Raw genomic sequence first — 189,586 nt, forward strand, 5'->3', positions numbered from 1 at the left:
GTGTCCGACAATCTGTATGAATCCGACCTCCCGGCACGCGCGATCGAGTTGAGCTGCCACTTCCGCACAGGCAGTGCTGTTGGTGGCGTTTGCAGCCGATGCCTCGCCTCGGAGGTACGGGCTGATATCGATCGTAGGGATTTCGAAGGCGGGATTTTCGTGGGTCATTTAAAGTCCTTGCGGCCGGACGTGTGCCACTTACCGACGAGCACACGTGAGAGGAATCCAAAGGCAGAGAAGACGAGGACGCCGAACACCGACGCGATCACGATCGCGGCGATCAGATCCTCGGACTGAAGGCGGCTTCGGTAGACGTCGAGCAGGGTCCCGATCCCGGGTTGTCCTTTGGCGAAGAACATGTCGCCGATGATGGCACCGACGACAACAAGGCCGGAGGCGGTGCGGATGCCGGTGAGAATGGCCGGCATTGCCGCTCGCAGTTCGAGTTTCACCAGTCGATCCCAACGCGAGGCGCGGCCGAGGGTGAAGAGTTCGTGCAGTCCGCGATCGACCGATTGCAACCCGAAGTGTGTGTTGGTGATGATCGGGAAGGCCGCGATGAGAACGCACACCAGGGTGCGCGCGGTCATGCCGTAGCCGAACCAGAGTCCGATGAGGGGGACGATGGCGAGGATGGGAATGACCTGCAGCACAACGGCATATGGATAGACGATCCGCTCGATCCACTTGGCCTGGCTCATCAGCACGCCGGTTCCGACGCCGACTGCCACCGCGACGACGAAGCCGACCAGTGCTACCTGTGCCGTCACTGCGAGGGCTTCGAGCATGGGAGAGAGGTGTTTCCAGTCGAGTAGCGACTTCGTCAGTACTTGACTCGGCGGCGGAAGGAGAAATCGACGTTCCGGGGAGAGAACGAGGTAGCTGACGATCGACCACGCTGTGACCGCGCCGGCAAGTGAGAGCAGCGGATAGAGCAGGAAGGTGCCGAGCGCTCTCATTCGAGAGGGCCGTCCGGACTGTGGCTGTGCTTGCGCCGTGGTCGCAGAATCAGTACGAACGGCGGTATTGCGTACGGTGGTGCCCTGTTGTACTGCAAGGACTTCGGTCATCGTGAGCTCCCATGGAGGCTGGCCGAGATCTCGGCGACGTGTTCGGTGTATCGGGCGTCGTAGCGCAGTTCCGGGCTACGCGGGTACGGGAAATCGATGTCCACGACCGAATGTATTCGTCCAGGCCTGGCGGTCATGACGACCACCTTGTTCGCGAGGTACACGGCCTCGGATACCGAGTGCGTGATGAACATCGAGGTGAACCCTTTGTCGGTGTAGAGCCTTTGGAGCTCTACCTGCATCTCCAGTCGTGTCATCTCGTCGAGCGCACCAAAAGGTTCGTCGAGCAGCATCACAGCGGGTGCGAGGGTGAGCGCACGCGCCAACGAGACACGCATCTTCATTCCGCCTGACAACGCATTGGGCAGTTGTTTCGCAAAGTCCGCAAGGCCGACTGCGCGGATTGCCTCGTCGGCGCGCAACTTTCGCGCTGCTTTGTCGCCGCCACCGAGTTCAGCCGATAATTCGACGTTGGCCTGCACGGTTCGCCAGGGGAGGAGAGTCGGCTCCTGGAAGATGAAGCCAACTGATTCGGTGTCGAGGGCAACCGCACCACTGGTCGGTCGCTCGAGGCCGGCCGCCATGCGCAACAAAGTCGACTTGCCACAGCCTGAGGGTCCGACCACGGCGACGAAGTCTCCTCGCTCCACGTCCAGATCGATGCCGTCCAGCGCGACAGTGCCGGTATCGAACTTCTTGACGACATCGGAAAAGACCATCTGCATCGGCGCGGTGAGCTTGCGAGCGTCGGCATCCTGCATCGTGTTCGCGAGTTCCATCTGAGCCTCCGGTTCAGTAATGCATGCAAAAGTTCTTCAAGATGTAGTAACTATCTTGAATTGCATGTATGTCGCTTAGATTGCTGAATGTAAATGTGAGGTGACATTGCAGGTGAAGCGAGAATCCTGGCGCGCGTTACCTGATGGAAACAACGAGGCGATTGCATGTAATCCACGTGCTGCAGAGTGTGCTCATCGGATCACCCTTCTTGGTTCGCCCACATCCCAATTGTTTTCACGAAGGAGACGCTGTGTATTCAAATCGCAAGGTGCATTCCAATCGCAGAAGTGTGGGAGCGGCGGGCGCGGCACTGGCCATGTGTGCAGCCATCGGATTGACTGCGTGCAGCTCCAGTGAGGCTGAGACGGCGAAAGCCGAATCTCTCGAACCAGCTGCCGAGGCGCAGAACCTTGCGGGTCTCTGTCCGGAAAACGTTGTGGTTCAACTCCAATGGCAGCCGCAGTCGGATATGGGAGCGCTCTTCGAGATGCTCGGTCCCGGCTATTCGGTCGACACCGACGACAAGTCCGTCAGTGGGACTCTTGTCGCCGGAGGGAAGGACACCGGAGTCGACCTGACCTTGCGGGCCGGGGGACCGGCAATCGGGTTCCAATCCGTCAGCTCCCAGATGTACGTCGACGATTCCATCACTCTCGGCTTGGTGCACGGGGATCAGGTGATCGCGGCAGCGGCAAGTCAGCCCGTTGTGGCCGTCACGCCATTGCTCAAATACAGCCCGGCAATCCTCTTGTGGGACAAAGAGTCTCATCCGGACTGGACGAGTGTTGCCGATATCGGCAAGTCCGACGCGAGTGTCGTCGTTTCCAAGGAGCAACTCTTTCCGCAGTGGCTCGTGGCGAAAGGACTACTGGAGCAGTCTCAGCTCGACACGAGCTACGACGGAGCTCCCTCGCGATTTGTCGGTGACCCGACCATCGCTCAGCAAGGATTCGCGAATTCGGAACCGTACACGTACGAGAAGGAGACGCCGGCGTGGGACAAGCCGGTTTCCTATGACCTGCTGAAAGATTCGGGTTTCGACATCTACGCGTCCAATGTTTCCGTTCGTGCCGACAAGGTCGAGACACTCTCGCCGTGTTTGAGCAAGCTGGTTCCGATCATTCAGCAGGCCACCGCGGACTACATCACTGCGCCGGATGCGGCGAATGCTGCCATTGTCGACGTCGTCTCGCAGGACGTGTCGTTCTCTCCCTACACCGAGGGTGAAGCAGCGTTCAGTGCCCAGCTCCTGAAAGAGAAAGGCCTGATCGCGAACGAGGCAGACGGATCCGTCGGCACGTTCGACATGACGCGAGTCGCTCACACCGTCGAAGAACTGAAGCCCATTCTCAACGCCGGGGGTGCGGCGATACCGCAGTCATTGACTGCTGAAGAGATCTACACCGACAAATTCACCGATCGGTCCATCGGAATCCGCTGAAGGAGCTCACAGCAAATGACGTACGACATGACAGAACTCAACCGCGAGACCCGCATGGGTGGCCTGGGCACGGAGACCACCGACCGCGAGGTCCGAAGAATCGATCTCTCGGATTTCGAGAACCGGCGCAGCGAGATCGCCGAGGAGTTGTGGTCGGCAGCGACCGACATCGGATTCTTCCAAATCGTCAATCACGGAATCGATCTGGACCAGGTCCGCGAGGCTTTCGCGGCGGCCGAGCGATTCTTTGCACTGCCCACTGAGGTGAAAGCGCAGTACCCGCTCAAGAAGGGTTTCAACTCCGGCTGGGAGAGCATGACGCAGGTGCGTCCGTCCATCGGAACACCTGATCAGAAAGAGTCCTACCAGGTGACCCGCCCGCATATGGGTGATCTGTGGCCCACTGCAGACGAATTGGGTGGATTCCGCGAAACGATCCTGGACTTCGAAGCCAAGTGCTGGGGCATTGCGATGGACCTGTTGTCGTGCTTCGCCGAGAAGCTGGGATTCGAACGAGACTTCTTCACCAGGGCACATGACCCGTCGGTGGCCACCTACCAGAGCACACTGCGACTACTCCACTACTTCCCCCTTGCCGCCGACGCAGATGTCGAAGGGATGTGGCGTGCCGGAGCGCACACCGATTTCGATTGCCTGACATTGCTTTTCCAGCGTGACGGTCAGGGCGGGTTGCAACTGTGCCCGGGCAAGGAGATGGACACCCAGGAATGGACGTCGGTGGTGCCGGCCGAGGAAGCGATCACCTGCAACATCGGCGACATGCTGATGAGATGGAGTGATGATGTCCTGCCGTCGAACTTCCACCGGGTCAAGAGTCCCGGAGTCACCGACTATCGGGGAGCCCGCTACAGCCTCGCGTTCTTCGCTCAGGCGAACCGCGACGTGACCATCGAGGGGCCGGCGGGCAAATACCCGCCGATCACTGCCGAGGACTACATCGACCAGCGAGTACGCGCGAACTTCGCGCGTTGATCCGTATCCGTTCCGTCACACACTTTCAGGAGAACTGGCGATGACTACCGCGCCCAAGAACATGACCGACGCGATCATCCGGGACGTGACGTTGTACAGCGGCGGGCAATGGCTGACCGGCCGCGACGTCGTCGTCTCGAATGGGGTGGTCGAATCGATCGAGAAGTCGACCGGCACCGCCACACCTGGAAGTGTGGACGGATCGGGGGCGTATCTGATCCCTGGGTTCGTCAACACCCATACGCACCTTCAGCAGTCACTGATGCGTGGGATCGCCGAAGGGACACCGCTTCTCGAATGGCTACTCGCGGTCGCAGAAGAGTCGGTTCAGATCACGCCGGAGCGCGCATACACGGCCACTGTCGCAGCCTCGCTGGAGGCATTGCGCAGCGGTACGACGACCCTGGTCGAACACATGTGGCCGCACCCGTCCAGCGAGGTTCACGACGCTGTGATCCGGGCGTTGCACGACACCGGGATTCGTGCGGTGCTGGGACGCGGAACCGCAGACCGGGCGGACAAGACGAGGAAGTGGGGCTTCGATCCGCGGCTCATGCAACCACTCGGAGATGTTCTCGCACATACGGATCAGATGATGCGCGACGTCGCCGGTTCCCGCATTGACGTGGCAGTCGCGGTACCCAACCCACGTTCGCTGACCCCAGACGGGATGTCGGAAGTGCGTGAGTTCGCGCAGGCTCGCGACCTCACGGTCTCGATTCACCTGCTCGAGACGCAGACCGACAACACGATGTGTACCGAACACGCGGGCATGAACGCGGTCGACTACCTCGATTCCCATGGGTTCTTGTGGGACCGGGTGCTGGCGGTCCACTGCGTCGAACTCGACGACCGTGGTCAGAAGGTGCTGGCGGAGCGCGGCGTCGGAGTGTCGTACAACCCCGTCAGCAACATGCGCCTCGGTAGCGGAATCGCGCCCGTCCCGAGTTTCCTCGACGCGGGGATCGCGGTGGGGTTGGGTGTGGACGGCGCAGCCAGCAACGACACTCAGGACATGCTCGAGACGCTGCGCACCGGCGCCTACGTGCAGCGAGCCGCGCGCGGCCGCGCCGACCTGTTCGGCTTCGAAGCCATGATCGACATCGCATCCGGCGGTGCAAACGCAGCACTCGGTCTGCCGGCCAGGTCTGGCGGGATCTCCGTGGGCGATCCCGCCGACCTCACCATGATTCGGTTCGAACGCGACTTCGGTTGCCTCCCGGTGCGAGATCCGGGCGCGTCCATTCTCACGACGGGCAGTCGTCAGATCGTGGACACGGTGTTGGTTGCGGGCGAGGTCGTGCTCCGCGACGGGCACTCCACTCGCGTCGACGAGGCGGAATTGATCCGGACGCTCAGCGCTTTGTGACTGTGCTCAGTCTTCGCTGATCTCCATCTCGATCAGGACGCGGCGCAACAGCTTTCCGGTGGCGTTGCGGGGAAGTTCGTCGATGAAGACGATCTCGCGGGGAACCTTGTAGCGCGCGAGATTCGACCGGACGTGATCCTTCAGCTCGTCGGAGTTCTGGTCGGCGCCGTGGGCGACGACGACAAACGCTCGCAGGCGGTGCCCGAAGTCGGCGTCCTCGACTCCGATGACTGCCGCTTCCAAGACGTCCTCTCGATCGGCGAGCAGGTTCTCGACTTCGAGCGGGTAGACGTTCTCGCCACCGGAGACGATCATGTCGTCGTCGCGGCCGTCGACGAAGAGGAGGCCGTTGGCGTCGAAGTGTCCGACGTCGCCGGTCGAGAGAAGTCCGTCGATACGTTCCTTGTCACGCCCGTCGGTGTATCCCTCGAAGCTCAGCCCGCTGGCGACGAAGATTCTGCCGATCGTGTGTGGGGTGGTGATCTTCTTGTTGTTCTCGTCGAACAGTTCGACGTGACAGGTCACCGGCGCGCGGCCCGCGGTTCCCGGCGCAATGGTCAGATCCTCGGGAGTCGCGACTGTCGCCACCGCGACCTCGGTGGATCCGTACAGGTTGTAGAGGACGTAGCCGAACGAGGCCGTGACTCGCTTGCACAGATCGGGTGAGAGTGACGAACCAGCCGAGAAGATGATCTTCAGGTTCGAGGTGTCGTACTTGGACAGCACATCGGGACCGAGGTCGATGATCCGAGTGAGCATCGTCGGGACCACGACCAGACTGTCGCACTTGTATTGTGCGACAAGTTTGATCGTGTTCTCCGGGTCGAACTTTCGATGCATGACGACGGTCTGGCCGAGCGCCAACGCGAGAGCGAACTGCGAGACGCCGGTTCCGTGGAAGGCGGGGGCCGCCATCATCATGGTCTGTCCGCGGCGCAACGGCACGCGGTCGAGGAACTGTGCCGACGCGAGAGGGGAGGTGTGGCCACGCGGCGCGCCTTTGGGAGTTCCCGTTGTGCCGCTGGTGAGGAGGACGAAGCCACCGTTCTTCTCGGGTGCCGGCACCGACGACGTGGTGCGTCCGGCGATGGCCTCGTCGAGAGTAGCTGCCGTGGAACCGTCCGCGGCCGTGCCCTCTGGCCAGGAACGATAGACGACGACGTCGTCCGGCAAGGCATCGGCGATGTCCGCGAACTCGTCGTCGTAGACAAAGGCGACCACCTTCTCACGCGCGGCGACGTCCACGAGTTGGGGCCGTGCGAAGCCCGTGTTCATGAGAACGAGCTTTGTTCCGTTCTTCGCTGCCGCCAGCATGGTCAGGACCAAGCCTCGATGGTTACGGCACATCGCACCCATGACCGAGTCGGACGTGATGCCGTCGGCCTGCCACGCCCGGACCAACGCGTTGCTCTGACGCTCTAGCTCGGCATAGGTGATGGGTCCGCGCTCGTCGATGATCGCCACCGCGTCGTAGCCGTTCTCGGCGTGTGCATGGACCGGACCGGCAAAGGGTCCGTACTTGTCCACGGCTGCAATGGATTTGAGCCCGCGATCGAGGCGAGGGAACGGGACGAGTCCGGCTCGGAACATGACCCCCGCCGCGCCGATGGTGTCAGTGACCTTGGTGACCAATCCGGGCATACGTGAACCTCTTCCGAGCGTCGTTGTAGGACTGATTACACACTAATGGGCAATCAGGTTTCGGTGGTGAAGTTTCACGATGGCGACCGAGCACTCCGCCCCGCCACCTCGAAAGGTGGCGGGGCGGAGTGTTTCGGGATCGGGTCTGTGCGACCGTCACTTCAGTTCGACCGTCACTTCAGTTCGGCGGACGACTTTCCGAGCAGGCGGCGTGCGACGATCAGCTGCTGGATCTGCTGGGTGCCCTCGAAGATGTCGAGAATCTTCGAGTCGCGGCCCCACTTCTCGAGCAACGGGCGCTGCGAGTAGCCGTAAGTTCCGGCCAACTCGACTGCCTTGAGCGTCACGTCGGTGCCGGTGCGGCCGGCCTTCGCCTTGGACATGGACGCTTCGAGCGAGTTCGGCTTCTTGTTGTCCGCCATCCACGCCGCGCGCAGAGACAGCAGGTACGCGGCCTCCCAGTCGGCTTCCAAACGGATGAACTCGGCTGCAGCTGCATGCTGGTTGTAGACCGGTGTGTCGTAGGAGATCTCGACACCGGCTTCGGTCAGGATGCCGCGCAGTTCTTCGAGAGCCGCGCGTCCGACACCGACGGCCATGGCTGCAACGAGGGGCCGGGTGTTGTCGAACGTCTGCATGACGCCGGCAAAGCCCTGCTCGACGTTGACCTCCGGGCTGCCGAGGATGTTGTCCGCGGGAATGCGGCAATCCTGGAGCAGGAGTACTGCGGTGTCGGAGGCCTTGATGCCCAGCTTGTGCTCGAGGCGAGCAACGCTCAGGCCCGGTGCGTCACGCGGAACGACGAACGACTTGATGGCCGCTCGGCCCTTCGACTTGTCGACCGACGCCCACACGACGATGTGCGTCGAACGCTCACCGGCGGTGACGAAGATCTTCTCGCCGTTGAGAACCCACTCGTCGCCGTCGAGAACGGCGGTGGTGGTCACTGCGGCGGAGTCGGAACCGAAGCTCGGTTCGGTGATGGCCATCGAGGCCCACACCTTGCCGAAACGTTCGAGCTGTTCGTCGGTGGACACTGCGGCGATCGCGGCGTTGCCGAGCCCCTGGTAGGGGATCGAGAGCATGAGTCCGACGTCGCCCCAAGATGTTTCGAGCGAGTTGAGGAGCGCAGACATGTTGCCGCCGTTGGCGTTGCCACCCTTGGCGCTCGCGTCGGACCGTCCGCCGCTGGCGCCGCCGATGTCTCCACCGGAATCGGAGAGGCCTTCGACCATGGCGGCCATGGTGTCGAGCTCGACGGGGTACTCGTGCTCAGCGAGATCGTACTTACGTGAAATGGGTCGGAAGATCTGCGCCGCGACCTGATGTGCCTGGTTCGCTGATGCTTTGAGCTTCTTGGGAAGTTCGAGGTTGATCATCGTGGTTCTCCTGGAAGTTCAGCGGCGTCAGATGAGGACGATGCCCTCGGCAACGCCGATGGCACGGAGGTCGCGGTACCAGCGCTCGACCGGGTGTTCCTTGGTGAACCCGTGTCCACCGAGGAGTTGTACACCGTCGAGGCCGATCTGCATGCCCTTCTCGGAAGCCAGCTTCCGGGCCAGAGCGGATTCGCGAGCGAAGGACAAGCCTTGCTCGGCGCGTGAAGCGCCGCGAAGCGTGACCAGACGCAGTCCGTCGAGTTCGATGCCGATGTTGGCGACCATGAAGGCAACCGCCTGGCGGTGGCTGATCGGCTCGCCGAACGCTTCGCGCTCGTTGACGTACGGAATCACGTAGTCGAGAACTGCCTGGCTGGTGCCGACGGCCATGGACGCCCAACCGAGGCGAGCCAGGCGAATCGCGTCGGCGTATTCGGCCTTGCGCTGCTCGGCGTCACCGTCGCCGAGCAGTGCGGACTCCGACACAGCGACGTCGGTGAGGATCAGGCGACCCAGGCCGGCGGCGCGCAGACCCATGCTGGGATCTGCTTCGACGACGAGTCCCTTGGTGTCGGATTCGACGATGAAGAAGGACGGCTTGCCGTCGAGTTCCGCGGCGATGACGAAGAGTTCGGACGTAGCCGCGGCGGGCACCAAGCTCTTGACGCCGTTGAGCTTGTAGCCGCTGGGGGAGCGCACTGCCTTGGTCTGCAGGGCAAACGGATCGAACAGTGCGCGTGGTTCGTTGACCACCACTGCTGCGCCGGGGACCTGCTCGCCGGTGAAGGCCGGAAGGTAGGTCTTCTGCTGCGCGTCGGTGCCCCACTGCGTCAGTGCAACTGCAACACCGCTCGGTGCGAGGATCGGAAGTGCAAGTCCCATGTCTCCGTGCGCAAGTGCCTCGGCAACAAGAGAATTGGTGACTGCGCCGCGATCGGCGGCTGCTCCGTCGAGTTCTTCGGGAACGTTGATCAGCGTGATACCGAGCTCGGCCGCGCGCTTGGAGAGATCGGCGGGGGCCTGAGCTGCGCCGTCGGCGTCGTAGGCCGCGGGACGCAGGATTTCGGCCGCGAACTCACGCACCGTCTCGACGATCATCTTCTGGTCGTCGTCCGGGGTGAGATCGAAGTAGTCGGCGTTCTTGCTCGGGTTGTCGGGCAGGCGCTTGGGTGCACCGTTGCCCGAGACCTTCTGGAACCCTCGAGTGGCGGCACCCAGGGTTTTGAAGCCCGTCTTGGTGCCCTCGTAGGTCACGCGATCGATGGTCTGACGCAGATTGAACTTCTCGGCCAGTTCCGAACCGGTGATCTTGGTAAGCACACGCATGGCTGCGCCCATGGCGTCGCGTTTGATCGGGTTCAGGCCGACGGCGGACGTGTCGCGGGGCGCACCCTTGGCGCCGCCGCGCTGCGCGCCCGATTCGCTGCGCTGAGCGCTCTTGTCGGGGGCAACACTGTCTTGCTTGGTCATGATCACCAGCTGTTTCTCGGTGTTGGGGCGTTGGACGATTTTTATCTTACTCATCAGTAAGGTCTGTTGTCGAGAAACCGCGAAATGATGCGCGTCATAGGCTCGGGGGGTGAGCCGGACAGAGGTGCCAGATCGGATACAGCGATATATGCGCTACGCGCCGTTGGTGGTGGTCCCGTGCCTGTTGATCGCCAGCACGTATCCGGGGGAGTATCGAGTTCCCGTCACCTACTGGATGCTGTCGATGCTGTCGGCGCTCGCCTTCGTCGCCGGCCGTCGATGGCCGGTCTTCGCTTCACTGGTCATCTCGGCGCTCGCCGTTCCGATGTTCGTCGCCGACGCCTGGGGGCTGTCCGAACTTGTTCCGTATCTCGGGGCTGTCGCCGTCGTCGACGTCACGATGCGGGCCGAGCGCAGAGAAATGGTTGCCGTATCGGCAGCAGGATGGTGCGGTTCGGTGCTCGCGGGGATCTGGTTCGAATCTCACGAAGCATTCTTCTCGGTCACCACGGCTGTGAAAGTGCTTGCGTACGTGGGGTTGCCACTGCTGCTCGGACTGTATCTGCGCTCGCAGCGTGAATTGGCCGCGAACAATCTTGCGCAGACCCGCGCTGCGGAGCGCAGTGCGCTCGCCCGCGAACTGCACGACCTGGTTGCACACCACATGGCATCGATCGTCCTGAGAATCGGCGTGGCTCAACATGTCTTGGCGCCCCAGGATGAGGCCGTGCGTGAGGTCCTCGCGGATGTGCGTGCGACGGCGTCGGATGCGTTGGCCGATATCCGTCGGCTTCTGGTCGCACTTCGTGATCCTTCGCTCGGTGAGGTCGCTCTGGTCGAGCCGGATGCCGTAGACGCGGAAATCGGGGCGGCGATAGATCGTGTGCGTGCGGCGGGTTTCGAGGTGCAGTCGGTCTTCGATACCCAGGAGAATGTCGAGTCAGGCGCAGCCGATCTCGATGCAATCGGGAGGCTGACGTTGTTGCGGGTGATTCAGGAATCACTGACCAACGTCATGAAGCATGGCGACAAAAAGGGGCTGGTATCGGTCTCGGTCGGTCGCGATGACAACCGGGTCCATGTCAGGGTTGTCAACGACGTCGAGGGATCGCCCCGGAATGCAGGTCATGGCCTGGTGGGAATGCAGGAGCGCGCGGAGTTGGTCGGCGGCGAGATGACCGCCGGCACGAACAGTGACGGGAAATGGGAAGTGCACGTGAGTATTCCACTGGTTGTCTCGGGCGGTGTCTCGTGATCAGCGTGCTGATCGTCGACGACCAGCGACTGGTGCGCGCCGGTTTGCGGATGCTGTGCGCGGCAGCCGAGGACATGGCCGTTGCCGGTGAGGCGTCGAACGGCGTCGAGGCGGTGGCACTCGCTGCCGAATTGGACCCCGACGTGATTCTGATGGACTTGAGAATGCCCGGGCTGGACGGGATCGGTGCCACGCAGCAGATCGTCAAGGCCGGTCGTCGAGCGCGCATTCTCGTGTTGACCACCTTCGACGACGACGATCATCTGTATCCCGCACTCGCCGCGGGGGCTTCGGGGTTCTTCGTCAAGGACACCGAACCCGCCGAGTTGCTCGGCGCCATTCGGCGGGTCGCCGAGGGCGAGATGGTGTTCACTCCGGAACTTCTCCGCCGCGTTGTGGATCGAGCGGTGATCGGTGGTATCGCAGACACGGCGGTGACAGAGAGCGTTCCGCTGACCGATCGCGAATCGCAGGTCCTCGCACTGGTGGCAGAAGGGAAGAGCAATCAGGAGATCGCGGACACGCTGCATCTGGGTGTGACCACGGTGAAGACACACGTGGCGAACCTGATGTCGAAGACCGGTTGCGACAATCGGGTTCGCCTCGCTGTGTACCACTTGCAGAACTTTCAGTGACCGGAGTGCGAACCAGGCATCGGCATGTCCATCGGCATGTCCATCTGCATCGGAGCCGCCTTCTGTCCCGGTTCGAGGACGAGGAATTGGCCCATCATCCCTTGGTCCTCGTGCATCAGCAGGTGGCAGTGGAACATGTACGGGAACGTGGGATCGGTGTACTCGGACCACTGCAGTGCGACGCGAACCCTGCTGCCCGGCGGTGTGTAGACGGTGTCCTTGAGTCCGCGCAAGTGCGGCGGGGGAGTGCGACCGTCGACGTCGAGGATCTGGAACTGTACGTCGTGGACATGGAAATTGTGTGGCCAGTTGTCCTTGTTGGTGATCGTCCACACCTCGGTCGCGCCGACCTCCGCCTCGAAGTCGATGCGGTTCATGTCCATTCGTTGCCCGTTGATCATGTACCACTGCAGATCGAAGGTTCGGGAAACGCTTGCCTTCGACGGATCGAGACGCGGCAGTGCGGCCAACTGCGCCGGGAGAGTCGACCGTGACGCACGGCTGGCAACCCCCCGCAGCTCGATGATGTCGAAGCGGTCGTTCATGCCGAAGTTCTCGGCGTCGGAGGAACTCACGCCACCGCCGTCCTCGATCGGGAACGACACCAGTGTGGTGGTCGCACCGGGGTCGACGCGAACCACGATCTCGGCTCGTTCGCCGGGGCTGAGCTGAATCCGCTTGATCGCAATCGGTGATTCGAGCAGTCCGCCGTCGGTGGCAATCAGATCGAACGTGCGGTCGTCGGGGAACCCCAGGTTGTAGAGACGGCCGGAAGAGCCGTTCAGGATGCGCAACCGGACGACCCCGGTGGTGACGTCGAGGTAGGCGTCGGAGATGCCGTTGGTGACGATCGTGTCGCCGAGCAGGCCGATGTCGGTCGGATCTGATTCGTCGAAGCTGCCGTCGGCGAGGAATCGACGATCCTGGATTATCAGCGGAACATCGTCGACACCATAGGTTTTGGGGATGTCCAACGCCCGGGTGTCGGCATCGTCGATCAGGAACAGTCCGGCAAGACCGCGCTGCACGTGCCGTTCGGTGGATCCGTGCGGGTGTGGGTGATACCACAGCGTCGACGCCGGCTGACCGATCGTCCACGCCGGTTCCCAGCGTCCGCCGGCTTCGATGGTCTGGTGCGGGCCACCGTCGTATCTGGCGGGCAGATGCATGCCGTGCCAATGGACGGTCGTGGGCTCTGCCAGTGTGTTGTCGATCGTGAATGCGACAGATTCTCCGCGCTCGGCGCGGACGGTGGGCCCCAGAATGGATCCGTTGAAACCCCAAGTGTCGGTGAGTTTTCCCGCGACGATCTCGGCGGTTCCGGCACCGGCACGGAGTGTGAAGTGGCGAACACCTGCGTCGTCGACGGTGGATTCGGCAAGCGGCGGAATCGGTAGCGGACGCGAAGTTCCGGCCACCGCCAACGTGGTGCTCTTCGCTGCCGGGTCGGCGCCGCAGCCCACCGCGAGCCCGAGGGGCGCTGCGGCCAGACCGAACAGAATCGTGCGCCTGGATATCCGGTTCATCGTTCTCCTGGAAGTAGTGCGTGATCAACTACTTCCAGTCAACGGGCCGAGATGTCGTGCCGAATCCTGCCGACGGGCCTGTCGGAACTCCTCCCTCGGACCCTTGCGGCGGGTGGGATGTTCTGGTATCCGGGTGGTTACCGCAGGCGGGCCAGAACGTCTTCGTGCAGCAGTCCGTTGGTGGCGACCGCGCTGCCGCCGTGCGGACCTGCGCCGCCGTCCAGATCGGTGAACGCGCCGCCGGCCTCACGGACCAATACGTCGAGCGCTGCCAGATCCCACAGGGAAACCTCGGGTTCGGCAGCAATGTCGACGGCGCCTTCGGCCACGAGGCAGTAGGAGAAGAAGTCCCCGTAACCGCGCACGCGCCATACGTGGTCGGTGAGTTCGACGAACTGATCGCGAATTCCGCGGTCCTTCCACCCCGAGAGGCTCGAGAAGCTCAGGCTCGCTGACTCGCTGCGATCGACGGCGGATACCTGGATCGCCCGCGCATCACTGTCCCCGAAGGACGTATGTGCGCCCAAACCTGTTGCAGCCCACCATCGCCGATTCAGGGCGGGTGCGCTCACGACGCCGATGACGGGGACGCCGTCCTCGAGCAAGCTGATCAGCGTGGCCCACACCGGTACGTTGCGGACGAAGTTCTTGGTCCCGTCGATGGGGTCGACCACCCACTGCCTGCCCTCGAAGACTGCGTCGCCGCCGAATTCTTCGCCCAGTACGGAATCCTCCGGTCGGTGCTCACCGAGTGTCGCGCGCACTGCACGCTCGACAGCGAGGTCAGCGTCGGAGACAGGGGTGAGGTCCGGCTTGTCGTCGACTCGAAGATCGAGCGCACCGAAGCGGGCGCGAGTGATCGCGTCAGCCTCGTCGGCGATACGGAGGGCGAGTGCGAGGTCGGATGCGCGATCGGTCACGGGTACACAACCTACCGGCTCAAACGGGGAGGACTTCGTTCAGCTTTCCGGTGGCGACGTCGAAGACGAATCCGCGTAGGGAGGTCGTCGCGGTGACGAACGGACTGTTCTCGATGCGCTTCAACGACTGACGGACGTCCTCGTCGATGTCGGGGAACGATTCGGCAGCCCAGTTGGGTTTGATGCCGATCTCGTCCTGGATGGATCGCTTGAAGTCGTCGTCGGTGAACGTCAGCATTCCGCAGTCGGTGTGGTGGATGAGGATGATCTCGGTAGTTCCCAGCAGACGCTGGCTGATGGCGAGGGATCGGATCTCGTCGTCGGTGACGACTCCACCCGCATTGCGGATGACGTGCGATTCACCTTCCTGGATCCCCAGCACCCGATAGACGTCGATGCGGGCGTCCATGCAGGCGAGAACGGCAACGTGCTTGCTGGGTGGGAGGGGGAGCGGACCGGTGAACTGCTCGGCGTAGGCGGCGTTGTTCTGCAGGTATTCGTCGGTGACAGTCATCACTCCAGTAGGTTCCCTCGGACCCTGGTTGGCAAGGCTTCCAGTCGCGGTGATCCCAATAGGTGACGCACGGGGGAGCGGACAGGGTGACGCACAGCAGAGCCCAGGTCGGCACCCGGTAGCCTTGAGAACCGTGCATCCCGACGTAATTGCAGACCTGAACGCCCTCGACACCACCCTTCGCACCTGCGAATCGGTTGTGGACGTCGAGGAGCTGCGCCGACGCATCGACGAGCTCGAGCACCAGGCGGCCGACCCCGGTCTGTGGAACGACCAGGAACACGCCCAGCAGGTCACCAGCCAGCTATCCCACGCCCAGGCGGAGCTTCGCCGCATCGTCGCACTGCGCGAGCGGCTCGACGAGATGCCGATCCTCTACGAACTGGCAGAAGACGAAGGCCCCGACGCGGTGGCAGATGCCGACGCCGAGCGGGCGAGCCTGCGTGACGACATCGCGGCGATGGAAGTCAAGACCATGCTGTCGGGCGAGTACGACGAGCGCGACGCACTCATCAACATCCGCTCCGGCGCCGGCGGTATCGACGCCGCAGACTGGGCCGAGATGCTCATGCGTATGTACATCCGCTGGGCGGAGAAGCACGACTACGGCGTCGAGGTCTACGACACGTCGTACGCCGAAGAAGCCGGACTCAAGAGCGCGACGTTCGCGATCAAGGGCCCGTACACCTACGGAACGCTGTCCGTCGAGATGGGCACCCACCGGCTCGTCCGAATCAGCCCGTTCGACAACCAGGGGCGTCGCCAGACGTCGTTCGCCGAGGTCGAGGTCCTGCCGGTCGTCGAGACGACCGACCACATCGAGATCAACGAGAACGACATCCGCGTCGACGTCTACCGCTCGTCCGGTCCGGGTGGCCAGTCCGTGAACACCACTGACTCCGCCGTTCGACTCACACACATCCCGACGGGAATCGTCGTCACCTGTCAGAACGAGAAGTCGCAGCTCCAGAACAAGGTGTCGGCGATGCGCGTCCTGCAGGCCAAGCTGCTCGCGGTCAAGCGTCAGGAAGAGCGCGCCGAGATGGATGCGCTCAAGGGCGACAGCGGCAGCTCGTGGGGCAACCAGATGCGTTCCTACGTTCTGCATCCGTACCAGATGGTCAAGGACCTGCGTACCGAGTACGAGGTCAACAACCCGTCGGCAGTGCTCGACGGCGACATCGACGGGTTCCTCGAGGCCGGCATCCGCTGGCGCATGAGCGAGAACCAGTCCGCATAGCGTTCGGATACCGAAAGGCACGATGACTTTACTTCGACCTGGGCAGAACCTGCTCGATTGGCTTCAAACCACCGGTTTGTCCGTCCTCATGACCGTGCTCGGCGCGATGATTCTCGCCCGGTTGGTCAGTTGGGGCGGCAACAAGGTCACCGACCAGATCGACTCCAACTATCAGTTGGGCGATGCGCTGGTTCGCTCCGAGGCGACCAAGCATCGCCACTCGGTCGCGCAGGTCATCACCTGGGTGGTCATCACGTTCATCTACGTGATCGCGACGCTGAAGGTTCTCGACCAACTGAACCTGCCGATCGGCAGTCTCGTGGCGCCGGCAACTGTTCTCGGTGCGGCGCTCGGTTTCGGTGCACAGCGCGTCGTGCAGGACATTCTTGCCGGTTTCTTCATCATCACCGAACGCCAGTACGGCTTCGGTGACACCGTCCGGCTTGCGATCACCGGCTCCTCCGACGACGCCGAAGGTGTCATCGAGGACGTGACCCTGCGCGTGACGCGGATGAGAAACTCCGACGGCGAGGTCATCACCGTTCCCAACGGCCAGATCGTGAAAGCGACCAACCTGTCCAAGGACTGGGCACGCGCCGTCATCGACGTTCCGGTTCCGGCGACTGCCGACCTCACCCGGGTCAACGAGGTACTTCGTCAGGTCGGAGTCGACGCGATGGCTGACCGTGGACTCAAGAAACTGCTGCTCGACGAGCCCACTGTCATGGGCGTCGAAAGCCTCGAGGTCGATCAGGTCAACGTGCGGATGGTTGCGCGCACGCTGCCTGGCAAACAATTCCAGGTCGGGCGAGCACTTCGTGTCCGCGTCGCCGCAGCACTGCGACGTCAGGGGATCACGGTGTCACCGGATCTGCACACCGCACGGACCGAGGAGGCGAGCGAATGACCGATCAGGAACCGCGCCGCGGACTCGACCGCCTGATTCACCTGGACTGGCTTCCGTCACGGATCTTCGGCGGCCGGATGCGCACCTCGACGTTCATTCTCGTGGTCGCCTGGATCCTCACGTATCTGCTGCACACCTACCTCAATCCGGAAGAAACGGCAGCAACTCCGCCGCCGAGCGTCGACACGTCCGTCACCGAGCCGTACATCGCTCCATCGGTCAAACCGTCGACGACGACCCCCGTGCCGTCCTCGACCGAGCAGACGACCACCTCCGAGGCTCCGTCCTCGGAATCGAGTACGGGCAGCTCCGGTTCTCCGACGCCGACTTCTGGTCCAGCGCCTGCTCCGGGAAACGCCGAACAGTCTGCGACCACAGTGCCGACGACTCCTGCGACGACGACCGTCCCGCAACCTGGCGCGGCAATGCAGGCACCGACGTCGGTGCCACAGTCACCTGCGACCACCGGTACCTGATAAGGACGAGGGTGCTCGCGCGTGGCGCCAAGGTCACCGTTAGATAACGGCTAGACTGGCTAGTTGTGATCAGCATGAAGAATGTGTCGAAGTCCTACAAGGCCTCCACCAGGCCGGCGCTCGACAAAGTCAGCGTGGAGGTGGAGAAGGGGGAGTTCGTCTTCCTCATCGGCCCCTCCGGCTCTGGCAAGTCGACGTTCATGCGGTTGCTGCTCAAGATGGAGTCGCCCACGTCCGGTGACATCGAGGTCGCGGATTTCCACGTCAACAAGTTGGCGGCCCGCCGCGTGCCGAAGCTTCGCCAAAGCATGGGTTGTGTTTTCCAGGACTTCCGCCTGCTTCAGCAGAAGACGGTGTCCGAGAACGTCGCCTTTGCGTTGGAAGTCATCGGCAAACCCCGCAACGTCATCGCGCGCACTGTGCCCGAGGTTCTCGACATGGTCGGTCTGGCCGGCAAAGCCGATCGACTGCCCACCGAACTCTCCGGCGGTGAGCAGCAGCGCGTCGCCATCGCCCGCGCATTCGTGAACCGCCCGCTCGTGCTGCTCGCCGACGAGCCCACCGGCAACCTGGACCCCGAAACGAGCCAGGACATCATGTTGCTGCTCGAGCGGATCAACCGCACAGGCACCACCGTCGTGATGGCGACCCACGATCACCACATCGTCGACTCCATGCGTCGACGCGTCATCGAACTCGATCTCGGCAAGGTGACCAGAGACGAAGCGCGGGGTGTGTACGGCGTCGGCAGGTAGCGCCGACTACGACCACACGTCCCGTACGCCCACCGGTTGTCGTGAAACAACCGGCCTCTCGAAAAGGAATCGGATTCCCCGATGCGCGCCAGCTTTATTTTCAGCGAAGTCCTGACCGGCCTACGCCGCAACATCACGATGACCATCGCCATGATCTTGACGACGGCAATCTCCCTCGGTCTCTTCGGCGGTGGTCTGCTGGTCGTGCAGATGGCAGGCAAGACCCAGCAGATCTTCCTCGAACGCGTCGAGGTGCAGATCTTCCTGACCGACGACATCTCTTCGGCTGATCCCGGTTGCGAGCAGGAGATCTGCAGTTCGTTGCGCAAGGAACTCGAGCAGACTCCGTCCGTCGTCGCGGTTCAGTACCTCAACCGCGAAGACGCCGTGAAGGACGCCACCGAGCGCGTGTTCAAGGACCAGCCCGAGCTGGCAGCGCTGGTGAGCCCGGACAGCTTCCCGGCGTCGTTCAAGGTCAAGCTCAGTGACCCGGAGCGGTTCGGCGTCATCAACGACACCTTCGGTTCGAGGCCCGGCGTCGAGAGTGTGCTCAATCAGCGCGAGTTGGTGGACCGACTGTTCAGCGTGCTCGGTGGAGTGCGCAACGCAGCGTTCGCGATCGCGATCGTCCAGGCGATCGCGGCCATCCTGCTGATCGCCAACATGGTCCAGATCGCCGCGTTCACGCGTCGTACCGAGGTCAACATCATGCGGTTGGTCGGCGCGACGCGGTGGTACACCCAGCTTCCGTTCCTCCTCGAAGCCGTCGTGGCGGCTTTGATCGGTGCGGTGCTCGCCATTGCCGGACTGTTCACGGCGAAGAACGTCTTCATCGACGGGGTCCTGTCCGATGTCTACGAAGCCAATATCGTGGCGCGGATCTCCAACAGTGACGTGCTGTTCGTCTCGCCGATCCTCGTGCTTGCCGGCGTCGGAATGGCCGCGGTGACGGCGTACGTGACACTGCGTCTGTACGTCCGCGAATAATCGGTTTGCACGAGCTTCTATGCTGGAACAGCAAGAACCATTCGACAGCAAGACAGCGGACTGAGAGGCCCGGACAGTGAAGGAAAAGGGCCGCAAGGTCATTGCGACCAATCGCAAAGCACGCCACAACTACACGATCATCGACACCTACGAGGCCGGTATCGCGCTCGTCGGGACCGAGGTCAAGAGTCTGCGTGAAGGCAAGGCGTCGCTCGTCGATGCGTTCGCCACCGTGGACAACGGCGAAGTGTGGTTGCGCTCGTTGCACATTCCGGAGTACACGCAAGGCACGTGGAACAACCACTCACCGCGCCGCACCCGAAAGCTCCTGCTGCACAAGCGTGAGATCGAGCACCTCGTCGGCAAGACCCGCGAGGGAAACCAGACACTGGTTCCGCTGTCGATGTACTTCAACGACGGCAAGGTCAAGGTCGAACTCGCGCTGGCAAAGGGTAAGCAGGACTACGACAAGCGCCAGGACATGGCCAAGCGGACCGCCGAGCGCGAGGTGACCCGCGAGCTCGGTCGTCGTATCAAGGGCATGCGCTGACCTCCATCCTGCTTGCCCTCGTGGCGGCAGTTGCCTACGGAGTCAGCGACTTCGTCGGGGGAGTTGCATCACGACGAGTTGCCGCACTGCGCGTGGTGATCGTCTCGTATCCGCTCTCGCTCGTCATCGTTCTGATCGCAGCACCTTTCGTATCCGGGACGCTGACGCTGAACGGTTTGATCTGGGGCGCGATCGCGGGCGTCACGAGTGGTCTGGCGGTGTGGTGGTTCTATCTCGCGCTGGCAACTGGCCCAATGTCGGTGGTCTCGCCGCTGACAGCTGTTCTGGTGGCGGGTATTCCGGTCCTCGTCGGATTCGCTTTCGGTGAGCGGCCGGGGTTGATCGCGTACCTGGGTATTGCCGTCGCGCTGGTCGCCGTCGTCCTGGTCAGCCGCGAGTCGCCTGACGACACCGCGGGTGAGGTTGCCGGCGGAATCACTCTCCGCTTCACCAGGCAAGTGGCGCTTCTGACCGTCGGAAGCGGCGGCGCATTTGCTCTCTCGTTCATCGCACTTCACCAGATCGGCGAGGGCAGCGGGCTTTGGGCGTTGGCCGTATCTCGCGGCGCCGCGACCGTCGTGGTGTGGTTGGTCGCGCTGGCGGCCGGTCACTTCGTTCTCCCACGAGGCGAGCCACTCAAACTCGCGGTGTACGTCAGCGTCCTCGACGTCGTCGCGAACGGGACGATGATCTACGCCTTCCAAGGCGGAATGCTCTCACTGGTCAGCGTGATCGGTTCGCTGTATCCGGCTGCGACGGTTCTGCTCGCCATGGTGATGCTGGGCGAGCGAGTAAGCCGCGTGCAACAAGCGGGAATGCTGTTGGCGCTGGCGGCAGTCGGCATGATTGCCGTCGCGGGCGCCTAGATTCTTTCGAGTTCCAGCGTTTTCAGTCCTAGTGTTTCAGCCGCGTCTGTCGGCCGGCGCTGCGCGTAGGTGAACACGCTCGCCCTGTTTCCCGAAGAGACTGATCGCCTCCGCAGGTCGGCCGTCGGCAGCGCTGATGCGGTGCGGAATGTGGGTGTCGAACTCGGCGGCCTCACCTGCCCCCATGATGAAATCTCGGTCGCCGAGTTGGAGTCGGATGCGCCCGGACAGAACGTAGACCCACTCGTAGCCCTCGTGGGATCCCGGTTCGCGATCGTCGTCGGTGGGGGAGATGATCATCTTGTAGGCCTGGAGGTTGCCGGGCTGACTGGTCAGCGGAATGACCGTCATACATCCGACCGTTCGCGGTTCTTCTCGAACGCGGGGGTCCTTGATCTTGCTGTTCACCAGGTCGTCCAACGGGACGCCGTGTGCCTTGGCGATCGGCAGCAGCAACTCCAAGTTGGCTCGGCGAGTACCGGATTCGAGTCTCGAGAGTGTGCTTACGCTGATGTCGGTGGTCTCCGACAGGTCGGCCAGGGTCATGTCGGACTGCTGGCGCAACGCACGTAGGCGAGGGCCGATGCCGGCTAGAACGGCTTCGAACGATGTTTCGGTCATGGATCTATTTTGCCAAAGCGGCAACAGTGTTTGTCAAGAACGCGGTCTCTTGTCATTCTGGATTCATGACGCAGAACTCATTCGACGTAGCAGTAATCGGAGCCGGCGCGGCAGGGCTGAACGCCGCACTCATCCTTGGTCAGGCACGCAGGTCCGTGATCGTCTTCGACAACGGATCACCACGGAACGCGGCCGCCGATCACATGAACGGATTCCTCTCCCGCGACGGCATGAACCCCGCCGAATTGTTGACCATCGGCCGAGGTGAGGTCCGCAAATTCGGCGGCGAGTTCCATGACGGCACCGTTGTCTCCGTGACACGGGACGGCGAGAAGTTCTCGGTAGAACTGGCTGACGGCAGCAAGATTCAGGTGCGCAAGGTCCTCGTTGCAACGGGTCTGACGGACCGCCTGCCGGACGAACTCGAAGTCTTCGGCGAGCGTTGGGGCCGCGACGTGTTGCACTGCCCGTACTGCCACGGGTACAGCGTGCGCGATCAGCCGCTTGGCGTGATCGCCAAGAGCGCGGAATTTGCGATGCACCAGGCCCTCATGGTTCGCCAGTGGTCCGACGACGTAGTTCTCTTCCTCCATCGAATCACCGAACTGAGTTCCGAAGATCGGGAAAAGCTTGCAGCTCGCGATATTTCGATCGTCGAGGGTGAGGTCGCTGGTCCCGTCGTCGAGGATGATCGGTTGGTGGGCGTGCGGTTGGCAGACGGCACTGTGGTCGCGCGTTCGGCGGTCTTTGTCGGTGGCGCTCTCACGATGGACCCCAACGATGCGATCTTGCGCGCATTCGGCGCGCAGCGCGCTGAGACGATGATGGGCGATTTCGTCACAGTCGACATGATGGGGGCGACGAGCGTGCCCGGCGTGTTCGCTGCGGGCAACGTCGTCGACCCGGGTGCCCAGGTCATCATGGCCGCAGCCGCCGGGGCGAAGGCTGGAGCGGGGATCAACATGATGTTGACCAACGACGACCTCGAGGTTGCACTGGCGCTTCGCAGTTGAATTGTGCGTAGCGTGGGGTGATGGACGCAGTGAGAGTGTTGATCACGGGTGCGACCGGATACATCGGCGGACGTCTTGCCCCTCGTCTGGTCGAAGAGGGCCATCTAGTTCGAGTTGTGGTGCGCAGCCCGGAGAAACTACGCGATGTTCCCTGGCATGATTCCGTGGAGATCAAGCGTGGGGATCTGACCGACAGTGCCTCCCTCTCAGGTGTTTTCGACGATATCGACGTGGTCTACTACCTCGTTCACGCCATGGGCGGTGGAGGGTCGTTCTCGGATATCGACAAGCGAAGCGCGGAGAACGTCGCCGCCGCTGCCCGCGATGCGGGGGTGCGCCGGATCGTGTACCTGGGCGGGCTTCATCCGTCCGACCGAGAGTTGTCGACTCACTTGCAGTCTCGGCTCGAAGTCGGTCGGATCCTCCTCGACTCCGAGGTTCCGACCGTTGTATTTCAAGCTGGGGTGGTGATCGGATCGGGTTCGGCGTCCTTCGAAATGGTGCGCCACTTGACCAATCGGCTTCCGGTGATGACCACACCCAAGTGGGTGCACAACAACATTCAGCCGATCGCGGTGCGTGACGTACTCCACTATTTGATCGCAGCCGCGGCGACAACGCCGGAGGTCAACCGCGCCTTCGACATCGGTGGGCCAGATGTCATGCAGTACGGCGAGATGATGAACACCTACGCCGACGTCGCAGGATTGGTACGCCGACGCATCCTCGTCTTGCCCGTCCTCACCCCGCGTCTGGCAGGTCACTGGGTGGGATTGGTCACGCCGATCCCGCGGGGCTTGGCGATGCCACTGATCGAATCACTGCAGAACGACGCGGTGATGCACAACCACGACATCGACGACTTCATCCCGCCTCCGGCCGGTGGCCTCACACCGTACCGGGAAGCTGTGCGTTTGGCGCTTCGCAAGATCGAGACCGGTGAGGTGGAGACGGCGTGGTCCGGTGCGACGATCGCGGGAGCGCCGTCCGATCCTCTTCCGTCCGACCCGGACTGGGCAGGGGAGGCAGTTTACGTAGACCACCGCGAACGTGACTGTGCTGCGGATCCGAAAACCCTCTGGTCGGTCGTCGAGTCGATCGGCGGCGAGAATGGTTGGTATTCATTCCCTTTGGCGTGGGCCATCCGGGGGTGGATGGACCGCGCGGTCGGCGGGGTCGGACTGCGCCGGGGTAGGCGGGATCCACGTCGGCTCAACACCGGTGAAGCCCTGGACTTCTGGCGTGTCGAAGAAATCGATCGAGGCAAGTTGCTCCGATTGCGCGCCGAGATGAAGGTCCCGGGCGGAGCATGGTTGGAGTTGCGAGTGTCGGAAGGTCCGGCGGGTGCGGATGGACGGCCGGTGGGTTCGCATCTCGATCAGCGTGCGGTCTTCTTCCCTCGCGGGCTCGCCGGCCGGGCGTACTGGTACTCGATCCTGCCTTTCCACGGAGTGGTCTTCCAGGGGATGATCACCAACATCACCGGTGCTGCAGAGCGTGAGACCGCAGCAATCAGGGAATCAGCTGCGGCGCAGGACACGGAAAGTGCCGCCGATTAATTGGTATGACTTCCGAACTTCGGCGCGTTATAGTGAATAGCCCCACGAAAGACGCGGGGCACACACGGGGCTGAACGGTTTCGACTGCGTGTGTTGAGTTAGGGGAAGCGTGTCGGTGCAGGCAAGAGACCACCGTAAGCGTCGCTGCAAACCTATAAGCGCCGATTCCAATCAGCGCGACTACGCTCTCGCTGCCTAAGTAGCGAAGCGTGTCTGTCAGCCCGGGGTTGCCCTCGACCCGGTTCCTGGCATCAGCTAGAGGGCTTTACTGTTCGGCTCGGTCACGGAGTCGAATGGGACATCAAACAGTGACTGGGATCGTCATCCTGGCTTGTTCGCGAGACTGGGAGATCCAAGTAGAGACTTAGCGAACTGCACACGGAGAAGCCCTAGCGATTCAACGTAGGACCCGGGTTCAATTCCCGGCAGCTCCACAACAGGTCGGGCCGGAGAGCACACGCTCTCCGGCCCGACCTTTTTGCGGTCTTGCTGCGGCACTCTGCTGAGCGCCCGCGACCTTTTACGATCAGGAGCCGAAGAATCCCAGGTCGACCGAGCCGACGAAGCCGGGAGCTTCCTTGGCCAGCGGCTTACCGTCCAGATCGGCAGGCAATGCAACGCCCAGGCTTTGGAGGATGGTCGGTGTGATGTCGGCGATCGTGTACGCGTCGGTGGTCTTGCCGGCCGCGTATCCCGCACCGCGTGCAATGACGAATGTCGTTGCTTCCGCCGGCGTCTGGCCACCGTGCCCTCCAGCAGGCTTGTGGCCGTGATCCGCAGTGACCAGAACCGTCCACTTCTCACCGGTCTTCGCGGCGCGTTGATCAACGGCATCGACAATCTTGCCCACCTGAGCGTCGACCGAGGCAATGGACTCTTCGTACGCAGCGCCGTTGGTGCCGCCGCTGTGCCCCGCGCCGTCCACCTGATCGAGTTGGGTGAAGATCAGGTCAGGTCCCTTGTCGGTGATGTCGCGGGCGACGGCGTCAGCGGTCGCAGCATCGGTGGCCGCTCCGGAACCTGCATCGGCAGTGGTGACGACAACGTCGGCTTTCGGCGTGCCGCTGGATGCGATGTTGTCGATGCCTCCCCAGGTGGAGATCGACTCGGTGAGCAGAGAGGGCTGTGCTGTTTCCAACCGTGTGAACACGCTCGGGTAGAGGTCGAAGCGGGCGCCTGCGTACGTGTTGTCCTTGACACCGTGCTTGGTGTCCCAGACTCCGGTCAGGATGGTCGACCACGACGGTCCGGAGATGGTGGTGTGGCCGAGGATGGAAGATTCTCCGCTGGTTCCTTCGGCGATCAGCTTCTGGAGACGGGGAGCGTCGGCGGTCTTGATGTGGCTGAGCATGGTGCCGTCGAGGCCGATGACAACTGTCTTCTCGGCGGCCGACGGATTGAGGTCGGACGATCCGGGAATTGCTGCAGCAGTTGCAGTTCCGGCAGCAACAGCGCCGGCGAGGAGGAGTGTGATAGCGGCTGAGGTGCGTGCGATTTTCTTGGTCACGCTAAAGATATTGCGATAGGACTAGACCAATTGCACTACCTGAATGCGAGGGTTGTCCGATTGTTCACGACGGATTCAGATTGGACTAGACCAATGTTTGCTCACGCGGCCCAGCCGTCAAGGATGACGCTGACCGCGTGATCGAGGTGGAGGGGCTCTCCGCTCCACGCCGGTACGATCGCGTCGTCGGGTACGTCTCCGCGCAATAGGTCATCGGCGAACCCCTCTGTTGGCGGTGCTGGGTCGATGACGTCTCCATTGGCGTACTGGAACTCGAACTTCTGCTCGCCGAGTGCAGAGATCGTGAACTTGCCGTCGTGCAGCGCGCGGTGGCAGGTACCGCAAAGCATGATCAAATTGTCCAAGTCCGTATTGCCGCCGCGTCCCCAGAATTTCACGTGATGTGCGTGCAGGAAGCGGGTCCGTCCGCATCCTGGTGTGCGGCAGCATCCGTCGCGGTAGTTCAATGCCAACATTTGTTTAGCGCTGACGACGCGAGTCCGCCGACCTAGATTCAGAACGCATCCTTCCTTGGTCGTTCCCAGTCGAAGCTTGGCGTTGCAGAGCACTTCCTCAGCGGCATTTTGAGGCAATGCGGGTCCGCTCGGCACTCGGACGGTGTTCGCTTCGTGGAAGAACACAACTTCGTTCGCGGCGGCCTTGGGCGTGCGGTCCGTGACTGCGGCGGTGGCGAGCTCTGCCATCGCGACGAGACCTGGCCCGATATTTCCGACCGGGTTCTTTGCGGCCTTCTCGTCGACGGGGCGGATGGCGGCGATTCGGGTGCGTTCACGTTCCGCCACAGCTAACGCTGCGAGGATTCGGGCGCCGTCCTGCGCAGGCAGGCGTCCTTTGATGACAAATTCGCCCGTATCCGGGTCCCAATGCCAGCGGACCTGAAGATGTTCGACCGCTTTGGTTTTGCCGGATTCGTTGTCGGTTGCTTTACGCAGACCTGCGGCGAGACGATCGATCTGGGCTGCGGGCGCCTCACATCCGAACCGAACCATCTGCTTTTCGTTGGAGGGCGTGGTGACCCGGGTGAGGGCGCGAACCTTCGAGTAGGACAGGCGGCCTTGCTCGAAGGCCTTCCGCATCTCGGGCAAAGGTCGGAGCGCTTTGGCGACGCGAACGTATTCACGGCCGGTGTGCAGGCTCATTCCGCACTTCCACGACAACCAGTGGGCGCACGAGTGAAGTCCCGGACCGGTCCATCCGCGGTCTTCGTCGAATTTCGACAGGAGGGTAAGGAATCGAGCCGTGGCCGCGGCGATCTGGCCGGCGAGGGCGCAGATTTCCGAGCCGAGCTGATCCACGTCGTCTCGGGCGGAACCCTGCGTTTCTTCATCGATCAGTGGTGCGTTCTCGATTAATGCTGCGTTCATGGTTGCCCCCCCGGCTCGCGTCCGACATCATTTCGAATGTACGTTCGATGATAGATGTGGGTGCCGACACCTTCACGGATACGGGGTGAAAGCGTCCCCGCGGGGACGTCTAACTGCTTCCGATCGAGTACTCGGCGTAGGTGCCGACATCCTTGAAGCCGAGGTTTCGATAGAGCTGTGCGCCGTCGCTGGACGCCTGAAGTACTGCTGTTCGGGCACCTCGCTCGCGGGCGATGTCGAGTGCGGCAAGGGTGACCGCCGAGCCGAATCCGCGTCGGCGAGCCGTTTCGAGTGTGACGACGCCATACAGTCCGGCGACGCCGGCGGCAAAGTGGACCTCGGCTCCGGCGACAGGCTGGGAGTTCGCGTACCCCACGACAAACGAACTCCGCGAACGCTCATCGAGGGCGGCATCAGCGGTGTCTTCGAAGAATCCAATTACTGCGGCTGAGGGCGGCGACCAGTTGGCGGCCATCACGGCGGCATAGTCGGCGAGCTGGGTACGAGTAGTCACCCGATGAACGGAGAGTTCTGGGACAGGCGTCGGATGAGGGACGACGTCAAGGTCCGCCGTCATCGCTCGTTCTTCCTCGGAGCGCACGCAGCCGAGGGCGGACAGGCGAGCCCCGAGGTCAGAGGGATTGTCGCGGGGTCCGGTCCACCAGGAGAACGGACGTCCGGTTGCTCGAATCGAGGCGAGGATGTCGATCAGTCGCCGATCTTCGGGCCCGTCGGCAGGTACGGCGAAGCGAGCACCAGCGATGATGTTGAAAGTGTCGTCGGCGAGGCCGCTGTCTGCGACGACAACATCCGCAGTGACCGTGACCGATGCAGTCGGCAAGTGTTCATGCAGGTGGCAGGCATGGGAAAACAAGTTGGCGTCCATGGCGTCGAGGACGTCACCGACGAGTGCTTCACGATTCACAAAAGAAATTCTACGAACCCCATCCAAATGGTTTTCGGCTCCGAATGCCATGCATGACGCCCAACCGACGGCAACCGCAGGACGGTGACCAGTACCTGGTGGTGCTCGTGCTGCCTGGAGGAAAGGTCTCGAGCCATCGCCCGGCTCGCGCCTGGCATCAGTCCAACCTTCGGATGCGCCCGTTCACCGCTCAGCTTCGCCGCTCCGGTGTGAGAGCGGTGCAGGCTCGCTATCGGGTTCGTGGTTGGAACGGTGCCGAGCGCAGTCCGGTCGCCGACGCTCGAGCCGCACTCGACGCGATAACGAAACGTAATGCACAAGCTCGGGTGATTTTGCTGGGCCACTCGATGGGCGGACGGGTCGCCGCCGAACTGTGTGGCGATCCGGCGGTGGTCGGTGTGGTTGCGCTGGCGCCGTGGTGGCCCGATGGAACGTCGGTGAATCTGCGTTCGGACACACCACTGGTTGTGCTCCACGGCACGGCCGACTCGTGGACCGACTCGGCAGCGTCTCGTCGGAAAGTTGACGAACTGCAGAAGTCGGGTAAGAGCGCTGAATGGATCGGCATCGGCGGCGCAGGCCACTTCATGCTCCGTCGGGCGGCGACCTGGCATCGCCTCGTCGCGGATGCAATCGCAGGAATGAGTCGCGGGGTAGCCGCAACAAAGATGGGAGAACGACGATGAGTTCCGACAAGCGCAAGGTGGCCGTCGTCGGTAGTGGTGTCGCAGGTCTGACAGCGGCGTGGGTGCTCAGTAAGGACAGTGACGTCACCCTCTACGAAGCGGATTCACGGCTCGGCGGGCACGCGGACACCCATTCGGTCACCGACCCGGAAGGGCGAAGCCTCGCCATCGACACGGGGTTCATCGTTCACAACGATCGCACCTATCCGACATTGTTGCGATTGTTCGCAGAACTCGATGTGCCTACGCAGGAATCCGACATGAGTATGTCGGTCAGGTGTGGGGGTTGCGGTCTCGAGTACTCGGGGGGCCAAGGGTTGCGCGGCGTTCTCCCGACGCCGGGGCTCCTTGTCAACGGCAGCTTTCTGTCCATGTTGATGGAGGTCAAGCGCTTCCATCGCCGTGCCCGCGCCCTGCTCGACAACACGGATCCGTCGGCACCCGACCAGACACTGGGAGTGTTTCTGCGCAGCGGCCGGTTCTCCGACTACTTCACCGCTCACTTCATGACTCCGCTCGTGTCGGCAGTCTGGTCGTGTGATCCCGGCTCGGCGCTGAAGTATCCCGCGCGGTACCTGTTCTCGTTCCTCGATCACCACGGAATGCTGAGCGTCACTGGATCGCCGACCTGGCGAACAGTCACCGGTGGATCGGGCGAATACGTTCGTCTCGTCGCCAAAAGTATCGGGGATATCCGCCTGAACACGCCAGTTCGCGCCGTCCACCGGTTTGACGATCGCGTCGACATTCGTGACGGCGACGACCAGATCCAGACCTTCGACGCAGTTGTGGTCGCAACGCATCCGCAGCAAGCACTGAAGATTTTGGCGGATCCGACGCCTGCCGAATCCCAGGTCCTCGGCGCAATGCCGTACTCCGTCAACCACACCCAACTTCACACGGACGAAAATGTGCTGCCCGGCAACACCAATGCGCGCGCGTCGTGGAACTACTACATCCCTGAATGCAACGCGAAGCCAGATCACGTTCTGGTCAGCTACGACATGACGAGGTTGCAGCGGCTGCCGGAGACCGGTCGGCGCTACCTGGTGACGTTGGGGGGAGACGAAATGGTGTCCCCGGACTCGGTGATCGATCAGATGACCTACGAGCATCCGCAGTACACACCCACCTCCGTCGCCGCTCAAGCGCGGCTTCCCGAGTTGGACTCGGACGTGCTCGCGTTTGCCGGTGCGTACCACGGATGGGGCTTCCACGAGGACGGTGCACTGTCTGGCCTGCGTGCCGCCGAACGCGTCGGAGGTCGGTGGCCGTGACTGCACCCATCACGCCGTCCATCGTTCATACGAGCATCCGGCACGTACGAACGGAGCCGTTGCACAACGAGTTCGAGTACCGAAGCTACAGCTGGCTCGTCGACGTCGACGATCTGCCCGAGCTCCCGAAGGCTTTGCGACCCTTGGCGAAGTTCGACGCCGGAGATCACCTCGGCGACCCCACCCGATCGATTCGTGCCAACGTCGAGTCTTTTCTGGCAACTAACGGATTGGAGTTCGCCGGCGGCCGCATCCTCATGCTTGCGAACGCACGTGTTCTCGGGCATGTGTTCAACCCACTGAGTGTGTTCTGGTGTCTGAACGACGACGGCAGTCAGCGGTGCCTCGTTGCCGAGGTTCACAACACCTACGGCGAGCGGCATTGCTACCTGCTCGAAACCGACGAACGCGGCGGGGCTCGCACGTCCAAAGAGTTCTACGTGTCTCCATTCAACGATCTGGACGGCGAGTACCGGATGCGACTTCCGCTACCCGACACCGCGCTCGCGCTCTCGATAGTTCTGGCCCGTGACGGCAAGGCGCCATTCGTAGCCACGGTGTCCGGTCGTTGTGTGCCGGCGACGACGCGCGAGATCGTCCGCAGTGCGCTCTCCATCCCGCTGGCTCCGCTGCGAGTCGCCGCGCAGATCAGATTTCAAGGAATCCGGCTGTGGGCCAGGCGCTTACCCATCGTTCCCCGACCGCAACATCACCCGCAGGAGGCAGTGCAATGACCACGACCACTCTCGGCACCGAACCTTCCGCTCACACGATCGAATCCGAGCGGTGGCCGGGCGTTGCCACGGTGCCCAGCGGTTTCAAAGTGAGGGTTGCGTCGCCGGTTGCCCGCGCTCTGTTCCACAAGGCGGTCGCGCGCTTGCCGCTGCGCGTTCAGATGCCCAACGGTGAGTTCTCCGGTGGAGGTAGTCCGGATTCGCCGTTGATGGTCATCCACCGTCCAGACGACTTCGCTGCTCGTGTGGGCGACAGTGGGTTGATCGGATTCGGCGAGTCGTACATGGCGGGCGATTGGGAAGCCTCCGACCTCACCGCGGTCCTGGAAGTCTTCGCCTCCCGGGTGGCGACGCTGATTCCCGACTTCCTGCAGCGGCTACGAGGCCTCTACATTCCGAAGCAGCCTCGCAGTGAGCGGAATTCGACGCAGAACACGCGCTCGAACATCTCCCGGCACTACGACCTCTCGAACGAGATGTTCGAACTGTTCCTCGACGACACCATGACGTATTCCAGTGCTCTCTTCGAGGATCTGTCGGTGGGAGCTGCCCCGTCGTGGGACGCGTTCGCAGCGGCTCAGCATCGGAAGATCGATCGCCTGCTGGACGGTGCGGGTGTCGGTCCCGGTTCGCGAGTGCTCGAAATCGGCACAGGCTGGGGAGAATTGGCGATCCGAGCAGCCGAGCGCGGAGCAACGGTGCGCTCAGTGACACTGTCGGTCGAACAGCAGGAATTGGCGGCGAAGCGGATAAGCGCTGCGGGACTGGCAGATCGCGTTCAGGTCGACCTTCTCGACTATCGGCAAGTACAGGGGGAGTACGACGCCGTCGTGTCGGTCGAGATGATCGAGGCTGTCGGCCACCAGTACTGGGGAAGCTACTTCCAGACGATCGACGCCCTGCTGGCGCCGGGTGGGCGCGCGGCGATCCAAGCCATCACGATGCCGCACGATCGGATGCTCGCGACCCGCAACACCTACACCTGGGTGCACAAGTACATCTTCCCCGGCGGATTTCTCCCGTCGGTGCGGGCGATAGAGGACGTCACCGAACGCATGACAACCCTTCGGGTGCGTGAGCGGATGTCGATGGGCGATCACTACGCGCAGACGTTGCGGCTGTGGGACGAGCGTTTCAGTGCTCGCGCCGACGAAGCGTCCGCGCTCGGGTTCGACGCAGTGTTCGCGCGCATGTGGCATTTCTATCTCTGCTACTCCGAGGCGGGGTTTCGCTCGGGGTATCTCGACGTCCAGCAAATTGTTCTCGATCGGAGGAACCAGCGATGACCGCCACGATGGATCGGACGGCACAAGGTGCCGGCGTTGCGGGCCGTCTCTCGGACATCCTCAGGCCACTTGTCGGCGGCGAACTTCCGGTGAGATTGACTGCTTGGGACGGCAGCACAGCAGGTCCGGAAGATGCTCCGAAAGTGACGCTCTACAGCCCGAATGTGCTGCGACGCTTGCTCTGGAATCCCGGCGAGTTGGGAGCGGCGCAGGCATATGTTCTCGGTGAACTCGACGTCGAAGGCGATCTCGGTGATGCGCTCACACACGTGTGGAAGGTCTCTGCCGAGCGGGGGCTCGGGTCGATCACCCCGACCCCGTCTCTCGTCCTGGCCGCGGTCAAGGCTGCGCGATCCTTCGGTGCTTTCGGGAGACCTTTGGCTCCACCGTCGTCGCAGGCTCAGGTGAAGGGCCGCTTGCACAGTCTCGCCCGCGACCGCGAGGCGATCGGGCACCACTACGATTTGTCGAACGATTTCTACCAACTGATCCTCGATGAGAACATGGCGTACTCCTCGGGCTATTGGACTTCCGACGCGCCGGAATACACGCTCGAAGACTCACAGACAGACAAGCTGGATCTGGTGTGCCGCAAGGTCGGTCTCGATCGGGCGCGAGGCCTGCGGTTTCTCGATGTCGGCTGTGGTTGGGGCTCGCTGAGCCTGCATGCAGCGCGTGAGTACGGCGCTCGGGTTGTCGGCATCACGATCTCGGCGGAGCAGAAAGCTTTTGTCGACGCGAAGATCCGCGAACTCGGTTTGGAAGACTGGGTCGAGATCCGGCTCCAAGATTATCGTGAGATTCCGGACGGGCCCTTCGATGCGGTCGCGTCGATCGAGATGGGTGAGCACGTCGGTGAGGACAACTATCCGACATACGTGAAAGCGCTCCACGACAACGTTATTGCCGGCGGCCGTGTGCTGATTCAGCAGATGTCACGCACCGGTGCGCACCCCGGGGGAGGTCCGTTCATCGAGTCGTTCATCGCGCCGGACATGTACATGCGGCCGGTCGGTCGCACTGTTGCGATGATCGAGGAAGGTGGACTCGAAGTCCGGGACGTGCACGCCCTGCGTGACCACTACGTGCGGACCGTCGACGCGTGGATCGAGACCTTCGAATCGAACTGGGATCGCGTCGTGGATCTCGTGGGTGTCGAAGTCGCTCGGGTGTGGCGTCTCTACCTCGTCGGCGGAGGAATGGCATTTCGGGACGGCAGGATGGGCGTCGATCAGATTCTGTCGGTCCGGCCGCACGGTGATGGTCGATCCGATATGGAATCGGTCCGGCCGCAGTGGGTGTCGCGGCGATGAACGGATTCGACTGGGGCGCATTCGGAGTGGTCACGCTCACGAGCCTGTTGGCGATCGCCGTCGGAATGGCAGTGACAGCCACCATCGGTGTACGGATCGGGCGGCACAATGTTGTCGACGTGTCATGGGGCGCCGGCTTCGTTCTGATCGCGCTCGTGTCCGCGGTAGTGGGAACCGGCGACCTCTGGCGCCGGTTGTTGATGCTTGCACTGGTGGCGATCTGGGGTCTGCGGTTGGCGACGCACATGGCGATCAGATCCCGCGGCAAGGGTGAAGACCCGCGGTACGAAGAAATGCTCGGACGAGCGACGGGTAATCGAACGCTGTATGCGATCCGCAAGATTTATCTCACGCAGGGGATTTCGTTGTGGTTCGTCTCCCTGCCTATCCAGGTCGCCGCAGTATCGAACGGCAGCTTCGGGCTTCTTGTTGTGCTCGGTATCGCGCTGTGGATTGTCGGCGTCACGTTCGAGACGGTCGGCGACCGGCAGATGGAGGAATTCAAATCCGATCCGGGTAGCCGTGGCCACATCATGGATCAAGGTTTGTGGGCGTGGACGCGGCATCCCAACTATTTCGGCGACGCATGCGTCTGGTGGGGGATCTTCCTCGTCTCGGCGTCCGTGTGGCCGGGAGTGTTGACTGTCCTCTCGCCGATCGCCATGACGTACTTCCTGGTCTTCGCCACCGGTGCGCGGTTGCTCGAGCGACATATGGAACAGCGTCCGGGTTATCGCGAGTACCAGCAGCGGACAAGTTACTTCATTCCGCGCCCGCCGAAAGCCCGATCCGGGACGTAGGCTCTTTCGGGTGAGGCGAGAGCATGGGTGATCTGAAGCTGCCGGGTGCAGTGGGAGCGGTTGCCGTCGGCGGAGCATTGGGGGCACTGAGTCGATACGGGCTGGGGGAGCTCTTTCCCCACATCTGGACGACGCTGGTCATCAACGTCGTCGGCTCGTTCGTTCTCGGTGTTCTCGCGGCCCTCCTCGTCCACAACAAGGTTGGGTACCTCTTTCTCGGCACCGGGTTCTGTGGCGGCTTCACCACTTTCTCGTCCTTCGCGGTTCACGCCGTGACGGAGAGTCCGTGGCGATCGATTCTCTATGTTCTCGGGACGCTGATTCCCGCGATCCTCGCCGCTGCACTGGGCAAAGGGCTCGGTGAACGCTGGATCCGCGCGCGGGACGGAGCGTCGGCATGACAGTTCTCCTGGTGGCACTCGGCGGCGGCGCTGGTGCGAGCGGCCGGTACCTGTTGGCGCGGTATGTACCCGCGTACAAGGGATTCCCGGCTGCGACGTTCGCCGCCAACGTGATCGGCTGCTTCCTCCTTGGATTGTTCACCGGGGCAGCTCTTTCCACCGACATGGCTGCACTTCTGGCGACCGGATTCTGCGGTGGCTTGTCCACCTACTCGACCTTTGCGAACGAGAATGTCGGGATGGTCGAGAGGCGCCAGACGGCCCTCTCGCTGATCTACATCATCGTCAGTTTGATCGTCGGACTGTCCGCTGCGTGGTTGGGAATCCAGATCACCGATTGACCGATCCGGCGTCGAGCGTGCACGCCACGCGGCCAGGGTAGACAATTGTCCACAGTCGCGTCGACACAGTGGTCGACCACCGGGCCGAGGGGGATTCGTGGCGCACGAACGAGCAGGACAAGTGGCTCTGCCAGAGGATCTGATCGACGTTCCTCATCTGGTCACCGCGTATTACACGCGCACCCCGGATCCCGAGAACCCGATGCAGCAGGTACTTTTCGGCACTTCAGGACATCGCGGTTCCAGTCTCGACGCGGCGTTCAACGAAGCTCACATCCTGGCGACAACCCAGGCGATTGTCGAGTACCGCGCTTCGCAGGGCATCGACGGACCACTGTTCATCGGCCGCGACACACATGCGCTCTCGGAGCCTGCCTGGCTGTCGGCCTTGGAGGTTCTGGTCGCCAACGACGTCGTCGTCCTCGTCGATTCACGCGATGCCTACACGCCCACCCCGGCGGTCAGCCACGCGATCTTGCGGTACAACTCGACGGGACCGGAGGCAAAGGCCGACGGCATCGTCGTGACGCCTTCACACAATCCGCCGCGTGACGGCGGCTTCAAATACAACCCGCCACACGGCGGACCCGCGGATACGGATGCGACGTCGGTTATCGCCGATCGAGCGAACGAGCTACTGCGCAAGGGGCTTTCCGGGGTACGGCGTGTCACGGCGGCGCAGGCACTGGACCGCGTCGAACGCTACGACTTCCTCCGGTACTACGTCGAAGACCTCCCCTCTGTCCTCAACCTCGATGCAATCCGCGATGCCGGAATCAGGATCGGTGCAGATCCCCTCGGCGGGGCAAGCGTCGACTACTGGGGCGCGATTGCCGAAACTCACCGACTCGACCTCGAAGTGGTGAATCCTCTCGTCGATCCGACCTGGCGATTCATGACGCTCGACACTGACGGCAAGATCCGCATGGACTGTTCGTCGCCCGACGCGATGGCGTCGCTGATCGGAATTCGGGATCGCTACGACATCGCGACCGGAAACGATGCAGACTCCGACCGCCATGGCATCGTCACGCCCGACGGCGGTTTGATGAACCCGAATCACTATCTCGCCGTTGCCATCGAGTATCTCTTCGCGAACCGGCCAGGGTGGCGCGCAGACACCAAGGTGGGCAAGACACTCGTGAGTTCCTCGATGATCGACCGCGTGGTCAGCAGTGTGGGCCGCGAATTGCTCGAGGTTCCAGTCGGTTTCAAGTGGTTCGTTCCCGGTCTGCTCGACGGGTCCGTGGGATTCGGCGGCGAGGAAAGCGCCGGTGCATCCTTCCTTCGCCACGACGGTTCCGTCTGGACGACGGACAAGGACGGCATCATCCTTGCGTTGCTGGCGTCGGAAATCACCGCGGTGACGGGAGAGTCTCCGTCAGCGCATTACGACGCGTTGGCCGAGAAGTTCGGGAGCCCGGCGTACGCACGGATCGATGCACCCGCGACACGCGCACAGAAGGCAGTCTTGGCAAAACTGTCTCCCGATCAGGTGAGTGCGACCGAACTGGCGGGTGAACCGATCACGGCGACACTGACCGCGGCGCCCGGAAACGGCGCGGCGATCGGTGGTCTCAAGGTGACGACAGAGAACGCGTGGTTTGCAGCGAGGCCGTCCGGCACGGAGGACGTGTACAAGATTTATGCCGAGTCGATGAAGGGCGCCGATCATCTGGCTCAGGTTCAGGCAGCGGCCAAGGACTTGGTGTCCGGCGTCTTGAAGGCGAACTAGCTCGCGGACCGCTCGTGTCGCCCGGCTAGAATTCCGGGCGACATGAAAACTCGTGCAGCCAAGCTGCCACAGGAAATTTGGGTACTGGTCGCCGCCAGCTTCGTCATCGCCCTCGGATTCGGGTTGGTCGCTCCGGCTCTACCGCAGTTCGCGCGCAGCTTCGACGTATCGGTCACCGCCGCCACGATCGTGATCTCGTCTTTCGCTTTTATGCGATTGGTGTTCGCGCCGATGAGCGGCTCTTTGGTACAGAAACTCGGTGAGCGTCCGGTCTACATCGTCGGCCTTTTGATCGTCGCGGTCTCGACCGGTGCGTGCGCTTTCGCCGGGGAGTACTGGCAACTTCTGCTGTTCCGGTCGTTGGGCGGTATCGGGTCGACGATGTTCACGGTGTCGGCTCTCGGGCTGATCATTCGCATGTCACCGCCGGACAGTCGCGGCCGCGTCTCGGGGCTGTACGCGACAAGCTTTCTCATGGGATCGATCGGCGGCCCGCTGGTCGGCGGTGCGCTGTTGCAGTTCGGTCTGCGGATGCCGTTCATCATCTACGCAGTTGCGCTGGTGATCGCCGCGCTCGTTGTCTTCGTGAGCCTGCGTGGATCTCACCTGGCGTCACCGGACAAGGCTGTCGATGTGAAGTCGATGACTCTCGCCGAAGGGCTCCAGTCGCCGGTGTACCGGGCAGCGCTCGGATCGAACCTCGCCTTCGGCGGGGTGATCTTCGGAGTTCGCGTTGCCATGGTCCCTCTGTTCGTCGTGGAGTTCCTCGACCGAGACCCGTCGATAGCGGCCTACGCTCTCACGATCTTTGCCGTCGGAAACGCGTTGGTGTTGATCGTTTCCGGACGGCTCTCGGACCGCTTCGGACGCAAGCCCTTTGTCGTGAGCGGTCTGCTCATCTGCGGTCTGGGAACCATCGCAATGGGATTCACCGACAACCTTGTGGTGTTCTTCGCCATCGCCGCAGTGACTGGTGTCGGCTCCGGGCTCATGAGTCCGGCCCAGCAGGCCGCGGTTGCCGATGTTGTCGGATCGACGGCCCGAGGCGGACCCGTTCTGGCGGTATTCCAGATGATGTCCGACATCGGTGGGGTAGTGGCGCCGATTTGTGCCGGGCTGATCGCCCAGCATGTGTCGTACTCGGCGGCCTTCGCGGTGATGGGAGCCGTAGTAGTCGTGTCGGCGACGGGTTGGTTGTTCGTTCCGTCGCGAACGAAGCCCGTCGAATCCGTCGTCGAAGATCTGACTGATGTGACGGTGCTAACGGATACTCCTGCGCGGATAAACCTGGACTGACCGGGCATTCTGTACTCTCGATCGGGTGGCAATTCGCATCGTGAGTCTTGTGGCCCGATTGGGTTTGGCGGCCGTTTGGCTGATTTCCGGGGGACTCAAGTTCTTTGATCCCGTGCAGACGAAGATCGCGGTGCGCGCCTATCAACTGTTGCCCGAGTCGCTGGTAGGTCCGGTGGCGACGGCTCTTCCCCTGGTCGAAATAGTGCTGGGCCTGCTGATCCTCGTCGGGCTGGCGGTGCGCGTATCCGCTGCGGTCTCGGTGGTCATCCTCACGGTTCTCATTGCGGTGATCATTTCGGTGTGGGCCAGGGGATTGTCCATCGACTGCGGATGTTTCGGCGGCGGAGGTGCAGCCGACGTCGGCGCTTGGGACTATCTGAAGGAGATTCTCCGGGACCTCGGCTTCTTGGCACTTGCCGTCTGGCTGCTCGTGTTCCCGCGTTCGCCGCTCGCATTGGGGCCCGGATCACGCGCGGCGTTCTCAGTGGATACTCAGTCTTCAGTGGCAAGGTAAGCAATCGGTAAATCGTTTCGACGCACGAAGGACTGCATCAGCGTGAGCACCAAGAGCAGCAAGAACAAATACTCGCCGGAACCGGTCTCGAGCCGCTCCACCTACATCATCGGTGGCCTCGCGGTGCTCGTGATCGCGGCCCTCGTCATCGGCGGTGTCTTGTGGACGAACAGCAAGAACAAGCCCCAGAACGACGGCTACGGCTCCGTGCAGAGTTCCGAAGTTGCCGTCACGGTGCAGGACAACGGAGTGGTGCTGCTCGGCAAGCCCTCCGCCGCGACGACCATTGATCTCTTCGAGGATCCGCTGTGCCCGGCCTGCGCTGCTCTCGAGCACCTCAGTGGCCAGGCTCTCGCGGCCGCCGTCGACAACGGTGACGTCGCCGTGCGGTACCACATGCTGAACTTCCTCAACCGGGCGTCGGGCAGCGGTGACTACTCCACACGGGCCGGCGCCGCTCTGCTCTGCGTCGCTCAGGGTGGTGACGCGATCGCGTACTCCGCATTCCACAACAAGCTTTTCGCGACCGACACGCAGCCTGCCGAGGGCGGCAGCAGCGATCACACCAACGACGACCTCGCCCAGATCGCTCGTGATGCGGGCGCATCCGAGGACGTGGCAACCTGCATCTCTTCCGGCACCAACGTCGAAGCCGCCGCGGCTAATGCCGCAGCCGCCAGCCAGGCGCTCAAGGATGTCGGGTCGAACGGGACGCCCACGGTAGTGGCGAACGGCAAGATCGTTGACACGGGCAGCAGCGACTGGGTTTCCAAGCTCTCCTCCTGAGCTGAAGCGGCCGCTCGGACGAGGAGCGGCCGCTTCGCTCTGACCAGGCGATTTGTTGCCCAGGAGTCAAGTGGTGTAACTTTCTTCCAGCAAGCGGAAAGCAGAAAAGCCGCTGCGAGTTCGACTGTTAGAGTTAATTGAATACGGGGCTATGGCGCAGCTGGTAGCGCACCACACTGGCAGTGTGGGGGTCAGGGGTTCGAGTCCCCTTAGCTCCACCCGAACAAATGCTCTGCACCAATCGGTGCAGAGCATTTGTTGTTTCGTGCGCAATACTGTCCGCGGTGAGGCTTGATCATCCCGTGCATTCTCGGCATGGGGACCGTCGGCGGAACGGAGAACCATGAGTGCACACGTGGCGATAATCGGGGCAGGATATGCGGGCGTCATGGCAGCGAAGCGACTGCTGCGAACTCGGTCGGACATCACGGTGAGCGTCGTGAATCCGCGCCCACACTTCGTGCAAAGAATCAGGCTCCATCAGATGATCGCAGCTGGCTACGACGCGACGGTCTCGTTCGACAGCGCATTACCGCGTACGGCACACCGAGTATTCGGAACGGTGACGGACATCGACGCCGCGGTCAGCAGGCTTACGCTCGACAACGGCATCGTGCTCGACTACGACTACTTGGTCTACGCAGTCGGAAGTAGGCAGTTACCCAGCACGATCGCCGGGGCGGACGAGCACGGGTTCGGCGTCGCCAAATTCGAGGACGCAGTCCGCCTCTCGTCCAGGCTGGCGACTCTCGACGAGAAGGCTGCGGTCTGCGTTGTCGGCGGCGGTCTCACCGGAATCGAGACTGCCGCAGAATTGGCTGAGCAGCGAAGCAGCCGAATCACTTTGGTGACCGGAGGAATCTTGGCCCCGGACCTGTCAGAGCATGCTCGATCGGCAATTCTCAGAACATTGACCGACCTTGGGGTTGATATTGTCACCGAATCCCGGGTGACTCGGATCGACGGTTCGTCCTGCGAGCTAGCGGGAGGTGTACGGGTTGAGGCCGATTGCACGATTCTCGCGACAGAATTCGGTGTCCCCGAGCTGGCGCGCCGAAGTGGCCTCCCGGGCGACGATCTCGGTCGTCTGAAGGTCGACGATCGACTGGAATGCTCGTCCCACCCCAACATCTTTGGTGCGGGTGATGCGGTCGCAGTCGGTGCTCTTTCACTGAGGATGAGTTGTCAGGCCGCGATCCCCTTGGGAGTCCATGCGGCCGAAACGATCCTGCATCGACTCGAAGGTTCCGCGCCGCGCCCGGTGACTCCGAAGTTCGCAGGCCGGTGCATCAGTCTCGGGAGGCGGCGAGGTGTGTTCCAGCGGACCACTCGTGTCGACGAGTCAACGGGAGTGGTCATTGCGGGCAGGGCGGGTGGATTCGTCAAGGAAAGGGTCTGTTCGTCGACGACCGAATGGGCTGTCACTCCGCGCCGCTCTCTCTTCTACAGCTGGACATGAGCCGCAGTTGGTCACGCTCGATCGCAGATTCGGTCGATGATCGCCGCAGTCTTGCGGACGTACGGTTGACGGACGACGTCTTCGTGACACGCGTCGACGTCGTCGAAATCGAGGGAGCCTGTGGCGATGAGTGACCAGATCTCACGTCCACGGTTGTTGGTGGCTCCACGGATCACCGTGACAGGCGCGGCGCACGTTCGCATCCGATGCTTCCGGAGCGCCTGGCCGCCGATGTAGAGGAACACCGTCCACTGGGTGGCCGGTGGGTACTGCAGAATGCCGGCGAAGAGCGTGCGGATCCACATCGCCGCGACGGTGCGCCTGGTCGGCTTCCACCGGGTATTGGTGGATGGTTGTGGTGCGAGGTCGACGATCGACGGATCCAAACTGATGCCCGCTCGACCGGCCAGTCGTGTGGCAGTCTCCGTGGAGATTCTGGTGTCGAGAACGGTGACGTGCTCGACAGTGTCACCGGACTCGGACAGCTGTGACGCCATCTCCAGCGCCACGTAGCCGCCGTACGAGTAACCGGCGAGGAGGTATGGCCCGGTGGGCTGAATCTTCTTGATTTCGAATATGAAACGGCGGGCGCTTGCTTTCACTGACCGGTCGGGTAGTCCGCGAGATTCGAAGCCATGTGGCTGAAGTGCGTAAACCGGCCGATCGGTGTGAAGCGCTTTCGACAAGGTGGACAGCGTCGTCGATGGGCACCCCGCTCCGTTCATGATGAACAGCGGTCGCCCGGACCCTTCGAGCTTCAGCGGAACCATCGTGTTGTGACAGACACGATCATCGGGATCGATTCTGCACCGATCCACCAGCGCTGCAAGGTCTTTGACGGTGCTGGCGGCCGCGAACTCCGCCGCCGTGATCCGGATCCGGAACATGTCGTGAATCTTTGCCACCACTTCGGTTGAAGCAAGCGAATCGCCACCGAGTTCGAAGAAGTCGTCATCACGGTCGATGGAGTCGATACCGAGAATCGACTCCCAGATCGAGGACAACCACAATTCGGCGGGCCCGGCGAGAGTCGGTGGAGTGGACCGCACCTCGACGGAGGGCAGCGCTGTTCGATCGACCTTTCCTCTTTCGTTGCGCGGCAACGCTGGCATCAGAACAAAATGTCGGGGGAGCATCCAGGCCGGCAGATATGTCGCCAATTCGCGCCGCATCTCGGCGCCCGACCGTGCCATCACGGCTTTGGTCAGGACCACGTAGGCGACAATCTCCGGTCGATCGTTCTCGAGGACGACAGCCACGAAAACATCGGAGACGCCGGGAATTCGACGAATATGCGCCTCGACTTCCATCGGCTCTACCAAATAGCCCCGAATCTTGACGGCGTCGTCGACGCGTCCCCGCAGTTGTAGTTCGCCGCGTTCGTCGATACGGCCCCGGTCACCGGTCCGGTAGATGCTCACTCCGTCGCCGAGGCGCGTGAATCGTGCCGCAGTGCGATCCGGGTCACCGTGGTATCCATCGGCAAGATCGCTCGAGACAACCTGTATCTCGCCGATCTCTCCGTCGGGGAGAGGCACGCCGTTCACATCGACGATCTGTACATCCTTGCCGTCGCGAGCACGTCCGGCCGGAACCACTCCGACGGGTAGTTCGGAATGTGGTGGGAACGCGTTGTACGCGACGACACCGGTCTCGGTGGTGGCCAGCCAGTTGACGTACGTGACGCGAGCGAAGCCGTGACTGCGATGGCGCGCGTAGTCCTCGCCGTGCACTGCTTCCCCGTACGTCACGACGACCCGCAGCGATCCGAGCGAATTATCCGGTGCTTCATCGGATTCGAGGCTTGACCATGCCCGCAGGAATGACGGCGCGCAGTGCGCGGTCGTGATCGAATTCTCGATCAGCCAGTCGTCGATTCCCGAAACTCCGTCTACGCGTGGATCCCAGCAGAAGACCGTGACGCCGTTCATCAGTCCCATGATCAGGGCCGTGATTCCGGCTCCGAAACTGACGGGCAACAGGTTTCCGATGTGATCATCGGGGCGCAGGTCGATTGCTGCGGCAAGTTCGTCGGCTTTGTTCAGGCACATGGAGTGGCTCAACACGACTCCCTTGGGCGCTCCACTGGTCCCTGATGTGAACGCGATCATGGCAGGGTCGGAACTCGATGGTTCCAGCGCGTTGTCGAAACGGAAGCCGGTTGCGGCCGATTCGTCGAGGATCGACTGCAGCGCGACGGCGCCCGAGGCGCTCATGATGTGCGCTCGCCGGGCCTCGGGGAGTTGTGGGTCGATCATGACCAAGGGCCGACCGGAAATCAGAGTAGCGAGGATGGCGGGCACCGACTCGGCGGTTGGTTCGAGATCGACCGCAACCGGGCGAGCCCCGTGTGACCCACGCAGGCGAAGTTCGCGGACCAATGCATCGGTCCGGAGTTCGAGTTCGGCGAAAGTGATCCGGTCGCGTGGAGTCACGACGGCAACGCTGTCGTGCTGCATCGAGGTGACTCGGCGCCACCTCGACTCGATCGTCTCGTCGATGACTGCATAGCGAGTGCGCTCGAGACCTAAGTCGACAACCTTCATCACAGTAGCTCCGTCCGACTTTCAGCTATCTTTGAGCAAAGACTACATAAGGTTTGTGAAGTAGGTCCATAACAAACCGAAAGTAGTTTTACATACGTCCCCATCCTCCAGTCCGTCAGCTCCGAATACCTTGAGGAACCAATGCCGATCGAGCGTTGTACAGACGAGGAGCAATGACATGAAGTGGTCGGGGCGAAGTGCGATTGCGATTGCGGGAGTGTGCGCCGCAGCGACGCTGTTTTCGGGAACCGCGCAGGCGAGCCCACTCTGGGAACCTCTGCAGCCGGTGGCGAACCTGGACGCCGCGCGCTACGTAGGGGAATGGAACCAGGTGGCGGCGATTCCTCAGCCCTTCAACCTCGCGTGCGCGAAGGACACCCGGGCGAGTTACGGGATCGTCGATTCGTCGAACGTGAGCGTGAAGAACACGTGTACGACGTGGACCGGCCAAGCCAACGAGATCGTCGGGAATGCCCGAGTTACCGATCCAGCAACGGGTGCCCAGTTGCATGTGAGCTTCCCCGGGGTGCCCTCGCAGGAGAGTTTGGACGGTCCGCCCAACTACATCGTCACGTATATCGCCGACGACTATTCGTGGGCACTGGTGGGCGATCCACTCAGGCTTTCCGGGTTCGTGCTCTCACGGTCCCCGATTGTCGACGCGGCCGGCTGGAGTGAGATCCGTCGGGTCGCCGAATCCCGTGGATACAACGCGTGCACGATCTTGACGTCACCGACCACCGAGGGCACGTCGGACATCCGTCCGCTCTGCACGGTGTGAGTCTGCTGTCAGCGTGAACCTTCCGGAGCCACACTCCACTACGATCACTGATCGGTACGTGTGGTTTCGGAAGGTTGCGTGGTGGCGAAGAAGCAGATTCCCGTAATAGTCGTCGCAGGCTTTCTCGGTTCGGGCAAGACGACGCTGCTCAACCATCTTCTGCGCAACAACGACGGTGTACGCATCGGCGTGATCGTCAACGACTTCGGCTCCGTCAACATCGACTCGATGATGGTCGCCGGTCAGGTCGATTCGATGGTCTCTCTCAGCAACGGCTGTTTGTGCTGCGCTGTCGACGTCTCGGACATGGACGAGATGCTCAACAAGTTGGCGCACCGGCAATCCGGGATCGACGTCATCGTCATCGAGGCGAGCGGGCTTGCTGAGCCGCGGAACATGATTCGACTCGTCCTCGGAAGTGAGAACCCGTCTGTCGTCTACGGCGGCCTGGTGGTCCTGGTCGACGGAGCCAATTTCTCCACCGTTCGCCGCGAACATCCCGAGCTCGATCAACATGTCCGCCTGGCAGACCTGGTGGTAGTCAACAAGATCGACAGCGTTCCGGTCTCCGAGCGCGAGAGATTCACGGCCGGAATTCGCGAGTTGAATCCGCGAGCGCCGATAGTGGAGACGGCGCATTCACGGATAGACCCTGCTCTGCTGTTCGATTCCGGTGAGGTGACCCCTCCCGCTCCGGGCGATCAACTGAGCCTCGACGAGCTCCTGCGCGAGGGGCACGACGACGATCACGAGGACGGCTCGTGTCACCACGATCACCTGCACCACCGCTACGAATCGGTTGATTTCACGTCGGAGATGCCACTCGATGCCAGGGCTCTGACGCATTTCCTCGAGAATCAACCGCCTGGGGTGTACCGCATCAAAGGATTCGTGAACTTCGAGATTCCGGGTTACACAGGAAAATTCGAGATCCAATCGGTGGGTGATCATGTTCGGATCACGCCGCTGCGGTGGAAGTCGGGCGAACCTCGAACCACGCAACTGGTTGTGATCGGTACCGGGATGGATTCGGGAGTGGTCGGCAGCGCACTCCGCGCCTGCGTGCGCGAGGAAACGGTCGAACCGCACCCCGACGCCATGCTGGGATTGCACCGCTATACCGTCGGGGCGTGAGTGAATCAGATGTATCCGTGTACGAAGCGATTCGGCGACGGCGAGACGTTCGCGCCGAGTTCTCGGGAGAGGTCATCCCCGACGAAACTCTGATGCGCATTCTCGACGCCGCCCATCGCGCGCCGAGCGTGGGAAACACGCAACCGTGGGATTTTGTCGTCGTTCGTAATCCGGAGACGCTCAATACCTTCGCGGCACATGTCGCCGATGCCCGGCTGAAGTTCGCGCAGTCTTTGCCCGAGGATCGCCGATCGACGTTCGACCCCATCAAAATCGAGGGAATCGCCGAGAGCGGTACCGGCATCGTCGTCACTTACGACCCGTCACGCGGTGGCCCGAACATCCTCGGCCGTCATACCGTCGACGACACCGGACTGTTCTCGGCGGTACTCGCAATTCAGAATTTGTGGCTCGCCGCAGTGGCCGAGGAGATCGGCATCGGCTGGGTTTCGTTCTACGACGAGAAGTACCTCACCGAACTCATGGGCATTCCGTCGCCCGTACGCCCCATTGCGTGGCTGTGCGTCGGGAAGGTGACTGAGTTTCAACAGGTTCCGGATCTCGAGCGCTTCGGATGGCGACAGCGCCGGCCATTGGCCGACGCTGTCCACTACGAAACCTATTGAGTTGTACCGGGTGGCCTAGCGCGCGGGACGGCCCCCGGTGGAGCCTGCGGTGCGAGCGCCGCCGCCGGTGCGGGGACGGCGAGCGCCGCCGCCTGCATGTTCCTGACGAGCAACTCCGCCGGTGCGAGCACCGCGTGACTGACCGCCTTGTCCGGAGCGCGCCTGACCCGAACGTGCTGCGCCGCCGCGTCCACCCTGGCCGGCGGGACGCTGTCCGCGTCCACCGTTCGGCTGGGCCGGAGCCTTCGGAGCCGGCGTGACGTGCGGTGCGATGTCGCCGACCAACTTGACGACGTGCTCGGAGTTGGCAGTCGAACGAACCGGGGTCACCTTGATGGCTGCCTTACGCATGAGGATCGCGAGATCCTTACGCTGCTCGGGCAGAACCACGGTGACCACGTCGCCGGCGCTGCCTGCTCGAGCGGTGCGACCACTGCGGTGCAGGTACGCCTTGTGCTCGGCCGGCGGATCGACGTGGACGACCAACTCGACGTCGTCGACGTGGACGCCGCGCGCTGCGACGTCGGTGGCGACGAGGACGCGCGCTTCACCGGCGGAGAATGCCGCCAGGTTACGGTCGCGAGCAGCCTGAGAGAGGTTGCCGTGCAGGTCCACTGACGGGATGCCCGACTCGGTGAGCTGGCGAGCCAACTTGCGTGCCTGGTGCTTGGTGCGCATGAACAGGATGCGACGACCGGTACCGGAAGCGAGCTTCTCGACCAGAGCCTTCTTGGCTTCGACGCCGTCGACGTCGAACACGTGGTGCGTCATCGCGGCGACGGGGGAGTTGGCCTCGTCGACCGAATGCATGACCTCGTTCTTGAGGAAACGCTTGACGAGCTTGTCGACGCCGTTGTCCAGCGTTGCCGAGAACAGAAGGCGCTGCCCGTCCTGCGGGGTGGACGAGAGGATGCGGGTGACGACGGGCAGGAAGCCGAGGTCGGCCATGTGGTCGGCCTCGTCGAGCACGGTGATCTCGACGGCGTCGAGGCTGACGAATTTCTGCTTCATGAGGTCTTCGAGGCGACCGGGGCAGGCGACGACGATGTCGACTCCGGCCTTGAGGGCCTGAACCTGGCGGTGCTGCGAGACGCCACCAAAGATGGTGGTCACGCGCAAGTCGTATGCGGCGGCCAACGGTTCGAGGGTTGCGGTGATCTGGGTGGCGAGCTCACGCGTCGGTGCGAGCACCAGGCCGAGCGGTCGACCCGGACGACGCTTGCCTCCGGACAGTTCGCCGGCGAGGCGGGAGACCATGGGGATGGAGAACGCGAGGGTCTTGCCGCTTCCGGTCTTTCCGCGGCCCAGTACGTCGCGCCCCGAAAGAGTGTCGGGGAGGGTGTCGATCTGGATCGGGAACGGAGAAGTGATTCCGCCGTCTTCGAGAGCTTTCACCAGCGGTGCGCGCACACCGAGGGCTGCGAAGGTGGTAGCGGGCGTAGAGATGTCAGACAAGTGTGTTCAGAGCCTTTCGGGCACGTGTTCGTGCCCGGATGCCGACACGGGAATTAACCGGTCGAACAATCAAGCACAGTGGTGGCGGCGCTGCCGGTCGGCAGGCTTCTTCGCCGTAAGAAGAGCGGGTGCATTGAGCACTCAGCAAGAAAATTTGCGTTCTACGACGCTGGATGCCCGATTTCAGGCACCTAGTGATCGCAACTCTACCTTCTCGGAGCGTTCGACCTACAACCCGACCCATTCGGAGACGCCGTTCGCGAAGTGTTGCCGCTTCCAGATCGGTACCTCGTGCTTGATGCGCTCCACCAGTTCGGCGCACGCGGCGAACGCCTCCGCTCGATGCGGGGCGGCGACGGCGGCGACCAGTGCGAGGTCACCGATCTCGAGGTGACCGACGCGATGGATCGCGGCAACCGGCAGGCCGGTCGAGGCTGCAACCTCTTGGCAGCACGTCTGGAGGAAGCGCTCGGCATCCGGATGCGCTTGGTACTCCAACGCTGAAACTGCTTGACCTCCATCGTGATTGCGCACCGTTCCCGTGAACACCACAACAGCGCCGTTCTTCGGACCGGCTACGGCGGCGTCGACGGTGTCTGCGTGAATCGGTTGCTCGGAGATCCGAGCCAGTAGCTCACTCATCGTGTGCTCCTCCGCCTGCGACCTGCGCGAGCAGGTGATCGATGATGGGTTCGAGGACGGCGAGACCGTCCTTCACTCCACCGGGAGAACCCGGAAGATTGACGATGACCGTCGTACCTGTGAGACCTGCCACACCGCGGCTCAGTGACGCGTGCGGGGTCTTCTCGAGGCCCTTGGTTCGGATCGCTTCTGCGACCCCGGGCAACTCACGGGTCAAGACTGCCCGGGTAGCTTCCGGGGTTGCATCCGTGGGGGAGGCACCGGTGCCGCCGGTGCTGATGACAAGCGACGGGGAGCCCTCCTTGGCGTCAGCGATGCCCGCCGCGATGTCTGCGTCGGCGTACACAAGCGGTCCACGCACCTCGAAGTCCCGCTCGCGTAGCCAGGCTGCGATCGTCGGTCCGGTGGTGTCGGGTCTGGTTCCGTTGGCACCGCCGGTGGAAGCGACGAGGACGGTTGCGGACCGTGGCGAGGTGAAGGCGTGCGCTGGAGATGTCTGTGCGCTCTGAGTGTCGCGGGTCCAATGTCCGTGTTTACCACCGTCTTTGGTGAGCAGGCGAACACCGTTCATGGTGGCTCCGGGATCGACGGCTTTGACCATGTCGTGCAAGGTCAGGCCAGCCACCGCGACGGCGGTGAGTGCTTCCATCTCGACGCCGGTCTGTCCGCGAGTCTTTGCCGTCGCTTCGACGGTGATCGAGGTTTCGGTGAACCCGAAGTTCACCTTGACCGACGAAAGCGCGAGCTGATGACACAACGGGATCAGCTCGGACGTCTTTTTTGCACCGGCGATTCCGGCAATGCGCGCGGTGGTGAGGACATCGGCCTTGGGCATGCCGTCGGCGCGGACGAGGCGAACTACCTCGGCGGTCGTGACGAGTTCACCGGCAGCGACGGCGATGCGCGTCGTCTCTGCCTTGGCGCTGACGTCGACCATGCGCGCTCGGCCTTCGCTGTCGACGTGTGTCAATTCGGTCATGAGTGTCCTTTGAATCAGATCGAGTGAATCAAATCGAGGAAGTCGAGAGCGGGACGACGTCGACGAGATCGCCCGCGCCGAGTTCGGTCACGGCAGCGGGGACGTCGATCAGGACGTCGGCCCACGCCATTGCTGCAACGAGGTGCGAGCCGGGTCCGGCCACGAGTTCGATACCGTCCGCAGTTTTACGCGCGCGCAGGAACTGGCGCTTGCCATCCACCGAACGCAGCGGTGCAGTAAGTGGCAGCCGTTCGCGCGGGATCTCGGGCAGACCCGCGGCCCGGCGCAGTTCGCCGCGGGCGAAGACCTCGAACGAGACCATCGTGCTGACCGGGTTGCCCGGGAAACTCAGGACCGGCACTTCGTTCACCACTGCAGTGCCTTGCGGGCCACCAGGTTGCATTGCGACGTGGCCGAAGTGTGCACCCAGAGGGGTGAGAGTTTCCTTCACCACCTCGAAATCGCCCATGGACACCCCACCGGAGGTGAAAACCAGATCGGCGACCGAGGTTGCGTACGAGAGTAATTCGCGGAATTCGGCCGGGTCGTCGCTGCTTCGGGCGACGGATACGACATCGGCGCCGTTGGCTTCGGCCAATGTTGCCAAAGCTGGTCCGTTGGAATCGTAGATCTCGCCGGGTTCGAGAGTTGTTCCGGCACTTTTCAGTTCGGCGCCCGTCGTAATTATCGCGACCCGTGGCTTCGTGTACGTGTCGAGCGAGGCCAGGCCCACAGCACTCAGCGCGGCGATATGGCGAGGTTCCAAGTGTGTTCCGGCCGTGACCAGTAGCATTCCGGCAGTGATGTCACTGCCACGTTCGCGAACGAATTCGCCTACAGACCTGCCCCGTTCGATGGTGACCACGTGCTCGGTGACGCCCGTGGTGTCCTCGACGGGAACGACGGCGTCGGCACCCTCGGGGAGCGGCGCACCGGTCATGATGCGAAATGCCGATCCTGGAAGGTGTTTCGGTGGTTTTCCGCTTCCAGCGGCGATCACGCCTCGAACCGTCAGTGTGGTCGGAACCGAGGCCACAGAAGCAGCATCGACCGCATATCCGTCCATCTGTGAGTTGCGGAAGAGGGGCAGGTCCACCGGCGATGCGATATCCGAGCAAGTTATGCGCCCCAACGCTTCTGCCGTCGGAACCGCCGACGGAGAGAGGGTGTGCAGGCCGGTGAGCAATCCGGAGATGTGCGCAGCGTGTTCCTCGACCGAACGCGCGCTCATGACAGTAACCTCGACAACCTCGACATGTTTTGATCCTAGGCGGTGTGGTCCGTCCGACACACGGAGTACGGCTTTCGGTCATACTGGAGCAATACGGAAGTTGGTGAAGTGATGACAGTGGTCTCGATGGGAATTCCCACCGTGCGGTTTGACGCTGCCTCCCTCGCCGGTCGTCCCGAGACGGATCTCCTGGTCGACAGGTTCGGGCGTGTTGCCAGAGATCTGCGAGTCTCGATCACCGAGAAGTGTTCACTTCGTTGCACGTATTGCATGCCGGAGGAAGGCTTGCCGGCCATCGCTGCGGAAGACCTTCTGAGTGCCGACGAGATCGTTCGAGTAGTCGGAATCGGTGTCGAACGAGTCGGTATTCGCGAGGTGAGGTTCACCGGCGGCGAACCGCTGATGCGTAGTGACCTCGAAAAGATCATCGCGGGGTGCGCCGCGCGCGTGCCAGGAATTCCACTTGCCATGACCACCAACGCCGTTGGGCTCGAACATCGTGCCGCAAAGCTGGCTGCAGCTGGTTTGACCCGCGTCAATGTTTCCCTGGATTCGGTTGATCGCGCGCACTTCGCGGAATTGACGCGTCGAGACAGGTTGCCTTCGGTTCTCGCGGGAATCCGAGCGGCCGCGGTGGCTGGACTGGCGCCGCTCAAGGTAAATGCCGTTCTCATGCGCGAAACGCTCCACGGCGCGGCGGACCTTTTACAGTGGTGCCTCGACGCCGGAGTCGAATTGCGGTTCATCGAACAAATGCCTCTCGATGCAGACCATGCTTGGGCGCGCGAGAACATGGTGACTGCGGCTGAATTGCTGTCGGTATTGAGTGACCGTTTCGAATTGGCCGCAATCGGTCGCGAAGACCCGTCGGCTCCTGCTGAAGAATGGCGTGTCGACGGAACTGAAATGACGGTGGGGATCATCGCTTCGGTGACGCGCTCGTTCTGCAGTGATTGCGATCGGACGCGAATGACAGCAGAGGGAACAATTCGGTCATGTTTGTTCAGTGACCGTGAAGTTGATCTGCGCGCGGCGCTCAGATCGGGAGCAAGTGACGACGAACTTGCGGATTTGTGGCGCGGTGCGATGTGGAACAAATGGGCAGGGCACGGCATCGACGCCGCGGACTTCGTTCCGCCCGAAAGAAGTATGGGAGCGATCGGTGGCTGATCCGCATTCGATCTCGGTTCGTTACTTTGCTGCTGCAGCGGATGTATCCGGTTGCCGTAGCGAGGTAGTCGCCATCTCGCCCGACAACACACTTGCCGAGTTGGTGGCGGTCTTGGTCGGGCGATACGGACCGGAGATGGAGCGAGTGCTGTCGGTCTCGGCGTTCCTCGTGGGTGACGAGTTGACTCGCGACGTCAGTCGTCTGACTGGTCCAGTCGTGGACGTTCTGCCGCCCTTTGCGGGGGGATAGTCAGTTGGCACGACCACTTTTGTGGTGATTACTCGCCCTCATGGAGGGCAGCGTCGAATTGAGGCCGAATAGTGCGTTCCAGTCTCATTCAGCGTGAGGAATGCGAGGTCGGAAAGCGATTTCGTCGTCTCTGCTGGAGATTCGCTGATCGAAGCCTGTATGCATCACTTGTCCCTATGACATGATGTGGGAATCGTTGTTTCGAGGAGAGGGTTCGATGGTGAGTTCGTGGAAAGTGACTTGGGAAAACTTCAGAGGATATCAGAATCCCACTGAATTTGAATTTCCGAAGATTACTCTACTTATTGGTCGAAACAATGTGGGAAAGACATCGGCCTACGCACCTCTATTGCTCTTGAAGCAGACTTTGGATGCGAAAGATCGTCGAACAAATCTACTGACACGCGGCAGCCTCCTCGATGCGGGGACTTTTAAGGAGATTGTCTACGGTCACGACAGTGATCGATCCCTGCGGTTCAAAATGGACCTGGGTCTAGGCGATTTGAGGGTACGAGGTCGCGATAGTCGCCCTATTACAGACGCTTCGTTAGATATCTCGTTTGACGCACGAGAGGATGGTTTGTCTTGTGCGTTGACTAAGACAATTATGTCAGATCGCTCGGGCAATAATATCGTAAAAAGAATCAAGAATACCAAGAAGGATTCATGGAGGGTCTCCGCCCCAGTGTTACCTCCTCGAAGCTCTGGAGGGCGTCCAATTCGGGAGATTTCAGATTTCTCGAGAGCTTTGAACGAGGAGATGCCTCACGGATTTCTCTTTTCAGGGCTTGGGGCGATCTATATGCCGAGTAAATGGAGGAAGGACGAGCAACGCTGGGAAGCGGCACGTCCTTGGATGGACGCAGTCTTCGATCTGTATGATATACAGAGTTCTTTTAATCACACATTTGAGAATCGATTGCGAAATATTTCCTATCTTGGGCCACTCCGATCCTTGCCGTCTCGTACGTATCGCATATCGCCGGAGGTTCCATCGGATGTTGGACGAGATGGCCAGTTTGCTCCGGAACTTTTGATGAGATCCGATAATGGAGATGTCAAACGTAGCGTAAATCGTTGGCTATCGACTCTGGGGTACGGCGACCTCGATTTCCGTCAGCTTGGTGATGATTTTTTCCAGGTGCTCGTCCGGTCCAGTCGTGATGGTATCGAGGTCAACCTGTCTCACACAGGCATTGGTTTATCGCAACTTCTCCCAATTTTGGTTCAAGGCAGTTTGACTCGTGACGGGGATACATTTATCGTACAACAGCCTGAGATTCATCTGAATCCTGCGCAGCAGTGCATTATTACGGATTTTTTAGTAGATCGTGCTGTCGGCGGAACGCGAACTATTGTCGAGACGCATAGCGAGCACCTGGTGTTGAGGCTACGTAGACGGATTGCGGAAGGCGTTATAAGCGCTCAAGATGTTGCAGTTTATTACTGTGACAATATAAACGATGTATCCACTGCAGAAAGAATATCGATCGGAGAGCGGGCGGAACTCAATATACAAGATTGGCCATCTGGATTCTTTGAGGAACAGCTTGAAGATTCTTTTGCTTTGGCACTCGCGCAGGCCGGCCGATGAAATCTCTGAAGGATTGGTGTTCGACGGGCTTAGTGGTTGATACTTGCGTTCTTGCCCATTCACTTAATGGGCCTAACAAGTTCAATTCCAGCGCTATCGAACTTATGCAGCACATTCTTGGAGATGCTACGATTTGCCTAATTCTGGACGACACGGGAAAAAGATCGCCGAATGCTGAAACTAGCCTCCTTTATTCGGAGTATAAGAGGACATTACCTCCTAATTCGTTTCCACTAGTTGTGCTGACTCGGCTTCTAGGAAGTCAGAGGGTTATATTTGCGGATCGGCCTAGTGTTTCTGACAGAAAAAAAATAGCGAAATTGATACCTAAGAATAAAAAAGATAGAGCTGTTCTTGGAGCAGCCGTTTCATCTATCGATCGCTTTTTGGTGTCGAACGATTTTGATGATTTTAATATAAGTGTTAGATCTAAGGTCGGTAAGGAACTGCATGTCGTAGTGTTGTCGTCAGATCAGGTTTATCAAGAATAGAGAATTCACTCTCGGCAAGGGTTTGGAGGGTTGGGGATTTGGGTTGGTTCGAATATGGTGTCGCTTCGGCAATTGGTCTTTCTGAATCGTTTCGGCTGAATTTCATGATTCGCGATATATATCTTTGCAATTTCTTTGCTGTGCAATCGTTAGCGTGAGATGCACTTGAGAACAGGCAGTCGAGCGAGTTAATTTTCTTGCGTAAATGGAAGGGCTTGGTAGCTATAGATGGTAAGGTGAGGCGGTCTTTGGGAGTTTGATCGCATTACTTCGTTAGATGTGAAAGGCGATTTGCGGCTCGGGTACGGGCGCGCGCGTCAATATCTTCACGGTTGAAGGACAGTCTTATCGCCACCAGGTATCCAGGGGGGTTACCGGCACCGTGCGCTTGTGACGAGTGTTGGCGAACATCTTCTCGAGCTTTTCGGCTACCTCGGAGGAAACGTCCTTTCCTTCGAGGTAGTCGTCTATCTGTGAGTACGTGACGCCGAGGGCAACTTCGTCGGGCAGCGCGGGTCGGTCGTCCTCGAGGTCGGCGGTCGGCACCTTGCGCCACGTGCTCTCGGGTGCGCCCAATTCCTGCAGTAGCGCAGCGCCCTGCCGTTTGCTCAGGCCGGTGAGCGGCGTGATGTCGACGCCGCCGTCACCGAATTTCGTGAAGAAGCCGGTAATCGCTTCTGCGGCGTGGTCGGTACCGATCACGAGGTAGCCGAGCTGACCGGCAATCGCATACTGAATGACCATTCGTTCGCGCGCCTTGATGTTGCCACGGACGAAGTCGCGTAGTTCGCCGTTCCCCAACGCCTCAGAGGCCTCACGGGCTGTGGCGTCGGCGCCAGGCTTGACGTTGACCGTGAGAGAGCGGTCCGGCTTGATGAAGCCGAGTGCGATCTGAGCATCGGATTCGTCGGCCTGCGCGCCATAGGGGAGTCGAACTGCGACGAACTCGGCCTCGTGGCCTTCTTCACGAAGTTCAGTGACCGCGCGTTGGGCGAGGGCTCCGGCGAGCGTGCTGTCCTGACCGCCGCTGATTCCCAGAACGAACCCTTTGGCGGGGGTCGAGCGCACGTAGTCCTTCAGGAACTGGACTCGCGCGCGAACCTCCGCTGCGGCGTCGATTGTCGGCTTTGTGCCGAGTTCTTCGATGATGCTTTCACGCAGTGTGGCCATGAATGGACTCTAGCGATGTGAGCAGGCGCGTGCAGTGCCACCGTATCCGGGGCGGTACGGTCGCGCACATGAGTGCGAACAACGTTCTGGTGGTCAGTGCGACGAAGTCGGAAGCGGCATACGTGCCGCAAGGATACGAACTGCTGATCACGGGGATTGGAAAGGTCAGTGCTGCAACAGCAGTCGCCTCTGCTCTCGCGCGGTACGAGCGGGAGAATCTGCCGCTGGTCGTCAACGTCGGGACCGCCGGTGCGCTGCACGCGCACCACGGTGGCCTCTATGTTCCCGGGGTTGTCATCAATCACGACATCAGCAGCACCGCGATCCGAGCGCTGGGGCACGACGTCGCGGACCGTTTGGTGCTCGCCGGCGGTGACGACTCGGTGTTGGCGACCGGCGACGCATTCATCGCCGACACTGCGACCCGGGACGCTCTCGCTCAGCGAGCCGATCTGGTCGACATGGAGGGGTTTGCCATCGCATTCGCCGCGCAGGCTGCGGGTGCTACCTGCCGACTCGTCAAACATGTCAGCGATCACGCGGACGACTCGGCCTTGGACTGGCCCGCGATGATCGATGCCAGCGCCCGCGAATTGGGGCGCTGGCTGCTCGACAACGTCTGATCGAGCCTGCAGCGTCTGGTCAAGCCTGCGCAGTCAGTATCAATCCGGTGTTGTCGGGCTTGCGCAGGGTCAGTGTGTCGGCGTCGACGGTGTAGCTCACTTCACCGTCGAGTACCGCCAGGATCTGACGCTCGATGTCCATGTTCTCCTCGGGGCAGGCCATTCGCGTGGTTGCCATCGGCGTGAACGTGACTGTGGTGTCGGATACCTGGGCGCTTCCGGTCATGCGATTGCATCCGGTGGTTCCGCTGACCGAACCGTCTGCGGCAATCGTGAGTTCGGGAGCTGACGTCTCCAGAGCCAGGCTCGTACTGATCGCATCGGGACCGATGAGTGACGTGACGGTCCACGTCGTGCCCTGCAGAGGTCGATCCGGCGTGACGATCTTCTTGTCCTGCAGAGTCACTGTGGCGTCGTCCGATGTCAGGGTGAGGGTGTCGCCGTCGAGGCTCCACGTCGGCGCGGAGGTCAGCAATGTTGTTGTCCAGGCGTCGGATTCGGCGATGCCGGGAGGGCAGCCCATCATGGTCGACGCCATGGTGCCGGTGGTCAGCTTGCCGTCGGTGAACTCGACCGAGCCGTTTGCCGTGTTGCATCCGGCACTCGCGGACACTCGATCCGCTTGGCTGAAATCGAGAGTCAGCGGGCCACCGCCGGGAATTTGTGTTCCGTCGACGGAGGTCGAGATGAAGACGCGGCCGGAGGGGTCCGTCTTGTCCTCGGGGGAGTCGGACGAAGCGGAGCAACCGCTTACCGCGGCGATGGTCAGGAGGCCGATGACGGCAGCTGCGATGCGCATGGGCTCACATTAAGTGGTGGGACGGATCTGGGGAGTCAACATCGAGTAACGCGCCGGGCAAGGTCTTCCCAGCCGGCGGCCAGGCGCTCGGTGGTCATCCCGAGATCGCGCACCTGATGAAGGACAAGCGACGCTTCGAGTGGTGCCAACAGCGCTGAAGCGAGCAGATCGAGGTCGCCCTCGACGCCGGCTCCTCGAAGAAGTCCGATGACGTGAGCGATGCCGAGTGCTCGTGCCGGACCGCCGAAGCGGTATTCAGGAGCGTTTTCCGCCGCTCGGAGGACTTCGCCCTGTACTTCCACCATGGCGATCCGGGCTCGTCCGAACGCGATGAGGCGCTCGATCGGCGGCGCGCCAGGACCCAACGGTGGGGGGCCGAACATGAATGCCTGCTGCAGTTCTCGCTCGGTGTGATCGAGCAGTGCCTGCATCAGTCCCGATCGATTGCCGAAGCGCCGAAAAACTGTGCCCTTGCCCACACCGGCCCGGCACGCGACGGCATCCATCGTGACCGCGTCGACACCTCGCTCGGCGACGAGGAGGGCTGCGGCGTCGAGCAGAAGTACGCGGTTACGTGCTGCGTCACCGCGCTCGACGGGTACGGCGCCGATCTGGGGGAGGGGGATTGCGCTCACGGGATCAGGTTACAGGGCCGGGGAATGTAAGTGGACCGCGGTCCGTTTAGTTGATATAACTTTCAACCGGAGCCACCAACCGCACCACTCTCGAAGGAATCTCGTTATGTCACAGACCAATGTTCTCGTTCTCGTCGGCAGCCTGCGCGCCGGATCCGTCAATCGCCAGCTTGCCGAGACGGCTGTGTCCGCCGCACCCGAGGGTGCAACGCTGACGGTCTTCGAAGGCCTCGCCGACGTCCCCTTCTACAACGAAGACATCGACGTCGAGGGTGCTTCCATTCCCGCTGTCGACGCACTGCGCGCCGCTGCGAGCGACGCTGACGCGTTCCTGCTCGTCACCCCCGAATACAACGGCACCATCCCCGCTGTTCTGAAGAACGCCATCGACTGGATCTCGCGTCCGTACGGTGTCGGTGCAGTCAAGGACAAGGCTGTCGCAGTCATCAGCGCTTCGCCCAGCGGTAACGGCGCCAAGTGGGCACACGAAGACACCACCAAGGCAGTCCGCATCGCCGGCGGCAAGGTCGTCGAGGACACCGCACTGAGCATCGGTGGAACCGGCGCACTGTTCGGTGAGCTGCACCCGCGTGAGAACGCAGAGGTGCTCGCTCAGGTCTCCAAGGTCGTCTCCGACCTCGTCGACGCCAGCAAGCAGCTCATCAACGCGTAATCCGTTTCACGAGTGAGGGCCATGCCGGAAGGTATGGCCCTCACTCGTATGCGAGTCACGCCCATCTGTGCGCTAAAGCCCTTCGCGTTCCATAGCGTCGTCGACGGCGTCGCGAACCGACTCGAAATCCTTGCCGGCCATCATCGCTTCGCCCATCGCGGCATCGATACGATCGGCGACGACGGCGTACCGACGCTCCCAGTTCTCCTTGTCCTCCCGCCAGTAACCCATCACGTGCATGCGGGGTGCCGGGATTTCCCATGTTCGACGCAGATGGGCGCGGATGCGTCTGGCGGTCGCGGCCTCGACTGCGCACCAGATGTAGCCCTCGCCGGGAGGCAGGGGAATGGCAGCCAATTCGGCGAGCAGTGAGTCTGCTTCGTCGATCCATCGGTAGTTAGCGGCGGCGCGCGTCGTGAACGTCTGCTGTTCGCTCGGCGCGGGCACCTGTGCAATGACGTGGATCGGTAGACCGTCGGGTGCTTCTTCCAAGATCCGCCCGATCGCAGGCAGTGCGGCGTGATCGGCGACGAGTAGCAGCCAGTCGCACTCTGCCGGCGGCTTGAACCACCCGCTCGCAGTCGAAAGATGGACGGTCTCGCCCGGTTGCGCATTCTCGGCCCAGAGCGCAGCTCCGCCGTGGCCGTGGAGAACGAAGTCGATCTCCAGTTCGTTCTTCGAGGGCTGCCAGCGCCGGACCGTGTAACTACGGGCGTGAGGGGGGTCGAGGGGGAATCTGACGAGCACCCGTTCGTCGGGGCTCCCGCTCGTCTCGAAGTCGCTCAGGCCCGCACCGCCGAAGGTGATTCTGCGCATCTTAGGTGTCACCTGCTGCGTTCTCGTCACGGTTGCCTGGTGGCGCGGAGCTTCGTCCTTCGGGGGTGTTTCCACGACGCTCATGGTAGGTCCGAGTAGTGGTTTTCAGATGCTGTCAGGCCTGCGACCGAAATGTGACGGGCGACACGCCGACGCGCCGGAAGATGTGTGCGCTGAACTGGGGCTACCTGGGAATTTCAACGATGTGACTCACAACATCTCGCGTTATGTGTTTCTGTCGGCCACTAGGTGTAGTGTCTTGAGCACTGAGAGACCACAACGCGGAACGCCTCGAGCGAGACTCCGGCAATCGGTCGAATCGGTGCTGAACATCACTACATCGGCCTTTGTTGGCTAAGCGAAAGAGGGACTCTCATGAGCATCACCGTCTACACCAAGCCCGCTTGCGTTCAGTGCAATGCCACCTACCGCGCCCTCGACAAGGCCGGTCTCGAATACAACATCATCGACATCACCGAGGATGCCGAAGCCCGCGACTACGTCATGGCTCTCGGGTACCTCCAGGCGCCCATCGTGGTTGCCGGTGAAGATCACTGGTCGGGTTTCCGTCCCGATCGCATCAAGACCCTGACCGTCGCTGCTTGAAGCGCCGCAGTGTCGGCGGTGGACACCTCCGCCGACACATCTGAGTAGTTCCGGGCACCGTACAAGAAAATGGTGACAACCGATGACTTCGCTGGTCTATTTTTCCAGCGTGTCGGAGAACACCCACCGATTCGTTCAACGTCTCGGCCTGCCTGCGACACGTATACCTATCCATGACCGTGACGGCTCATTTCGTGTAAACGAGCCCTATGTGCTGATTCTGCCCACCTATGGTGGCGGGGTCACCGTGACAGGGCGCGACACCAGTTATGTGCCGAAGCCGGTCATTCGTTTTTTGAACAATCCACACAACAGGTCGTTGATCAGAGCAGTGATCGCGGCGGGAAACACCAATTTCGGTGAGTCCTTTTGCTATGCAGGAAACATCATTTCCCAGAAATGCCACGTTCCTTTTCTGTACCGGTTCGAACTCATGGGCACTGCCGAGGATGTCGACCGAGTACGAGAAGGCTTGGGGGAGTTCTGGAATCATCTCGAAACAGAGAAGGAGCACGGGCAGTGGCGCCAACCATCACTGACACGATCGCGGCAGGAAGCGTAGAGCGTGATGCACGCGGCGGCGATTCCACCAACGGTCTCGACTACCACGCACTCAATGCCATGCTCAACCTGTACGGCGCCAACGGTGAGATCCAGTTCGAGATGGATGTCGCTGCAGCCCGTCAGTACTTCTTGCAGCACGTCAACCAGAACACCGTGTTCTTCCACAACCTCGACGAGAAGCTGGACTACCTCGTCGAGGAAAACTATTACGAGCCCGAGGTTCTCGATCAGTACTCACGTACTTTCGTGAAGTTCCTGATCGATCACGCGTACGCCAAGAAGTTCCGCTTCCCGACGTTCCTGGGTGCATTCAAGTACTACACCTCCTACACGCTCAAGACCTTCGACGGTAAGCGCTACCTCGAGCGTTTCGAAGATCGTGTCTGCATGGTTGCGCTCACCCTGGCCGCAGGCAACGAAGACCTGGCCGTCGAACTCGTCGACGAGATCATCGCCGGACGCTTCCAGCCCGCCACCCCGACGTTCCTGAACTCGGGCAAGAAGCAGCGCGGTGAGCCCGTGTCCTGCTTCCTGCTTCGTATCGAAGACAACATGGAGTCCATCGGCCGCTCCATCAACTCGGCACTGCAGCTGTCCAAGCGCGGTGGCGGAGTTGCCTTGCTGCTCACCAATGTTCGTGAGCACGGCGCCCCGATCAAGAAGATCGAGAACCAGAGTTCGGGTGTCATCCCGATCATGAAGCTTCTCGAGGACTCGTTCTCCTACGCCAACCAGTTGGGTGCGCGTCAGGGCGCCGGCGCCGTGTACCTCCATGCGCACCACCCCGACATCTACCGCTTCCTCGACACCAAGCGTGAGAACGCCGACGAGAAGATCCGCATCAAGACGCTCTCTCTCGGCGTCGTGATCCCGGACATCACTTTCGAACTGGCGAAGAAGAACGAGGACATGTACCTGTTCTCGCCGTACGACGTCGAGCGCATCTACGGAGTTCCGTTCTCCGACATCAACGTCTCCGAGAAGTACTACGAGATGGTCGACGACAAGCGAATTCGCAAGTCCAAGATCAAGGCTCGCGAGTTCTTCCAGACCGTCGCCGAATTGCAGTTCGAATCGGGCTACCCCTACATCATGTTCGAGGACACGGTGAACCGGGCAAACCCGATCGAAGGCAAGATCACTCACTCGAACCTGTGCTCGGAGATCCTGCAGGTTTCGACGCCTTCACTGTTCAACGACGACCTGTCCTACTCGAAGGTCGGCAAGGACATCTCCTGCAACCTGGGTTCGCTGAACATCGCGAAGACCATGGACTCGCCCGACTTCGCCAAGACCATCGAAGTGTCGATCCGCGGATTGACGGCAGTGTCCGACCAGACGCACATCTATTCGGTGCCGTCGATCGAGCAGGGCAACAACGACTCTCACGCCATCGGCCTCGGTCAGATGAACCTGCACGGATACCTCGCTCGTGAGCGGATCTTCTACGGCAGTGAAGAAGGCATCGACTTCACGAACATCTACTTCTACACCGTGCTGTTCCACGCACTGCGTGCGTCGAACAAGATCGCCATCGAGCGCGGCTCGTACTTCAAGGGTTTCCCGGAGTCGAAGTACGCCTCGGGTGAATTCTTCGACAAGTACACCGACCAGGTCTGGGAGCCTGCAACCGACAAGGTTCGCGGACTCTTCGCCGATGCGAAGCTGCACATCCCCACCCAGGACGACTGGCGTGAGCTGAAGGCTTCGGTTCAGAAGCACGGTATCTACAACCAGAACCTTCAGGCCGTCCCGCCGACCGGCTCGATCTCGTACATCAACTACTCCACCAGCTCTATCCACCCGGTGGCGTCGAAGATCGAGATCCGCAAGGAAGGCAAGATCGGTCGCGTCTACTACCCGGCGCCCTACCTGACCAACGACAACCTGGAGTACTACCAGGATGCCTACGAAATCGGGTACGAGAAGATCGTCGACACCTATGCTGCCGCAACGCAACACGTCGACCAGGGCCTGTCGCTGACGCTGTTCTTCAAGGACACCGCCACCACACGCGACATCAACAAGGCGCAGATCTACGCGTGGCGTAAGGGCATCAAGACGCTGTACTACATCCGTCTGCGTCAGATGGCACTCGAAGGCACCGAGGTCGAGGGCTGCGTTTCCTGCATGCTGTAAAGGGCTCCGCCCCCGTGCGCCTTTTCGGTAGTGGTTACTACCGAAAAGGCGCACAGGGGTATCAAGCCGGCGGACGGCCTGGACCGTGCATCTTGCCGGCATTCTTCGGCATTCGACCGTGCTCGGTGAGTGCGCGCCGAAGGAGAAACTCGATCTGGGCGTTGGTACTTCGGAGATCGTCGGCGGCCCAGCGGGCAAGCGCGTCGTGCACCGCTGGGTCCAACCGAAGCAGGATCTTCTTACGCTCCGATCTCGGAGCTGGATCCGTGGCCATGTGGCCTTTCCTTTACTGGTAGAGCGAACCGGTGTTCAGCACCGGTTGTGCGTCGCGGTCGCCGCACAGCACGACCAGAAGGTTACTGATCATCGTCGCCTTGCGTTCCTCGTCGAGTTCGACGACGTGCTTTTCCTCGAGCTGCTTGAGTGCCATGTCGACCATGGACACCGCGCCTTCGACGATTTGCTTGCGGGCGGCGATCACTGCACCCGCTTGCTGGCGCCGAAGCATTGCGCTGGCGATCTCGGGTGCATACGAGAGCCTGTTGATGCGTGTCTCGATAACTTCGACACCCGCCGCACGCACGCGGGCGTGAACCTCCTCCGACAAGGTGGTGGTGATGATATCGGCGTTCTCGCGCAACGAGACTCGGCCTTCGGCGTCGTACGGGTAGCTGCCGGCGATATGGCGGACTGCCGCCTCGGTCTGCACCGAGACGAACTCCTCGTAGTCGTCCACCTGGAATGAGGCGAGCGCTGTGTCGGCAACTTGCCAGACGACCACCGCCGAGATCTCGATGGGATTTCCGTCGGCGTCGTTCACTTTCGCCTGACCGGTCTCGTGGTTTCGGATACGCGTAGAGATCGATCGACGGACCGTCAGCGGATTTGTCCATCGCAGGCCCGGCGTGCGCAGGGTGCCGCTGTACGAGCTTCCCAGGAGTTGAAGGACTCGGGCTTGATTCGGTTGCACCAAGGTCAGGCCCATCAGCAGGGGGAGTGACGCGATGAACAGCACCACACCGACCGGAATCAGGGCGAAGAGTCCCAGAACTCCGCCAACGACGGACAGCGCGATTCCGGCCAGGAAGAGAAGTACGCCGCCGAGGAGCATCCAGCTGCCGGACAGGTCCCAGCCTGGGCGTTCGGCGATCGTTGTGGTGGCGACTCCGGTCGGTTTCTCGGCCACGGTGGGTGTGCTGGTCATGCGGGACTCGCTTTCCATCGGTAAGTGATATTTAATTGATATCACATTTTTTGTACTCGTGAAGGGGCGCGTGCGACACATGTTGTTGTGTTGGCATCGCGGACCCGACACAACGGGTAGTGTTCAGGCAAGCCAACATTCGGCAGTATCTCTCTCGCTAGGTAGGAATTATGGTCAAGCTGGTCAGTCGCGTTTCCGCCATCAACTGGAATCGCGTCCAGGACGAGAAGGACGCCGAGGTATGGGATCGCCTCGTCAGCAATTTCTGGCTGCCCGAAAAGGTGCCGGTCTCCAACGACATCCCGTCCTGGGGAACGCTGACCGCGCAGGAGCAGCAGCTCACCATGCGCGTCTTCACGGGCCTGACGCTGCTCGACACCATCCAGGGAACGGTCGGCGCCGTCAGCCTCATCCCGGACGCGATCACTCCCCACGAAGAAGCGGTGTACACCAACATCGCCTTCATGGAATCGGTGCACGCGAAGAGTTACAGCTCGATCTTCTCGACGCTGTGCTCCACCCCGGACATCGACGACGCGTTCCGCTGGTCGGAGGAGAACCCCAACCTGCAGCGCAAGGCGCAGATCGTTCTCGACTACTACAACGGCGAGTCGCCGCTCAAGCGCAAGGTCGCCTCGACGCTCCTCGAGAGCTTCCTCTTCTACTCCGGCTTCTACCTGCCGATGTACTGGTCCTCGCGAGCCAAGCTCACCAACACCGCAGACCTCATCCGCCTCATCATCCGCGACGAGGCCGTGCACGGGTACTACATCGGCTACAAGTACCAGAAGGGCCTCGAACAGCTCACCGAGGCCGAGCGTGAAGAGCTCAAGAACTACACGTTCGAGCTGCTCTTCGAGCTCTACGAGAACGAGGTCGACTACACGCAGGACCTCTACGACGGCGTCGGCCTGACCGAGGATGTCAAGAAGTTCCTGCGCTACAACGCCAACAAGGCGCTCAACAATCTCGGCTACGAAGGCCTCTTCCCGAAGGACGAGACGGACGTCAATCCGGCTATCCTGTCGGCACTTTCACCGAATGCGGACGAGAATCACGACTTCTTCTCCGGCTCGGGAAGCTCCTACGTCATCGGCAAAGCCGTCAACACCGAAGACGACGACTGGGATTTCTAGAGCGACCTATATACCGAAGCCCGACTCCTGCACACGCGGGAATCGGGCTTCGGTCGTCGATGGGGGGAGTGGGTCAGCGCAGAAACCACGCTTCCGGCTTGTCCAGCAATGCTTTTGCGAGGCGCAGACGCGAGGTTTCCGTCATGTCTGAAGGCAATTCGCTCGGCGCGAACCACGCGACCTCGAGGTTTTCGTCGTCCGCCACGTGTGCATCTCCGCCGGTCCACCTGGCCAGGAAGCAGACGTCGAGGTACTGAGTTACGTCACCATTGGGGTACGTAATGGGTTCTGTGACATCGACACTCGTGATCCGAATCAATTCGGCGTCGACGCCGGTTTCTTCCTTCGCCTCGCGCACCGCCGCCGACGACGGTTCCTCTCCGGGCTCGAGAACGCCGGACACGACGGCCCACTGACCGTTGTCGGCGCGGCGGGTGAGCAGGATCCGGCCGTCGTCGTCGCGGATCACGACGCTCACGCCGGACAGCCAGAGCGGCGCATGACCGACCTTCTCGCGCAAAGCGACAATGAATTCCGGGATCGGCATGATCAGAACCCGACCGTCACAGTTGTGGCGAGCCGCCTCGAATGTGGGAGTAGTGGTTCGTTCCAGTCAGCTCGCATATCCGTTCAAGGTTCCCTTCAAGTCCGCCAATACGGCACGGGCGGCAGTCATCCCGTTTCCGTTCCAGATTTCGTCTTCAGCGACGAACACACGCCGGTCGGTGGCGGCGGCGAGGTCCTGCCACTGGTCGCTCTTCATGATCTCGGTGCCGTAGGTACGGCCGTTCGGCCCGTCGAAGAGTACGTAGATCAAGTCACCTTCGGCGGCGCTGAGATCGTCGGCCGGAATCGGTGCTGTGGTCGCATCGGTCAATCGCTGCGCCGGTGGGCGCCGGACGCCGACGTCGCTGAGGATCTGTCCGGCGAAGGATGCGGGACCCTCGATCTGCAGGTCCTTCGAACCGAACCGAACCACTGATGCCTGCGTCTGTGATGCATTCAATGCGTCGCCGAGCTGCACGACGTCCTGCTGGTAGCGGTCCAGCTCCGTCGCAGCCGCGGACGAACGGCCAAGTGCCTGGCCGGCGAGGGCGAACTGCGCTTTCCAATACACGGGATCCGAGCCGGCGAACACGGTGGGGGCAATGGCGTCGAGTTGCCCGTACAAACCGTCGGACGCCGGACTGGACCCGAGGATCAAGTCCGGCGCGGCGGCCTTCACGGCGTTGACGTCGGGTGCGCTCACGGGGCCGACGCTCGGAATCTCCGAGATGCCGAAACCGAGGTACGACGGTTGAGGCGAGTCGACACCGGTCGCGGCGCCCACTACCCGCTCCCACAGACCGAGGGCGCACACGGCGTCCATCGAGACGCTGTCGAGGACCACGATCCGTTGGGGATCGGAAGGAACCTCGGTTTCACCCGCAGTGTGTACGACTCGACGCTTCACCCCGGGGCCCGCTCCCGGGTCGGCTTGCGTCGGCGTCGGGCACGCGGTGGCGGTGTCGCGTTCGATACCCATCACGCCGGCACCGGCGATCGACGTAGTGGTCCGGACGATGGTGCTCGCGGGATCGTCCGACGAGTCGGACGAGCAACCACCGAGGACGAGCATCGTGGCGGCGATCCCCAGGATCGAGACACGACGAATGGACGTGCGGGCGGTCGTGCGTGAGAGAACAGACGTGCGTGAGAGAACAGACAAGTCGACGGCTTCCTGTGTGAGCGGGCGCCGTTCAGGTTAGCTGTTCGACTCAGCTGTTCTGCTTGTCCACCTCGAACGTGTCCGAGAGGTCGTCGAGGATCATGTGGGCGCCCTGGATGCTGACCGGCGACATCCAACGTGAATCGTCCACGTCGACCTTGCGTCCTCGAAGGGTCTGCCACAGCGGGCTCTCGAGGAACGGCTTCGCAGCTTCGGCGCTCTTGCCCTCGGCGTCTTGCCAGGTGCTGATGAAGATGACGTCCGCGTCGGCTTCGTTGATCAGCTCGGGGCTGATCTTCATCATGATGTTTCCGGCATCGGCGGGGTCAGGTCCCTGGTTGTCCGGGCGCTTCAATCCGGCGTCCTGAAGGACGATGCCGCTGAACGAGGTGGTGCGGTAGAGGCGTGCCGTCGGTTCACCGGCGAATCGGACTACCGAGATGACCGGGTTGTTCGCCTTCTCGTTGATTTCCTTGCCGACGGTGGCTGCGCGGGTTTCGTACTCGGTGATCTTCGCCTCGGCCAGTGACTCCTTGCCCAGCGCTTGACCGACCAGGCGGATGTTGTCCTTCCACGTCGGGCCGGTCGTCTGAGTGAAGACGGTGGGTGCGATCGCGGACAGTTGTTCGTAGTTCTTCCCGTCGCGGACCTCGGCGGAGATGATGAGGTCCGGCTGCAGTGCGGCGATCTTCTCGAGGCTTGCACTGCTGACCGTGCCGACGGAGACGGCGTCCGCGGCGAATTCCTCCCGGGAGGATCCGAGGTAGTCGGGCAGACCGGGCTCGCGGTAGTCGACGTAGCCGACGAGCGGGGATTCGAGGAGAAGGACGGCGTCGGTGAAGCTGTTGTCGAGCGCGACGATCCGCTGGGGTGCTGCCGGGATTTCGGTGCTTCCACGGAAGTGTTCGATCGTGCGGGGGAATGCGCCCGACTCGGTCGAGGTGGTGGTTGCAGCGGGCTCGTCGTTACTCGAGCAGGCTGGAACGACCAAGGCGATCGAGGCTGCGACGGCTACCAGCGCGGCGCGGCGGGGAAAGAATTTCACTGAATACTCCTGAGGTGAGTTAGGCGAGGGTGACCTTATCAGTGGAGGAGATGGCCGAAAACGGACACCGGCCGAATTCTTCGACGGGTACGACACGCCGATTCGGATGTGGGTTCGGACTCCCGAGGGAACATAAACCGCAGGTCGTTCGTTTGGTGCCCCCAAAAACGGATGCTCGAGTACGACGCAGAGTAGGACCGGGTCGCGGTGCCTCGGAGTCACGGTCTACGATTCGATGAGCGCAAGCCAGAAGCCGTTGTCCGCAGCCCGGGCGACGGACCCTGCGGGCGCAACCAAGGGCTCTTTGACGGAGTCTGCGGAGCGACCAAAGGCACATTCAGGAGGATCAGTGACTGCCGTAGCGCCCCAGCCAGTCCCCACGATAGCGCCGGCCAGGCCTTACCCGCCGCGGCAGGGACCCAAGGGCTCATTCATTTTCAAGATGATCACGACCACCGATCCCAAGGTGCTCGGAATCATGTACTTGGCGACTTCCATCGCCTTCTTCCTCATCGGTGGCCTCATGGCACTGATGATGCGTGCCGAACTTGCTGTACCCGGCATGCAGTTCCTTTCCAACGAACAGTTCAACCAGCTGTTCACCATGCACGGCACGATCATGCTGCTGCTGTACGCGACCCCGATCGTCTTCGGCTTCGCGAACTACATTCTTCCGCTCCAGATCGGTGCACCCGACGTCGCGTTCCCGCGTCTGAACGCGTTCAGCTACTGGCTGTACCTGTTCGGCGCGATCATCACGACGGCCGGATTCGTCACGCCCGGTGGCGCAGCAGACTTCGGTTGGACGGCATACACGCCGCTGACCAGCGCGCTGCACAGCCCCGGCGTCGGCGCCGACCTGTGGGTCTTGGGTCTGGCTGTCGCCGGCCTCGGCACCATCCTCGGTGGCGTCAACATGGTTACCACCGTGATCTGCCTGCGCGCACCCGGTATGACCATGTTCCGCATGCCGATCTTCACCTGGAACATCTTCATCACCAGCATCCTGATCCTGCTGGCATTCCCGCTGTTGACCGCTGCATTCATGGGCCTGTTCGTCGACCGCCATCTCGGTGGACACATCTTCGACCCGGCAACGGGCGGTGTGCTGCTGTGGCAGCACCTGTTCTGGTTCTTCGGTCACCCCGAGGTGTACATCATCGCGCTGCCGTTCTTCGGCATCGTCTCGGAGATCTTCCCGGTCTTCAGCCGTAAGCCGATCTTCGGCTACAGCGGCCTGGTGTACGCAACGTTGGCCATCGCCGCTCTGTCGATCGCAGTGTGGGCTCACCACATGTACGCGACCGGCGCTGTTCTCCTGCCGTACTTCTCGTTCATGACGTTCCTGATCGCCGTGCCGACAGGTGTGAAGATCTTCAACTGGATCGGCACGATGTGGAAGGGGCAATTGACCTTCGAATCGCCGATGCTGTTCTCGATCGGCTTCCTGATCACCTTCCTCTTCGGTGGTCTGTCGGGCGTCATCCTCGCGAGCCCGCCGCTCGACTTCCACGTCACGGACAGCTACTTCGTCGTCGCCCACTTCCACTACGTGGTCTTCGGTACGGTCGTGTTCGCCACGTACGCCGGTATCTACTTCTGGTTCCCGAAGATGACCGGCCGCATGATGGACGAGCGCCTCGGCAAGTGGCACTTCTGGACCACGTTCGTCGGCTTCCACGGCACGTTCCTCGTCCAGCACTGGCTCGGTGCCGAAGGTATGCCGCGTCGTTACGCCGACTACCTGCCCTCGGACGGGTTCACGGTTCTGAACTCGGTGTCCACGATCTTCGCGTTCGTACTCGGTGCCTCGACGCTCCCGTTCATCTGGAACGTCTTCAAGAGTTACCGCTACGGCGAAGTGGTCACCGTCGACGATCCGTGGGGCTACGGAAACTCGCTCGAGTGGGCGACAACCTGCCCGCCGCCGCGTCACAACTTCACCGAGTTGCCGCGCATCCGCAGCGAGCGTCCGGCCTTCGAGCTGCACTACCCGCACATGGTGGAGCGAATGCGCGCAGAAGCGCACGTCGGCCCCGGTCACGGTGGGAAGAACGCCAGCACCGTGCTCGAAGATGCTCGTCACGAGCCGCTCACAGTCGGGGACGAAGGCGACCCCGGCACCGACAGCCGCTCCTGAGCGAAGTAACACACTGAAGTAATCAGCGAAGGCCCCGCCCGAGTAACGGGTGGGGCCTTTCGCTTGGCACAATGGTGACGATCAAGACGCGAACGAAGAAACGATCGGAGTTTTCGGTGGGTGCCTCTGACACCACTGTTCTGGTGACTGTGACCGGGCCGGACCGCCCTGGCGTCACCTCGGTACTGTTCGCGGCGCTGTCGCGGCACGATGTGCGTCTGCTCGACGTGGAGCAGGTGGTGATTCGAGGTCGACTGACACTCGGCGTCATGGTGGCCTGCCCGAACGATCCCGAAGCCCTTCAGGAAGAGCTCGAACAGGCGATGGCGACGGTCGGAATGAACGTCGACATCGAAATCGGTGCCGATCCAGGTCGACCTGCAGTGTCCACTCACGCGGTCGTTGTTCTCGGCAGCCCCGTCAATGCCCGCGCAATGCGCTCGGTAGCACGCGAACTCGCGAAGCAGGGCGCCAACATCGACTCCATCCGTGGTGTCGCCGACTATCCGGTCACCGGCCTCGAACTCAGCGTCAGCGCAGCCGATACTGTCGACGGCGACGCGAAGCTGCGTACCGGACTCGCCGAGGTCGCCGCTCTCGAAAACGTCGACATCGCAGTCGAGCGCGCAGGACTGGCTCGCCGGGCCAAGCGTCTGATCGTGTTCGACGTGGACTCGACGCTCGTACAGGGCGAGGTCATCGAGATGCTCGCCGCGAAGGCCGGCGTCGAGGACGAGGTCCGCGCCGTCACCGAAGCTGCGATGCGCGGCGAGATCGACTTCACCGAATCACTGCACCAGCGTGTGGCGACACTCGCCGGTCTCGACGCGTCCGTCATCGACGAGGTGGCAGAGAGCATCGAACTGACGCCGGGGGCGCGCACCACGATTCGCACCCTGCGCCGCCTCGGATTCCACTGCGGCGTGGTGTCCGGCGGTTTCCGCCAGGTCATCGAAGGCCTCGCACACGAACTCGAACTGGACTTCGTGCACGCCAACACCCTCGAGATCGTCGACGGCAAGTTGACCGGACGTGTGATCGGTGAAATCGTCGACCGCGCTGCGAAGGCCGTCGCGCTGCGCAAGTTCGCCGATCAGGTCGGTGTGCCGATGGAACAGACCGTCGCCGTCGGTGACGGTGCCAACGACATCGACATGCTCAACGCCGCGGGACTAGGTGTGGCGTTCAACGCCAAGCCCGCGTTGCGGGAGGTCGCGGACGCGGCTTTGTCGCATCCCTTCCTCGATGCTGTGCTGTTCATTCTCGGTGTGACCCGCGACGAGGTCGAGGCTGCGGACGCCGTCGACGGTGGCGTACGACGCGTACCGATTCCATGAGTTCCGATCCAGCAGTCAGTTCCGATCCAGCAGTCAGTTCCGATCCAGCAGTGAAGTCCGGCCCCGATTCTCGCTGGCGCGAGCGCCACTCGGTGTTGGCCGCTGGGTACGGTGGGCGAGACGATCCCGCGGATCCGGCACTGGTGTTGGCGATGCCGATCATTCTCCACATCCAGAAGGCAGACCCGCCGAAGCGCACTGCACTGCTCGAGGCTGCCGCAACGGCGGCAGTGGCGCTTTGCCTGGACGAACGCGTCGGGTTCACCGAAGACGGGGAGCCCGGCCCGTGGCACGAGGACTATTCGGCGTGGGTGGGTGCCCGGATCCGGAAAGTGTCTCGCCGAGCGCGTGGAGCCCAGTGGCTCGCCGCGCAAGAGGTACCGGGAATCACCGTCGACGTGGATGGTGCCCAGGCGCGGGCTCTGGTTCCCGGGCCGGTCGGAGAACTGGACCCGCGAATCAAGAAGTTGCAGATCGGTGGCACCGACCTGGAGCACGACGAGCCTGGCCAGCCAGAGCCCGGTCTTCCGGTGCTGTGGATCGACTCGGCGCTCGAGATGACGGTAGGCAAGGCGTCGGCACAGGTAGGGCATGCCTCGATGTTGTTGGCAGCGGCCATGTCCGAGAAACAGTGCTGGGTATGGGCGCAGAACGACTTTCGCTGCTCGGTACGCGACGCAAGTCCGAAACAGTGGGCCGAGGCAGTAGACCGATTGAAGCGGTCGGAGGCTGTCGCGGTTCGTGATGCGGGCTTCACGGAAGTGGCACCAGGCTCCATGACAGTCATTGCGGTTCCGTAGAGACCTAACCGACCAGTCCAGTATCGACAACTTGGCTATGGATGAACAGTCCAGTGGCCTTCAAGATAGTCGAGTGTTGATACGGAGATTCGCCTCGCTGTTCGTTGGTCTGTGGTTGTACGGCTTCTCGATGGCCATGATGATCACAGCCGGCCTCGGACTGGACCCCTGGGATGTGTTCCATCAGGGCGTGGCCGAGCATGTTTCGCTCAGTTTCGGCGTGATCACTGCGATTACCGGTGCGGTGGTCCTGCTGCTCTGGATTCCGATCCGTCAGCGGCCAGGGTTCGGCACGGTCGCCAATGTCGTGGTCATTGCAATCTCGGTGGATACTTCACTGGCCTTCTTGCCGGTCTTTGATTCCATGCCAGTTCGCGCCGCGATCATGGTCGCGGGAATCCTCCTCAACGGACTGGCCAGCGTTCTCTACATCGGGGCAGGCATGGGGCCGGGTCCCCGCGACGGGTTGATGACAGGACTGGTGGCGCGCACCGGCTTGTCGGTCAGGCTCGTGCGTACCAGCATCGAAATCGCGGTCCTCGCTACCGGATGGCTCCTCGGTGGAACGGTTGGCGTCGGAACAGTGTTGTACGCCTTCGGGATCGGGCCGACCATTCAATTACTGATCAAGTTGCTGCCGGATTCCATGACAGCAGCGGTTACCGGCGGACGTGTCACGGAACGTAAGGCCAAGACCGTGGGTCCGGTCAATGAGATCTCCGTGCCGACGGGAACTTCGGCCGTGGAGGCGGGTTCGCCGGTCGGTGACGCCGAATCGAACGATGCAGTCAAGGTGCCGTCGAACCATTCCGGAGTGCCGACGGTGACCTGAACCGGTCCACCGGAATGCAGGATCAGGAGCCAACTGTCGTCACCGAGTGGGCGCCCGGTCCGAGTGTGAGACCGAACGTCGGCTCCGTCGATCCAGGCCTGCAGCGTTCGGTGACTCTCGTCGTACCATGCGGTGTCGTCGAACTCGACGCCGGCAGCGTCGAACCAGACGAGGTCCGGGTGTTCCAGTCTTCTTCTGCCTTCGAAGAATTCGGGCTGACGCAACGCCGGTGCCGCTCGGCGTAATCCGAACGCTCGGGAGACGAACTGCACCAACGACTGATCGGCCGCCGTCCAGTCCAGGGCCCACGAATCGGCTGGGGAGGCAAGTGTGGGAACACAATACGCGTTGTTGTTTCCGCCGAGACTGTGGCCGAACTCGTCTCCGGCGGTGAGCATCGGTGTGCCTGTCGACAGCACGAGCGTGGCCAGTAGCGCCCGTACATGACGTGCCCTGGCGTCCTGAATCTCGGGATCGGTGCTGGGGCCTTCGATTCCGTGGTTGAACGAATCGTTGTGATCGGCGCCGTCACGATTGTCTTCACCGTTGGCTTCGTTGTGCTTGTGGTTGTACGCGACCAGATCGGCGGCGGTGAACCCGTCGTGCGCTGTGACGAAGTTGATCGACGCCCATGGGCGACGGCCGCTGCCGGCAAAGATGTCCTCGGAACCGGCGAGGCGCGACGCGACCTTCCGGACGCTGGAGCCGCCGTTCCAGAACTGGCGAATAGTGCTGCGGTACTTGTCGTTCCATTCCGACCATTGGAGTCCGAAGTTTCCGACCTGGTAACCGTCGGCAGTGGCATCCCACGGTTCGGCGATGAGCTTGCACCGGGTGAGTACCGGATCGGAGGAGATGGCCGACAAGATGGACGCCCGCTGGTCGAAGCCGCCGCCGCGCGGCCTACCCAACGCGCTCGCGAGATCGAATCGGAAGCCGTCGACACCCATTTCGGTGGCCCAGTAGCGGAGGCTGTCGGTGATCATGCGGACGGCGATGGGGGAGCAGGCGTCGACCGTGTTGCCGCACCCGGTCAGGTCGATGTCGCGGCCGTCGCCGTCGAGAAGGTAGTAGCCGGGGCCGTCCAAACCTCGCCAGCTGACGCTGATTCCGTCGACACTCTGCTCGCAGGTGTGGTTGTAGACGACGTCGAGGATGACCTCGATGCCTGCCGCGTGTAGTGCGTCGACCATGATCCGGAACTCGGTGACTTCGCCGCCCGGAGTTGCCGCGTATCCGGGATGCGGGGCGAAGTACGACGCCGTCGAGTATCCCCAGTGGTTGCGCATCCCTCGCTCGCGGACGCTCTGTTCGGTCAGAAACGCCTGTACGGGAAGCAGTTCCACGGCGGTGACGCCGAGTGAGACGAGGTGATCGATCACGGCCGGTGCCGTCAGGCCGAGGTACGTTCCGCGGTGGGCGGCGGGTACTCCTGGATGACTGGCGGTGTACGCGCCCACATGCAGTTCGTAGATCACGCTTTCCTCCCACGGCGTCTCGAGGCGGGCTCCGGCGGGCACGAGGCCGGGAGTCACCACGGACAGCGGCACGTGGCCGAGCGAGTCGAGGGTAGACGGGTCGCCGAAAGGATCGTCGGCGTACGACAGGAGGGCACGGTGGTCACCGAGTTCCCCCTCGATGCGGCACGCCCACGGATCGATGAGCAGCTTGTGTGGGTTCAGTCTCAGTCCGGCGCGCGGATTCCACGGGCCGCTTGCCCGAATTCCGTATCGCTGCCCCGCACCGATCCCGGCGATGATCCCGTGCCAGATTCCGTACGTGTGTTGCCGGAGTTCGACGCGATCTTCGTTTCCGTCCTGGTCGATCAGGCAGATCTGGACGCTCGACGCAGCTGGTGCGTGGACCGCGAACTGGGTTCCGGAGTCCACGATGTTGGCGCCGAGTGGGAACGGAGACCCGGGCGTCGGGGTGCGAGTTTCGATGAGAGGCGACACGCAAGATGATCCTGCCGTGAACGGCCGGAGAATGTGCGGGAAGATGTTCGGGTGCCGCTACCTGATCCAGATCTGCTCATCGATTTCGACAACGTACTCATCCGTCGGGGAGGGTCCACTCTGGTGGGGCCCGTCACCTGGAAAGTGGAGCTGGACGAGCGATGGGTGGTGCTCGGACCCAACGGTGCCGGCAAGACCTCGCTGCTGCGCATCGCGGCCGGTGAGACTTTCCCGACCAGTGGTTCTGCCCACCTCCTTGGCGAAGTTCTCGGCAAGGTCGACGTCAACGAGTTGCGCCCGCGAATCGGTTTGTCCTCGTCGTCGTTGGCGAACCGCGTGCCCGGCGACGAGAAGGTCAGCGACCTAGTCGTGTCGGCGGGCTACGCCGTTCTCGGTCGGTGGCGCGAGGAGTACGAATCCATGGACACCTCGCGCGCTGTGGAGATGCTCGAAAGCCTCGGCGCCGAGCACCTGGCGGATCGGACGTACGGGACGCTTTCCGAAGGCGAGCGCAAGCGCGTCCTCATTGCGCGAGCCTTGATGACCGATCCCGAACTTCTTCTCCTGGACGAGCCCGCCGCCGGGCTCGATCTCGGTGGACGTGAGGAACTTGTGGCCAGACTCGCCGAACTGGCTGCCGATCCGGACGCCCCGGCTACCGTTCTGATCACCCATCACGTCGAGGAGATCCCGCCGGGATTCACTCACGCACTCCTTCTCAAGGAAGGTGAGGTCGTCTCTCAGGGCCTTCTGGACGACGTCATCACCGCCGAAAATCTGAGCGCGGCATTCAGCCAGTCCATCAGCCTCGACAAGGCGGACGGCCGATACTTCGCGCGCCGCGCGAGGCCGTCCGGAGCTCATCGCGCGTGAGCTTCAGTGGGACCTGAAATGCGTTCCAGATCACAGATCGCGTAGGTTCGCGAAGCATGGCTAACGAGAATGCAAACGCTGTCCCCGAGCCCAAGGATGCGTCGACCGTCATCTTGGTGCGCGATGCCGAATCCGGGATCGAGATCTTCCTGCTTCAACGAGTACAGGGGATGGCGTTTGCCGGGGGCATGACAGTCTTCCCCGGCGGCGGCGTCGACAAGTCCGATGCGACGGCAGAGGTCGAGTGGGCCGGACCGTCTGTCGAGTGGTGGGCCGAGCGGTTCAGCACGGACGTGGCTCGGGCGAAGGCTCTCGTCTTGGCTGCGGTGCGGGAAACGTTCGAGGAGTGCGGCGTCCTACTCGCCGGACCGACCGCGGACACCGTCGTCGCGGACACGGCCGGCTACGCACAGGACCGAGTAGCTCTCGAAAAGCACGAGCTGTCGTTCAGCGATTTCCTGAAGAAGGAGAACCTGGTCCTGCGAACGGATCTGCTGCGGCCGTGGGCGAACTGGATCACGCCGGTGGGCGAGACCCGCCGCTACGACACGCGCTTCTTCGTCGCAGCGTCACCGACCGGACAGATCGCGGACGGGGTCACCTCCGAGGCCGCCGAGGTGCGTTGGCAGAGCCCGCAGGACGCGCTGGCGCATTGGCGGGAGGGTGGCAGCATCCTGTTGCCGCCGACGTGGAGTCAGCTGACCGAATTGGCCAAGTTCAGTTCGGTGGCGGAGATACTCGCAGCCGAGCCGGAGATTCCCGTCATCCTGCCTACGTTGATCACCGACGAGGAGACTCTGCGCGTCGAGTTCCCGAATCAGGACGGTTACTACGTCGCCGGGCCGCATCCGTGGTCGGTCAAGGCGGCAAAGTAACCTCTCGATCATGGCTGAATTTGTGACTCTCGAGGTTTCCGAAGGCATCGGCACCATCCGTCTGGCGCGCCCGCCCATGAACGCTCTGAACCGTCAGGTCCAGGACGAGTTGGCTGCTGCCGCACACGCTGCGACCGTCGACAAGGCAGTCAAGGCCGTCATCGTCTACGGCGGCGAGAAAGTCTTCGCAGCAGGTGCCGACGTCAAGGAAATGGCCGAGATGGATTACGGCCAGATCCGTGACGCCATCGGTGGCATGCAGGCCGGGCTCGGCGCCGTGGCGTCCATCCCGAAGCCGACCGTTGCCGCGATCACCGGATACGCACTCGGTGGCGGACTCGAAGTTGCACTCTCGGCCGATCGCCGGATCGTCGGAGACAACGCCAAGCTCGGAGTTCCGGAGATTCTGCTCGGAATCATTCCCGGTGGCGGCGGAACGCAGCGCCTGGCTCGTCTGATCGGACCGGCCAAGGCCAAGGATCTGGTCTTCACCGGCCGTTTCGTCGGGGCTGACGAGGCGTTGGCCATCGGTTTGGTCGACGAGGTCGTCGCTCCCGACGACGTGTACACCGCCGCTCGCACGTGGGCCTCGCAGTTCGTCGGGGGAGCGTCACGTGCGTTGGCTGCTGCCAAGGCAGCCATCGACGAGGGTCTGAACACCGACCTGGAATCCGGGCTCAAGATCGAGCAGCATCTGTTCGCCGGATTGTTCGCGACCAAGGATCAGGCGATCGGCATGGAGTCGTTCATCGCCAACGGTCCGGGCAAGGCCGAGTTCACGGGCGAGTAGGCTCCCCTAAACTAGAACTTGTTCATCTCTTACCAGCGAGTAGGATAGCCGCCATGACAGCCAGCCCGAATGACGACGCAACCGTCACGCCGCCCGCCGCTACCGACACCTCGGTAGTCGACCCCGCGCCGCGGCCGCACGCCACGGCCGAAGAGGTCGAGGCCGCTCGTAAGGACACCAAGCTCGCCCAGGTGCTCTACCACGACTGGGAAGCCGAAACCTACGACGACAAGTGGTCCATCTCGTACGACGAGCGCTGCATCGACTACGCACGTGGTCGTTTCGACGCCGTCGCGGGCGATCAGCCGCTCCCGTACGAGCGCGCCCTCGAACTGGGTTGCGGCACCGGATTCTTCCTCCTGAACCTGATGCAGGGTGGAGTCGCCAAGACCGGTTCGGTCACCGACCTCTCGCCCGGCATGGTCAAGGTCGCACTGCGCAATGCAGAAAGCCTCGGCCTTCCGGTCGACGGCCGTGTTGCCGATGCCGAGACCATTCCGTACGAGGACAACACCTTCGACCTGGTCGTCGGCCACGCCGTGCTGCACCACATTCCCGACGTCGAGAAGTCGCTGCGCGAGGTCCTTCGTGTCCTCAAGCCCGGCGGCCGTTTCGTCTTCGCCGGTGAGCCCACGACTGTCGGTAACTTCTACGCCCGCTGGCTCGGCCGCGCGACGTGGGAAGCAACCACACGCGTGACCAAGCTGCCGTTCCTGGCAGATTGGCGTCGCCCGCAGGAAGAGCTCGACGAGTCCTCTCGCGCAGCAGCGCTCGAAGCAGTCGTCGACATCCACACGTTCGACCCCACCGACCTCGAGAACATGGCGAAGTCCGCGGGAGCCGATCAGGTCCACGCTGCCACCGAGGAATTCGCCGCGGCGCTTCTCGGATGGCCGGTCCGTACCTTCGAAGCAGCTGTTCCGCCGGAGAAGCTCGGTTGGGGCTGGGGACGTTTCGCTTTCGGTGGTTGGAAGACGCTCAGCTGGGTCGACGAGAAGGTGCTCCGCCACGTCGTTCCTCGCGGATTCTTCTACAACGTCATGATCACCGGCGTGAAGCCCGGCAACTGAATTGGGTTATGACTTCACCCTCGGCGACGTCGACTATCTCGGAAGTGATTCCGGCGTAGCTGCCTTGGCCGAGGTGGATCAGCTCGAACTGTCCACGCGTACGCGTCTGGCCGACATCGGCCGGGCGCGTACGCGTTTCGGTGATCACATGCCTGCGCTCGTGGACACCGTCCTGCTTCGACGCAAGGCCGCTACGAAACTGCCCGGCAGTGATCAGTGGTTGTTCACGGACGACGCGATGCAGCAGGCCACTCCCGGCGTTGTGGCGGCGCACCGCGCGCAGCGTCTGATCGGGCGCGACGTCCACGACGTGACGTGCTCAATCGGCGCCGAACTGCATGCCTTGACCGGAGTTGCGCATCGCGTGATCGGCAGCGACATCGATTCCGTTCGCCTGGCGATGGCACAGCGCAATGTGCCGAGCGCAGCGTTGTTGCGGGCCGACGCGCTCCGCCCGACGACACGCGACACCGTCGTACTGGCGGACCCCGCCCGGCGATCGGGCGGTCGCCGCACTCACGATCCGGCAGCGTTGATGCCACCTCTACCGGACCTCATCGAGGCGTACTCCGGCCGTGATCTCGCGGTGAAGTGTGCTCCCGGACTCGATTTCGACAATCTGGGCTGGGACGGGGAAGTCGAGGTCGTCTCGCTCGACGGCGGCGTCAAGGAAGCCTGCCTGTGGTCGACGGGACTGGCCGAGTCCGGCGTCACGCGTCGAGCTTCGGTGCTTCGCTCCGACGGGAGCGGGTGGGCGATCACCGACGCCGAGGACGACGTGATTCCGGAGCAAGCTCCGGGGGAGTGGATCATCGACCCGGACGGAGCGGTAGTGCGAGCAGGCCTCGTGCGCCACTACGCGGCCAGACACGGCCTCTGGCAGCTCGATCCACGCATCGCTTATCTGACCGGTGACAGCGTCCCTGAGGGAGTTCGCGGATTCCGGATCCTCGAGCAGATCAAGTACTCGGAGAAACTGCTCAAACAGACACTGTCCAAGCGGGACTGCGGTGTGGCCGAAATTTTGGTGCGAGGAGTCGACGTGGACCCGGCAGTGCTGCGTCCACGGCTCAAGCTCAAGGGCTCGCTTGCACTGAGCGTCGTGATCGTGCGGATCGGACGATCGGCGTCGGCCTTCATCTGTGAGGCGTCCCGCTAGCTCACTTGAAGACGAACAGCTCACCGATTGCGCTGGGCGTCAACACTTCGCCCTTGGGGCCGATCGAGGTGCCGACGGTGAAGCCGACTGCTCCCGGCAACGTGTCCTGATCCACCGTCTCACCGGTTTCGGTGTCGAAGGTGATCAGGCTCAGTCCGTTCTCACCCTCACGGACGACGGTGTATCCGGTGTTGCCGGCGGTCTGCGCCGGAACACCCAGTTGCAGAAGGTCTTTACGTTCCCAGGCCAGTTCGGCGTGATCTCCCTCGTCGCGCACGGCAAGGAGGTGGCCCTTGTCGCCGCCGGCGGGAATGATCAAACCGTCGTCGGACGTCGAGGCACTACCGGCCGAGTTGAAGCCGATGTCGTAACTCCACCTGGTGTCACCGGTTTCGGCGTTCACTGCCCAGAGAGATCCGTTGTTGTCGGTGGCGTACACGGTCTTGCCGTCCTTCGACAGGTCCGGGCTCGACGCCGTTCCACCGGGAAGCGCGTCGGTGGACCACTCGCGGGTGATGGACGGATTGTCGCCGCCCGTGTACTTCATGGCGACCAGATCGGCTGCCCGAGAACTGGGTCCGTAGAAGGTGAAGTAGAACTTGCCGGTGCCCAGGTCCACTGCCGGCGTATTGGCCACCGGGCAGCCGGACGTGCCGAGGAAGCACTCGTTCAAACCCTTGTTGTCGGGAATGAGTTCTGCATTTGCGCCCTGGTCGATCGACGGCGGCGGGATCAGGTCGAACGACGGAACCACTTTGGCGCCGGTCTGCGGGTCGAGCACGTTGATCTGACCCAATTGGGTGATGAACAACAGGTTTCCGTCGCCGGTGAACTGTGACGAGAGAGGAGTGCCCACAACGAGCGTGCGCCAACGCAATTGACCCGTCTCGGTGAAGGACATCATCGCGCCGCTCTCACCGACGTAGACATTGGTGGCCGTGTCGACGATGGGCGTCGAGGCGACTACTCCGTCGTTGAGTCGAGCGCACCACTTCTTGCGACCCGTATCCATCTGGAACGAGAAGAGATTGCAGCCGTTCTCGGTGCGGGCGGTGACGAAGCTCTGGCCGTTCGCGGCCACCGAGGCGTACGCGGCAACCGGACCGCCGAGAGGGCGTGACCATGCGAACTCGACATCGCGTGATCCGGTGACCGGGCTCGTGTCGCTGTTGCGGGCGTCGGCATGCATGGCCGGCCAACCCGCCGACGCGTACCGGTCCACCCGTCCGTCGTCGCTGCCGCAACCGGCGATCAGGGCCGCAGCGATCGCCGTCGACACCATCACGGACGACCGTAGGACCCGCCGCATCACAATCTCCCTGCCTTCACTTGATCAAGAGCCCTCGGTAACTGCACAAGCCCGGACCAGAGACTATCCCGACCGGGGCAACGTGACGGGGCACACCCCGAGGGTCGGTGAGTCGGCCCCACGTAGGCTGAACACTCATGACGAGCATGTGGGGCGCACCGTTGCGCACTCGATGGCGGGGATCACGCCGAGGCGACAGCGATCAGGCCAAGTTCTTGACGGTCGATTCCCTCAAATGGGTTCTGGCGAACAAGGCGTACACACCCTGGTATCTGGTGCGGTACTACCGTCTCGCCAAGTTCAAGATGGCCAACCCGCACGTGATCCTGCGTGGCATGGTGTTCCTCGGCAAGAACGTCGAAATCCATTCGACCCCGGACCTGTCCCGCCTCGAGATCGGGCGCTGGGTACACATCGGCGACGGCAACGCGATCCGTTGCCACGAAGGCTCGCTGCGCATCGGCGACAAGGTCGTCTTCGGCAAGGACAACGTCGTCAACACCTATCTCGACATCGAAATCGGTGCGTCGACGCTCGTAGCCGACTGGTGCTACATCTGCGATTTCGACCACCGCATGGACGACATCAACACACCGATCAAGGACCAGGGCATCGTCAAGGGCCCCGTCCGTATCGGCCCGGACACCTGGGTGGCAGCGAAGGTCACCGTGCTGCGAAATACCCGCGTCGGACGCGGTTGTGTCCTCGGTGCGCACGCCGTCGTCAAGGGAGACATCCCGGACTACAGCATCGCGGTCGGCTCGCCCGCGAAGGCGGTCAAGAACCGCAAGTCCGATTGGGAAGCCGGCGCTGCCGATCGTGCAAAGTACATCGCGGCGCTCGAGGACATCGCACGCAAGAAGGCTGCTGCGGACGCTGCCGACGCGTCGTAGCTCACTTTTTGGCAGAACCAGCGATTACTTTCGGCGCCGCCACCGGTCTGTATCGGTATCGGCGCCGAAAGTCTGCGCCGGTGAAAGGAGTGCCGACATGAGCGAACAGACACCCGAATGGGTCGTGGCGCAGCGCCGCGAACTGGTGGGGTTTCTCGAAGGCCTGAGCGCGGAGCAGTGGAACGCGCCGACCCTGTGCGACGGGTGGCGGGTCCGCGAAGTGATCGCGCACATCACCATGCCCTACCGATACTCGGCGCCGCGATTCGTCGTGGAAATGGTCAAGTCACGCGGAAACTTCAACAAGATGTCGAATCGGCGAGCGCTCGCCGACGCGTCGGAAGTCGGTGAGCAACAACTGCTTGCCTCGCTTCGCGACAACGTCGCACACCCGTGGAAGCCGCCGGGCGGTGGCTTCGAGGGCGCACTCTCACACGACGTGATTCACGGTCAGGACATTCGCGTGGCACTCGGCGACGACTACGTGGTGCCCGAAGACCGGCTCACTCGTGTGCTCAGCGGACTCTCGCCCAAAACCGTGAAGTATTTCGGAACTGACCTCGACGGCGCTCGGTTGCGCGCCGACGACCGAGACTGGACGTACGGCGCCGGCGCCGAGGTTCACGGAGCGGCGCAGGACTTGTTGCTGGTGTTGTGTGGCCGGATGTTGCCACCAGGCCATCTGCTCGGGGATGCGAGTTCTCGCTTCACCGCGCCCCTCCCGACCCGCTGAGGTCAGCGCTTCAGCGACCAGGGAGCGGCCGCTCGGGAATCTGCGGCCGCGCCAACGGCTGCCGCACCCGACGCTTTGCGCCCGCGTAGACGTGAGCAGTCTCCTCGGCGACCTGATGCCAGTCGAAGTCCGACGTCAGGCGTGCCCGGGCGGCCACTGCCCGTTCCTGCGCCCCGGCGGGATCGTCGAGAACTTCGCGGACCGCCGAGGTGAGCCCGGCGATGTCACCCGGTTGGAACGACATCCCGGTCACCCCGTCGACTACCGCTTCGCCCAGTCCGCCTGCGGTGGACGTGATCAGCGGAGTGCCGGCTGCCGCCGCTTCGAGGGCGATGATCCCGAACGGCTCGTAGCGCGACGGCAGGACGATGGCGTCCGCTCCGTGCAGCCAGCTGAGCAGTTCCGTGTGATCGAGGTTGCCGAGAAAGTCCACTGCCCGCGCGACGCGATGTGTGCGCGCCTGTTGGTAGAGCCAGGTGAACTGGGTGCCTTCGCCCGCGATCGCGAGGGTCGTGCCGGGGTGGCTACGACGGATTCGGGGGAGTGCCGCGATAGCGTCCTGCACACCCTTCTCGTATTCCAGGCGGCCGACGAAGAGGAGCTTCGGCGGCCCTGACCGCGGGCCACGTTCGCGAAAGTTCCACGTGGTCACGTCGATTCCGTTGCGGATGACGGTGATCGGCGGCAGCGTCGGACCGTAGAGTTCGGTAACTTCTTCCTGCATGGACGCCGAACAGGTTATGAGAGAGTCGGATTCGTTTGCCAGCCACCACTCGACCGAGTGGACCTGGCGGTTGATGCGTCCGGAGATCCAACCGCTGTGGCGACCCGCCTCGGTGGCGTGAAGGGTGGAAACCAGTGGGACGTCATAGAATTCGGCCAAGGCGATCGCCGGATGTGCGACCAGCCAGTCGTGTGCGTGCACGACGTCCGGTTGCCAGCCCTCGCCCACTCCGGGCTTGTACAGCGCCATCCCGGCACGGATCATCGCGTGACCCATCGCGAGGGTCCACGCGAGCATGTCCTCGCCGAAGACGAAGTGTGCCGGGTCCTCGGCCACTGCGACGACCAGTACGCCTTCGGAGATGTGCGTGACCGTCGGGTGCGTCGACGCATCGGTGCCGGAGGGGCGGCGCGAGAGAACCACGACCTCGTGGCCTGCAGCCGCAAGCTCGGTGGCGAGATGGTGGACGTGTCGGCCGAGGCCGCCGACGACGACCGGTGGGTACTCCCACGAGACGATGAGAATCTTCACGACGCGCTCCCGTTCACCAGTTCTGTGTCAGGCAGACGGCGAGCATCCAGCCCCGGGAACAATCCGTCGGCGCGATTCCAGCCTTCGGCCAGCCGCTCGGCCACGGCATCGCGGCCGGAAACGAGCGCTTCGGAGATTTCCCTGGTCGCGTGGGCGTGCTTGTGTGCGCGTTCGCGGGCGTACTCCGCGGCCGAATCCTTGCTCACCATGAATGCCCAATCGCTCGAAACTGTCATCAGTGTCTCGCGAAGGACCTGATCGTTGACCCGGTTTCGCAGTTCCGGTCGGCCGGGTGCGTTGTCGCGGCCGCGAGACTTGTCCACGGTGGTGAGGGCGGTATCGACCACCTCGGAGTTCAGTTGCACGAGGTCGGACACCTGATCGCCGGCCCATACGCGCCAGTCCTTGCCCGATCCCCAGGACGAATCCTCGAGCTGAACGGGTTCGCCCACGTATCCCGATTCCTTGGCGTCGGCGAGGGTGCCGACGCGAATTCCGGCTTCCGGAAGCGCGCGCAGGAGCTTCTCGAGCCACTGCGGGCCTTCGTGCCACCAGTGCCCGAACAGTTCGGTGTCGAATGCTGCGACCACGAGGGCGTCGCGGCCGATGCGGGTGGATTCACTGCGCAGACGCGCCCGAACGGTTTCGACGAAGTCGGCGACGTGCTTGTCGACGGCGGCGGCGGCGAGTTCGGGGTCGTACGGCAACTTGTCGGCGGAGTCGACGGTCCGTCCGGTGACCCGCGACGGCTTGAGGCCCGTCTCGTGGTCGTAGGTGTGGAAATCGCGGTAAGCAGCGTGACCCGGATATCCGGATTTCGGGGACCAGACGCGGTAGCTGACCTGCAGGTCGCGGCCGAAGGCAACCACGTCGGATTCTCGAACCGGGCGACCGAGGGACGTGTCGCCGCGCAAGGCGGGACCGTCGACCATGAAGTGGGTGACGCCCGCTTCGGCGTACCCGCGCTCCATGCCCGGGGTGTACCCGCACTCGGGCCCCCAGATCCCGGTCGGAGTGTGGTTCCACCGGGCATGCGCGTCGGCGAGACCTTCGCGGAGGGAGAACGCACGCAAGCGAGGGTCGAGCAGTGGTTGGAACGGGTGGGCCAGCGGCCCGCCGAGAAGCTCGAAGGCCTCGCGGTCGATGAGGTCGCGGAACACGGGTGAGGCGCCGTGCTGCCAATGAGTCTCGAAATCTTCGAGAGCCGCTGCGGACGCTCGGTGTTCGCGCGCTCCGAGTTCGCGGTGCGCTGCGTCCGGCATGCCGGCGGCCTCGTGTGCACGGATCTGCCAGTTGCCGAGCCAGTGATGCATACCGGCGAGGCAGTGGGGATCGTCCAACTGGGCCGCGAGCACCGGCGTGATTCCCAGCGTCAGCAGGTGCGATCGGCCCTCGTCGGCTAGGCGTCGTAGCGCGGCGGCGAGCGGAATGTACGACGCAGCCCAGGACTGGTAGATCCATTCCTCGCCGACGGGCCATCTGCCGTGGTTGGCGAGCCACGGCAGATGGGAGTGCAGAACCAGGGCGAACATCCCCGGTTCGGTGACGGGTGTTGCGTTACTCACTCGCCGGATTCCTTCACGGCAGTTTCTTTCACGGCGATAGCGACGAGGTCGAGGCTGTCGTCGATGTCGGGTTCGCTGATGCTGAAGTCGTCGACGGTGATGCCTTCGACGTCGCGGGTGAGATCTTCGGGCCAGGGCTCACCGGCCAACGCGCGGTCGATCTGCGCGTTGATGAACGATCCGCCGTGCTTGGCGTCGAGTTCCTTCAGGCGTGAACCGTGGTGGACGCCGGTCATCAACTGAACGCGGAATCCGGCGTCTTCGAGCAACTCGGTCATTTCGGCGGCGTTGAGCTCACGAGTGTGGAAGGGGTTCAGCGGCGTGTCGCGGCCGGGGGAGAACGTGATCCGGTTGGGGGTACTGATCAGAAGTTCACCGCCGGGAGCGAGAACTCGGAAGCACTCGCGCAGGAACTGACCCTGATCCCACAGGTGCTCGATCACCTGGAAATTGACGACGACGTCAACCGAGTTGTCGGCCAGTGGAAGCTCGGCGAGGTTGCCGTGGAGCATCTCGACGCGGGGGTAGCGCGCGCGGACGTGTTCGACCGCGGAGATGTCGTAGTCGAGGCCGGTAACCTTCGTTGCGACATCCGCAATCATGTTGGCGCCGTAGCCTTCTCCGGATCCGGCCTCGAGGACTCGGCGGTCCGTGCAGCGCTCAAGAAGTGCGCGGTACACCACTTCGTGGCGTCGGAACCAGTAGTTCTCCTCGGGGATTCCTGGCACGGTTCGTTCGCCCGTCAAGGGCAGGGGTGCGTCCTCGTGGTTGCTGACACTCGTTTCACTCACCCGTGCGAGATTAGTGCCATCCGGGTAGAACGTGTTCGCCGTGGTCCAGATCACTGCTGTCAATTCCTGTTCGTGCCGTTATGGTGGACGAGGTTCCACGTTAAGTTACCCACCGGTAACTTAACGTGGGGTAATCTAACGCACAGCCGACGTGAACCGAGAAATTCGCCCGTGGGGAGACCTGTCGGACTCTCTTTTCGGACGCTCGGACTGCGCGAGCACCACAGACGATTTATCAGGTGAATTACACACAGGAGGTCGACGAAGACCCATGACGAATATCGTTGTTTTGATCAAGCAGGTCCCCGACACATGGTCCGAGCGCAAGCTGACCGACGGCGACTACACGCTTGACCGTGAAGCCGCCGACGCAGTCCTCGACGAGATCAACGAGCGCTCCGTCGAAGAAGCACTCCTCATCAAGGAAGCTCAGGGCGGTGAGGTAACGGTGCTGTCCGCAGGTCCCGACCGCGCCACCGACGCTATCCGCAAGGCTCTGTCGATGGGCGCCGACAAGGCCGTCCACATCAACGACCCGGCACTGCACGGCTCCGACGCGATCCAGACCGCATGGACGCTCGCTGCTGCTCTCGGACAGATCACCTTCGAGAACGACGAGCCTGCCGACCTGATCATCGCCGGCAACGAGGCCACCGACGGCCGCGTCGGCGCTGTTCCGGCCATCATCGCCGAGTACCTGGGCATCCCGCAGCTCACGCAGCTGCGCAAGGTCGTCGTCGCCGACGGCAAGATCACCGGTGAGCGCGAGACCGACGAGGGCGTCTTCGGCCTCGAGGCTTCGCTGCCCGCGATCGTCTCGGTCACCGAGAAGATCAACGAGCCGCGCTTCCCGTCCTTCAAGGGCATCATGGCCGCGAAGAAGAAGGAAGTTCTCGTTTACACGCTGGCCGACCTCGGAGTCGACCCGGAGACCGTCGGAGTTGCCAACGCCGGCACCACCGTGACGTCCTCCACCCCGAAGCCCCCCCGTACCGCTGGTGAGCGCATCGCCGACGAGGGAGACGGTGGCACCAAGATTGCCGCTTACCTCGTCAGCAACAAGGTCATCTGATCGCGCCCTTCTAGACATCCAGCAGAAGAACTCAGGGAGAGTTAAGTCATGGCAGAAGTACTTGTGCTCGTAGAGCACGCAGAGGGTGCGCTGAAGAAGGTCAGCACCGAACTCATCACCGCTGCACGCGCACTCGGTGAGCCGTCGGCAGTTGTCGCCGGCCCCGCGGGCACCGCAGCAAAGCTCGCCGACGCTCTGGCAGCAGCCGGAGCCGAGAAGATCTACGTCGCCGAGTCCGACGACATCGACGGCTACCTCGTCACCCCCAAGGTCGACGTTCTCGCCGCTCTGGTCGAGTCCACCAGCCCGGCAGCAGTCATCACCGCAGCCGGCACCGAGGGCAAAGAGGTTGCCGGTCGTCTGGCTGCACGTCTGGGCTCCGGACTGCTGACCGACGTCATCGAGATCAAGGCTGACGGCACCGGCGTCCACTCCATCTTCGGTGGCGCGTTCACCGTCGAAGCCAAGGCCAACGGCGACGTTCCCGTCTACTCGGTTCGTCCGGGTGCAGTCGAGGCTGCTCCGCAGGCCGGCGCAGGCGAGCAGATCACCGTCGAGGTTCCGGCTCAGGACGAGAGTGCCGTCAAGGTCACCTCGCGTGAGCCCATTGTCGGCGGCGACCGCCCCGAGCTCACCGAGGCGTCGGTTGTCGTCTCCGGTGGACGTGGCGTCGGCAGCGCGGACAAGTTCTCCGTCGTCGAAGAGCTGGCCGATTCCCTCGGTGCTGCAGTCGGTGCTTCGCGTGCCGCTGTGGACTCGGGTTACTACCCCGGACAGTTCCAGGTCGGTCAGACCGGTAAGACGGTCTCCCCGCAGCTGTACATCGCGCTCGGCATTTCCGGTGCCATCCAGCACCGCGCCGGCATGCAGACGTCCAAGACCATCGTCGCGGTCAACAAGGACGAAGAGGCACCCATCTTCGAGATCGCCGACTTCGGCATCGTGGGCGACCTGTTCAACGTCGCACCGCAGCTCACCGAAGCTGTGAAGTCCCACAAGGGCTAAAAAGCACAAACTGCTGTGCGCCTTTATCAACCCCCCGCGGTTGATAAAGGCGCACAGTGCTTTATTCACCCGGCCTGCATCGGCATGTCACTTCGTCGATACCGAGACGCCGTTCGCGCTCGATAAACCTTGCGCATGACAATTACGTCAGTCCTTCGCTCCGCGAGTGACAATCTCGGCCGTGAGGTCGCCCAGCCGAGATATTCCCTGATCGTCTCCTCCGACCGCGAGCATCGTGTCGCAGCGCAGCGCCTTCGATACCGAGTGTTCGCCTCCGAGCCAGGCTTCTCCCTCCCGGCCTCGGCCGGGGTCTTCGAACTCGACGCCGACGGCTTCGACGAATTCTGTGATCATCTACTCGTTCGTGACAACATCACCGAGGAGTACGTCGGCTGCTACCGAATGCTGCCGCCGGATTCCGCGGCGGCGGCGGGTGGGTATTACACCGCAACCGAATTCGACATCTCCGCGCTCGATCCGGTGGCGAACAGGATCGTCGAAATGGGTCGCGCTTGCGTCGATCCCGCGCACCGCACCGGATCCGTCCTGAGCCTGATGTGGTCGGGCATTCTGCACTACCTCGAACTGACCGGATACGAATGGGTGATGGGCTGCGTCTCCGTGCCCATCCTCCCGAACCCCGATTCAATTGCCGGCGCCGATGTCCGCGGCGTCCGTGACTTCGTGATGAACAAACACGCCAGTCCGGGGTCGCGGCGGGTGACGCCACGAAACCCGGTGGTCCTCGGCGGTCTGACGCTCGACGAGATTGCCGCACCGGAACGCGTGACGATGCCGCCGTTGCTCCGTGGCTACTTGCGGATGGGCGCGATGATCTGCGGGGAACCTGCTCACGATCCCGAGTTCGGTGTGGCCGATTTTGTTGCGCTGCAAGGCCTTCACTCCGCCAACAAGCGCTATCTGGAACGGCTGCGATCGGCGGCCGCCGCACACGAATCGGGGATCGGCTGATGACCGCGACGGTGCCGTACTGGGTGCCGACGAGCCCCTGCGGCGACGGGTGCCTACCTACGGACGCACCCGGTGTGTCGAGTATCACCGTGATGGCCCGCGGGATCATGGTCGGCGCCGCACTGGTGACTGCGCCGGTGCTCTCGGCCGGCTGGCTGCTCCCGCGCACCTGGCGTACGGAGATGCAACGCGGATACTCGCGCGCGTTGCTGCGTTGTCTGGGAATGAAGCTCACGGTCGACGATCAGCGGTTGGGGCGCGCCGAACCGGCGGGCGTGATGGTTGTCGCCGGTCACGTGTCGTGGACCGACGTCCTCGTCGCGAGTGCCGTTGCCCCGGCCAACTTCGTCGCCCGTGCCGACCTGCTCGACTGGGCAGTGCTCGGTGGTCTCGCGCGCCGGATGCGCGTAGTGCCCATCGATCGCGCCCGACTGCGTGAACTTCCCGGAACCGTCGACGTCGTTCGCGAACGACTTCAGCGTGGTGTCCGCGTAATGGTGTTTCCCGAGGGAACGACCTGGTGCGGGCGGGCGTACGGAGGTTTTCGCCCGGCAATGTTCCAAGCTGCCGTCGACGCCGAATGCCCGGTTCAGCCGATGGCGATCCGCTACGAGAACGCCGACGGTTCCCTGTGCACCGGACCGTGCTTTGTCGGCACCGAAACTATCGGTCAGTCCATCCGTCGGATCCTGCGTCAGAAGAACGTCGAGGTGAAGGTCAGGCTGGCTCCGCTCGAGGAGGCAGGGGAGTGTCGAGTCGACCTCGCGCAGCGATGCGAGAGAGCCGTACGTGGCGTCGAAACCATCGATTTGGCAGCTCACGACATCTTCGACCCCGCACCGGAACTCGTGACACAAGCCGTGGGACAGATCGATACCTCCCCGGCAATGACCGCTTAGCCTGCTGAGCGAGGCTGGGCGAACTCTCGTGCTGGGCTATCCTTGTCAAGCCATGACTCTGCCTGCACCCAGTGCCCACGCCGGATTTCCGGTGTACCTCGATCATGCCGCCACGACTCCGATGTCGGCAGCCGCTATCGAGGCGATGACCGATACCTTCAAAACCGTGGGCAACGCGTCCTCGCTTCACGGTTCCGGCCGTGCGGCCCGGCGCCGCGTCGAGGAGTCGCGGGAATCGATCGCTGCCAGCCTGGGTGCGCGGCCTTCGGAGGTCATCTTCACCTCCGGCGGAACCGAGAGCGACAATCTCGCGGTCAAGGGCATCTACTGGGCTCGCCGTGACGCCGATCCGCGACGCACTCGCATCCTGGCCAGCTCCGTCGAGCATCATGCGGTGCTCGACGCCGTCGAGTGGCTCGAGCAGCACGAGGGTGCGCGCGTGACGTGGTTGCCGGTCGACGAGAACGGTGTCGTCGACCCGCGGACCCTGCGCGACGAGCTTTCCGTTCACGCCGACGAGGTAGCACTCGTTACGGTGATGTGGGCCAACAACGAGGTCGGCTCCATCATGCCGATCGTGGAGTTGGCGGAGATTTCGGCTGAGTTCGAGATTCCGATGCACAGCGACGCGGTCCAGGCCGTTGCGCAATTGCCGGTCGATTTCGCGGCGAGCAAGTTGTCCGCGCTGAGCATCGCGGCGCACAAGTTCGGTGGTCCGCACGGCGTCGGCGCACTGCTGCTCGGACGCCAGGTTCCGTGTGTGCCGCTCCTTCACGGCGGCGGACACGAACGTGATCTGCGTTCGGGCACTCCGGATACTGCGGGCGTTGTCGGGATGGCTGCGGCGCTGCGCGCAAACGTCGAGAACTTCGATTCCAGCACAAGGGAATTGGCGCAGTTGCGTGACCGTTTGATCGACGGAGTCCTGGAGATTCTTCCCGAGTCGGTGCTCAACGGCCCGACCGGATCCGATCGGCTTCCCGGTAACGCGCACTTCACCTTCCCCGGCTGCGAGGGCGATTCGTTGCTGATGCTGCTCGACGCCGCCGGTATCGAATGTTCCACCGGTTCGGCGTGCACCGCCGGTGTGGCCAGAGCCAGCCATGTCTTGATCGCGATGGGCGTCGAATCGCCCGTCGCGCGTGGCTCACTGAGATTTTCGCTCGGACATACGTCGAGTGTCACCGATGTGGACGCGCTGATCGCTGCGCTTCCACAAGTAGTAGAGCGCGCTCGGGCCGCCGGTCTTGCCGGTGCCGGTTCGCGTGGAGGGGATCGCTGATGCGAGTACTCGCAGCCATGAGCGGAGGTGTCGACTCCGCTGTCGCCGCCGCCCGCGCAGTTGCCGCCGGACATGACGTCGTCGGCGTTCATCTTGCGCTGTCCACGGCGCCGGGTGCATTGCGGACGGGTTCGCGTGGATGCTGCTCGAAGGAAGATGCCGGCGACGCCAGGCGCGCTGCCGACGTCCTCGGAATACCCTTCTACGTCTGGGATTTCGCCGATCGCTTCAAGGAAGACGTGATCGACGACTTCGTGGCGTCGTACGCAGCGGGTGAGACCCCCAATCCGTGTCTGCGGTGCAACGAGAAGATCAAGTTCACCGCACTGGCCGACCGTGCGGTCGCTCTCGGCTTCGATGCCGTGGCGACCGGTCATTACGCGCGCCTCGAAGACGGCGTCCTACGCCGGGCGGTCGACGCGGACAAGGACCAGTCGTATGTCCTCGGTGTGCTGACGGCTGATCAGCTTTCGCGAGCGATGTTCCCGATCGGTGACACACCGAAAGAACAGATCCGTGAGGAAGCCGCCGAGCGCGGTCTGGCTGTGGCGAACAAGCCTGACAGCCATGACATCTGCTTCATCCCGACCGGCGATACCCGAGCATTCCTGGGTGCGCGCATCGGCGTTCGTCCGGGAAGCGTCGTCGATGCCGATTCGGGTGAGGTCCTCGCTGCACACGACGGCGTACACGGCTTCACGATCGGACAGCGCAAGGGGCTCGGCGTCGAAGGTCCCGCAGGTGACGGCCGTCCGCGGTACGTGACCGCGATCGAGCCCGAAACCGGAACGGTGCGAGTCGGTTCGGCCAAGAATCTCGACGTCTGGGCCATCTCGGCCCAGCGCGCGATCTGGACCTCGGGCCAGGCGCCGGAGGGCCCCGTCGAGTGCATGGTGCAGGTTCGTGCGCACGGCGGACTGGCGCAGGCCGTTGCGGAGGCCGTCGACGACGGTACTTCGGGCGGCGGCATCTCCATTTCGTTGCGCGAACCACTGACCGGCGTCGCGAAGGGCCAGGCCGTCGTGCTGTATCGCCCCGACAGCGAACTGGGCGACCAGGTTCTCGGCAGTGGCACCATCTCCGGCACCGAATCCGAGCCGAACACACTGTGACACAGCAGGTTTCCATCGGTGGCCTCGTCACCGGAATCGGATCCTGGCCGGGCACGGACGCCCGCGAAAGCGCCGCAACCATCCTTGGCGAACTGGGCGGTTTCCCACACCTGGTGGAGTTGCCGAGCCGCGGTCTCGGCGCTGACATGGTCGGCCGAGCAGGCGCCATTCTGGTCGACATCAACCTCGACGCCTCGACCCGCGCCTATCGCGTCGTGCCTCGGCGGGGCAACGTCGCGAAGCGAGCCGAGGACTTCCTGAATCAGGATCTCGACGCACTCGAGGAAGCCTGGGAATCGGCCCGTCTGGTCGGCGGAGACCACGTCGTCAAGCTCCAAGCTGCCGGCCCGCTGACACTCGGCGCCGAGATCGAGGTTGCAAACGGTTCGCGAGTTCTCGTCGACCGTGGGGCACTCCGGGACATCGCCGAATCACTTGGTGAGGGGCTCGCGCGCCACGCCGCCGAGGTCACTCGTCGTACCGGTGCCCGAGTGGTGATCCAATTGGACGAGCCGCAGATCGCGGCAGTGCTGGCCGGTTCACTACCCGGGCGCACCAAGATGGAGAGCGTTCCGGCTCTCCCGGAACCCGAGGCGCTCGCCGTTCTCGACTCGACGATCAGCGGTTGCGGACTGCCCACAATCGTCCACAGTTGCGGCGCCGACATGCCGTGGGATCTGCTGAGGCGAAGCCAGGCGTTCGGCGTGAGCTTCGACATGTCGCTCATCGGCTCGCGTGATCTGGACGGCATCGGCCAGTTGTTCGACGCCGGCAAGGAATTGGCGCTCGGTCTGGTTCCTTCCGCCCCGCCGGAAAAGCCGGTGACGTGGAAAGAGTGCGCGATGCCCGCCGTCACCCTGATCGATCGTCTCGGCTTCTCGCGTGAACTCCTGCAGAACCAGGTCGCGGTAACCCCAAGCTGTGGTCTTGCGGGTGCGAGCCTCGAGTGGAGTCGAGCCGCCCTTCGGCTGTGCACAGACGTCGGCAAGGCATTGGTGGACGATCCGTCGGCGTTCTGATGTGTTGCGTTCTGACGTGGAGTCGTGTGGTGTGTCGGTGTGAACCGATAATCTTCTAGCTGTGACTGAAACCGCGGATGCAATGCAGCCAGCGCCCAACGAGGCGCGCGAGCAGTGGACGGAGCTGGCCGAAGAGGTACGCCAGCATCAGTTCCGCTACTACGTTCGTGACGCGCCCGTCATTTCGGACGGTGCATTCGACACATTGCTCGGGCAGCTCAATGCTCTAGAAGAGCGGTACCCGGATCTGCGAACTCCCGACTCTCCGACGCAACTCGTCGGCGGCGGATTCGCGACGGACTTCACGTCCGTCGATCACCTCGAGCGGATGCTCAGCCTCGACAATGTCTTCGACGAGTCCGAACTCCGCGGATGGATCGCCAAGGTAGAGCAGGAAACCGGGCCGGAACTGCACTATCTCTGCGAAGTGAAAATCGACGGTGTCGCGCTCAATCTCGTCTACGAGAACGGCAAACTCGTGCGTGCGGCAACCCGCGGCGACGGTCGTACGGGCGAGTTGGTCACTCTCAATGCCCTGACGATCAACGACATCCCGGAGCGGCTCACCGCTACGGACGAATTCCCGATTCCAACCTTGCTCGAGGTGCGAGGAGAGGTGTTCTTCCGCCTCGAGGACTTCGCGGCACTCAATGCCTCCCTCGTGGAGGAGGGTAAGGCGCCGTTCGCCAATCCGCGCAACTCTGCGGCGGGCTCCCTGCGTCAGAAGAATCCCGCCGTCACCGCGCGTCGTCGCCTCGGCATGATCTGCCACGGGTTCGGGCGCATGGAAGGTTTCGAGCCGGCTTCGCAGTACGACGCCTACGTGGCCCTCTCCGCCTGGGGGCTGCCCGTGTCCACGCACACCTCGCGGGTGGTCGGCGCCGACGCCGTGGTCGAGAAGATGAAGTACTGGGGAGAACATCGCCACGACGTCGAGCACGAGATCGACGGGTTGGTGGTCAAGGTCGACGAGATGTCGTTGCATCGACGTCTGGGCACCACGTCTCGCGCACCGCGGTGGGCGATCGCGTACAAGTACCCGCCGGAAGAGGTCACGACCAAGCTCCTCGACATCCGGGTCAGTGTCGGCCGCACGGGTCGCGTGACGCCGTTCGCGTACATGGAACCCGTCACAGTGGCGGGTTCCACTGTGTCCTTGGCCACCCTCCACAACGGCTCGGAGGTCAAGCGCAAGGGTGTGCTGATCGGCGACACCGTGGTGTTGCGCAAGGCTGGAGATGTCATCCCCGAGGTTCTCGGTCCCGTGGCAGACGTTCGTGACGGTACCGAGCGCGAGTTCGTCATGCCGACGCATTGCCCCGAGTGCGGCACGTTGTTGGCGCCCGCGAAAGAGGGCGACGTCGACGTGCGATGCCCTAATCAGCAGTACTGCCCGGCGCAGTTGCGCGAGCGCGTGTTCCACGTCTCGGGGCGCGGAGCATTCGACATCGAGGTGCTCGGTTACGAGGCCGCGACCGGACTGCTGGAGGCAAAGGTCATCGGTGACGAGGGCGATCTCTTCTCACTCGACGCCGAGAAACTGATCGAGGTTCCCATCTTCCGCACCAACGCGGGAGCACTGTCTGCCAACGGAAAACGCTTGCTGGCCAACCTGGATTCGGCCAAGGACAAGCCGCTGTGGAGAGTGCTTGTGGCACTGTCGATTCGGCACGTCGGCCCCACTGCCGCGAGGGCGTTGGCCGGCGAATTCGGTTCGCTGCAACGTATTCGGGAAGCGTCGGTCGACGAGTTGGCTGCAGTCGACGGCGTCGGATCCACGATCGCCGCCGCTGTCGTGGAGTGGTTCTCCGTCGACTGGCATCAGCAGATCGTCGACAAGTGGGCTTCGGCCGGGGTGCGCATGGAGGACGAGCGAGACGACTCGATTCCGCGCAATCTCGAGGGTCTCTCGATCGTCGTCACCGGTTCGCTCGAGACGTACTCGCGAGATCAGGCGAAGGAAGCGATTCTGGTGCGCGGCGGTAAGGCGGCTGGGTCGGTCTCGAAGAAGACTGCGTTTGTCGTCGTCGGTGAAGCGCCCGGTTCCAAGCATGACAAGGCAGTCGAATTGGGTGTGCCGGTGCTCGACGAAGACGGCTTCCGGCGGTTGCTCGAAGATGGCCCGGATGCGGTCGCTCCCACCGATTTGGACGAATCAGAGTGACTTTGTCCGATTTCTGAGATTGGTGTGCTGGGTGCGATAGTGACGCCATGATCGAGATTCGTGAAGTTCTACCGGCTGAGTTCGAGACCGTCGGGGAACTGACTGTGCAGTCGTACGTGGGTGGCGGATTTGTCGCCGGCGGATCGCCGTACGCGGAGCGCCTGCGAGACACCGCAACTCGGGTGGAGCAGGGGCGGGTGCTGGTTGCCGTTCTCGGCGAAGAGGTCGTGGGTTCTTTGACGATCGCCGAACCCGGCACGCCCTTCGCGGATGTTGCGCAGAAGGGCGAACTCGAGTTCCGCATGCTCGCGGTCTCGCCGCAGGCTCGGGGATCGGGCGCCGGAACCGCATTGGTTCGCGCAGTGATCGCCGAAGCCTACGACCGAGGCGATCACTCGGTGGTCATCTCGACGCAGCCCGAGATGGTCGATGCTCGTCGTATCTACGACCGCAACGGGTTCGTCCCCGATCCGGAGCGCGCGTGGGAGCCGATTCGCGGTATGGAGCTGACGGTCATGGTTCGCGGTCTGGCCTGATTACCCAGCCTGGTCAGCCCAGCACTGTCGCGACGATTCCGGCGAGATAGCCGAGGCGGGCTATCTCCGAAGGGCGAAATTCGGGTCCTCCGGGACGACCGAGCATGAGGACGCGATTGCCGGAGCCGAGCGGTGCGGCAGCGAGGCTGGTGTTCATCTCTCGCCAGACGTCCGGAACCCAGTCGGCCTCGCCGTCGAGGGCGGTGGGCTTGTCCAGTGGCATCCACGGAATGTCGGTGGCATGGGTTTCCGGCGCGCCGGCGCTACCGACGACGCGGTACGCACCGTGCTTGCCGATGTCCGCGACGACGCACCAGCCGACTCGCAGTACACGCGGCGCGCCGTCGACGAGGACCTGTAGTCGATCGTTTCGGGCTGTCGCAACGGAATCGATGAGTTCGAGCTCACGATGGGTGTCGAGAATCCCGGCGTAGGGGCGGATCGAATCGACCAGCACGTCGGGCAGATGCTCGGCAGCGGTGATCAAGGTGTCGGGCAGTGCGCCCGGTTCGACGTCGACCACGAGGTCGTCGATGGCAAAACCGTCGCCTCGCTCCACGACGTCGAGGGAGAGGATGTCTGCGCCCACGGATCCGAGGGCTACGGCGAGCGCGCCGAGGCTGCCGGGTCGGTCGGGCAGTTGGACGCGAAGCAGGTACGACACGTGCGTGCCTTTCGCTGATCGGTTCTCGCCCGGATCACGTCGACCCGGGCCACACCCATCTTTGCACTTGCTCAGCACGCGTTGGTGGGCGCCGCGGCGGGGTCACACCGGGTGCACATGCTTGTCACACGAGCGAAACACGAGGTGGATTCGACGTGGCGGTGGACACAGTAGGCGTGCGTACCGGTCGACACAGCAGGCGTGCTTACAGGTCTGTCGCGGCGAGGAACTAGGCTGGACCGGCAATGTTCACGTCCTCTTCCGAAAGGGGCCCCGCGGTGCCTGCCATCTCCCGTGACGAGGTCGCGCACCTCGCGCGGCTGTCCAGACTCGCCCTGTCCGATGCCGAACTCGACGAGTTCGCCGGTCAGTTGGATTCGATTCTCAACCACGTCAAGGTGGTCACCGAGGTTGCGGCCGACGACGTCCCGCCCATGGCGAACCCCAATGCCGTCACCAACGTGACGCGCCCCGACGTGATCGTGCCCGGGTTGACCCCCGAGCAGGCATTGTCCGGAGCACCCGCAGTCGAACAGGATCGCTTTGCGGTTCCGCAGATCCTTGGAGAGGGCGAATGACCGATCTGACCACGCTGGACGCCGCTGAGCTGGCCGGCAAGATCCACTCGCGTGAGGTGTCCTCGGTAGAGGTCACGCAGGCGCATCTCGACCGCATCGCTGCCGTCGACACCGAGTACCACGCCTTCCTGCACGTTGCCGGTGAACAGGCTCTCGAAGCCGCCGCAGCAGTGGACAACTCGCTCGCAGGCGGAAACGAACCCGCTTCGGCACTCGCCGGAGTTCCGATTGCGTTGAAGGACATCTTCACCACGACGGACATGCCGACCACCTGTGCGTCGAAGATTCTCGAAGGCTGGGTTGCGCCGTACGACGCGACCCTGACGAGCAAGCTTCGCGCTGCGGGCATCCCGATCCTCGGCAAGACGAACCTCGACGAATTTGCGATGGGCTCCTCCACGGAGAACTCCGCATTCGGTCCGACGCGTAACCCGTGGGATGTCACCCGCATCCCCGGCGGATCCGGTGGTGGTAGCGCTGCAGCGCTCGCGTCCCGTCAGGCCCCGTTGGCCATCGGCACCGACACCGGCGGGTCGATCCGTCAGCCCGCTGCGGTCACCGCGACGGTCGGAACCAAGCCGACGTACGGAACTGTCTCACGCTTCGGGCTCGTCGCGTGCGCCTCCTCTCTCGATCAGGGTGGCCCCTGTGGTCGCACCGTGCTCGACACCGCTCTGCTGCACGAGGTCATCGCCGGGCACGATCCGCGTGACTCCACGTCCATCGACGCCCCCGTGCGTCCGGTGGTCGCTGCGGCACGGGAGGGTGCAGCCGGCGACCTGCGCGGCGTCAAGGTCGGTGTGGTCAAGGAACTTCACTCCGACAGCTACCAGCCCGGTGTCATCGCTTCCTTCGACGCTGCTGTCGAGCAACTCAAGGCTTTGGGCGCCGAAGTTGTCGAGGTTTCGTGCCCGAGCTTCGAGCACGCGCTCGCGTCGTACTACCTGGTGCTGCCCAGTGAGGTCTCGTCCAACCTGGCCCGCTTCGACGCCATGCGCTACGGACTGCGTGTCGACGAAGGCAACATGAGTGCCGACCAGGTCATGGCGGCAACCCGCGCCGCCGGTTTCGGCCCGGAGGTCAAGCGCCGCATCATGATCGGTACCTACGCACTGTCCTCGGGCTACTACGACGCCTACTACGGTTCGGCGCTCAAGGTTCGTACCCTCATCGCACGCGATTTCGACAAGGCCTACGAGAAGGTAGACGTACTGGTCTCGCCGACCAGCCCGTTCACGCCGTGGAAGTTGGGGGAGAAGGTCGGCGATCCGTTGGCCATGTACCTCTCCGACCTGTGCACGCTGCCGACCAACCTGGCCGGACACTGCGCGATGTCGGTGCCATCGGGTCTGTCCGCGGACGACAACCTGCCGGTGGGCTTGCAGATCATGGCGCCCGCCATGGCTGACGAGCGCCTCTACCGTGTCGGTGCCGCCTACGAAGCTGCTCGCGGCCCGATTGCAACTGCAGTCTGACCTGTTTGCTGTGCGCCTTTATTAACCCCCCGCGGTTAATAAAGGCGCACAGCAGTTTCAGGAGCAAGTCCCCAAAGCTGTTCCCTGATCGGTTCCGTAGCGGTGGCCGTGACCGGCGGGTACACCGAGCGAACCGAGCATGTCGACGGTGGTCTGCAAGAACGTGACGCCCGGGATCCACTGCGGGATCGGGCCGTCCTGCACGGCACGGCTCAGATCCGGCTTCTGCGTCGCGAGGGCGGGGGACCACCACACCACTGGGTCGGACGTGTTCGCTAGGACGGTTGCGCCGTCCGTCCGTGTCGCGCCGGCCGGGGGACCGGCCCACAACACGTCGCACGGGACGGTGGCACTGCTCTCGGTCAGTGCGGCGCTGCCGCCGACGGCGCCGAGGCTCTGTCCGTAGAGGAACAGGTCCGGTCGCTCTTCGGCAGGCATCGCGGCAATGTGGCTTCCGACAGCTGTGAACAGGGCGGTGGCTGATTCTTCGGCGTCGTCGCGGCTGAACAGGAATGTCGCCCAACTGGGTGCGTCGGAGTATTGCTGCCCGACTATCGCGACGTCTCCGCCGAACCGTTGCTCGATACCGTCGACTGCGTGGGTGTCGATCCACCCCGAGCCGGTCGGAACGGCCACCACGACGCTGTTGCGGGCGAAGCCGCCGACGCGATCGAGTTCACTCACGGCGAGAGCGGCACGCGATGCGGTATCGGGTGCGGAATCCACACCGGCGTAGACGCGCACCGAGTCTTCACCTGCAGCGATGAATTTGCGTCCCTCCGCGCCCATCGAGGTCCACGAGATGAGCGATTCGGAGCTGCCTGTCGCAGAGGCCGAAAGTGGCTGTGTCAGAGCGGTGTCGATGTACGCGTTGGACTTGTCGAACGAATCGGCGAGGCCGTTCCAGACGGCGGGACCGACGACCAACTGCACGCCGAGGACTCCCATGACCAGTGCGCCCACGCTCCGCGCGAAACCCATCCACCGCAGCGCCTTCGAAAGTCCGACCCCGAGGCCCCAGAGTGCAAGGGCGGTCAGCGAGGCAATGCACCCCGCCTCCGCCCAGTGGATCAGCCCGGCAGGCGGTGCGCCCATCGCTGCTCGCAGCGAGTTCTGCCAACCGGCGGCGGCGAACATCGCAACTGCGGTGCCGGCAGTCGACAACCCGAACGCGGTGATGCGCCAATGACGTTCGTCGAATCGGGCCTTGGCCCGGTCGGGGACGAGCCGACGGGCTACCGCGGAGAACGCCCACATCGCCAGTAGCCCGACCGCGACGAGCAGACCGCTGAATACCCCTTGGAGTACGGCTGATCTCGGCAGGAGTCCGGGAGCTAGCGAGATGGCGGACATCGCTGCCACGGCGACGCTCGTGGACACCCGGGGGAGTGCGAGCGCCCCGACTCGGGCGAGAACGGGGGTCCGTGACGCATTCAGAACGCTCATGCTGCAATCGCTTTCGGGGAGAAGGAGAACTCGTTCGACGGATCGAGGCGCCGCGATCGCATCAGGGTGAAGCCGAGGGCGGAAACTGCCAGAACTCCGGCCGTGCCGTAACCGAACCCCGATTCCGCGACCGGAGTCAGATAGCTTTGGCGCCAAGAGTTTCCGTTCACCGCTGTGACGGCGACATCGGCCATCGCGAAGCAATACCCACGTGAGAGAAAGGACGTGCGGTCTTCACAGGCCGCATGCATTCGCTCGTCGAGCTGACCGTCGAGGACCTGGCGGGCCCACGGCCCCAGTTCCGTTCCGTGCGAATGCGCGTAGCGGAGTAGGTCGTACCCGAGATCGTGTGCTTTGCAGGCCGAGTCGAATTCGTCGGGAAGCGGAATCGGTGACGAGCAGTCGCCGTGGGGGTTGGCGAGGTATCCGTCGAAGACGGTAGGCGTGTAGCCGGCAAATGCGGCGAAATCCGACGGGATGGTGGTCGCAGCATCAGAGGCATCCGCGGTAGTCACAGTGGCGATCGCCCTGGATGCGTTCGAATTCTCGGTGCGCGGCGGCTCGGCTCCGCTCGCTCCGGCAGTGACGGTGATCGCTGCCGTTGCCGCCAGCGCCAGGGCAGCCCAGGTGCCGGCGCTTCGAGAGAGGTCTTTCACTCGTGTGATCCGCATGCCGTTCACGCTATGAACGGACAATCCTGGCGGTCATCGCTCTGGAGAGGGGTTCTCCGACGTGCGATCGGGTGAGAATTCCCTCCCCTGTGATACCTCGGAGGTAGGGGGATCTCACTCTGCAGTATGAGGACTTTCCGGGTTCGCCTTCATAGGCTTGACGGGTGATCAAGGTCCGAAGGAAGAACAGAGGCGCACCGGGTGTGCCCGCGCCGACATACACCACTGCCGGGTCGGTGCTGTCCGGCCTCGACGGGGCGGTCGTACATTCGGAGAAGGTGCGCCGGGCAACCAGTTTCGTGGCCCGCGGTCAGTTCTGGAACATCGTCATCGTAGTGATCACTCTGATCCTCTATTCGATTGCCTGGCCGACACTGCAACTGACGCATCATGTTTCGCCGCCGATCATGCCCTTCGTCGCCGCGTTGGCCGCCTTTCCGTTTGTCCTGATCCGGATCAACGCTCCGTTGGGATGGGCGGTGTCGGCGGTGTCGGCACTGATCATCCCGTTGGTGTTCGACAACACGACTGGTTACGACTACCCGTGGCAGGTCGTCCACATCATCGTGCTGATGTCGTTGCTGGCCGCGGTGAGTCTGCGAGCACCCATTCAGGTTGTCGGTGTCGCCTGGATCGCCACGGTGCTGCTTTTCCTCGGCAACGCTCCGGGAAGCGACGGAGCCGGTTGGGCCGTCGGGCTGAGCGCCCTGGTGGTCTTCTGCCTGCTGATCCGCTGGTTGGTTCTCTCGCGCCGTCAGTTGGCCAAGCAGGAGGAAGTCAGCGAACTCGAACGCACACGGCGCACGATCCTCGAGGAGAAGGCGCGTATCGCCCGCGACTTGCACGACATCGTGGCCCACCACATGTCGATGGTGGTCGTGCAAGCGCAGAGTGCGCCGTACCGACTCGATGCGGTCACTCCCGAGATCCGGACCGAATTCGAATCGATAAGTGAGACAGGGCGAGCAGCGCTCAACGAGATTCGTGGTCTCCTCGGAGTGCTGCGCAGCGACGGTGACTCCGTGGTGACGGCCCCGCAACCGGGCGTCGATCAATTAGACGACCTGCTGCTCGGCAGTACCCGTGCGGGACTTCCGGTGTCGTGGCGAGTCGACGGAGATCGGGCGTCGGTCTCGGAATCCACGGGCCTTGCGCTCTACCGGATCATTCAGGAGTCGATTACCAATGCGGCCAGGCATTCACCAGGCGGACCCATCGAGGTCGCCGTGGCGTTCGGCCCGCAATCGGTGAGCGCGCTCGTGAACAACGGGCCTTCGCCATTGGGTGGCAATCAGCACTCGGCGTCGGAAACCACTGGTGGCAACGGAATACGCGGAATGCGTGAGCGGGCTTCGGCGGTGGGCGGCATGCTGTTGGCAAACCGGCGCGAGGACGGAGGGTTCGAGGTCCGGGCCGAGTTGCCGTCGATGCCCGCCTAGGCTGTCCGAGTGCCCATCACAGTATTCATCGCAGACGACCAGGCGATGGTTCGACAAGGGTTCGGAGCCCTACTCTCCGCCCAGCCCGACATCAGCGTGATCGGCGATGCGCCGGACGGGAAGATCGCCGTCGCCGAGGTCGCGCGATTGCGTCCGGACGTGGTGTTGATGGATGTTCGTATGCCCGAGATGAACGGACTCGACGCTGCCCGCCAGATTCTGTCCGCCGGATGGGAGCCGCCGGTGCGAGTCCTCATGCTTACCACTTTCGACATCGACGATTACGTCTACGAGGCCCTGAGCGTCGGAGCGAGCGGGTTCATGCTCAAGGACGCACCGGCTGAGGAACTGATTCGGGCGGTGCGCGTCGTCGCCGAAGGGCAGGCCTTGCTGGCGCCGACGGTGACGCGTCGCCTGATTGCCGATGTGACCAGCCGGCGGGCCGCACCGCGCGCACGGCCCGCAGCGCTCGATGCGCTGACCCCGCGTGAGCGCGAGGTCCTCGAACTGATTGCCCGCGGATTGTCCAACGTCGAGATTGCCGAGCGGCTGTTCGTCGCCGAGCAGACCGTCAAGACCCATGTCGGGAAGGTGCTGTCCAAGCTCGATCTGCGCGATCGCGCCCAGGCAGTCGTGTTGGCGTACGAAAGCGGGCTCGTCACGCCGGGTTAGGGGTCCCGTGCGGCGCGGCGTTGCGGCTCGGCAACGCCGCTATCCTGCGGCAATACGGTGACTGGGGGAAGATGGACACCAAGATCCACAATCCGGTCACGAGAGGTGCTGCACTATGCGAATCGGAATCCTCACGGGCGGCGGCGACTGCCCGGGCTTGAACGCGGTCATCCGCGCCGTCGTACGTACGTCGGCCGGTCGTTACGGCAGTACCGTGGTCGGATTCCGGGACGGCTGGCGAGGATTGCTCGAGGACCGCAAGGTCCCGCTCGACTCCGATGACCGCATCAACCGCATCCTCACCCGCGGCGGCACGATCCTCGGCACCGCTCGCGTGAACCCCGACAAACTCCGTGCGGGCCTCGATCAGATCAAGCAGACCCTCGACGACAACGGGATCGACGTCCTGATCCCGATCGGCGGCGAAGGCACACTCACCGCGGCCAGTTGGCTTTCCGAGAGCGGCGTACCCGTGATCGGTGTGCCCAAGACGATCGACAACGACATCGATTGCACCGACGTGACTTTCGGTTTCGACACCGCCTTGGCTGTCGCCACCGACGCCATCGACAGGCTCCACACCACGGCCGAATCGCACCAGCGCGTCATGCTCGTCGAGGTCATGGGCCGGCATGCGGGCTGGATCGCGCTGCAGGCCGGACTGGCGTCGGGGGCACACCTGACTCTGGTTCCGGAACAGCCGTTCGACGTCGACGAGGTGTGCGCGATGGTCAAGAAGCGCTTCCAGCGTGGCGACTCCCACTTCATCTGCGTCGTGGCTGAAGGTGCGATGCCCGATCCCGCGTCGATGACTCTGCGCGAAGGTGGCATCGACGAGTTCGGCCACAAGATCTTCACCGGTGTCGCGCAGCAGCTCGGAAACGAGATCGAGCGCCGGATCGGCAAGGAAGTTCGCACCACCGTCCTCGGACACATCCAGCGCGGTGGCACCCCGACGCCGCACGACCGCATCCTCGCCACTCGCTTCGGCGTTCATGCCACCGACGCAGCTCACCGCGGAGATTTCGGTCAGATGGTCGCGTTGCACGGAACGTCCATCGACCTCGTTCCGCTCGCCGAGGCGACCCGCAAACTCAAGACGGTGCCCAAGGAGCGCTACGAGGAGGCAGCCGCATTCTTCGGCTGAGCCGCAGACGCATAAACTGATCACCATGACTGCTGTCGATGCGCCCGACATCCTCGATTACGACGAAGTACTGACCAAGTACGAGCCTGTGATGGGTATGGAGGTGCACGTAGAACTCGGCACCGCGACCAAGATGTTCTGCCCGTGCCCCACCGAGTTCGGTGCCGAACCCAATACCCAGGTGTGCCCGGTCTGTCTGGGCATGCCCGGTTCGTTGCCGGTGGTGAACGCAGCCGCTGTCGAGTCCGCGATCCGGATCGGCCTTGCGCTCAACTGCTCCATCACGCCTTGGGGCCGATTCGCGCGCAAGAACTACTTCTACCCGGATCAGCCGAAGAACTACCAGATTTCCCAGTACGACGAGCCGATCGCAACCGAGGGATACCTCGACGTGATCCTCGACGACGGGACGACGTGGCGTGTCGACATCGAGCGCGCACACATGGAGGAGGACACCGGTAAGTCCCTCCACGTCGGTGGCGCTACGGGCCGTATCCACGGTGCGAGCCACTCACTGCTCGACTACAACCGTGCGGGTGTGCCGCTGGTGGAGATCGTCACCAAGACCATCCACGGTGCCGGTGAGCGCGCTCCCGAGGTTGCCCGCGCCTACGTGACGGCGCTTCGTGATCTGCTCAAGTCTCTCGACGTCTCGGACGTGCGGATGGATCAGGGATCGATGCGCTGCGACGCCAACATCTCGCTGATGCCGATCGGCGCCAAGGAACTCGGAACGCGTACCGAGACCAAGAACGTCAACTCCCTCAAGAGCGTCGAGGTCGCAGTTCGCTACGAAATGCGCCGTCAGGCAGCAGTTCTCGACGCCGGCGGCGAGGTCATCCAGGAGACCCGCCACTTCCAGGAAGCCGACGGCACCACGGCCGCCGGACGCCGCAAGGAAACGGCCGAGGACTACCGCTACTTCCCGGAACCGGATCTCGAGCCTGTTGCTCCGAGCGCCGAGTGGGTCGAAGAACTGCGCGGCACCTTGCCGGAGCTTCCCTGGATTCGCCGCGCGCGGATCCAGAAGGACTGGGGAATCTCCGACGAGGTCATGCGTGACCTCGTCAACGCCGGCGCCATCGATCTGGTGATTGCGACCACCGAGGCCGGTGCTTCGCCCGAGGCAGCGCGCTCCTGGTGGCTGTCCTACCTGTCGCAGCAGGCCAACACCCGCGGCGTCGAACTCGGCGCTCTGCCGATCACCCCGGCGCAGGTTGCGCAGGTCGTAGCTCTCATCGACAGCGGCAAGCTCAACAACAAGGTCGCTCGCCAGGTCGTCGATCACGTCCTCGACGGCGAGGGTGACCCGGAGCAGGTTGTCGCGGCCCACCCGGAGTTGGTCGTCGAACGTGACGAAACCAAGCTCAAGGCAGCCGTCGACGAGGCACTCGCAGCCAACCCCGACATCGCGGACAAGATCCGCAGCGGCAAGGTCCAGGCCGCCGGAAAGATCGTCGGCGACGTCATGAAGGCCACCAGAGGACAGGCAGACGCGGCTCGTGTGAAGGAACTTGTCATCGAGGCGTGCAGCTAGCGCACACTGAATCTCTGACACTGATGCCCGGCCGAATCTAATTCGGCCGGGCATCAGTATTTACCGCTGTCGTTTTACCGCTGTCGGTCTACAGACCAGGGACCACAACCGCACGGCCGCTTAGCGTTCCGGCAGCCAGTCGTCGATACGCTTCGGCACCGTTGTCGAGACTGAAGGTCTCCACCGCGATGTCGAAGATGCCGGCGTGGGCGAGGTCGATCAATTCGATCAACTCGTTGCGGGCACCCCAATACGGAACTGTCACCGAAGCCTCGTAAGGACTTTGGAAGAACCCGACTTTGGCGTGGGCCTGGCCGTCCCCGATCCCGACGATCGTGACGTCTGATCCGACGCCGGCGACAGCCATCGCGGTGTCGATGGTGGGCTGGTAGCCGACGAAGTCGAGAACCAGTGCGGCGCCTTGACTTCCAGTGATCTTGCGGACGTTCTCGGCCGCGTCCTTGTCGGACAGAACCACTTCGTGAGCGCCTACCTTGGTTGCCAGTTCGAGCTTGTCCGCGCTCACGTCCAAAGCGATGACCGTTGCCGCCGAGAGGTGACGGAGGAGCTGAATAGCGACGTGGCCGAGACCGCCGGTACCAATGACAACCGCGAACGAGCCTCCGCGAAGTTTCGGCAGAGAACGCTTGATCGCGTGATACGGCGTCAGACCGGCGTCGGTCAGCGGCACCGTCTTGACCGGGTCGAGGTCACCGATCGGGACAAGGTGGCGAGGAGAATCGACGATCATGAACTCGGCCAACGCGCCGGGTGCACCGAGACCGGGAGGATTGATTCCGAGTTCTTGGGCGCGAGAGCAATAGTTCTCGAGTCCTTGTGAGCAGTGCCAACAGTTGCCGCAACCCCAAGGCCCGTAGACGACGACATTGGTTCCGATGTCGAGACCTTCGACACCCTCGCCGACGGCGGCGACCTTGCCTGCGCCTTCGTGGCCGAGCGTGAGCGGAAGGCCGTAGGTGTACTGCTCTTCGGGCAGGCTCATGATGAAGTCGTCCGAGTGGCAGACGCCGGCAGCGGTGACTTCCAGGAGCACTTCACCTGGACCGGGCTCGGGCTTGGGAATCTCCGTGAGTTCGGGTTCCGCGCCGATTCTCGTGTACTGGATTGCCTTCATACCGACTCCTTTGTCGTGGTTGGCCAACCGCTCCTGGCACATGCGGAGTGATTAGCCCCGCTAATAAAAGAGTACGCATCTGTGCATGTTCGGTCACGGGATCCGTGACCGAACAGACATGGCGCTTCGGCGATCGCGGCTCAGTCGATCCCGCCGCTGCCACTCGGCATCGGGATCTTGACCACCTTGTCGTCGTTCGGCCCCGGCTCGCCCGCGGTCTTGTTGATCGTGCTCGCCCACATCAAACCGTCGGATCCGAGCGCCAAACCGCCCAGTTGGCCGTACGTGTCTTTCGCCACTGCCGACGGCGCGGTGGTGATCGCTCCCGTTCCGGGGTCAGCGGCCAATGCGGAGATCGCTTTGCCGGCCCCCAACGCGACAGCTACCACTCCCTGCGCCGCAATGCACCCCCCGACGCCGGGCCGGTCGGGCCAGGTCCAAGCGGGCGACGTCACTGTGCCGTCGGAGCCGACGCGTTGGAGGCGATCTTCGAGAGTGGTTCGGTCGGTGACCCAGGTCGCGATGCCGGGATCGACACACACGCCGCCGCCGTTACCGATTCCGGACAGAACAACTTCCGGGCGAGGCGGCGAAGCGTTTGGCGTCAACGATCGGACTCGCAACAGTTTCCCCGCCAACGAGCCGGGATCCTGAGCAACCGCAGGGTTGCCGGTATCGCCTGTCAGGACCATGAGCTGGTCCGGGGCCGCGAACTCAAGTGATCCGCCGTTGCCGCTTGCACCGCGCGGGATTCCGCCGAGGACCTCCTTGGCGGTGTCACCGGGAGCAATGCGGACCACCCGGTTGTCGGTTCCGGTGGTGACGTAGGCATAGATCAGGTTGTCTTCGACAAATGTGGGGGAGAGGGCGATGTCGAGCAGTCCGCCGTCGCCGCTGCCGTCGACATCGATCTTGGCAACCTCGACCGGTGTCGTGTTGGGGGCTACCTGCATGATTCGGCCGGTTCGCCGTTCGGCCACCAGCCCGGAGTTCCCGTCCGGGAGTGTGACGAGGCCGCCGGTGGTGTCGAGACAGGTTGCGATCACGGCGGTGTCGGCGTCCTGACACGGCCCGAGGGGGCCGGTCCGCGGCGCCGGCGGCGTGGTCGACGGCGGCGGGTTCTCCGGCTGCACTTCGGCGCTTGCCTGGTTGGTCGGTTCGGGTGTGAACGGCGAGGCAGTCGATTCGTCGAAGTCCGCGCAACCTGCGAGCAACGATGTCCCGAGCACCAGAGCCAGTGCGCCCAGCGCTGCATGCCTACCCGTAGTCATGCCCAAGACGTTACGTAACCCACGGCAGATGCCGCCACGCCGGACCAAGGTTCCCCGTCGAGTTCGTGAATCGGCCATAGGCTCACCTACGTGACTGACGAGCGAAAAGATCCCAGCGAGTTGTCGGATGCGGACAAGCCGACGGGCAACGTGTCCAGTCCGTATGACTCGCCCACCGAACAATTTCCGACGGTGAGCGCCAAGAATCCGTTGCCGCGGACCGACGACGATCTCGATTTCGGTTCCACGAACGCCAACTCGCTGACCGAACAGATACCGACATACCGAGCGCCGGGCGCGGATCAGCCGACAGTGGCTCTCGAGCGAGAGACGGCGTACGACGCTCCGATCGCCGCCGTCCCCACCGCCGAAGCCGTGGCAGGGACCACCGAGACTCCGCGGGGCCGAGGCACTCTCGACCTCGGTTTGCTTGCACTGCGTTTGGCCGTCGGCGGAACGGCACTGGTGCACGGTCTGCAGAAGTTGACCGGTATCTGGAACGGGCCGGGTCTGGGCGGTTTCGAGACGATGCTGGCGGACGCCGGGTTCCAGCAGGCGAAGTGGATGGCGATCCTCGGCGCCGTCGGTGAGGTCGCAGGTGGCGCCCTCCTGATCCTGGGGTTGCTGACTCCCGTTGCGGCAGCATCGGTTCTGGCCGTGATGATCAATGCGTGGGCGCTGCGTCAGGCGAGCGCACCTGGACTGGAGTACTTCGCCCCGGCCGGTACCGAGTACGAGATGCTGCTCGGAATCTGTGCGGGCGTCATCATTTTGACGGGTCCCGGCCGTATTTCGCTCGACGGTCGTCGTGGCTGGGCAACCCGCCCGTTCGTCGGATCGCTCGCGGTCTTGATCCTCGGCATCGCTGCGGGCGTCTGCACTTGGATCTTCCTGAACGGTGCCAATCCGCTCATCTGAAACTCGCGCCGTCGAACAAACGAACCGCCGCTCTCCGAATCGGAGAGCGGCGGTTCGTCTGTGAAGGATCAGTCCTTGACGAGTACCGGGTCGGCGTTCGCGGACGGGATGGCTGTTCCGTCCTTGAGCTTGCGACCGAGGACCGACTTGCGGTGACCGTAGGCGAAGTACACGAGCACACCGATGGCCATCCAGACGAGGAACCGGATCCAGGTCTCGACCGAGAGGTTGAGCATCAGCCAACCGCAGGCGAGCACGGCGACGATCGGCACGAAGGGCACCAGTGGGACGCGGAATCCGCGCGGCAGGTCGGGGCGGGTGCGGCGTAGGACGATGACACCGACACAAACCAGGACGAATGCGAACAGCGTTCCGATGTTGACCATCTCTTCGAGCGTGCCCATCGGGAAGAAGGCTGCCAGGACGGCGACGATGCCACCGACGATCAACGTGATGCGCATCGGGATGCCCTTGGCGTTGGTCTTGGCCAGGCTGCGCGGCATGAGGCCGTCACGGGACATTGCGAAGAGGACGCGGGTCTGGCCGAGCATCATGACCATGACAACTGTCGTGAGGCCGGCCAGGCCACCGAAGTTGATGGCGGTTTGTGCCCAACCGATTCCGTTGGCCTCGAATGCGGTTGCGAGGGTGGCGCTGGAATCGCCGACCAGAGGACTGCCGTCCTTGAGTTCGGTGTACTTGACCATGCCGGTCAGGACGAGTGTGACGGCAACGTAGAGAACGGTGACGATGGCGAGCGAGCCGAAGATTCCGCGTGGCAACGACTTCTGCGGGTTCTTGGTTTCCTCGGCCGTGGTGGCGACGACATCGAAGCCGATGAAGGCAAAGAACACGAGGCTGGCTGCGGCGAGCAATCCGTAGGCGCCGTAGCTACTTCCGCCTGCACCGGTCAGCCAGGAGAACAAGGTCTGATGGATTCCGCTTGCAGAGCTCTCGGATCCTTCGGACGGCGGGATGAAGGGAGAGTAGTTCTCCTTCTTGATGTAGAACGCGCCCACGACGATGACGAGCAGGACTACTGCGATCTTGATCGCGGTAATGATCGCGGAGACTCGCGAGGAAACCTTGGTGCCGATCGCGAGAATCAGGGTGATCGCGCCGATGATGAGCAGTGCGCCCCAGTCGAAGCTGATCGACCCGATGTGGGCGGTGGTGCTGCCGCTCGCCCCGATGACGTTGCCGAGGTACAGCGACCAACCCTTGCCGACGACGGCGGAGGCGAGAGCAAACTCGAGGATGAGGTCCCAGCCGATGATCCAGGCTGCGAACTCACCGAACGTCGCGTAGGAGAACGTGTATGCGCTGCCTGCGACTGGAACGGTGGAGGCGAACTCCGCGTAACACAGCGCGGCAAGGCCACAGGCGATCGCAGCGAGAACGAATGCCAGTGAAATCGAGGGTCCTGCGACATTGCCTGCGGTTCGAGCAGTCAGCGTGAAGATGCCTGCGCCGATGACGACGGCGACTCCGAATACCGTGAGGTCCTTCGCGGTCAGTTCCTTCTTGAGCTTTGTCTCAGGCTCGTCTGTGTCCGCGATCGATTGCTCGACGGATTTGGTGCGCCATATGCCGACTCCGGGCATGTATTGCTCCTTGGTTGTTTCCCGTCGACCTTGTGGGTGGCGGGCGGTGGCTGACTGTCGTCGTTGTGATGTGCGTCTCAGCGACCTGATGAGGGAACCACTGGTGAGCGCCGTGTGCAAGTCAGCTCGCTCGAACTGACAAAAATGATCACCTGACTGGAAGTCATCCCCCCTCATGTATCTGAATTGATCAGCTGGTGTCTGGAACCCTACGTCCAAGTGAATTCGCTCACGAGCCGGACGCGCGATTCAGTCTGAAATGTCTGATAGCTCATATCGTTCCGTTCGTGCTCCGCGTGTCGGCCGAATATTCGGTACCTGTCGGTCGGTCTTGTGGTCGATGAGTCTCACAGTTGCGGTACGTCCGTACCAGAATTACGTATATGTGTATCCGCGCAAGACGGCTGACAGGCCACTGCACCCACTACGACGCAGTGGCGTTCGGTGGTGGTACTCCGACGTCTCTCGACGCCTCCGGACTCGACCGACTGTGCGACATCGCGGAACTCCTTATGGGCGCTGACCTTTCATCCGTTCTCGTGTGAAAGAAGTCCCTGGACGCTGCGCCGGCTCAGGTCGCCATGCGCAAGTTCCTACGTGTCGGCGTGGTTGTCGAAGGTGCTGCCGACGATGCGTACCAAACCGACGCGATGATCGGATTGGGTTGTGGTGCATGCTCGTACAACACGGATGAAGATTTTCCGGAGGAACTGGCGTGGATCTGATCCCGATTCATCTCGCACGCTGACAGAAAAGATCCCCGGCCGAAAGCGGCCGAGGATCTTTTGTCCGTTCGTGGCAGAACTTACGGAACGTAGCGAACCGCGCCCTTGTCGGCGGACGTTGCCAGAGCGGCGTAGGCGCGCAGGGCTGTCGTCACGGTGCGCTGACGATCGACCGGCTGCCACGGGCGCTCGGAGGCCTCCATCTTCGCGCGTCGCTCGGCGAGGACGTCGTCGTCGACCAGGATCTCGAGCGTGCGCGAGGCGACGTCGATGCGGACCTGATCGCCGTTCTGGACGAGTCCGATGACTCCGCCTGCGGCAGCCTCGGGGGAGATGTGACCGATGGACAGTCCGGAGGTTCCGCCCGAGAAACGACCGTCGGTGATCAGTGCGCATTCCTTGCCGAGGCCTGCGCCCTTGAGGAAGGCGGTGGGGTGCAGCATTTCCTGCATGCCGGGGCCACCCTTGGGGCCTTCGTAACGCACGACGAGAACGTCGCCGGCCTTGATCTTCTTCTGCAAGATGACCGAGACGGCTTCTTCCTGAGATTCGACGACGAGCGCCGGGCCCTGGAAGGAGAACAGTTCCTCGTCGATGCCGGCCGTCTTGAGGATTGCGCCGTCGAGTGCGATGTTGCCGCGCAGGACAACCAAGCCGCCTTCGACGGTGTAGGCGTTCTCGACGTCGCGGATGCAGCCGCCGGCCGCATCGGTGTCGAGAGCAGACCAACGGTTGTCCGTGGAGAACGGTTCGATGGTGCGCACGCCGCCGGGAGCCGCGTGGAAAAGCTCGATTGCCTCGTCGGTTGCCTTGCCGGAGCGGATGTCCCAGTCGTCGAGCCACTGGTCGAAGCTCTTGGTGTGCACGGTGGACACGTCGGTTTCGAGGAGTCCGCCGCGGCGAAGCTCACCGAGCAGCGCGGGGATTCCGCCGGCGCGGTGGACGTCCTCCATGTGGTAGTCCGAGTTGGGGGAGACCTTGGACAGGCACGGCACCTTGCGGCTGATCGCGTCGATGGTGTCGAGGTCGAAGTCGACCTCGCCTTCCTGTGCCGCAGCCAGCGTGTGCAGGACGGTGTTGGTGGAGCCGCCCATGGCGACGTCGAGAGCCATCGCGTTGCGGAACGCTGCCGGGGTCGCGATGTTGCGCGGCAGCACCGACTCGTCGCCGTCGCGGTAGTACTTGAGGGCAGCCTCGACCACGGTGGTGCCCGCACGAGAGAAGAGTGCGTGACGAGCCTTGTGAGTTGCCAGCGTGGAGCCGTTGCCCGGCAATGCGAGGCCGAGGGCTTCGGTCAGGCAGTTCATGGAGTTGGCGGTGAACATGCCCGAGCACGACCCGCACGTCGGGCACGCGCTGCGCTCGACCTCGTCGAGGCCTTCGTCGGACACGGCATCGTTGGCAGAGGCCGAGATCGCGGTGATGAGATCGGTGGGGGCTTGGGCCACGCCGCCGACGACCACTGCCTTGCCTGCTTCCATCGGACCGCCGGAGACGAACACGGTCGGGATGTTCAGACGCATCGCGGCGTTGAGCATGCCGGGAGTGATCTTGTCGCAGTTGGAGATACACACCAGTGCGTCGGCCGTGTGGGCGTTTGCCATGTACTCGACCGAATCGGCGATGATCTCGCGGCTCGGGAGCGAGTAGAGCATGCCGCCGTGGCCCATTGCGATGCCGTCGTCGACTGCGATGGTGTGGAACTCACGAGCGACGCCGCCGGCCGCACTGATGGCCTCGGCAACGATCTCGCCCACGTTCTTGAGATGCACGTGGCCGGGTACGAACTGGGTGTACGAGTTCGCTACGGCGACGATCGGCTTTCCGAAGTCGGAATCCGTCATTCCTGTGGCGCGCCACAGGGATCGGGCTCCGGCAGCATTACGTCCGATGGTGGTGGTGCGTGACCTCAACGGGGGCATGGGCGTGTTCCTTATGTGATCGTTGCTGGTCCACTCAAATAGAAGCGAGGGCCTTTCAACGCTACTCGCGTGCTACGGGCGCTTCTCTTCGGGCTGGTCCTGTGAGTTCTCGGCGACCTCGGATTCTGCTTCTGCTTCTGCAGCTGCTTCTTCCTCTTCGGCTTCCTTGGCGGCGAAGGCTTCTGCCGCCGATGCATAGGGATCAGTGATGCGGCCGCCGCTGGCGATCGCGATCTCGGGAAGCCTGACGAAGCTGACCGCAGGCAGGGTCACCTCGGTTCCGTCGGTGAGTTCCGCGCGCGCCCAGCTGCGCTTCGGGAAGCGGAAACCCTTGACATCGTCCCAGGCGAGGGTGCGCTTGGAGAACGTCGAGCGGACCTCGAGGCCGTCAGGGCTGACGGTGGTGCGCAGTCGCGCGACGAGATACACGGCGATGATCGGAAGGATCAGCAACCAGCTGAAGGCGACGGGCCACCCGAAGATCGGGAAGCTGACCGCGAACAGGAGGAACGCGCACGCCATGTAAGCGAGCTGCGAAATGCGGATGACGTGCCGAAGTGGTTTCGGCGTGTGGGATGATTGAGCCGGTGGCACGGGCTGCTGCGAAGTTGACACCTCTACATCTTCGCATTGCAGCCGATGTATCTCAGATTCTGGGACGGTCGACTCACCAAGTTTGCCGTTCGCGACTAGCGCCTCTACTGTCGAGTGCGTGAAACAGAATGAGTTGCTCGTAATCGGCCGGCGCGTCGTCGCCTGAGTCGATTTTTCAACTCACCAGATAACGACGCGCCACCCTCGCTCAGCAGATGCTGACGGGGGTTTTTTGTTGCCCGGAGCCAGAATCAGAGGATTTCCCAGTGAGCGCACCAACAGCACGGCCTCAACCCACGCCGCGCAAGTCAGGGACACCGAGCCCGACAACCGCGGCTGCCGCAACCCAGACGGCCAACCGTCGCCAGCTCCCGCCTGAGCGGGTAACCGGCGCGCAGTCTGTGGTTCGAGCCCTCGAAGAGCTCGAGGTCGACACGGTATTCGGCATTCCCGGCGGTGCCGTGCTCCCGGTTTACGACCCACTCTTCGATTCGGTCAAGGTCCGCCACGTGCTCGTGCGCCACGAGCAGGGTGCAGGCCACGCTGCCACCGGTTACGCCCAGGCGACCGGCAAGGTCGGCGTCTGCATGGCTACCTCGGGTCCCGGTGCGACCAACCTGGTCACGCCACTGGCCGACGCGCAGATGGACTCCGTTCCGATCGTCGCGATCACCGGACAGGTGGCGCGCTCGCTGATCGGTACCGACGGCTTCCAGGAAGCCGACATCTCAGGCATCACGATGCCGGTCACCAAGCACAACTTCCTGATCACCGACGCGATCGACATCCCGCGCATCATGGCCGAAGCCTTCTACCTCGCGGCCAGCGGTCGCCCCGGCGCCGTCCTGGTCGATATCCCCAAGGACATCCTGCAGTCGCAGACCACGTTCTCGTGGCCGCCGGAGATGCGTCTGCCGGGCTACCGCCCGGTCACCAAGCCGCACGGCAAGCAGGTTCGTGAAGCTGCACGTCTGATCGCCGACGCCAAGTCGCCGGTTCTGTACGTCGGTGGCGGCGTCATCAAGTCGGACTCCTCGCCGGAGCTGCTCGAATTGGCAGAGCTGACCGGTATCCCCGTCGTCACCACGCTGATGGCCCGCGGCGCGTTCCCGGACAGCCACGACCTCAACTGCGGTATGCCGGGAATGCACGGCACCGTTGCCGCAGTTGCCGCTCTGCAGCGCAGCGATCTCCTGATCACCCTCGGCGCGCGTTTCGACGACCGCGTCACCGGCCAGCTGAATTCCTTCGCGCCCGACGCCAAGGTCATCCACGCCGACATCGATCCGGCAGAGATCGGCAAGAACCGCTACGCCGACGTCCCGATCGTGGGCGACTGCAAAGAGGTCATCACCGAACTCATCGAGGCTATCCGTGCCGACATGGCCACGGGCACCACGTTCGAACTCTCGGAATGGTGGGCGTACCTGAACGACATCCGTCGTACCTACCCGCTGAGCTACGACCGTCCCACCGACGGTCAGCTGAGCCCGGAGTACGTCATCCAGACCGTCGGCAAGCTCGCCGGACCGGATGCCATCTACTGCGCTGGCGTCGGCCAGCACCAGATGTGGGCCGCGCAGTTCGTCGGTTACGAGAAGCCGCGCACGTGGCTCAACTCGGGCGGGCTCGGCACCATGGGGTACGCGGTTCCCGCAGCCATGGGTGCCAAGATGGGCATGCCCGACACCGAGGTGTGGGCGATCGACGGCGACGGCTGCTTCCAGATGACCAATCAGGAACTCGCAACCTGCGCACTCGAAGGTATCCCGATCAAGGTTGCCCTCATCAACAACGGCAACCTCGGCATGGTGCGTCAGTGGCAGACACTCTTCTACGAAGAGCGCTACTCCAACACCAACCTCGGAACGCACGGCGCCATCCGCATCCCGGACTTCGTCAAGCTCGCAGAAGCATTGGGCTGCCACGGAATTCGTGTCGAGCGTGAAGAAGACGTCGAAGCTGCGATCCGTGAGGCGCAGTCCATCAACGACAAGCCTGTCGTGATCGACTTCATCGTCACCGCTGACGCACAGGTGTGGCCGATGGTCGCTGCCGGAACGAGCAACGACGAAATCATGGCGGCCCGGGGCATCCGGCCGCTGTTCGACGACGACGAGGCAGTTGCCGAGCCCGCCGTCATCCACGAAGCCATGTCACGCGAGCAAGCCGGACCCGCCGCGGGCACAGGGGAGGATCAGAAGTGAGCACCAGTCACACCCTCAGTGTTCTCGTCGAGGACAAGCCAGGCGTGCTGGCCCGCGTCTCCGCACTTTTCTCCCGCCGCGGATTCAACATCGAATCCCTTGCGGTGGGCGGAACCGAGATCCCCGAGATCTCACGTATGACCATCGTCGTCACGGTCGACGAGTTCCCTCTCGAGCAGGTGACGAAGCAGCTCAACAAGCTGATCAACGTCATCAAGATCGTCGAGCAGGACGGTGAAGCATCCGTCGCTCGCGAGCTCGTGCTCATCAAGGTGCGCGCAGATGCAAGCGTGCGCACGCAGGTCATCGAAACGGTGAACCTGTTCCGCGCCAAGGTGATCGACGTCTCCCCGGAGTCCGTCACCATCGAGGCGACCGGTACTCGGTCCAAGCTGGATGCACTGCTGCGGATGCTTGATCCGTACGGTATCCGGGAGATCGTTCAGTCCGGGGTCGTGGCAGTCGGTCGAGGGCCGAAGTCGATCACGGCCACCCGCTAGTACTTTTAGACACGTAAAAATCCAAGGAGAGGTTGAGAACTGTGGCAGTCGAGATGTTCTACGACGACGATGCCGATCTGTCGATCATTCAGGGCCGCAAGGTTGCTGTGATCGGCTACGGAAGCCAGGGCCACGCCCATTCGCTGAGCCTGCGTGACTCGGGCGTCGATGTGCGCATCGGCCTCAAGGAGGGCTCCAAGTCCCGCGAAAAGGCGCAGGAGCAGGGCCTGACAGTCGGTACGCCTGCCGAGGTTTCCGAGTGGGCCGACGTCATCATGGTGCTCGCACCTGACACCGCTCAGGCCAGCATTTTCAAGGGCGACATCGAGCCGAACCTCAAGGACGGCGACGCGCTGTTCTTCGGTCACGGCCTGAACATTCACTTCGACCTGATCAAGGCTCCGGAGTTCGTCACCGTCGGCATGGTTGCCCCCAAGGGGCCGGGCCACCTGGTGCGTCGTCAGTTCGTCGACGGCAAGGGCGTTCCCGCGCTCATCGCCATCGACCAGGATCCCAAGGGTGAAGGCCAGGCTCTCGCTCTGTCCTACGCCAAGGGCATCGGCGGAACCCGCGCAGGCGTCATCAAGACCACGTTCAAGGAAGAGACCGAGACGGACCTCTTCGGCGAGCAGGCTGTGCTCTGCGGCGGCACCGAGGAACTGGTCAAGACCGGTTTCGAGGTCATGGTCGAGGCCGGCTACGCACCCGAGATGGCGTACTTCGAGGTTCTGCACGAGCTCAAGCTCATCGTCGACCTCATGTACGAGGGTGGCATCGCCCGCATGAACTACTCGGTGTCCGACACCGCTGAGTTCGGTGGATACCTCTCCGGTCCGCGCGTCATCGACGCCGACACCAAGGAGCGCATGAAGGCGATCCTGGCCGACATCCAGTCCGGCGAGTTCACCCGTCGTCTGGTTGCCAACGTCGAGAACGGCAACACCGAGCTCGAAGGCCTGCGCAAGGCCAACGCCGAGCACCCCATCGAGGTCACCGGCAAGAAGCTGCGCGACCTGATGAGCTGGGTCGATCGTCCGATCACCGAAACCGCGTAATTCGTAGTTTCACGCTCCACGTCTCCACTGGCCTGATGTCGCGCCGGTTCAATTACGTTGAACCAGCGCGGCATTGGGCCGGAGTCGTTTTCCGGGCCGGCTGAGTCCGGATTCATATTCCATCGAGAATTCGCCCGCGAAAGTGTCCACTATGTGGTATCGCCTACCGCGTTGTGGATTCGAAGTGAGCGCGCACTAAACTGTCGGTGGTTAAACCACCTTCACACCCACCTAATCAGGGAGTTTGCACGTGAGCCAGCCTGGCCGTCCCGTTGTTCTGATCGCCGACAAGCTCGCGCCGTCCACAGTCGAGGCGCTCGGTGACGGTGTGGAGGTGCGTTGGGTCGACGGACCCGACCGCCCGGCGCTGCTCGCCGCGGTACCCGAGGCCGACGCGATTCTCGTCCGTTCCGCCACCACCGTCGACGCCGAGGTTCTGGCCGCAGGCACCAAGCTGAAGATCATCGGCCGCGCCGGTGTCGGCCTGGACAACGTCGAGATCCCCGCAGCCACCGAGCGCGGCGTGATGGTCGTCAATGCACCGACCTCCAACATCCACTCGGCAGCCGAGCACGCAGTTGCTCTGCTCATGTCGACCGCTCGCCAGATTCCCGCAGCAGACAAGACCCTGCGTGAGAACACCTGGAAGCGAAGCAAGTTCAACGGCGTCGAGATCCTCGGCAAGACCGTCGGCGTTGTCGGACTCGGCCGCATCGGCCAGCTGTTCGCGCAGCGTCTCGCCGCGTTCGAAACCACCATCATCGCGTACGACCCCTACTTGCCCGCAGCTCGCGCCGCGCAGCTCGGCATCGAACTGGTCACCATCGACGAGCTCGTCGAGCGCGCCGACTTCATCTCCGTGCACCTGCCCAAGACCAAGGAAACGGCCGGCCTGATCAACGCCGAGCGTCTCGCCAAGGCCAAGGACGGCGTCATCATCGTCAACGCCGCCCGCGGTGGTCTGATCGACGAAGACGCGCTCTACGACGCACTGGTCTCCGGCAAGGTCCGCGGCGCCGGTCTCGACGTGTTCAGCACCGAGCCGTGCACCGATTCCAAGCTCTTCGAGCTCGACAACGTCGTCGTCACCCCGCACCTCGGAGCATCGACGTCCGAGGCTCAGGACCGCGCAGGCATCGACGTGGCGAAGAGTGTTCTCCTCGCTCTGGCGGGCGAATTCGTTCCCGAGGCTGTCAACGTCTCCGGCGGCCCCGTCGGAGAAGAAGTTGCTCCGTGGCTCGAGCTGGTCCGCAAGCTCGGTCTCCTCGCTGCGACGTTGTCGCCCGAAGCTGTGCAGACCGTGCAGGTTGTCGCCACCGGCGAGCTGTCTGCCGAAACCGTCGACATCCTCGGCCTGGCCGCACTGCGCGGCGTGTTCTCCGCCAGCAGCGACGAGGCCGTCACGTTCGTCAACGCTCCGGCACTGGCCGAGCAGCGCGGCGTGACCGTATCGGTCGAGAAGCACTCCGAGGCTCTTGCTCACCGCAGCGCGGTCGAGGTTCGCGCAGTTGCCGCGGACGGCACGGTCACGTCGGTCACGGGCGCACTCACCGGTCTGCAGCAGGTCGAGAAGATCGTCAACATCAACGGACGCAGCTTCGACCTGCGCGCCGAGGGTCACAACATCGTCGTTCACTACAGCGATCGCCCGGGCGTTCTCGGTGTCCTCGGCACCGTTCTCGGCAACGCGGGCGTGGACATCCTCGCCGCAGCACTGAGCCAGGATGCCGAAGGCGAAGGCGCAACGGTCATCTTGCGCGTCGATCGCGTCGTCGGAGACGCCGAGGTCGAGGCTATCGTCTCGCAGCTCGACGCTCGCGTCGCCCAGGTCGACCTTTCCTGATTGTTTTTGCTGTGCGCCTTTATTAACCGCCCGCGGTTAATAAAGGCGCACAGTTCTACTGAGATGAGGACTCCATGAAGCTTGCGGTCATTCCGGGCGACGGAATCGGTGTCGAGGTCACAGCCGAAGCACTCAAGGTGCTCGGCAAGTTGGTTCCGGATCTGGAAACCACCGAATACGATCTCGGTGCCCGTCGCTACAACGCCACCGGCGAGTTGCTCCCGGCGGACGAGCTGGACCAGATCCGTCAGCACGACGCAATCCTGTTGGGCGCCATCGGTGACCCGCGGATCGTCGCCCCCGGCATCCTCGAGCGTGGTCTGCTGCTGAACATGCGTTTCCAGCTCGATCATCACGTGAATCTTCGCCCCGCACAGCTGTACCCGGGTGCGCTGTCGCCATTGGCGGCCCAGCCGGAGATCGACTTCGTCGTGGTTCGTGAAGGCACCGAAGGCCCGTACACCGGTAACGGTGGAGCAATCCGCGTCGGCACCGATCACGAGATCGCGACCGAGGTGTCGATCAACACCTGGTTCGGCGCCGAGCGTGTTGTTCGTTATGCATTTGCGTTGGCGCAGACACGTTCCAAGCACCTCACACTGATCCACAAGACCAATGTGCTCTCCAATGCGGGCGCAATCTGGACGCGTGCGATCGAGACAGTCGGGGCCGAGTACCCGGACGTCGAGACCGCGTACTGCCACATCGACGCTGCCACCATCTACATGGTGACCGACCCGTCGCGGTTCGACGTCATCGTCACGGACAACCTGTTCGGTGACATCATCACCGACCTGGCCGGTGCCGTGACCGGTGGAATCGGTTTGGCCGCAAGCGGAAACATCGACGCGTCCGGTACCAACCCGTCGATGTTCGAGCCCGTGCACGGCAGTGCTCCGGACATCGCCGGCAAGGGAATCGCAGATCCCACCGCCGCGATCCTCTCGGCCGCACTGCTTCTTCGCCATCTCGGACGCGAGGACGACGCCGCTCGCGTCGAGGCTGTGGTCGCTGCCGACCTGGCAACGCGCGGCGAAGGCCCCATCTCCACGACCGAGATCGGCGACCGGATCACCGCAGCGCTGTAAGGATTTCTTTCACGAGACTGACGCGCGTAAGCCTTACGGCTTGCGCGCGTCAGTCGTTTCCGACACCCCGATAGACTGGCCAGTATGCGTCTTGGTCGAATTGCCAGTCCCGATGGTGTTGCGTTCGTCAGTATCGAAGGTGAAGAGGATGCCCTCGTCGCCAAGGAAATTGCGGAGCACCCGTTCGGGAACCCCACCTTTACCGGCCGTAGTTGGCCGCTTGCCGATGTTCGTCTGCTGGCTCCGATTCTCGCCAGCAAGGTGATCTGTATCGGCAAGAATTATGCAGATCACATCGCGGAGATGGGCGGCGAGGCGCCGGCTGATCCGGTGATCTTCCTCAAGCCCAATACGTCCATCGTCGGCCCGGGCGCCCCGATCGTCTTGCCTCCGACGTCCAACGAGGTGCATTTCGAGGGTGAACTCGCGGTGGTCATCGGTCAGCCTTGCAAAGCCGTACCCGCGGCGAAGGCGTTGAGCGTGGTCCTTGGCTACACGATCGCCAACGACGTATCGGCGCGAGATCATCAGCGTCACGACGGGCAATGGACGCGCGCGAAGGGCCACGACACCTTCTGCCCGCTCGGTCCGTGGATCGAAACCAGCCTCGATGCGTCCGACGTCGACATCAAGACCGAGGTGAACGGTCAGGTCAAGCAGGACAGCAGCACCGCCTTCCTGCTTCACGACATTCCGAAGATCATCGAGTGGATCTCGGCGGTGATGACCCTCCTGCCCGGCGACGTCATCCTCACCGGCACCCCCGCCGGAGTCGGCCCGATCGTCGACGGCGATTCCGTGTCGGTCACGGTCTCGGGGATCGGCACGCTCACGAACCCGGTGACCGCCAAGAACTGATCTGACCCGGTTCGTCCGTCATGTGACTACGGAGGCCCCATCCCCACCGGATGGGGCCTCTGTCGTGGTGTGAGTCGAGAGGTGTCTGTCAAAGAAAAGTTGCAAGATGGTAACTAACGCTGGATGGCCGATTGGGATTGCCTTCCGGTTCGAGGTAATCAGGCCCTGGGACTGACCTGCGGGTTTCATGAGCCAGGCGAAGCTTCACCAATGACCCTCCTGGCGTTATGTCTGATTTGGTGAGGTTGGGAGGGTTCGCCTCGCGGTTTGCTGCCGCGGCTCGTAACAGACCAAATTCCCTGAAATGTAACGCTGAGCAGTAGGGTGGCCGATAACTGGATAGAAGCCGATGGGGCAATCGAGTGGATTGCGCAGAAACGTGGTGATACATGACGACCTTCGCGGAAGGCTCCCGGACAGCGGCAGCGCACGCGCGGAACGGGCAGCGGCCGGTGTGGCGAGACAAGAAGCGCTACCTGTGGCCACTGGGTTTGCTGGTTCCTCTCAGTCCGTTCGCTGCGTGGTTTCTGGTCGACAAGTTCAGTCTCGGGCTCTTCTGGGCCATCGGGGCCTGGCTCATCGTGATCGTCATTCCCCTGATCGATCTACTGGCGGGCGAGGACGGTAACAGCCCACCGGACGAAGCGATCCCTGAATTGCAAGAGGATCGTTTCTACCGCTGGTGCACGTATCTGTTCCTGCCCCTCCAATACGTCGGTCTCGTGTTCGTCGCCTGGTGCTGGGTGAATGCGCCGATGGCGGCGGGGGAGAAGTTCGCGCTCGCGATGACTGCCGGCGTGGTTGCCGGTGTTGGGATCAACGCGGCGCATGAATTGGGGCACAAGAGCGAAAAGCTCGAGAAGTGGCTCGCGAAAGTAGCGCTGGCACAGTCCTTCTACGGCCATTTCTACGTCGAGCACAACCATGGTCACCACGTCCGTGTCGCGACGCCGGAGGATCCGGCCAGTTCGCGATACAAGGAAAACTTCTGGTTCTTCTTGCCGCGCAGTGTCATCGGCGGCCTGCGCTCGGGATGGCGGATCGAAAGCGCTCGCCTGCAGCGTCAAGGCAGACGGACCTGGAGTTACCGCAACAACATCCTGAACGCGTGGGCGATGAGTGTGGTTCTGTTCGGGAGTCTGATCGCCGCATTCGGGTGGGAAATCGCACCGTGGCTGGCCGTTCAGGCGATCGCCGGATTCACGTTCCTCGAGACCGCCAACTATCTCGAGCACTACGGCTTGCTACGTGCGAAGCGGCCTGACGGCTCGTACGTTCGCTGCTCGCCCGAGGACAGCTGGAACAGCGACCACGTCGTCAGCAATCTGTTCCTCTATCAACTTCAGCGTCACAGTGACCATCACGCGAATCCGCGTCTGCGGTACCAGAGCCTGCGCAGTGCGGCCGAAGCGCCGCAACTTCCAGCGGGTTACGCGGTCATGATCGTGTGCGCGTGGGTGCCGCCGCTGTGGCGAAAGGTCATGGACAAGCGACTACTCGCCTACTACGACGGTGACATGACACGTATCAACGTCTTGCCGGGTAAGTGATCGGCGGGATGGAGGAAGCGCTGCGGGACTAACCTGTAGTACGACCATCCATCATCGCCGAGCCAAGTGAGCCATGACCAACAGCGAAGTACGCGTCCGTTTCTGTCCGTCACCCACCGGAACCCCGCACGTAGGTTTGGTGCGCACCGCCTTGTTCAACTGGGCATTCGCACGACACCACGGCGGCACGTTCGTGTTCCGTATCGAAGACACCGATGCGCAGCGCGACAGTGAAGAGTCCTACCAGGCCATCCTCGACGCCCTCCGCTGGTTGGGGCTCAATTGGGACGAGGGCCCGGAGGTCGGTGGGCCGCACGCACCGTATCGCCAGTCCGAGCGTCGCGACCTGCATCTCGACGTCGTTGCCAAGTTGCTGGCCGCGGGCGAGGCCTACGAGTCCTACTCGACCAACGAAGAAGTGGAAGCGCGACACAAGGCGGCCGGACGCGACCCGAAGCTCGGATACGACAACTTCGATCGCGACCTCAGCGACGAGCAGCGCGCTGCCTACGTCGCCGAGGGTCGCAAGCCGGTCGTCCGCCTCCGGATGCCCGATCACGACCTGACGTGGAACGACCTGGTTCGCGGCGAGACCACGTTCAAGGCAGGCACCGTTCCGGACTTCGCGTTGACTCGCGGGAACGGTATTCCGCTGTACACGCTGGTCAACCCCGTCGACGACGCGTTGATGAAGATCACCCACGTACTGCGCGGTGAGGACCTGCTGTCCTCGACCCCGCGTCAGCTCGCGTTGTACGAGGCTTTGATCCGCATCGGTGTCGCCGATTTCACACCGTCGTTCGGGCACCTGCCGTTCGTGATGGGTCAGGGCAACAAGAAGCTTTCCAAGCGCGATCCCGAGTCCAACCTCTTCATTCACCGCGATCGGGGCTTCATTCCCGAGGGACTGCTGAACTACTTGGCTCTGCTCGGGTGGAGCATTGCCGACGATCACGATGTCTTCTCACTCGACGAGATGGTTGCGGCCTTCGACGTTTCGAAGGTCAACTCCAACCCTGCCCGCTTCGACCAGAAAAAGGCCGACGCGATCAATGCCGAGCACATTCGCTTGCTCCAGCCGGCCGACTTCGCGGCCCGCCTGAAGTCGTTCCTGGTGGAGCACGGCCACATCAGCGCCGACGTCGATGAAGCCACGTTCACTGTTGCGGCGGACCTCGTGCAGACGCGCATCGTCGTCCTGTCCGACGCGTGGGATCTGCTGAAGTTCCTGTTCGTCGACGAGGCGTCGTTTGCTCTCGATCCGGCCGCGGCGGCAAAGAACCTGAAGGAAGACGCTGGTCCGGTTCTGGATGCGTCTCTTGCGGCACTCGAGGCAACCTCGGAGTGGACTGCGGCCAGTATCGAGGAAGCACTCAAGAAGGCCCTCATCGAGGATCTGGAGCTCAAACCGCGTAAGGCCTTCGCTCCGGTTCGGGTCGCGATCACCGGCTCTCACATCAGCCCTCCGCTGTACGAGTCGATGGAATTGCTCGGTCGTGAGGTCTCGATTGCTCGGTTGCGCGCCGGTAGGGCAGCGGTAACTGCCTAGATCGGACTGTCTTCCGGCCGAAAATGAAGCAAAAACCTTCCGTGACCATACGATTTGGTATTTGGGGCAGGGGTACTGGTAATCTTCTTTTCGGCCGGAGACGAGCCGCCGAGCACAACAGCGAAGCGGATCGGGCAAGGCTGGTGAGCAAGACCTTGGGGTATGGTGTAATTGGCAACACAGCGGTTTCTGGTACCGCCATTCTAGGTTCGAGTCCTGGTACCCCAGCGGAAATCCGGTCGATTTTGTGGCCGGACTCAGACAAGCTAAGCTTGCTGAGCATCCAAGAGCAAGACTGAATACCACGTTTAAAAGCGTGTCCTGGCCCCGTCGTCTAGCGGCCTAGGACGCCGCCCTCTCAAGGCGGTAGCGCGGGTTCGAATCCCGTCGGGGCTACAAAGGAAAGACCCTCCGATCATTGATCGGAGGGTCTTTTCGTATGTATGGGAAATGTTTCCGGCGATGCGAAAAACGATCACCCCCAGTCGAATTCGACTGGGGGTGATCGTCATCTCACTCTGTTGTCCGTGATCGGCTATCCGCTCTTACGGCGGAACTCTCGCTTGTGATCGGCCGGGCCATGCGTGTTGTGGACCTTGGACTGTCCGTCGCGATGGTCGGTCGATTTGGCGTTCTGATGATTCTTCCGTTCGAGGGCTTCACGGAACTTTCGTTTGGTTTCCTCCGATTGGGATTCGGGTTCCGACGGGGTGTTGCTGTCGAGATCGCTCATATGCTCACTCCTTGTTGTTGGGCCTGTTGGTGAAACTACGCCGGCCCGAATTCGAAAGCTCGTGAATTTCGCTTCACGAATCTCGGGGTCTACGGCGATGGTGCAGTAGAACCGGAAAGAGGCATCGCAGGCATCCCGAGCTTGCGGTGATCCCACGAACGAGTTCGATCGGGAACGAACCGTACCGCGACGCGCTTGTGGAGCATCGCTTCGACGGCCGGGCGGAGATCCTCCGTGTACGGGCCCGTGTATCGCTCCCAGACACTGATTCCCACGGCGAAGAGAGCTTCCGGATCCTCGACGATCACTCCGGTGCCCTCCATCGAGACTCCTCGCAGCGTGTCGTACGTCAGACCGTCTTCGATCAGGACGGACATTCGGGTGTCCCGGCGAAGATTGACCGCCTTCTGCGACTTGGCTTTGGTTTCGAACCAGATTTCGCCGTCGACTATCGCGAACCACATCGCGATCAGGTGAGGCATTCCGTCGGCGCTCAACGTCGCCATCGTTGCCGTACGGCTCTTTTCGACGAAGCTCGAAATCTCGGCCTCGGTCATCGTGATCTGACTACGCTGCTTTCCTGCCATGGTCGCGTCGTACTCCTACGTGCTCGAGGATCTGAAGGCCTTACTGTGTCACGAATTACAGACGCTTGTGGAGCGCTTCGGCAGCTGCGAGAAGGTCTGCCGCCCAGCGGGCTCCCGGTCGTCTGCCCATCCGATCGATGGGGCCGGAGACCGAAATCGCGGCAATGACAGCGCCTGCCGAGTCTCGGACGGGAGCCGCGACGCTGGCGACACCCGGCTCACGTTCGGCTGCACTCTGTGCCCAGCCGCGCCGGCGAACCTCGAGGAGCACTCGTTCGCCGAACGACGCATCGGCGAGAACGGTCCGTTGGGTTTGTGGATCTGCCCATGCGAGAAGGACCTTGGCGCCGGAACCGGCATTCATCGGCAGCCTGGCCCCGACGAGAACTGTGTCGCGAAGGCCCGTGGGCGGTTCCATCGACGCGACGCAGATGCGTTGGGTGCCTTCCCGGCGGTACAGCTGGACGCTTTCGCCGGTGATTTCGCGAAGGCGGGGGAGGATGAGTCCGGCCGCCGCAATGAGTGGATCATTAGCGGTGGCAGCGAGTTCGGCGAGTCCGGGTCCTGGGCACCACTGACCGTCCGAGTCGCGTGTGAGGAGTCGATGGACTTCGAGACCGACGGCGAGTCTATGGGCGGTCGCGCGCGGCAAACCGGTTCGTGCACAGAGTTCGGTGAGGCTGCACGGTTCCTCAGCTACTGCATGAAGAACGCCCATTGCTTTGTCCAGGACGCCGATGCCGCTATGCTGTCTCATAGGTCGATACCAGTTTCTCGCATAGTGGGATGATAGCGCATTTCCTGGTGGACTAGCGCATTTACTGAAGGGCTAGTGCATTTCCTAGGGGCAGCCTGCATCTGCTGCGAGGGCTGGGGACCTACTTCACGCGCGGCGGGCCAGCCCGTAGTCCGCCGACGCGAGGCTACGTACAGAGGTGGAAGACATGGCACAGAAAGCACGCACTCTCGCCGAGAAGGTGTGGGACGACCACGTTGTCGTGAAAGGGGAGGGGCAGGATCCCGACCTCATCTACATCGATCTCCACCTCGTTCACGAAGTGACGAGCCCGCAGGCCTTCGACGGACTTCGCTTGGCAGGACGCCCGTTGCGCCGTCCCGACCTGACGATCGCCACCGAGGACCACAACGTTCCGACGATCGACATCGACAAGCCGATCGCCGATCCCGTGTCCAAGACTCAGGTCGACACCTTGCGCCGAAATTGCGAGGAGTTCGGAGTTCGCTTGCACCGCATGGGCGATCTCGATCAGGGCATCGTGCATGTGGTCGGACCGCAGCTCGGCCTGACTCAGCCGGGAACCACCGTGGTGTGCGGCGACAGTCATACGTCGACGCACGGCGCATTCGGTGCGCTCGCAATGGGAATCGGCACCAGCGAGGTCGAGCACGTGATGGCGACGCAGACATTGTCGTTGCGCCCCTTCAAGACCATGGCGATCACGGTCGACGGCGAGCTGCCTCCTGGCGTCACGAGCAAGGACTTGATCCTGGCAGTCATCGCCAAGATCGGCACCGGCGGCGGCCAGGGCTACGTCCTGGAGTACCGCGGCGAGGCCATTCGCAAACTGTCGATGGAAGCTCGTATGACCATCTGCAACATGTCGATCGAGGCCGGAGCCCGTGCGGGCATGATCGCACCGGACGAGATCACTTACGAGTTCATCAAGGGCCGTCCGCATGCACCGTCGGGCGCAGAGTGGGACGAAGCCGTCGCCGCGTGGGAGTTGCTCAAGACCGACGAGGGCGCCGAATTCGACAACGAGGTCCACATCGACGCAAGCGCATTGACGCCTTTTGTCACGTGGGGAACCAATCCGGGACAGGGTGCACCGCTCGGTGACCGTGTTCCCGATCCGGAACTGATCGTCGACGAGAGCGAGCGTCAGGCTGCCGAGAAGGCGCTCACCTACATGGGTCTCGACGCCGGCATGGCGCTTCGGGATGTTGCTGTCGACACCGTCTTCGTCGGTTCGTGCACCAACGGACGCATCGAAGATCTGCGCGCGGTGGCCGAGGTGCTCGAGGGTCGCCATGTGGCAGAGGGCGTTCGGATGCTCATCGTTCCCGGCTCGATGCGGGTGCGTGCTCAAGCCGAAAGTGAAGGTCTCGGTGAAATCTTCACGGCGGCAGGGGCCGAATGGCGCCAGGCCGGTTGCTCGATGTGCTTGGGAATGAACCCTGACCAGCTTGCTCCCGGCGAGCGTTCGGCATCGACGTCCAACCGGAATTTCGAAGGCCGACAGGGTAAAGGCGGTCGGACCCATCTGGTTTCCCCGCTCGTCGCGGCTGCCACTGCGGTCCGCGGAACGCTCTCGGCACCGGCCGATCTGGTCTGACCCACTTACCATCTCGAGGAGAATTTCGATGGAATCCTTTACCACGCACAAGGGTATCGGCGTCCCGCTGCGACGCTCGAATGTCGATACCGATCAGATCATCCCTGCCGTGTACCTGAAACGGGTGACGCGCACGGGATTCGAGGACGGGCTGTTTGCAGGCTGGCGCACCGACCCCAACTTCATTCTCAATCTGGCTCCGTACGACAAGGGAAGTGTCCTCGTAGCCGGTCCCGATTTCGGCACGGGCTCTTCGCGTGAGCATGCCGTGTGGGCTCTCTCCGACTTCGGATTTCGGGTCGTCATCGCTTCCCGGTTCGCCGACATCTTCCGCGGGAACGCCGGAAAAGCCGGTCTCGTAGCGGCACAGGTCGAGCAGAGCGACGTCGAATTGCTCTGGAAGTTGCTCGAAGAGCAGCCCGGACTGGAATTGACAGTAGATCTCGAGAATCGGACCGTGAGCGCCGGAACTACGGTGGTGCCGTTCAATATTGACGACTACACACGGTGGCGTCTGCTGGAGGGTCTCGACGACATCGGACTGACATTGCGGCAGGTAGAAGCGATTTCCGAGTTCGAAAAGTCAAGGCCTTCATGGAAACCGACTACCCTTCCAGCCCGAATTTCGCAGGGCTGAACCGAAATCCGCAACTCCGCGCGGGAAGAGAAATAGGTCACCATTTCGCAGTCACGTTGAATGAGAATTGGCGTGGCACATAGACTCTTGCCGTTATCAGGTTTACCGTGGTTCTCAGTCGGTCCGACGGTGGACCACAATTAGCGGAGGAATTTCAATGAACAAGGCAGAGCTCATCGATGTTCTGACTGAAAAGCTGGGTTCGGACAGGCGCACAGCGACCGACGCAGTGGAGCACGTCGTGGACACCATCGTCCGCGCCGTCCACCGTGGCGAGAGCGTGACCATCACCGGCTTCGGAGTCTTCGAGCAGCGTCGTCGTGCAGCACGTGTTGCACGCAACCCGCGTACGGGCGAGACCGTCAAGGTCAAGCCGACGTCGGTTCCGGCTTTCCGTCCGGGTGCGCAGTTCAAGGCTGTTATCGCTGGTGGACAGAAGCTTCCGGCCACCGGCCCGGCAGTCAAGCGTGGCGTAGCAGCACCGGCCACCAAGGCTGCAGCCAAGAAGGCTGCTGCCAAGAAGACCGCAGCCAAGAAGGCTCCGGCAAAGAAGGCTCCGGCCAAGACCGCAGCCAAGAAGACGGTTGCCGCGAAGGCTCCCGCCAAGAAGGCTCCGGCCAAGACCGCAGCCAAGAAGACGGTTGCCACCAAGGCTCCCGCCAAGAAGGCTCCGGCCAAGACCGCAGCCAAGAAGACGGTTGCCACCAAGGCTCCCGCCAAGAAGGCTCCGGCCAAGACCGCAGCCAAGGCTCCGGCCAAGAAGGCTCCGGCCAAGAAGGCTCCGGCCAAGACCGCAGCCAAGAAGGCTCCGGCCAAGAAGGCTCCGGCCAAGCGCGGAAAGTAGTCGCGTTCGGGTGAAAAACCCGATGCCGTAAGACAAAGAGGTGCAGCCGCGGATCTGATCCGCGGCTGCACCTCTTTTTGCTGTCTGGGAGAAGTGTGAATTCTCCTGTGTTTCAGTGCTTTGCAAAACTACCGAATCGAGCTGGGGCCGGCTGGTCCAAATCCCTCAGGAGTTGGCGACTTTGGGGAGCGGGCTGTCGAGGTGATCGGCGGCGACGAGACGGCCGTCGAGGAACGAGAGCACCCAAGTGCTCGCCTTACGGTTGCGTGCAGAGGGCAGTGTTACACCGGCCGTATCAGCCCACCAGCGCATCAAATCGGGGATGACGCCTCCTTGGCTGCAGATCACTGGAGTGCCCTCCAGTGCGGCAATCTGCAGCGCACGTGCCCGAGCGGCGTCGGGATCGGCCTCGTAACCTTCTTCGGTCAGAAGAGGTTCCGTCGAAATCTCGACACCCAATGCCTCCGCCAACGGCATTACGGTGTCGATGCAGCGCGTACGGTCAGCCGCGAAAACCGAATCGGCTCCGAAGATTTTCAGCTGTTCGACCAAGGCGGCGGATTGTTCTTTGCCCTTGGCGTCGAGTGGACGCAAATTGTCGTCGCCCTTGTACCGCTTACGGCTTCCAGCCTTTGCGTGGCGGACGAGTAATACCGTTTTCGTGTCAGGCCGAATGGAAACGAAGCGGCGAAGAATCATTCGATCCATCGGGTAGGAAAGATGATCGGCGACCTCGGCGACCGGAAGCCAATAGAGAACATCTACTTCGTTATTCGGCCCGAAATCTCCGTCGACTGCTTCGGCCGACCAGTATTCGACTCGTTTGAGTTTGCGATGTCCCGGGATCGGGTACGTCACGCCACCGAGGTGCCTTCCGAAACGTCCGGTGATCGAGGTCTCTTCGCGGACCTCGCGAACTGCTGCGGTCAAGAAGGTCTCGCCTGGATCGAGCTTTCCTTTGGGGAATGACCAGTCGTCGTACTTCGGTCGATGTACGACGGCGATCTCGATGGCGGAAGGATCCTGGGGAGCCTTCCGCCACAGAACCGCGCCTGCGGCAAAGATGTTGGCTTTGACCGGCTTGTCGCTCATGGTGTGATCCGAGCCCGTCAAGACCCGCTGGCGGTGCGGCTGCGCATCAACGACTGTTGATGCTCACGTACGTCCTCACCGCGTTCGGGGGCAGCTACCCAACTGCCGTCCGGATGCAGTACCCAGCAGCGAGTTCGCGGATCGAGCGCGGAATCGAAGATGTCACCGAGTTGCTTCGACAGTTTCGGATCCTTGACCTGCACCATGACCTCGACGCGGCGATCGAGGTTGCGGTGCATCATGTCTGCGCTGCCGATCCAGAATTCGTCGGCCGAGCGGAAGTGGAACATTCGCGAGTGTTCGAGGAACCGCCCGAGAATGGAACGTACTTCGATGTTTTCGCTGAGGCCCGGAACACCAGGCTTGAGCGCGCAGATTCCGCGGACCACGATCTCGACGGGGATACCGGCCTTGGACGCGCGGTACAACGCGTCGATGACCTGCTCGTCGACCAATGCGTTGGCCTTCAAGCGGATACCGGCATCGCGGCCTGCGAGCTTGTGAGCGATCTCGTTGTCGATCCGCTCGATGATCCCGCGGCGAACCCCGTACGGCGCGACGAGAAGGTTGCGGTAGCTCGTCTTGCGGGAGTATCCGGTCAACGAGTTGAAGAGGTCGGTGAGGTCGGCACCGATCTCCGGTGCTGCGGTGAGCAATCCGACGTCCTCGTACATGCGCGCGGTCTTCGGGTTGTAGTTGCCGGTGCCGATGTGGCAGTAGCGACGAATGGTCGAACCTTCGCGCCTGACGACGAGGCACGTCTTGCAGTGAGTCTTGAGACCGACGAGACCGTAGACGACGTGAACGCCGGCCTGCTCGAGTTTGCGTGCCCACTTGATGTTGGCCTGCTCGTCGAAGCGGGCCTTGATCTCCACGAGGGCAACAACTTGCTTGCCGGCCTCGGCGGCGTCGATCAGTGCGTTGACGATGGGGGAGTCGCCCGAAGTTCGGTACAGGGTCTGCTTGATCGCGAGCACCTGCGGGTCGGCCGCGGCCTGTTCGATGAAGCGTTGAACGCTGGTGGAAAACGAGTCGTAAGGGTGGTGGACGAGCACGTCGCCCTCGCGCAGGGTCGAGAACACACTCTTCGGTGTCTCACGCTCGCCGAACGCCGGATGCGTCGCCGGGACGAACGGAGCGTCCTTGAGCGCCGGGCGATCGACGGCGTAAACCTGCCAGAGGCAGGACAAGTCGAGGAGCCCGGAAACCTCGATCACGTCAGCCGGATCGACGTCGAGTTCACGCAGAAGCAGTTCGAGCATGTGCTCGGTCATGTCGTCGGCAACTTCGAGGCGAACGGGCGAACCGAAACGACGACGCGCCAATTCACGTTCGAGTGCCTGCAGCAGATCCTCGTCCCGATCCTCTTCGACCTCGAAATCGGCGTTGCGTGTGATTCGGAAGGCGTGATGTTCGACGATTTCCATTCCGGGGAACAGCACGTCCAGATGAGCCGAAATCAGTTCTTCCATCGGGAGGAACGAATCGATGGTGGACGAAGACGTCGTGCTCTTGACTCGCACGAACCGGCCGACGTTGTCGGGGACCTTGACGCGAGCGAAGTGTTCGCCGCGGGTGACGGAGTCCTTCACTGTCACGGCGAGGTTGAGGCTCAGTCCGCTGATGTAGGGGAACGGGTGGGCGTGATCGACTGCCAAAGGCGTCAGTACCGGGAAGACCTGCTCGTGGAAATGCGCCGAGAGCCGGCCGTGATCGTCGGCACTGAGGTCGGCCCATCGAACAATTGAAATGCCTTCTGCCGCCAGGGCAGGGCGGACCGAGTCGAGAAACACGTGTGCGTGCTTGTCGGCGAGTTCCTGGGTGCGACGCGCAATGAGCGCCAATTGTTCGCGTGGGGAGAGGCCGTCGGCGGACCTGACCGACAGGCCCGTCTCGTCGCGGCGCTTGAGTCCGGCGACCCGGACCATGAAAAATTCGTCGAGATTGGAAGCGAAGATGGCGAGGAACTTTGCGCGTTCGAGCAACGGCAGTGACTCGTCGGCAGCCAATGCGAGAACACGGGCATTGAAATCGAGCCAGCTGAGTTCGCGGTTTAGGTAACGATCCTCGGGAAGTCCGACGAGCAATTCGGGTAGCTCTGCCTTGGTAGCTGCAGGGGGAGCGCCCGGGATGTTGGTGGCGACCGCGACGGCCTGAGATCGCGGCGAGGTGGCCGCGCCGTTCTCGTGCCGGCCGGAGCTGTGGTCTCCGTCCGACTGGTCTTCGGAAATACGGTTTTCGAGTGCTTCGCCATTGCTCACTCGTCGATCATCCCCCACAATCGCGCGGTCCGACAATCGATGAAAGAAAATTCATCGACTGTTCGACGGCGTGGCCTTGAGTCTGGTCAACGAAGCCAATGTCGCGGGGCCCACTCCCAGTGCGCGCACGGTGTCGAGGTCGGCGTGGGTGTCGACGTCGGTGCGCAGTCCCGGCCATTGGCCGTTGAGTGGACGAGCACCTGAATTAGCATGTCCCCGTGCGGATTCCGGACCGAATCGGGGGTCGAGCGCACTCTCGCCACACGCAAACAATGCGGAAGTGCCGGAGCCGTGGTGATCGACGACGACTGAACGTCCACCGCTTCGGGCGGCGGCCACGGCCTCCGTCAGTTCGCTCGGTCGCATCGCGGGCAAGTCGGCTTGCAGCACAACGAGGTCGACCACTCCGCGTTTGGCTCGGATATCGGCGGCCGCTGCACTCAACGCTGCGTTGAGGGTTTCCTCCGCGCGCGGTGAGGCGCCGTTGGTCAGCGAGATGTCGGGAGCTGGATCGGCGTAGACCGTCACGCCGACGGAATACGCAAGAGCGGCAACGGTCGGGTCTGGGGTGACCACCGTGACGGTGTCGATGGCAGAGACGGCGGCAACGGTCGCGAGGGTGTCGTGAAGCATGGCCAACACGAGGTCTGCACGCGCGTCCGCGTCGAGTTCGCCCGCGAGCCGGGACTTGGCCGATCTCAAGGACTTGACGGCCACTATCGCATGCATGGGGCGTTCGATCTCCGTGCGCGCATGCGGTGTCTCCACGACGTGTGGGTACGGGGGTTCCGCGCTGTCCATCCCTCGATCTTGCCAGTCATCACGCTCGGTGTCCGCGGCTGCCCACCGCAGTGCACCACAGGCGATACTCTGTGCAGACGATTTTTCTGGCGGCGACCCGCTTCGCCGGGTAGACGGGGTGAGCGTGTGAGTAAGGCAGCTGTATTGGGCGCAGGTTCGTGGGGAACAGCGTTGGCCAAGGTGATGGCCGAGGCCGGAACCGACGTGACGATGTGGGCCAGGCGTGAAGAGGTCGCGAAGCGCATCGACACCACACACGAGAACAGCGACTATCTGCCGGGCATTGCTTTGCCTTCGTCGATTCGCGCGACCCACCACCACGAGGAGGCAATGGCAGGCGCTGACTTCATCGTGCTGGCGGTTCCTTCGCAGTCGCTACGGGGAAACCTGGAGCAGTGGAAAGGCTCGATCGGACCCGATGCGACTCTGCTGAGTCTGGCCAAGGGAATCGAGACCGGGACGCTCATGCGCATGAGCCAGGTCATCGTGTCGGTGACCGGCGTGGAACCGGGGCGCGTCGCGGTGCTCTCGGGCCCGAATCTTGCACACGAGATCGCCAGCGGGCAGCCCGCGGCCACGGTGATCGCCTGCTCGGATTCCTCGCGTGCCCTCGCTCTCCAGGACGCTTGCGCTACCGGCTATTTCAGGCCGTACACCAACTCCGACGTCATCGGTTGCGAGATCGGTGGCGCGTGCAAGAACGTGATCGCGCTGGCCTGCGGCATGGCCGCCGGTAGTGGATTCGGCGACAACACGGTTGCCAGCATCATCACCCGTGGTCTCGCCGAGACGATTCGGCTCGGTGTCGCGCTCGGCGCCAAGGCGTCGACGCTTGCAGGCTTGGCGGGCGTCGGTGACCTGGTCGCGACCTGCACGTCCGAGTTGTCGCGAAACCGGACGTTCGGAGAGCGACTCGGACGGGGCGGGTCGATGGAATCGGCACAGAAGGCAACCAACGGTCAGGTCGCCGAGGGTGTGAAGTCGTGCACGTCGGTACGCGCACTCGCTGCCGGCTACGACGTGGAGATGCCGTTGACCGACGCGGTCCATCGGGTGTGCCACGAAGGCATGGCCGTCAGCGATGCGATCGGTCAGTTGCTCGGACGCCGGACGAAGCCGGAATGAGTGAAATTAATGTGAGTGATTTCGAGGGTTACGGGGATTCGACGCGCAGTGTGAGCGCCGTTGCGCGCGAACACGCTGCGGGTCAGCCCATGCAGCTGGGTCCGATATTTGCTGCGCCGTACCAACTTTCGGTGGACGAAGGCTCCGAGTCCGATACCTATGCTCGAGCGTCGAACCCGGGTTGGCGCGGACTCGAATCGGCGCTCGCGGCGCTCGAAGGAGCGGACCACGCACTCGTCATGGGGTCGGGGATGTCTGCGATCACCGCGACCTTGCGCAGCGTGCTCGTCGCCGGGGATACCGTCGTCGTGCCCTCGGACGGGTACTACCAGGTGCGGTTGTACGCGAACGAACGGTTGGCTCCGTTGGGAATCACCGTTCGCGAAGTCTCGACCCTGCAGATGGGCGACGCGAGTTTCGGGGAACTGCTCGACGCGTCACCGGGTCGCGTGGTCGTCGTCGCCGAGACGCCGTCCAACCCGGTGCTGGACGTGGTCGACCTTCGCGTGCTCGCCGACGTGTGCCACCGAGCGGGTGCGCTGCTGATCGTCGACAACACGACTGCAACACCGCTGGGGCAGCGCCCGCTCGAATTGGGTGCCGACGTCGTGGTGGCCAGCGGTACCAAGGCACTCAGCGGGCACAGTGACCTCCTGATGGGTTACGTCGCTACTTCCGATGCGGCGGTGAGTCAGCGGATCGAGCGTGAGCGACTTCTTTCGGGAACAGTGCTCGGCCCCTTCGAGACGTGGCTTGCGCACCGGAGTCTCGGCACGGCAGGCCTGCGATTCGGGCGTCAGTGCGACAACGCGCTGGCCCTGGCCGAGATGTTGGCTGGACACAAAGCGGTCCGGTCCGTTCGTTATCCCGGCCTTCGCGGTGACCCGTCCTACACAACGGCATCCGGTCAGATGAAACGATTCGGCGGATTGGTGAGCGTCGAGTTGGATTCGGCTCAAGCATTCCACTCGTTCGTCGAAGCGAGCAATCTCGTCACGGCCGCCACCAGCTTCGGTGGGATCCACACGACGGCGGATCGCCGTGCGCGCTGGGGCGATCCGGTCAGTGCGGGTTTTGTCCGAATCGCTTGTGGCATCGAGGACACCGCCGATCTCCTGGCCGACATCGAGCGCGCGCTCGACGCGTGAGCGGACCACGTCGATGATTTCCGGCCCGGCCCGATCGCGTGCCGAAGTCGATTCGGCGGTACGGTTTGACGCGTGAACAGCAGCCGTACCCGCGTGGCCGTGATCTTCGGTGGCCGGAGCAATGAGCATTCAGTGTCCTGTGTTTCCGCCGGAAGCGTCCTGAGCAACCTCGACCCGGATCGGTACGACGTCGTACCGATCGGCATCACCGTCGACGGTTCCTGGGTCCTCGGGTCGAGCGACCCCAGCTCCCTCGCGATCAGCGGGCGCGCGTTGCCGTCGGTCGACAAAGACGGAACGTCGGTGGTCCTCAGCGCGGACCCCACCCGCGAGGGCGAGGTCATCTCCTTCGACGGCTCCGACGCCGGTGCTGTGCTCGCGTCGGTCGACGTCGTTTTCCCCGTTCTGCATGGGGCTTACGGCGAAGACGGCACCATTCAGGGATTGCTCGAACTTGCCGGGGTTCCGTATGTCGGACCCGGAGTCCTGGCCAGCGCCGCCGGCATGGACAAAGAGTTCACGAAGAAGCTTCTTGCCGCTGAAGGACTTCCCGTCGGAGTGCAGGTCGTGCTTCGACCGGGAATCGCAACGCTGACCGAAGAACAGAAGGCGGAGTTGGGCCTTCCCGTGTTCGTGAAGCCCGCTCGTGGTGGTTCGTCCATCGGCATCACCCGGGTGAGCAATTGGGACGGTCTGGACGGGGCGATCGCTCATGCGCGCCTGCACGATCCCAAGGTGATCGTCGAAGGCGCGATCATCGGCCGTGAGGTGGAATGCGGCGTCCTCGAATTCCCGAACGGCGACGTCAAGGCGAGTGTGGTCGCTGAAATCCGGATGCCGGATTCCGACACCGATTCGGACGCGTTCTACGACTTCGACACCAAGTACCTCGACGACGTCTGCGAATTCGACATCCCCGCGAAACTCGACGAGTCGGTGAGCGACCAGATCAGGGAGCTTGCAGTCCGCGCGTTCAAGGCACTCGATTGCCAGGGACTCTCGCGGGTCGATTTCTTCGTCACGGCTGACGGCCCGGTGATCAACGAGATCAACACGATGCCCGGGTTCACTTCCATCTCGATGTATCCGAAGATGTGGAACGCCACCGGAATCGATTACCGCACTTTGATTTCGACACTGGTCGACACCGCCATCGCTCGCGGTACCGGACTTCGCTGATCAGGGAACCGCGACCGGCGCCGGGTCGAGGGGCTTCTGTTCGAGAGTCGCCGTGATGGTGTCGGAGATCTCCTGAATCGGCGTCGGGCCGGTCCCGTCGGGGATCGTGATACCGATGTACTCACCGCGGTCTACGGCAAACCAAGTGCTCGCAGCCAGACCGACGTCGGTTCCCGAGACCTGGAACCATTGGACACCGTTCACAACCTGTAGTGCTGCAGCCTGGTCGAACTCGGTCGGACGGTCGAGCCCGCAGCGCAACACGATCGGCTCACCTTCGCTGCGCTGCCAAGCTGCCGCTCCAGCCGGAGCAGGGTCAACCAACTCGGCTTTCGTGAAGTCGTCGATCTTGTCGGGGAGCGCACCGAGGAGGGAAACGCAGGCCTCCGACTCCGCTGCCGGTGCCGGTACGGGTCCCAGCGCTACCGGCGAGAGTTCAGGGTTGTTTCCTGCGACGACGGCCGCGATCACCACTCCGACGATCAGGGCTACCGGGAGCGCGATGGCGGTGGCGATCAGCGCCGGACTGCGGCGCTCGGTCGGATCGTCGTCGCTATCGGGGTCGATGTCGGCGTTGTCTGCGGTGGAGGTGTTTTCTGCCATGCTCAGTTCTTCGCTCGGGTCCTGGTCCAGTCGATCAGCGGTCTCGTCACTTCGCAGGGCACGTCGGTGAATCGGTAGGATTGCCGACACACGCGTGAGCTTGCAGAAGCATTCACGACCACAGCTAGAAGGTACCGCAGGCCGCTTACGAGCGAATTGCGTCGGCATTGGAGACACTCATCGCATCATCGGGGTTCGGGTCAGAGCACACTGTCGAGCAGGTGGGGGAGTTCGACGTGATCGCGCGATCTCTGGTCGGCCGAATCCAACCGGTCACCACCGAATTGGGGCCGGGTGACGATGCCGCGATCGTGACGTCCGGAGACGGCCGTGTGGTTGTCTCTTCCGACATGCTGGTCGAAGGTCGGCATTTCCGAATGGATTGGTCTTCGCCACGCGACATCGGCCGAAAGGCAGTGGCACAGAACGCTGCGGATGTCGTCTCGATGGGAGCGCGGCCGACGGCATTCACCGTGTCTCTGGGGTGCCCGCCTTCGACTCCGGTCGACGTGATCGACGCAATCTCCGCGGGAATCTGGGACGCGGCAACCGATCTGGGGGCCGGTGTGGTCGGCGGTGACCTGGTCCAGTCGCCGGTGGTCGTGGTGTCGGTGACCGTGCTCGGCGATCTCGGTGGCCGTCCGGCAGTTCTGCGTTCGGGAGCAAAGATCGGTGACAAGATCGCGGTCGCCGGGTTGTTCGGTTGCTCGGCAGCAGGGTTGGCTCTACTGCTCGACGAAGCCGTATTGCTCGACGAAGCCGAAAGCTTTCCAGACTTGCTTGCCGCTCATCGTGTTCCGAATCCGCCGTATCAATCGGCATGGGACGCCGCAGAATCAGCACATTCCATGACGGACGTATCCGACGGATTGATCGCGGACCTTCGACATCTCGCAGAGGCCTCGCACGTGCGGTTCGACATCGTCTCGGCCGCGGTTCCCACCTCACTCGATGTCGCATCGGCGGCCGAGGCGCTCGACGTCGATCCGCTGGACTGGATCCTCTCCGGTGGTGAAGATCACGGATTTGCAGCAACTTTCGGGCCTGAGGTCGAGATTCCGTCGGGTTGGACTGTGATCGGTTCGGTTGCGGCCGGTTCCGGCGTGAGCGTCGACGGTGCACTTCGCGAGAGCGGCGGGGGATGGCACAGCTTTTCGACCACCGGCACCACCGCGGTATAGGTTGCTTTCATGGCTGTATATGCACTTGGAGACAGAGTTCCGGACATTCATCCGGACGCATACGTTCACCCGGACGCGGTGGTGATCGGCGCCGTGACTCTCGCGGCGGGCACCTCGATCTGGCCGCAGGCGGTATTGCGTGGTGACTACGGAACCATTTCGGTGGGAATCGGATCCAACATCCAGGACGGAACTGTCATCCATTGCACCGCCATCGATGCGACTGTCATCGGTTCCGGTTGCGTCGTGGGCCACAACGCGCACATCGAGGGGTCGACCATCGAGGACCACTGCCTGATCGCATCGGGATCCGTGGTTCTCAACGGAACGGTGATCGGGACGGGGTCGATCGTCGCCGCGGGTGCGGTGGTGGCCAACAAGATGCAAGTTCCCCCGCGCAGCATGGCACTCGGTGTGCCCGCCAAGGTCCGTGCGGGATACGAAGTTCCGCTCGGCCACCTCGACGGAAACGTCAAGATGTACGCAGCCAATGCGGCGTACTACCGCGACGCGTTGCGCAGGCTCGACTGATGGCGCCGCTTGCAGAGATCGTCGATCCAGGGTGGGCGCGGGCACTCGAACCGGTCTCGGAGCAGATCTCCGCGATGGGTAAGTTCTTGCGCGAAGAGATCGCTGCGGGACGGGAGTATCTGCCTGCGGGAGAGAACGTCTTGCGTGCATTCACGAACCCGTTCGACGACGTTCGGGTGCTCATCGTCGGTCAAGATCCCTATCCGACGCCCGGTCATGCTGTCGGGTTGAGCTTTTCGGTTGCCCCGGACGTGCGGCCGGTTCCACGAAGTCTCGGTAATATCTACAAGGAGTATCACCAGGATCTCGGGCTGCCGATACCGCCGAACGGCGATCTGACGCCGTGGTCGAAACAAGGTGTGCTGCTTCTCAATCGCGTACTCACCGTGCAGCCGGGTCAAGCCGCTTCTCATCGTAAGAAGGGCTGGGAGCCGGTGACCGAGCAGGCTATCCGCGCTTTGGTGGCGCGGTCGTCACCGATGGTGGCGATCTTGTGGGGTCGTGACGCGGCCACTCTCGCGCCGATGCTGGGCGACACACCGATCATCGAATCAGCGCACCCGTCACCGCTTTCGGCTTCGCGCGGCTTCTTCGGTTCGCGCCCGTTCAGTCGTGCGAACGAACTCTTGACCGGACTCGGGGCCGACCCGGTCGACTGGAATCTGGGCTGATCGAACTGCGCCTGCACTCACCTGGCATGCCGAACGTCGTGACACGACATTCGGCATGCCAGCTGACTAGGCCTGCTTTGCGGAAGTGAAATCGGGGCGACGCTTGTCGACGAATGCGTCGACACCCTCGCGCCCGATCGGGCTGTTCGCCGCGAGGGCGATGGACGCAGCCTCGGCGTCGAGTTGCTCGGCGAGCGAGTTCGTCCGCGACGAACGCAGCAGTGCTTTGATTCCCGAGTACGACGTACTCGGTCCGTTGGCCAAAGCGCGGGCGAGGCGAGCTGCCTCTTCCTGGACCTCGTCGTCGCCGACGAGTCGGGTGAGGATCCCCAGCCGGACGGCTTCGTCGCCACCGATCACCGAATCGTTGAGAAGAATCTCGCGAGCGCGTGCCACGCCGACGATGCGGGGGAGTGTCCACGACATTCCGCCGTCCGGGGTGAAACCGATGGAGGGGTAGGCGGGGCGAAGCTTGGTGCCGGTGCCGCCGATTGCGACGTCGGCGAGGCAGACCAGGCTCATTCCGGCGCCGGCAGCCCATCCGTGGACCCCGGCCACCACTGGAGCGGTCGCGGCGTCGAGCGCGCGAACGAACACGTGGAAGACACGGGCAACCTCGGCGACGTACTCGCCGCGGTCAGGGGCTGCGGCGAACGCACGGACGTTGCCTCCGGCGCAGAAATTTGCGCCCTCTCCGACCAGAAGAATGCTTCCGATGTCGTTTCCGGCTGTCTCGAGCGCCTGCGCGCCCTGAACCAGTCCTTCGTCGTCGAGGGAGGTGCCGTTGGCGGCGGTGGAAATGGTGATGCGGAGTACGCCCTCGTCGAGGGTCACTTTGCTCAGGTCATCGATAGAAGTCACTCAACGCACATTACGGGTGCCGGACAACCATACGAAACACGGGGACACATAGATACAGACACATAGATACAGCTCTGCCCCCGTCACCGAAGTGACGGGGGCAGAGCCTGCAATAGTTTGTGCTCGGGCAATCAGCCCCGAGCGACCTTGCCTGCCTTCAGGCAGGAGGTGCACACGTTGACCTTACGGGTGTTACCCGGGGCAACCTCGGTACGAACAGACTGAATGTTCGGGTTCCAGCGACGATTGGTACGCCGGTGCGAGTGCGAGACCGACTTACCGAAGCCGGGCCCCTTGGCGCATACGTCGCAGACGGCAGCCATAGTCGCGAACTCCTTGTTAGAAATGAATATTGAAGTGGTTACCCTACACGGTAGGGCAGCCAGAATTACAATCCGAATATACTCGACTTCGAACCGATCCTTGACCGCTCACTGTGCAGTCGAACGTGAAAACAGTCAATCAGCAACAAACAAAGTGCAGCATTATTTCGTGTAGCCCGTTCGAGGCAACCGTGTAAGAGTAACCGCTTCCGGCCCGAATGGCCAAACCGCCCGGTAATGACGGTTGCGCAGAAGCGTCGGACTACCCTCGACTGCACCGATCACCGATCTCTTTTTCATCGTCAGTCTTTCCATCGTCTGTCTGTCCATCGTGGAGGGGAACCGTCAGTGGGGGAAGTGCAACGCGTCGCCGAAGAAGCGGAATCCGTCGCGGACGGACATCTGCTGCGGCGCTGGGCCCGCCGGGCGGTCGACAGCCTCCAGAAACGTCGCGGTGAGATCAACAGCCTCAACGTCTTTCCCATCCCTGATTCGGATACCGGCACCAACCTGTTGTTCACGATGCGGGCCGCGCTCGATTCCGCCGAGACGATCGAGGACGACGTCCGCAGTGCCGGCCGCGTCGCCAACGCGCTGGCTCGGGGCGCAGTGTCCGGTGCACGCGGTAATTCCGGAGTGATCCTCTCCCAGGTGATCCGGGGTATCGCGGAGAGCGTTCAAGGCGAGCACATCGACGGCCGGAGCTTTGCGAACTCACTGACCACGGCGACGGGACTGGCTTCTCGGGCTGTCTCCGATCTGGTGGAAGGCACCATCGTCACGGTTCTGCGCGCGTCGGGTGAGGCAGCGCAGGAGTGCGTCGACACCAAGACGCCGAGCGGCGAGGACCTTGCTTCCGTGGTTGCCGCCGCTGCCGATGCGGCTGCGATCGCGCTGAACAAGACCCCGGAGCAACTGGACGTTCTGGCGTCGGCCGGGGTGGTCGATGCCGGGGGATTCGGTCTGGTTCTGATCCTCGACGCTTTTGTCGAGGTGGTGACCGGGAAGTCGCAGGTTCGCGAGGATCTGGGGACGCCGGACCCGAGGTCGAGCGCAGTTGTCGACGTCAGCGCATTCGATCACGATTGGGCTCACAAGAGCCCGATCGAATGTGGTGATCACTCGGAACAGGATTTCGAGGTCATGTACCTCGTCGACGACTCGGACGACGATCGCATGACGGCGCTGCGCACGCGGCTGTCCGTCCTCGGAGATTCGACGGTCATCGTCAGCGACGGCTTCGGTGGCTGGTCGGTGCACGTGCATTGCTGCGATGCCGGTGCAGCCGTCGAAGCCGGCCTCGAAGCCGGGAAGGTCCACGGTATTCGCATCAGCAGTTTTCTCGTCGACGAACGCGACCAGTTGGTGGCACGGGCGGAGAGGCGATTCCCGGGTGCCGGTGCCCGCGGCGTTCTGGCCGTCGTTGCCGGTGAGAGTGCGGCGGCGTTGTTCGAGAGTGAGGGCGCGACGGTTCTTCGGTGCGACGACGCGCCGGTGACACGTGCGCAACTGCTCGGCCGCATTCGTCAGATGGAGCGAAGCGAAGTTCTGGTGCTGCCGAACGGCGCCTTGACGGCTCAGGAACTGGTCGCAGTCAGTGCCGCTGCGCGCGATCCGCTTCACCAGGTTCTGCTGCTGTCGACATCGTCGATGGTTCAGGGCTTGGCCGCACTTGCCGTCCACGACGCCCAACGCAACGTCGCCGACGACGGCTTCACGATGTCCGAGGCGGCGGCTGCGACGCGCTGGGGATCATTGCGAATTGCGGTCGAGCGTTCGCTGACGTACGTCGGGACGTGTGATCCGGGTGACGCGATCGGTCTGATGGGGCACGAGGTGGTGCTCATCGGTCCCGACGTCGCGGAGTCGAGTGCGCGACTGGTCGACCTCGCGCTCGGATCCGGTGGCGAACTCGTGACCCTACTCATGGGCGCCGACGCGCCGGACGACCTGGCCGGGCAGCTCGAGGCGCACGTCATCGCGCACCATCCGGGCGTCGACGTGCTCGTCTATCAGGGTGATCAGCCGGGTGACCTGTTCCAGTTGGGTGTGGAGTGATCGAACCGGGTCTGTCGGTGACTACTGATATACGAACACATGTGCTTACCGCGACACTGTGCTGGAGGAACTGATGGCGACGCTCGCCGACCCACTCGATCGGCTGCTGGGAAAGAAGACCGCGGACGCGCTCGACGAGGCATTCGAGATTCGGACGGTCGAGGACCTGCTGCGTCACTACCCACACCGGTACGCGTCGGCAGGCAAGGAACTTGCCGAGAAGGAGCCGCCCGAGGGTGAGCACATCACCATCATCGCGCGGGTGGCGTCGGCGGCGGTCGTGAAGATGAAGAACCGTCCGGGGCAGATGTTGCGAGTATCGCTCGCGACTGATTCGCAGACCGTCGACGTCACGTTCTTCAATCCGCAGAAGGTGCGGCACGTCATCAAGCCCGGCGTGCGCGCGATGTTCTCCGGGACGGTGAAGTACTTCCGCGGCAAGTGGTCTCTCACCCACCCGAGCTACCTGATCCTCCCGGAACCTCGTGTCGGCGAGGAGGATTCGGTAGTTCCGCTTGCATCCATCAAAGGGGCCGGTGACCTTGCCGGTCTGGCTCGCGCAAACCAGGACCCCGGCGCCGAACTCGATCTGTCCGTCTTCGACCGCGCATTGATCCCGCTGTACCCGGCGACCCGCGAGGTCGAGAGTTGGACCATCATGCGGTGCGTGCGGCAAGTGCTCGATCAACTCGATCCGATCGAGGAGCCGTTGCCCGCCGAGACTCGGGCCGAGCACGGATTCATCGGTTTGGACGAGGCACTGCGCACCGTTCACCTCCCGGATACCAAGGAGGACATCGAACGATCTCAGGATCGTCTGCGTTTCGACGAGGCGCTGTCTCTGCAGTTGGTCCTCGCGATGCGTCGTCACGACAATTCCGAGCGTGTGGCGCCGGCCTGCGCTCCGGTTGCCGGCGGGATCGCGGACCAGTTCGAGGAGATGCTCCCGTTCACTCTGACGGAGGGACAGCAAGCAGTCGCGGAGGAGATCTCCAGCGACCTCGCCCGCCCACACCCGATGAGCAGGCTTCTTCAGGGCGAGGTCGGGTCAGGCAAGACCATCGTGGCTCTGCGCGCGATGTTGCAGGTCGTCGACGCCGGTTATCAGTGCGCGTTGCTCGCACCGACCGAGGTCCTGGCAAATCAGCACGCGCGATCACTGCGCAAGATGATGGGCCCGCTGGCCGCAGGCGGTGAACTCGGTTCGGCCGAACATTCCACCCGTATCGCCCTTCTGACCGGCTCGCTGCCGGTCGCTGCGAAGCGCGCAGCGCTGCTCGAAGCCGTGACCGGCGACGCCGGGATCGTCATCGGTACCCATGCGCTCATCCAGGACAACGTGGAGTTCTTCAACCTCGGCATGGTTGTCGTCGACGAGCAGCACCGCTTCGGCGTCGAGCAACGTGATCAGTTGCGATCACGAGCGCGTGAAGGTCTGAGTCCGCATCTGCTGGTGATGACGGCAACGCCGATTCCGCGAACCATCGCCATGACGGTGCTCGGCGACCTCGAGGTCTCGACCCTGCGGGAACTACCGCGTGGGCGAACCCCGATCAAGAGCAGCGTCGTGCCCGCGAAGCAGAAGCCGCAGTGGGTGGATCGCGCATGGGAACGAATCCGTGAGGACGTTGCCGCTGGTCGTCAGGCGTATGTCGTGTGCTCACGCATCGGCGACGGTGAGCAGGGTGCCGGTGAGGACCAGTTCACCGAGGAGAAGCAGCCCGAGACCAAGTCGGCGGTCGACGTCTTCGAAGAGCTGTCGAGTGGCCCGCTGGCCGATCTGCGAGTCGGGTTGCTGCACGGTCGACTGCCTTCCGACGAAAAAGACGTCGTGATGAGCGCATTCAACGTCGGTGACATCGACGTCCTCGTCTGTACGACTGTCGTCGAAGTCGGTGTGGACGTTCCGAATGCGACGGTGATGGTGATCGTCGACGCCGAGCGGTTCGGCGTCAGTCAGCTCCACCAACTACGTGGACGAGTCGGTCGAGGCAAGCACCAGGGACTGTGCATCCTCGTCACCGGAAGCAATCCCGGCGGACCGGCGTACGAGCGGCTCTCTGCGGTGGCAGCGACCAACGACGGGTTCGAACTGGCACAACTCGACCTCGCGACCAGACGTGAAGGAGACATCCTCGGTGCGGCGCAGTCTGGCACAACCTCGAATCTGAGACTGCTTTCCCTCATGGCCCACGGAGACATCCTCGAGTCCGCCAGGGAGTTCGCTCAGGGAATCGTCGACTCCGATCCGTCGCTCGAGGATCATCCCGCCCTCGCTTCCATGGTGACCGCTGCCCTGGACTCCGACCGGATCGAGTACCTCGAAAAGTCGTGACGGGTATGACGACAAGCTGAAATCGAATAGCACGAGGACCGCCGGGTTGGTTTCTCGATTCAGTCCGAAATATGAGACTCCGCATGTAGACGCAAGATGAAATCGGGGTAGTTTTCTCGAATGTTCTCCAAAGTGCTCGTCGCGAACCGCGGCGAAATTGCGATCCGTGCCTTCCGCGCCGCCTACGAACTAGGTGCCGGAACCGTCGCGGTGTTCCCGTACGAGGATCGGAACTCGATCCACCGTCTCAAGGCAGACGAGAGCTACCAGATCGGGGAGAAGGGTCACCCCGTTCGGGCGTATCTCTCAGTCGAGGAAATCGTCGCCGCCGCCAAGAGTGCCGGAGCCGACGCCATCTACCCCGGTTACGGCTTCCTTTCCGAGAACCCGGATCTGTCGGCGGCGTGCGCCGAGGCAGGCATCAAGTTCGTCGGCCCGTCCGCCGAGATCCTCGAGTTGACCGGAAACAAGGCTCGGGCCATCGCAGCGGCAAAGGCCGCCGGTCTCCCCGTGCTCGCGTCCTCGGAGCCGTCAGCGGACATCGACGAGTTGCTCGCGGCCGCCGAGGACATGACCTTCCCGATCTTCGTCAAGGCCGTTGCAGGCGGCGGTGGACGCGGAATGCGCCGCGTTGCGGAGCGCTCACAGCTCAAGGAATCGATCGAAGCCGCAGCGCGCGAAGCGGAATCGGCCTTCGGCGATTCGACGGTCTTTCTCGAGCAGGCCGTCATCGACCCCCGGCACATCGAAGTGCAGATCCTCGCCGACGAGCAGGGCAACGTCATCCACCTCTTCGAGCGTGACTGCTCGCTGCAGCGTCGCCACCAGAAGGTGATCGAGCTTGCTCCGGCGCCCAATCTCTCGGAAGAGTTGCGCGCCAAGATCTGTGCCGACGCCGTCGCGTTCGCGAAGGAGATCGGGTACACGTGCGCAGGCACCGTCGAGTTCCTCCTCGACAAGCGCGGCAATCACGTCTTCATCGAGATGAACCCGCGAATTCAGGTGGAGCACACCGTCACCGAAGAAGTGACGGACGTGGACCTGGTCCAGTCGCAGCTCAAGATCGCGTCCGGTTCGACGCTTGAAGAACTTGGTCTGTCACAGGACACGATCAAGCTTCGCGGCGCGGCGCTGCAGTGCCGCATCACGACCGAGGATCCGGCCAACGGATTCCGCCCGGACACCGGCCGCATCACCGCGTACCGCACCCCGGGCGGAGCCGGCATCCGCCTGGACGGCGGCGCGACGCTCGGAGCCGAGGTCGGCGCGTACTTCGACTCGATGCTGGTCAAGCTCACCTGCCGTGGTCGTGACCTCGAAGCCGCTGTCGCGAGGGCTCGCCGCGCGGTCACCGAGTTCCGCATTCGTGGCGTCTCGACCAACATTCCGTTCCTGCAGGCGGTTCTCGACGACCCGGACTTCCGGGCCGGACGCGTGACGACCTCCTTCATCGAGGAACGTCCTCAGCTGCTGACTCTGCGTTCTTCGGCAGACCGCGGCACGAAGATCCTGACCTACCTCGCGGATGTGACGGTCAACAAGCCTCACGGTGAGCGGCCCTCGGCGGTGTACCCGCAGGACAAGCTGCCCAAGATCGATCTCTCGACGCCTCCTCCTGCCGGTAGCCGTCAGCGACTGCTCGAACTCGGACCCGAAGGTTTCGCGAAGGCGTTGCGTGAGCAGAAGGCCGTCGGCGTCACCGACACCACCTTCCGTGACGCGCACCAGTCGTTGTTGGCCACGCGAGTTCGGACCAGCGGACTGCTCGGAGTAGCCGGGCACGTTGCGCGGTTGACGCCGGAACTGCTCTCGATCGAAGCCTGGGGCGGCGCGACCTATGATGTGGGACTTCGCTTCCTGCACGAGGATCCGTGGTACCGGCTCGCCGCACTCCGCGAGGCGATCCCGAACATCTGCCTTCAGATGCTTCTTCGCGGCCGAAACACCGTGGGCTACACGCCGTATCCCGAAAAGGTCACGCGCGCATTCGTTCAGGAAGCCACCGACACCGGTATCGACATCTTCCGAATCTTCGACGCGCTCAACAACGTCGACCAGATGCGGCCCGCCATCGACGCGGTGCGTGAAACCGGAACGGCCCTCGCGGAGGTTGCGCTGAGCTACACCGGTGATCTGTCGGATCCGAACGAAACTCTGTACACGCTCGACTACTACCTGAAGTTGGCCGAAGAGATCGTCGATGCCGGCGCTCACGTGCTCGCGATCAAGGACATGGCAGGCCTGCTGCGCGCTCCGGCAGCTACCAAGCTGGTGACGGCGCTACGCAGCAACTTCGATCTGCCGGTTCACGTTCACACGCACGACACTCCCGGTGGACAGCTGGCCACGTACTTCGCAGCGTGGCAGGCGGGCGCCGACGCAGTCGACGGTGCTTCCGCGGCACTGGCCGGAACCACCAGCCAGCCTGCGCTCTCGGCCATCGTCGCCGCTGCCGCGCACTCCGAGTTCGACACCGGACTGAACCTGCAGAACGTGTGCGACCTCGAGCCGTACTGGGAGGCGCTGCGAAAGGTGTACGCGCCGTTCGAATCCGGACTGCCGGCGCCGACGGGTCGCGTGTACACGCACGAGATTCCGGGCGGCCAGCTCTCCAACCTCCGGACGCAGGCCGTTGCTCTCGGTCTCGGCGACCGGTTCGAAGAGGTCGAAGCCAAGTACGCCGACGCAGACCGCATGCTCGGGCATCTCGTGAAGGTGACGCCGTCGTCGAAGGTCGTCGGCGACCTCGCGCTCCATCTTGTCGGTGCCGGCGTGCCTTCGGAGGAGTTCGCCGCAGATCCGGCGAAGTTCGACATTCCCGACTCCGTGGTGGGCTTCCTGCGCGGTGAACTCGGTACGCCTCCCGGTGGTTGGCCGGAACCGTTCCGCAGCAAGGCACTCGAAGGACGTGGCCAGGCCAAGCCGGAAGCGACGTTGTCCGCTGAGGACGAGGTGCTGCTAGAGGGCTCGTCGAAGGACCGTCAGGCGACGCTGAACCGTCTGCTGTTCCCCGGCCCGACAAAGGAATTCCTCGAACACCGCGAGAAGTACGGTGACACGTCGCGGCTTTCGGCAAACCAGTTCTTCTACGGTTTGCGGCGCGGCGACGAGCACCGGGTCGAGTTGGCTCCCGGCGTGGAGCTGATCATCGGTCTCGAGGCGATCTCCGAGCCCGACGAGCGCGGCTACCGCACTGTCATGTGCATCCTGAACGGCCAGCTTCGCCCGGTCTCGATCCGCGATCGCTCCATTGCCAGTGACGTACCGGTGGCGGAGAAGGCCGACAAGAACAACCCGGGCCACGTGGCTGCACCGTTCGCGGGCGTCGTGACGCTCGCGGTCAAGGAAGGCCAGAAGATCGAGGCCGGCGACACCGTGGCCACGATCGAAGCGATGAAGATGGAAGCGGCGATCACCTCGCCGCGCGCTGGCGTCGTCTCGCGGATCGCGATCAGCGCCGTCCAACAGGTCGAGGGCGGAGACCTGCTGGTAGTCGTCTCGACGGGGGAGAGCGCCGCAGAGTGACACGCATCATCTCGGGACTCGCGGGCGGTCGACGCCTGCGAGTCCCGCCGAGCGGCACCCGTCCGACGTCGGATCGGGTTCGTGAGGCGCTGTTCAGTGCTCTCGAAGCGCGCATCGATCTCGAAGGGTGCGCGGTTCTCGACCTGTTTGCGGGTTCGGGTGCTCTCGGCCTCGAGGCGCTCTCGCGGGGAGCCGAGCACGTTGTTCTCGTGGAATCCGATGCCAAGGCTGCTGCCGTCATCAAGGCGAACATCGGCACTGTCGCGTTGCCGGGGGCGACGGTTCGCGCCGCTCCGGTTGCGGCCGTGGTCTCGGGTCCGAGCGCGCGTGAATACGACATCGTGATCGCGGACCCGCCGTATGCGGTAACCGACGAGGCCGTCGTGTCCATGCTCGCTGATCTGCAGGCCAACAAATGGGTGGGGGAGGGCACGATCGTCGTACTCGAACGTTCGTCGCGCTCGCCGGAGACTGTGTGGCCTCAGGGCTACGAGCCGATCAAGGCCAAGAACTACGGTGAAGCCCGCATCGAGCTGGCCACCTGCTACGGTCTGGACTCATGACTGGCGCCGTCTGCCCCGGATCCTTCGACCCTGTGACCAACGGTCACCTCGACGTAATCGGAAGAGTTGCTGCGCAATTCGACGAGGTCGTGGTCACCGTGCTGATCAACAAGAGCAAGCGTGGCATGTTCACGATCGACGAGCGGATCGAGATGCTCGAAGACGCGACGAGCCACCTGCCCAACATTCGCGTCACGTCGTGGCACGGATTGTTGGTCGACTACGCGAAACAAGAAGGCCTCAGCGCGATCGTCAAGGGTCTGCGCGGCGCGAACGACTTCGATTACGAGCTGCAGATGGCTCAGATGAATCAGAAGCTCACGGGCGTCGACACGCTCTTCGTTGCCACGAACCCGACCTACAGCTACCTGTCGAGTTCTCTGGTGAAGGAAGTTGCGACCTTCGGCGGCGACGTCTCCGACATGCTCCCGGCCAAGGTGCATTCTCGGCTACTCGCGCGTATCGCCGAACGAGCAGCCGAAAACAGCTGATCCCCGACACACCGACCACGACGACACCCCGTTGGCCGTTCTTCCGGCAAACTTGGACAGGAACGGGCACAGGTCCGAGTGGACCGGTGACGATGTGGGCCGATTTCGGCCGGTAGAGATTGGGGTTGCTTGTGTACCGCGTATTCGAGGCACTGGACGAACTGGTCGCAATTGTCGAAGAGGCGCGCGGTGTTCCCATGACCGCAGGGTGTGTTGTGCCTCGCGGTGACGTACTCGAGCTACTCGACGACGTCCGGGACGCAATTCCGAGCGAGTTGGACGACGCGCAGGACGTCCTCGATCATCGCGACAAATTGGTCGGTGACGCGCGAGCAAACGCCGAGAAGACGGTCAGCAGCGCCAATGCCGAGGCAACCTCGACTGTCGAGAACGCACGCGACGACGCCGACCGGATTCTGTCCGATGCCAAGGCTCAGGCCGATCGCATGGTTGCCGAAGCACGCGCACACGCCGATCAGTTGGTCGAGGACGCAGAAGCAGAAGCGGAACGGACCGTCACCGACGGCCGTCGTGAGTACGAGGCCGTCACCGGACGGGCGCGTGCCGAGGCCGATCGGATGATCGAGTCCGGCCAGGCCTCGTACGAACATTCGGTGGCGGAGGGAACGGCGGAGCAGGCTCGTCTGGTGTCGCAGACCGAGGTTGTCCAGTCAGCTCACGCGGAATCCGCGCGAGTGATCGACGCCGCTCATGCCGAGTCCGACAGGATGCGTTCGGAGTGTGACCTGTACGTGGACACCAAGTTGGCCGAGTTCGAAGAGTTCCTCACCGGAACGGTTCGATCGGTCGGGCGTGGTCGTCAACAGCTTCGAACAGGTTCGGGAGTCCCCGACTACCAGGACGACGATCGTCGTTCGGAGCGTCGTCGCTAGAGCGAACGAGACAGTCGAGGGTGGGTCGTCCGATATGGGGCGGCCCACTTTTTCGTGGACGGAATTGGGATTTGCGTTGTAGCTGCCGTATTGTGGAGTGGTTGCCCATACCAGTTTCAACAGTTAGGTGAGTTCTCTTTGTCAACGCATCGTCGTAGTTCGTCGCATCAGTCAAGTGATGCGGGATTTTTGCTGGACACGGTCAAGCTCGGTCGTCGTCCAGGGTCGATGCGTACCGTCGAGAGAACAATTCAGTCCCCGAACCGTATCGGTCTCGATCTGATCGCGATCGAAGCGGGCGCGGACATAGATCTCGATCTTCGTCTCGAAGCAGTGTCCGAAGGCGTTCTCGTCACCGGAAACGTGCACGCACCCACCAAGGGTGAATGCTCGCGGTGCCTTGAACCTTTCACTGACACCGTGGACATCTATCTCACGGAGTTGTTCGCTTACCCGGACAGCACCACCGAGGAGACGACGGAAGAGGGAGAGGTCTACGCGGTCGAAGACGACGAAATCGACCTCGAACCGGTCATCGTCGATGCAGTCGGTCTGGCGCTTCCGCTCCAGCCTCTGTGCAGTGACGATTGCCTGGGATTGTGCTCAGAATGTGGCATTCGCCTGGCGATTGCGGAATCTGGGCATGGGCATGACATACTTGATCCTCGCTGGGCTGGTCTCGCGGCCAAATTTGGCGTGGAATCAAACACCAGCGAAAATCTTGTGATCACCGAAGCCGAGGAGAAGTAGAAGTGGCTGTCCCCAAGCGCAAAATGTCGCGATCCAACACGCGGTCGCGTCGTAGCCAGTGGAAGACCACTGTGCCCACCCTCGTTACCTGCCCCAACCGTGGCTGTGGCGAGCAGACCCTTCCCCACATCGCATGCCCGTCATGCGGTACTTACAAGGGCCGCCAGGTAACCGCTGCTGTCTAGTTCTCCCCGGAGAAAGACTATGACGAGCGAAAATACAGTTTCAGCCGCCGGCGGCGAGGGCAATCACGACAAGCTCCTCGCCGCTGTCGGCGTAGATATAGAGCCCGGTCTTCTGACCCTGGCTCTCACGCACCGCTCGTACGCGTACGAGAACGGCGGTCTGCCCACGAACGAGCGCCTCGAATTTCTCGGGGATTCCGTTCTCGGCGTCACGGTGACCGAAAATCTTTATCTGTCCCACCCGGACAAATCCGAAGGTGATCTGGCGAAGATTCGTGCCAGCGTGGTCAACATGCATGCACTCGCCGAGGTTGCCAGGACTCTGGGTGAAGGTGGACTCGGAGCGCACCTGCTGCTGGGTAAGGGTGAGGAAATGACGGGCGGCCGTGACAAGCCGTCCATCCTCGCCGACGGTATGGAGTCGATTCTCGGCGCCATACACCTGCAGCACGGCATCGATACTGCGCGACGTGTTGTTCTCGATCTGTTCGACGATCTACTCACTCGCGCACCGCTTCTCGGCGCGGGTCTGGATTGGAAGACGAGTCTGCAAGAACTGACCGCAGAACACGGTGCCGGAGTTCCCGTCTACGAGATCACCGCTACCGGACCCGATCACGACAAGGAATTCACGGCCACAGTTCTCATCAGTGGCAAGCCCTTGGGCGTCGGTGTCGGTCGTTCCAAGAAGGAAGCCGAGCAGAAGGCAGCAAGTTCGGCATGGAAGACGATGTCGGAGAATGCCGCTGCTAGCGCAGTCGCTGCTGACAACCCGTCTGATCTCGCCGGCTGAGTTCACTCTTGCCTGAGCTTCCCGAAGTCGAAGTCGTTCGCCGCGGCCTACAGTCTCATGCTGTAGGTGCGGCGATCGAGGCCGTCGAGGTCCTCCATCCCCGCGCGATCAGGCGCCACATTCTCGGTTCCGAGGACTTGATCGGCCAACTCACCGGGCAGACCATCGCTTCGGCAGAGCGTCGCGGCAAGTATCTGTGGCTGGTTCTCGAGCCTGCCGGTGTCGGACTGGTGGTTCATCTCGGGATGAGCGGACAGATGTTGGTCCAACCCCCGACAGTCGACTGGGAAAAGCACCTACGCATTCGGTTGGCCCTCGATTCCGGGGCTGATCTTCGATTCGTCGACCAGCGGACCTTCGGTGGCTGGTCGATTTCACCCCTCGTCGAGGTCGACGGAACGATGCTGCCCGAGTCGGTGGCGCACATCGCTCGCGATCCCATGGATGCTGCGTTCGATCTCGAATCCGTCGTGAAAGTCCTGCGGGGCAAGCACACCGAGATCAAGCGGGCGATTCTCGACCAGACAGTGGTCTCCGGAATCGGAAACATCTACGCCGACGAATCATTGTGGCGTGCAAAGATTCACGGCAACCGAATCGCCGAATCGCTCACCAGGCCCAAACTTCGAGAACTGTTGACCGCGGCGCACTCGGTGATGGGCGAGGCGCTCGATCAGGGCGGTACGTCCTTCGACGCGCTGTACGTGAACGTCAACGGGGAATCGGGCTACTTCGACCGGTCGCTGTCGGCGTACGGGCAGGAGAATCTTCCGTGCCCGCGATGCGGCGCGCCGATCAAGCGTGAGAAGTTCATGAATCGATCGTCGTTCAGTTGCCCGCGGTGTCAGCCGACCCCGAGGGCACGGCGAATCGCCTAGGTCTCCGCCCCTTCGGTTCGGCGGAGTGGCAAGATTGCGTCATGGCTGAACAGACTCCAGACAACACTGCAACCGCCCCAGCTCACACGGAGCTTTGGGTCGAACGCACAGGAACCCGCCTCTACACCGGCAAGAGTTCGCGCGGCGCAGAGGTTCTCATCGGCTCCGAATCGGTGCCAGGAGTCTTCACGCCCGGCGAACTCCTCAAAATTGCACTGGCTGCATGCACCGGGATGAGCTCAGACTTCCCGATCTCTCGCCGCCTCGGTGACAACTACGACGCGACGGTCCGAGTGTCCGGTGCCGCCGATCGTGAAAACGAGGTCTACCCGCAGCTCGACGAGGTTCTCGAACTCGACCTCAGTGAGTTGGATGCCGAAGCGCAGCAGCGCCTCATCACTCTCGTCGAGCGTTCCGTCGACAAGGTGTGCACGGTCGGGCGCACTCTCAAGGCCGGAACCAAGGTCACGCTGTCGTTCGACACGGAAGCCTGATGTCCCGCGCCGGCAGTGTTGTCGCTGCGATCGCACTGGGTTCCGTTGTGGCGGTGAGTGCTCCGGCACAGGCCTCGGTCCCGGCCGACGGCCCGGACGGTGGTTGCGGCAAATGGACGTCGAGCGTCGTGACGACTGGTGCCGGAATGCTCGAGAATCTCGAATTCGACGGCAGCGGATCGATGGTGTTGTCGCAGTCGGCTCTGATCGGGCCGGGTGCACTGCTGAAAGTGGCGCCGGACGGAACACGGACAACTTTGGTCGGTGACGTCACCGGTCCTGGCGGGCTGGTCGCGCGTGACGGTTCCGTGTACTTCACCACGGGCAACTCGACTGTCTCGGGTCTGTTCGGAATCGCCGACGGCAGCCTTCGTAAGGTCGACGTCGCAGACGGATCGGTGACAACGATTGCCGACGGTCTGGTGATGCCGAACGGGCTTGTGCCACTGGACGGTAACCGTTTCCTCACAGCTCGCACCCTGACCCGGCCGGGGCTCACGGTCATCGACAGTGACGGAACCAGTTCGATCGTTCGTGAGGATCTCGGCACCGTCGACGGCCTCGCACGCTCCGGTTCGACGATCTACGTGACGACGACCTTCGACATGGTGACCGCCGTCCACGTCCTCGACGCACACGATCTGGGCGGGCCGGTGCGAACGATCACGCTCCCCGGGTTCGGTCCGGCAAACATGGCGGACGATCTGACCGTCGGACCGGACGGCGCGTTGTACGTCGCATTCAATGCCGGCGGCAAAGTTGTTCGCGTCGATCCGGATTCAGGATCTTCGTGTGAGATCGCCTCGGGTCTGCCGTTCACATCCGCGGTGAAGTTCGGTGCCGGCCCGGGCTGGGACCCCAACTCGCTCTACACCACCGGTTTCCTCGGCGACGTCCACCGTCTCGAACGTGTGGCGGGCTGAACGTCATGACTGAGACACCGCCTGTGCGGTTGACGGCGTGGGTTCACGGATATGTTCAGGGCGTCGGGTTCCGGTGGTGGACCAGGGCCCGCGCCCTCGAACTCGGGTTGATCGGATATGCGTCGAATCAGCGTGACGGTCGAGTGCTCGTCGTGGCGGAAGGCGAACGCACGCAGCTCGAGAAATTGTTGGAGTTGCTTCGCTCGGGAACAACACCGGGCACGGTGGATCTCGTGGTCGACAGCTGGGACCCCGCCAGGGGCGACCTGACAGGGTTCGTCGAACGCTGACCGGTTTGGCGGTAAAGTTTCCCCCCATGCACCTCAAGAGTCTGACACTCAAGGGATTCAAATCCTTTGCGTCGGCAACGACTCTTCGGTTCGAGCCGGGGATCACCTGTGTCGTCGGGCCGAACGGCTCGGGTAAATCCAACGTCGTCGATGCGTTGACCTGGGTGATGGGCGAGCAGGGCGCCAAGGCTCTGCGCGGCGGCAAGATGGAAGACGTCATCTTTGCCGGCACCTCCGGCCGCGCGCCGCTGGGCCGCGCCGAGGTGACCTTGACCATCGACAACGCCGACGGCGCGCTCCCGATCGAGTACTCCGAGGTGTCGATCACGCGCCGGATGTTCCGCGACGGCGCGGGGGAGTACGAGATCAACGGCTCGTCCTGCCGTCTGATGGACGTCCAGGAACTGCTCAGCGACTCCGGTATCGGCCGCGAAATGCATGTCATCGTCGGGCAGGGACGGCTCGCCGCGATCCTCGAATCCCGCCCCGAGGATCGACGCGCCTTCATCGAAGAAGCCGCGGGAGTCCTCAAACATCGCCGCCGCAAGGAAAAAGCGGTACGCAAGCTCGATTCCATGCAGGCCAATCTCGCTCGACTCAGTGACCTCACCGCGGAACTGCGTCGGCAACTCAAACCGCTGGGACGCCAGGCCGAGGTTGCTCGGCGAGCACAGACGGTCCAGGCTGACCTGCGTGATGCCAAGATGCGGTTGGCCGCTGACGACCTGGTGACCCGTCGAACCCAACTCAACGACCAGGCGCAGGACGAGAAAGCGGCCCGCGAACAGCACAACGAGGTGGCGGCCGCGCTCGACGAGGCCAACCTCGAACTCGGGCGCCAGGAGCAAGCTCTCGCTCGTCTGACTCCGGGATCGGAAGCGGCAGCGCAGAGTTGGTTCCAGCTCTCCGCGCTTGCCGAACGAGTCAACGCCACCGTGCGCATCGCCCGCGAGCGTGCACGACATCTCGACTCCGAACCCGTCGGCAACCGCGGCCAGGACCCGGACGAGATGGAAGCGCGCGCCGAACGTCTTGCGGCCGAGGAGGCCGAACTCCTCGAAGGCGTCGAAATCGCGCGAGCGGCGTCGGAAGCTGCTCGGGACCAGCTGGCAGCCACCGAAGATGCTGCAGCAGAAGCGGAACGGGCGCACATGGCGGAAGTTCGTGCCGTCGCCGACCGCCGTGAAGGTCTTGCTCGACTCTCCGGTCAGGTCGACACTCTGCGTACCCGCGTCGAATCCGTCGACGCGGAAGTTTCGCGACTGACCGAGGCCATCGACGAGGCTCGTCTGCGTGGGGATGCCGCACAAGCCGAGTTCGACACGGTGCAGGAAAGCATCGGGGACCTCGACGCCGGTGAAGTAGGCCTCGACACCAATCATGAACGCGCCGTCGAAGCTCTCGAGATGATCGACGCACGTGTCGAAGAACTTCGTGAGGAAGAAAAGACGAGCGGGCAACGCATAGCTTCGCTCCGTGCGCGCGTCGAGGCACTGTCGATGGGCTTGCAGCGCAAGGACGGTGGCGGCTGGCTGCTCGAACATCGGCGCGACGACGGCATCACCTCGCTGGTCGGATTGATTCACGTCGAACCCGGCTACGAAGCTGCCATCGCTGCCGCGATGGGGCCGGCGGCGGACGCCGTCGTGGCGCAGTCGCTGGACTCTGCTCGCTCCGCTGTTGCAGCGCTGGCAGATCAGGACGGTGGGCGTGCGTCGCTGATCGTGAGCGGTGAACCGGTGATCAAACGCGAGGCCGAGATCGCACCGGGCAGTCGTCCTGCCGTCGACGTCATCGACTGCCCTGACGAGTTGCGTGCGGGGTTGACCGCAATACTCGATGGCGTTGTCCTGGTCGAGACCCTCGAGGACGCGATTCGAGTTGTTGCTGACCACAAGGGAATTCGTGCAGTGACGCGTTCCGGCGATCTGCACGGCTCGGGGTGGATGATCGGTGGCTCGGATCGGCAACCCAGCACGCTGGAGGTACAGGCGGCGATCGACGCGTCAGCAGCGGAACTGGCGGCAACGGAGAGCCGATCCGAGGAACTCGACGCGGCGCTGTCCGGCGCTCTGGCCGAACAGGCCGCTCGACGCGAGACCGCGGAGCAGACTTTGGCCGCGCTCAACGAGTCGGACGCTGCCATGTCCGCCATTTACGAGCAGTTGGGCAGATTGGGGCAAGCAGCACGAGTCGCCCACGCGGAATCCGAGCGGTTGACCGCCCAGCGAGTGCGTGCCGAGGAGGGCCGCGGTGAGTCGCTGACAAAGCTGGCGGACCTGGAAGAACGTCTGCGTGTGGCCGAAACCGACGGCAGTGCACCGGGACACGGTGCGGAATCGACCGCTGCCGATCGCGAAATGGCCGCAGCAGCGCTGGCCGAAGTGCGCATAGTCGAAATGGATGCTCGCCTTGCCGTGCGCACCGCCGAAGAACGTGCGGAATCCGTACGCGGAAAGGCTGATTCGCTTCGCCGCGCCGCTGCTGCCGAACGAGAGGCACGAATTCGCGCCGAGCGGGCTCTGCGCGCCAGAGCGCACGCTGCGGAGGTTGCAGCTGCCGTCGCCGAGTCGGGGCAGCGCGTGGCGGCCGAACTCGAGGCCGTCGTCGCTGCAGCTCTTGCTCATCGCGACGAGTTGGCTCGGGCCCGCTCCGAGTGCACGGCCAAGCTGGATCAGGTCCGCGAGATCGTCCGGGCACTGACCGGACAGCTCGCTTCACTCACCGACGCCGTCCATCGCGACGAGGTTGCGAAGGCTCAGGCAGCGCTGCGCATCGAACAACTCGAGGAGTCGATCCTCGATCAGTACGGTATCGGCCTCGATGATCTGATCGCCGAGTACGGACCCGACGTCGAACTGCCGCCGACCGCTCTCGAAATCGAGGAGTACGAGCAGGCCAAGGAGCGCGGCGAGCAGGTAACCGCCCCCGCTCCGCTTCCGTACGATCGTGCGACTCAGGAACGGCGCGCGAAGCGGGCGGAGAAAGACCTCGCCACCCTCGGCAAGGTCAATCCGCTGGCGCTCGAGGAATTTGCAGCTCTCGAGGAGCGGTACACCTTCCTCTCCACTCAATTGGAGGACGTCAAGACCGCCCGTAAGGACCTTCTTGCTGTGGTCGCAGACGTGGACGCACGAATCCTGCAGGTGTTCACCGAGGCCTATGCCGACGTCGAGCGGGAGTTCGTGGGCGTGTTCGAGAAATTGTTCCCCGGGGGAGAAGGACGACTGGTTCTCACCGATCCGTCGGACATGCTGACCACAGGCATCGAAGTCGAGGCGCGTCCGCCCGGTAAGAAGGTCAAGCGGTTGTCGTTGCTGTCGGGCGGCGAGAAGTCGTTGACCGCGGTGGCCATGCTGGTCGCGATCTTCCGGGCACGCCCGTCCCCGTTCTACGTGATGGACGAGGTCGAGGCGGCGTTGGACGACACCAACCTGCGGCGGCTGATCGGACTCTTCGAACAATTGCGGGAGAAGTCGCAGTTGATTGTGATCACTCACCAGAAACCGACGATGGAAATCGCCGACGCGTTGTACGGAGTCAGCATGCGCGGCGACGGCATCACCACCGTGATTTCGCAGCGACTTCGCGGTCAAGACATGGCCTCGACGTAAGCCCTGCTCACTTTCCGGGTCGGAGCCTGAAACAATGGGCCGGTGACTACCCAGGCTTGGATCATCATCGCGGCTGTAGCGGCCGTACTACTCGTCGTTCTCGTTGCCGGATTCCTGCGCTACCGCAAGGGGCAGGTCTCGCTGAAGGCGCCCGAGACGAAGCCGGAGCTCGGCACCCCCGAGAAGGACAAGTCAGGCGGCTACAAGGCCGGTGGCGGGTTCAACTTCAGTCAAGGCTCGACGGCAACGGCGCCACCTCCGGTGGTTCCGACGCCGCCGGTCGCGGAGAAGCCGCCTGTCGTCGAAAAACCTGTCGTCGAAGAACCGGTCGTCGAAGAACCTGTTGCTGAGAAGCCGGCTGTCGTCGAGGAGCCGGTTGTCGAAGAACCCGCTGTTGTCGAGGAACCGGTTGTCGAAGAGCCGGTAATCGAAAAGCCGGTCGTAGAAGAACCACCAGTAGCAGAACCTGTTGTCGAAGAACCTGTCGTTCCCGAACCTGCAGTCGTACCCGAGCCCGTCGTAGTTCCCGAGCCCGTTGTAGTTCCTGAACCCGTCGAGCCTGCACCGCTCGTGTTGGACGAGATCGACCCGACCGAAGGCCGGCTGGACCGACTGCGCGGGCGCCTCTCCCGCTCGCAGTCAGCGGTCGGCAAGAGCTTGCTCGGTCTGCTCGGTGGCGGCGATCTGGACGAGGACTCGTGGGAAGAAGTCGAGGACACCCTTCTCATCGCAGACCTCGGCTCCGCGACCACGGAAAAGGTTGTCACGAAGCTTCGTGAGCAGATGGCGGCCCGCAGCGTCCGGACCGAGGCTGCCGCCCGCGCCCTTCTGCGCGAGGTGTTGATCGCCGAACTGCGTCCCGAACTGGACCGCTCCATCCGCGCATTGCCGCATGATGATCACCCGGCTGTTCTGCTCGTCGTCGGCGTCAACGGGACCGGCAAGACAACGACCACCGGCAAGCTGGCTCGCGTGCTCGTCGCCGACGGTCGTCGCGTCGTGCTCGGTGCCGCGGACACGTTCCGCGCGGCCGCCGCCGATCAGCTCCAGACGTGGGCCGAGCGTGTCGGCGCTGAAGTTGTTCGTGGCAAGGAGGGTGGCGATCCCGCTGCGATTGCCTTCGACGCGGTCTCACGGGGCATCGCGGACGGCGTGGACGTGGTCCTCATCGACACCGCCGGCCGCCTGCACACCAAGACCGGCCTGATGGACGAGCTCGGCAAGGTCAAGCGGGTCATCGAGAAGAAGGCGTCGGTCGACGACGTTCTGCTGGTTCTCGATGCGACGGTCGGCCAGAACGGACTGGCACAGGCTCGAGTGTTCGCGGAGGTCGTGGACATCACCGGCGTCGTACTGACCAAGCTGGACGGAACCGCCAAGGGCGGAATCGTCTTCCAGGTTCAGCATGAACTGGGTGTGCCGGTGAAGTTGGTCGGTCTCGGTGAAGGTGCCGACGACCTGGCGCCCTTCGAGCCGGGTGCGTTCGTCGACGCCCTGCTGGGCTGACGCCCCCGTGCGCCTTTTTGGTAGCGCGAACTACCGAAAAGGCGCACAGGGTCGGTAGAACCCGCTGGCGAAACCTGTTTGCAACAAAGTTGGGCAATTGGTTCACGTCTGCGAAACGCGACAGCGCCATGGACGAAACACCAGCCCAGCACTCTTCTCCTTAACGACGTGCTGCCCGGCACGTGCGACTAGGAGGTAGTAAGTGAGTACCGACGATTTGTTGGCGAACTCCGGTAACGCCGCATGGATGCTGATGGCTGCATCTCTGGTCTTGCTGATGACACCCGGCCTCGCTTTCTTCTACGGCGGGATGTCTCGGTCCAAGTCCGTCCTGAACATGATGATGATGTCCTTCGGGGCCATGGCCGTCATCGGCGTCATCTACGTTCTGTGGGGATGGTCGATGTCCTACGGCACCGAGAACATCGGGGGCATTTTTGCCAACCCGTTCGAGTTCTTCGGCCTCAAGAACAGCATCACCGATGCTGACGGCAACTTCATCGCCGGCGCGTGGGGCTACCCCAACGTCATCGACATCGCGTTCCAGGTGACATTCGCGATCATCACCACCGCCCTTATCAGTGGTGCCCTGGCCGAGCGGGTCAAGTTCGGCACCTGGCTGCTGTTCTCGGGTATCTGGGTCACCGTCGTCTACTTCCCCCTCGCACACATGGTGTGGGGCGGCGGACTCCTCTCGGGCTCCGAGGACGGCATCGCGGCAAAGCTCTTCGGCACCACGGTCAACGACGACGGAGTCACCGTCGCCAACGTCGCTCCGATCGACTTCGCCGGTGGCACAGTCGTTCACATCAACGCGGGTATGGCCGGTCTGGTCCTCGCCCTCATCGTCGGCAAGCGTCTCGGCTTCGGCAAGACCGCCTTCCGTCCGCACAACCTGCCCTTCGTGATGCTCGGCGCAGCACTTCTCTGGTTCGGTTGGTTCGGCTTCAACGCCGGCTCGGCATTCGCCGCCGACGGTAACGCCGGTCTCGCCTGGGTCAACACGACCACCGCGACGTGTGCCGCAGTCCTGGCCTGGCTCGCCACCGAGCGTATTCGTGACGGTCACGCCACCAGCCTCGGCGCAGCTTCCGGTGCGGTCGCCGGTCTGGTCGCCATCACCCCTGCTGCCGGTGCGCTCAACCCGGTCGGTTCCATCTTCCTCGGCGCCGTAGCCGGCATCCTGTCCGCTCTCGCAGTCGGCCTGAAGTTCCGCTTCGGCTTCGACGACTCGCTCGACGTCGTCGGTGTGCACCTTGTCTCCGGCCTGTGGGGCACGATCGGTATCGGATTCTTCGGCACCGCAACCGGCCTCTTCTACGGCGGCGACTACAAGCAACTGGTGGTTCAGATCGTGATCGCACTCGCAGCACTCGTCTTCACCGGCGTTCTGACGACGATCATCGGCTTCGCACTCAAGCCCCTGGGCTGGCGAATCTCGGCCGAGGACGAGGCACGCGGCATCGATGAGACCGAACACGCAGAGACCGCATACGACCTCGCGTGATCAGCACGTGATTAAAGTGAATTCAGGCACTTCAGAGTTTGGAAAGGGATGAGCACATGAAGCTGATCACAGCAATCGTCAAGCCGTTCACGCTCGAGGACGTCAAGACCGGACTCGAGCAGGCCGGAGTGCTGGGTATGACAGTCAGCGAAGTTCAGGGCTACGGCCGACAGAAGGGCCACACCGAGGTGTACCGAGGCGCGGAGTACTCCGTGGACTTCGTACCCAAGGTCCGGGTCGAGGTCGTCGTCGACGACGCGGCCGTGGACAAGGTGGTCGAGGTGATCGTCGAGGCCGCTCGAACCGGCAAGATCGGTGACGGCAAGGTGTGGGTCTCGCCAGTCGAGTCGGTCATCCGGGTTCGCACCGGGGAACGCGGTGGCGATGCACTCTGACCCGAAAGGGTCCGAGAACCTCGGCCCTGGTTCCGTCGCGAAAGCGACGGGGCCAGGGCCGGTCTCGTCAGGGGGATCCGACGAAGCTGCGGACCTGGCCCGCGCACGCAAGGCCCTACTCACCGGAGGCGTCAAGAACAGGAGGCTCGACGCCCCCTCACTGCGACATGCACTGGTCGATCTGCACGAATTCTGGTTGACCACCAAGGGAACCGAACTGGGCATCAAACCGGATTGTGGGTTTGCCATCGTCGCCGTGGGTGGTCTGGGCCGACGCGAACTGCTGCCGTATTCCGATCTCGATCTGATTCTGCTGCACGACGACATGGACCCAGCAGTCGTGGCCCAGGTTGCGGACAGCCTGTGGTACCCGCTGTGGGACGCGCACATCAAACTCGACCACAGCGTGCGGACGCTTCCGCAGGCGCTTCAGGTTGCGGCCACCGACATGACGGCGGCACTCGGAATGCTCGAAGCACGCCACATTGCCGGCGATGTGGAGCTGAGCAACCTGTTGATCAGTGGTGTCCGTCGACAGTGGCGCATGGACATCCGCAGCCGATTCGACGAATTGATCACCCAGACCCGTACGAGGTGGGAGCGCAGCGGCGAGATCGCCCATCGCGCCGAACCGGATCTCAAGAGCGGCCGTGGCGGGCTGCGCGACGTGCAACTGCTCAACGCCCTGTCCATCGCGCAATTGACCGACGGGATGCCAGGGCTGGGACCCAACTCGCCCGGCGGCGGTCTGGCACTCGCGCACAGGCGGTTGCTCGACGTGCGCACTGAACTTCACCGCGTTGCCGGTCGCGCCCGCGATCAACTGCGAGCGCAGGACGCCGACGAAATCGGTGCGGCGCTGCGGATCGGTGATCGATTCGATCTGGCCCGCCTTCTCAGCGAATCGGCGCGCACCATCAGCTATTCGGTGGACGTCGGTATCCGTACCGCCGGAAACTCCTTGCCCCGGCGTGGTTTGTCGCGGCTGCGTCGCGCGCCGGTGCGGCGACCACTGGACGAGGGCGTCGTCGAGCATGCCGGCGAAGTTGTCCTGGCGCGCGATGCGAGGCCGAAGAAGGATCCCGGTCTGGTGATGCGGGTCGCGGCAGCGGCGGCCACCAACGGCATGCCGATCTCCGCGTCGACGCTCAATCGCCTGGCCGACAATGCCCCCGAATTGCGTGAGCCGTGGCCGAAAAATGCGGTCAACGATCTCTTGGTCGTGCTCGGTTCGGGATCGCGTGCCGTTCCGGTGATCGAGGCGATGGACCGGACCGGGCTCTGGGGTCGCCTCCTGCCGGAGTGGGGGACCATTCGCGATCTTCCGCCGCGCGACGCCGTCCATACGTGGACGGTGGATCGCCACCTGGTCGAAACCGCCGCGTATGCAAGCGGATTCACCACTCGCGTCGCTCGGCCGGACTTGCTCATGCTCGGTGCGTTGATCCACGACATCGGGAAGGGGCGAGGGGGAGACCACAGCGTCGTCGGTGCCGAATTGGCCACTGCGATCGGAAATCGCTTGGGGCTCTGGCCTTCCGACGTCGCGACGTTGACGGCGATGGTGCGCTATCACTTGCTGCTGCCGGAAACGGCGACCCGTCGCGACCTCGACGATCCGGCAACGGTTCAGCGAGTGGTCGACGCACTCGAAGGGGACGGGACGCTTCTCGATCTCCTGCATTCGTTGGCGGAGGCGGATTCGCTGGCCACCGGGCCTGGCGTCTGGGGCGACTGGAAGTCGTCTCTGATCGGTGAGCTCGTGCGTCGTTGCCGTTTGTTGATGGCGGGGGAGGAACTCCCACAACCCGATCCACTCGCTCCCGAGCAGTTGGCCATTGCCGAGGATGGCGGGGTTCACGTCTCGCTCGTACCGGCCGAGAATCCGCACACCTACGTCGTGACCGTCATCGCGCCCGACGCGCCCGGGTTGCTGTCTCGGGCTGCCGGCGTTCTGGCGCTGCAGTCGTTGCGGGTGCATTCCGCTTCGCTGGGATCGCACGCGGGTTCGGCGGTCAATTCGTTTGTCGTCACACCGAGGTTCGGCACACCGCCGCAGGCGGTGCTGCTCAGGCAGGAATTGATCCGCGCTTCGGCCGGTGAACTGAATCTGCTCGAACTTCTCGACGCCAAGGACGAGGAGGCACGGGCAGAGCAGTGGGACGACCCGATCCAGACAAACAAGGATTCGGCGGTTCCGGTGCTCTATTCGCAGGCACCGCCGCGGGTCATCTGGTTCGATGCGCCCGGTGACGGTCACGCGATCCTCGAATTGCGTACCGAGGACCGCGTCGGCCTGCTTTGCCGACTGGCCGCAGCACTCGAACACAGTGGTGCCGACATCCGGTGGGCGAAGGTCGCCACGTTGGGTTCCTCGGTGGTCGACGCGTTCTGCCTCGACTTCGGTGAGGCCGATACCCGTGCGGCGCGAGAGCGCGTCGAGGAGGCGGTGCTGGCGGTGGTCCCGGTGCCACAACCCAAGAAGAAAGAGGATTGACGGACCGGTTTCGGCAGTTACGCCCGCATCGGCTGGGATCGGTGCGGGCGTAGCGGCTAGGCTGGTGCCCGAGAATATCCACGGCTAACTCGCACGACCTTCAGGAGCGCACTCGGTGTTCGAATCCCTTTCCGACAGATTGACCGGATCTCTCAAGGATCTGCGTGGCAAGGGTCGTCTGTCCGGCGCCGACATCGACGCTACGGCCCGCGAGATCCGCCTTGCCCTGCTCGAGGCCGACGTCGCGCTTCCCGTAGTGCGCAGCTTCATCGCCAAGATCAAGGAACGCGCCAAGGGCGCCGAGGTCTCGGGTGCACTGAACCCGGCTCAGCAGGTCGTCAAGATCGTCAACGAAGAGCTGGTCGAGGTTCTCGGCGGCGAAACTCGTCGACTCCAGTTCGCCAAGACTCCGCCGACGGTCATCATGTTGGCCGGTCTGCAGGGTTCCGGTAAGACCACGCTGGCCGGAAAGTTGGCCAAGTGGCTCAAGGACCAGGGGCACACGCCCCTCCTCGTCGCCTGTGACCTTCAACGTCCCGGCGCCGTCACTCAGCTTCAGATCGTCGGTGAGCGTGCGGGCGCTGCAGTCTTCGCGCCGCATCCCGGTACCTCCATCGGCGGCGGCGAAAACGCACTGGGCGTGTCCGCAGCCGACCCCGTCGAGGTCGCCCGCGCCGGCGTCGAAGAAGCACGCAACAAGCATTACGACGTCGTGATCGTCGACACCGCCGGTCGCCTCGGTATCGACTCGGAGCTGATGGCGCAGGCCGCCGGTATCCGTGACGCCGTCAACCCGGACGAGACCATCTTCGTCCTCGACGCCATGATCGGTCAGGACGCGGTCAGTACCGCCGACGCGTTCCGTGAGGGAGTCGGCATCACCGGTGTCGTCCTCACCAAGCTCGACGGCGACGCCCGCGGTGGTGCCGCACTGAGCGTCCGCGAGGTCACCGGCCAGCCGATCCTCTTCGCGTCCACCGGCGAGAAGCTCGAAGACTTCGACGTCTTCCACCCCGATCGCATGGCCAGCCGGATCCTCGGTATGGGCGATGTCCTGAGCCTCATCGAGCAGGCCGAGCAGGTTTTCGACGCCGATCAGGCCGAAGCGACCGCAGCGAAGATCGGTTCCGGTCAGCTCACCCTCGAAGACTTCCTCGATCAGATGATGGCCGTCCGCAAGATGGGCCCGATCGGCAACCTCCTCGGCATGCTGCCGGGTGCCGGCGGCATGAAGGACGCGCTGGCCAACGTCGACGAGAAGCAACTCGATCGCATTCAGGCCATCATCCGCGGTATGACGCCGGCCGAGCGCGACGATCCGAAGATCATCAACGCCTCACGCCGACTGCGCATCGCGAACGGTTCGGGCGTCAAGGTTTCCGACGTCAACCAGTTGGTGGATCGCTTCTTCGAAGCCCGCAAGATGATGGCTGCCATGGCCGGCCGTATGGGCATGCCCGGCGCGCGTAAGCAGGTTCGCAGCAAGAAGGGCAAGAAGGGCAAGAAGGGCGGCAAGGGCCCGACGCAGCCCAAGATGCGCGGAGGATTCCCCGGCATGGGCGGATTCCCGGGTATGCCCGGCGGAATGCCGGCCGGTATGCCCGACCTGTCGAACATGCCCAAGGGTCTCGATCAGTTGCCGCCCGGACTGGAAGGCATCGATCTTTCCCAGCTCAAGCTGCCCAAGAAGTAGTCGGTGGCTGCGCTTCATCTGCGGGGTATCGGTCTGCCCGATGCCGAGCCGATCGAATTGTGGATCGTCGACGGGCTGATTTCCTTCGAGCCGGTGTCCGGTGCGGAGACGATCGTCGAGTCGGGTTGGATCACACCGGGTCTCGTGGATGCGCATTGTCACGTCGGTATCCGCTACGGCGGTGGCGGCGGCGAAACCGTCGACGGCTTGCTGGAGCAGGCGAAGACCGAACGTGACGCGGGCGTGCTGTTGCTCCGCGACGCCGGATCACCGGTCGACACCAGGTTCATCGACGAGCGCCTCGATTTGCCGCGAATCATTCGCGCAGGTCAGCACATCGCGGCACCCAAGCGGTACATCCCGGGCTTGCCGGTCGACCTGGACGACGAATCTCAGTTGCCGGCCGAGGTAGTGCGTCAGGCACGCGCTGGTGACGGCTGGGTCAAGCTCGTCGGCGACTGGATCGATCGTTCCGTCGGCGATTTGGCTCCCTTGTGGAGCGACGAGATCCTGGTCGAGGCCATCGCTGCCGCCCACGCCGAAGGCGCAAAGGTCACCGCTCACGTTTTTGCCGAAGACGCTTTGCCCGGCCTGATCAACGCCGGTATCGACTGCATCGAGCACGGCACCGGATTGACGGACGCGACCATCGAGTCGATGGTCGCGCACGGCACGGCCCTGGTTCCGACGCTGATCAACATCGCTACTTTCCCCGAGATCGCGGACTCCGCCACGCGATATCCGATCTACGCGGCGCATATGCGCGATTTGCACGCTCGTCGGCACCAGACAATCGGTGCCGCTCACGAGGCCGGGATTCCGATCTATGCCGGAACGGATGCCGGCGGTTCGATCAGGCACGGGCGGATCGCCGACGAGATCGCCGAACTCGAAGTTGCCGGATTGACAGCTCACCAGGCGTTGGGCGCAGCCAGCTGGGATGCGCGGAGTTGGTTGGGTGCCCAGGGCATCGAAGAGGGAGCGCCCGCCGACCTGGTGGTTTATTCCGAAGATCCGCGCGGAAACCCCGATGTGCTCGCGAAGCCGATGCGTGTGATCCTCCGCGGCACCCCCGTGAGTGGTTAGGGAGTCCCTGCACTCTCGAAGCGCGCACAGGGTGGTTTCCGAACGAGCCCACCCATCTGGCACAATGGACCATTGTTCGTCGCAACCGGTTACGTACCGCTGCGACGGTCACAGGATAGAGGCAAAACCGGGCTCACAAATCGTGTGGGTCGCTGAATTGCACGTGACATGCGCAGCACTGTTGTGCGCGCTGAAGGAGAACTGCAGCTGTGGCTGTCAAAATCAAGCTCACCCGCCTCGGCAAGATCCGCAACGCTCAGTACCGCGTTGTCATCGCCGACTCGCGCACCCGTCGTGACGGCCGTGCGATCGAGACCATCGGCAAGTACCACCCGAAGGAAGAGCCCTCGCTGATCGACATCGATTCCGAGCGCGCTCAGTACTGGCTGTCCGTGGGCGCACAGCCCACCGAGCCCGTCGAGGCACTCCTCAAGATCACCGGTGACTGGCAGAAGTTCAAGGGCCTGCCGGGCACCGAAGGCACCCTGCGCGTCAAGGAAGCCAAGCCCACCAAGCTCGAACTCTTCCAGGCTGCACTCGCGCAGGCCGAGAACGAGCCGGTTGCAGAAGCAATCACCCCCAAGAAGAAGAAGGCTGCAAAGGCTGACGAGGCCAAGGCAGAAGACACCGCGGCTGACGCCGAGGCTCCCGCTGCAGACGCCGAGGCTGCTGACAAGTGAGTGCCGTCGTCGCTGATGCGGTAGAGCATCTCGTGCGTGGCATCGTCGCCAATCCCGACGATGTGCGTGTCGAGCTGATCACCGGACGTCGGGGACGGACCGTCGAGGTGCACGTGCACCCCGACGATCTCGGCAAGGTCATCGGTCGGGGTGGTCGCACGGCGACCGCTCTGCGGACCTTGGTCTCCGGCATCGGTGGCCGCGGTATCCGTGTTGATGTCGTCGACACCGATCAGTAGACGGCAGTAAACAGGTGGAACTCGTAGTCGGTCGTGTCGCGAAGTCGCATGGCATCAAAGGTGAATTGGTAGTCGAGGTTCGTACAGACGAGCCCGACGATCGTTTTGCCGTAGGTTCTGTGCTGCGTGGGCGCAAGCCGCGCGAGTCCACACTGAAGTCGTACACAGTGGAAGCCGCCCGGGATCATTCCGGGCGGCTTCTGCTGCGCCTCGAAGGCGTCAGTGACCGTGGCGACGCAGATGCGTTGCGCGGCACACTGTTTGTCATCGACAGTTCCGAACTCGAGCCTTCGGATGATCCGGACGAGTTCTACGATCACGAACTCGAAGGACTGAAGGTCGTCCTCACGGACGGTACCGAGGTCGGTTCGGTCATCGAGGTATTACATTCCGCCGCAGGCGAATTGCTTTCGATTCGTCGTACCGGCGAGACGTCCGGTGAATTGCTGATCCCGTTTGTCGCCGCCATCGTCACCTCGGTGTCGATTGCCGACGGCGTCGTGATGATCGAGCCTCCCGAGGGACTGCTCGACCCGGACTTCGGTGACAAGTCGAACAGCGATAATTCGAACCCAGACAACGACTGATCGTTTGTCATGCGTCTCGACGTCGTCACCATCTTTCCCGAGTATCTCGAACCGCTTCGTGCTGCCTTGCTGGGCAAGGCAATCGAACGTGGCTTGATCTCGGTCGACGTCCACGATCTTCGGTCGTGGACCCATGACGTACACAAAGCCGTCGACGATTCCCCGTACGGCGGCGGACCCGGCATGGTCATGAAACCCACCGTCTGGGGTCCGGCACTGGACGACGTGATCGGTCGCTCCGATTCTTCCGGCCCGGATGATGCCGAGACGATCCTGGTGGTGCCGACTCCCGCCGGCGTCCCGTTCACTCAGGCGACCGCACATCGCTGGGCCACCGCCAAGCACCTTGTCTTCGCCTGCGGCCGATACGAAGGTATCGACCAACGCGTCTTCGACGACGCCGCCAAGCGGGTTCGCGTCGAAGAAGTCAGTATCGGCGATTACGTTCTGATCGGCGGCGAAGCAGCCGTGCTGGTGATGGTCGAGGCTGTTGTGCGACTGATGCCCGGCGTTCTCGGCAATCAGCTGTCACACCAAGAGGATTCGTTCTCCGACGGGCTCCTCGAAGGGCCCAGTTACACTCGCCCCGCCGTGTGGCGTGATCTCGAGGTTCCGCCTGTTCTGCTTTCCGGAGATCACGCGAAGATCAAGGCCTGGCGCCATGAGCAGTCGCTGCAGCGCACGGCCGAGCGTCGACCGGATCTACTTCCTTAGGTATTTCTCTTCAACCAGGTGATGCTTGCGCCGTCGTCGAGCGATTCGGTTGCAGTCGGTGTGAACAGTGTCGGCTCGAAGTTACCTCTGATCATCGGTATGCCCGCGCCGGCGACAACCGGATACCTTTTGACGATCAACTCGTCGATCTCCGGTAGTAGTTCGCCGGCGAGAGTTCCGCCGCCGCACAGCCAGATATCTTGTCCTTCTTCCTCTTTGAGGGATCTGACGACCGCACGTGGATCGGTGCGAACGATGGTGACCGCGGGATCCTCGGCGCCAGGGAGGGTGCTGGAGACGACGAACTGGCGCAGGTGCGCAAAAGGGCTGGTCACGCCGAGGCTCAGCCCGGGCTCGTAAGAGCCGCGGCCCATGACGACCGTGTCGAAGGTTCTGTTGGGTGCGTCCTCGATTCCGAGAGCGGGCCGCACATGCGTTGGCACGGTCTCGGGATATCGATCACATATCCAGGCCGTGATCTGTTCGGAAACCGGGAAGAAATCGAATTCGCCGTCTGGGCCCGCGATGTAGCCGTCGAGGGAAGCTCCCACGTAGTACACAAGCTTTCGCATCAAACGCTCCGTTCGTAGTACTATGTTTGTAGTGGTTTAACTTAGGGTCGTGTCAGGAGTGATGTCAAGTGCGAAAGAACCCGGAACGACGGCTTGCCCTGATCGACGCGGCAATCGAGGTGTTGGCCCGAGAGGGTGCTCGAGGCTTGACTTTTCGAGCCGTCGACACCCAGGCAGCCGTGCCGAACGGGACAGCGTCGAACTACTTCTCCAATCGCGACGACCTACTCACGCAGGCCGGTGGCCGGATCTACGAGCGACTGATTCCGGACGACCTCGAGGGATTGATCGATCCCGTCAACGGCACCGATCGTGAGCGACTGGTGACGCTCATGCTCGACGTGGTCGAGCGGGTCACCTCGTTTGGAACGGGTTTCCTCGCGCTCATGGAGTTGCGGCTGGAGGCGATACGTCGTCCGGACCTGCGAGCGGTCCTGACCGTCCGCATCCGAGAAGACTTCGATCTGAACGTAGCCAATCATCTGGCGTCGGGCGTGCCGGGTGATGCGATGACCGTTCGCCTGCTCTATTTGTCGCTGAACTGGCTCGTACTGGATCGACTGACATTGCCGAACCTGTTCGGGGAGGAAGATATTCGTACGATCGTCGAGGCCGCGGTGGATCGAGCGCTACCCCGCGAATCGTAGAAGGTCAGTGCCGCTCGGCAGGTTTGCGGCGGAACGAGAAGTATCGATGACCGAAGAAACTCACCCCGGCAACGATCAACATGACAACCGCCTGGGCGGGAAGCGGCGGGGCATGCAGAATCGACACCGCGATCGTTCCGAGTATCAGATTCAGCACGAGGCCACCGGAATTGACGACGATGAACGCGCCCAGGTCGCGTGCCACATGTCCGCGGACGCGGAAAACCAACGTCCGATGCAGAACGAAAGCGATGAGCACGCTGATGGAGTACGCACCGATCACAGCCACTTGATACAGATCCTTGTTGTCGAGGATCAGTGACCAGATCACGAAGAGCCCGTATCCGATCGCCGTATTGGCCACTCCGACAATGGCAAACGCGATGGGTTGATGCTTGACCACCCGCAGCAGTGGGCCGGGGTTCTCGGGTGATGCGATGTCTTCGGTCATGAAGACTCGGTTTTCACGATGTTGATCCGGTCCTTGCGTCGTGTCCGCAGATACATCCACTCGAGCACACCGAGGCCGAGGATTCCGGCGACCATCGAAGCGCCGCCGACCTTCCATCCCGGGGGCCGCCACGTGAGGACAAGTTCAGCGTCCTTCGTCCCGGCTGGGATGTCCACGGTGACAAAGGACTTCGCGACGACGTCGATCGGGACAGGCTGACGGTCGAGGCTAGCTCGATACCCGGGCCAGCCGAGCCGTGCGAACACAACCTTGCCGCCGGTCTCCGAACTGACACGAAGGGTGCTCGACAGGTTCGACTCGGCGGTCGAAACAGCTTCGACGCCATGGGTATCGGCGATGCGGCCGTTTCGTGTCGAGACGGGCCCGTCGACGCGTTCGAGTACGGAGATGTAGTTCTCGTGACCGGGGTAGTCCACCCATGTCCACCCGTCGGGGGCCGGGCTCTTACGTGCGTCGGGGTAGAGGGCGTTCTGCAGTACGACGCGGTCCACGTTCATCAGGTCGACGATGGTGCGGCCGGTGGTGGGTTCGACGGTGAATGCCCGTCGGAAGGCGTCGGGGCAGACGCTCATGTCCCAGCGCATGCAGAGCAGATCACCGAAGTAGAAGTGCCCGTTGGGGGTGTAGCCGCTGGTGTAGGTCAGTTCGAGGTCTTTGGGGTAGTTGCCGAAAGCCAGGGAACCGTACGCTCCGTCGAGGGTTTTGTCCCCGGGTGCGATGAGTGCACGGTCGCCCAGTTGCAGTGTCGTGCCTTCGAAGTCGGGGAAGGCCTCTTTCATCTCCGAGCGGGATTCGGGCAGATCCCAGCTCATCGGGGTTGGTTGCGCGGCCCGAACCTGGGTGTAGGCGATGGGGGAGACCGCGGCGATTGCCAACAGGCATGCGAGCGCGGTGCCCTTGGTGCGGCCCAGCCACACCATCGCAGCGCCGAGTGCGGCAACGACCAGGGCTGAGATCACATGCCATTTTGCGAGCCCGGGAGCTGCCGAGGCGGACCTGATCAAAAGCAGGCCCACGAGGATTCCCGCTGCAACGCAGCGTCCGCGCAACTTGTCGGTCGTGGCGTAACGCCCGAGCAGGATGCACACCAGAAGCAGGAGTCCGATGGCCACCATCGGAAGCACGCGCGCGGGCCACCGCAGTGGGCCGATCGTGCTCGGCCCGGCAGTCCACATGAGGACGGCGACCGTGAAGATCCCGACGGCGGTCAATTCGCGTGCCGCGGCGCGTGCCTTGCCCCAGTCGATGAACGCCAGAGCCGGAATGAGGAACCACGCGACGTAGACCATGGGCATGGTCTGGATGTATCCCCACCACGAGGAGAATGCGGGCATCGTGCTCGGCAGGCTCGCGTTCAGCGATTCCGACCAGGGAACGGCAAGGAATGCGTCGTTCTTGACTTCGGATGCACCGCGCCAGGTGACGTCGGCGGTGAGCAGGCTCGGCAGATACGTCGCGAGACCGGCGAGGGCGGCACAGGCAGACACCGCCAGAAGCCGCAGCGACGGCAGCCAACGCCGCTGATAGACAACTTCGCCGATCGCGACTGCGACGATCATCAAGCCGGATTCGACTGCGGGGAAAACATATTGGACCGACATCGCGAGATACAAGAACACGAAGGTCGGGATCGGACCGCTCTTGCCTCTGGCGTAGCGGATTGCCGAGGCCCACGCCTGCACCATCCAGGCAGTGCCGGTGAAGGCTGTCATCCAACTGGCCGAGTCGAAGAAGAGGAGGAAACCGGTGAACGGAATCGAGACTCCGGCGACCGCAGCCCACGTGGGCTTCGAGCCGTACTCCAGGCAGATCCGATAGACGCCCAGCGCAAGGATGATCGCGAAGATCAATTTCACGATCGTCGCGTAAAGCGCCAGGTTGTCGAAGGACGGTGCGATCAGGTCGATCAGAAGTTGTGGCGGATTGAGAAGGCCCGCTTCCTCGATCGCGTAGTTGCCCGCCATCCAGTTCTCGGGGACGAGTACCGGCAGGTGTCCTTCTCGCAGGCTACGGCCGAGCATGACCCACAGCGGCGCGTACTGGGACTCGGTGTCGTCGGTGTAGAAGTGACGAGCGTTCGCGAGCACCACGGCCAGGTAGCCGGCGATGACACCGACCGCCGTGACGGCGCCCCACTTGTACACGTCTGCCCGGGCGAGAGTGCGAGTTTCCACCACGAGTTCCAGACCTTAACAGGGCAGGTGGGGCGCGCGGAGACGCGAGCGCATCACGCGCCGTCGGCATCCGAAGTCCGGACATCTCTGCGTGTTAAAGTTCGCGACGGTGTGGGCCCGATCGTGCCTGTCTCTCGGCGCCAGTCGAGCCCCCTGAAGGGAGTGGAAGCGAGTGCACTCGATTTCCGTCGTAGTGCCCGTTTATCAGGGCGAAAAGACGATCACGGCGCTCGTCGAGGAGTTGGACGGCCTGTGCGCACCGAGTTCGACGCCCGGTGGAGCGCAGTTCACCGTCGACGAGATCGTGCTGGTTCACGACAACGGTCCGGACCGTTCCGACGTCGTGTTACTCGAATTGGAGCGCCGTTTCGATCAGGTGCGTGTCGTGTGGCTCAGTCGCAACTACGGCCAGGACGCGGCGACTATCGCCGGTATGGCCGTTGCACGTGGCCAGTGGATCGTGACGATGGACGAAGACGGCCAGCACGACCCGGTGCACATCGGGGCTTTCCTCGACACCGCGCTGACGGAGCGATCCGATCTCGTGTATTCCAAACCCACGAACACCCGCCCGCATGGATTCTTGCGGAACCTGACCTCGCGCGGTGCAAAGATCGTCTTGGCGACGGTATTCGCGTTCCCTGATTCGACGAGATTCGAAAGTTACCGCCTGATCCGAGGTGACATCGGCCGACAGTTGGCCGGCGTCGCCGCCAACGGCGTGTATCTGGACGTCGCGCTGACGTGGGTCGTCGGCAATACCGCCACTGCGCCGGTGACACTTCGAGCGGAAGGCCGCGAGGAATCGGGGTACAACTATCGCCGTTTGTTCTCGTTGTTCTGGAAGATGGTGTTGTGTAGCGGAACCCGCGGTCTGCGGCTGGTGAGTCTGCTCGGGGTCACCCTGGCGTCGGCCGGTGTGATCATGGCTGCGGTGATCTTCGTCCAAGCCATGACCGGTGACAACAACGACCCGGAAGGATGGGCGTCGATCATCATGGCGCTGCTGGTCTGTTCGGGTGCGATCCTGTTCTCGCTCGGTCTCATCGCCGAATACCTTGGCGTGGCACTGCACGTCCTTGTCGGAAAGCCGCTGTATCTGACAGTCGATTCCCCGCGGCCCGGAACCTCGATCGATCGGCGTAGTCGTGAGCACTGATCGCATCATCTTCTCCCGCCCCTATCGGGCATCGAATGAATTGTCGAATCTGGCAACGGTTCTGGAGTCCGATCACATTCACGGTGACGGACGTTTCACCAAGTCCGCGACTGCAGCGCTCAAGGCGATCACCGGATCCACGCATGCTCTGCTGACCACCTCGTGCACGCACGCACTCGAATTGGGTGCGCTGCTGCTCGAATTGGGCCCGGGCGACGAGGTAATAGTTCCGAGCTTCGCGTTCAGTTCGGCGGCGACCGCCGTCGCGTTGCGCGGTGCCACTGTTGTTTTCGTCGACATCGATCCGAGTACCGGCAATATCGATCCCGACTGCGTCGCAGCGGCGATCACGGAACGCACGAAAGCTGTACTGGTCATGCATTACGGCGGAGTCGCCGCCGACATGGAACCTCTCGTCGACCTCGCGGAACTCCACGGCGTCGCGTTGATCGAAGACAACGCTCACGGGCTCGGCGGAAAGTGGCGCGGGCGGGCGCTCGGCACCATCGGAACTATCGGTACGCAGAGTTTTCACGACACCAAGAACGTTCACTGCGGCGAGGGTGGCGCGCTGTTGCTCTCGGACGATCAGTTGATGACCCGCGCCGAAATCATCCGTGAGAAGGGGACCGACCGTGCGCGTTTCCTGCGCGGCCAGGTCGACAAGTATTCGTGGCAGGACATCGGGTCGAGTTATCTGCCCAGTGAACTCAATGCCGCTGTCCTCGACGCACAACTCTCGGAGTTCGACGCGATTCAGGCGGCCAGGCATCGCGTCTGGGATGCCTACAGCGTGAGTCTGGGCGAGTGGGCGTCCGAGAACGGTGTCGTTCCCATGGCGGTTCCCGATGATCGCGAGCACACCGCGCACCTGTTCTATCTCAAGATGCCTACCGAAGAGAGCCGCGACGGCTTGATTCGGCATCTTGCCGCCGACGGAATCGTGGCGCCGTTCCACTACATTCCGCTCGATACGAGTGCGGCCGGTGTGCGCTACGGACGAACGCCGGAGCCGTGTGTGCGTAGCGCCGAGTTCTCCGCGTCGATCCTTCGACTGCCGCTGTGGCCCATGCTCACGTCCGAACAACAGGAACGGGTCATCGGTTCCGTCCTCGAGTACAAGCAGGCTTGAGGACTAACACGACCGCGTGGATCGAATCAGGGCCCGGAAGCTTCGGGCATCACCGAATCCGCGGTCGTGGATGCCGCCGCCCAGTCGTCGATGCTTCCGCTCGGGAAGAGAATCTGTGTGACGCCGGTGACCGTGTCACGTGCGTGCAGTGCGCTTTCGTCGTCGACGGCGTCGGTGAACGAGGTGTCGGGATAGAAGCTGTCCTCGTCCGTGTACTGGACGTCTTCTCGCGAACCGATTGCGATGATGTATCGGTTGTCGTCACCGACGATGCCGGTGGACAGATGGATCCACTTGTCCTCGACACAGCACATCCAGCCTTGCTTGACTCCGATGACCGGCTCGCCGAACAAGGCCTCGGGCAATCCGAACCTCTGGTCGTAGCCGTCGGTTCCTTCGGGAGTGGATTGCCGCAGGTACTCGACGAATTGCTCGACCCGCTCAGGTCCGAGCTGGTCGGAGTCGTCGAGGACGCCGTTGTAGAAAGTGACCAGGTCGTGCGTCGTAGTCTCGGTGTTCCACCACATTCCGTCCCACGGCGGCGTCGTCGCGGTCAGTGCGTAACGCTCGGCAACCCGGGTGATCACCTCCTGACCGCCGACCTCGTCCCACAGAAGGTTGGCTGCGGTGTCGTCGGAGGATTCGAGCATCGCCGCCATGAGGGTGCGATCGTCGTCCGTGATGGGCCGCTCGCCGCGAGCGTCCTGATGGAGTAGATCCTCGGCGATGAAAAGTTTTGCCACCGAGGCAGTTTCGATTTGCTGGTCGCCTGCAACATCGAGGTACTTGTCCGAGGATCGATCGAGGACGGCGATGGAGACGTCCGCACCACGCCCGAGCGCCGCCACCTGAGCTTGCGCCAGTCGGCCGTCGAGAGTCTCCGCGACCGGAACATTGGTGTCGGGGAAGGCGGGGGTCTGCATCGAATCATCCGGGTTCTGTCCACCGCTGCACGAAGCCGCAAAAGTAACTGCGGCCGCCATTGCGGCAATCCGGACGTACCGCGTACTCATCTGTTTCCCCCGGTAGCCCTGACACGGCACTGTTGCCGATCTTCTTGTCTCAGGATAGCGGTAGGGTCGGATCTCGTGATTCTCAAGACCGTGAACCAGCGCATTGCCGAGGAACTCGACGTCCGCGAAGGCCAGGTTGCAGCAGCAGTCGACCTTCTCGACGGCGGAGCCACGGTGCCCTTCATCGCCCGGTACCGCAAGGAAGTCACCGGCACGCTCGACGACGCCCAGTTGCGACTCCTGGACGAGCGGCTGCGGTATCTCCGCGAGCTCGACGACCGTCGTGACGCCGTGCTCACGGAGATCGACTCTCAGGGCAAACTCGACGATCAACTGCGCGGTCAGATCATGCTGGCCGAGACAAAAGCGCGGCTGGAGGACATCTACCTCCCCTTCAAACCGAAGCGGCGCACCAAGGCGCAGATCGCCCGCGAGGCCGGCCACGAGCCCGTCGCGGACGCTCTCATCGGAGATCCCACCACCGATCCCGCGCAGTATTCGGACGAGCAACTCGACGGTGCCCGGTCGATCCTCGTGGAGCGCTTCGCCGAGGACGCCGATCTGGTCGGTGAATTGCGCGAGCTTATGTGGAGTCGCGGCCAGGTCGTCTCCTGGGTCCGCAAGGGCAAGGAAACCGATGGCTCGAAGTTTGCTGACTACTTCGAGTTCTCGGAACCGTTCTCCAAACTGCCCTCGCACCGCATCCTCGCCGTCCTGCGCGGAGAGAAGGAAGAAGTGCTGTCGCTCAACATGGCGGCCGACACCGAAGAACTCGCGCCGGGGGAGCGCACAGTCTACGAAGGCCGCATCGCGTCGCGGTTCGAGATCGCCGACCGCGGTCGGGCCGCCGACGGGTGGCTTCTCGACACCGTCAAGTGGGCGTGGAAGACGAAGTTCGCCGTCACGCTCGGTATCGACACGCGAATGCGTCTGCGGCAGTCGGCCGAAAAGGACGCCGTCGACGTCTTCGCCACCAACCTCAAGGATCTACTCCTCGCGGCTCCCGCCGGCGCCCGACCCACCATGGGACTCGACCCCGGATTCCGTACCGGAACTAAGGTTGCCATCGTCGACGGAACCGGCAAAGTTGTTGCATACGAGACGATTTACCCGCACCAGCCGCAGAACAAGTGGGACGCGGCGCTTGCGACGCTTGCCGGGCTGGTCGCCAAGCACGGCGTCGAACTGATCGCCATCGGCAACGGCACGGCCTCACGCGAGACCGACACGCTCGCTACCGAACTGATCAAGAAGACCGGCGCGCCCAACCTGACCAAGATCGTCGTCTCCGAGGCAGGCGCATCGGTGTACTCGGCTTCGGCCTACGCGTCGCAGGAACTTCCCGACCTCGACGTCTCGATTCGCGGTGCGGTGTCCATTGCGCGTCGCCTGCAGGATCCGTTGGCGGAGTTGGTCAAGATCGATCCCAAGTCCATCGGTGTCGGTCAGTACCAGCACGACATCACCGAATCGCTGCTCTCACGTTCGCTCGACGCCGTCGTCGAGGATGCCGTCAACTCGGTCGGCGTCGACGTCAACACCGCGTCCGTGCCGCTGCTCGCTCGGGTGTCCGGAATCGCAGGTTCCCTAGCGGAGAGCATCGTCGCCCATCGGGACCAGAACGGTCCGTTCAAGTCCCGCAAGGGACTCAAGGACGTCTCCCGACTGGGACCCAAGGCTTTCGAGCAGTGCGCAGGCTTCTTGCGGATCACCGACGGCGACGACCCGCTCGACGCGTCGAGCGTCCACCCGGAGGCATATCCGGTGGTTCGCAAGATCGTTGCCAGTGCCGGCGGGGACGTGCGCACCGTGATCGGAAACTCGCAGGCACTTCGATCGGTCACGGCGTCCGACTACGTCGACGAGCGATTCGGTCTACCGACCGTCACCGACATCATCTCCGAGTTGGAGAAGCCGGGACGAGATCCACGACCCGAATTCAAGACCGCGACCTTTGCCGCAGGCATCGAGAAAGTCGCGCATCTCAAGCCCGGTATGACTCTCGAAGGTGTGGTCACCAACGTCGCAGCCTTCGGTGCCTTCGTCGACATCGGAGTTCATCAGGACGGTCTGGTTCACGTCTCGGCGATGTCACACAACTTCGTCAAGGACCCACGCGAGGTCGTCAAGTCAGGTGACGTCGTCAAGGTGAAGGTCCTCGAAGTGGACGAGGCACGCCAACGCATCGGGCTGACGCTTCGTCTCGACGACGAGGTGGGCGCACCCCGCAAGTCCGAAGGCCCGCGAGGTGGGCAACCTCAGCGTCAGGGCCAGCCACAGGGTCAGCGTCAGGGGCAGGGGCAGGGGCAGGGTCAGCAACGAGGTAGTGGCGGACGTCAGGGTGGACGCGAGTCGCGTCCGGACAACCGCGCGCCCGCTGCCGGGTCGATGGCTGAGGCTCTGCGCAAGGCGGGCTTCGGCAAGTAATTCCGTCCGCCGGGTTTTCGGAGTCCGTATCGTCTCATTCGAGTCGGTTGGCGGTATCAATCGGAAGAATGATCGGATCTGAAATTCGGTGAAGGGAGGACAGTGATGCGGGAGTGGCTCGAGCGCGAGATCATCGCCCATGGCCGATTGCCATTGCTGTTCTTCCTGCTCGGATTCCTCTCTGCCTTCCTCTTCATCCGTCTCAGCGTCCGGATGATCCGTGCGCAGGTGAAATGGTGGCCGGGCAACATCGCGCCCGGAGGTCAGCACGTGCATCACGTCGTGTTCGGTGTGATCGCCATGATGATCTCCGGTGGTGCGCTGATCGCGGTCTACGTCGATGGTTCGCAGACCACCGGTGCCGTCCTGGCGGCGATCTTCGGTATGGGTGCGGCGTTGGTGCTCGACGAGTTCGCACTGATCTTCTATCTGAAGGATGTGTACTGGTCCGAGCAAGGTCGGACCTCGGTGGATGCGGTTTTCGTCGCAATCGCCGTGACCGGTCTGGTGCTGTTGGGTTTCCGCCCGCTCGAACTTCTCGACGTCGCCGGGTTCCGTGAAGAACGGGATCCGTGGATCAAGTTGGTCTTCGTTTTTGTCGCGTTGATCAACTTCGCCTTGGCAGCCATCGTGATTCTCAAAGGGAAGATCTGGACGGGGCTCGTCGGCCTGTTCGTTTTCCCGTTGCTGGTAATCGGTGCGGTTCGCCTGAGCCGCCCGGGTGCGCCGTGGGCACGTTGGCGGTACACGCGCAAGCCGAAACGGATGAACCGCGCGCTCGAGCGTGAGCGGAAGTGGCGGCGACCGGTCATCAGGGCCAAGATCTACGTCCAGGATCTGATTGCCGGATCGCCGAGCGTCGAGCATGCGATGACGGCGGCCGAGCAGGAATTGGACCACACCATTCACGCGGCTCCGCCGCCACCGATTTCCCCGCTGGTGTCCGCGTCTGGCACAATGGACGGGTTGCCTGGACCAGGCAGCAGCACTTGATCTGGGCACGAACCAGACGAGCGCCGTTTCGGGAGACCGAAACGCGTGCCGCTCGGTTCCTCTGCTCCTGCGAAATACAAGGATGACATATGAACACCCTGGACTTCCTGGACAAAAAGTCGCTCCGCGACGACATCCCCGAGTTCCGTCCCGGCGACACGCTCAACGTGAACGTCAAGGTTATCGAAGGCTCCAAGGAGCGCGTGCAGGTCTTCAAGGGCGTCGTTATTCGTCGCCAGGGCGGCGGCGTTCGCGAGACCTTCACCGTCCGTAAGGTCTCCTTCGGCGTCGGCGTCGAGCGCACCTTCCCGGTTCACAGCCCCACGCTGGCCTCCATCGAGGTTCTGACCCGCGGTGACGTCCGTCGCGCCAAGCTGTACTACCTCCGTGAGCTTCGTGGCAAGAAGGCGAAGATCAAGGAAAAGCGCTGATCTTTCCGATGAGCCCGGCACCGCGTACGCGCGGTGTCGGGCTAATCTGGTTTCTGTGGCAGATTCTTCGAAGGAGCAGGCATTGTCGTCCGGACCCGAGAATCACGAGGGATCAAGCGGTTCCGCGGAACCGACCTCACATCGGCCGCAGAAGAAACAGCGATCGTTCCTGCGAGAACTCCCTGTTCTGATCGGCGTAGCGCTGGTACTCAGCATCGTCCTTCAGGCATTTGTCTTCAGAGTTTTTCTCATCCCATCCGAGTCGATGGAACCGACACTGCACGGCTGTGCAGGATGTACCGGTGACCGCATCGTGGTGGAGAAGATCGGATACCGCTTCGGCGATCCGGAACCCGGCGACGTCGTCGTCTTCAAGGGACCCGATTCGTGGAACACGAAATATGTGTCCAATCGGTCCGACAACGTTGTCGTTCGCGGCATTCAAGAGGTCGGTTCGTGGGTCGGCCTCGTTCCGCCGGACGAGAACGACTTGGTCAAGCGAGTGATCGCTACCGGCGGCCAGACCGTCGAATGCTGTGACGATCAGGGCCGAGTCCTGGTCGACGGCAAGCCGCTCGACGAGCCGTACATCAAGATGGATTTCCCGTTCACTCCGGGAACACAAACGTGTGACACCGAATTGAAGTCGGGCCGCTGCTTCGGACCGATCACCGTTCCCGAGGGCCACGTGTGGGTCATGGGTGACAACCGCAGCAATTCCGCCGACTCGCGCTACCACGTGGACGACGAGTTCCAGGGAACAGTCCCGATCGACAACATCATCGGTCAAGCTCGATTCATCGTCCTTCCCCCGTCGCGAATGGGCGGCATCGATGCGCCTGACATTCAGGGCAACTGAGTTGTCGGACCGCACACATGGATTCGCGTAGTTCCGAGTAGGCAGAGACAGTGAGTAGTTGGCCCCCTCGCGTTGTCATTCGCAGATCGGCAGGTCTGCGGACGATGGAGTCTGCGTTGGCGCGAACCGGACTCGGTCCGGTCGCCGGCGTCGACGAAGCCGGGCGCGGAGCGTGCGCTGGTCCACTCGTCATTGCAGCGTGTGTCCTGGCGCCGAAACCGCAAGCGGCACTGGCGCGGCTCGACGATTCGAAGAAGCTGACCGAACGTGCGCGCGAGGAGCTTTTCCCGGCGATCAAGCGCTTGGCGTTGGCGTGGAGTGTCGTTTCGGTACCCGCTGCGGAAGTCGATCAGATCGGTATCCACGTCGCCAACATCGAGGGGATGCGTCGAGCAGTCGCGGGCCTCGATCTCGAACCGGGCTACGTCCTCACCGACGGGTTCCGGGTTCCGGGACTGACGGCTCCGTCGCTACCGGTCATCGGCGGTGACGGCGCCGCTGCATGTATCGCCGCGGCCAGCGTTCTCGCGAAGGTGACCCGAGATCGTGTGATGACCGAGATGGACGAGACTCATCCCGGATACGGCTTCGCGATTCACAAGGGATACAGCACGCCGCTGCACATGGACGCTCTCGACGAGCTGGGGCCGTGCCCCGAGCATCGCATGACCTACGCAAACGTGGTGGCTGCGGGAGTCCGGTTGGAACAACGCGCGGGCCGTACGGGATGATGGACGTTCAGACGAACTGGGAGGACTGGCTAAACCGATGAGTGCCGAGGATCTCGAGAAGTACGAAACCGAGATGGAGCTGTCGCTCTACCGTGAATACCGGGACATCGTCGGACAGTTCTCCTACGTCGTGGAGACCGAACGACGTTTCTACCTGGCCAACACGGTCGAGTTGCTGCCCCACAATTCAGACGGGGAGATCTACTTCGAGCTGCGGATGTCCGACGCCTGGGTGTGGGACATGTACCGCCCGGCGCGATTCGTGAAGTACGTGCGCGTCGTGACGTTCAAGGACGTCAACATCGAAGAGTTGGACAAGCCGGATCTGCGCCTTCCTGACTGACCTGTGCGTGCTGCACAGATATCGACGACGAAGTGCCCCGCCGATATCGGCGGGGCACTTCGTATTTCGCTGCTTCGTGCCGGATCAGTCGCCCTTGACATTCACGATCTGACGCAGCGTGTGTCGAATCTCGACCAAGTCCTTCGCGTCGTCCATCACGACGTCGATGTCCTTGTACGCACCCGGGATCTCGTCGAGGAACGCCGCGGAACGCTTGTATTCGATGCCGACCATCGCCTTGTCGAGATCTTCGATGGTAAAGGTCTTGCGTGCCTGGTTACGTCCGTACACCCGACCCGCGCCGTGGGGGCTGGACTTGAACGACGGCACGTTTCCCTTCCCGACGACGACGTAACTCGCCGTCCCCATCGAACCGGGGATGAGCCCGGGCGTGCCCTCGTCTGCCTTGATCGCACCCTTACGGCTCAGCCACACACCCCGGCCCATATGGAACTCCTTCTGGGTGAAGTTGTGGTGGCAGTTGATCCGCTCGACTTCGTCGATGATCGCGGGCTTGCCGTCACCCATGAAGTGCGCGAAGTCCTTCACCACGCGGTCCATCATCTCTTCGCGGTTGAGCAGAGCGAAGTGCTGAGCCCAGTTGAGATCGGTGATGTACGAGTCGAATTCGGGCGTCTTCTCGACCAGGTAGGCCAGATCCGGATCGGGAAGGTTGATGTACCACCGCTCGCACAAGTCCTTGGCGATCTTGATGTGATGCTGTGCGAGCTTGTTTCCGATACCGCGACTGCCCGAGTGCAGGAACAGCCAGACGCCGTCGCTCTCGTCGAGCGTCACCTCGATGAAGTGGTTGCCAGAACCCAGCGTTCCGAGCTGAAACCTCCAGTTGTTCTTGAACTTGTCGTAGAAGGCCAGGCGATCGCCCGCCATTGCCTCGAGTTCTGCGATGCGGATTTGCGCCGTGTCGCTCAGCGTCTTGTTGTAGACACCCGCCGAGAGCGGAACGGAGCGTTCGATGCTGTGGCGAAGAACGCTCAGGTCGCGGCCTTGAAGGTCGCGTGCACTGAACTGGGTTTTGACCGCGATCATTCCGCAGCCGATATCGACTCCGACGGCGGCGGGCATGATTGCGCCTTCCGTCGGAATGACCGAACCCACCGTCGCTCCCGCACCGAGGTGCGCATCCGGCATAAGTGCCAGATGTGGACGGACAAAAGGCATCTGGGACGTACGCAGCGCTTGCTCGCGAGTGTTCTCGTCGAGTATCGATGCCCAGTTCCACAGCCTCTTGGTGATCTTCTCCATCAGATTTCTCCCACATAGTTCACAGCCGAACCGATCGGTCCGGTGTGTCGTGCAGGAATGACCATGCGCTCCGTCAGTGGTTGTGTGCAACCTCTTTTCAGGTGCGCAGACCGTCTGCGAGTTCGTAGATTCGTCCGACGTACTTCTCCTGGAAGGCTTTTCGAGCAGCATCTGCTTGTTGCCGTGCGCCCATCCTGGCGTAGAGGTACTCGAGTTGAACCAAGCTTTCGCCGATGTCGACGCGTCGCTGGTCGAGAACCGTCAACTCGTCGACCAGCCGAGCCAGATCGAGTCGTGCAAGATCTAGCGCTGTCTCCGGTACCTCGTCCATGGTGATCCTCGATGTCCGTGAGTGCTTCCTGGGTTTGAGGCTAGCATCATTCGAACATATTTTCGATACCTGGAATTGTTGGTTACTTCGACAATGTGGCGGTCAGTTGGTCGATGGCGTACGGAATGCTCAGGACGGTATTGCCGGACATCGCCGCGCCGACGGGTGGATCTGCGGTGTATCGCACGACTATCGCATTTCCGTTTTTCACGGCAGGTAGCCGCTGGTAGAGAGTGTTTCCGGCGAGGGCCTTGTCTCCCTCCGGATCGGCCATCACGATCAAACGATCAACGGGTTCGAGGATGTCGTATCGCTCGTTCGGCAGCCAGTTGCCGAACTGGTCGCCGACGAATGCGTCGACCGTCAGGGGGAGGGTGAACCCGAGTGACGAGAGGAAGATGCCGCGTGGGTCGTGCGAAGAGAACACGTATCCCTCGGGAGTGTCGAGGTTGACGATCGTTGCGGTTTGCCCGGAAAACTCCGGGTGTGCAGCGCGAGCGGTGGCAAACGCGTTTTCGGTATCCGTAATCAGTTGCTGAGCTTGTGGTTCTTTGCCGAGGGCGCGCCCGGCGGTGAGTGTCATGTCGGTCCACGGCGTTGTGTATGCGTCGTAGTCCTTGCTCTGCGCGACAGTCGGCGCAATCGAGGTCAGCTTCTTGTAGGTCTCCGTGTCGATGTCGGCGTACAGCGCTAGGATCAGATCTGGTGCGAGGGAGGCGATTTGCTCGAAGTTGAAGTCTCCGCCGCTGTTGATGTAGGTCGGAGTTTTCCCCTTCCAGTAATTCTTCGTCCACGGCCAGCTTTCATCCATGCCGGACCCCCACCATTCGGCCATGCCTACGGGTTCGACTCCCAAGGCGAGCAGTGGTTCGTGATCGGTGTATCCGAGTGTCACTACCCGCCGCGGTTCGGCATCGATTGTCGTCGAACCCTGTGCGTGCTCGATCGTCACGGGGAATGCGTCGTTGCTCTGGGTCGTTGATGCGGTGTCGACGCCTTGCGAGGTTCCACAGGCGGTCGAGAACCCGATGATCGCGGCCGTCGTGAATAAGGCGGCGAGGATTCGGGTGCTACGTGAGGGCACGTGCATGCTCCTTCGAAGTGGTGGGCGAAGTGATCTGAGTTCCGCGTGAAGTGCTGAACTGGTCGCGTCAGCAATAAAGTGAGGCTAACCTTTGCAGGATCGGCGGTCCATCCTTCAGAATGGACTCGGATACGCCCAGAAAGACGCAAAATGTCCACTATTGGTTACTCGACTCGTCCAAAGTCCTTGCTAGCGCTACCCGATAGTCGCGGACGGACATTCAAAGATTTTCAGGTCTACACCAACGTCGTCGACGGAGTGACTGCGTACGGAGCTCATCGACACCCCGAGCATCAGATCGCCTGGATGAGTGAAGGGACGATGCAGATCGCTGCCGGAGGCAATGTGTGGCACCTGCACAGCGAGCACTTGGTCTGGTTGCCGGGCACCGTTCTCCACGACATGACACTTCTGACGGAGGGGTGCATGATTGCGGCCTATGCGCGTCCGGATCTACGCCCTGCCGGGCCGCGGTGGACTCAGCCACTTGTTCTCGAAGTCGATGCTCTGTCCGCTCAATTGCTGCGCCATCTCGCAGATCGGACCATCGACGATGCTCGGCGGTTGATGAGTCAGGAGTTGCTCTACGACATTCTTGCTGCCGCGCCCGAACGGCACGACGTCCTCGCGGTTCCTCGCAATGCTGCGGCGAGTTCGGTTTCTGCCCGCATCCTTGCCGATCCGGCAGACTCACGGACGCTGGGGGAGTGGGCGGGCGAACTCGGGGTCAGTTCCAAGACCTTGATGCGAGCCTTTGTCGCCGATACCGGGATTACCTTCGGGCAGTGGAGAACTCGAGCACGCATGTACGCATCACTCGAGATGCTCGCGCGGGGTGAGGGTGTCAATGACGTTGCCCCGCAGGTTGGTTACCGCACCAGCAGTGGGTTCATCGCCGCATTTCGGGAAACCTTCGGTACGACGCCGGCCAGGTACGGCGGAAGTTGATGCGGTGATTTGCCGAATTTACAACCGACGCCGCCCGCTCGGAGGCGACAGTAGATAGATTTTGCTCTCGACGAAAGGCGGAGGGTGACACCTCCCATTACTCAGACTGGCTTTGTGGTGGCTGCGAGTCGCCGTGTGCATTGGATTTTATTCAAAGGCTGCTCGTAGACGCTCGATCAATCGCCTATGAGCAGCCTTTCGATGGCGATTAGACGATATTCAGACATGTACTCATCGCGAGCGCTTCCCGACGATCTGCGCAACAGTAGAAGAGGTAACACACAATGCTGCGCCGGACAGGAGGAGAACCCAAAGACCCCACCCGATCGATGGAGAAACGGTGGTGCGAAGAATGGTTGCTTCTGCGTCTGACACGTTCATGGCGTCGATTATTCCGATCACGACCGTGACTGCACCTGCCGCTGGCGCGACCCACCGGTCGCCAAACTTGGCCTTTCCTCCTCTAGACAGAATGGTGAACAGCGCGATTGCTGCCGCCGCGCCGAGAACGAGTGTTAGGACGCCGTCGCCGTCGACACCGGACTTTGAGAAATTGAGAAATGTCACCCATGGACCGAGGCTTCCGACAATTATCCCGAAACATGCAAGTAGAGCTGCCACGATATTTGGCATGTAGTTGGAAGGGAGGGGAGAGTCGGCCTGTACGAATCCAACTGGCGGTACACCTGCGAATCGCCACTCTGTCTCGGGTCCGGGATGGGGTTCGTAAGGTTGATCCGATTCTGGCGCCGGTGCTTGGTGCTGAGCGAGCCAGTATTCGGGTGGCGGGGGCTCTTGGTTAGGTTGACCAAATGGCGAGTTGGGTGGCTGCGTCATTCGAGCACCAACTTTCTCCTGTGGAAGCTGCTCCGGTTATGGGTGAGTTGAATTGCAACTGTAATCTGTCGGACAAACTATACAAGTGAATGTTTCGTGGAGTTCTTAAGTTGTCGGTACGGGAAAATTCGCGCCAGTTGACTGTCGTTTCAAGGTCGCACATGCTCGCCAATAGGCTGTCTGTCTACCTCGAACGAATTGTGAATAGATCTGGCGAGCGGAGCAGTGGATCTACGACGGTGACCGCCTGGACGGTTCGCCTAGAATAGGACTAGTGTTCGTTCGTCGGGGATTTAACCAGTGGGTAGTTCGATTTTTATGGAGATTAGTACCAATCTGTGGAGTCGCGGCCTTGTCTCGTCGGGCGATCCAGACCGCAGTTCGATGTCGTAAGCCTCTACATTCAGTGTCGGAACGCCGGAAGTGATTGTTGATTTCAAGGGCGGAAGATACTTCCAGAACATCGAAATGGGCCGAGCTACCAGCATCTGCTGGTAGCTCGGCCGATTTACTAATCTGAACTGAGTCAGCTCATGTTGCCGAGCACATTGCCCAAGACACCGCTGATGACATTGGTCATCGACCCCTGCGGGTCGGTCAGGGAGCCGAATACCTGGCCTGATCCGGAGTTGAGTGAGCCGAAGCCCATGTCCTCGAGGCTTCCGGCGCCCGCCTCGACGGGGTTCGGCTGCCGGATGGTGACGCAGACGCCCATCGGATTGATGTTCCAGTCGCCCGCCGCCAGCACAATGTTGGTGCCGGCGCCGCTGTCGAGCTGCGTGCCGACAACTGCGTTATCGGGAACCTTGTAGGTGGTTTCCAAAGCAATGATGCCACCGCCCGCAGTAGTCCATCCGCCGCCCTTTGCAACCACGGAGTTGTTCCCGACAACGACGGTCTTGGTGACGTCGTCCCACTTCTGGTCGCCGATAAGCCATTTGACGTTCAGGCGAGCCTTGACCAGCTGGAATCCTGCCGGGTGGAAATCGCGGATCTGATTGACGAGGGCTCCGGAACCGGAAACCTTGGTGATGTAGGTGACCGTCTGACCCGCGGCGACCTTGCCATCGCCGACAACCTCCTTGCTGACGGTGTACGGCGTCCCGAGGGAACCGGCCCAACTGTCGGTGACCGACTGGTTGAGCGCGCATGCCGGTGCTGCTTGCGCCACCGAGGCTCCAAGTCCAACAGTGACGCCGGCGGCGAGGAGAACGAGGGATGTAGTGGTTGCTACTGCGTGGCGAAGTGAGCGGCGGGCCATGTAGAACTCCATTCAGCGGGGTGCGTGACGGTTTGAGCAAAACTGTAACTAGTTCTACTGGACTTTCGTCCAAATTGTGGGGATTTCAGAAAATTGTCAGGGTTCGGGTCGCCGTTGGTGTGTCGCGCTGCCGAATTCCACAGGTTCTGAGTTGTCAACAGGTTGTTTTCGGATGGCTTGGTTTTGTGGTGGTGGGTCGAGGGTGGTGGTTGGGACGCGGTTCGTATGGGGCGGGCGCGGGGTGTGAGTGGTGGGGGCTGTGATGGCGAGGAATATGGCGTTGGGGGCTCGGGGCGAGGATGTGGCTGTCGAGTTCCTGATCGATTCTGGTTTGGAGATTGTCGAGCGGAATTGGCGTTGTCGGTACGGCGAGTTGGATGTTGTTGCGACGTCCGGTGATCGGATTGTGTTCGTGGAGGTGAAGACTAGGTCGGGTGTCGGGTACGGGAGTCCTGCGGAGTCGGTGACGTTCGCGAAGCAGCGTCGGATTCGGGTGTTGGCGATGCAGTGGCTCACTGACTCGGGTCGGTCGTGGTCGAGGGTGCGTTTCGATGTGGTGGCCGTGTTGATCGGCCGCGACGGCGTGCCTTCGGTCGAGCACTTTGTGGATGCGTTCTGATGGCGTTGGGGCGGGCGCATTCTGTTGCGGTCAGTGGCGTGGACGGGCAGATCGTGGAGATCGAGGCGGATATCGGGCGCGGGTTGCCTGCGGTGCATTTGGTGGGGCTGCCTGATACGGCGTTGCACGAGTCGCGTGATCGGATTCGCGCGGCGGTGACCAATTCTGGTGAGGAGTGGCCGGACAGCAAGGTGATTTTGGCGTTGTCGCCGGCGACGTTGCCGAAGGTGGGCAGCGTTTACGATTTGGCTCTGTCGTTGTCGGTTCTCGACGCGGCGAAGAAATTACCGCGGAAGTTGTTGCGGGAGACTGTCTTTTTGGGGGAGTTGGCACTCGACGGTCGTTTGCGGACGGTGCGTGGTGTGTTGCCTGCGGTGCTTGCGGCGAAGCGGGCGGGGTGGGGGACTGTGGTGGTTCCAGCTCGGGCGTTGGCTGAGGCGGGCCTGGTGAAGGGGATCGAAGTGCTGGGAGCTGACGATCTGTCTGCGGTGATCGGGTGGTTGCGTGGTGAGTTGGCGCTGGCTGTTCCTGATGTTTTCGAGCGTGCGGATGTGGTGACGGTGCGTGATTTGAGTGAGGTTGTCGGGCAGACGGATGCTCGGTGGGCGATCGAGGTTGCTGCGGCGGGTGCGCATCATTTGATGTTGACGGGTCCGCCGGGGATCGGGAAAACGATGTTGGCGCAGAGGCTTCCGGGGATTCTTCCGCCGTTGACGGAGGGGGAGTCGTTGGAGGTGACGGCGATTCATTCGGTGGCGGGGGTGTTGCCGGAGGATCGGCCGTTGATCGATATGCCGCCTTTCATTGCGCCGCATCACAGTTCGTCGGTCAGTTCGCTGGTGGGTGGTGGTAGTGGGATGGCTCGTCCTGGTGCGGTCAGCCGCGCCCATCGCGGCGTGCTGTTTCTCGACGAATGTGCCGAGATCGGGGTGAAGGTGCTCGAAGCGCTACGCACGCCACTCGAAGACGGGGAAGTACGAATCGCCCGGCGGGACGGAGTTGCGCGGTACCCGGCGCGGTTCCAGCTGATCCTGGCCGCCAATCCCTGCCCATGCGCGCCGCCGCGAGACGCGGATTGTGTATGTGCACCCGCGGCGCGTCGCCGTTACCTGGGGAAATTGTCCGGCCCGCTCTTGGACCGAGTCGACATCAGGGTCCGGATGCAGGCCGTTGCAACCGGAGCGCTGATCGACGAAGTAGGGGAAAGTACCGGCGATGTTCGTGCGCGCGTGGCGGCGGCTCGAGACACTGCAGCCCAGCGGTGGAGTGAGTACGGGTGGCGGACCAACGCGGAAGTACCAGGGCCGGCGTTGAGACAGAAGTTCAGACTCTCGCGTGCGGG

At 62.8% G+C, this 189,586-nt stretch carries 178 protein-coding genes, 3 tRNA genes, 1 other RNA gene and 1 pseudogene; 125 read left to right on the forward strand and 58 right to left on the reverse strand.

What is annotated here, in order from left to right:
* The 3 genes from RE4_RS30675 to RE4_RS12000 all read right to left on the reverse strand — a co-directional run.
* On the reverse strand, positions 1 to 168 hold a 168-nt coding region (locus tag RE4_RS30675; RefSeq protein WP_169801342.1), incomplete at its 3' end, for a 2-oxoglutarate and iron-dependent oxygenase domain-containing protein.
* On the reverse strand, positions 165 to 1,070 hold the full coding sequence (locus tag RE4_RS11995) for an ABC transporter permease (protein ID WP_060938633.1): 906 nt from the start codon (positions 1,068 to 1,070) through the stop codon (positions 165 to 167). The genes RE4_RS30675 and RE4_RS11995, both read right to left, overlap by 4 nt.
* The gene (locus RE4_RS12000; RefSeq protein WP_019747838.1) at positions 1,067 to 1,849 is read right to left on the reverse strand and encodes an ABC transporter ATP-binding protein; all 783 of its coding nucleotides are present in this window, start codon (positions 1,847 to 1,849) and stop codon (positions 1,067 to 1,069) included. The genes RE4_RS11995 and RE4_RS12000 overlap by 4 nt, the downstream gene beginning before the upstream one ends.
* A 251-nt stretch (positions 1,850 to 2,100) precedes the next feature.
* On the opposite strand from RE4_RS12000, the gene RE4_RS12005 reads away from it, so the two are divergent.
* Genes RE4_RS12005 through RE4_RS12015 form a run of 3 tightly spaced genes read left to right on the forward strand, consistent with a single transcriptional unit; the run spans position 2,101 to position 5,653 of the window.
* The gene (locus RE4_RS12005) at positions 2,101 to 3,291 is read left to right on the forward strand and encodes a nitrate ABC transporter substrate-binding protein (protein WP_081098352.1); all 1,191 of its coding nucleotides are present in this window, start codon (positions 2,101 to 2,103) and stop codon (positions 3,289 to 3,291) included.
* A gap of 15 nt (positions 3,292 to 3,306) precedes the next feature.
* Positions 3,307 to 4,284, forward strand: a complete 978-nt coding sequence (locus tag RE4_RS12010) for an isopenicillin N synthase family dioxygenase (RefSeq protein WP_020907141.1) — start codon at positions 3,307 to 3,309, stop codon at positions 4,282 to 4,284.
* A gap of 40 nt (positions 4,285 to 4,324) precedes the next feature.
* Complete coding sequence (locus tag RE4_RS12015; RefSeq protein ID WP_020907142.1) at positions 4,325 to 5,653, forward strand: amidohydrolase family protein; 1,329 nt, start codon at positions 4,325 to 4,327, stop codon at positions 5,651 to 5,653.
* Between the two features lie 6 nt (positions 5,654 to 5,659).
* Here RE4_RS12015 and RE4_RS12020 read toward each other — a convergent pair whose 3' ends face one another.
* The 3 genes from RE4_RS12020 to RE4_RS12030 form a co-directional block, all read right to left on the reverse strand.
* Positions 5,660 to 7,294, reverse strand: coding sequence for an acyl-CoA synthetase (locus tag RE4_RS12020; RefSeq protein WP_003942348.1), 1,635 nt, complete (start codon positions 7,292 to 7,294; stop codon positions 5,660 to 5,662).
* 173 nt (positions 7,295 to 7,467) lie between these two features.
* Positions 7,468 to 8,673: an acyl-CoA dehydrogenase family protein gene (locus tag RE4_RS12025; protein ID WP_003942363.1), complete on the reverse strand. Its 1,206-nt coding sequence runs from the start codon at positions 8,671 to 8,673 to the stop codon at positions 7,468 to 7,470.
* Between the two features lie 27 nt (positions 8,674 to 8,700).
* On the reverse strand, positions 8,701 to 10,149 hold the full coding sequence (locus tag RE4_RS12030; RefSeq protein WP_029255064.1) for an acyl-CoA dehydrogenase family protein: 1,449 nt from the start codon (positions 10,147 to 10,149) through the stop codon (positions 8,701 to 8,703).
* Between the two features lie 142 nt (positions 10,150 to 10,291).
* On the opposite strand from RE4_RS12030, the gene RE4_RS12035 reads away from it, so the two are divergent.
* Positions 10,292 to 11,398: a sensor histidine kinase gene (locus tag RE4_RS12035; protein WP_041814880.1), complete on the forward strand. Its 1,107-nt coding sequence runs from the start codon at positions 10,292 to 10,294 to the stop codon at positions 11,396 to 11,398.
* Positions 11,395 to 12,033, forward strand: coding sequence for a response regulator (locus RE4_RS12040; protein WP_020907203.1), 639 nt, complete (start codon positions 11,395 to 11,397; stop codon positions 12,031 to 12,033). The genes RE4_RS12035 and RE4_RS12040 overlap by 4 nt, the downstream gene beginning before the upstream one ends.
* Here the strand turns inward: RE4_RS12040 and RE4_RS12045 are convergent.
* The 3 genes from RE4_RS12045 to RE4_RS12055 all read right to left on the reverse strand — a co-directional run bounded on the left by RE4_RS12045 (position 12,027) and on the right by RE4_RS12055 (position 14,993).
* Complete coding sequence (locus RE4_RS12045) at positions 12,027 to 13,559, reverse strand: multicopper oxidase family protein (RefSeq protein ID WP_060938634.1); 1,533 nt, start codon at positions 13,557 to 13,559, stop codon at positions 12,027 to 12,029. The two genes, RE4_RS12040 and RE4_RS12045, sit on opposite strands and share 7 nt — an antisense overlap.
* Before the next feature lie 137 nt (positions 13,560 to 13,696).
* Positions 13,697 to 14,479 carry a histidinol-phosphatase gene (hisN, locus tag RE4_RS12050; protein WP_019747847.1) on the reverse strand — a complete coding sequence of 261 codons (783 nt, stop codon included), beginning with the start codon at positions 14,477 to 14,479 and terminating at the stop codon, positions 13,697 to 13,699.
* A gap of 19 nt (positions 14,480 to 14,498) precedes the next feature.
* Positions 14,499 to 14,993, reverse strand: coding sequence for a beta-class carbonic anhydrase (locus RE4_RS12055; RefSeq protein ID WP_019747848.1), 495 nt, complete (start codon positions 14,991 to 14,993; stop codon positions 14,499 to 14,501).
* A gap of 133 nt (positions 14,994 to 15,126) precedes the next feature.
* On the opposite strand from RE4_RS12055, the gene prfB reads away from it, so the two are divergent.
* The 7 genes from prfB to RE4_RS12090 all read left to right on the forward strand — a co-directional run bounded on the left by prfB (position 15,127) and on the right by RE4_RS12090 (position 20,774).
* Positions 15,127 to 16,233 carry a peptide chain release factor 2 gene (gene prfB / locus RE4_RS12060; RefSeq protein ID WP_003942364.1) on the forward strand — a complete coding sequence of 369 codons (1,107 nt, stop codon included), beginning with the start codon at positions 15,127 to 15,129 and terminating at the stop codon, positions 16,231 to 16,233.
* A gap of 22 nt (positions 16,234 to 16,255) precedes the next feature.
* Positions 16,256 to 17,140, forward strand: coding sequence for a mechanosensitive ion channel family protein (locus RE4_RS12065; RefSeq protein WP_019747849.1), 885 nt, complete (start codon positions 16,256 to 16,258; stop codon positions 17,138 to 17,140).
* Positions 17,137 to 17,616, forward strand: coding sequence for an Rv3103c transmembrane domain-containing protein (locus RE4_RS12070; protein WP_060938635.1), 480 nt, complete (start codon positions 17,137 to 17,139; stop codon positions 17,614 to 17,616). Before RE4_RS12065 ends, RE4_RS12070 begins: the two co-directional genes overlap by 4 nt.
* A 74-nt stretch (positions 17,617 to 17,690) precedes the next feature.
* Complete coding sequence (gene ftsE, locus RE4_RS12075) at positions 17,691 to 18,371, forward strand: cell division ATP-binding protein FtsE (RefSeq protein WP_020969258.1); 681 nt, start codon at positions 17,691 to 17,693, stop codon at positions 18,369 to 18,371.
* Between the two features lie 81 nt (positions 18,372 to 18,452).
* A complete protein-coding gene (ftsX, locus tag RE4_RS12080) occupies positions 18,453 to 19,358 on the forward strand; it encodes a permease-like cell division protein FtsX (RefSeq protein ID WP_003942367.1) in 906 nt (301 codons plus the stop codon).
* Between the two features lie 76 nt (positions 19,359 to 19,434).
* Positions 19,435 to 19,908 carry an SsrA-binding protein SmpB gene (gene smpB, locus RE4_RS12085; protein ID WP_003942330.1) on the forward strand — a complete coding sequence of 158 codons (474 nt, stop codon included), beginning with the start codon at positions 19,435 to 19,437 and terminating at the stop codon, positions 19,906 to 19,908.
* A complete protein-coding gene (locus tag RE4_RS12090; RefSeq protein ID WP_483407283.1) occupies positions 19,905 to 20,774 on the forward strand; it encodes an EamA family transporter in 870 nt (289 codons plus the stop codon). Before smpB ends, RE4_RS12090 begins: the two co-directional genes overlap by 4 nt.
* A 36-nt stretch (positions 20,775 to 20,810) precedes the next feature.
* On the opposite strand, the gene RE4_RS12095 is transcribed toward RE4_RS12090, so the two are convergent.
* Entirely contained in the window at positions 20,811 to 21,395 is a 585-nt protein-coding gene (locus RE4_RS12095) for a helix-turn-helix domain-containing protein (protein WP_007731290.1), read from the reverse strand.
* 65 nt (positions 21,396 to 21,460) lie between these two features.
* Between RE4_RS12095 and RE4_RS12100 the strand changes: the two genes are divergently transcribed.
* The 3 genes from RE4_RS12100 to ssrA all read left to right on the forward strand — a co-directional run bounded on the left by RE4_RS12100 (position 21,461) and on the right by ssrA (position 24,404).
* Positions 21,461 to 22,408, forward strand: coding sequence for an NAD(P)/FAD-dependent oxidoreductase (locus RE4_RS12100; protein WP_060938676.1), 948 nt, complete (start codon positions 21,461 to 21,463; stop codon positions 22,406 to 22,408).
* A gap of 20 nt (positions 22,409 to 22,428) precedes the next feature.
* Positions 22,429 to 23,967, forward strand: a complete 1,539-nt coding sequence (locus RE4_RS12105; RefSeq protein WP_060938636.1) for an SDR family oxidoreductase — start codon at positions 22,429 to 22,431, stop codon at positions 23,965 to 23,967.
* A 66-nt stretch (positions 23,968 to 24,033) separates the two neighbouring features.
* Positions 24,034 to 24,404: a transfer-messenger RNA gene (gene ssrA, locus RE4_RS12110) on the forward strand.
* A gap of 89 nt (positions 24,405 to 24,493) precedes the next feature.
* Here ssrA and RE4_RS12115 read toward each other — a convergent pair.
* The 3 genes from RE4_RS12115 to RE4_RS12125 form a co-directional block, all read right to left on the reverse strand.
* Positions 24,494 to 25,474 (reverse strand): alkaline phosphatase family protein, encoded by a 981-nt coding sequence (locus tag RE4_RS12115; RefSeq protein WP_046378361.1) that lies wholly within the window; start codon positions 25,472 to 25,474, stop codon positions 24,494 to 24,496.
* Positions 25,475 to 25,575: 101 nt separating this feature from the next.
* Positions 25,576 to 26,859 carry an HNH endonuclease signature motif containing protein gene (locus tag RE4_RS12120; protein ID WP_060938637.1) on the reverse strand — a complete coding sequence of 428 codons (1,284 nt, stop codon included), beginning with the start codon at positions 26,857 to 26,859 and terminating at the stop codon, positions 25,576 to 25,578.
* A gap of 109 nt (positions 26,860 to 26,968) precedes the next feature.
* Entirely contained in the window at positions 26,969 to 27,784 is an 816-nt protein-coding gene (locus RE4_RS12125) for a GNAT family N-acetyltransferase (RefSeq protein ID WP_198586308.1), read from the reverse strand.
* A 53-nt stretch (positions 27,785 to 27,837) separates the two neighbouring features.
* Here RE4_RS12125 and RE4_RS12130 point away from each other — a divergent pair, with 53 nt between their 5' ends.
* The 14 genes from RE4_RS12130 (at position 27,838) to RE4_RS12195 (ending at position 40,412) form a co-directional block, all read left to right on the forward strand.
* Positions 27,838 to 28,470, forward strand: coding sequence for a dienelactone hydrolase family protein (locus RE4_RS12130; protein ID WP_060938638.1), 633 nt, complete (start codon positions 27,838 to 27,840; stop codon positions 28,468 to 28,470).
* Positions 28,467 to 29,747: an NAD(P)/FAD-dependent oxidoreductase gene (locus RE4_RS12135; RefSeq protein WP_019747859.1), complete on the forward strand. Its 1,281-nt coding sequence runs from the start codon at positions 28,467 to 28,469 to the stop codon at positions 29,745 to 29,747. Before RE4_RS12130 ends, RE4_RS12135 begins: the two co-directional genes overlap by 4 nt.
* On the forward strand, positions 29,738 to 30,481 hold the full coding sequence (locus RE4_RS12140) for a DUF1365 domain-containing protein (RefSeq protein ID WP_041814887.1): 744 nt from the start codon (positions 29,738 to 29,740) through the stop codon (positions 30,479 to 30,481). The genes RE4_RS12135 and RE4_RS12140 overlap by 10 nt, the downstream gene beginning before the upstream one ends.
* Positions 30,478 to 31,767, forward strand: a complete 1,290-nt coding sequence (locus RE4_RS12145; RefSeq protein WP_060938639.1) for an SAM-dependent methyltransferase — start codon at positions 30,478 to 30,480, stop codon at positions 31,765 to 31,767. Before RE4_RS12140 ends, RE4_RS12145 begins: the two co-directional genes overlap by 4 nt.
* On the forward strand, positions 31,764 to 33,080 hold the full coding sequence (locus tag RE4_RS12150; RefSeq protein WP_060938640.1) for an SAM-dependent methyltransferase: 1,317 nt from the start codon (positions 31,764 to 31,766) through the stop codon (positions 33,078 to 33,080). The genes RE4_RS12145 and RE4_RS12150 overlap by 4 nt, the downstream gene beginning before the upstream one ends.
* The gene (locus tag RE4_RS12155; protein WP_020969269.1) at positions 33,077 to 33,880 is read left to right on the forward strand and encodes a DUF1295 domain-containing protein; all 804 of its coding nucleotides are present in this window, start codon (positions 33,077 to 33,079) and stop codon (positions 33,878 to 33,880) included. The genes RE4_RS12150 and RE4_RS12155 overlap by 4 nt, the downstream gene beginning before the upstream one ends.
* Positions 33,881 to 33,903: 23 nt before the next feature.
* Positions 33,904 to 34,281, forward strand: coding sequence for a fluoride efflux transporter FluC (locus RE4_RS12160; RefSeq protein WP_019747864.1), 378 nt, complete (start codon positions 33,904 to 33,906; stop codon positions 34,279 to 34,281).
* Complete coding sequence (gene crcB, locus RE4_RS12165) at positions 34,278 to 34,622, forward strand: fluoride efflux transporter CrcB (RefSeq protein WP_060938641.1); 345 nt, start codon at positions 34,278 to 34,280, stop codon at positions 34,620 to 34,622. Before RE4_RS12160 ends, crcB begins: the two co-directional genes overlap by 4 nt.
* 97 nt (positions 34,623 to 34,719) lie before the next feature.
* Positions 34,720 to 36,357 carry a phosphoglucomutase (alpha-D-glucose-1,6-bisphosphate-dependent) gene (gene pgm / locus RE4_RS12170; RefSeq protein ID WP_060938642.1) on the forward strand — a complete coding sequence of 546 codons (1,638 nt, stop codon included), beginning with the start codon at positions 34,720 to 34,722 and terminating at the stop codon, positions 36,355 to 36,357.
* Between the two features lie 42 nt (positions 36,358 to 36,399).
* Positions 36,400 to 37,653, forward strand: coding sequence for an MFS transporter (locus RE4_RS12175; RefSeq protein ID WP_060938643.1), 1,254 nt, complete (start codon positions 36,400 to 36,402; stop codon positions 37,651 to 37,653).
* A gap of 25 nt (positions 37,654 to 37,678) precedes the next feature.
* The gene (locus RE4_RS12180) at positions 37,679 to 38,167 is read left to right on the forward strand and encodes a MauE/DoxX family redox-associated membrane protein (RefSeq protein WP_019747868.1); all 489 of its coding nucleotides are present in this window, start codon (positions 37,679 to 37,681) and stop codon (positions 38,165 to 38,167) included.
* A gap of 42 nt (positions 38,168 to 38,209) precedes the next feature.
* Positions 38,210 to 38,953 carry a DsbA family protein gene (locus RE4_RS12185; RefSeq protein ID WP_007731305.1) on the forward strand — a complete coding sequence of 248 codons (744 nt, stop codon included), beginning with the start codon at positions 38,210 to 38,212 and terminating at the stop codon, positions 38,951 to 38,953.
* Between the two features lie 145 nt (positions 38,954 to 39,098).
* A tRNA-Ala gene (locus tag RE4_RS12190) sits at positions 39,099 to 39,171 on the forward strand.
* A gap of 125 nt (positions 39,172 to 39,296) precedes the next feature.
* The gene (locus tag RE4_RS12195; protein WP_081098348.1) at positions 39,297 to 40,412 is read left to right on the forward strand and encodes an NAD(P)/FAD-dependent oxidoreductase; all 1,116 of its coding nucleotides are present in this window, start codon (positions 39,297 to 39,299) and stop codon (positions 40,410 to 40,412) included.
* Positions 40,413 to 40,423: 11 nt separating this feature from the next.
* Here RE4_RS12195 and RE4_RS12200 read toward each other — a convergent pair whose 3' ends face one another.
* Complete coding sequence (locus tag RE4_RS12200) at positions 40,424 to 42,958, reverse strand: AMP-binding protein (RefSeq protein ID WP_060938645.1); 2,535 nt, start codon at positions 42,956 to 42,958, stop codon at positions 40,424 to 40,426.
* 178 nt (positions 42,959 to 43,136) lie between these two features.
* Between RE4_RS12200 and RE4_RS12205 the strand changes: the two genes are divergently transcribed.
* The 3 genes from RE4_RS12205 to bluB all read left to right on the forward strand — a co-directional run bounded on the left by RE4_RS12205 (position 43,137) and on the right by bluB (position 45,499).
* The gene (locus RE4_RS12205) at positions 43,137 to 43,739 is read left to right on the forward strand and encodes a lipocalin family protein (RefSeq protein WP_021334361.1); all 603 of its coding nucleotides are present in this window, start codon (positions 43,137 to 43,139) and stop codon (positions 43,737 to 43,739) included.
* An 81-nt stretch (positions 43,740 to 43,820) separates the two neighbouring features.
* Positions 43,821 to 44,873, forward strand: coding sequence for a CobW family GTP-binding protein (locus tag RE4_RS12210; RefSeq protein ID WP_029255081.1), 1,053 nt, complete (start codon positions 43,821 to 43,823; stop codon positions 44,871 to 44,873).
* The gene (gene bluB / locus RE4_RS12215; RefSeq protein WP_019747874.1) at positions 44,870 to 45,499 is read left to right on the forward strand and encodes a 5,6-dimethylbenzimidazole synthase; all 630 of its coding nucleotides are present in this window, start codon (positions 44,870 to 44,872) and stop codon (positions 45,497 to 45,499) included. The genes RE4_RS12210 and bluB overlap by 4 nt, the downstream gene beginning before the upstream one ends.
* A 15-nt stretch (positions 45,500 to 45,514) precedes the next feature.
* Here the strand turns inward: bluB and RE4_RS12220 are convergent, their stop codons facing one another.
* The 4 genes from RE4_RS12220 to RE4_RS12235 all read right to left on the reverse strand — a co-directional run bounded on the left by RE4_RS12220 (position 45,515) and on the right by RE4_RS12235 (position 49,806).
* Positions 45,515 to 46,954, reverse strand: a complete 1,440-nt coding sequence (locus tag RE4_RS12220) for a DEAD/DEAH box helicase (protein ID WP_019747875.1) — start codon at positions 46,952 to 46,954, stop codon at positions 45,515 to 45,517.
* Between the two features lie 228 nt (positions 46,955 to 47,182).
* Positions 47,183 to 47,596 carry a molybdenum cofactor biosynthesis protein MoaE gene (locus RE4_RS12225; RefSeq protein WP_007731311.1) on the reverse strand — a complete coding sequence of 138 codons (414 nt, stop codon included), beginning with the start codon at positions 47,594 to 47,596 and terminating at the stop codon, positions 47,183 to 47,185.
* A complete protein-coding gene (moaCB, locus tag RE4_RS12230) occupies positions 47,589 to 48,575 on the reverse strand; it encodes a bifunctional molybdenum cofactor biosynthesis protein MoaC/MoaB (RefSeq protein ID WP_060938646.1) in 987 nt (328 codons plus the stop codon). The genes RE4_RS12225 and moaCB overlap by 8 nt, the downstream gene beginning before the upstream one ends.
* 28 nt (positions 48,576 to 48,603) lie before the next feature.
* Entirely contained in the window at positions 48,604 to 49,806 is a 1,203-nt protein-coding gene (locus tag RE4_RS12235) for a molybdopterin molybdotransferase MoeA (RefSeq protein WP_060938647.1), read from the reverse strand.
* 111 nt (positions 49,807 to 49,917) lie between these two features.
* Between RE4_RS12235 and moaA the strand changes: the two genes are divergently transcribed.
* The 3 genes from moaA (at position 49,918) to RE4_RS30680 (ending at position 52,820) form a co-directional block, all read left to right on the forward strand.
* Positions 49,918 to 50,976, forward strand: coding sequence for a GTP 3',8-cyclase MoaA (gene moaA / locus RE4_RS12240; protein WP_060938648.1), 1,059 nt, complete (start codon positions 49,918 to 49,920; stop codon positions 50,974 to 50,976).
* The gene (locus RE4_RS12245) at positions 50,969 to 51,226 is read left to right on the forward strand and encodes a MoaD/ThiS family protein (RefSeq protein ID WP_060938649.1); all 258 of its coding nucleotides are present in this window, start codon (positions 50,969 to 50,971) and stop codon (positions 51,224 to 51,226) included. Before moaA ends, RE4_RS12245 begins: the two co-directional genes overlap by 8 nt.
* A 217-nt stretch (positions 51,227 to 51,443) precedes the next feature.
* Positions 51,444 to 52,820, forward strand: coding sequence for a DUF3696 domain-containing protein (locus tag RE4_RS30680; RefSeq protein WP_158630213.1), 1,377 nt, complete (start codon positions 51,444 to 51,446; stop codon positions 52,818 to 52,820).
* An 836-nt stretch (positions 52,821 to 53,656) separates the two neighbouring features.
* Here the strand turns inward: RE4_RS30680 and nadE are convergent.
* On the reverse strand, positions 53,657 to 54,481 hold the full coding sequence (gene nadE, locus RE4_RS12250; RefSeq protein WP_060938650.1) for an NAD(+) synthase: 825 nt from the start codon (positions 54,479 to 54,481) through the stop codon (positions 53,657 to 53,659).
* Positions 54,482 to 54,549: 68 nt separating this feature from the next.
* On the opposite strand from nadE, the gene RE4_RS12255 reads away from it, so the two are divergent.
* Positions 54,550 to 55,104 (forward strand): nucleosidase, encoded by a 555-nt coding sequence (locus tag RE4_RS12255; protein WP_060938678.1) that lies wholly within the window; start codon positions 54,550 to 54,552, stop codon positions 55,102 to 55,104.
* A 19-nt stretch (positions 55,105 to 55,123) separates the two neighbouring features.
* On the opposite strand, the gene RE4_RS12260 is transcribed toward RE4_RS12255, so the two are convergent.
* Both RE4_RS12260 and RE4_RS12265 read right to left on the reverse strand, forming a co-directional pair.
* A complete protein-coding gene (locus RE4_RS12260; RefSeq protein WP_060938651.1) occupies positions 55,124 to 55,903 on the reverse strand; it encodes an META domain-containing protein in 780 nt (259 codons plus the stop codon).
* A 35-nt stretch (positions 55,904 to 55,938) separates the two neighbouring features.
* Positions 55,939 to 56,538, reverse strand: a complete 600-nt coding sequence (locus RE4_RS12265) for a TetR/AcrR family transcriptional regulator (RefSeq protein WP_019747883.1) — start codon at positions 56,536 to 56,538, stop codon at positions 55,939 to 55,941.
* Between the two features lie 106 nt (positions 56,539 to 56,644).
* Here RE4_RS12265 and RE4_RS12270 point away from each other — a divergent pair, with 106 nt between their 5' ends.
* A complete protein-coding gene (locus RE4_RS12270; RefSeq protein WP_060938652.1) occupies positions 56,645 to 57,211 on the forward strand; it encodes an NAD(P)H-dependent oxidoreductase in 567 nt (188 codons plus the stop codon).
* A 72-nt stretch (positions 57,212 to 57,283) separates the two neighbouring features.
* Here the strand turns inward: RE4_RS12270 and RE4_RS12275 are convergent, their stop codons facing one another.
* On the reverse strand, positions 57,284 to 58,111 hold the full coding sequence (locus tag RE4_RS12275) for a siderophore-interacting protein (RefSeq protein ID WP_046378370.1): 828 nt from the start codon (positions 58,109 to 58,111) through the stop codon (positions 57,284 to 57,286).
* Between the two features lie 291 nt (positions 58,112 to 58,402).
* On the opposite strand from RE4_RS12275, the gene nrdH reads away from it, so the two are divergent.
* The 3 genes from nrdH to nrdE all read left to right on the forward strand — a co-directional run bounded on the left by nrdH (position 58,403) and on the right by nrdE (position 61,336).
* Positions 58,403 to 58,633 (forward strand): glutaredoxin-like protein NrdH, encoded by a 231-nt coding sequence (gene nrdH, locus RE4_RS12280; protein ID WP_019747886.1) that lies wholly within the window; start codon positions 58,403 to 58,405, stop codon positions 58,631 to 58,633.
* Positions 58,634 to 58,715: 82 nt separating this feature from the next.
* Complete coding sequence (gene nrdI, locus RE4_RS30685) at positions 58,716 to 59,195, forward strand: class Ib ribonucleoside-diphosphate reductase assembly flavoprotein NrdI (RefSeq protein ID WP_019747887.1); 480 nt, start codon at positions 58,716 to 58,718, stop codon at positions 59,193 to 59,195.
* Complete coding sequence (gene nrdE / locus RE4_RS12285) at positions 59,153 to 61,336, forward strand: class 1b ribonucleoside-diphosphate reductase subunit alpha (protein ID WP_029255087.1); 2,184 nt, start codon at positions 59,153 to 59,155, stop codon at positions 61,334 to 61,336. The genes nrdI and nrdE overlap by 43 nt, the downstream gene beginning before the upstream one ends.
* Positions 61,337 to 61,397: 61 nt before the next feature.
* Here nrdE and RE4_RS12290 read toward each other — a convergent pair whose 3' ends face one another.
* Positions 61,398 to 61,610 (reverse strand): type II toxin-antitoxin system antitoxin, encoded by a 213-nt coding sequence (locus tag RE4_RS12290; RefSeq protein WP_003944723.1) that lies wholly within the window; start codon positions 61,608 to 61,610, stop codon positions 61,398 to 61,400.
* A gap of 12 nt (positions 61,611 to 61,622) precedes the next feature.
* Complete coding sequence (locus RE4_RS12295) at positions 61,623 to 62,540, reverse strand: SPFH domain-containing protein (RefSeq protein WP_003944699.1); 918 nt, start codon at positions 62,538 to 62,540, stop codon at positions 61,623 to 61,625.
* Positions 62,541 to 62,710: 170 nt separating this feature from the next.
* On the opposite strand from RE4_RS12295, the gene nrdF reads away from it, so the two are divergent.
* A complete protein-coding gene (nrdF, locus tag RE4_RS12300) occupies positions 62,711 to 63,676 on the forward strand; it encodes a class 1b ribonucleoside-diphosphate reductase subunit beta (RefSeq protein ID WP_003944744.1) in 966 nt (321 codons plus the stop codon).
* A 73-nt stretch (positions 63,677 to 63,749) separates the two neighbouring features.
* Here nrdF and RE4_RS12305 read toward each other — a convergent pair whose 3' ends face one another.
* From RE4_RS12305 to RE4_RS12315, 3 genes are all read right to left on the reverse strand, one after another.
* Positions 63,750 to 64,223, reverse strand: coding sequence for an NUDIX hydrolase (locus tag RE4_RS12305; RefSeq protein WP_020969286.1), 474 nt, complete (start codon positions 64,221 to 64,223; stop codon positions 63,750 to 63,752).
* A gap of 66 nt (positions 64,224 to 64,289) precedes the next feature.
* Positions 64,290 to 65,384: an iron-siderophore ABC transporter substrate-binding protein gene (locus RE4_RS12310; protein WP_020969287.1), complete on the reverse strand. Its 1,095-nt coding sequence runs from the start codon at positions 65,382 to 65,384 to the stop codon at positions 64,290 to 64,292.
* Positions 65,385 to 65,433: 49 nt separating this feature from the next.
* Entirely contained in the window at positions 65,434 to 66,429 is a 996-nt protein-coding gene (locus RE4_RS12315; protein WP_019747891.1) for an ABC transporter substrate-binding protein, read from the reverse strand.
* A gap of 349 nt (positions 66,430 to 66,778) precedes the next feature.
* Here RE4_RS12315 and ctaD point away from each other — a divergent pair, with 349 nt between their 5' ends.
* The 4 genes from ctaD to yczE all read left to right on the forward strand — a co-directional run bounded on the left by ctaD (position 66,779) and on the right by yczE (position 71,538).
* Positions 66,779 to 68,569 (forward strand): aa3-type cytochrome oxidase subunit I, encoded by a 1,791-nt coding sequence (ctaD, locus tag RE4_RS12320; RefSeq protein ID WP_020907234.1) that lies wholly within the window; start codon positions 66,779 to 66,781, stop codon positions 68,567 to 68,569.
* A gap of 116 nt (positions 68,570 to 68,685) precedes the next feature.
* Positions 68,686 to 69,906 (forward strand): phosphoserine phosphatase SerB, encoded by a 1,221-nt coding sequence (gene serB / locus RE4_RS12325; RefSeq protein WP_020969288.1) that lies wholly within the window; start codon positions 68,686 to 68,688, stop codon positions 69,904 to 69,906.
* Positions 69,903 to 70,706, forward strand: a complete 804-nt coding sequence (locus RE4_RS12330) for a peptidyl-tRNA hydrolase (RefSeq protein WP_060938653.1) — start codon at positions 69,903 to 69,905, stop codon at positions 70,704 to 70,706. The genes serB and RE4_RS12330 overlap by 4 nt, the downstream gene beginning before the upstream one ends.
* A 37-nt stretch (positions 70,707 to 70,743) precedes the next feature.
* On the forward strand, positions 70,744 to 71,538 hold the full coding sequence (gene yczE / locus RE4_RS31185; RefSeq protein ID WP_269138450.1) for a membrane protein YczE: 795 nt from the start codon (positions 70,744 to 70,746) through the stop codon (positions 71,536 to 71,538).
* Here yczE and glgX read toward each other — a convergent pair.
* A pseudogene (gene glgX / locus RE4_RS12340) lies at positions 71,451 to 73,493 on the reverse strand (glycogen debranching protein GlgX); the annotation flags it as partial. The gene yczE and the pseudogene glgX sit on opposite strands and share 88 nt — an antisense overlap.
* 51 nt (positions 73,494 to 73,544) lie before the next feature.
* Between glgX and RE4_RS12345 the strand changes: the two are divergent.
* From RE4_RS12345 to RE4_RS12365, 5 genes are read left to right on the forward strand one after another with little or no spacing between them, the layout of a single operon-like run.
* Complete coding sequence (locus RE4_RS12345; protein ID WP_003944728.1) at positions 73,545 to 74,366, forward strand: ABC transporter ATP-binding protein; 822 nt, start codon at positions 73,545 to 73,547, stop codon at positions 74,364 to 74,366.
* A 56-nt stretch (positions 74,367 to 74,422) separates the two neighbouring features.
* Entirely contained in the window at positions 74,423 to 75,241 is an 819-nt protein-coding gene (locus RE4_RS12350) for an NUDIX hydrolase (RefSeq protein ID WP_003944751.1), read from the forward strand.
* 10 nt (positions 75,242 to 75,251) lie between these two features.
* Positions 75,252 to 76,031 carry an enoyl-CoA hydratase/isomerase family protein gene (locus RE4_RS12355; RefSeq protein WP_003944701.1) on the forward strand — a complete coding sequence of 260 codons (780 nt, stop codon included), beginning with the start codon at positions 75,252 to 75,254 and terminating at the stop codon, positions 76,029 to 76,031.
* A gap of 53 nt (positions 76,032 to 76,084) precedes the next feature.
* Complete coding sequence (locus RE4_RS12360; RefSeq protein ID WP_003944733.1) at positions 76,085 to 77,101, forward strand: class I SAM-dependent methyltransferase; 1,017 nt, start codon at positions 76,085 to 76,087, stop codon at positions 77,099 to 77,101.
* Position 77,102: 1 nt separating this feature from the next.
* The gene (locus RE4_RS12365; RefSeq protein ID WP_060938654.1) at positions 77,103 to 78,260 is read left to right on the forward strand and encodes a THUMP-like domain-containing protein; all 1,158 of its coding nucleotides are present in this window, start codon (positions 77,103 to 77,105) and stop codon (positions 78,258 to 78,260) included.
* A gap of 1 nt (position 78,261) precedes the next feature.
* Here RE4_RS12365 and RE4_RS12370 read toward each other — a convergent pair whose 3' ends face one another.
* Positions 78,262 to 79,569 carry an outer membrane protein assembly factor BamB family protein gene (locus RE4_RS12370; RefSeq protein ID WP_029255097.1) on the reverse strand — a complete coding sequence of 436 codons (1,308 nt, stop codon included), beginning with the start codon at positions 79,567 to 79,569 and terminating at the stop codon, positions 78,262 to 78,264.
* A gap of 137 nt (positions 79,570 to 79,706) precedes the next feature.
* Between RE4_RS12370 and RE4_RS12375 the strand changes: the two genes are divergently transcribed.
* The gene (locus RE4_RS12375) at positions 79,707 to 80,462 is read left to right on the forward strand and encodes an acyltransferase (RefSeq protein ID WP_060938655.1); all 756 of its coding nucleotides are present in this window, start codon (positions 79,707 to 79,709) and stop codon (positions 80,460 to 80,462) included.
* A gap of 97 nt (positions 80,463 to 80,559) precedes the next feature.
* On the forward strand, positions 80,560 to 81,195 hold the full coding sequence (locus tag RE4_RS12380) for a maleylpyruvate isomerase family mycothiol-dependent enzyme (protein WP_019747902.1): 636 nt from the start codon (positions 80,560 to 80,562) through the stop codon (positions 81,193 to 81,195).
* 10 nt (positions 81,196 to 81,205) lie between these two features.
* Here RE4_RS12380 and RE4_RS12385 read toward each other — a convergent pair whose 3' ends face one another.
* From RE4_RS12385 to RE4_RS12395, 3 genes are read right to left on the reverse strand one after another with little or no spacing between them, the layout of a single operon-like run.
* A complete protein-coding gene (locus tag RE4_RS12385; protein ID WP_060938656.1) occupies positions 81,206 to 82,450 on the reverse strand; it encodes a glycosyltransferase family 4 protein in 1,245 nt (414 codons plus the stop codon).
* Complete coding sequence (locus RE4_RS12390) at positions 82,447 to 83,982, reverse strand: 1,4-alpha-glucan branching protein domain-containing protein (protein WP_060938679.1); 1,536 nt, start codon at positions 83,980 to 83,982, stop codon at positions 82,447 to 82,449. Before RE4_RS12390 ends, RE4_RS12385 begins: the two co-directional genes overlap by 4 nt.
* Before the next feature lie 29 nt (positions 83,983 to 84,011).
* Entirely contained in the window at positions 84,012 to 84,806 is a 795-nt protein-coding gene (locus RE4_RS12395) for a class I SAM-dependent methyltransferase (protein ID WP_051119132.1), read from the reverse strand.
* A 271-nt stretch (positions 84,807 to 85,077) separates the two neighbouring features.
* Here RE4_RS12395 and RE4_RS12400 point away from each other — a divergent pair, with 271 nt between their 5' ends.
* The 9 genes from RE4_RS12400 to RE4_RS12440 all read left to right on the forward strand — a co-directional run bounded on the left by RE4_RS12400 (position 85,078) and on the right by RE4_RS12440 (position 94,867).
* Entirely contained in the window at positions 85,078 to 85,878 is an 801-nt protein-coding gene (locus tag RE4_RS12400) for an electron transfer flavoprotein subunit beta/FixA family protein (RefSeq protein ID WP_019747906.1), read from the forward strand.
* Positions 85,879 to 85,926: 48 nt separating this feature from the next.
* Positions 85,927 to 86,883 carry an electron transfer flavoprotein subunit alpha/FixB family protein gene (locus RE4_RS12405; protein ID WP_003944698.1) on the forward strand — a complete coding sequence of 319 codons (957 nt, stop codon included), beginning with the start codon at positions 85,927 to 85,929 and terminating at the stop codon, positions 86,881 to 86,883.
* Between the two features lie 135 nt (positions 86,884 to 87,018).
* Positions 87,019 to 87,855 carry a GNAT family N-acetyltransferase gene (locus RE4_RS12410; protein ID WP_020907245.1) on the forward strand — a complete coding sequence of 279 codons (837 nt, stop codon included), beginning with the start codon at positions 87,019 to 87,021 and terminating at the stop codon, positions 87,853 to 87,855.
* Entirely contained in the window at positions 87,855 to 88,754 is a 900-nt protein-coding gene (locus RE4_RS12415) for a lysophospholipid acyltransferase family protein (protein ID WP_047890161.1), read from the forward strand. The genes RE4_RS12410 and RE4_RS12415 overlap by 1 nt, the downstream gene beginning before the upstream one ends.
* 52 nt (positions 88,755 to 88,806) lie before the next feature.
* On the forward strand, positions 88,807 to 90,036 hold the full coding sequence (locus RE4_RS12420) for a cysteine desulfurase family protein (protein ID WP_020969296.1): 1,230 nt from the start codon (positions 88,807 to 88,809) through the stop codon (positions 90,034 to 90,036).
* The gene (gene mnmA / locus RE4_RS12425) at positions 90,036 to 91,148 is read left to right on the forward strand and encodes a tRNA 2-thiouridine(34) synthase MnmA (protein WP_003944736.1); all 1,113 of its coding nucleotides are present in this window, start codon (positions 90,036 to 90,038) and stop codon (positions 91,146 to 91,148) included. Before RE4_RS12420 ends, mnmA begins: the two co-directional genes overlap by 1 nt.
* Positions 91,145 to 92,167 (forward strand): uroporphyrinogen decarboxylase/cobalamine-independent methonine synthase family protein, encoded by a 1,023-nt coding sequence (locus RE4_RS12430; protein WP_019747910.1) that lies wholly within the window; start codon positions 91,145 to 91,147, stop codon positions 92,165 to 92,167. Before mnmA ends, RE4_RS12430 begins: the two co-directional genes overlap by 4 nt.
* Positions 92,168 to 92,249: 82 nt before the next feature.
* Positions 92,250 to 94,331 carry an NAD-dependent DNA ligase LigA gene (gene ligA, locus RE4_RS12435; RefSeq protein WP_269138454.1) on the forward strand — a complete coding sequence of 694 codons (2,082 nt, stop codon included), beginning with the start codon at positions 92,250 to 92,252 and terminating at the stop codon, positions 94,329 to 94,331.
* Between the two features lie 47 nt (positions 94,332 to 94,378).
* Positions 94,379 to 94,867, forward strand: coding sequence for a GNAT family N-acetyltransferase (locus RE4_RS12440; protein ID WP_019747912.1), 489 nt, complete (start codon positions 94,379 to 94,381; stop codon positions 94,865 to 94,867).
* Between the two features lie 13 nt (positions 94,868 to 94,880).
* Here the strand turns inward: RE4_RS12440 and RE4_RS12445 are convergent, their stop codons facing one another.
* Positions 94,881 to 95,531, reverse strand: coding sequence for an ACT domain-containing protein (locus RE4_RS12445; RefSeq protein WP_020969299.1), 651 nt, complete (start codon positions 95,529 to 95,531; stop codon positions 94,881 to 94,883).
* 278 nt (positions 95,532 to 95,809) lie between these two features.
* Here RE4_RS12445 and gatC point away from each other — a divergent pair, with 278 nt between their 5' ends.
* Both gatC and gatA read left to right on the forward strand, forming a co-directional pair.
* Entirely contained in the window at positions 95,810 to 96,109 is a 300-nt protein-coding gene (gene gatC, locus RE4_RS12450; RefSeq protein ID WP_003944747.1) for an Asp-tRNA(Asn)/Glu-tRNA(Gln) amidotransferase subunit GatC, read from the forward strand.
* The gene (gene gatA / locus RE4_RS12455) at positions 96,106 to 97,584 is read left to right on the forward strand and encodes an Asp-tRNA(Asn)/Glu-tRNA(Gln) amidotransferase subunit GatA (RefSeq protein WP_020907250.1); all 1,479 of its coding nucleotides are present in this window, start codon (positions 96,106 to 96,108) and stop codon (positions 97,582 to 97,584) included. The genes gatC and gatA overlap by 4 nt, the downstream gene beginning before the upstream one ends.
* A 57-nt stretch (positions 97,585 to 97,641) precedes the next feature.
* Here gatA and RE4_RS12460 read toward each other — a convergent pair whose 3' ends face one another.
* Together RE4_RS12460 and RE4_RS12465 are read right to left on the reverse strand one after the other, a co-directional pair.
* Entirely contained in the window at positions 97,642 to 99,030 is a 1,389-nt protein-coding gene (locus RE4_RS12460) for an alpha/beta-hydrolase family protein (protein ID WP_060938658.1), read from the reverse strand.
* Positions 99,027 to 99,701, reverse strand: a complete 675-nt coding sequence (locus RE4_RS12465; RefSeq protein ID WP_060938680.1) for a hypothetical protein — start codon at positions 99,699 to 99,701, stop codon at positions 99,027 to 99,029. The genes RE4_RS12460 and RE4_RS12465 overlap by 4 nt, the downstream gene beginning before the upstream one ends.
* 164 nt (positions 99,702 to 99,865) lie before the next feature.
* Between RE4_RS12465 and RE4_RS12470 the strand changes: the two genes are divergently transcribed.
* From RE4_RS12470 to gatB, 4 genes are all read left to right on the forward strand, one after another.
* Positions 99,866 to 101,140 carry a sensor histidine kinase gene (locus RE4_RS12470; protein ID WP_060938659.1) on the forward strand — a complete coding sequence of 425 codons (1,275 nt, stop codon included), beginning with the start codon at positions 99,866 to 99,868 and terminating at the stop codon, positions 101,138 to 101,140.
* A 9-nt stretch (positions 101,141 to 101,149) separates the two neighbouring features.
* Positions 101,150 to 101,812, forward strand: coding sequence for a response regulator (locus RE4_RS12475; protein WP_007729374.1), 663 nt, complete (start codon positions 101,150 to 101,152; stop codon positions 101,810 to 101,812).
* Between the two features lie 115 nt (positions 101,813 to 101,927).
* The gene (locus RE4_RS12480) at positions 101,928 to 102,959 is read left to right on the forward strand and encodes an ATP-dependent 6-phosphofructokinase (protein WP_019747919.1); all 1,032 of its coding nucleotides are present in this window, start codon (positions 101,928 to 101,930) and stop codon (positions 102,957 to 102,959) included.
* Between the two features lie 25 nt (positions 102,960 to 102,984).
* Complete coding sequence (gene gatB, locus RE4_RS12485; RefSeq protein WP_019747920.1) at positions 102,985 to 104,496, forward strand: Asp-tRNA(Asn)/Glu-tRNA(Gln) amidotransferase subunit GatB; 1,512 nt, start codon at positions 102,985 to 102,987, stop codon at positions 104,494 to 104,496.
* 88 nt (positions 104,497 to 104,584) lie between these two features.
* On the opposite strand, the gene RE4_RS12490 is transcribed toward gatB, so the two are convergent.
* Positions 104,585 to 105,631 (reverse strand): NAD(P)-dependent alcohol dehydrogenase, encoded by a 1,047-nt coding sequence (locus tag RE4_RS12490; protein ID WP_019747921.1) that lies wholly within the window; start codon positions 105,629 to 105,631, stop codon positions 104,585 to 104,587.
* Positions 105,632 to 105,771: 140 nt separating this feature from the next.
* The gene (locus RE4_RS12495) at positions 105,772 to 106,902 is read right to left on the reverse strand and encodes a PQQ-dependent sugar dehydrogenase (RefSeq protein WP_020907254.1); all 1,131 of its coding nucleotides are present in this window, start codon (positions 106,900 to 106,902) and stop codon (positions 105,772 to 105,774) included.
* 90 nt (positions 106,903 to 106,992) lie between these two features.
* On the opposite strand from RE4_RS12495, the gene RE4_RS12500 reads away from it, so the two are divergent.
* Positions 106,993 to 107,820, forward strand: a complete 828-nt coding sequence (locus RE4_RS12500) for a DoxX family protein (RefSeq protein ID WP_081098350.1) — start codon at positions 106,993 to 106,995, stop codon at positions 107,818 to 107,820.
* Positions 107,821 to 107,888: 68 nt separating this feature from the next.
* On the opposite strand, the gene RE4_RS12505 is transcribed toward RE4_RS12500, so the two are convergent.
* Positions 107,889 to 109,424 carry an amino acid permease gene (locus tag RE4_RS12505; protein ID WP_019747924.1) on the reverse strand — a complete coding sequence of 512 codons (1,536 nt, stop codon included), beginning with the start codon at positions 109,422 to 109,424 and terminating at the stop codon, positions 107,889 to 107,891.
* Positions 109,425 to 109,807: 383 nt separating this feature from the next.
* On the opposite strand from RE4_RS12505, the gene RE4_RS31015 reads away from it, so the two are divergent.
* Together RE4_RS31015 and RE4_RS31020 are read left to right on the forward strand one after the other, a co-directional pair.
* On the forward strand, positions 109,808 to 109,969 hold the full coding sequence (locus RE4_RS31015) for a hypothetical protein (RefSeq protein WP_155716980.1): 162 nt from the start codon (positions 109,808 to 109,810) through the stop codon (positions 109,967 to 109,969).
* 36 nt (positions 109,970 to 110,005) lie between these two features.
* Complete coding sequence (locus RE4_RS31020; RefSeq protein WP_155716981.1) at positions 110,006 to 110,149, forward strand: hypothetical protein; 144 nt, start codon at positions 110,006 to 110,008, stop codon at positions 110,147 to 110,149.
* Between the two features lie 80 nt (positions 110,150 to 110,229).
* Here the strand turns inward: RE4_RS31020 and ilvD are convergent, their stop codons facing one another.
* On the reverse strand, positions 110,230 to 112,071 hold the full coding sequence (gene ilvD, locus RE4_RS12510; RefSeq protein WP_019747927.1) for a dihydroxy-acid dehydratase: 1,842 nt from the start codon (positions 112,069 to 112,071) through the stop codon (positions 110,230 to 110,232).
* 72 nt (positions 112,072 to 112,143) lie between these two features.
* Entirely contained in the window at positions 112,144 to 112,665 is a 522-nt protein-coding gene (locus RE4_RS12515; RefSeq protein ID WP_021333074.1) for a PH domain-containing protein, read from the reverse strand.
* A 266-nt stretch (positions 112,666 to 112,931) separates the two neighbouring features.
* On the opposite strand from RE4_RS12515, the gene RE4_RS12520 reads away from it, so the two are divergent.
* The 10 genes from RE4_RS12520 (at position 112,932) to RE4_RS12565 (ending at position 123,711) form a co-directional block, all read left to right on the forward strand.
* A complete protein-coding gene (locus RE4_RS12520; RefSeq protein ID WP_019747929.1) occupies positions 112,932 to 114,872 on the forward strand; it encodes an acetolactate synthase large subunit in 1,941 nt (646 codons plus the stop codon).
* Positions 114,869 to 115,372 carry an acetolactate synthase small subunit gene (ilvN, locus tag RE4_RS12525; RefSeq protein WP_003944718.1) on the forward strand — a complete coding sequence of 168 codons (504 nt, stop codon included), beginning with the start codon at positions 114,869 to 114,871 and terminating at the stop codon, positions 115,370 to 115,372. Before RE4_RS12520 ends, ilvN begins: the two co-directional genes overlap by 4 nt.
* 53 nt (positions 115,373 to 115,425) lie before the next feature.
* Entirely contained in the window at positions 115,426 to 116,427 is a 1,002-nt protein-coding gene (gene ilvC / locus RE4_RS12530; protein ID WP_029255107.1) for a ketol-acid reductoisomerase, read from the forward strand.
* Positions 116,428 to 116,677: 250 nt separating this feature from the next.
* Positions 116,678 to 118,270, forward strand: a complete 1,593-nt coding sequence (serA, locus tag RE4_RS12535; RefSeq protein ID WP_003944758.1) for a phosphoglycerate dehydrogenase — start codon at positions 116,678 to 116,680, stop codon at positions 118,268 to 118,270.
* A gap of 74 nt (positions 118,271 to 118,344) precedes the next feature.
* Complete coding sequence (locus tag RE4_RS12540; RefSeq protein ID WP_020907259.1) at positions 118,345 to 119,358, forward strand: 3-isopropylmalate dehydrogenase; 1,014 nt, start codon at positions 118,345 to 118,347, stop codon at positions 119,356 to 119,358.
* An 84-nt stretch (positions 119,359 to 119,442) separates the two neighbouring features.
* Positions 119,443 to 120,216, forward strand: a complete 774-nt coding sequence (locus RE4_RS12545; protein WP_019747932.1) for a fumarylacetoacetate hydrolase family protein — start codon at positions 119,443 to 119,445, stop codon at positions 120,214 to 120,216.
* A 389-nt stretch (positions 120,217 to 120,605) separates the two neighbouring features.
* Positions 120,606 to 121,766, forward strand: a complete 1,161-nt coding sequence (locus RE4_RS12550; protein WP_060938660.1) for an alkane 1-monooxygenase — start codon at positions 120,606 to 120,608, stop codon at positions 121,764 to 121,766.
* A gap of 73 nt (positions 121,767 to 121,839) precedes the next feature.
* Positions 121,840 to 123,315, forward strand: coding sequence for a glutamate--tRNA ligase (gltX, locus tag RE4_RS12555; RefSeq protein ID WP_019747934.1), 1,476 nt, complete (start codon positions 121,840 to 121,842; stop codon positions 123,313 to 123,315).
* Positions 123,316 to 123,471: 156 nt separating this feature from the next.
* A tRNA-Gln gene (locus RE4_RS12560) sits at positions 123,472 to 123,543 on the forward strand.
* 95 nt (positions 123,544 to 123,638) lie between these two features.
* Positions 123,639 to 123,711 (forward strand) — tRNA-Glu (locus RE4_RS12565).
* 139 nt (positions 123,712 to 123,850) lie between these two features.
* On the opposite strand, the gene RE4_RS12570 is transcribed toward RE4_RS12565, so the two are convergent.
* The 3 genes from RE4_RS12570 to RE4_RS12580 all read right to left on the reverse strand — a co-directional run bounded on the left by RE4_RS12570 (position 123,851) and on the right by RE4_RS12580 (position 125,392).
* Entirely contained in the window at positions 123,851 to 124,048 is a 198-nt protein-coding gene (locus RE4_RS12570; protein WP_007729345.1) for a DUF5302 domain-containing protein, read from the reverse strand.
* Between the two features lie 89 nt (positions 124,049 to 124,137).
* The gene (locus RE4_RS12575) at positions 124,138 to 124,635 is read right to left on the reverse strand and encodes a pyridoxamine 5'-phosphate oxidase family protein (RefSeq protein ID WP_020907263.1); all 498 of its coding nucleotides are present in this window, start codon (positions 124,633 to 124,635) and stop codon (positions 124,138 to 124,140) included.
* Positions 124,636 to 124,690: 55 nt separating this feature from the next.
* The gene (locus tag RE4_RS12580) at positions 124,691 to 125,392 is read right to left on the reverse strand and encodes an IclR family transcriptional regulator (protein WP_007729342.1); all 702 of its coding nucleotides are present in this window, start codon (positions 125,390 to 125,392) and stop codon (positions 124,691 to 124,693) included.
* Between the two features lie 178 nt (positions 125,393 to 125,570).
* Here RE4_RS12580 and leuC point away from each other — a divergent pair, with 178 nt between their 5' ends.
* The 3 genes from leuC (at position 125,571) to RE4_RS31950 (ending at position 128,473) form a co-directional block, all read left to right on the forward strand.
* Entirely contained in the window at positions 125,571 to 126,992 is a 1,422-nt protein-coding gene (gene leuC, locus RE4_RS12585; protein ID WP_046378385.1) for a 3-isopropylmalate dehydratase large subunit, read from the forward strand.
* 28 nt (positions 126,993 to 127,020) lie between these two features.
* Positions 127,021 to 127,629: a 3-isopropylmalate dehydratase small subunit gene (gene leuD / locus RE4_RS12590; RefSeq protein WP_019747937.1), complete on the forward strand. Its 609-nt coding sequence runs from the start codon at positions 127,021 to 127,023 to the stop codon at positions 127,627 to 127,629.
* Positions 127,630 to 127,786: 157 nt separating this feature from the next.
* Positions 127,787 to 128,473, forward strand: coding sequence for an HU family DNA-binding protein (locus RE4_RS31950; protein WP_020907264.1), 687 nt, complete (start codon positions 127,787 to 127,789; stop codon positions 128,471 to 128,473).
* Positions 128,474 to 128,638: 165 nt separating this feature from the next.
* On the opposite strand, the gene RE4_RS12595 is transcribed toward RE4_RS31950, so the two are convergent.
* From RE4_RS12595 to cofC, 3 genes are read right to left on the reverse strand one after another with little or no spacing between them, the layout of a single operon-like run.
* Positions 128,639 to 129,565, reverse strand: coding sequence for a bifunctional NUDIX hydrolase/histidine phosphatase family protein (locus tag RE4_RS12595; protein WP_019747939.1), 927 nt, complete (start codon positions 129,563 to 129,565; stop codon positions 128,639 to 128,641).
* Between the two features lie 17 nt (positions 129,566 to 129,582).
* A complete protein-coding gene (locus RE4_RS12600) occupies positions 129,583 to 131,826 on the reverse strand; it encodes an RNA degradosome polyphosphate kinase (protein WP_003942685.1) in 2,244 nt (747 codons plus the stop codon).
* A gap of 51 nt (positions 131,827 to 131,877) precedes the next feature.
* Positions 131,878 to 132,627, reverse strand: a complete 750-nt coding sequence (gene cofC, locus RE4_RS12605; protein ID WP_081098351.1) for a 2-phospho-L-lactate guanylyltransferase — start codon at positions 132,625 to 132,627, stop codon at positions 131,878 to 131,880.
* A gap of 126 nt (positions 132,628 to 132,753) precedes the next feature.
* On the opposite strand from cofC, the gene RE4_RS12610 reads away from it, so the two are divergent.
* The 3 genes from RE4_RS12610 to RE4_RS12620 all read left to right on the forward strand — a co-directional run bounded on the left by RE4_RS12610 (position 132,754) and on the right by RE4_RS12620 (position 136,079).
* The gene (locus RE4_RS12610) at positions 132,754 to 133,752 is read left to right on the forward strand and encodes an NAD(P)H-dependent glycerol-3-phosphate dehydrogenase (RefSeq protein ID WP_019747941.1); all 999 of its coding nucleotides are present in this window, start codon (positions 132,754 to 132,756) and stop codon (positions 133,750 to 133,752) included.
* On the forward strand, positions 133,749 to 134,900 hold the full coding sequence (locus RE4_RS12615; RefSeq protein ID WP_060938661.1) for a cystathionine gamma-lyase: 1,152 nt from the start codon (positions 133,749 to 133,751) through the stop codon (positions 134,898 to 134,900). The genes RE4_RS12610 and RE4_RS12615 overlap by 4 nt, the downstream gene beginning before the upstream one ends.
* A 72-nt stretch (positions 134,901 to 134,972) precedes the next feature.
* Positions 134,973 to 136,079: a D-alanine--D-alanine ligase family protein gene (locus tag RE4_RS12620; RefSeq protein ID WP_024487352.1), complete on the forward strand. Its 1,107-nt coding sequence runs from the start codon at positions 134,973 to 134,975 to the stop codon at positions 136,077 to 136,079.
* Here RE4_RS12620 and RE4_RS12625 read toward each other — a convergent pair whose 3' ends face one another.
* On the reverse strand, positions 136,080 to 136,772 hold the full coding sequence (locus RE4_RS12625) for a DUF3515 domain-containing protein (RefSeq protein WP_020907269.1): 693 nt from the start codon (positions 136,770 to 136,772) through the stop codon (positions 136,080 to 136,082).
* An 89-nt stretch (positions 136,773 to 136,861) separates the two neighbouring features.
* On the opposite strand from RE4_RS12625, the gene RE4_RS12630 reads away from it, so the two are divergent.
* Genes RE4_RS12630 through RE4_RS12640 form a run of 3 tightly spaced genes read left to right on the forward strand, consistent with a single transcriptional unit; the run spans position 136,862 to position 139,065 of the window.
* Positions 136,862 to 137,863, forward strand: a complete 1,002-nt coding sequence (locus RE4_RS12630) for a thiamine-phosphate kinase (RefSeq protein WP_081098353.1) — start codon at positions 136,862 to 136,864, stop codon at positions 137,861 to 137,863.
* 9 nt (positions 137,864 to 137,872) lie between these two features.
* Positions 137,873 to 138,394 carry a gamma carbonic anhydrase family protein gene (locus tag RE4_RS12635; RefSeq protein ID WP_007729328.1) on the forward strand — a complete coding sequence of 174 codons (522 nt, stop codon included), beginning with the start codon at positions 137,873 to 137,875 and terminating at the stop codon, positions 138,392 to 138,394.
* A complete protein-coding gene (locus tag RE4_RS12640; protein WP_020907272.1) occupies positions 138,394 to 139,065 on the forward strand; it encodes a uracil-DNA glycosylase in 672 nt (223 codons plus the stop codon). The genes RE4_RS12635 and RE4_RS12640 overlap by 1 nt, the downstream gene beginning before the upstream one ends.
* A gap of 66 nt (positions 139,066 to 139,131) precedes the next feature.
* On the opposite strand, the gene RE4_RS12645 is transcribed toward RE4_RS12640, so the two are convergent.
* Together RE4_RS12645 and rpmB are read right to left on the reverse strand one after the other, a co-directional pair.
* Positions 139,132 to 139,926, reverse strand: coding sequence for an enoyl-CoA hydratase-related protein (locus RE4_RS12645; RefSeq protein ID WP_060938662.1), 795 nt, complete (start codon positions 139,924 to 139,926; stop codon positions 139,132 to 139,134).
* 131 nt (positions 139,927 to 140,057) lie between these two features.
* Positions 140,058 to 140,249: a 50S ribosomal protein L28 gene (gene rpmB, locus RE4_RS30700; RefSeq protein ID WP_003942669.1), complete on the reverse strand. Its 192-nt coding sequence runs from the start codon at positions 140,247 to 140,249 to the stop codon at positions 140,058 to 140,060.
* Positions 140,250 to 140,597: 348 nt separating this feature from the next.
* On the opposite strand from rpmB, the gene RE4_RS12650 reads away from it, so the two are divergent.
* From RE4_RS12650 to trmD, 24 genes are all read left to right on the forward strand, one after another.
* The gene (locus RE4_RS12650) at positions 140,598 to 142,307 is read left to right on the forward strand and encodes a DAK2 domain-containing protein (RefSeq protein WP_020907273.1); all 1,710 of its coding nucleotides are present in this window, start codon (positions 140,598 to 140,600) and stop codon (positions 142,305 to 142,307) included.
* Positions 142,308 to 142,380: 73 nt separating this feature from the next.
* On the forward strand, positions 142,381 to 144,642 hold the full coding sequence (recG, locus tag RE4_RS12655) for an ATP-dependent DNA helicase RecG (RefSeq protein ID WP_029255116.1): 2,262 nt from the start codon (positions 142,381 to 142,383) through the stop codon (positions 144,640 to 144,642).
* Between the two features lie 120 nt (positions 144,643 to 144,762).
* Positions 144,763 to 148,167: a pyruvate carboxylase gene (locus RE4_RS12660; protein ID WP_020969323.1), complete on the forward strand. Its 3,405-nt coding sequence runs from the start codon at positions 144,763 to 144,765 to the stop codon at positions 148,165 to 148,167.
* Positions 148,164 to 148,730, forward strand: a complete 567-nt coding sequence (gene rsmD, locus RE4_RS12665) for a 16S rRNA (guanine(966)-N(2))-methyltransferase RsmD (RefSeq protein WP_003942746.1) — start codon at positions 148,164 to 148,166, stop codon at positions 148,728 to 148,730. Before RE4_RS12660 ends, rsmD begins: the two co-directional genes overlap by 4 nt.
* Positions 148,727 to 149,221 carry a pantetheine-phosphate adenylyltransferase gene (gene coaD / locus RE4_RS12670; protein ID WP_060938663.1) on the forward strand — a complete coding sequence of 165 codons (495 nt, stop codon included), beginning with the start codon at positions 148,727 to 148,729 and terminating at the stop codon, positions 149,219 to 149,221. The genes rsmD and coaD overlap by 4 nt, the downstream gene beginning before the upstream one ends.
* 131 nt (positions 149,222 to 149,352) lie before the next feature.
* Complete coding sequence (locus tag RE4_RS12675; RefSeq protein WP_003942696.1) at positions 149,353 to 150,114, forward strand: DivIVA domain-containing protein; 762 nt, start codon at positions 149,353 to 149,355, stop codon at positions 150,112 to 150,114.
* 189 nt (positions 150,115 to 150,303) lie between these two features.
* Positions 150,304 to 150,864, forward strand: a complete 561-nt coding sequence (locus RE4_RS12680; RefSeq protein ID WP_007729319.1) for a YceD family protein — start codon at positions 150,304 to 150,306, stop codon at positions 150,862 to 150,864.
* Positions 150,865 to 150,866: 2 nt separating this feature from the next.
* Positions 150,867 to 151,049: a 50S ribosomal protein L32 gene (gene rpmF / locus RE4_RS30705; protein WP_007729318.1), complete on the forward strand. Its 183-nt coding sequence runs from the start codon at positions 150,867 to 150,869 to the stop codon at positions 151,047 to 151,049.
* 19 nt (positions 151,050 to 151,068) lie between these two features.
* Positions 151,069 to 151,842 carry a ribonuclease III gene (rnc, locus tag RE4_RS12685; protein ID WP_019747952.1) on the forward strand — a complete coding sequence of 258 codons (774 nt, stop codon included), beginning with the start codon at positions 151,069 to 151,071 and terminating at the stop codon, positions 151,840 to 151,842.
* Positions 151,843 to 151,850: 8 nt separating this feature from the next.
* Positions 151,851 to 152,720 carry a bifunctional DNA-formamidopyrimidine glycosylase/DNA-(apurinic or apyrimidinic site) lyase gene (gene mutM, locus RE4_RS12690; protein ID WP_019747953.1) on the forward strand — a complete coding sequence of 290 codons (870 nt, stop codon included), beginning with the start codon at positions 151,851 to 151,853 and terminating at the stop codon, positions 152,718 to 152,720.
* Positions 152,721 to 152,761: 41 nt separating this feature from the next.
* Complete coding sequence (locus RE4_RS12695) at positions 152,762 to 153,214, forward strand: OsmC family protein (protein WP_020907278.1); 453 nt, start codon at positions 152,762 to 152,764, stop codon at positions 153,212 to 153,214.
* The gene (locus RE4_RS12700; protein WP_060938664.1) at positions 153,214 to 154,137 is read left to right on the forward strand and encodes an SMP-30/gluconolactonase/LRE family protein; all 924 of its coding nucleotides are present in this window, start codon (positions 153,214 to 153,216) and stop codon (positions 154,135 to 154,137) included. Before RE4_RS12695 ends, RE4_RS12700 begins: the two co-directional genes overlap by 1 nt.
* Positions 154,138 to 154,142: 5 nt before the next feature.
* Positions 154,143 to 154,427: an acylphosphatase gene (locus RE4_RS12705; RefSeq protein ID WP_020907281.1), complete on the forward strand. Its 285-nt coding sequence runs from the start codon at positions 154,143 to 154,145 to the stop codon at positions 154,425 to 154,427.
* 26 nt (positions 154,428 to 154,453) lie between these two features.
* On the forward strand, positions 154,454 to 158,041 hold the full coding sequence (smc, locus tag RE4_RS12710) for a chromosome segregation protein SMC (protein ID WP_060938665.1): 3,588 nt from the start codon (positions 154,454 to 154,456) through the stop codon (positions 158,039 to 158,041).
* Positions 158,042 to 158,083: 42 nt separating this feature from the next.
* On the forward strand, positions 158,084 to 159,547 hold the full coding sequence (ftsY, locus tag RE4_RS12715) for a signal recognition particle-docking protein FtsY (protein WP_060938666.1): 1,464 nt from the start codon (positions 158,084 to 158,086) through the stop codon (positions 159,545 to 159,547).
* A gap of 247 nt (positions 159,548 to 159,794) precedes the next feature.
* Positions 159,795 to 161,054 (forward strand): ammonium transporter, encoded by a 1,260-nt coding sequence (locus RE4_RS12720; RefSeq protein ID WP_042450902.1) that lies wholly within the window; start codon positions 159,795 to 159,797, stop codon positions 161,052 to 161,054.
* 56 nt (positions 161,055 to 161,110) lie between these two features.
* Positions 161,111 to 161,449 carry a P-II family nitrogen regulator gene (locus RE4_RS12725; RefSeq protein ID WP_003942772.1) on the forward strand — a complete coding sequence of 113 codons (339 nt, stop codon included), beginning with the start codon at positions 161,111 to 161,113 and terminating at the stop codon, positions 161,447 to 161,449.
* A complete protein-coding gene (locus RE4_RS12730; protein ID WP_020907284.1) occupies positions 161,439 to 163,946 on the forward strand; it encodes a [protein-PII] uridylyltransferase in 2,508 nt (835 codons plus the stop codon). Before RE4_RS12725 ends, RE4_RS12730 begins: the two co-directional genes overlap by 11 nt.
* A 115-nt stretch (positions 163,947 to 164,061) precedes the next feature.
* Positions 164,062 to 165,639 (forward strand): signal recognition particle protein, encoded by a 1,578-nt coding sequence (gene ffh / locus RE4_RS12735; protein ID WP_003942713.1) that lies wholly within the window; start codon positions 164,062 to 164,064, stop codon positions 165,637 to 165,639.
* 3 nt (positions 165,640 to 165,642) lie between these two features.
* On the forward strand, positions 165,643 to 166,725 hold the full coding sequence (locus RE4_RS12740) for an amidohydrolase family protein (RefSeq protein WP_060938667.1): 1,083 nt from the start codon (positions 165,643 to 165,645) through the stop codon (positions 166,723 to 166,725).
* 209 nt (positions 166,726 to 166,934) lie between these two features.
* Positions 166,935 to 167,405 (forward strand): 30S ribosomal protein S16, encoded by a 471-nt coding sequence (gene rpsP / locus RE4_RS12745; protein ID WP_003942818.1) that lies wholly within the window; start codon positions 166,935 to 166,937, stop codon positions 167,403 to 167,405.
* Positions 167,402 to 167,644, forward strand: coding sequence for an RNA-binding protein (locus tag RE4_RS12750; RefSeq protein WP_003939023.1), 243 nt, complete (start codon positions 167,402 to 167,404; stop codon positions 167,642 to 167,644). The genes rpsP and RE4_RS12750 overlap by 4 nt, the downstream gene beginning before the upstream one ends.
* Before the next feature lie 14 nt (positions 167,645 to 167,658).
* Positions 167,659 to 168,231, forward strand: coding sequence for a ribosome maturation factor RimM (gene rimM, locus RE4_RS12755; protein WP_021333056.1), 573 nt, complete (start codon positions 167,659 to 167,661; stop codon positions 168,229 to 168,231).
* 9 nt (positions 168,232 to 168,240) lie between these two features.
* Positions 168,241 to 168,945: a tRNA (guanosine(37)-N1)-methyltransferase TrmD gene (gene trmD / locus RE4_RS12760; RefSeq protein ID WP_019747962.1), complete on the forward strand. Its 705-nt coding sequence runs from the start codon at positions 168,241 to 168,243 to the stop codon at positions 168,943 to 168,945.
* Here trmD and RE4_RS12765 read toward each other — a convergent pair.
* A complete protein-coding gene (locus RE4_RS12765; protein WP_060938668.1) occupies positions 168,942 to 169,517 on the reverse strand; it encodes a dihydrofolate reductase family protein in 576 nt (191 codons plus the stop codon). The two genes, trmD and RE4_RS12765, sit on opposite strands and share 4 nt — an antisense overlap.
* 68 nt (positions 169,518 to 169,585) lie before the next feature.
* Here RE4_RS12765 and RE4_RS12770 point away from each other — a divergent pair, with 68 nt between their 5' ends.
* Complete coding sequence (locus RE4_RS12770) at positions 169,586 to 170,164, forward strand: TetR/AcrR family transcriptional regulator (protein WP_020969331.1); 579 nt, start codon at positions 169,586 to 169,588, stop codon at positions 170,162 to 170,164.
* Between the two features lie 4 nt (positions 170,165 to 170,168).
* Here RE4_RS12770 and RE4_RS12775 read toward each other — a convergent pair whose 3' ends face one another.
* A complete protein-coding gene (locus RE4_RS12775) occupies positions 170,169 to 170,615 on the reverse strand; it encodes a GtrA family protein (protein ID WP_020969332.1) in 447 nt (148 codons plus the stop codon).
* Complete coding sequence (locus RE4_RS12780; RefSeq protein ID WP_060938669.1) at positions 170,612 to 172,810, reverse strand: hypothetical protein; 2,199 nt, start codon at positions 172,808 to 172,810, stop codon at positions 170,612 to 170,614. Before RE4_RS12780 ends, RE4_RS12775 begins: the two co-directional genes overlap by 4 nt.
* 172 nt (positions 172,811 to 172,982) lie before the next feature.
* On the opposite strand from RE4_RS12780, the gene RE4_RS12785 reads away from it, so the two are divergent.
* Entirely contained in the window at positions 172,983 to 173,969 is a 987-nt protein-coding gene (locus RE4_RS12785) for a glycosyltransferase (RefSeq protein ID WP_019747967.1), read from the forward strand.
* Positions 173,959 to 175,101: a dTDP-4-amino-4,6-dideoxygalactose transaminase gene (rffA, locus tag RE4_RS12790; protein ID WP_060938670.1), complete on the forward strand. Its 1,143-nt coding sequence runs from the start codon at positions 173,959 to 173,961 to the stop codon at positions 175,099 to 175,101. Before RE4_RS12785 ends, rffA begins: the two co-directional genes overlap by 11 nt.
* 26 nt (positions 175,102 to 175,127) lie before the next feature.
* Here rffA and RE4_RS12795 read toward each other — a convergent pair whose 3' ends face one another.
* Positions 175,128 to 176,114, reverse strand: a complete 987-nt coding sequence (locus RE4_RS12795) for a serine hydrolase (protein WP_042951510.1) — start codon at positions 176,112 to 176,114, stop codon at positions 175,128 to 175,130.
* A 75-nt stretch (positions 176,115 to 176,189) separates the two neighbouring features.
* Between RE4_RS12795 and RE4_RS12800 the strand changes: the two genes are divergently transcribed.
* The 6 genes from RE4_RS12800 to RE4_RS12825 all read left to right on the forward strand — a co-directional run bounded on the left by RE4_RS12800 (position 176,190) and on the right by RE4_RS12825 (position 181,898).
* A complete protein-coding gene (locus tag RE4_RS12800; protein WP_060938671.1) occupies positions 176,190 to 178,541 on the forward strand; it encodes a Tex family protein in 2,352 nt (783 codons plus the stop codon).
* 105 nt (positions 178,542 to 178,646) lie between these two features.
* Positions 178,647 to 179,534 carry a hypothetical protein gene (locus tag RE4_RS12805; protein ID WP_003942742.1) on the forward strand — a complete coding sequence of 296 codons (888 nt, stop codon included), beginning with the start codon at positions 178,647 to 178,649 and terminating at the stop codon, positions 179,532 to 179,534.
* Positions 179,535 to 179,623: 89 nt separating this feature from the next.
* Positions 179,624 to 179,965 carry a 50S ribosomal protein L19 gene (rplS, locus tag RE4_RS12810; RefSeq protein WP_003942791.1) on the forward strand — a complete coding sequence of 114 codons (342 nt, stop codon included), beginning with the start codon at positions 179,624 to 179,626 and terminating at the stop codon, positions 179,963 to 179,965.
* 55 nt (positions 179,966 to 180,020) lie between these two features.
* The gene (lepB, locus tag RE4_RS12815) at positions 180,021 to 180,824 is read left to right on the forward strand and encodes a signal peptidase I (protein ID WP_003942787.1); all 804 of its coding nucleotides are present in this window, start codon (positions 180,021 to 180,023) and stop codon (positions 180,822 to 180,824) included.
* 50 nt (positions 180,825 to 180,874) lie between these two features.
* Positions 180,875 to 181,555: a ribonuclease HII gene (locus tag RE4_RS12820; RefSeq protein WP_020907294.1), complete on the forward strand. Its 681-nt coding sequence runs from the start codon at positions 180,875 to 180,877 to the stop codon at positions 181,553 to 181,555.
* 37 nt (positions 181,556 to 181,592) lie between these two features.
* Positions 181,593 to 181,898 carry a DUF2469 domain-containing protein gene (locus RE4_RS12825; RefSeq protein ID WP_003942715.1) on the forward strand — a complete coding sequence of 102 codons (306 nt, stop codon included), beginning with the start codon at positions 181,593 to 181,595 and terminating at the stop codon, positions 181,896 to 181,898.
* 84 nt (positions 181,899 to 181,982) lie between these two features.
* On the opposite strand, the gene RE4_RS12830 is transcribed toward RE4_RS12825, so the two are convergent.
* The 3 genes from RE4_RS12830 to RE4_RS12840 all read right to left on the reverse strand — a co-directional run bounded on the left by RE4_RS12830 (position 181,983) and on the right by RE4_RS12840 (position 184,585).
* Entirely contained in the window at positions 181,983 to 183,164 is a 1,182-nt protein-coding gene (locus RE4_RS12830; RefSeq protein WP_060938672.1) for an RtcB family protein, read from the reverse strand.
* 97 nt (positions 183,165 to 183,261) lie between these two features.
* The gene (locus tag RE4_RS12835; protein WP_019747974.1) at positions 183,262 to 183,495 is read right to left on the reverse strand and encodes a hypothetical protein; all 234 of its coding nucleotides are present in this window, start codon (positions 183,493 to 183,495) and stop codon (positions 183,262 to 183,264) included.
* An 82-nt stretch (positions 183,496 to 183,577) separates the two neighbouring features.
* Positions 183,578 to 184,585 (reverse strand): iron-siderophore ABC transporter substrate-binding protein, encoded by a 1,008-nt coding sequence (locus tag RE4_RS12840; RefSeq protein WP_238076674.1) that lies wholly within the window; start codon positions 184,583 to 184,585, stop codon positions 183,578 to 183,580.
* 144 nt (positions 184,586 to 184,729) lie between these two features.
* Between RE4_RS12840 and RE4_RS12845 the strand changes: the two genes are divergently transcribed.
* Complete coding sequence (locus tag RE4_RS12845) at positions 184,730 to 185,527, forward strand: helix-turn-helix transcriptional regulator (RefSeq protein WP_060938673.1); 798 nt, start codon at positions 184,730 to 184,732, stop codon at positions 185,525 to 185,527.
* A 231-nt stretch (positions 185,528 to 185,758) separates the two neighbouring features.
* On the opposite strand, the gene RE4_RS12850 is transcribed toward RE4_RS12845, so the two are convergent.
* Together RE4_RS12850 and RE4_RS12855 are read right to left on the reverse strand one after the other, a co-directional pair.
* A complete protein-coding gene (locus RE4_RS12850; protein ID WP_144419573.1) occupies positions 185,759 to 186,148 on the reverse strand; it encodes a hypothetical protein in 390 nt (129 codons plus the stop codon).
* A 742-nt stretch (positions 186,149 to 186,890) separates the two neighbouring features.
* Positions 186,891 to 187,625, reverse strand: coding sequence for a hypothetical protein (locus tag RE4_RS12855; protein ID WP_060938685.1), 735 nt, complete (start codon positions 187,623 to 187,625; stop codon positions 186,891 to 186,893).
* A gap of 262 nt (positions 187,626 to 187,887) precedes the next feature.
* Here RE4_RS12855 and RE4_RS12860 point away from each other — a divergent pair, with 262 nt between their 5' ends.
* Together RE4_RS12860 and RE4_RS12865 are read left to right on the forward strand one after the other, a co-directional pair.
* Positions 187,888 to 188,244, forward strand: a complete 357-nt coding sequence (locus tag RE4_RS12860; RefSeq protein ID WP_029255132.1) for a YraN family protein — start codon at positions 187,888 to 187,890, stop codon at positions 188,242 to 188,244.
* Positions 188,244 to 189,586: YifB family Mg chelatase-like AAA ATPase (locus RE4_RS12865; RefSeq protein WP_060938674.1), on the forward strand; the 1,343-nt coding region annotated here is incomplete at its 3' end. The genes RE4_RS12860 and RE4_RS12865, both read left to right, overlap by 1 nt.

The organism is Rhodococcus erythropolis NBRC 15567, from assembly GCF_001552595.1.
GTDB lineage: Bacteria > Actinomycetota > Actinomycetes > Mycobacteriales > Mycobacteriaceae > Rhodococcus_F > Rhodococcus_F erythropolis.

What these genes read in the sequence shown, in the direction of transcription:
- RE4_RS12360 (WP_003944733.1), top strand. Translation starts at nt 76,085, where the DNA reads ATGACAGCCAGCCCGAATGACGACGCAACCGTCACGCCGCCCGCCGCT.
- RE4_RS12195 (WP_081098348.1), top strand. Translation starts at nt 39,297, where the DNA reads ATGAGTGCACACGTGGCGATAATCGGGGCAGGATATGCGGGCGTCATG.
- RE4_RS31015 (WP_155716980.1), top strand. Translation starts at nt 109,808, where the DNA reads ATGTGTATCCGCGCAAGACGGCTGACAGGCCACTGCACCCACTACGAC.
- nadE (WP_060938650.1), bottom strand. Translation starts at nt 54,481, where the DNA reads ATGGCCACACTGCGTGAAAGCATCATCGAAGAACTCGGCACAAAGCCG.
- RE4_RS12765 (WP_060938668.1), bottom strand. Translation starts at nt 169,517, where the DNA reads ATGCGAAAGCTTGTGTACTACGTGGGAGCTTCCCTCGACGGCTACATC.
- ilvD (WP_019747927.1), bottom strand. Translation starts at nt 112,071, where the DNA reads ATGCCCCCGTTGAGGTCACGCACCACCACCATCGGACGTAATGCTGCC.
- RE4_RS12440 (WP_019747912.1), top strand. Translation starts at nt 94,379, where the DNA reads ATGATCGAGATTCGTGAAGTTCTACCGGCTGAGTTCGAGACCGTCGGG.
- RE4_RS12260 (WP_060938651.1), bottom strand. Translation starts at nt 55,903, where the DNA reads ATGCGCATCGCAGCTGCCGTCATCGGCCTCCTGACCATCGCCGCGGTA.
- RE4_RS12205 (WP_021334361.1), top strand. Translation starts at nt 43,137, where the DNA reads ATGAAGTGGTCGGGGCGAAGTGCGATTGCGATTGCGGGAGTGTGCGCC.
- RE4_RS12845 (WP_060938673.1), top strand. Translation starts at nt 184,730, where the DNA reads ATGTCCACTATTGGTTACTCGACTCGTCCAAAGTCCTTGCTAGCGCTA.
- RE4_RS12275 (WP_046378370.1), bottom strand. Translation starts at nt 58,111, where the DNA reads ATGAGCGTCGTGGAAACACCCCCGAAGGACGAAGCTCCGCGCCACCAG.
- RE4_RS12150 (WP_060938640.1), top strand. Translation starts at nt 31,764, where the DNA reads ATGACCGCCACGATGGATCGGACGGCACAAGGTGCCGGCGTTGCGGGC.
- RE4_RS12000 (WP_019747838.1), bottom strand. Translation starts at nt 1,849, where the DNA reads ATGGAACTCGCGAACACGATGCAGGATGCCGACGCTCGCAAGCTCACC.
- gatB (WP_019747920.1), top strand. Translation starts at nt 102,985, where the DNA reads ATGACTGCTGTCGATGCGCCCGACATCCTCGATTACGACGAAGTACTG.
- RE4_RS12035 (WP_041814880.1), top strand. Translation starts at nt 10,292, where the DNA reads ATGCGCTACGCGCCGTTGGTGGTGGTCCCGTGCCTGTTGATCGCCAGC.
- RE4_RS12355 (WP_003944701.1), top strand. Translation starts at nt 75,252, where the DNA reads ATGGCTGAATTTGTGACTCTCGAGGTTTCCGAAGGCATCGGCACCATC.
- rplS (WP_003942791.1), top strand. Translation starts at nt 179,624, where the DNA reads ATGAACACCCTGGACTTCCTGGACAAAAAGTCGCTCCGCGACGACATC.
- RE4_RS12380 (WP_019747902.1), top strand. Translation starts at nt 80,560, where the DNA reads ATGAGCGAACAGACACCCGAATGGGTCGTGGCGCAGCGCCGCGAACTG.
- rpmB (WP_003942669.1), bottom strand. Translation starts at nt 140,249, where the DNA reads ATGGCTGCCGTCTGCGACGTATGCGCCAAGGGGCCCGGCTTCGGTAAG.
- RE4_RS12015 (WP_020907142.1), top strand. Translation starts at nt 4,325, where the DNA reads ATGACTACCGCGCCCAAGAACATGACCGACGCGATCATCCGGGACGTG.
- RE4_RS12270 (WP_060938652.1), top strand. Translation starts at nt 56,645, where the DNA reads ATGTCACAGACCAATGTTCTCGTTCTCGTCGGCAGCCTGCGCGCCGGA.
- RE4_RS12695 (WP_020907278.1), top strand. Translation starts at nt 152,762, where the DNA reads ATGGCTGAACAGACTCCAGACAACACTGCAACCGCCCCAGCTCACACG.
- moaCB (WP_060938646.1), bottom strand. Translation starts at nt 48,575, where the DNA reads ATGACCGAATTGACACACGTCGACAGCGAAGGCCGAGCGCGCATGGTC.
- RE4_RS12840 (WP_238076674.1), bottom strand. Translation starts at nt 184,585, where the DNA reads ATGCACGTGCCCTCACGTAGCACCCGAATCCTCGCCGCCTTATTCACG.
- RE4_RS12330 (WP_060938653.1), top strand. Translation starts at nt 69,903, where the DNA reads ATGAGTTCCGATCCAGCAGTCAGTTCCGATCCAGCAGTCAGTTCCGAT.
- RE4_RS12540 (WP_020907259.1), top strand. Translation starts at nt 118,345, where the DNA reads ATGAAGCTTGCGGTCATTCCGGGCGACGGAATCGGTGTCGAGGTCACA.
- trmD (WP_019747962.1), top strand. Translation starts at nt 168,241, where the DNA reads ATGCGTCTCGACGTCGTCACCATCTTTCCCGAGTATCTCGAACCGCTT.
- mnmA (WP_003944736.1), top strand. Translation starts at nt 90,036, where the DNA reads ATGCGAGTACTCGCAGCCATGAGCGGAGGTGTCGACTCCGCTGTCGCC.
- RE4_RS31950 (WP_020907264.1), top strand. Translation starts at nt 127,787, where the DNA reads ATGAACAAGGCAGAGCTCATCGATGTTCTGACTGAAAAGCTGGGTTCG.
- RE4_RS12290 (WP_003944723.1), bottom strand. Translation starts at nt 61,610, where the DNA reads ATGGCCACGGATCCAGCTCCGAGATCGGAGCGTAAGAAGATCCTGCTT.
- RE4_RS12145 (WP_060938639.1), top strand. Translation starts at nt 30,478, where the DNA reads ATGACCACGACCACTCTCGGCACCGAACCTTCCGCTCACACGATCGAA.
- RE4_RS12225 (WP_007731311.1), bottom strand. Translation starts at nt 47,596, where the DNA reads ATGAGTGAGCTACTGGCTCGGATCTCCGAGCAACCGATTCACGCAGAC.
- rnc (WP_019747952.1), top strand. Translation starts at nt 151,069, where the DNA reads ATGACGAGCGAAAATACAGTTTCAGCCGCCGGCGGCGAGGGCAATCAC.
- RE4_RS12505 (WP_019747924.1), bottom strand. Translation starts at nt 109,424, where the DNA reads ATGCCCGGAGTCGGCATATGGCGCACCAAATCCGTCGAGCAATCGATC.
- RE4_RS12725 (WP_003942772.1), top strand. Translation starts at nt 161,111, where the DNA reads ATGAAGCTGATCACAGCAATCGTCAAGCCGTTCACGCTCGAGGACGTC.
- RE4_RS12860 (WP_029255132.1), top strand. Translation starts at nt 187,888, where the DNA reads ATGGCGAGGAATATGGCGTTGGGGGCTCGGGGCGAGGATGTGGCTGTC.
- RE4_RS12615 (WP_060938661.1), top strand. Translation starts at nt 133,749, where the DNA reads ATGAGTGAAATTAATGTGAGTGATTTCGAGGGTTACGGGGATTCGACG.
- RE4_RS12415 (WP_047890161.1), top strand. Translation starts at nt 87,855, where the DNA reads ATGACCGCGACGGTGCCGTACTGGGTGCCGACGAGCCCCTGCGGCGAC.
- crcB (WP_060938641.1), top strand. Translation starts at nt 34,278, where the DNA reads ATGACAGTTCTCCTGGTGGCACTCGGCGGCGGCGCTGGTGCGAGCGGC.
- RE4_RS12855 (WP_060938685.1), bottom strand. Translation starts at nt 187,625, where the DNA reads ATGGCCCGCCGCTCACTTCGCCACGCAGTAGCAACCACTACATCCCTC.
- nrdF (WP_003944744.1), top strand. Translation starts at nt 62,711, where the DNA reads ATGGTCAAGCTGGTCAGTCGCGTTTCCGCCATCAACTGGAATCGCGTC.
- RE4_RS12720 (WP_042450902.1), top strand. Translation starts at nt 159,795, where the DNA reads ATGCTGATGGCTGCATCTCTGGTCTTGCTGATGACACCCGGCCTCGCT.
- RE4_RS12025 (WP_003942363.1), bottom strand. Translation starts at nt 8,673, where the DNA reads ATGATCAACCTCGAACTTCCCAAGAAGCTCAAAGCATCAGCGAACCAG.
- nrdH (WP_019747886.1), top strand. Translation starts at nt 58,403, where the DNA reads ATGAGCATCACCGTCTACACCAAGCCCGCTTGCGTTCAGTGCAATGCC.
- RE4_RS12305 (WP_020969286.1), bottom strand. Translation starts at nt 64,223, where the DNA reads ATGCCGATCCCGGAATTCATTGTCGCTTTGCGCGAGAAGGTCGGTCAT.
- smc (WP_060938665.1), top strand. Translation starts at nt 154,454, where the DNA reads ATGCACCTCAAGAGTCTGACACTCAAGGGATTCAAATCCTTTGCGTCG.
- RE4_RS12105 (WP_060938636.1), top strand. Translation starts at nt 22,429, where the DNA reads ATGGACGCAGTGAGAGTGTTGATCACGGGTGCGACCGGATACATCGGC.
- moaA (WP_060938648.1), top strand. Translation starts at nt 49,918, where the DNA reads ATGACAGTGGTCTCGATGGGAATTCCCACCGTGCGGTTTGACGCTGCC.
- RE4_RS12405 (WP_003944698.1), top strand. Translation starts at nt 85,927, where the DNA reads ATGGCAGAAGTACTTGTGCTCGTAGAGCACGCAGAGGGTGCGCTGAAG.
- RE4_RS12055 (WP_019747848.1), bottom strand. Translation starts at nt 14,993, where the DNA reads ATGACTGTCACCGACGAATACCTGCAGAACAACGCCGCCTACGCCGAG.
- RE4_RS12730 (WP_020907284.1), top strand. Translation starts at nt 161,439, where the DNA reads ATGCACTCTGACCCGAAAGGGTCCGAGAACCTCGGCCCTGGTTCCGTC.
- RE4_RS12255 (WP_060938678.1), top strand. Translation starts at nt 54,550, where the DNA reads ATGAGTGCGAACAACGTTCTGGTGGTCAGTGCGACGAAGTCGGAAGCG.
- RE4_RS31020 (WP_155716981.1), top strand. Translation starts at nt 110,006, where the DNA reads ATGCGCAAGTTCCTACGTGTCGGCGTGGTTGTCGAAGGTGCTGCCGAC.
- RE4_RS12660 (WP_020969323.1), top strand. Translation starts at nt 144,763, where the DNA reads ATGTTCTCCAAAGTGCTCGTCGCGAACCGCGGCGAAATTGCGATCCGT.
- RE4_RS12350 (WP_003944751.1), top strand. Translation starts at nt 74,423, where the DNA reads ATGGCTAACGAGAATGCAAACGCTGTCCCCGAGCCCAAGGATGCGTCG.
- RE4_RS12640 (WP_020907272.1), top strand. Translation starts at nt 138,394, where the DNA reads ATGGCGCCGCTTGCAGAGATCGTCGATCCAGGGTGGGCGCGGGCACTC.
- RE4_RS12495 (WP_020907254.1), bottom strand. Translation starts at nt 106,902, where the DNA reads ATGACTACGGGTAGGCATGCAGCGCTGGGCGCACTGGCTCTGGTGCTC.
- ftsE (WP_020969258.1), top strand. Translation starts at nt 17,691, where the DNA reads ATGAAGAATGTGTCGAAGTCCTACAAGGCCTCCACCAGGCCGGCGCTC.
- RE4_RS12135 (WP_019747859.1), top strand. Translation starts at nt 28,467, where the DNA reads ATGAGTTCCGACAAGCGCAAGGTGGCCGTCGTCGGTAGTGGTGTCGCA.
- RE4_RS12705 (WP_020907281.1), top strand. Translation starts at nt 154,143, where the DNA reads ATGACTGAGACACCGCCTGTGCGGTTGACGGCGTGGGTTCACGGATAT.
- leuD (WP_019747937.1), top strand. Translation starts at nt 127,021, where the DNA reads ATGGAATCCTTTACCACGCACAAGGGTATCGGCGTCCCGCTGCGACGC.
- RE4_RS12065 (WP_019747849.1), top strand. Translation starts at nt 16,256, where the DNA reads ATGACTTTACTTCGACCTGGGCAGAACCTGCTCGATTGGCTTCAAACC.
- gltX (WP_019747934.1), top strand. Translation starts at nt 121,840, where the DNA reads ATGACCAACAGCGAAGTACGCGTCCGTTTCTGTCCGTCACCCACCGGA.
- ilvC (WP_029255107.1), top strand. Translation starts at nt 115,426, where the DNA reads ATGTTCTACGACGACGATGCCGATCTGTCGATCATTCAGGGCCGCAAG.
- RE4_RS12160 (WP_019747864.1), top strand. Translation starts at nt 33,904, where the DNA reads ATGGGTGATCTGAAGCTGCCGGGTGCAGTGGGAGCGGTTGCCGTCGGC.
- RE4_RS12795 (WP_042951510.1), bottom strand. Translation starts at nt 176,114, where the DNA reads ATGAGTACGCGGTACGTCCGGATTGCCGCAATGGCGGCCGCAGTTACT.
- RE4_RS12410 (WP_020907245.1), top strand. Translation starts at nt 87,019, where the DNA reads ATGACAATTACGTCAGTCCTTCGCTCCGCGAGTGACAATCTCGGCCGT.
- RE4_RS12200 (WP_060938645.1), bottom strand. Translation starts at nt 42,958, where the DNA reads ATGAAGGTTGTCGACTTAGGTCTCGAGCGCACTCGCTATGCAGTCATC.
- recG (WP_029255116.1), top strand. Translation starts at nt 142,381, where the DNA reads ATGGCGACGCTCGCCGACCCACTCGATCGGCTGCTGGGAAAGAAGACC.
- RE4_RS12545 (WP_019747932.1), top strand. Translation starts at nt 119,443, where the DNA reads ATGCGTCTTGGTCGAATTGCCAGTCCCGATGGTGTTGCGTTCGTCAGT.
- RE4_RS12460 (WP_060938658.1), bottom strand. Translation starts at nt 99,030, where the DNA reads ATGAGCGTTCTGAATGCGTCACGGACCCCCGTTCTCGCCCGAGTCGGG.
- RE4_RS12235 (WP_060938647.1), bottom strand. Translation starts at nt 49,806, where the DNA reads ATGAGCGCGCGTTCGGTCGAGGAACACGCTGCGCACATCTCCGGATTG.
- RE4_RS12550 (WP_060938660.1), top strand. Translation starts at nt 120,606, where the DNA reads ATGACGACCTTCGCGGAAGGCTCCCGGACAGCGGCAGCGCACGCGCGG.
- RE4_RS12490 (WP_019747921.1), bottom strand. Translation starts at nt 105,631, where the DNA reads ATGAAGGCAATCCAGTACACGAGAATCGGCGCGGAACCCGAACTCACG.
- RE4_RS12390 (WP_060938679.1), bottom strand. Translation starts at nt 83,982, where the DNA reads ATGTTCGCCCTGGTTCTGCACTCCCATCTGCCGTGGCTCGCCAACCAC.
- RE4_RS12155 (WP_020969269.1), top strand. Translation starts at nt 33,077, where the DNA reads ATGAACGGATTCGACTGGGGCGCATTCGGAGTGGTCACGCTCACGAGC.
- RE4_RS12400 (WP_019747906.1), top strand. Translation starts at nt 85,078, where the DNA reads ATGACGAATATCGTTGTTTTGATCAAGCAGGTCCCCGACACATGGTCC.
- RE4_RS12580 (WP_007729342.1), bottom strand. Translation starts at nt 125,392, where the DNA reads ATGAGACAGCATAGCGGCATCGGCGTCCTGGACAAAGCAATGGGCGTT.
- RE4_RS12635 (WP_007729328.1), top strand. Translation starts at nt 137,873, where the DNA reads ATGGCTGTATATGCACTTGGAGACAGAGTTCCGGACATTCATCCGGAC.
- RE4_RS12805 (WP_003942742.1), top strand. Translation starts at nt 178,647, where the DNA reads ATGCGGGAGTGGCTCGAGCGCGAGATCATCGCCCATGGCCGATTGCCA.
- RE4_RS12465 (WP_060938680.1), bottom strand. Translation starts at nt 99,701, where the DNA reads ATGCGGATCACACGAGTGAAAGACCTCTCTCGAAGCGCCGGCACCTGG.
- ftsX (WP_003942367.1), top strand. Translation starts at nt 18,453, where the DNA reads ATGCGCGCCAGCTTTATTTTCAGCGAAGTCCTGACCGGCCTACGCCGC.
- RE4_RS30680 (WP_158630213.1), top strand. Translation starts at nt 51,444, where the DNA reads ATGGTGAGTTCGTGGAAAGTGACTTGGGAAAACTTCAGAGGATATCAG.
- cofC (WP_081098351.1), bottom strand. Translation starts at nt 132,627, where the DNA reads ATGGACAGCGCGGAACCCCCGTACCCACACGTCGTGGAGACACCGCAT.
- RE4_RS12830 (WP_060938672.1), bottom strand. Translation starts at nt 183,164, where the DNA reads ATGGAGAAGATCACCAAGAGGCTGTGGAACTGGGCATCGATACTCGAC.
- RE4_RS12375 (WP_060938655.1), top strand. Translation starts at nt 79,707, where the DNA reads ATGACGAGCATGTGGGGCGCACCGTTGCGCACTCGATGGCGGGGATCA.
- RE4_RS12175 (WP_060938643.1), top strand. Translation starts at nt 36,400, where the DNA reads ATGAAAACTCGTGCAGCCAAGCTGCCACAGGAAATTTGGGTACTGGTC.
- RE4_RS12775 (WP_020969332.1), bottom strand. Translation starts at nt 170,615, where the DNA reads ATGACCGAAGACATCGCATCACCCGAGAACCCCGGCCCACTGCTGCGG.
- RE4_RS11995 (WP_060938633.1), bottom strand. Translation starts at nt 1,070, where the DNA reads ATGACCGAAGTCCTTGCAGTACAACAGGGCACCACCGTACGCAATACC.
- RE4_RS12700 (WP_060938664.1), top strand. Translation starts at nt 153,214, where the DNA reads ATGTCCCGCGCCGGCAGTGTTGTCGCTGCGATCGCACTGGGTTCCGTT.
- RE4_RS12835 (WP_019747974.1), bottom strand. Translation starts at nt 183,495, where the DNA reads ATGGACGAGGTACCGGAGACAGCGCTAGATCTTGCACGACTCGATCTG.
- RE4_RS12095 (WP_007731290.1), bottom strand. Translation starts at nt 21,395, where the DNA reads ATGACCGAAACATCGTTCGAAGCCGTTCTAGCCGGCATCGGCCCTCGC.
- gatA (WP_020907250.1), top strand. Translation starts at nt 96,106, where the DNA reads ATGACCGATCTGACCACGCTGGACGCCGCTGAGCTGGCCGGCAAGATC.
- RE4_RS12070 (WP_060938635.1), top strand. Translation starts at nt 17,137, where the DNA reads ATGACCGATCAGGAACCGCGCCGCGGACTCGACCGCCTGATTCACCTG.
- RE4_RS12420 (WP_020969296.1), top strand. Translation starts at nt 88,807, where the DNA reads ATGACTCTGCCTGCACCCAGTGCCCACGCCGGATTTCCGGTGTACCTC.
- ligA (WP_269138454.1), top strand. Translation starts at nt 92,250, where the DNA reads ATGCAGCCAGCGCCCAACGAGGCGCGCGAGCAGTGGACGGAGCTGGCC.
- nrdI (WP_019747887.1), top strand. Translation starts at nt 58,716, where the DNA reads ATGACTTCGCTGGTCTATTTTTCCAGCGTGTCGGAGAACACCCACCGA.
- RE4_RS12295 (WP_003944699.1), bottom strand. Translation starts at nt 62,540, where the DNA reads ATGACCAGCACACCCACCGTGGCCGAGAAACCGACCGGAGTCGCCACC.
- RE4_RS12045 (WP_060938634.1), bottom strand. Translation starts at nt 13,559, where the DNA reads ATGAACCGGATATCCAGGCGCACGATTCTGTTCGGTCTGGCCGCAGCG.
- coaD (WP_060938663.1), top strand. Translation starts at nt 148,727, where the DNA reads ATGACTGGCGCCGTCTGCCCCGGATCCTTCGACCCTGTGACCAACGGT.
- RE4_RS12825 (WP_003942715.1), top strand. Translation starts at nt 181,593, where the DNA reads ATGAGTGCCGAGGATCTCGAGAAGTACGAAACCGAGATGGAGCTGTCG.
- RE4_RS12480 (WP_019747919.1), top strand. Translation starts at nt 101,928, where the DNA reads ATGCGAATCGGAATCCTCACGGGCGGCGGCGACTGCCCGGGCTTGAAC.
- RE4_RS12370 (WP_029255097.1), bottom strand. Translation starts at nt 79,569, where the DNA reads ATGCGGCGGGTCCTACGGTCGTCCGTGATGGTGTCGACGGCGATCGCT.
- RE4_RS12100 (WP_060938676.1), top strand. Translation starts at nt 21,461, where the DNA reads ATGACGCAGAACTCATTCGACGTAGCAGTAATCGGAGCCGGCGCGGCA.
- RE4_RS12130 (WP_060938638.1), top strand. Translation starts at nt 27,838, where the DNA reads ATGACGCCCAACCGACGGCAACCGCAGGACGGTGACCAGTACCTGGTG.
- RE4_RS12570 (WP_007729345.1), bottom strand. Translation starts at nt 124,048, where the DNA reads ATGAGCGATCTCGACAGCAACACCCCGTCGGAACCCGAATCCCAATCG.
- RE4_RS12120 (WP_060938637.1), bottom strand. Translation starts at nt 26,859, where the DNA reads ATGAACGCAGCATTAATCGAGAACGCACCACTGATCGATGAAGAAACG.
- RE4_RS12575 (WP_020907263.1), bottom strand. Translation starts at nt 124,635, where the DNA reads ATGGCAGGAAAGCAGCGTAGTCAGATCACGATGACCGAGGCCGAGATT.
- yczE (WP_269138450.1), top strand. Translation starts at nt 70,744, where the DNA reads ATGGATGAACAGTCCAGTGGCCTTCAAGATAGTCGAGTGTTGATACGG.
- RE4_RS12595 (WP_019747939.1), bottom strand. Translation starts at nt 129,565, where the DNA reads ATGAGCGACAAGCCGGTCAAAGCCAACATCTTTGCCGCAGGCGCGGTT.
- RE4_RS12010 (WP_020907141.1), top strand. Translation starts at nt 3,307, where the DNA reads ATGACGTACGACATGACAGAACTCAACCGCGAGACCCGCATGGGTGGC.
- RE4_RS12020 (WP_003942348.1), bottom strand. Translation starts at nt 7,294, where the DNA reads ATGCCCGGATTGGTCACCAAGGTCACTGACACCATCGGCGCGGCGGGG.